The 226,085-nt window shown below is 61.4% G+C and carries 214 protein-coding genes, 1 tRNA gene and 2 pseudogenes (2 of these 217 cut by a window edge); 128 read left to right on the top strand and 89 right to left on the bottom strand.

The features are described 5' to 3' along the window. The 4 genes in view from FFM53_RS04755 to bcsN are tightly spaced (at most 58 nt apart) and all read right to left on the bottom strand, a layout consistent with a single transcriptional unit that may run on beyond the window. Positions 1 to 932: the 5' portion of a family 8 glycosyl hydrolase gene (locus tag FFM53_RS04755; protein ID WP_138328295.1), read on the bottom strand. The gene continues 115 nt to the left of window position 1, outside the view; only the first 932 of its 1,047 coding nucleotides appear in the window; it begins with the start codon at positions 930 to 932; its stop codon lies off the left edge, out of view. Continuing rightward, complete coding sequence (locus FFM53_RS04760) at positions 929 to 3,379, bottom strand: cellulose biosynthesis cyclic di-GMP-binding regulatory protein BcsB (RefSeq protein ID WP_138387578.1); 2,451 nt, start codon at positions 3,377 to 3,379, stop codon at positions 929 to 931. Before FFM53_RS04760 ends, FFM53_RS04755 begins: the two co-directional genes overlap by 4 nt. Further along, complete coding sequence (bcsA, locus tag FFM53_RS04765; protein WP_138328297.1) at positions 3,376 to 5,568, bottom strand: UDP-forming cellulose synthase catalytic subunit; 2,193 nt, start codon at positions 5,566 to 5,568, stop codon at positions 3,376 to 3,378. The genes FFM53_RS04760 and bcsA overlap by 4 nt, the downstream gene beginning before the upstream one ends. Before the next feature lie 58 nt (positions 5,569 to 5,626). After that, positions 5,627 to 6,607, bottom strand: coding sequence for a cellulose biosynthesis protein BcsN (bcsN, locus tag FFM53_RS04770; protein WP_138387579.1), 981 nt, complete (start codon positions 6,605 to 6,607; stop codon positions 5,627 to 5,629). Between the two features lie 325 nt (positions 6,608 to 6,932). On the opposite strand from bcsN, the gene FFM53_RS04775 reads away from it, so the two are divergent. Further along, positions 6,933 to 7,247: a DUF1236 domain-containing protein gene (locus FFM53_RS04775; protein ID WP_138387580.1), complete on the top strand. Its 315-nt coding sequence runs from the start codon at positions 6,933 to 6,935 to the stop codon at positions 7,245 to 7,247. Between the two features lie 40 nt (positions 7,248 to 7,287). Here the strand turns inward: FFM53_RS04775 and FFM53_RS04780 are convergent, their stop codons facing one another. Continuing rightward, entirely contained in the window at positions 7,288 to 8,934 is a 1,647-nt protein-coding gene (locus tag FFM53_RS04780; protein WP_138387581.1) for an ATP-binding protein, read from the bottom strand. Between the two features lie 377 nt (positions 8,935 to 9,311). On the opposite strand from FFM53_RS04780, the gene FFM53_RS04785 reads away from it, so the two are divergent. Continuing rightward, the gene (locus FFM53_RS04785; RefSeq protein ID WP_138387583.1) at positions 9,312 to 9,659 is read left to right on the top strand and encodes a response regulator; all 348 of its coding nucleotides are present in this window, start codon (positions 9,312 to 9,314) and stop codon (positions 9,657 to 9,659) included. Positions 9,660 to 9,668: 9 nt separating this feature from the next. Here the strand turns inward: FFM53_RS04785 and FFM53_RS04790 are convergent, their stop codons facing one another. The 6 genes from FFM53_RS04790 to FFM53_RS04815 form a co-directional block, all read right to left on the bottom strand. After that, positions 9,669 to 10,208, bottom strand: coding sequence for a MerR family transcriptional regulator (locus FFM53_RS04790; protein WP_020049428.1), 540 nt, complete (start codon positions 10,206 to 10,208; stop codon positions 9,669 to 9,671). A 151-nt stretch (positions 10,209 to 10,359) separates the two neighbouring features. Beyond that, complete coding sequence (locus tag FFM53_RS04795; protein ID WP_003547228.1) at positions 10,360 to 10,698, bottom strand: integration host factor subunit alpha; 339 nt, start codon at positions 10,696 to 10,698, stop codon at positions 10,360 to 10,362. A 105-nt stretch (positions 10,699 to 10,803) separates the two neighbouring features. After that, complete coding sequence (locus FFM53_RS04800; RefSeq protein ID WP_029872898.1) at positions 10,804 to 11,775, bottom strand: beta-ketoacyl-ACP synthase III; 972 nt, start codon at positions 11,773 to 11,775, stop codon at positions 10,804 to 10,806. A gap of 20 nt (positions 11,776 to 11,795) precedes the next feature. Further along, positions 11,796 to 12,842, bottom strand: coding sequence for a phosphate acyltransferase PlsX (gene plsX, locus FFM53_RS04805; RefSeq protein ID WP_011651316.1), 1,047 nt, complete (start codon positions 12,840 to 12,842; stop codon positions 11,796 to 11,798). 98 nt (positions 12,843 to 12,940) lie between these two features. Then, a complete protein-coding gene (locus FFM53_RS04810) occupies positions 12,941 to 13,495 on the bottom strand; it encodes a YceD family protein (protein WP_138387584.1) in 555 nt (184 codons plus the stop codon). An 11-nt stretch (positions 13,496 to 13,506) separates the two neighbouring features. Further along, on the bottom strand, positions 13,507 to 14,163 hold the full coding sequence (locus tag FFM53_RS04815) for a ubiquinol-cytochrome C chaperone family protein (protein WP_138387585.1): 657 nt from the start codon (positions 14,161 to 14,163) through the stop codon (positions 13,507 to 13,509). Positions 14,164 to 14,300: 137 nt separating this feature from the next. Between FFM53_RS04815 and FFM53_RS04820 the strand changes: the two genes are divergently transcribed. After that, positions 14,301 to 14,834, top strand: a complete 534-nt coding sequence (locus FFM53_RS04820) for an outer membrane protein assembly factor BamE (protein WP_020049423.1) — start codon at positions 14,301 to 14,303, stop codon at positions 14,832 to 14,834. A 97-nt stretch (positions 14,835 to 14,931) separates the two neighbouring features. Here the strand turns inward: FFM53_RS04820 and FFM53_RS04825 are convergent, their stop codons facing one another. From FFM53_RS04825 to ribH, 3 genes are all read right to left on the bottom strand, one after another. After that, positions 14,932 to 17,070: a sodium-translocating pyrophosphatase gene (locus FFM53_RS04825; protein ID WP_138328303.1), complete on the bottom strand. Its 2,139-nt coding sequence runs from the start codon at positions 17,068 to 17,070 to the stop codon at positions 14,932 to 14,934. Positions 17,071 to 17,268: 198 nt separating this feature from the next. Beyond that, the gene (gene nusB, locus FFM53_RS04830) at positions 17,269 to 17,751 is read right to left on the bottom strand and encodes a transcription antitermination factor NusB (protein ID WP_003547217.1); all 483 of its coding nucleotides are present in this window, start codon (positions 17,749 to 17,751) and stop codon (positions 17,269 to 17,271) included. A gap of 3 nt (positions 17,752 to 17,754) precedes the next feature. Next, a complete protein-coding gene (gene ribH / locus FFM53_RS04835; protein WP_064653893.1) occupies positions 17,755 to 18,210 on the bottom strand; it encodes a 6,7-dimethyl-8-ribityllumazine synthase in 456 nt (151 codons plus the stop codon). A gap of 347 nt (positions 18,211 to 18,557) precedes the next feature. Here ribH and FFM53_RS04840 point away from each other — a divergent pair, with 347 nt between their 5' ends. The 9 genes and pseudogenes from FFM53_RS04840 (at position 18,558) to rfbA (ending at position 26,947) form a co-directional block, all read left to right on the top strand. Further along, on the top strand, positions 18,558 to 18,917 hold the full coding sequence (locus FFM53_RS04840; protein ID WP_072638854.1) for a hypothetical protein: 360 nt from the start codon (positions 18,558 to 18,560) through the stop codon (positions 18,915 to 18,917). A 204-nt stretch (positions 18,918 to 19,121) separates the two neighbouring features. After that, entirely contained in the window at positions 19,122 to 19,625 is a 504-nt protein-coding gene (locus FFM53_RS04845) for a cupin domain-containing protein (protein ID WP_138387586.1), read from the top strand. A gap of 27 nt (positions 19,626 to 19,652) precedes the next feature. Next, positions 19,653 to 20,168, top strand: coding sequence for a GNAT family N-acetyltransferase (locus FFM53_RS04850; protein WP_138387587.1), 516 nt, complete (start codon positions 19,653 to 19,655; stop codon positions 20,166 to 20,168). A gap of 321 nt (positions 20,169 to 20,489) precedes the next feature. Further along, complete coding sequence (locus FFM53_RS04855; protein ID WP_138387588.1) at positions 20,490 to 21,296, top strand: hypothetical protein; 807 nt, start codon at positions 20,490 to 20,492, stop codon at positions 21,294 to 21,296. 249 nt (positions 21,297 to 21,545) lie between these two features. After that, positions 21,546 to 23,513, top strand: coding sequence for a CgeB family protein (locus tag FFM53_RS04860; protein WP_138387589.1), 1,968 nt, complete (start codon positions 21,546 to 21,548; stop codon positions 23,511 to 23,513). Between the two features lie 23 nt (positions 23,514 to 23,536). Further along, entirely contained in the window at positions 23,537 to 24,115 is a 579-nt protein-coding gene (rfbC, locus tag FFM53_RS04865; RefSeq protein WP_138387590.1) for a dTDP-4-dehydrorhamnose 3,5-epimerase, read from the top strand. 6 nt (positions 24,116 to 24,121) lie between these two features. Beyond that, on the top strand, positions 24,122 to 25,177 hold the full coding sequence (rfbB, locus tag FFM53_RS04870) for a dTDP-glucose 4,6-dehydratase (RefSeq protein WP_138387591.1): 1,056 nt from the start codon (positions 24,122 to 24,124) through the stop codon (positions 25,175 to 25,177). Positions 25,178 to 25,180: 3 nt separating this feature from the next. Continuing rightward, positions 25,181 to 26,067, top strand: a pseudogene (gene rfbD / locus FFM53_RS04875) (dTDP-4-dehydrorhamnose reductase). A 10-nt stretch (positions 26,068 to 26,077) separates the two neighbouring features. Beyond that, entirely contained in the window at positions 26,078 to 26,947 is an 870-nt protein-coding gene (gene rfbA / locus FFM53_RS04880; protein WP_138387593.1) for a glucose-1-phosphate thymidylyltransferase RfbA, read from the top strand. Positions 26,948 to 27,067: 120 nt separating this feature from the next. Here the strand turns inward: rfbA and FFM53_RS04885 are convergent, their stop codons facing one another. The 7 genes from FFM53_RS04885 to FFM53_RS04915 all read right to left on the bottom strand — a co-directional run bounded on the left by FFM53_RS04885 (position 27,068) and on the right by FFM53_RS04915 (position 33,797). Then, positions 27,068 to 27,679 carry a riboflavin synthase gene (locus FFM53_RS04885; RefSeq protein ID WP_138387594.1) on the bottom strand — a complete coding sequence of 204 codons (612 nt, stop codon included), beginning with the start codon at positions 27,677 to 27,679 and terminating at the stop codon, positions 27,068 to 27,070. Next, positions 27,679 to 28,989: a bifunctional diaminohydroxyphosphoribosylaminopyrimidine deaminase/5-amino-6-(5-phosphoribosylamino)uracil reductase RibD gene (ribD, locus tag FFM53_RS04890; RefSeq protein ID WP_138387595.1), complete on the bottom strand. Its 1,311-nt coding sequence runs from the start codon at positions 28,987 to 28,989 to the stop codon at positions 27,679 to 27,681. Before ribD ends, FFM53_RS04885 begins: the two co-directional genes overlap by 1 nt. Before the next feature lie 3 nt (positions 28,990 to 28,992). After that, the gene (gene nrdR, locus FFM53_RS04895; RefSeq protein ID WP_003547190.1) at positions 28,993 to 29,469 is read right to left on the bottom strand and encodes a transcriptional regulator NrdR; all 477 of its coding nucleotides are present in this window, start codon (positions 29,467 to 29,469) and stop codon (positions 28,993 to 28,995) included. 9 nt (positions 29,470 to 29,478) lie between these two features. Beyond that, a complete protein-coding gene (gene glyA / locus FFM53_RS04900) occupies positions 29,479 to 30,777 on the bottom strand; it encodes a serine hydroxymethyltransferase (protein ID WP_029872910.1) in 1,299 nt (432 codons plus the stop codon). Positions 30,778 to 30,968: 191 nt separating this feature from the next. Then, a complete protein-coding gene (locus tag FFM53_RS04905) occupies positions 30,969 to 32,270 on the bottom strand; it encodes a L,D-transpeptidase family protein (protein WP_012756884.1) in 1,302 nt (433 codons plus the stop codon). Positions 32,271 to 32,715: 445 nt separating this feature from the next. Continuing rightward, positions 32,716 to 33,231 carry a transcriptional regulator LdtR gene (gene ldtR / locus FFM53_RS04910; protein ID WP_003547156.1) on the bottom strand — a complete coding sequence of 172 codons (516 nt, stop codon included), beginning with the start codon at positions 33,229 to 33,231 and terminating at the stop codon, positions 32,716 to 32,718. A gap of 128 nt (positions 33,232 to 33,359) precedes the next feature. Beyond that, on the bottom strand, positions 33,360 to 33,797 hold the full coding sequence (locus FFM53_RS04915; protein WP_064653904.1) for a DUF6163 family protein: 438 nt from the start codon (positions 33,795 to 33,797) through the stop codon (positions 33,360 to 33,362). A gap of 228 nt (positions 33,798 to 34,025) precedes the next feature. Here FFM53_RS04915 and hemB point away from each other — a divergent pair, with 228 nt between their 5' ends. The 6 genes from hemB (at position 34,026) to FFM53_RS04945 (ending at position 38,329) form a co-directional block, all read left to right on the top strand. Continuing rightward, positions 34,026 to 35,039, top strand: coding sequence for a porphobilinogen synthase (hemB, locus tag FFM53_RS04920; protein ID WP_138387597.1), 1,014 nt, complete (start codon positions 34,026 to 34,028; stop codon positions 35,037 to 35,039). A gap of 281 nt (positions 35,040 to 35,320) precedes the next feature. Beyond that, positions 35,321 to 35,779, top strand: coding sequence for an RDD family protein (locus FFM53_RS04925; protein WP_003547150.1), 459 nt, complete (start codon positions 35,321 to 35,323; stop codon positions 35,777 to 35,779). A 217-nt stretch (positions 35,780 to 35,996) separates the two neighbouring features. Further along, the gene (locus tag FFM53_RS04930; RefSeq protein WP_025394017.1) at positions 35,997 to 36,773 is read left to right on the top strand and encodes an arginyltransferase; all 777 of its coding nucleotides are present in this window, start codon (positions 35,997 to 35,999) and stop codon (positions 36,771 to 36,773) included. Further along, positions 36,774 to 37,661 (top strand): DMT family transporter, encoded by an 888-nt coding sequence (locus FFM53_RS04935; protein WP_138328321.1) that lies wholly within the window; start codon positions 36,774 to 36,776, stop codon positions 37,659 to 37,661. A 57-nt stretch (positions 37,662 to 37,718) separates the two neighbouring features. Then, complete coding sequence (locus tag FFM53_RS04940) at positions 37,719 to 37,940, top strand: AbrB/MazE/SpoVT family DNA-binding domain-containing protein (RefSeq protein WP_018070513.1); 222 nt, start codon at positions 37,719 to 37,721, stop codon at positions 37,938 to 37,940. After that, on the top strand, positions 37,937 to 38,329 hold the full coding sequence (locus FFM53_RS04945; RefSeq protein WP_138387598.1) for a type II toxin-antitoxin system death-on-curing family toxin: 393 nt from the start codon (positions 37,937 to 37,939) through the stop codon (positions 38,327 to 38,329). The genes FFM53_RS04940 and FFM53_RS04945 overlap by 4 nt, the downstream gene beginning before the upstream one ends. On the opposite strand, the gene FFM53_RS04950 is transcribed toward FFM53_RS04945, so the two are convergent. Further along, positions 38,319 to 38,777 (bottom strand): SRPBCC family protein, encoded by a 459-nt coding sequence (locus tag FFM53_RS04950; protein WP_138328323.1) that lies wholly within the window; start codon positions 38,775 to 38,777, stop codon positions 38,319 to 38,321. The genes FFM53_RS04945 and FFM53_RS04950 overlap by 11 nt on opposite strands. A 257-nt stretch (positions 38,778 to 39,034) precedes the next feature. After that, positions 39,035 to 41,290, bottom strand: coding sequence for a DNA topoisomerase IV subunit A (parC, locus tag FFM53_RS04955; RefSeq protein ID WP_138328324.1), 2,256 nt, complete (start codon positions 41,288 to 41,290; stop codon positions 39,035 to 39,037). 235 nt (positions 41,291 to 41,525) lie between these two features. Here parC and FFM53_RS04960 point away from each other — a divergent pair, with 235 nt between their 5' ends. Beyond that, complete coding sequence (locus tag FFM53_RS04960) at positions 41,526 to 42,713, top strand: DUF945 domain-containing protein (protein ID WP_138387599.1); 1,188 nt, start codon at positions 41,526 to 41,528, stop codon at positions 42,711 to 42,713. A gap of 58 nt (positions 42,714 to 42,771) precedes the next feature. On the opposite strand, the gene FFM53_RS04965 is transcribed toward FFM53_RS04960, so the two are convergent. Beyond that, on the bottom strand, positions 42,772 to 43,413 hold the full coding sequence (locus tag FFM53_RS04965) for a TetR/AcrR family transcriptional regulator (RefSeq protein ID WP_138328326.1): 642 nt from the start codon (positions 43,411 to 43,413) through the stop codon (positions 42,772 to 42,774). 66 nt (positions 43,414 to 43,479) lie between these two features. Here FFM53_RS04965 and FFM53_RS04970 point away from each other — a divergent pair, with 66 nt between their 5' ends. Further along, positions 43,480 to 44,646: a serine hydrolase domain-containing protein gene (locus FFM53_RS04970; protein ID WP_138387600.1), complete on the top strand. Its 1,167-nt coding sequence runs from the start codon at positions 43,480 to 43,482 to the stop codon at positions 44,644 to 44,646. A gap of 63 nt (positions 44,647 to 44,709) precedes the next feature. Here the strand turns inward: FFM53_RS04970 and aspS are convergent, their stop codons facing one another. After that, positions 44,710 to 46,500: an aspartate--tRNA ligase gene (gene aspS / locus FFM53_RS04975; RefSeq protein ID WP_138328328.1), complete on the bottom strand. Its 1,791-nt coding sequence runs from the start codon at positions 46,498 to 46,500 to the stop codon at positions 44,710 to 44,712. 254 nt (positions 46,501 to 46,754) lie between these two features. Between aspS and FFM53_RS04980 the strand changes: the two genes are divergently transcribed. The 4 genes from FFM53_RS04980 to FFM53_RS04995 all read left to right on the top strand — a co-directional run bounded on the left by FFM53_RS04980 (position 46,755) and on the right by FFM53_RS04995 (position 52,132). After that, the gene (locus FFM53_RS04980; protein ID WP_138387601.1) at positions 46,755 to 48,146 is read left to right on the top strand and encodes a multicopper oxidase family protein; all 1,392 of its coding nucleotides are present in this window, start codon (positions 46,755 to 46,757) and stop codon (positions 48,144 to 48,146) included. 164 nt (positions 48,147 to 48,310) lie between these two features. Then, entirely contained in the window at positions 48,311 to 49,456 is a 1,146-nt protein-coding gene (gene rnd, locus FFM53_RS04985; protein ID WP_003558275.1) for a ribonuclease D, read from the top strand. 150 nt (positions 49,457 to 49,606) lie between these two features. Then, positions 49,607 to 50,668, top strand: a complete 1,062-nt coding sequence (locus FFM53_RS04990; RefSeq protein WP_138387602.1) for an adenylate/guanylate cyclase domain-containing protein — start codon at positions 49,607 to 49,609, stop codon at positions 50,666 to 50,668. 105 nt (positions 50,669 to 50,773) lie between these two features. Then, positions 50,774 to 52,132: an esterase-like activity of phytase family protein gene (locus FFM53_RS04995; protein WP_138387603.1), complete on the top strand. Its 1,359-nt coding sequence runs from the start codon at positions 50,774 to 50,776 to the stop codon at positions 52,130 to 52,132. Between the two features lie 292 nt (positions 52,133 to 52,424). Here the strand turns inward: FFM53_RS04995 and ppx are convergent, their stop codons facing one another. From ppx to FFM53_RS05015, 4 genes are all read right to left on the bottom strand, one after another. Beyond that, on the bottom strand, positions 52,425 to 53,942 hold the full coding sequence (ppx, locus tag FFM53_RS05000; protein ID WP_138387604.1) for an exopolyphosphatase: 1,518 nt from the start codon (positions 53,940 to 53,942) through the stop codon (positions 52,425 to 52,427). Between the two features lie 12 nt (positions 53,943 to 53,954). Next, positions 53,955 to 56,117 carry an RNA degradosome polyphosphate kinase gene (locus tag FFM53_RS05005; protein WP_405127746.1) on the bottom strand — a complete coding sequence of 721 codons (2,163 nt, stop codon included), beginning with the start codon at positions 56,115 to 56,117 and terminating at the stop codon, positions 53,955 to 53,957. A 108-nt stretch (positions 56,118 to 56,225) separates the two neighbouring features. Continuing rightward, entirely contained in the window at positions 56,226 to 56,939 is a 714-nt protein-coding gene (gene hdaA / locus FFM53_RS05010; RefSeq protein ID WP_138387605.1) for a DnaA regulatory inactivator HdaA, read from the bottom strand. Further along, the gene (locus FFM53_RS05015) at positions 56,932 to 58,056 is read right to left on the bottom strand and encodes an AI-2E family transporter (RefSeq protein WP_138328336.1); all 1,125 of its coding nucleotides are present in this window, start codon (positions 58,054 to 58,056) and stop codon (positions 56,932 to 56,934) included. The genes hdaA and FFM53_RS05015 overlap by 8 nt, the downstream gene beginning before the upstream one ends. Before the next feature lie 246 nt (positions 58,057 to 58,302). On the opposite strand from FFM53_RS05015, the gene purM reads away from it, so the two are divergent. After that, positions 58,303 to 59,376: a phosphoribosylformylglycinamidine cyclo-ligase gene (purM, locus tag FFM53_RS05020; RefSeq protein WP_138328337.1), complete on the top strand. Its 1,074-nt coding sequence runs from the start codon at positions 58,303 to 58,305 to the stop codon at positions 59,374 to 59,376. Next, positions 59,373 to 60,044 carry a phosphoribosylglycinamide formyltransferase gene (gene purN, locus FFM53_RS05025; protein WP_029872931.1) on the top strand — a complete coding sequence of 224 codons (672 nt, stop codon included), beginning with the start codon at positions 59,373 to 59,375 and terminating at the stop codon, positions 60,042 to 60,044. Before purM ends, purN begins: the two co-directional genes overlap by 4 nt. On the opposite strand, the gene FFM53_RS05030 is transcribed toward purN, so the two are convergent. From FFM53_RS05030 to FFM53_RS05040, 3 genes are all read right to left on the bottom strand, one after another. Then, on the bottom strand, positions 60,041 to 61,210 hold the full coding sequence (locus tag FFM53_RS05030; RefSeq protein WP_138387606.1) for an alpha-D-ribose 1-methylphosphonate 5-triphosphate diphosphatase: 1,170 nt from the start codon (positions 61,208 to 61,210) through the stop codon (positions 60,041 to 60,043). The two genes, purN and FFM53_RS05030, sit on opposite strands and share 4 nt — an antisense overlap. 144 nt (positions 61,211 to 61,354) lie before the next feature. Next, on the bottom strand, positions 61,355 to 61,948 hold the full coding sequence (locus tag FFM53_RS05035) for an NUDIX domain-containing protein (protein WP_138387607.1): 594 nt from the start codon (positions 61,946 to 61,948) through the stop codon (positions 61,355 to 61,357). Further along, on the bottom strand, positions 61,945 to 64,149 hold the full coding sequence (locus FFM53_RS05040; RefSeq protein WP_138387608.1) for a molybdopterin oxidoreductase family protein: 2,205 nt from the start codon (positions 64,147 to 64,149) through the stop codon (positions 61,945 to 61,947). Before FFM53_RS05040 ends, FFM53_RS05035 begins: the two co-directional genes overlap by 4 nt. Before the next feature lie 16 nt (positions 64,150 to 64,165). Between FFM53_RS05040 and FFM53_RS05045 the strand changes: the two genes are divergently transcribed. After that, positions 64,166 to 65,035: a 23S rRNA (adenine(2030)-N(6))-methyltransferase RlmJ gene (locus FFM53_RS05045; protein ID WP_138387609.1), complete on the top strand. Its 870-nt coding sequence runs from the start codon at positions 64,166 to 64,168 to the stop codon at positions 65,033 to 65,035. 61 nt (positions 65,036 to 65,096) lie between these two features. Further along, on the top strand, positions 65,097 to 65,693 hold the full coding sequence (locus tag FFM53_RS05050) for a glutathione S-transferase (RefSeq protein ID WP_138387610.1): 597 nt from the start codon (positions 65,097 to 65,099) through the stop codon (positions 65,691 to 65,693). Between the two features lie 85 nt (positions 65,694 to 65,778). Here FFM53_RS05050 and FFM53_RS05055 read toward each other — a convergent pair whose 3' ends face one another. Next, positions 65,779 to 66,414 (bottom strand): outer membrane protein, encoded by a 636-nt coding sequence (locus FFM53_RS05055; RefSeq protein WP_138328343.1) that lies wholly within the window; start codon positions 66,412 to 66,414, stop codon positions 65,779 to 65,781. 364 nt (positions 66,415 to 66,778) lie between these two features. On the opposite strand from FFM53_RS05055, the gene FFM53_RS05060 reads away from it, so the two are divergent. From FFM53_RS05060 to FFM53_RS05080, 5 genes are all read left to right on the top strand, one after another. Beyond that, positions 66,779 to 67,546 (top strand): SDR family oxidoreductase, encoded by a 768-nt coding sequence (locus FFM53_RS05060; RefSeq protein WP_138387611.1) that lies wholly within the window; start codon positions 66,779 to 66,781, stop codon positions 67,544 to 67,546. Further along, on the top strand, positions 67,543 to 69,585 hold the full coding sequence (gene uvrC / locus FFM53_RS05065) for an excinuclease ABC subunit UvrC (RefSeq protein WP_138387612.1): 2,043 nt from the start codon (positions 67,543 to 67,545) through the stop codon (positions 69,583 to 69,585). The genes FFM53_RS05060 and uvrC overlap by 4 nt, the downstream gene beginning before the upstream one ends. A 192-nt stretch (positions 69,586 to 69,777) precedes the next feature. Beyond that, a complete protein-coding gene (gene pgsA, locus FFM53_RS05070) occupies positions 69,778 to 70,368 on the top strand; it encodes a CDP-diacylglycerol--glycerol-3-phosphate 3-phosphatidyltransferase (protein ID WP_003547103.1) in 591 nt (196 codons plus the stop codon). After that, positions 70,365 to 70,619 (top strand): molybdopterin converting factor subunit 1, encoded by a 255-nt coding sequence (gene moaD, locus FFM53_RS05075; RefSeq protein WP_017959832.1) that lies wholly within the window; start codon positions 70,365 to 70,367, stop codon positions 70,617 to 70,619. Before pgsA ends, moaD begins: the two co-directional genes overlap by 4 nt. Before the next feature lie 261 nt (positions 70,620 to 70,880). After that, on the top strand, positions 70,881 to 71,342 hold the full coding sequence (locus FFM53_RS05080; protein ID WP_138387613.1) for a molybdenum cofactor biosynthesis protein MoaE: 462 nt from the start codon (positions 70,881 to 70,883) through the stop codon (positions 71,340 to 71,342). A gap of 1 nt (position 71,343) precedes the next feature. Here the strand turns inward: FFM53_RS05080 and FFM53_RS05085 are convergent, their stop codons facing one another. Then, complete coding sequence (locus FFM53_RS05085) at positions 71,344 to 72,240, bottom strand: branched-chain amino acid ABC transporter permease (protein ID WP_138387614.1); 897 nt, start codon at positions 72,238 to 72,240, stop codon at positions 71,344 to 71,346. Between the two features lie 65 nt (positions 72,241 to 72,305). Here FFM53_RS05085 and FFM53_RS05090 point away from each other — a divergent pair, with 65 nt between their 5' ends. Both FFM53_RS05090 and FFM53_RS05095 read left to right on the top strand, forming a co-directional pair. Then, on the top strand, positions 72,306 to 72,851 hold the full coding sequence (locus tag FFM53_RS05090) for a CGNR zinc finger domain-containing protein (protein ID WP_138387615.1): 546 nt from the start codon (positions 72,306 to 72,308) through the stop codon (positions 72,849 to 72,851). Then, positions 72,848 to 73,351: a hypothetical protein gene (locus FFM53_RS05095; protein ID WP_138387616.1), complete on the top strand. Its 504-nt coding sequence runs from the start codon at positions 72,848 to 72,850 to the stop codon at positions 73,349 to 73,351. The genes FFM53_RS05090 and FFM53_RS05095 overlap by 4 nt, the downstream gene beginning before the upstream one ends. Before the next feature lie 84 nt (positions 73,352 to 73,435). Here FFM53_RS05095 and ndk read toward each other — a convergent pair whose 3' ends face one another. Next, positions 73,436 to 73,858: a nucleoside-diphosphate kinase gene (gene ndk / locus FFM53_RS05100; protein WP_003547097.1), complete on the bottom strand. Its 423-nt coding sequence runs from the start codon at positions 73,856 to 73,858 to the stop codon at positions 73,436 to 73,438. Positions 73,859 to 73,939: 81 nt separating this feature from the next. Then, complete coding sequence (locus FFM53_RS05105) at positions 73,940 to 74,629, bottom strand: glutathione S-transferase family protein (protein ID WP_138387617.1); 690 nt, start codon at positions 74,627 to 74,629, stop codon at positions 73,940 to 73,942. Positions 74,630 to 74,768: 139 nt separating this feature from the next. Between FFM53_RS05105 and FFM53_RS05110 the strand changes: the two genes are divergently transcribed. The 7 genes from FFM53_RS05110 to FFM53_RS05140 all read left to right on the top strand — a co-directional run bounded on the left by FFM53_RS05110 (position 74,769) and on the right by FFM53_RS05140 (position 83,372). After that, the gene (locus tag FFM53_RS05110; RefSeq protein WP_138387618.1) at positions 74,769 to 75,278 is read left to right on the top strand and encodes a DinB family protein; all 510 of its coding nucleotides are present in this window, start codon (positions 74,769 to 74,771) and stop codon (positions 75,276 to 75,278) included. Between the two features lie 198 nt (positions 75,279 to 75,476). After that, complete coding sequence (locus FFM53_RS05115) at positions 75,477 to 76,532, top strand: GGDEF domain-containing protein (RefSeq protein ID WP_138387619.1); 1,056 nt, start codon at positions 75,477 to 75,479, stop codon at positions 76,530 to 76,532. A 158-nt stretch (positions 76,533 to 76,690) separates the two neighbouring features. Next, a complete protein-coding gene (locus FFM53_RS05120; protein WP_138387620.1) occupies positions 76,691 to 78,574 on the top strand; it encodes an ABC-F family ATP-binding cassette domain-containing protein in 1,884 nt (627 codons plus the stop codon). 178 nt (positions 78,575 to 78,752) lie between these two features. Then, entirely contained in the window at positions 78,753 to 79,598 is an 846-nt protein-coding gene (locus FFM53_RS05125; protein WP_138387621.1) for a polysaccharide deacetylase family protein, read from the top strand. Positions 79,599 to 79,728: 130 nt separating this feature from the next. Further along, on the top strand, positions 79,729 to 81,771 hold the full coding sequence (locus FFM53_RS05130; RefSeq protein WP_138387622.1) for a prolyl oligopeptidase family serine peptidase: 2,043 nt from the start codon (positions 79,729 to 79,731) through the stop codon (positions 81,769 to 81,771). A gap of 98 nt (positions 81,772 to 81,869) precedes the next feature. Continuing rightward, positions 81,870 to 82,796, top strand: coding sequence for a Gfo/Idh/MocA family protein (locus tag FFM53_RS05135; protein WP_138387623.1), 927 nt, complete (start codon positions 81,870 to 81,872; stop codon positions 82,794 to 82,796). Between the two features lie 72 nt (positions 82,797 to 82,868). Continuing rightward, positions 82,869 to 83,372, top strand: a complete 504-nt coding sequence (locus FFM53_RS05140; protein WP_138387624.1) for a hypothetical protein — start codon at positions 82,869 to 82,871, stop codon at positions 83,370 to 83,372. A gap of 118 nt (positions 83,373 to 83,490) precedes the next feature. On the opposite strand, the gene FFM53_RS05145 is transcribed toward FFM53_RS05140, so the two are convergent. Next, positions 83,491 to 83,940 (bottom strand): DNA polymerase III subunit chi, encoded by a 450-nt coding sequence (locus tag FFM53_RS05145; RefSeq protein WP_138387625.1) that lies wholly within the window; start codon positions 83,938 to 83,940, stop codon positions 83,491 to 83,493. Continuing rightward, on the bottom strand, positions 83,940 to 85,430 hold the full coding sequence (locus FFM53_RS05150; protein WP_138387626.1) for a leucyl aminopeptidase: 1,491 nt from the start codon (positions 85,428 to 85,430) through the stop codon (positions 83,940 to 83,942). Before FFM53_RS05150 ends, FFM53_RS05145 begins: the two co-directional genes overlap by 1 nt. Positions 85,431 to 85,574: 144 nt before the next feature. Here FFM53_RS05150 and FFM53_RS05155 point away from each other — a divergent pair, with 144 nt between their 5' ends. The 7 genes from FFM53_RS05155 (at position 85,575) to rsmA (ending at position 94,033) form a co-directional block, all read left to right on the top strand. Continuing rightward, positions 85,575 to 86,348, top strand: a complete 774-nt coding sequence (locus FFM53_RS05155; RefSeq protein ID WP_138387627.1) for a phosphatase PAP2 family protein — start codon at positions 85,575 to 85,577, stop codon at positions 86,346 to 86,348. 100 nt (positions 86,349 to 86,448) lie between these two features. Then, positions 86,449 to 87,630 (top strand): LPS export ABC transporter permease LptF, encoded by a 1,182-nt coding sequence (lptF, locus tag FFM53_RS05160; protein ID WP_138328360.1) that lies wholly within the window; start codon positions 86,449 to 86,451, stop codon positions 87,628 to 87,630. After that, on the top strand, positions 87,627 to 88,715 hold the full coding sequence (lptG, locus tag FFM53_RS05165; protein WP_011651253.1) for an LPS export ABC transporter permease LptG: 1,089 nt from the start codon (positions 87,627 to 87,629) through the stop codon (positions 88,713 to 88,715). The genes lptF and lptG overlap by 4 nt, the downstream gene beginning before the upstream one ends. Next, positions 88,715 to 91,042 carry an LPS-assembly protein LptD gene (locus FFM53_RS05170; RefSeq protein ID WP_138387628.1) on the top strand — a complete coding sequence of 776 codons (2,328 nt, stop codon included), beginning with the start codon at positions 88,715 to 88,717 and terminating at the stop codon, positions 91,040 to 91,042. Before lptG ends, FFM53_RS05170 begins: the two co-directional genes overlap by 1 nt. Before the next feature lie 184 nt (positions 91,043 to 91,226). Next, positions 91,227 to 92,171, top strand: coding sequence for a SurA N-terminal domain-containing protein (locus tag FFM53_RS05175; protein WP_138387629.1), 945 nt, complete (start codon positions 91,227 to 91,229; stop codon positions 92,169 to 92,171). A gap of 6 nt (positions 92,172 to 92,177) precedes the next feature. Continuing rightward, the gene (gene pdxA / locus FFM53_RS05180) at positions 92,178 to 93,206 is read left to right on the top strand and encodes a 4-hydroxythreonine-4-phosphate dehydrogenase PdxA (protein WP_138387630.1); all 1,029 of its coding nucleotides are present in this window, start codon (positions 92,178 to 92,180) and stop codon (positions 93,204 to 93,206) included. Further along, entirely contained in the window at positions 93,206 to 94,033 is an 828-nt protein-coding gene (gene rsmA, locus FFM53_RS05185; protein ID WP_138387631.1) for a 16S rRNA (adenine(1518)-N(6)/adenine(1519)-N(6))-dimethyltransferase RsmA, read from the top strand. Before pdxA ends, rsmA begins: the two co-directional genes overlap by 1 nt. A gap of 44 nt (positions 94,034 to 94,077) precedes the next feature. Here rsmA and gmk read toward each other — a convergent pair whose 3' ends face one another. The 7 genes from gmk to fabD all read right to left on the bottom strand — a co-directional run bounded on the left by gmk (position 94,078) and on the right by fabD (position 100,663). Next, positions 94,078 to 94,740, bottom strand: coding sequence for a guanylate kinase (gmk, locus tag FFM53_RS05190; protein ID WP_138387632.1), 663 nt, complete (start codon positions 94,738 to 94,740; stop codon positions 94,078 to 94,080). Between the two features lie 3 nt (positions 94,741 to 94,743). After that, positions 94,744 to 95,631: a YicC/YloC family endoribonuclease gene (locus FFM53_RS05195; RefSeq protein ID WP_029872960.1), complete on the bottom strand. Its 888-nt coding sequence runs from the start codon at positions 95,629 to 95,631 to the stop codon at positions 94,744 to 94,746. An 18-nt stretch (positions 95,632 to 95,649) separates the two neighbouring features. Further along, positions 95,650 to 96,867, bottom strand: a complete 1,218-nt coding sequence (gene mltG / locus FFM53_RS05200) for an endolytic transglycosylase MltG (RefSeq protein ID WP_138328367.1) — start codon at positions 96,865 to 96,867, stop codon at positions 95,650 to 95,652. 183 nt (positions 96,868 to 97,050) lie between these two features. Further along, complete coding sequence (gene fabF / locus FFM53_RS05205) at positions 97,051 to 98,313, bottom strand: beta-ketoacyl-ACP synthase II (RefSeq protein WP_138387633.1); 1,263 nt, start codon at positions 98,311 to 98,313, stop codon at positions 97,051 to 97,053. A gap of 93 nt (positions 98,314 to 98,406) precedes the next feature. Then, positions 98,407 to 98,643: an acyl carrier protein gene (locus tag FFM53_RS05210; protein WP_003547058.1), complete on the bottom strand. Its 237-nt coding sequence runs from the start codon at positions 98,641 to 98,643 to the stop codon at positions 98,407 to 98,409. A 286-nt stretch (positions 98,644 to 98,929) separates the two neighbouring features. Further along, positions 98,930 to 99,667: a 3-oxoacyl-[acyl-carrier-protein] reductase gene (fabG, locus tag FFM53_RS05215; protein ID WP_128401248.1), complete on the bottom strand. Its 738-nt coding sequence runs from the start codon at positions 99,665 to 99,667 to the stop codon at positions 98,930 to 98,932. A 51-nt stretch (positions 99,668 to 99,718) separates the two neighbouring features. Then, positions 99,719 to 100,663, bottom strand: coding sequence for an ACP S-malonyltransferase (gene fabD, locus FFM53_RS05220; protein ID WP_138387634.1), 945 nt, complete (start codon positions 100,661 to 100,663; stop codon positions 99,719 to 99,721). Positions 100,664 to 100,878: 215 nt separating this feature from the next. On the opposite strand from fabD, the gene FFM53_RS05225 reads away from it, so the two are divergent. From FFM53_RS05225 to alr, 7 genes are all read left to right on the top strand, one after another. After that, positions 100,879 to 101,922 (top strand): aldo/keto reductase, encoded by a 1,044-nt coding sequence (locus FFM53_RS05225; RefSeq protein WP_138328372.1) that lies wholly within the window; start codon positions 100,879 to 100,881, stop codon positions 101,920 to 101,922. 315 nt (positions 101,923 to 102,237) lie between these two features. After that, complete coding sequence (rpsF, locus tag FFM53_RS05230) at positions 102,238 to 102,705, top strand: 30S ribosomal protein S6 (RefSeq protein WP_003547040.1); 468 nt, start codon at positions 102,238 to 102,240, stop codon at positions 102,703 to 102,705. Positions 102,706 to 102,719: 14 nt separating this feature from the next. Continuing rightward, positions 102,720 to 102,968 carry a 30S ribosomal protein S18 gene (gene rpsR / locus FFM53_RS05235; RefSeq protein WP_003547038.1) on the top strand — a complete coding sequence of 83 codons (249 nt, stop codon included), beginning with the start codon at positions 102,720 to 102,722 and terminating at the stop codon, positions 102,966 to 102,968. 159 nt (positions 102,969 to 103,127) lie between these two features. Then, positions 103,128 to 104,114 carry a hypothetical protein gene (locus FFM53_RS05240; RefSeq protein WP_011651242.1) on the top strand — a complete coding sequence of 329 codons (987 nt, stop codon included), beginning with the start codon at positions 103,128 to 103,130 and terminating at the stop codon, positions 104,112 to 104,114. A gap of 22 nt (positions 104,115 to 104,136) precedes the next feature. Next, positions 104,137 to 104,715, top strand: coding sequence for a 50S ribosomal protein L9 (gene rplI / locus FFM53_RS05245; protein WP_011651241.1), 579 nt, complete (start codon positions 104,137 to 104,139; stop codon positions 104,713 to 104,715). A 375-nt stretch (positions 104,716 to 105,090) separates the two neighbouring features. Then, positions 105,091 to 106,587 (top strand): replicative DNA helicase, encoded by a 1,497-nt coding sequence (locus FFM53_RS05250; RefSeq protein ID WP_027685267.1) that lies wholly within the window; start codon positions 105,091 to 105,093, stop codon positions 106,585 to 106,587. 93 nt (positions 106,588 to 106,680) lie between these two features. Then, a complete protein-coding gene (alr, locus tag FFM53_RS05255) occupies positions 106,681 to 107,850 on the top strand; it encodes an alanine racemase (RefSeq protein WP_173883642.1) in 1,170 nt (389 codons plus the stop codon). A gap of 12 nt (positions 107,851 to 107,862) precedes the next feature. Here alr and FFM53_RS05260 read toward each other — a convergent pair whose 3' ends face one another. Next, entirely contained in the window at positions 107,863 to 108,498 is a 636-nt protein-coding gene (locus FFM53_RS05260; protein ID WP_138328374.1) for a LysE family translocator, read from the bottom strand. Between the two features lie 162 nt (positions 108,499 to 108,660). Here FFM53_RS05260 and radA point away from each other — a divergent pair, with 162 nt between their 5' ends. The 4 genes from radA to FFM53_RS05280 all read left to right on the top strand — a co-directional run bounded on the left by radA (position 108,661) and on the right by FFM53_RS05280 (position 113,235). Beyond that, positions 108,661 to 110,061, top strand: a complete 1,401-nt coding sequence (radA, locus tag FFM53_RS05265) for a DNA repair protein RadA (RefSeq protein WP_138328375.1) — start codon at positions 108,661 to 108,663, stop codon at positions 110,059 to 110,061. Between the two features lie 89 nt (positions 110,062 to 110,150). Next, positions 110,151 to 110,777, top strand: a complete 627-nt coding sequence (locus FFM53_RS05270; RefSeq protein ID WP_029872969.1) for a CvpA family protein — start codon at positions 110,151 to 110,153, stop codon at positions 110,775 to 110,777. Between the two features lie 148 nt (positions 110,778 to 110,925). Beyond that, positions 110,926 to 112,416 carry an amidophosphoribosyltransferase gene (gene purF / locus FFM53_RS05275; protein WP_138387637.1) on the top strand — a complete coding sequence of 497 codons (1,491 nt, stop codon included), beginning with the start codon at positions 110,926 to 110,928 and terminating at the stop codon, positions 112,414 to 112,416. Between the two features lie 78 nt (positions 112,417 to 112,494). Further along, positions 112,495 to 113,235 (top strand): SDR family NAD(P)-dependent oxidoreductase, encoded by a 741-nt coding sequence (locus FFM53_RS05280; protein WP_138387638.1) that lies wholly within the window; start codon positions 112,495 to 112,497, stop codon positions 113,233 to 113,235. 10 nt (positions 113,236 to 113,245) lie between these two features. Here the strand turns inward: FFM53_RS05280 and FFM53_RS05285 are convergent. Beyond that, positions 113,246 to 113,994: pseudogene (locus tag FFM53_RS05285) on the bottom strand (glycoside hydrolase family 25 protein). Between the two features lie 354 nt (positions 113,995 to 114,348). Here FFM53_RS05285 and cysS point away from each other — a divergent pair. The 8 genes from cysS (at position 114,349) to rarD (ending at position 121,507) form a co-directional block, all read left to right on the top strand. Continuing rightward, positions 114,349 to 115,740, top strand: coding sequence for a cysteine--tRNA ligase (gene cysS, locus FFM53_RS05290; protein ID WP_138387639.1), 1,392 nt, complete (start codon positions 114,349 to 114,351; stop codon positions 115,738 to 115,740). A gap of 232 nt (positions 115,741 to 115,972) precedes the next feature. Then, the gene (locus FFM53_RS05295) at positions 115,973 to 116,341 is read left to right on the top strand and encodes an endonuclease domain-containing protein (RefSeq protein ID WP_138387640.1); all 369 of its coding nucleotides are present in this window, start codon (positions 115,973 to 115,975) and stop codon (positions 116,339 to 116,341) included. Further along, complete coding sequence (locus tag FFM53_RS05300) at positions 116,338 to 116,814, top strand: GFA family protein (protein WP_138387641.1); 477 nt, start codon at positions 116,338 to 116,340, stop codon at positions 116,812 to 116,814. The genes FFM53_RS05295 and FFM53_RS05300 overlap by 4 nt, the downstream gene beginning before the upstream one ends. Then, the gene (locus FFM53_RS05305; protein ID WP_138387642.1) at positions 116,811 to 117,299 is read left to right on the top strand and encodes a GFA family protein; all 489 of its coding nucleotides are present in this window, start codon (positions 116,811 to 116,813) and stop codon (positions 117,297 to 117,299) included. The genes FFM53_RS05300 and FFM53_RS05305 overlap by 4 nt, the downstream gene beginning before the upstream one ends. Next, positions 117,296 to 117,772, top strand: a complete 477-nt coding sequence (locus FFM53_RS05310) for a GFA family protein (RefSeq protein WP_138387643.1) — start codon at positions 117,296 to 117,298, stop codon at positions 117,770 to 117,772. The genes FFM53_RS05305 and FFM53_RS05310 overlap by 4 nt, the downstream gene beginning before the upstream one ends. Beyond that, on the top strand, positions 117,769 to 118,731 hold the full coding sequence (pip, locus tag FFM53_RS05315; RefSeq protein WP_138387644.1) for a prolyl aminopeptidase: 963 nt from the start codon (positions 117,769 to 117,771) through the stop codon (positions 118,729 to 118,731). The genes FFM53_RS05310 and pip overlap by 4 nt, the downstream gene beginning before the upstream one ends. 40 nt (positions 118,732 to 118,771) lie before the next feature. After that, the gene (gene cimA, locus FFM53_RS05320; RefSeq protein WP_138387645.1) at positions 118,772 to 120,388 is read left to right on the top strand and encodes a citramalate synthase; all 1,617 of its coding nucleotides are present in this window, start codon (positions 118,772 to 118,774) and stop codon (positions 120,386 to 120,388) included. Positions 120,389 to 120,595: 207 nt separating this feature from the next. Next, positions 120,596 to 121,507, top strand: coding sequence for an EamA family transporter RarD (gene rarD / locus FFM53_RS05325; RefSeq protein WP_138387646.1), 912 nt, complete (start codon positions 120,596 to 120,598; stop codon positions 121,505 to 121,507). Positions 121,508 to 121,621: 114 nt separating this feature from the next. On the opposite strand, the gene FFM53_RS05330 is transcribed toward rarD, so the two are convergent. Continuing rightward, the gene (locus tag FFM53_RS05330; protein ID WP_003558142.1) at positions 121,622 to 122,245 is read right to left on the bottom strand and encodes an LOG family protein; all 624 of its coding nucleotides are present in this window, start codon (positions 122,243 to 122,245) and stop codon (positions 121,622 to 121,624) included. 155 nt (positions 122,246 to 122,400) lie between these two features. On the opposite strand from FFM53_RS05330, the gene FFM53_RS05335 reads away from it, so the two are divergent. The 5 genes from FFM53_RS05335 (at position 122,401) to FFM53_RS05355 (ending at position 128,731) form a co-directional block, all read left to right on the top strand. Continuing rightward, a complete protein-coding gene (locus FFM53_RS05335) occupies positions 122,401 to 124,425 on the top strand; it encodes a LysM peptidoglycan-binding domain-containing protein (RefSeq protein ID WP_138387647.1) in 2,025 nt (674 codons plus the stop codon). A gap of 212 nt (positions 124,426 to 124,637) precedes the next feature. After that, a complete protein-coding gene (locus FFM53_RS05340; RefSeq protein ID WP_138387648.1) occupies positions 124,638 to 126,515 on the top strand; it encodes an ABCB family ABC transporter ATP-binding protein/permease in 1,878 nt (625 codons plus the stop codon). Positions 126,516 to 126,649: 134 nt separating this feature from the next. Further along, positions 126,650 to 127,348 (top strand): phosphatidylserine decarboxylase, encoded by a 699-nt coding sequence (locus tag FFM53_RS05345; RefSeq protein ID WP_138387649.1) that lies wholly within the window; start codon positions 126,650 to 126,652, stop codon positions 127,346 to 127,348. Positions 127,349 to 127,427: 79 nt separating this feature from the next. Next, a complete protein-coding gene (pssA, locus tag FFM53_RS05350) occupies positions 127,428 to 128,273 on the top strand; it encodes a CDP-diacylglycerol--serine O-phosphatidyltransferase (protein ID WP_138387650.1) in 846 nt (281 codons plus the stop codon). A gap of 311 nt (positions 128,274 to 128,584) precedes the next feature. Further along, on the top strand, positions 128,585 to 128,731 hold the full coding sequence (locus FFM53_RS05355) for a hypothetical protein (RefSeq protein WP_003558132.1): 147 nt from the start codon (positions 128,585 to 128,587) through the stop codon (positions 128,729 to 128,731). Between the two features lie 227 nt (positions 128,732 to 128,958). On the opposite strand, the gene FFM53_RS05360 is transcribed toward FFM53_RS05355, so the two are convergent. After that, a complete protein-coding gene (locus FFM53_RS05360) occupies positions 128,959 to 129,726 on the bottom strand; it encodes an SOS response-associated peptidase (protein ID WP_138328390.1) in 768 nt (255 codons plus the stop codon). Positions 129,727 to 129,767: 41 nt separating this feature from the next. After that, positions 129,768 to 130,088, bottom strand: coding sequence for a YnfA family protein (locus tag FFM53_RS05365; protein ID WP_138328391.1), 321 nt, complete (start codon positions 130,086 to 130,088; stop codon positions 129,768 to 129,770). Positions 130,089 to 130,160: 72 nt separating this feature from the next. Here FFM53_RS05365 and FFM53_RS05370 point away from each other — a divergent pair, with 72 nt between their 5' ends. The 8 genes from FFM53_RS05370 (at position 130,161) to FFM53_RS05405 (ending at position 135,238) form a co-directional block, all read left to right on the top strand. After that, entirely contained in the window at positions 130,161 to 130,577 is a 417-nt protein-coding gene (locus FFM53_RS05370; protein ID WP_138387651.1) for an NUDIX hydrolase, read from the top strand. A 34-nt stretch (positions 130,578 to 130,611) separates the two neighbouring features. Beyond that, positions 130,612 to 131,055 (top strand): TIGR02301 family protein, encoded by a 444-nt coding sequence (locus FFM53_RS05375; RefSeq protein WP_011651218.1) that lies wholly within the window; start codon positions 130,612 to 130,614, stop codon positions 131,053 to 131,055. A gap of 103 nt (positions 131,056 to 131,158) precedes the next feature. Then, on the top strand, positions 131,159 to 131,416 hold the full coding sequence (locus tag FFM53_RS05380) for a hypothetical protein (protein ID WP_003546972.1): 258 nt from the start codon (positions 131,159 to 131,161) through the stop codon (positions 131,414 to 131,416). Positions 131,417 to 131,434: 18 nt separating this feature from the next. After that, positions 131,435 to 132,193, top strand: a complete 759-nt coding sequence (locus FFM53_RS05385; protein WP_138387652.1) for a hypothetical protein — start codon at positions 131,435 to 131,437, stop codon at positions 132,191 to 132,193. Between the two features lie 97 nt (positions 132,194 to 132,290). After that, the gene (gene ygfZ, locus FFM53_RS05390; protein WP_138387653.1) at positions 132,291 to 133,163 is read left to right on the top strand and encodes a CAF17-like 4Fe-4S cluster assembly/insertion protein YgfZ; all 873 of its coding nucleotides are present in this window, start codon (positions 132,291 to 132,293) and stop codon (positions 133,161 to 133,163) included. After that, entirely contained in the window at positions 133,160 to 133,768 is a 609-nt protein-coding gene (locus FFM53_RS05395; RefSeq protein ID WP_130667822.1) for an HD domain-containing protein, read from the top strand. The genes ygfZ and FFM53_RS05395 overlap by 4 nt, the downstream gene beginning before the upstream one ends. Further along, entirely contained in the window at positions 133,765 to 134,295 is a 531-nt protein-coding gene (locus FFM53_RS05400; protein WP_138328395.1) for a tyrosine phosphatase family protein, read from the top strand. Before FFM53_RS05395 ends, FFM53_RS05400 begins: the two co-directional genes overlap by 4 nt. 58 nt (positions 134,296 to 134,353) lie before the next feature. Next, positions 134,354 to 135,238 (top strand): mechanosensitive ion channel family protein, encoded by an 885-nt coding sequence (locus FFM53_RS05405; RefSeq protein ID WP_138387654.1) that lies wholly within the window; start codon positions 134,354 to 134,356, stop codon positions 135,236 to 135,238. 108 nt (positions 135,239 to 135,346) lie between these two features. Here the strand turns inward: FFM53_RS05405 and FFM53_RS05410 are convergent, their stop codons facing one another. Together FFM53_RS05410 and FFM53_RS05415 are read right to left on the bottom strand one after the other, a co-directional pair. Further along, on the bottom strand, positions 135,347 to 135,862 hold the full coding sequence (locus tag FFM53_RS05410) for a superoxide dismutase family protein (protein ID WP_029872990.1): 516 nt from the start codon (positions 135,860 to 135,862) through the stop codon (positions 135,347 to 135,349). A 232-nt stretch (positions 135,863 to 136,094) separates the two neighbouring features. Further along, on the bottom strand, positions 136,095 to 136,448 hold the full coding sequence (locus FFM53_RS05415; protein WP_173883545.1) for a hypothetical protein: 354 nt from the start codon (positions 136,446 to 136,448) through the stop codon (positions 136,095 to 136,097). Between the two features lie 428 nt (positions 136,449 to 136,876). On the opposite strand from FFM53_RS05415, the gene FFM53_RS05420 reads away from it, so the two are divergent. The 3 genes from FFM53_RS05420 to FFM53_RS05430 all read left to right on the top strand — a co-directional run bounded on the left by FFM53_RS05420 (position 136,877) and on the right by FFM53_RS05430 (position 140,445). Beyond that, positions 136,877 to 138,781 (top strand): putative bifunctional diguanylate cyclase/phosphodiesterase, encoded by a 1,905-nt coding sequence (locus FFM53_RS05420; RefSeq protein ID WP_138387656.1) that lies wholly within the window; start codon positions 136,877 to 136,879, stop codon positions 138,779 to 138,781. 137 nt (positions 138,782 to 138,918) lie between these two features. Continuing rightward, positions 138,919 to 139,578: an HD domain-containing protein gene (locus FFM53_RS05425; protein ID WP_011651209.1), complete on the top strand. Its 660-nt coding sequence runs from the start codon at positions 138,919 to 138,921 to the stop codon at positions 139,576 to 139,578. Positions 139,579 to 139,587: 9 nt separating this feature from the next. Continuing rightward, the gene (locus FFM53_RS05430; protein ID WP_138387657.1) at positions 139,588 to 140,445 is read left to right on the top strand and encodes an MOSC domain-containing protein; all 858 of its coding nucleotides are present in this window, start codon (positions 139,588 to 139,590) and stop codon (positions 140,443 to 140,445) included. 49 nt (positions 140,446 to 140,494) lie between these two features. Here the strand turns inward: FFM53_RS05430 and FFM53_RS05435 are convergent, their stop codons facing one another. The 12 genes from FFM53_RS05435 to rpoZ form a co-directional block, all read right to left on the bottom strand. Beyond that, the gene (locus tag FFM53_RS05435; RefSeq protein ID WP_138387658.1) at positions 140,495 to 141,490 is read right to left on the bottom strand and encodes an aldo/keto reductase; all 996 of its coding nucleotides are present in this window, start codon (positions 141,488 to 141,490) and stop codon (positions 140,495 to 140,497) included. A 102-nt stretch (positions 141,491 to 141,592) separates the two neighbouring features. Beyond that, a complete protein-coding gene (gene recO / locus FFM53_RS05440) occupies positions 141,593 to 142,363 on the bottom strand; it encodes a DNA repair protein RecO (protein WP_011651206.1) in 771 nt (256 codons plus the stop codon). Positions 142,364 to 142,484: 121 nt separating this feature from the next. Next, positions 142,485 to 142,970 carry a response regulator gene (locus tag FFM53_RS05445; RefSeq protein WP_138387659.1) on the bottom strand — a complete coding sequence of 162 codons (486 nt, stop codon included), beginning with the start codon at positions 142,968 to 142,970 and terminating at the stop codon, positions 142,485 to 142,487. Positions 142,971 to 143,178: 208 nt separating this feature from the next. Then, positions 143,179 to 143,931, bottom strand: a complete 753-nt coding sequence (locus FFM53_RS05450) for a Crp/Fnr family transcriptional regulator (RefSeq protein WP_064653984.1) — start codon at positions 143,929 to 143,931, stop codon at positions 143,179 to 143,181. Between the two features lie 135 nt (positions 143,932 to 144,066). Further along, on the bottom strand, positions 144,067 to 145,008 hold the full coding sequence (gene era / locus FFM53_RS05455; RefSeq protein WP_012756789.1) for a GTPase Era: 942 nt from the start codon (positions 145,006 to 145,008) through the stop codon (positions 144,067 to 144,069). A 7-nt stretch (positions 145,009 to 145,015) separates the two neighbouring features. Then, on the bottom strand, positions 145,016 to 145,735 hold the full coding sequence (gene rnc, locus FFM53_RS05460) for a ribonuclease III (RefSeq protein ID WP_003546941.1): 720 nt from the start codon (positions 145,733 to 145,735) through the stop codon (positions 145,016 to 145,018). Beyond that, entirely contained in the window at positions 145,732 to 146,475 is a 744-nt protein-coding gene (gene lepB, locus FFM53_RS05465; RefSeq protein ID WP_138328405.1) for a signal peptidase I, read from the bottom strand. The genes rnc and lepB overlap by 4 nt, the downstream gene beginning before the upstream one ends. Positions 146,476 to 146,633: 158 nt before the next feature. After that, positions 146,634 to 147,038 (bottom strand): holo-ACP synthase, encoded by a 405-nt coding sequence (gene acpS, locus FFM53_RS05470; RefSeq protein ID WP_138328406.1) that lies wholly within the window; start codon positions 147,036 to 147,038, stop codon positions 146,634 to 146,636. A 38-nt stretch (positions 147,039 to 147,076) separates the two neighbouring features. Beyond that, a complete protein-coding gene (locus tag FFM53_RS05475) occupies positions 147,077 to 147,667 on the bottom strand; it encodes a DUF2062 domain-containing protein (protein WP_138328407.1) in 591 nt (196 codons plus the stop codon). 160 nt (positions 147,668 to 147,827) lie between these two features. Next, positions 147,828 to 147,977, bottom strand: coding sequence for a DUF3563 family protein (locus FFM53_RS05480; protein ID WP_012756785.1), 150 nt, complete (start codon positions 147,975 to 147,977; stop codon positions 147,828 to 147,830). A gap of 194 nt (positions 147,978 to 148,171) precedes the next feature. Further along, the gene (locus FFM53_RS05485) at positions 148,172 to 150,406 is read right to left on the bottom strand and encodes a RelA/SpoT family protein (protein ID WP_029871473.1); all 2,235 of its coding nucleotides are present in this window, start codon (positions 150,404 to 150,406) and stop codon (positions 148,172 to 148,174) included. A 182-nt stretch (positions 150,407 to 150,588) separates the two neighbouring features. After that, positions 150,589 to 150,993 (bottom strand): DNA-directed RNA polymerase subunit omega, encoded by a 405-nt coding sequence (rpoZ, locus tag FFM53_RS05490; protein ID WP_003558080.1) that lies wholly within the window; start codon positions 150,991 to 150,993, stop codon positions 150,589 to 150,591. Between the two features lie 297 nt (positions 150,994 to 151,290). Between rpoZ and FFM53_RS05495 the strand changes: the two genes are divergently transcribed. Beyond that, the gene (locus FFM53_RS05495) at positions 151,291 to 151,872 is read left to right on the top strand and encodes a LabA-like NYN domain-containing protein (protein WP_003558079.1); all 582 of its coding nucleotides are present in this window, start codon (positions 151,291 to 151,293) and stop codon (positions 151,870 to 151,872) included. Positions 151,873 to 151,937: 65 nt separating this feature from the next. Here the strand turns inward: FFM53_RS05495 and smpB are convergent, their stop codons facing one another. Together smpB and dapA are read right to left on the bottom strand one after the other, a co-directional pair. Further along, complete coding sequence (gene smpB / locus FFM53_RS05500; RefSeq protein WP_003558077.1) at positions 151,938 to 152,417, bottom strand: SsrA-binding protein SmpB; 480 nt, start codon at positions 152,415 to 152,417, stop codon at positions 151,938 to 151,940. A gap of 212 nt (positions 152,418 to 152,629) precedes the next feature. After that, the gene (gene dapA / locus FFM53_RS05505; RefSeq protein ID WP_138387660.1) at positions 152,630 to 153,514 is read right to left on the bottom strand and encodes a 4-hydroxy-tetrahydrodipicolinate synthase; all 885 of its coding nucleotides are present in this window, start codon (positions 153,512 to 153,514) and stop codon (positions 152,630 to 152,632) included. Between the two features lie 214 nt (positions 153,515 to 153,728). Between dapA and FFM53_RS05510 the strand changes: the two genes are divergently transcribed. Both FFM53_RS05510 and FFM53_RS05515 read left to right on the top strand, forming a co-directional pair. After that, positions 153,729 to 155,804: a lytic transglycosylase domain-containing protein gene (locus FFM53_RS05510; protein WP_138387661.1), complete on the top strand. Its 2,076-nt coding sequence runs from the start codon at positions 153,729 to 153,731 to the stop codon at positions 155,802 to 155,804. Positions 155,805 to 155,869: 65 nt separating this feature from the next. Further along, positions 155,870 to 156,766 (top strand): alpha/beta fold hydrolase, encoded by an 897-nt coding sequence (locus FFM53_RS05515; RefSeq protein WP_138387662.1) that lies wholly within the window; start codon positions 155,870 to 155,872, stop codon positions 156,764 to 156,766. A gap of 100 nt (positions 156,767 to 156,866) precedes the next feature. Here FFM53_RS05515 and FFM53_RS05520 read toward each other — a convergent pair whose 3' ends face one another. The 4 genes from FFM53_RS05520 to FFM53_RS05535 form a co-directional block, all read right to left on the bottom strand. Further along, the gene (locus FFM53_RS05520) at positions 156,867 to 157,874 is read right to left on the bottom strand and encodes a porin (RefSeq protein WP_138328411.1); all 1,008 of its coding nucleotides are present in this window, start codon (positions 157,872 to 157,874) and stop codon (positions 156,867 to 156,869) included. 552 nt (positions 157,875 to 158,426) lie between these two features. Then, positions 158,427 to 158,517: transfer RNA gene (locus FFM53_RS05525), tRNA-Ser, on the bottom strand. 169 nt (positions 158,518 to 158,686) lie between these two features. Next, complete coding sequence (locus FFM53_RS05530; protein ID WP_138387663.1) at positions 158,687 to 159,904, bottom strand: NAD(P)/FAD-dependent oxidoreductase; 1,218 nt, start codon at positions 159,902 to 159,904, stop codon at positions 158,687 to 158,689. Between the two features lie 87 nt (positions 159,905 to 159,991). After that, positions 159,992 to 161,107: a Gfo/Idh/MocA family protein gene (locus tag FFM53_RS05535; protein ID WP_138387664.1), complete on the bottom strand. Its 1,116-nt coding sequence runs from the start codon at positions 161,105 to 161,107 to the stop codon at positions 159,992 to 159,994. A 207-nt stretch (positions 161,108 to 161,314) separates the two neighbouring features. On the opposite strand from FFM53_RS05535, the gene FFM53_RS05540 reads away from it, so the two are divergent. The 8 genes from FFM53_RS05540 (at position 161,315) to FFM53_RS05575 (ending at position 169,871) form a co-directional block, all read left to right on the top strand. Beyond that, positions 161,315 to 162,190: a MurR/RpiR family transcriptional regulator gene (locus FFM53_RS05540; RefSeq protein ID WP_029871480.1), complete on the top strand. Its 876-nt coding sequence runs from the start codon at positions 161,315 to 161,317 to the stop codon at positions 162,188 to 162,190. Between the two features lie 92 nt (positions 162,191 to 162,282). After that, on the top strand, positions 162,283 to 164,217 hold the full coding sequence (locus tag FFM53_RS05545; RefSeq protein WP_138387665.1) for a bifunctional 5-dehydro-2-deoxygluconokinase/5-dehydro-2-deoxyphosphogluconate aldolase: 1,935 nt from the start codon (positions 162,283 to 162,285) through the stop codon (positions 164,215 to 164,217). Between the two features lie 201 nt (positions 164,218 to 164,418). After that, entirely contained in the window at positions 164,419 to 166,269 is a 1,851-nt protein-coding gene (iolD, locus tag FFM53_RS05550; RefSeq protein WP_138387666.1) for a 3D-(3,5/4)-trihydroxycyclohexane-1,2-dione acylhydrolase (decyclizing), read from the top strand. 168 nt (positions 166,270 to 166,437) lie between these two features. Continuing rightward, positions 166,438 to 167,358, top strand: a complete 921-nt coding sequence (iolE, locus tag FFM53_RS05555; protein WP_138328417.1) for a myo-inosose-2 dehydratase — start codon at positions 166,438 to 166,440, stop codon at positions 167,356 to 167,358. Positions 167,359 to 167,605: 247 nt separating this feature from the next. Then, entirely contained in the window at positions 167,606 to 168,403 is a 798-nt protein-coding gene (gene iolB / locus FFM53_RS05560; protein WP_138387667.1) for a 5-deoxy-glucuronate isomerase, read from the top strand. Positions 168,404 to 168,492: 89 nt separating this feature from the next. Next, the gene (locus FFM53_RS05565) at positions 168,493 to 168,720 is read left to right on the top strand and encodes a DUF1127 domain-containing protein (RefSeq protein WP_138387668.1); all 228 of its coding nucleotides are present in this window, start codon (positions 168,493 to 168,495) and stop codon (positions 168,718 to 168,720) included. 51 nt (positions 168,721 to 168,771) lie between these two features. Further along, positions 168,772 to 169,608 carry a helix-turn-helix transcriptional regulator gene (locus FFM53_RS05570; RefSeq protein WP_138387669.1) on the top strand — a complete coding sequence of 279 codons (837 nt, stop codon included), beginning with the start codon at positions 168,772 to 168,774 and terminating at the stop codon, positions 169,606 to 169,608. A 101-nt stretch (positions 169,609 to 169,709) separates the two neighbouring features. Beyond that, positions 169,710 to 169,871, top strand: a complete 162-nt coding sequence (locus FFM53_RS05575; protein WP_017959744.1) for a hypothetical protein — start codon at positions 169,710 to 169,712, stop codon at positions 169,869 to 169,871. A 43-nt stretch (positions 169,872 to 169,914) separates the two neighbouring features. On the opposite strand, the gene FFM53_RS05580 is transcribed toward FFM53_RS05575, so the two are convergent. Together FFM53_RS05580 and FFM53_RS05585 are read right to left on the bottom strand one after the other, a co-directional pair. Next, complete coding sequence (locus tag FFM53_RS05580) at positions 169,915 to 171,282, bottom strand: MATE family efflux transporter (RefSeq protein ID WP_138387670.1); 1,368 nt, start codon at positions 171,280 to 171,282, stop codon at positions 169,915 to 169,917. A gap of 83 nt (positions 171,283 to 171,365) precedes the next feature. Continuing rightward, complete coding sequence (locus FFM53_RS05585; RefSeq protein ID WP_138387671.1) at positions 171,366 to 171,806, bottom strand: glyoxalase superfamily protein; 441 nt, start codon at positions 171,804 to 171,806, stop codon at positions 171,366 to 171,368. Positions 171,807 to 172,160: 354 nt separating this feature from the next. Between FFM53_RS05585 and FFM53_RS05590 the strand changes: the two genes are divergently transcribed. Continuing rightward, entirely contained in the window at positions 172,161 to 172,493 is a 333-nt protein-coding gene (locus tag FFM53_RS05590; RefSeq protein WP_018241377.1) for a hypothetical protein, read from the top strand. Here the strand turns inward: FFM53_RS05590 and FFM53_RS36220 are convergent. Continuing rightward, positions 172,444 to 172,695 (bottom strand): hypothetical protein, encoded by a 252-nt coding sequence (locus FFM53_RS36220; RefSeq protein ID WP_026158606.1) that lies wholly within the window; start codon positions 172,693 to 172,695, stop codon positions 172,444 to 172,446. The two genes, FFM53_RS05590 and FFM53_RS36220, sit on opposite strands and share 50 nt — an antisense overlap. A 92-nt stretch (positions 172,696 to 172,787) precedes the next feature. Between FFM53_RS36220 and FFM53_RS05595 the strand changes: the two genes are divergently transcribed. Beyond that, on the top strand, positions 172,788 to 173,654 hold the full coding sequence (locus FFM53_RS05595) for a LysR family transcriptional regulator (RefSeq protein WP_138387672.1): 867 nt from the start codon (positions 172,788 to 172,790) through the stop codon (positions 173,652 to 173,654). A 47-nt stretch (positions 173,655 to 173,701) separates the two neighbouring features. Here the strand turns inward: FFM53_RS05595 and FFM53_RS05600 are convergent, their stop codons facing one another. Further along, positions 173,702 to 174,148, bottom strand: coding sequence for a baeRF12 domain-containing protein (locus FFM53_RS05600; RefSeq protein ID WP_062944225.1), 447 nt, complete (start codon positions 174,146 to 174,148; stop codon positions 173,702 to 173,704). Between the two features lie 161 nt (positions 174,149 to 174,309). Between FFM53_RS05600 and FFM53_RS05605 the strand changes: the two genes are divergently transcribed. The 3 genes from FFM53_RS05605 (at position 174,310) to FFM53_RS05615 (ending at position 176,560) form a co-directional block, all read left to right on the top strand. Then, positions 174,310 to 174,711 (top strand): DUF2177 family protein, encoded by a 402-nt coding sequence (locus tag FFM53_RS05605; protein ID WP_138387673.1) that lies wholly within the window; start codon positions 174,310 to 174,312, stop codon positions 174,709 to 174,711. 234 nt (positions 174,712 to 174,945) lie between these two features. Beyond that, positions 174,946 to 175,347, top strand: a complete 402-nt coding sequence (locus FFM53_RS05610) for a pilus protein PilZ (RefSeq protein ID WP_003558031.1) — start codon at positions 174,946 to 174,948, stop codon at positions 175,345 to 175,347. 97 nt (positions 175,348 to 175,444) lie between these two features. After that, positions 175,445 to 176,560, top strand: a complete 1,116-nt coding sequence (locus FFM53_RS05615) for a pyridoxal phosphate-dependent aminotransferase (RefSeq protein WP_138387674.1) — start codon at positions 175,445 to 175,447, stop codon at positions 176,558 to 176,560. Between the two features lie 135 nt (positions 176,561 to 176,695). Here the strand turns inward: FFM53_RS05615 and FFM53_RS05620 are convergent, their stop codons facing one another. After that, complete coding sequence (locus tag FFM53_RS05620; protein WP_003546876.1) at positions 176,696 to 176,965, bottom strand: sel1 repeat family protein; 270 nt, start codon at positions 176,963 to 176,965, stop codon at positions 176,696 to 176,698. Positions 176,966 to 177,407: 442 nt separating this feature from the next. Between FFM53_RS05620 and FFM53_RS05625 the strand changes: the two genes are divergently transcribed. The 5 genes from FFM53_RS05625 to FFM53_RS05645 all read left to right on the top strand — a co-directional run bounded on the left by FFM53_RS05625 (position 177,408) and on the right by FFM53_RS05645 (position 180,450). Continuing rightward, positions 177,408 to 177,746, top strand: coding sequence for a DUF2147 domain-containing protein (locus tag FFM53_RS05625; RefSeq protein ID WP_062944226.1), 339 nt, complete (start codon positions 177,408 to 177,410; stop codon positions 177,744 to 177,746). 75 nt (positions 177,747 to 177,821) lie between these two features. Beyond that, entirely contained in the window at positions 177,822 to 178,091 is a 270-nt protein-coding gene (locus FFM53_RS05630) for a CopG family ribbon-helix-helix protein (RefSeq protein WP_138387675.1), read from the top strand. After that, the gene (locus tag FFM53_RS05635; protein WP_138387676.1) at positions 178,088 to 178,384 is read left to right on the top strand and encodes a type II toxin-antitoxin system RelE/ParE family toxin; all 297 of its coding nucleotides are present in this window, start codon (positions 178,088 to 178,090) and stop codon (positions 178,382 to 178,384) included. The genes FFM53_RS05630 and FFM53_RS05635 overlap by 4 nt, the downstream gene beginning before the upstream one ends. Before the next feature lie 212 nt (positions 178,385 to 178,596). Beyond that, positions 178,597 to 178,776 carry a hypothetical protein gene (locus FFM53_RS05640; RefSeq protein WP_062944158.1) on the top strand — a complete coding sequence of 60 codons (180 nt, stop codon included), beginning with the start codon at positions 178,597 to 178,599 and terminating at the stop codon, positions 178,774 to 178,776. A 171-nt stretch (positions 178,777 to 178,947) separates the two neighbouring features. Next, positions 178,948 to 180,450 carry an AMP nucleosidase gene (locus FFM53_RS05645; RefSeq protein ID WP_138328430.1) on the top strand — a complete coding sequence of 501 codons (1,503 nt, stop codon included), beginning with the start codon at positions 178,948 to 178,950 and terminating at the stop codon, positions 180,448 to 180,450. A gap of 9 nt (positions 180,451 to 180,459) precedes the next feature. Here the strand turns inward: FFM53_RS05645 and FFM53_RS05650 are convergent, their stop codons facing one another. Next, positions 180,460 to 180,678 carry a hypothetical protein gene (locus tag FFM53_RS05650; RefSeq protein WP_246413095.1) on the bottom strand — a complete coding sequence of 73 codons (219 nt, stop codon included), beginning with the start codon at positions 180,676 to 180,678 and terminating at the stop codon, positions 180,460 to 180,462. A 152-nt stretch (positions 180,679 to 180,830) separates the two neighbouring features. On the opposite strand from FFM53_RS05650, the gene FFM53_RS05655 reads away from it, so the two are divergent. The 4 genes from FFM53_RS05655 to FFM53_RS05670 are packed head-to-tail and all read left to right on the top strand — an operon-like array spanning position 180,831 to position 183,171. Then, on the top strand, positions 180,831 to 181,187 hold the full coding sequence (locus tag FFM53_RS05655) for a YciI family protein (RefSeq protein ID WP_138328432.1): 357 nt from the start codon (positions 180,831 to 180,833) through the stop codon (positions 181,185 to 181,187). A gap of 11 nt (positions 181,188 to 181,198) precedes the next feature. Then, on the top strand, positions 181,199 to 181,558 hold the full coding sequence (locus FFM53_RS05660; RefSeq protein ID WP_138328433.1) for a YciI family protein: 360 nt from the start codon (positions 181,199 to 181,201) through the stop codon (positions 181,556 to 181,558). A gap of 2 nt (positions 181,559 to 181,560) precedes the next feature. Beyond that, positions 181,561 to 181,920, top strand: a complete 360-nt coding sequence (locus FFM53_RS05665) for a YciI family protein (RefSeq protein ID WP_138328434.1) — start codon at positions 181,561 to 181,563, stop codon at positions 181,918 to 181,920. Positions 181,921 to 181,929: 9 nt separating this feature from the next. After that, positions 181,930 to 183,171 carry an RNA polymerase sigma factor gene (locus FFM53_RS05670; protein ID WP_138387678.1) on the top strand — a complete coding sequence of 414 codons (1,242 nt, stop codon included), beginning with the start codon at positions 181,930 to 181,932 and terminating at the stop codon, positions 183,169 to 183,171. On the opposite strand, the gene FFM53_RS05675 is transcribed toward FFM53_RS05670, so the two are convergent. After that, positions 183,139 to 184,101, bottom strand: a complete 963-nt coding sequence (locus FFM53_RS05675; protein ID WP_138387679.1) for a lysylphosphatidylglycerol synthase domain-containing protein — start codon at positions 184,099 to 184,101, stop codon at positions 183,139 to 183,141. The genes FFM53_RS05670 and FFM53_RS05675 overlap by 33 nt on opposite strands. A gap of 182 nt (positions 184,102 to 184,283) precedes the next feature. Here FFM53_RS05675 and FFM53_RS05680 point away from each other — a divergent pair, with 182 nt between their 5' ends. The 4 genes from FFM53_RS05680 to FFM53_RS05695 all read left to right on the top strand — a co-directional run bounded on the left by FFM53_RS05680 (position 184,284) and on the right by FFM53_RS05695 (position 189,932). After that, complete coding sequence (locus FFM53_RS05680; RefSeq protein WP_138387680.1) at positions 184,284 to 185,777, top strand: ArnT family glycosyltransferase; 1,494 nt, start codon at positions 184,284 to 184,286, stop codon at positions 185,775 to 185,777. A 137-nt stretch (positions 185,778 to 185,914) separates the two neighbouring features. Further along, positions 185,915 to 186,931 (top strand): glycosyltransferase family 2 protein, encoded by a 1,017-nt coding sequence (locus tag FFM53_RS05685; protein ID WP_138387681.1) that lies wholly within the window; start codon positions 185,915 to 185,917, stop codon positions 186,929 to 186,931. A gap of 12 nt (positions 186,932 to 186,943) precedes the next feature. Then, positions 186,944 to 188,443 (top strand): glycosyltransferase family 39 protein, encoded by a 1,500-nt coding sequence (locus FFM53_RS05690; protein WP_138387682.1) that lies wholly within the window; start codon positions 186,944 to 186,946, stop codon positions 188,441 to 188,443. A gap of 1 nt (position 188,444) precedes the next feature. Beyond that, positions 188,445 to 189,932, top strand: a complete 1,488-nt coding sequence (locus FFM53_RS05695) for an ArnT family glycosyltransferase (RefSeq protein WP_138387683.1) — start codon at positions 188,445 to 188,447, stop codon at positions 189,930 to 189,932. 6 nt (positions 189,933 to 189,938) lie between these two features. Here FFM53_RS05695 and FFM53_RS05700 read toward each other — a convergent pair whose 3' ends face one another. Further along, complete coding sequence (locus tag FFM53_RS05700) at positions 189,939 to 191,306, bottom strand: aspartate aminotransferase family protein (protein WP_138387684.1); 1,368 nt, start codon at positions 191,304 to 191,306, stop codon at positions 189,939 to 189,941. A gap of 82 nt (positions 191,307 to 191,388) precedes the next feature. Between FFM53_RS05700 and FFM53_RS05705 the strand changes: the two genes are divergently transcribed. Next, complete coding sequence (locus tag FFM53_RS05705; RefSeq protein WP_138388016.1) at positions 191,389 to 192,741, top strand: glutamine synthetase family protein; 1,353 nt, start codon at positions 191,389 to 191,391, stop codon at positions 192,739 to 192,741. A gap of 35 nt (positions 192,742 to 192,776) precedes the next feature. Here the strand turns inward: FFM53_RS05705 and FFM53_RS05710 are convergent, their stop codons facing one another. Next, positions 192,777 to 193,721 (bottom strand): diacylglycerol/lipid kinase family protein, encoded by a 945-nt coding sequence (locus tag FFM53_RS05710; protein ID WP_138328442.1) that lies wholly within the window; start codon positions 193,719 to 193,721, stop codon positions 192,777 to 192,779. A gap of 301 nt (positions 193,722 to 194,022) precedes the next feature. Here FFM53_RS05710 and FFM53_RS05715 point away from each other — a divergent pair, with 301 nt between their 5' ends. Continuing rightward, complete coding sequence (locus FFM53_RS05715) at positions 194,023 to 195,267, top strand: MFS transporter (RefSeq protein WP_138387685.1); 1,245 nt, start codon at positions 194,023 to 194,025, stop codon at positions 195,265 to 195,267. Here the strand turns inward: FFM53_RS05715 and FFM53_RS05720 are convergent. Next, positions 195,226 to 195,630 carry a winged helix-turn-helix transcriptional regulator gene (locus FFM53_RS05720; protein WP_138328444.1) on the bottom strand — a complete coding sequence of 135 codons (405 nt, stop codon included), beginning with the start codon at positions 195,628 to 195,630 and terminating at the stop codon, positions 195,226 to 195,228. The two genes, FFM53_RS05715 and FFM53_RS05720, sit on opposite strands and share 42 nt — an antisense overlap. A 102-nt stretch (positions 195,631 to 195,732) precedes the next feature. On the opposite strand from FFM53_RS05720, the gene FFM53_RS05725 reads away from it, so the two are divergent. Both FFM53_RS05725 and mgtE read left to right on the top strand, forming a co-directional pair. Next, positions 195,733 to 196,746: a zinc-binding alcohol dehydrogenase family protein gene (locus tag FFM53_RS05725; RefSeq protein WP_138328445.1), complete on the top strand. Its 1,014-nt coding sequence runs from the start codon at positions 195,733 to 195,735 to the stop codon at positions 196,744 to 196,746. Positions 196,747 to 197,056: 310 nt separating this feature from the next. Beyond that, positions 197,057 to 198,430 (top strand): magnesium transporter, encoded by a 1,374-nt coding sequence (mgtE, locus tag FFM53_RS05730; RefSeq protein WP_138387686.1) that lies wholly within the window; start codon positions 197,057 to 197,059, stop codon positions 198,428 to 198,430. Between the two features lie 24 nt (positions 198,431 to 198,454). Here the strand turns inward: mgtE and FFM53_RS05735 are convergent, their stop codons facing one another. Further along, positions 198,455 to 198,976: an Lrp/AsnC family transcriptional regulator gene (locus tag FFM53_RS05735; protein ID WP_173883546.1), complete on the bottom strand. Its 522-nt coding sequence runs from the start codon at positions 198,974 to 198,976 to the stop codon at positions 198,455 to 198,457. A 96-nt stretch (positions 198,977 to 199,072) separates the two neighbouring features. Here FFM53_RS05735 and FFM53_RS05740 point away from each other — a divergent pair, with 96 nt between their 5' ends. Then, positions 199,073 to 199,978, top strand: coding sequence for a DMT family transporter (locus FFM53_RS05740; RefSeq protein WP_138387687.1), 906 nt, complete (start codon positions 199,073 to 199,075; stop codon positions 199,976 to 199,978). Between the two features lie 84 nt (positions 199,979 to 200,062). Here FFM53_RS05740 and FFM53_RS05745 read toward each other — a convergent pair whose 3' ends face one another. Together FFM53_RS05745 and FFM53_RS05750 are read right to left on the bottom strand one after the other, a co-directional pair. Next, on the bottom strand, positions 200,063 to 200,677 hold the full coding sequence (locus FFM53_RS05745; RefSeq protein WP_138387688.1) for a L,D-transpeptidase: 615 nt from the start codon (positions 200,675 to 200,677) through the stop codon (positions 200,063 to 200,065). Positions 200,678 to 200,812: 135 nt separating this feature from the next. After that, positions 200,813 to 202,477 carry an electron transfer flavoprotein-ubiquinone oxidoreductase gene (locus tag FFM53_RS05750; RefSeq protein WP_138387689.1) on the bottom strand — a complete coding sequence of 555 codons (1,665 nt, stop codon included), beginning with the start codon at positions 202,475 to 202,477 and terminating at the stop codon, positions 200,813 to 200,815. A gap of 251 nt (positions 202,478 to 202,728) precedes the next feature. Between FFM53_RS05750 and FFM53_RS05755 the strand changes: the two genes are divergently transcribed. Next, the gene (locus tag FFM53_RS05755) at positions 202,729 to 203,517 is read left to right on the top strand and encodes an SDR family oxidoreductase (RefSeq protein ID WP_138387690.1); all 789 of its coding nucleotides are present in this window, start codon (positions 202,729 to 202,731) and stop codon (positions 203,515 to 203,517) included. A 10-nt stretch (positions 203,518 to 203,527) separates the two neighbouring features. Here FFM53_RS05755 and FFM53_RS05760 read toward each other — a convergent pair whose 3' ends face one another. Further along, positions 203,528 to 204,406 (bottom strand): phosphotransferase family protein, encoded by an 879-nt coding sequence (locus tag FFM53_RS05760; protein WP_138387691.1) that lies wholly within the window; start codon positions 204,404 to 204,406, stop codon positions 203,528 to 203,530. Positions 204,407 to 204,695: 289 nt separating this feature from the next. Here FFM53_RS05760 and FFM53_RS05765 point away from each other — a divergent pair, with 289 nt between their 5' ends. The 6 genes from FFM53_RS05765 to FFM53_RS05790 all read left to right on the top strand — a co-directional run bounded on the left by FFM53_RS05765 (position 204,696) and on the right by FFM53_RS05790 (position 212,181). Continuing rightward, on the top strand, positions 204,696 to 206,006 hold the full coding sequence (locus tag FFM53_RS05765; protein ID WP_138387692.1) for an efflux RND transporter periplasmic adaptor subunit: 1,311 nt from the start codon (positions 204,696 to 204,698) through the stop codon (positions 206,004 to 206,006). Then, positions 206,003 to 209,119, top strand: coding sequence for an efflux RND transporter permease subunit (locus FFM53_RS05770; protein ID WP_138387693.1), 3,117 nt, complete (start codon positions 206,003 to 206,005; stop codon positions 209,117 to 209,119). The genes FFM53_RS05765 and FFM53_RS05770 overlap by 4 nt, the downstream gene beginning before the upstream one ends. Before the next feature lie 217 nt (positions 209,120 to 209,336). Continuing rightward, the gene (locus FFM53_RS05775; RefSeq protein ID WP_138387694.1) at positions 209,337 to 210,629 is read left to right on the top strand and encodes an Hsp70 family protein; all 1,293 of its coding nucleotides are present in this window, start codon (positions 209,337 to 209,339) and stop codon (positions 210,627 to 210,629) included. A gap of 69 nt (positions 210,630 to 210,698) precedes the next feature. Beyond that, positions 210,699 to 211,601, top strand: a complete 903-nt coding sequence (locus FFM53_RS05780; RefSeq protein ID WP_138328455.1) for a uracil-DNA glycosylase — start codon at positions 210,699 to 210,701, stop codon at positions 211,599 to 211,601. Positions 211,602 to 211,732: 131 nt separating this feature from the next. Beyond that, the gene (locus FFM53_RS05785; RefSeq protein WP_138328456.1) at positions 211,733 to 211,924 is read left to right on the top strand and encodes a hypothetical protein; all 192 of its coding nucleotides are present in this window, start codon (positions 211,733 to 211,735) and stop codon (positions 211,922 to 211,924) included. Between the two features lie 98 nt (positions 211,925 to 212,022). After that, positions 212,023 to 212,181, top strand: coding sequence for a hypothetical protein (locus tag FFM53_RS05790; protein WP_171599378.1), 159 nt, complete (start codon positions 212,023 to 212,025; stop codon positions 212,179 to 212,181). Here the strand turns inward: FFM53_RS05790 and FFM53_RS05795 are convergent, their stop codons facing one another. Beyond that, a complete protein-coding gene (locus FFM53_RS05795; protein WP_138387695.1) occupies positions 212,182 to 213,054 on the bottom strand; it encodes a hypothetical protein in 873 nt (290 codons plus the stop codon). Between the two features lie 245 nt (positions 213,055 to 213,299). Then, the gene (locus FFM53_RS05800) at positions 213,300 to 214,238 is read right to left on the bottom strand and encodes a DMT family transporter (protein ID WP_138328458.1); all 939 of its coding nucleotides are present in this window, start codon (positions 214,236 to 214,238) and stop codon (positions 213,300 to 213,302) included. 345 nt (positions 214,239 to 214,583) lie between these two features. Between FFM53_RS05800 and FFM53_RS36820 the strand changes: the two genes are divergently transcribed. From FFM53_RS36820 to FFM53_RS05815, 3 genes are all read left to right on the top strand, one after another. Next, positions 214,584 to 215,690 (top strand): methyl-accepting chemotaxis protein, encoded by a 1,107-nt coding sequence (locus FFM53_RS36820; protein ID WP_138387696.1) that lies wholly within the window; start codon positions 214,584 to 214,586, stop codon positions 215,688 to 215,690. A gap of 188 nt (positions 215,691 to 215,878) precedes the next feature. Beyond that, positions 215,879 to 218,527 (top strand): aminopeptidase N, encoded by a 2,649-nt coding sequence (gene pepN / locus FFM53_RS05810; protein WP_138387697.1) that lies wholly within the window; start codon positions 215,879 to 215,881, stop codon positions 218,525 to 218,527. Positions 218,528 to 218,718: 191 nt separating this feature from the next. Next, positions 218,719 to 221,028 (top strand): PAS domain-containing sensor histidine kinase, encoded by a 2,310-nt coding sequence (locus FFM53_RS05815; protein ID WP_138328461.1) that lies wholly within the window; start codon positions 218,719 to 218,721, stop codon positions 221,026 to 221,028. Positions 221,029 to 221,051: 23 nt separating this feature from the next. Here FFM53_RS05815 and FFM53_RS05820 read toward each other — a convergent pair whose 3' ends face one another. The 3 genes from FFM53_RS05820 to FFM53_RS05830 all read right to left on the bottom strand — a co-directional run. Next, the gene (locus FFM53_RS05820; RefSeq protein WP_138328462.1) at positions 221,052 to 221,702 is read right to left on the bottom strand and encodes a glutathione S-transferase family protein; all 651 of its coding nucleotides are present in this window, start codon (positions 221,700 to 221,702) and stop codon (positions 221,052 to 221,054) included. Positions 221,703 to 221,802: 100 nt separating this feature from the next. After that, a complete protein-coding gene (locus tag FFM53_RS05825) occupies positions 221,803 to 224,760 on the bottom strand; it encodes a bifunctional [glutamine synthetase] adenylyltransferase/[glutamine synthetase]-adenylyl-L-tyrosine phosphorylase (protein ID WP_138387698.1) in 2,958 nt (985 codons plus the stop codon). 236 nt (positions 224,761 to 224,996) lie between these two features. Beyond that, on the bottom strand, positions 224,997 to 226,085 hold the 3' portion of the coding sequence (locus FFM53_RS05830) for a sensor histidine kinase (RefSeq protein WP_138328464.1). It continues 321 nt past the right edge of the window; the window shows 1,089 of its 1,410 coding nt (coding positions 322-1,410); the start codon falls outside the window, past its right edge — the gene reads right to left on this strand; its stop codon occupies positions 224,997 to 224,999.

The raw sequence follows: 226,085 nt of genomic DNA on the forward strand, positions 1-226,085 counted from the left end.
TCGACAACACAGGCCACAACATCGTTGACAATTCGATAACCGGGATCCTGCAACACAGTCTTCGGCCGGCCGGTGGTCAGATCGATGGTGGCGGGAACACCGTCTTGCGACATCCCTTGTTGCAGGCGGGTCAACAGCGCCTTGTCGGTGACGCCGCCACGAGCGAGATAGAGCGGGATACGGATGGCGTTGTAGGCAAACTCGGCGTCGAAACCCTGCGCCGGCTGCGGCTGGCCGCTAAGACTCACCCATTCGGCGGGAAGCTTGCGCGGGCCGAACTGCATCGTCTTCAACAGCGTTAGGCCATCGTCCGACAGTTTTTGCCAGGCATCCGACGGAGCGAGCGCAGCCATCACCGGGATCGCCTCATAAATCCAGTAGGACGGGTTGACGACGGGACCGTCCTCACGGTCGCCAGCGGCAAAACCCTGGCTCCCTGGCAACAGGAGCGTGTGGCCGGCCGAGTGCACAACGGTTTCGGCAAGCAGCGCCTGCGCCATGCGGGAGGCGGCGAGGATATAGTCGTTGCGTTTCCACGCCGTGCCGGCAAGCGCCAGCGCATAGGCGATCAGCATGTCGCCATCCGAGGCGTTGTTGGTGTCCGTGACGTGCGGCTTGCCGTTCGGATCCCACTTCCAGACGGCCAGGCCATCGTCGCGCAGCAGCAGCTCGGTGCGGGTAAAATACCAGATCTGTTCGAAGTCGGCGGGGCTGGCTGCGAGATAGGCGAGCAGCATGCCATAGCCCTGCCCTTCGCTGTGGCTGATATTGCCGTTGCCGTTATCGATGATGCGGCCGGTCCCATCGAGAAACTTCGCCTTGTAGGCACTCCATGCGCCGGCATTGATCATCGGCTGCTGCGCAACGGCGGGCGCTCCCCCGGGAGCGAGCGCGACCGATGCCGCAAGCAGGAGTGCGCGCCACCGCCTCATTTCGACCGACCCAGTCTTCTGAGCATGCTTGACGTGGTGACCCCGATCAGCAGCACGAAGACGACCAGCAGGGAGGCATAGGAGAGGATATTCGTCGACAGCCAGTTGGCGGCGATCAGGCGGTAATTGGAGATCGACCAGGGTGTGGACGGCACAAAATCGAAACGGGTGACGGGCACGGTCTCGATCTTGCCTGTCTTGCTCGAATAGGTGGTGATGTGGCCTGATATCTGTGGCCAGTTCAGCTGCGCGGTCAGAACCTCCAGCCCTTCGCGCAAATCCTTTGCCGACGGCGCCGTCACCACCGTCCATGCACCGGCTCCCGCAGGGCTGGAGCCCTGGGCAACCAAGATCGTGTCGACATTGGACGGCGTGAAAACCTCCTCCGCGCCGGGCACGAATTGCAGCGAACTGCGGGAGATATCGAAATTGCGCGACACCCACTCGCGGAAGGCAGTGATCCGGTTGCGCAAGACACCGCCGCTGACCTTGGAATTCCACTCCTCGAAGGCCGTACCGGTATCGACGACGCCCGCCTGCGTATCCGCAACGGGACGCCACGAGGCCTGGCTCGCCGTGGCGATATTGGTCTGCGTCAACGCGGTTGCCGGCATCTGCGAGACGGAGCCGATGAAGATGGCATCGCGATCGCCGATCATATTCGGCGAGGCGACGGTTTCGACGTCGATCGGATGGCCGGCGGTGATCGCCATCTGGCCGAGCAGCGTGGCGGCGGCTGAAAGCGTATCGGCATCGACGCGGTCGATGAAGAGCGGCGTCGGCTCCGTGGCCCGGCCATAGGGATAGGCGGTGCCGGCCATTGCGGCCAGGTTCGGACGCTGACCGACGCGGGCGAAATCCGGAATCTGCAATTCGGACGTATCGAACAGGGCAAAGCGCGGGGTCGCGCCGGCGGTCGCGCCCGGCGCGCAAGCCGCATCATCCTTGGTCATCAGGATCGCCTCGATCGCCACCGAATTGAGACCGGGCTTGAAGTGCCGCATCGTCACGCGGATCGGCAGATGACGGAGAATGCCGCCTGATGTCGTGGTGATCGGCACGGTGGAGGCGATGTTGTCGTTGACGTAGATATCGATGTGGCTGCCGGGCATCACGTTATCGGTATAGGCGGCGTCGAGCAGCACCTTCGCCTCGCCATAGGCATTGGCATAAAAATCGGCCGGCACGGCGATATTGAAACTGGTCCGCAGCCGCCGGCCGGAGAATTCGGTGGTCTTCACGCCGAGTTGAGACAAGGCGATGTTGGTATCGGAAAAGACCAGCGGCGCGTTCGGCGCGCTCCAGCGCTCGGTGGTCAACACGTCGCGGCGGATATCTGAGGACCGGTCTGTCGGCGAGACGATGGTATCGATCGCCGAGGAGACCGCCTGCCAGGAGGGGCCGCTGATCAGAAGCACCGGCGAGCCGCTGCGCGGATCGGTGGCGAAAGCGGCGAATGCCGCGCTTTCGGCACCGGGCGGCAGGCCGGGAAAGAGCGGCCGCAATTCCGCTGCGGTACCGACGAGCACGCTGAGCTTGCCGGGCCTGACGGCCGGAAGCGAGGTGGTGCTGAAGGCAAAGATCTGGTTCGGCATACTGCTCAGCACCGACAGGCCCTGCGCCAGTCGCAACAGCGGCTTGGTGGTTCCCGGCTGCTCCAGCGCCGGGACGACGATGTCGAACTCGGTCTTGCCAGCGCCGTCAACGCCGATGGCGCGGATTGCATCGGCGCTCGACAGCTGCGCGGCATCGCTGCCGGCAAAGCTCAGATAGGTTCCGGCCGGATCAATGTTCGACCACAGCTCATAAGTGGACTGGATGCTGCAATCGGTGCGGTGGCGCTGGTTGGCTTCAAAGGTGACAAGATTGGCGCCGGGCTGCAGCAAACCGGACGGAACCTCGAAGGTGACGGTCGATGGGCCATCCGGCGAGCCGACACGCTGCTGGCCGATCGGGCGGTTGTTGAGATAGACGGTCAGCGCCGAGGCCTCAGGCGCGACGACGATCGCATTCTGGTAGGCGAAGGTAAAGCTTGCCTTGGCCGCCGCCTGTTCCGGCGTCAGATAGACCGACCATGACCGGCGATCGTATTCGCCGCCGAGACCAAGTTTCGAAAAGGGCACGACATAGCGACGGACATCGCCGGAGCGCGGCGGCGCAGCGGTATTTGCCGCCGCGGCTGGCTGGAGCGCGGGCGCCGCCGGTTGCGGCTGGACGGCGATCGTCGGAGGAACAGGAGCAGCCGGAGCTGCAGGTGCGGGTTTGACGGAAACCGGAGGCGTGATGGGAGCCGGCGCAGGGGCTGTCGGCGGCGTCGGTGGTGTCAACCTCGGGGTAACGGATGCCCCGGGCGGCCGCTCGCCGGACATGTCGAAGGGCGCCGTCTGCGCCTGGGCGAAGGCGGAGGCATTCAACAGGAGAAGCGAGGCAGCGACGATCTTTCTCATCCGGCGTTGACCTTTGCCGCCTTCTGCTGGGCTTCCCTCTCCGGCCGCATGCTGCGGAAGAAGTAAATGAGGCCGCGGCTCGTCTGGTAGAGCGACAGGCCGAGGAACCAGATGGTGCCGCGGATCAGGCCCGGATTGCGACGGCGCGAGGCCTGGAACTCTGTCCACTGATCGGAATTGGCAAACATCAGGTCGGCGATCAGGCGATGGTCGAGCGCGCTTTTCGGCACGTACTGGCAGCCGACATTGCTGATGTCGCCCGACGGCTCGATGTTGCGGACGATGAGCGGCAGGGTTTCCAGTTCCGCGCCGCTATAGGGCCGGAAGCGGATCTCTCCGAGTGCGCCAACCAGCATCTCGTCGAGCTGCTTGTTGAAGATGTGAAGCCTCGCACCGTGGACGGAAACGTCCTCGATCGAGGCCGCGTACCACTTGCCGCTGACGCCGAATTCGCAGCGCCGGTTGACGCGGACGCGGCGGGACAAGGCGCGCTCGCCGCGCTCCGACACGACGCCCAGCGCGCAACCGGCCATGATCAGGTTGATGACATTCCATCCGCCGACGACGAGCGTGACGTCGGCCTTATAGGGCTCTGCATAGATCTTGTAGATGGTGATGATGAGCGCGACGATCTGCACTGCAAAGATGACGAAGAACGGACGGCTGATTTCCGACAGACGGCTGACGGCGATCGATTCGTCCTTGGCGGTGACCTTGAAGGTCGGTTTCCTCGGATTGAGCATGACGGAGACGACGGCCGGCAGCAGATGCACGGTCTGGACATATTCGTAGAGCTCGGAAATCCAGGGCCAGCGGAACGACCCGTAGAGGTAGTTCTGCATCATCAGATTCACCAGCATATAGGCCAGCGTATAAGCGAGGAACTCACCGCCCGAGGCGGTGAAGATTTCCAGATCGAAGAACAGGTAGAAGAGCGGCGCAAACAGGAAGATCGTGCGCGGGAATGGGAAGAGCCAGAAAAGCGTGGAGGACATGTAGCAAAAGCGCTGCGGGATCGTCAGGCCGCGCTTGAGAAGCGGAAAGCGGAAGCGCAGGATCTGCATCATGCCCTGCGCCCAGCGGCTGCGCTGGCCGATGAAGCTTGCGAAAGTGGCTGGCTGCAGGCCGGCGATCAGCGGCTTGTCGACATAGATGCTGTTCCAGCCGCTGCCGTGGAGCGCCAGCGCCGTCTCGCAATCCTCGGTGATGCTGATGCCGGAAAAGCCGTTCTGCGATTCGAGCGCCTTGCGGCTCAAAACTGCGGCCGAGCCGCAGAAGAAGGCGGCGTTCCATTTATCGAGGCCGCGCTGGATGATGCCGTAGAACATCTCGTTCTCGCTCGGCATCTTGTCGAAGGTGCGCAGGTTGCGCTCCAGCGGATCGGGATTGATGAAGAAATGCGGCGTCTGGACGAGGAAGAGCTTCGGATCGTCTTCGAAGTAACCGACGGTCTCCAGCAGGAAATCGCGGGCCGGCGCGTGGTCGGCATCGAAGACGGCGATGAGTTCGCCGGTCGAATGTTTCATGCCGTTGTTGAGATTGCCGGCCTTGGCGTGCTCGTTGCGGTCGCGCGTGAGGTAGTGGACATCGAGATCGTCGCAGAGCTGCTTCAGCTCGATATGGCGGGCAGCCGCCGCCTGGGCTTCGAGCAGCTTGCCGGAATTGCGCTTCTGCAAGGTGCCGCCGTCGTCGAGCAGCCAGACATGCAGCTTCTCGGCCGGATAATCCATGGCCTTGGCGGCGGCCAGCGTGTTTCCCAGCAGGCCGGCATCCTCGTTGTAGGATGGGACGAAGACATCGACATGAGGAAGGCGCCCGGGATTGGCGGCACGCGAGGGGCGCGACGGCAACGGTGTGGCGACGATGAACAGGCTGAGCGCCAGCATCGCGACGCTATACATTTCGGCAAGATAGAGCAGCAGGCCGGGAATGAAGTTTTCCAACTGATTCAGAGGCGGCAGCGTATTGGTGGTGCGCCAGTAAACATAGCGCAGCACGATCGACGTGCCGAAGGCGAGCGCCACCAGGCGCCAGGTCCCCTCGCCCTTCAGAATCTTGATCAGCGCCATCACAGTCACGACCGTGATGCTGGTGATGAGCTGGGTCTGCAGGTTGACCGGCAGCGTGATCAGCACGATCATGCAGAGCGAAACCACGGCCCATATGATGACACTGCGGGCTTTGCGCATCGACGTTCCTTCGAAATTGCTTAACCGGGGCACCATCTGGCGCCCGCGGGCATGCTCATTATCGTCGGCAGGCGGCCGTCATGGCCGCGTCGCCTATGCAGTCCGGCGAAGGCACGGTGACGCCGATCGCCCTTACCGATTGTTCGATTGGCGCAGCGGCCACAGCCGGCCTTGCGCTCGTCTGTGGCGCCTCACCCGGCAGCGGCACGCGCGGGCCGATGGGTGCCGGCACCGCTGCCACACCTTGAGCCGGTTGCGCGGCCGAGGCGCTGCGAACGGCAGCGGCCCGCGGCCGGCTGACAATGGCAGGCGCCGGCTCGTAGCCGATCGGCATCGGGCTGGCGCGGTAACCGCCCTCGTCGGGATAGATCGGCACACCGGTGCGCCCGAGTGCAGCATCGGCGGGCGGCGGATTGCCGTAAGGGTTCCAGATCTCGCCGTCGAAGGTGCCGGTGACGGTGTAGCCATAGACGATGCCAAGCAGCTGGCGCTCGCTCGCTCTCGCATCGCAAAGGCGCAGACGCAGCTGGATCATGCCGAAATTACGCGCCTGGGTATTGGCGTTGGTGCTCGAGCGGATCTGCTGCCAGGCATAGAGGCAGGTGTCGCCGGCACGGCTGCGGCCGGAGGCATAGCCGAAGGGGCCATAGGCGTTCTGCAGGAAGGTCGCCGAGGTCGCCATCGGCACGCCCGGGGTCGAACGGGCCACCTCGCGGGCAATACCGCTCTCGTTGATCATGCTGAAGCCGGCATTGCCAGCGCCGGGATTGGCTCCGGAACCGCCGAAGAATTGGACCTTCAGCGAATTCTGACCGGGCACGGAGGATGAGGTAAACAGCGAGATCGTCTGCTCGACGCCGTTGCCACGTTTGCGCTCGACGACGCTGACGATCGACGGGCCGCCCGGCGGCGGCAGGACCAGCGCCTTTTCAGGTGCCACGGTTTCCGGCGCGGAAGGCTGGCGCACACCGCCTGTCGATGTGCAGCCGGCCATCATGCCCGCCACGGCCACCAGCAATATCGTCTTTCGCAAGCGCATGTATCGAGCCGCCGCAATCGTCTTTCTAGAGATCCATTCGCAAGCCGAAACGCGACGGATCGTCGAATCAACGACCGGTTGGTCGTCCGTTCAGAATAAACGTCCAACATGGTTAGCGAAAAGTAAACAAGCGAGCTCTAACATCACCATCTGGACTCTTTTCGAGCGCTGTTGAGACAGCTCAACCGTATGATGCAAAAATTAATTTAGTAACAACTTAAATGCTCTCATTGCGTCTGTTACTGCTGTCGCGAAAAGCCCGCGGGGAACTATGCCGCATGGCCAGCGTTGCCTTGATGTCTCAGGTTGGAAAAGGAGAAATCCCATGCGCAAGACCATGCTGGCTGCGGCCGCCATGCTGACCATCAGCTCCGCCGCCTTCGCGCAGAGCACTGTCATCATCACCGATCCCGCACCGACCGGCTCCGTCGTATTGCCCGGCGAGGTGCGCACCTATGTGATGGAGCAAAACACACCTTCCGTCGTCTATGATGGCGATATCGCGGTCGGCGCGACGCTGCCCGATACCGTCGAAGTGCATACCGTGCCTGATATCGACGGCTACGGCTATACGGTCGTCAATGAGCGGCGCGTGATCGTCGAACCGAAAACCCATCGCATAATCCAGGTCCTGGAATAACGCGGATAGAGAATTGCGGACGTGCGGCTGTATCCCGGCTTCACGTCCGCTCGTCTCCCACCCTCACCGCGACATTCAGAAGTTCGCGGATCTTGTGAGCGAGCTGCTCCAGGCTGAAGGGCTTGGCAAGCAGGGAAACGCCGTGATCGAGCACACCATTATGGACGATGGCGTTGCGGGTGTAGCCCGTCGTATAGAGGATCCGGATCGCCGGCCATTTTTCCTGGACGATATCGGCAAGCTGGCGTCCGCTCATCTGCGGCATGACGATATCGGTGAAGATCAGGTCGACTGCCGCATTCTGCTCCAGAAGCATAAGCGCCTCCATGCCGCTAGCCGCCTGCAATACTGTGTAGCCGAGTTCATGCAGGCTTTCGGCAGTCATGGTGCGGACGTTCTCATCGTCCTCCACCACCAGGATCGTATCTTTGACGCTGCCCTGAGGGAGCGGCTGGGCGCCAGCGACGTTCAACCGGGCATCCGCCGTACCGACATGACGGGGAAGATAGATCTTCAACGTCGTGCCCCTGTCGATCTCTGAATAGATCTTGATGTGGCCGCCGCTCTGCTTGATGTAGCCATAGACCTGGCTGAGGCCGAGACCGGTGCCTTTGCCGGGTCCCTTGGTCGTGTAGAACGGATCGAAGGCGCGGTCGATCACCTCCGGCGACATGCCGGTGCCGGTGTCGGTGATGCTGATCATCACATATTGGCCTGCCTCGACCTCCGAATGCATGCGCGAATATCGCTCGTCGAGTTCGGTATTGGCGGTCTCGATCGTCAGATTTCCACCGCCCGGCATGGCATCGCGAGCGTTGACGGCAAGGTTCAGGATGGCATTCTCGAGCTGGCTCAAATCGGCAAAGCTCGGCCAGAGACCGCCGGCAAGCACGGTCTCGATCCGGATGTGCTCGCCGAGCGTGCGCCGCAGCAGCTCCGACATACCGCCGACCAGCTTGTTGAGGTCGATCACCTCCGGGGCGAGCGGCTGCTGGCGCGAGAAGGCGAGAAGACGCGCAGTCAGCACCGCCGCTCTCTGCGCACCATCTCTGGCGTTCTGGATGGAGTATAGCAGGCGAGGATCCTCGCTGCCGGTCAGGCGCCGCTGGGCGAGATCGAGGTTGCCGATGATGATCGCCAGCATATTGTTGAAATCATGGGCGACACCGCCGGTCAGTTGGCCGATCGTCTCCATCTTCTGCAACTGGCGGACCTGCGCCTGAGCGGCGGCATTCTCTTCCATCTCGTGCCTGAGTTCGGCAGTGCGCTGGGCCACTGTCTGTTCGAGGCGTGTGTTGAAGCTGTTGAGCTCGTTGCGAAGGCGGCTCTGCCTGCCATGGGCGATGATGATCATCTCCATCAGCCCGACGATGATCACGGCATTGATGAGATAGGTGGAAAGGCCGACCCATTGACCGGCGGTGGCCGGCCAGAAAACATTGTGCGGCTCGACGAAAAACTGTTGGACAATGAAACCGGCAACCAAGGTCGCGACAAAGCCCGGCCCGGCGCCGCCTATGAAACTCGCGAGCAATATCGCCGGAAGGAAGCTCAGGAAGGGAAATCCGGAGAGAGTGTCGCTGGCGGCAAGCCTCAGAAGAAACGTCAGGCCAACGAAGGCAATGGCCAGCGGATATGTATAACCCGGCCTGTGACGCAGCCAATCCGTGGCACTCAGCAAATCCATTCGACACCCCTTTTTACAGCGCCACGCGTCTTTTCGAGAGCGGCAAAAGACGCTGCAACACTTTGAATTGCTGCATAATTTTGTCCATAAATCGATTCCGATTTAAGGAATTATGCAGGAGCCGTTGCAAAGACGGCATTCCAGCTTTTGCACATCGAATTTCAACCGGCAATATGCTGTTTCTCGCACTGCCGGCCATGACGTCTTGACGAGCCGTGCAAGCAGTCCACATAAACCTCCATGCCTAAAGCGTGTCGCATCTTTCGGATTCGCTCCTTGCGCTTTAGGTCTTTGTTTTTACGCATGTCGTTATCGCAAAACCGCTGCACACTTTTGCGCGACATGCTTTAGCAAGGGGGCAATGGGTGAACCGGATCATGAAAGACATATTCATCGTCGAAGACGACGCACTGATTGCCATGCTGCTCGAGGACATGCTCGCCGATCTGGGCTACCGGGTCTGCGCCAGCGCGCCCGACCTGGAACGGGCGCTGAAAGCCGCCAGGGATACGGAGTTCGACGCGGCCATACTCGACGTCTCGCTTGCCGGGCAGAGTTCGCTGCCGGTCGCAAAGCTGCTCGACGAACGCGGAAAACCCTATCTCTATGCGACGGGATACGGCACGCCGCCTGATGGCAGCAGCCCAAGCACGCTGCCCGTGCTGCAAAAACCCTTCCAACTCAGCGAACTCGAACAGGCGATGAAGCGGCTTACCGAAGCCTGACTTTCCTATTCAGCGCACCTGATCGAGCAGACGCTTGCATTCCAGGAGGTCGTAGAGCGCCTCCTGCAGCAGCGCCCTGTCTTCCTTGCCAACGCTCGATTTGCCGATCGAGACTTCCTGCTCGTCGTCTCCGGCGACAAAATTGAAGAACCGGCGGGTGATCGGCGGCTTGGCGCGGCCGACGATCTGGTCTTCATCGGCCATGCCGACGCGCGGTTCCCCGGCACCCATGTCCTGCACGCCCGACGCGAGCGCCTCGACGCTGGCGAGATCGCCATGACCGACCGATATGACGAACTTGTTGCCGTTGGTCTTCAGAAGTTTCTGCACACCCTTGATCGTATAGCCATGATCATAGAGCAAATGCCGGATTCCCTTGAGGAGATCCACATCCTCCGGCCGATAGTAGCGACGGCCGCCGCCGCGCTTCATCGGCTTTATCTGGGGAAAACGCGTCTCCCAGAAGCGCAGCACATGCTGCGGCAGATCAAGATCGTCTGCGACTTCGCTGATGGTGCGAAAGGCATCGGGGCTCTTGTCCAACGTCATACTGCTACGCGACCTCGCGGCTCGATCCTACGGCGACTCATCATATTTCAACGGTTTGGCGCCGACAATTCAAGTCATGTCTTGACGTTGCACACAAGGATGGAGAGCGCGAAGGAGAAAAAAAGCCGTTTCCGAAACGGGAAGCCGATTATCAGGGAGCCGGATTCAGCGGCTTCAGCTTGATCTTGCGAGCGACATGCGACTTGAGGATGCGTGTCTTCAACACGTTCGACGCCTTGAAGGTCATGACCCGGCGGGGGGAAATCGGAACCTCCTCGCCGGTCTTCGGGTTGCGGCCGATCCGCTCGTTCTTGTCGCGCACCTGGAAGGTGGCGAAGGAGGAAAGCTTGACGGTTTCGCCACGCACGATGGCGTTGCAGATCTCGTCGATGACGGTTTCGACCAGTTCCGCAGATTCGGTCCGGGAAAGCCCAACCTTTCGGAAAACGGATTCCGCCAGGTCTGCTCGCGTCACTGTTTTTCCGGTCATGGTTTCCCCGCCCATACAAAATATTTTGTGAAATCGCACGAAGAGTATTTGTCTTGCGCCTTACGGTCAAGCTCTTGTTCGCCGCCAGTTTTTTAGGATTCGTGCCTACCAGCGCAGCAGAACCGCACCCCAGGTAAAGCCGCCACCCATCGCTTCGAGCATCACCAGGTCGCCCTTCTTGATGCGGCCGTCGCCGGCAGCGGTCGCAAGCGCCAACGGGATCGAGGCGGCCGACGTATTGCCGTGCAGGTCGACGGTGATGACGACCTTCGCGGCATCGATGTTCAGCTTCTTCGCCGAACCGTCGATGATGCGGCGATTGGCCTGGTGCGGTACCAGCCAGTCGAGGTCATCGGCTGTAGTACCGGTCGAATCGAAAGCCGCCTGAATGACATCGGTGATCATGCCGACGGCATATTTGAAGACCTCGCGGCCTTCCATGCGCAGCTTGCCGACAGTGCCCGTCGTCGACGGCCCGCCATCGACATAAAGCTTTTCCTTGTGCGAGCCGTCGGAACGCAGATGTGCGGTCAGCACGCCGCGATCGGCAGTGGTGCCCTCGCCTTCGGTCGCTTCAAGTATGATCGCGCCGGCGCCGTCGCCGAAAAGCACGCAGGTGGTGCGGTCGTTCCAGTCGAGAATGCGCGAAAAAGTTTCGGCGCCGATGACGAGAACGCGCTTGGCAAGCCCGCCGCGGATATAGGCATCCGCGGTGGTCACCGCATAGACGAAACCGGTGCAGACAGCCTGGACGTCGAAGGCGAAGCCGTGGCTCATGCCGAGCCGGTTCTGGATGTTGACCGACGTCGCCGGAAACGTGTTGTCAGGCGTCGAGGTGGCACAGATGACAAGATCGATATCGGCAGGCGTCAGGCCGCCATTGGCAAGCGCTGCGCGCGCGGCCGCCTCGCCCAGCGACGCCGTCGTTTCATCATCACCGGCGACATAACGCTGGCGGATACCGGTGCGCTGGACGATCCATTCGTCTGATGTGTCGACGATGGCCTCCATGTCACGATTGGTCATCACGCGCTTCGGAAGTGCGGCTCCGAACCCGCGAACCACTGAACGGATCATCTTTGATTGAACCCCATCGCTCATGCTGCTTCCGGGCCCATCGGGGGCAGCCGCTTGGCATGATATTTCTTAAGATCGTTTTCTATTTTCTGATTGAGGCCGTTCTTGGCCATGTCGTAGCCGACCTCGATTGCGGCTGCGATGCCTTCGGCATTCGCCCCGCCATGGCTCTTGATGACGATGCCGTTCAGGCCGAGAAACACGCCGCCATTGACCTTGCTCGGATCGAGCTTCTCGCGAAGCATGTCGAAGGCGCTTTTGGCGAAGAGGTAGCCGATACGGGCGAGCAGCGTGCGCGACATGGCGGCACGCAGATATTCGCCGATCTGCTTGGCGGTGCCTTCGGCGGTCTTGAGCGCGATATTGCCGGAAAATCCCTCGGTGACAACGACGTCGACCGTGCCCTTGCCAAGGTCGTTGCCCTCGACGAAGCCGGAATATTCGAGCGAATCGATGTTCGCCTCGCGCAACAGACGGCCCGCCTCCTTGACCTCCTCCTGGCCTTTCATCTCCTCGACGCCGACGTTGAGAAGGCCGACCGTCGGACGTTCGACCTCGAAAAGCGCGCGCGCCATGGCGCCGCCCATCAGGGCAAAATCCATCAGCTGCTGCGCATCGGCGCCGATCGTTGCCCCGACATCGAGCACGATGCTTTCACCCTTCAGCGTCGGCCAGATCGCGGCGATCGCCGGACGCTCGATATTGGCCATGGTCCGCAGACAGAATTTCGCCATCGCCATCAGCGCGCCGGTATTGCCGGCCGAGACCGCGACATCGGCGTCACCCGTCTTCACCGCCGCGATCGAGCGCCACATGGTGGAGATGTAGCGGCCACGGCGTAGCGCCTGGCTCGGCTTCTCATCCATGGCGACGGCAAGCTCGCAGTCGTGAAAGATCGATTTTTCCCTGAGCTTCGGAAACTTGGCGAGAACCGGATCGCACTGTTCCTTGAGACCGTAGAGAACGAAGGAAATATCCGGATGCCGATCCAACGCCTTGGCGGCGCCGGGGATGACAACCTGGGGACCAAAGTCGCCACCCATGAGGTCGAGAGATATTCTGATCACGCGTCCCTGATCCTTCTTTTCGCCGAGGGCGAAATTTCGGCCAAAATACCGGTTTTGGCGTCGCTTACAACTGAATTGTGTCAAATGCCAGAGGGGCTTCAGTCCTTTTTCCAGTCCTTGAGGGCTGCGAAAGCGGAGGGCTTTTTGTCGTCCTCGCCGCTGTCTTCGACATGGCCTGAGAATTCGATACCCTGCTTGCGCGGATAGGGATCGATCGCCAGAGCGGCGAATTCGGCAACCACCTCGCCGGCGTCGATCGTATCGCCGACAAAGTTCTCGGGCAGATCAGGACCGTCGGGATCGAGCAGCATCTCGCCGGCGTCGTTGCCGGCCTGGCGGGCAAGCTTGGAGCCTTCCGGCACGAAGATCTGCTCGAAGCTCTCGTCGATGGCGGATTCGACCGGTTCCAGCGTCACGACGCAGGACTGGACGATCTTCGCCTGCACGCGGCCCTTGATGCGCACGCCGTCGCGCTTCCAGCGGGCAATCTGCAGATCGGCGCTGAGATCATCGACGGAGACGACGTTCCAGGTCCGAGCCAACGCCTTCAGTTCGCTGGCGTCGGCCTCGACATGGACCTCGACGGGGTTGGCCGAGATGTGGCCGACCTTGACTTGATAGGAGAAGGGAACATCGTCCCGATCATTCTGCATCGTTTCCTCCTTCAGATGACCGGTGGGCAGGCGACCGGCGGGAGCGTTGCCGAACCGGTGGCGATCAGCTCTTCGGCAACGGCGGACAGATGCGATTCTGCGGCCATCATCCATCCGGCGAGACCAGACATATCGGCCGGCGTCGCGGTTTCGGGGTAAATATTGCGCTGAAGGGCATGAGCCAGGGCTTCGGCATCGCCTGTGTCCATCGCCTTCGAATAGGCTTCGAGCCGGCCGTAAAACATACCGGCGAGCTTTTTCATCCGCTTCGGCACGCTGTTGTCGCCGATGCCGAGTTCACGGATCGAATAGTCGATATCCTGGAAGAAAGCGTCGACGATCTCCTGGGCGATTTCCTGGCCGCTGGTGGCGGAAGCACGGGTGCGGCGAAAAAACAGAATCATGGCGATCGAGAGCATCTCGAAACGGCCCATGACCGTATCCGGCACATTGAGCCGCTCGTAGAGTTCCGGCATGCGCGCAGCCGCCGCCAACGCCGCATATTGCCTGTCGACGATCGCCTGATTGTTGTTTTTCTTGCGGAAGAGCCCGAGGATCATTGTTTTTTCCGGAAATGCCTCATTCTTCATGCCGGCTGGCGTATGGCCTTGTTGCATGATTTCGAAAGCTGGTTTACCGAAGCAGGCGCGAATTGCAATGCCGATCATGGCCAGTTTCGGGACGACGCCTTCGATGCGTCAGCGAAGCGAATTCGGGAAATTCGACCCGGAATGGCCACAATGGTTTTGCAGGAGGAAAGCGTGCAAGGCCCAGAATGGCTGCTATCGACACTCACAGGGAGTAGATGTCGTTGAAGAAACGGTATTTCAAGTCTGACATGAAATTCTTCAGCAGTGCGGCCATTGCCCTCATAATTGCCTCCACTACCGCTCTCTCCGGTTGCCAGACCAGCACCGTTCTCAACGGCGGCTACGTCGCCGACCAGCAGTCGCTGAACCTTGTTCCGGAAGGCTCCAGCCGCGAGCAGGTGCTGCTTTCGCTCGGCACCCCGTCGACGACGGCGACCTTCGACGGCGAAGTCTTCTATTACATCTCGCAGCGGCGCACGCGTGCGGTCGCCTTCCAGAAACTGAAGGTCGTCGATCAGAGCGTTCTGGCGATCTATTTCGACAAGGACGGCGTCGTCAGCCGCCGCGCCAACTATGCGCTGCAGGACGGCAAGGTGTTCGACACGATCGGACGCGTCACGCCGACCGGCGGCAAGGAACTCACCTTCCTGCAACAGATGCTTTCCGGCGGCAGCGCCGCGAGTGCTGCCCGCAGCCTGTTCGGCGGCGGCGCCGGCGGCACGCCGCAGAACCCAAGCAGCCTGCGCTGATCGGACACGCCTTATACGAGGAACCCGCCGGATCGCTCCGGCGGGTTTTTTAATGATCGCTGCGTCAGCTTGAAGTGTGCCAAGCCGGCGCCGTTGTTTATCCGGCGAGAACGGCCAGCAGCAGAAGTGCGACGATATTGGTGATCTTGATCGCCGGGTTGACGGCGGGGCCGGCGGTATCCTTGTAGGGATCGCCGACGGTATCGCCGGTGACGGAGGCCTTGTGCGCATCCGAACCCTTCATGTGACGCACGCCGTCCTTGTCGACAAAACCGTCCTCGAAGCTCTTCTTGGCATTGTCCCATGCGCCACCGCCCGATGTCATCGAGATGGCGACGAAGAGGCCGTTGATGATGACGCCGAGCAGCGATGCGCCGAGGGCGGCAAAGGCGGAGGCCTTGGAGCCGGAGATGAGAAGCACGCCGAAATAGACGACGATCGGCGCCAGCACCGGCAGCAGCGACGGCACGATCATCTCGCGGATGGCGGCCTTGGTCAGAAGGTCGACCGCCCTGCCGTAATCCGGCTTTTCCGTGCCCTGCATGATGCCGGGCTTTTCCTTGAACTGACGGCGGACTTCCTCGACGATCGCGCCGGCCGCACGGCCGACGGCGGTCATCGCGATGCCGCCGAAGAGGTAGGGAATGAGACCTCCGAAGATCAATCCCGCCACTACATAAGGGTTGGAAAGATCGAAGGAAATTTCGCCGATACCGGCGAAATAAGGGAACTTGTCGCCATTCGCCGCAAAATATTTGAGGTCGTAGGAGTAGGCAGCGAAGAGAACCAGTGCGCCGAGACCGGCAGAACCGATGGCGTAGCCCTTGGTCACGGCCTTGGTCGTATTGCCGACGGCATCGAGCGCATCGGTGGATTTGCGCACCTCCGGCGGCAGATGCGCCATTTCGGCGATACCGCCGGCATTGTCCGTCACCGGTCCGAACGCGTCGAGCGCGACGATCATTCCGGCGATGCCGAGCATGGCCGTGACGGCAATGCCGGTGCCGAACAGGCCGCCGAGCTGGTAGGTGGCGAGAATGCCGCCAACGATGACGATCGCCGGCAGTGCCGTCGATTCCAGTGAAACGGCCAGGCCCTGGATGACGTTGGTGCCGTGACCGGTGACAGAGGCCTGAGCGATCGAAACGACCGGGCGCTTGCCCGTGCCGGTATAATATTCAGTGATCACGACGATCAGTGCGGTGACGACGAGGCCGATGATGCCGCAGAAGAAGAGGTTCGCGCCTGATATGTCGGCGCCTCCGACGGAGCCGATCGATCCCCAGCCGATGGTGAGCGAGGTGGCAGCGCCAAGACCGACGATCGACAGCAGGCCGGTGACGATGAGGCCCTTGTAGAGAGCGCCCATGATCGAGCCGTTCGAGCCGAGCTTGACGAAGAAGGTGCCGATGATCGAGGTGATGATGCAGGCACCGCAGATTGCCAGCGGATAGACCATCGCAGACTGGAGGATCGGCGCGCCGGCAAAGAAGATCGCGGCGAGAACCATGGTGGCGACGACCGAGACCGCATAGGTCTCGAAAAGGTCGGCCGCCATACCGGCGCAGTCGCCGACATTGTCGCCGACATTATCGGCGATCGTTGCCGGGTTGCGCGGATCGTCTTCGGGAATGCCGGCTTCCACCTTGCCGACGAGATCGCCGCCGACATCGGCGCCCTTGGTGAAGATGCCGCCGCCAAGACGGGCGAATATCGAGATCAGTGACGCGCCGAAGCCGAGCGCCACCAGCGCATCGATGACTTCGCGCGAGCCGCTCTCATGGCCGAGCCCGACGGTCAAGATCGTATAATAGATGGAGACGCCGAGCAGCGCCAGGCCAGCCACCAGCATGCCGGTGATCGCACCCGACTTGAAGGCGATGTCGAGGCCGGCGGAAAGGCTGACGGAAGCCGCCTGAGCGGTGCGCACATTGGCGCGGACGGAGACGTGCATGCCGATGAAACCAGCAGCACCTGATAGTACGGCGCCAATCAGAAAGCCGATCGCGGCCTCGCCGGAAAGAAGCAGCCAGGCTAAAATGAAAACAACAACGCCGACAATGGCAATGGTTCTGTACTGGCGCGTCAGATAGGCTTGCGCACCCTCGCGGATATAGCCCGCGATCTCCTGCATGCGGCTGTTGCCCTGATCGGCGGCAAGCACCGACCGGGTTGCCCAGGCGGCATAAACCACCGAGAGCAGACCGCATGCGATTACGCATAAAAGAATCGTCATTTCGCTCTTTCCTCCCATAGGCCGGAGCTCACTCCTTCTCCGGCAAATACGCCGCCGAATCGCCTTCCTCTCCACAGAAATGCCACAGCTAAGCGGTGCGGAGATTGCTTGGTCGATCACGTGGCGTCAAGACCGCAACGGGCGAAAACCATTGCGGTACGAAGAAAGACGTAGGGGGATTGTTTGGCGGCTAAAGACTTATTTCTTCGCCTCGCCGCGAACCTGCTTTGCGATGCGGTCGAGCACGGCGTTGACGAGCTTCGGCTCGTCGTCATCGAAGAACGCCTGGGCGATCTCGACATATTCGGTGACGATGACCGCCACCGGAACGTCCTTGCGGTCGGTGATCTCGAAAACGCCGGCGCGCAGGATGGCGCGCACTGTGCTGTCGAGGCGCGACAAGGCCCAATCATCCTGCAGAGCTGCGGCAATCAGCGGATCGAGGCGGACCTGATCGCGCACGACACCGGAGACGATGGAACGGAACCAGGCGGCATCGGCTTTCAGATAAGTCTCGCCATCGATTTCCTGACCAAGACGGTGCGCCTCGTATTCAGCCACGATCTCCAGAACGCCCGTGCCGCCGACATCCATCTGATACAGTGCCTGAACGGCAGCAAGACGGGCAGCGCCCCGCTGGTTCGCAGTCTTGACCGGCCGTTCCGTCTTGTCGTCGTTCATTCGTTATGCACCCAGTTTCTGCTTCAGCTCGATCATGGTCAGAGCTGCACGAGCGGCAAATCCGCCCTTGTCCTTTTCCGAGCGGCGCACGCGCGCCCAAGCCTGCTCGTCGTTTTCGACGGTCAGGATGCCATTGCCGATGGCAAGGGACTCGCTGACCGCAAGATCCATCAAGGCACGCGAGGATTCGTTCGACACGATATCGAAGTGATAGGTCTCGCCGCGAATGACCATGCCAAGGGCGACATAGCCGTCATAATGCGTTCCGCCATTGTCGTCTCCATCGAGCGACATGGCAATCGCCGCCGGAATTTCCAGTGCGCCGGGAACGGTGACGACCTCGAAGGTGGCGCCGGCCTCCGTCAATGCGAAGGTCGCGCCTTCGAGCAGGGCGTCGGCCATGTCGTCGTAGAAGCGGGCCTCAACGATCAAAATATGGGGAGCGGTCTCTCTCGACATGGTTCACCTTCGGTTGGCGGGACATTTACCCGCTCGGCAGCCCGCGGTCAAAACATGCCTTCGTCCGAATGGCAAGCAATTTCGCCCGATGCCGCAATGGGAAAGAGGAAATATCTGCAAGGGGATAGCCGCGCCCTGTATGCACGGCTGGGCAGGCCTCTGAAATCAGCTTTCCCGGACGCCTGGAAAGCGGCAATTCGAAGGCAGTTTTCATGAACAATTCTTAATGGATTTTCAGTGGCTTAACCCATTGAATCGCGAATGGGAGAACGCCAATTCCATGTCGTGACGCAGACGATCCCCTGCAACGACAGCCGACCGTCTAAGCAGATGAAAGGATACAAATCATGCACCGCGTTCTCACCATCACTATCGCTGCAACCCTCTCCTCCCTCGCCTTTGCCGGCGTCAGCCGGGCCGAAAGCCTTGGGATGAACACCCCTCAAGGCATCGAGCAGACGCTCAGGAGCTACCAGGGCAATGACTTCAATGTCCAGGAGGTTTACAACTGGCGCAACTTCGACGACGAGACGAGCGGCCCACACTCCGCACCGCAACGCTCCGGCCAGGCTATCCGCGGCATCCAGGCCTCGATCGACGCCAACAAGTCGCTTGCCCACCGGCTCAACAATGAGGGTGTCAATATTCGCAATGTCGTCAATGCCGAGCAGGCGGCCGATGGGAGCTTCACCTTCTACGTTCGTTGACGGCTCCAGCGCATACCCCGAAAATCGGATCGATTTTTGGGCTATGCGTGGGATTGGAAGCGATAGAGCGTCTTAGCGTATTGCACGCTCGGCGCTCAAAGCATGGGCGGCGGGCTCCTCTCCGCCCATGCCGGGGATTTCCGAGATAAGCATTGAATTTTCCGGCGCGATGATAGTTTCTCCTCCTGCAACAGGAGGACCATCATGACGACGGAAGCAAAAGCGGTGATCAATACCGCCGATCTCAAGCTCGACCACTGGACACAGGGCGAGCTCTATGAGAGCACCGACACCTCTTTCGGCGCGCTTCTCGGCCTGGCCGGTCTGGGCGTCAGCTACAACGAGGTACCGCCCGGCAAATCGAGCTGCCCCTTCCACAATCACCATGTCGAAGACGAGCTTTTCTATGTGATCGCAGGCGCCGGCGAATACCGCTTCGGCGATGCGCGCCATGCGATCAAGGCGGGCGACGTGCTCGGCGCGCCGGCGGGCGGACCGGAAACGGCGCACCAGATCATCAACACCGGCACGGCCACACTCGTCTATCTCGGCATCTCGACCATGGCGAAGACCGAGATCGTCGAATATCCCGATTCCGGAAAGTTCCTTGCCAAGACGAATAGAGACGGTACAGAAGCCAGGCGCTTCCGCCACATCGGGCGGCCGGAAGGCGACCTCGACTATTGGGACGGCGAGCCCGGCGCCTGAGGACGTGTTTTTTCACAAGGACCCATCGTGATCGATATTCCGACCCTCGAAACGGCGCGTCTGACGCTTCGCCCTCACCGCCTCGACGATTTCGACGCGCATGCGGCGCTGTGGGCGGACGAGGATGTCGTGCGCTTCATCACCGGCGCGCCATCGACGCGCGAGCAGAGCTGGAGCCGCATGCTGCGCGTTGCCGGCATGTGGCACCATATGGGCTTCGGCTTTCTCTCGATCGTAGAAAAGGAGAGCGGCCGCTTCATCGGCGAAGCAGGTTTCCTCGAAGCCCGCCGCGAGATGGAACCGTCGATCGAGGGGACGATGGAGCTCGGCTGGGCGCTGATGCCTTCAGCACATGGCCGCGGTTATGCCACCGAGGCGCTGACCGTCCTGATCGGCTGGGCGGAAACGCACTTCCCGGGAAAATCGATGAGCTGCATCATCAGCCCCGAGAACCAGGCCTCGCTGCGGGTCGCAGCCAAGCTCGGCTTCCGCGAGACGGCGCGCACGCAGTACAACGGCGAGATCATTCAGTTTTCGCGGTAGGGAATTCCACCAAGCGGGCAACATGGCGCGCGCCATTGCGGGCTTGCTGACATTTGCCGATATCGCCAACAGCAACAGCAAGTTTAAGCAAAAGGATATCGACGACCTCAGCTTGCGGCACCCGACTTCATCCCCGGATGGGTCCGGACTTCGCACCTGCTACGCGCAAGGAACGCGCTTTAGAGTCGTCACCTGACAAGAGGCAGAAACGCTTAGAAATACTGACGTCCGCTACCTTGGCACAAGTAGGCATTGACGGGCGAGCTGCGTGGTAATTACAGCCGGCAGAAACTCCCCATCCATAAGAGGCTGATCACAAATATGACCATTTTCATTGTTTGCCATAAGGATTTGCCGAGCTATCCTCCTCCCGAGGGCGCGAAAATCATATGGCTCAATTCTAAACCTCCTTTGGAAAACAAGGGAATGGATGTTATTGCCGGTTATGATTTTTTCAGCGAGCCGGAGGTGCTTCACGCGAAATTGTCAGGATCGCTGGGAACGCTAGTCGTCGCAAAAGTCGTTTCTGAAGAAACTGTAAAACCTCGCAACATTACCATCTGGCAGTATCGTAAATTTTTAACAAGACTAAAAATCGGAACGCCGTATCCCGAATATCCCGGCATGAATATAGCAACTTCAGAAGAAGTAGAAATCACAAGACCAGAAAATCCGGCGATTTTTTCAGAGGGTTTCTTTCTGCCTCGTCCATTGAATCTACATAACATATCGTATCACTATGCAGGCTGCCACAATATTGTTGACTTTTTCAGATATACGGCGTTTTCAGTCGAAGCAAATACTTTAACGCAAGCCGAAGCTTTGCATTTTTTTAATTCCGGCACTCTCGTTCCTGGAGGTATTGAGCTCGGCACATATCCGACGGACTGGTGGCTGGATACTTTTGTGCGCCTTGTGGCGCCGTCTCTTGAATTTGCGAAACGATATCAACCGTTTCAAGCCGAAGATCCCGTGCAGAAACGTGCGATCTCATTTTGCCAGGAGCGTCTGGGAAGCTATCTTCTAATCAAGCGGTTGGCCGAGCTCTATGGCAACAACCTGCCTGGGTTCTTGTTCGGAGATATGGCTACCGTATCAAATGATGGTGTCTATAAAACCGGCGTATAAACCGAGGTAATCCCAAACGTAGTATCGCAAGTCTTTGCGATACTGGCAGCAGAAGCGGCTGAGCGAGCAAAGCTGGCTAGAGAAAACTGACCTCGGATAGGTCGAGCTCCTGCAATCCCTCCAGGCTGACCAGCGAAAGTCCTGGAAACAGTGTGGCGCAAGCTTCACATCCAATAGTCGATACCCAAACCAGCCCGAATGCCGTTTCGTGAATCGCGGAGACGGCGGCCATGCACGAAGGACGATGCCTTGACGATCAATCAGCCCATTCCCGCTCTGCCGGCCGGTCTTCCTGATCTGGCGCTTCTCACGGAAAAAGCTGCCGGCACGGGGTCCGTCATTATCTACCAGCCTTATCTCGGCCCTTCGGAGCGCAGCCAGCTCGACGCGGCTGCCGTACCGCTCGACATCTCATTCAACACGCAGGCTGCGACCCGCGAATACGAGCTCTTCCGCATCCTGCATGCGCATCACGAGGCGATCGGCCTCGGCGAGGACGTGTTCTGGGGACTGCTGTCCAGCAAATTCGAGGTGAAGTCGGTGACGAGCTTCCCATCCTTCGTTACCGAGGCGGAAAAGGCCAGGGCGGAAGGTGCGGACGCCTATCTCTACAATCCGCTGATCGGCCACGCCGCGATCTACAGCAACGTCTGGGAGCATTCGCTGCTTGGCGGCCGTCCAGGCATGGAGCCGATCTTCCTCCATATCCAGCAGCTCGGCTATCCGATCGCGCCGCCGCAAGACAAAACCGCCTTCATGTTCTGCAACTATTTCTGCGGCAACAGGAAGTTCTGGTCCGGATATTTCGCCTTTTGCGAACGCATTCTGGAATCGCTGGAAAATGAAGGGCGCCGCGGCACGCCAGCGGGCATTGCCTATGCCGGTTCGGCGCAGTATTCACGCGACGCCAACGCGACGATGCGCCCCTTCGTGATCGAGCGTCTGCTCGGGCTCTATGTCCAGCAGGCTGCCGCCTCCGGATTGAAGATCGCCGCCTTCGTGCCGGCGCCTGCCGATTTCGAGTGGAAGTTCGGTGTCCGCCTCGGCCGGATGCTGCATGGTCTCTTCACCGCCAAGGAAGCTTTTCTTCAGAGCCCCGACGAGGCCCACTTGGCCTCTTGGCAGGATGGCCGCCAACCACTGATCAAGCAGCCGCACCTTATCTGGTTCGCCGATGATCCGCCGGCCTGGATGCCGCGCGGCCAGTTCACGGGTGGCCGCGAACTGATGCGTGCCTATGCTCCGCAGGCTTCCGGCGCCTCCCCGGCGCCGCAGCCGGCTGTGCGTACCGAGATCCCCGCCGCCCAGAAGATCGAGCAGCCGCCTCGCGACACATTGCAGCCCTTTGCCGGTGGATGGCAGGCCCACAAGGATCGCCATTGTATCTGGATCGTGACGCCTCCCAACTACAACCACAGCCACGCCTTCGACGAGGTTGCGCTCGGTCTGCAGGGCGCCTTCCATGAGCTGGGCGGTTCTGCGCCGATCGTCAGAGACATGACCGAGTTCGCGGACCGTGCGCCGATCATTTATGGCGGCAACCTGCTTCCGGCCGAAATCGTCGGCCATCTGCCGAAGGACAGCGTCATCATCAATCTCGAGCAGGTGTCCGAAGAAAGCATCTGGATCAATTCGCGCTATATGTCGATCCTGAGGGCGATGCCGGTGCTCGACTACAGCCCGCGCAACCGCGAAAACCTTGCCGCCAAGGGTATCGATCACGCCGGTGTGCTCGAAATCGGTTACAACAGTTGCCTGAGCCAGATCCAGCACGCCATCGTCAAGGATATAGACGTGCTCTTCTATGGCTCGATGAACGAGCGCCGCCACCACATCCTGAAGACGCTCGAACAGGGCGGGCTCAAGGTCGCGCATCTCTTCAACATCTATGGTGCGGAACGCGATGCGGCGATTGCCCGCGCCAAGATCGTCATAAACATCCATCATTATGCGAGCGGCGTCTTCGAGATCGTCCGCATTTCCTATCTGCTTGCCAATCGCGTTTGCGTGCTGACGGAAGGCGACATCCGCGATCCGGACCTCCAGCCCTTCATCGGCGGCTTGGCAATTGAGCCCTATGACGACATGATCGAGCGCTGCTACAAGCTGATCGCAGATGCCGACGAGCGCGATGCCATTGCCGCGAAGGGCCTCGCGGCCATGCAGAGCCGCTCGCAGGCGGACATGCTGATGAGCGTCATGAGGGCGGGCGCTTGATAAAAGCCGCAAAAAGGTAAGTCATGCGTATTGAGACCACGGCCATCGAGGGCATCGTTGCGATCACGCCGCCACGCTTCGGCGATCACCGCGGCTACTTCTCCGAGGTATTCAAGGATGCCTGGTTCCGGGAAAATGTGGCCGACGTCACGTTCATCCAGGACAATGAATCGCTTTCGGCGCAGACCGGCACCGTCCGGGGGCTGCATTTCCAGATACCACCCTTTGCACAGGGCAAGCTGGTGCGCTGCCTTGCCGGCCGGATCATGGATGTCGTCGTCGATATCCGCGAGGAATCACCGAGCTTCGGCAAATGGCTCTCTCAGGAGCTCTCGTCGGAAAATGGCATGCAGCTCTGGGTACCGGCCGGTTTCGCACACGGATTCGCAACGCTCGAGCCGAACAGCGTCATCAGCTACAAGGTAACCGCACCCTACAGCCCGCAGCATGATCGGGGCATCGCGTGGAACGATCCGGCGATCGGTATCCGCTGGCCCTTCTATGAGAGAGACATGGTATTGTCCGACAAGGACAAGACGCTGCCGCGGCTCGCCGATCTGCCAGGCCATTTTTCCTGTTCAGCACAGCAACCCAGGGATTGATCGACGATGCGCATACTGGTCACGGGCGGAGCGGGCTTCATCGGATCGGCATTGGTGCGCCATCTCGTCAGCAAGATCGGCGCCGAGGTGCTGAATGTCGACACGCTGACCTATGCCGGCAATCTGGCGTCACTGAAATCCGTCGAAGCGGCGCCGAACTATCAATTCCTGCAGGCCGACATCTGCGACCGCGCCGGGATGCAGGAAGCATTCGCGTCCTTCCGCCCTGATATCGTCATGCATCTCGCGGCCGAGAGCCATGTCGACCGCTCGATCTCGGGCGCAGCCGATTTCATTCAGACCAACATCGTCGGCACATTCAGGCTGCTGGATACCGCACGGCACTATTGGGATGAGCTTGACGCTCGCCGCAAGAGTGCCTTCCGCTTTCTGCATGTCTCGACAGACGAGGTCTACGGCTCGCTCGGCGACGAGGGCCTCTTCGAGGAGACGACGCCTTACGATCCGTCCTCGCCCTACTCTGCCTCCAAGGCCGCCAGCGACCATCTGGCGATCGCCTGGCACCGAACCTACGGCCTGCCCGTCGTCGTCTCCAATTGCTCCAACAACTACGGCCCGTTCCATTTCCCCGAAAAGCTCATTCCGCTAATGATCCTGAACGCACTGGAGGGCAAGCCTCTTCCGGTTTACGGCAATGGCGCGAATATCCGCGACTGGCTCTATGTCGAAGACCACGCCCGCGCGCTCTTCACGATCGCTTCCCGGGGCCGGCTCGGCGAGAAATACAACGTCGGCGGCCGCAACGAGCGCAGGAACATCGATGTCGTTCATCGCATCTGCGCCATTCTCGACGGCGTCTACCAAGACAACGGACCGTATGCGCGTCTGATCACCAACGTCACGGATCGCCCCGGACACGACGCACGCTATGCGATCGACGCCTCGAAACTCGAAAGCGAGCTCGGCTGGAAGGCACAGGAAACCTTCGAGACTGGCATCGAAAAGACCGTGCACTGGTACTTGGAAAACGAATGGTGGTGGAGGCCGCTGCGCGAAAACGTCTACTCCGGCGAACGCCTCGGCGTTTTCAAGGGACGATAATCGATGCGCATTGCCGTCACCGGCAAACAGGGCCAGGTCGTTCAGTCGCTGCTCAGACGTGGCGCCGAAACGGGCGTCGAAATCAGCGCGGTCGGGCGCCCGGAAATGGACCTTGCGGATCCCGCGAGTATCGCAGCCGCCTTCTCGGCTCTGCGCCCGGATGTGATCGTCTCGGCCGCCGCCTATACGGCGGTCGACAAGGCCGAGAGCGAACCTGAGCTTGCTTTTTCCGTCAACGCAGCAGGCGCCGGGGCGGTTGCCGAGGCTGCCGCGCGGATCGGGGTCCCGGTTATCCACATTTCGACCGACTACGTCTTCAGCGGCGACAAGGCCTCCGCCTATTCCGAAGAGGATGCGACGGCGCCGATCTCCGTCTACGGGCGTTCGAAGCTCGCGGGCGAGAAGGCCGTCGCGGCGGCGAACCCGAACCACGTCATCTTGCGCACCTGCTGGGTCTATTCGCCCTTTGGCGCCAATTTCCTGAAAACGATGCTGCGGCTCTCCGAGACGCGCGATCATCTCAGCGTTGTCGCCGATCAGACAGGATGCCCGACCTCGGCACTCGACATCGCCGACGCGATTCTTGCGATCGCAACCCGTGTTGTAACGGACCCTGCGCCATCGCTCCGCGGCACCTTTCACCTGACCGGCAGCGGCGAAGCAAGTTGGGCTGATTTCGCCGAAGAGATATTCGCGGAGCTTGCTAAATCCGGCGGCAGAACCGTCGGCGTCGAGCGCATCCCGACAGCGGACTATCCGACACCGGCGAAGCGTCCCGCCAATTCACGTCTCAACGGCGACAAGCTCGCCAGAACATATGGAATCCGGCTGCCGGACTGGAAGCAGTCTATGAAGATTGTCATGCGAGACTTTTGAATAAAGGTCTCTAGGGAGATGGGCATGAAGGGGATTATTCTCGCCGGCGGCACGGGCACGCGTCTGCATCCGATCACGCAGGCCGTTTCGAAACAGTTGATGCCGGTCTACGACAAGCCGATGATCTACTATCCGCTGACGACGCTCATGCTCGCCGGCATCAGGGAGTTGTTGATCATCACTACGCCTCACGACGTCGAAGCCTTCAAGCGCCTTCTCGGCGACGGCTCGCAATGGGGAATTTCGCTGACCTATGCCGCACAGCCGAGCCCGGACGGCCTCGCCCAGGCCTTCATCATCGGCGCCGACTTCCTGCATGGCGACAGCTCGGCACTCGTTCTCGGCGACAACATCTTCTACGGGCACGGGCTGCCGGAAATCATGAAATCCGGCACGAGCCGGCGGGAAGGCGCGACAGTATTCGCCTATCACGTCACCGATCCGGAACGCTATGGCGTTGTCGGCTTTGACAAAAAGATGAATGCGCTGTCGATCGAGGAGAAGCCGAAGAAGCCAAAATCGAACTGGGCGGTGACCGGCCTCTATTTCTACGACCAGCAGGTGGTCGATATCGCCGCCAACCTGAAGCCGTCACCGCGCGGCGAATTGGAAATCACCGATGTCAACCGCACCTATCTCGAGCGCGGCCAGCTTTTCGTGGAGCTGATGGGCCGGGGCTATGCCTGGCTCGACACCGGCACGCCGGACAGCCTGCTCGATGCCGCAGGTTTCGTCAGCACGCTGGAGAAACGCCAGGGCTTCAAGATCGCCTGCCCCGAAGAGGTCGCCTGGCGCATGGGTTACATCTCGCAGGACGACCTCGCCAAGCTCGCGGAGAAGCTCGGCAAGAGCGCCTACGGCCAGTATCTGACGAAGCTGTCCCCGGATTGGTGAGCTATTGGGCCGCGCCGCGTCACAGACGTACAGTTGGATGCATCGACGAGCGCCTGAGGATGTTTCGCGCCCAGCATGCCAGTCGTGGTGTGACCGTGGAAACCGTTACAGGTTTTTGGTTCAGGTGCTCGGGAATTCCGCCAGCCGAGCGGCGTAACGCGCCATGGTGTCGACTTCGAAATTGACGAAATCGCCGGTCTTGCGATTGCCCCAGGTAGTGACCTCGAGCGTGTGGCGGATGAGCAGCACGTCGAAATCCGTGCCATCGACGGCATTGACCGTCAGCGAGGTGCCGTCGAGTGCGATCGAACCCTTGGGGGCGACGAATTTCGCCAGATGTTCGGGCGCGCGCAGGCGATAGCGCGTGGCGTCGCCCTCTGCTGTCACCGAGAGGATTTCCGCTTTGCCGTCGACATGGCCGGAAACGATGTGGCCGCCGAGTTCATCGCCGATCTTCAGCGACCGTTCGAGATTGATGCGGCTGCCCTCCTGCCAGGCACCGATCGTCGTCAGCCGCAACGCCTCTTCCCAGGCCTCGACCTCGAACCAGCGCCCATTGCTGCCCTCCTGCGGCAGGCCGGTGACGGTGAGGCAGATGCCGGAGTGAGAGATGGATGCGCCCATATCGATGGTCGCCGGGTCGTAACTCGTCGCAACGCGGAGCTTGATGCCCTCCTTCAGCGGCGAAACGGATTCGATCGTACCGATATCGGTGACTATTCCGGTGAACATCAAAGCCCCCTTTCGTATTCGTCCAGGCGATCTTCGCCGAACATCAGCGTGCCCGTATTGGCAAAACCCGATGGTATGTCGGTTGCATCAAGCGGGGATTCAATACCACGCTCGCCGATGACAACAGGCGCCTGATAAAGCTGGATGCGGTCGACGAGGCCAGCTTCGAGGAAAAGCCGTGCCGTCTTTGCACCGCCCTCGACCAGGAGCGAGGAAATACCGCGCGTCGCGAGTGCCGGCAACAGGACTTCCGGATGATAGGGATTGCAATGGACGACCTCGACGCCGGCGGCTTCGAGGGCTGCGCGGCGGGAGTCCATGTCGGTGGCGTCGGCGGGTAGGTTACCCCCCTCTGCCCTGCCGGGTATCTCCCCCACAAGGGGGGAGATCGGATCGGGGTTAGCCCCTTGCCCTACGTCTTGCCTCGAGGCGAAACCATCTTGATCGGAAGCTGGGGAATTCGGATCGCGCCTCCTGCCGATCTCCCCCCTTGTGGGGGAGATGCCCGGCAGGGCAGAGGGGGGTAAACCCTCCGCCTCCAACAACGATGCTTCCTCACCCGCCACCACGATGACCGGCACCTCCCGCGCCGTCTCGACGAGCTTGCTGGTCAGCGGCAATGCCAGAAAGGGATCGAGCACGATGCGGATCGGCGACTGGGCTTCGAGACCAGATGTCCGTACCGTCAGCAGCGGATCATCCGCAATCGCGGTACCGATGCCGACAAGGATCGCATCGGTTTCGGCACGCAGCGCCTGCACCTGGGCGCGGGCGAGCGGGCCGGTGATTGCCACCTGCCCCTCCCCTTGACGGCCGATCATGCCGTCGGCGGAAACGGCAAGCTTGAGAGTCACATAGGGCCGGTTCTTCGTCTGGCGGGTGAGATAGGCGGCAAGCGAGTGCCTGCCTTCAGCCTCCAGCACGCCGGTATCCACCGCTATGCCGGCTTCGCGCAGCATGGCGATGCCGCGGCCCGAAACCCGCGGATCGGGATCGGTGACGCTGATCACGACGCGGGCGACGCCATAGGCGATCAGCGCCTCGGAACAGGGCGGCGTCCTGCCGTGGTGCGAGCAGGGTTCGAGTGTCACATAGGCGGTGGCGCCGCGGGCGAGCGCGCCGGCTTCAGCGAGTGCCTGCGTCTCGGCATGCGGGCGGCCGCCAAGGGCGGTCACGGCACGGCCGACGATAACGCCGTCCCTGACGATCAGGCAGCCGACGGAGGGGTTGGTGGCGGTGCGGCCAAGATGCCAGCGCGACAGGCGGATCGCCGCCGCCATGAAACGTTCGTCATGCGGCGTGATGCTCATGGCTCACCTGTCCAGCGGGTCGCGGGCGATCTTGGCGTTGATTTCGGAAATGACCTTCTCGAAATCCTCGGCAAGCGAGAAATCCCGATAGACCGAGGCGTAGCGCACGAAGCCGACATCATCGAGGCTCTTCATGGCTTCCAGCACCTGCAGGCCGATCTGTTCGGAGGAGATCTCGGTCTCGCCGGAACTTTCAAGCCGGCGGACGATACCGGAGACGGCGCGCTCGATGCGATCGCGCTCGACCGGGCGTTTACGCAGCGCCACCTCGAAAGAGCGCACCAGCTTGTCGCGGTCGAAGGGCACCTTGCGGCCGGTCTTCTTGATGACCATCAGCTCGCGCAGTTGCACACGCTCGAACGTGGTGAAGCGGCCGCCGCAATCCGGGCAGATGCGCCGCCGGCGGATGGACGTGTTGTCCTCCGCCGGGCGCGAATCCTTGACCTGAGTATCTTCCGAACCGCAATAGGGGCAGCGCATCCCTACTCCTTATCCCATGTAGCCGTACATGGGGAAGCGGTCGGTGAGGCTGACCACCTTGCCGCGCACAGCGGCTTCGACGGCGGCGTTGCCTTCATCGGAATTGGCGACCTTCAGACCGTCGAGGACCTCGACGATCAGATTGCCGATCTCGCGGAATTCCGCTTCCTTGAAGCCGCGGGTCGTGCCGGCCGGCGCGCCGAGGCGCACACCCGAGGTGACGAAGGGCTTTTCCGGATCGAAGGGAATGCCGTTCTTGTTGCAGGTGACGTAGGCGCGGCCGAGGGCTGCCTCGGCGCGCTTGCCGGTGGCATTCTTCTTGCGCAGGTCGACCAGCATCAGGTGGTTGTCGGTGCCGCCGGAGACGACATCGAGGCCGCCGGCGACAAGCGTTTCAGCCAGTGCCTTGGCATTCTTGACGACCTGTGCGGCGTATTCCTTGAATTCCGGCTGCAGCGCCTCGCCGAAGGCAACGGCCTTGGCGGCGATGATGTGCATCAGCGGGCCACCCTGCAGACCAGGGAAGACAGCCGAATTGAACTTCTTCGCCAGATCCTCGTCATTGGTGAGGATGACGCCGCCGCGCGGGCCGCGCAGCGACTTGTGGGTCGTCGTCGTCGCGACATGGCAATGCGGGAACGGCGACGGATGAACGCCACCGGCGACTAGGCCGGCGATGTGGGCCATGTCGACCATGAGGTAGGCGCCAACCGAGTCGGCGATCTCGCGGAAGCGCTTCCAGTCCCAGATGCGGGAATAGGCAGTGCCGCCGGCGATGATGAGCTTCGGCTTGGTTTCCTCGGCCTTGCGGGCTACTTCATCCATGTCGAGCAGGTTGTCGCCTTCGCGCACGCCGTAGGAGACGACGTTGAACCACTTGCCGGACATGTTGACCGGCGAACCATGCGTGAGGTGGCCGCCCGAATTCAGGTCGAGCCCCATAAAGGTATCGCCGGGCTGCAGCAGCGCCAGGAACACGGCCTGGTTCATCTGCGAACCGGAATTCGGCTGGACGTTGGCGAAATTGACGCCGAACAGCTTCTTGGCGCGCTCGATCGCCAGCTCCTCGGCGATATCGACGAACTGGCAGCCACCGTAATAACGCTTGCCGGGATAACCCTCGGCATATTTGTTGGTCATGATGGAACCCTGGGCTTCCAGCACGGCGCGGGAGACGATATTCTCAGAAGCGATCAGTTCGATCTCGTGCCGTTGGCGACCGAGTTCCTTTCCGATCGCGCCGAAAATGTCCGGATCGACGTCCGCAAGCGAGCGATTGAAGAAGGATTCGGTGGAAGCATTGGTCATGGGCGGGCTCCTCAACTGGAATGCGCTGAGGTATTAGCCTTCCGCCGTGGCGAGGGCAATACGAAGAACGACATTTGCTGAGCAAAGCGCGCGCTCACGCTCTTTTGCGGTCGCTCCGAGCCGCATCTCCGATATAAAAAAACCGCGCCGGAAAGCGCGGTTTTCGATCACGATACAAAGGTCGCCGCTTATTACTGGACCGGCTGCTCCATGCCGGCCGTGGTGTCGAGCGCCAGCTCCGCATTGCCGTCCATCTGATAGATGTCGTCGCGGAACTGGACGATGCCGTCGGGCATGCCCCAGGCAGAGATGTAGACGAAATAGACCGGAACTTCCGTGGCGAGTTTGACCGGCGTGTTGACGCCGGTTGCGATCACCTGCTCCATCTGCTGGCGGTTCCAGCCGGGTGTCTCGCGCAAGAGCCAGTTCGACAAGTCGCGCACGTTCTGAACGCGGACGCAGCCCGACGATTCAAAGCGCATGAGCTTGTTGAACAGGCCCTGCTGCGGCGTGTCGTGCATATATTCGCCGTTCTTGTTGTAGAAGTTGATCTTCGTCGACGCCATGGCGTTGGTCTTGCCGGGGTCCTGACGGAACATCAGGTTCGGCGCCTCGCCGTTCCAGTCGATGGTCTCGGGAGCGACTTCGTTGCCCTTGCCGTCGAGCAGACGAATGGCATTCTTTTCGAGATAAGTCGGATCCTTGCGCATCAGCGGCATGATGTCTTTCTCGACGATCGAGCGCGGCGCAGTCCAATAAGGATTGAGGATGACCTCGTATATCTTCGAATTGACGAGATGCGTCGGGCGGCTGAGACGGCCGACAACCGCGGTGTGGCGCGTCGCGACACTGCCGTCTTCAACAGCCTCCACATAGGCGGCCGGGATGTTGACCATCAGGTGACGGCGGCCCAAGTCTTCAGGGAAGGTCTGCAGACGGACGACATTGGTGTTCAGCTGCTGCAGGCGGACATCGGCGGGGATGTTCATCGCCTTCAGCGTGAATTCGCCGAGAACGCCATCGGCCGGCAGGCCGTGACGCGCCTGGAAGCGCTTGACGGCGCCGTCGACATAGGAATCGAAGGCGTTGGACAGGCCGGCCTCGCGCGGCAGATCGCCGGTGATCGCGAGACGCTGGCGCAGCGCCTGGACGGCGGGAGAGCTGACGCCGAGCTGCAGACGCTGGTCACCGGGATTGACCTCAGGCCAGCCACCGGCTGCGGCGATCTGCTGATACTGCATGATTGCCTGCTGGGCGCTTGCGACCGATTGGGGCCCAAGGATCGGCGTGTTGGAAACCATGGCGGTCGCCGTGCGCGACGCCGCCTTGGCGTCGAACTGGTCGTCCCAGTTGCCGCGGCGCGGCGCGTTGATCAGCGTATCGAGCGCCGATTGCGCGAATGCCGGCGCGGCAAGCGCGCTGGCGCCAACCGTTGCCGCGGACGCAAGGAAGGCGCGGCGCGAGAGAGCTTCAATTCCGTTTTTCTTCGACATAGTCCCAACCACTGAATGCCGCTATAAAGAGAACCTGCGGCCTTTTGCGATATCACTGCGCTTTAACGCAGATCCCAGTCCATTCGTTGTCCGGCGCATCAAAAAATTCCGCTTGCCCCATCACAAGATTGCGATGCGGCAGCCTGAACATTCCTGATCGGTCTATTGAAAGCGCCGGTTGTTAAGCCTTCCGCTGCCACACCAATATGGCCAATTCGTGTTGCCGGGCCGGAAGACGGACTTGCCGACTGCGGGAAACAGGACACAACGAACCATATGACGGGGTAAAGCGTGCCGGTTAATAACGGCTAAAAAACGGCTTGAATACCGGGCTTTGCGCTTGCCTGCCATGCGTTGCAAAGATGCCACGCGAGAGCAAACGGCAAAAACCGGACGCGCAGGGACGCATCCGGTTTTGATCAACCCTGAAATGAGGTCAGGGGTCTCAGAGGCGATACAGGATCTGGTCGTTCCAGAAACGGTCCAGGCGCTGGAGCAGTTTGTTCATCTGCGTGAACTCGTCGGTGCCGATGCCGCCGACCTTGTCGATCGAGGCGATGTGGCGTTCGTAGAGCTTGGCCACCGTTTCGGCGATGTCCTGGCCGGTTTCGGTCAGGCTGATGCGGACCGAGCGGCGGTCGATGCGCGAGCGCTGGTGGTTGATGAAGCCGAGATCGACCAGCTTCTTGACGTTGTAGGAGACGTTGGAGCCGAGATAGTAGCCACGCGAGCGCAGCTCGCCGGCGGTCAGCTCGGAATTGCCGATGTTGAAAAGGAGCAGCGCCTGGATGGCGTTGACATCGCTGCGACCCTGGCGGTCGAATTCGTCCTTGATGACGTCGAGAAGACGACGGTGCAGACGTTCAACGAGATGAAGGGATTCCATGTAAAGATCACGGATGTCGTGGTCCTGCTGGTCACGGAAGGTCGATACCGCCTGCGGCTTGATTTTCGTGTTCATGTTAACTGCCTCACTGTTTGTTTGGCGGTGTGTTTTCTTCCCGCCTTGAGTGAGACCCTATCGAATACATATAAAATTCGACTTAAACCGCAGGCTTAACGGAGCCTTACCGGTAACTCCACGTTGTCTCAGGGTAAATCAACACTTACCTGGCGGCGATGCCGGCGCTTTTCCAGCCAGAGCAGCAGGCGGAAAATCAAGTAGACCACGGCGACAATGACATGCAGCAGGATGATCAACTGGTTGGGGCCGAAAATATTCGGCAGCAGGCCATACATGAGGATTTGTCCGCCGGCGGCCAGCACCCAGATGACCGGTCCCCAGGAGACGGTGAGCCAGAGGCCGAGGGAGGCGACGGGGAAGAGCACTGCGAGGCTGGTGCTCGCCACTTTCCATGGCAGGCTCAAAAGATCGAAGCGGCCGGCGCCGACCAGCGAATAGCCGACGAGCATGGCCCAATATTGCAGGCCGAACCAGAAGCAGGATAAGGCAACCAGTCTCAAGAAGAGAATGAAGAGGATATCCGCCAGTGTGCGTTTCGGTATCGTCGGGGATTCGGTTTCCATAGCGCAGACATCGGTTTGGGGTTGCATCTTCGCAAAAGCGCTGCGCGTCGGACAAGACGCGCCAAGGACGCTCTATAACATTGCGTTTGCGCATTACCTCGAAAATCGATTCCAGATTCGGGATTATGCGCCACCGGTTTTCCGCCGCGGCCAATCGTCCGGTTTGGATTTTCCAGGCGCCATGATAATGAGCGCTCCGATAAATGGAATGGGCCAGGGACAGATATCATGCAGGACAGGACTCATCTCGTCGACGAGATCACCGGCCATCGCCGCATGCGGCGCAACCGCAAGGCGGATTGGACACGCCGGCTGGTGCAGGAGAACCGGCTGACGGTCGACGACCTGATCTGGCCGATCTTCATCGTGCCAGGTTCCGGCATCATCGATCCGATCCCGGCCATGCCGGGCGTCAACCGCTTGAGCATCGACAAGGCTGTCGAAGCGGCGCGCGAAGCGGCCGGCCTCGGCATTCCCGCACTCGCCACCTTTCCGAATATCGAGATGGAGCTGCGCGACGAGACCGGCTCGAACAGCCTCGAAGCCAACAACCTGATCAATCAGGCGACGGCGGCGATCAAGAAGGCGGTGCCTGATATCGGCATCATTACCGATGTCGCGCTCGATCCCTTCACCAGCCACGGCCATGACGGCATTCTCAGAGGCGGCGAGATCGTCAATGACGAGACGGTCGACCAGGTGGCGCGCGCCGCCGTGATGCAGGCAGATGCCGGCGCCGATATCATCGCGCCGTCGGAGATGATGGACGGCCGCATCGGCGCGATCCGCATGGCGCTCGATGCGGCCGGCCACCAGAGCGTCGGCATCATGAGCTATGCGACGAAATTCGCCTCCGCCTTCTACGGTCCCTATCGCGAGGCGATCTCGACAGGCGGTCTGCTGAAAGGCGACAAGAAGACCTATTATATCGACCCCGCCAACGGCACAGAGGCGATCCGCGACGCGGCCCTCGACGTCAAGGAAGGTGCCGACATGCTGATGGTCAAGCCCGGCCTGCCCTATCTCGATATCTGCTGGCGGATGAAGGAGGCCTTTGGCCTGCCGACCTTCGCCTACCAGGTGTCCGGCGAATATACGCAGATCAAGGCGGCGGCGATGAATGGCTGGATCGATGGCGAGCGGGCGATGCTCGAAACGCTGCTGTCGTTCAAGCGGGCGGGTTGCGACGGCGTCCTCACCTATTTCGCGGTCGAAGTGGCGAAAATTCTCGCAAAGCGGTGACTGCATAATTCCTTAAATCGGAATCGATTTAAGGATAAAATTATGCAGCGATTCAAAGTGCTACAGCGTCCTTTGCGCATCTCAAAAAACGCGCGGCGCTGTAGTGCATGATGCCGAAAAGTGTCCGCGGTTTTCGGACGACATCATGCTCCATTTCTTTGATTTAGATGCGGATGGTTTTAGGCCGATCCGGCCTAAAACCATCCGCATCTGGGGCAGATTATTGCATTTTGGCCTGCCGATACCATATCAGCGGCATCGCTTTTCCTGAGGAGATTGAGATGAGCTACAACCCCAATCCGCTTTATGCCGCACCGGAGGACTGGCGCGCCTATAGCGGCGTGTTGAGCCGCCGGGTCTTCGCCTTCATCCTCGATTACGTCATCGTAGCGCTGCTCTGCATTCCCGCGGCGATCGTGCTGTTCTTCCTATCGATCGTTACGCTGGGGCTCGGCTTCTTTCTCTACCCTGCCCTCTTCGTCATCGTCGCCGGCATTTACTTCGGCCTGACGGTGGGCGGGCCGAGCCAGGCCTCGCTCGGCATGCGCGCCATGGGGATCGCAATCGTGCGCGTCGATGGACGGCCGATGGATTTCATGACGGCGATCGTGCATCTGGCACTGTTCTGGATCCTCAACTCGGTGCTGACGCCGCTCATTCTGCTTGCCGGCCTGTTTATCGAACGCAGCCGTCTCGTTCACGACCTGCTGGTCGGCACGGCGACGGTGCGCACGGCCTGAGACTTTGGCTGAGACCTTGGCTGAAATCCTAACTGCGATCCCGGGCGGAGACGAAATAAAGTCTCCGCCTTCTCTTTGCCGGCGGGCGCCAGCGCTCCATATCTAAAATTAGAAGACCGATATGAAGGGCGAAAAGCGCCCCGCTGTTGACGTTTTTTATTCTTAGGTCATGCTGTCAGGAAACGGCACGGTCTCGACAAGGAAATTTCCGCGACAAATGAATACGCAGACGACGCCATCACCGCAGTTTTATCTGACGGCCCCGGCTGCGTGTCCGTACCTGCCGCATGAGATGGAGCGCAAGGTGTTCACCCATCTGGTCGGCCCGCGCGCCGCCGAGATGAACGACATCCTGACGCAGGGCGGTTTCCGCCGCTCGCAGAACATCGCTTATCGCCCGGCCTGCGAATCCTGTCGCGCCTGCGTTTCCGTGCGAATTCTCGCCCAGGAATTCGAGCCGACGAAATCAATGAAGCGGGTGCTTGCCGCCAATTCCGACGTCATCGCCACCGAATTCGCAGCCCAGCCTTCCAGCGAGCAATATTCGCTGTTCCGACGCTATCTCGATTTTCGCCACCAGCAGGGCGGCATGTCCGACATGACCGTGCTCGACTATGCAATCATGGTGGAAGACACGCATGTGAATACGAGAATCATCGAATACCGTCGGCGTGAGGAAGGCTCAGGACTGGAGCAGCGTCCGAAGGGCGAGCTGCTCGCCGCCGCGCTCACCGACACGATGAGCGACGGGTTGTCGATGGTCTATTCCTATTTCAATCCGGCGCTTGAACGGCGTTCGCTCGGCACCTTCATGATTCTCGATCATGTCAGACGCACGAAAGCTCTGGGACTGCCGCATGTCTACCTCGGCTACTGGGTTCAAGGGTCGCGGAAAATGGACTACAAGACGCGCTTCCAGCCGCAGGAGCATCTGACCCCGCGCGGCTGGGAACGCTTCGATCCCTCGTCCATGCCCGAGAGCACCCACGACTGAATGTTCCCCACCGCACTTTCCGACCATCGGAAGGGCCTGCTGCTGACGGCGATCGGCGGGCTGGCGCTTTCCGTGGATATCCCCCTGATGAGGCTCGCTGACGGCGAGCTTTGGTCGATCCTTGCCGCGAGAAGCATCGCGACCCTTGGCGTGACGCTGCTGGTGGCAACGGCGCTCAGGATCGCCAAGGGGCGATGGCCAGTGCTCGTGCCGGGCTGGCCGGGCCTCGTCACCGGTCTGCTTTACGGCCTGACCACGGTGGTCTTCCTTCTCGCCGTTTTCAACACGTCGACAGCCAATGTCGTTTTTATCGTCGCCTTCAATCCGATGTTCGCCGCGCTTCTTTCCTGGATTTTCCTCAAGGAGCGGCCGGCGCTGGCAACGCTGATCGCCATGGCGGCGATGATCTTCGGCGTCGGCCTGATCGTCCGGGACGGGCTTTCGGGCGGCCATCTCTTCGGCGATACCATGGCGCTGCTTACCGCCTTCATCATTGCCGCCGCCATCACCATCAGCCGCGCCTCTCGCCGGGAGATGGGCTTCGTCTCGCTGCTTTCGACGGTGCTGCCGGCGGCGGTCGGCCTGATCTCGGTCATGCCGGCAGGCGGTTTTTCGATCGAGCATCCGGCCTGGATCCTCTTCAACGGCGCGGTGATGATGCCACTTGCCTTCTGGTGCCTGGCGACCGGGCCGCGTTACCTCTCCGCGCCGGAGGTGGGCATGTTCTACCTGCTCGAAACCGTGCTCGCACCGATCTGGGTCTGGCTGATCTTTGCGGAAACACCGGCGCCGATGACGCTGGTCGGCGGCGGCATCCTGGTGGCGGCGATCGCAGCCCATTCCGTCTGGATCGTGCGGAGGAAAAGCATCGTTCAAATGGCAGGCTAGGACGTTGTCGCCTGCTCGACCTCATGTTATAACTCCGTTACCACAGAGGACAAAACGATGAACGTCACAATCCGCAAGATCGGAAATTCCGAGGGTGTAATCATCCCTAAAGAGGTGCTGCAGCGGTTGGGCCTGAGCAGCGGCGACAGCCTGGAACTGCGAGAGATCGAGGGTAATATTCAGCTTGTACCGGAATCGGCCGATCTTGCCGAGCAAATGCGGGCAGCCCGCATCGGCATGGAAAAATATCGGGTGGCGCTCCGCGAACTCGCCAAATGATACGGCTTAAGTGGCTAAGCCGCCAAGCAATTGAAAATACGCACGATGAGCAAATTGCCGAGCATGGCGGTCTGGCTGGCCTGCGGGATGCCAATGCATTGGAAACCAGCTTGGCACGCCCGCTTAACAAGGCTGCATACGGCGAGACAGACATCTTCGTACTCGCCGCAGCCTATCTCTATGCCATTGTCAGAAACCACCCATTCGTGGATGAAAACAAGCGTACCGGCTATCTCGCGGCGTTTACCTTTCTCTACATCAACCGCTACGTCATCAATGCCGACAACGCGCAGGTCATTGCATTTGTACTAGACGTAGCCGCCGGCGAGATCGACGAAGAAGGTGCAACCCGCTTCCTGCGGGATTTCAGCATACCCCTCAGCCCGTAGCCTTGAACTGCTGCTGCTCCAATTCCCTGCCAAGACCTTCGACCACATGCGCCCAGCCTTGCCGGGTCTTTTCCTCGTGTTCGGCCCATTCGGCGCACATTTCATGGGTCAGCGTCAGACGGCTGCCGCCGCCGAGAGGCTCGATGTTGATCTCGACGCGGTCGCAATTGTGATCGTGCTCCTCGACGGAGAAACTGAAGACCATACGTTGCGGGCGCTTCAGTTCCAGGAAGACGCCCTGATGAAAAGCGTCGCCGGTCGGGCGGCGGTCGACGACGAAGAAACGGCCGCCGACATGCGGATCGATTTCGGCGCGAATGACATGACCGTCATCGGTCGCAAACAGGAAGCGGCGGGCGATTTCGGGGTTGAGCCAGGCGTCGTACACGGCAGCGGGCGGCACCCTATAGGTGTGGCTGACATGCAGTTTGATGGTGCTGGCGGGCATCGATTTTCCTCCGTTAAGGGCGCGCGCACTTTCCCCAAGCACACGGGCCGCGGCCATTCCGTCCGCCTCGGAGCCGGCCTGTTCATATTTTTGGTAACAGGGAAGAGATAGAGGAGTTGTCGCGCCCGCCAAGAGTCGGGCGCGGAATTTACTGGATAATTCCTTCAAACAGAATCGATTGAAGGATAAATTATCCAGCAAATCAAAGTGTTACAGCGTCTTTGCGCGTCTGAAAGGACGCGGGACGCTGTTATGCTTTAGCCGGCGAATTTGCCGCTGCGCGGGAAGCCCTTCGGCACGGTGCGACCGGCAGTGGCGCGATCGGCCAGCCACTCGGCGAGTTCGTCCTTGTTCTTCGTGAAGGTGCGGCCGGCGCTGTCTTCCCAGATGAGGCCGTCTGATATCGCGAAGCAGCGGACGTCGGAAATGCCGCCATCCTTGTAACGCTGGAGACGCACGCCCTTGCCGCGCGACATTTCCGGCACCTGCGCCAGCGGGAAGACCAGCAGTTTGCGGTTTTCGCCGACGACGGCGACATGGTCGCCGCTGACGGGCACGAGCAGCTGTGTTTCCTCGGGCAGCCCGACGTTCATGATCTGCTTGCCCTTGCGGGTATTGGCGACCAGCTCGGCTTCGGGAACGACGAAGCCGTTGCCGGCGGTCGAGACGATCAGCTGCTTGCGCGAGGGATCATGGACGAAAGCGGTCAGCACCGCCTGGTCGTTATCCATATCGACGATGATGCGCAGCGGCTCGCCGTGACCGCGGCCGCCCGGCAGCTTGTCACCGCCGAGCGTAAAGGCCTTGCCGCCGGTGGTGACGATCAGGATCTTGTCCGTGGTCTGCGCCGGGAAGGCGATCTTCAAGCCGTCGCCCTCCTTGAAGGTCAGCGCCGCCGTATCGGCGATATGGCCCTTCAACGCGCGGATCCAGCCCTTTTCGGAAATGACGACGGTGATCGGTTCCTTCTCGATCATCGCCTGCTGGATTGCTTCCTCGTCGGTCTCGGGCGCGTCGGCAAACTGGGTGCGGCGCCGGCCGACCTCGGTCGCCTTGGCAAATTTCTTCTTCACTTCGCCGATTTCCCAGGCGACCGTCTGCCACTGCTTGTCGTCGGAGGAAAGCAACGCCTCGATCTCGCCCTTCTCCTTGGTGAGTTCGTCGAATTCCTTGCGGATCTCGAACTCTTCCAGCTTGCGCAAGGCGCGCAACCGCATATTGAGGATCGCCTCGACCTGATTGTCGGTGAGATCCCAGCGCGCCATCATCACCGGCTTCGGCTCGTCCTCCTCGCGGATGATGCGGATGACCTCATCGATGTTGAGGTAGGCGACCAACAGGCCGCTGAGGATTTCGAGGCGTCTGTCGATCGCCGCCAGACGGAAGCGCGAACGGCGCTGCAGAACTTCACGGCGGTGGTCCAGCCACTCCTTCAACACCTCGTTCAGCGCCATGACCCGCGGGATGCGGCCCATGGAGAGCACGTTCATGTTGAGCGGGAAACGGCTTTCGAGTTCCGTCAGCTTGAACATCGATTCCATCAGGATCGTCGGATCGACGCTGCGGGTCTTCGGCACCAGCACGACACGAATGTCTTCGGCCGATTCGTCGCGAATATCCTCCAGCAGCGGCAGCTTGCGGGCGATGAGCAGCTCGGCGATTTTCTCGATCAGCCGCGATTTCTGCACCTGGAAGGGAATTTCGGTAATGACGATCTGGTAACCGCCGCGGCCGAGATCTTCCGTCTGCCATTTCGCCCGCACGCGGAAACCGCCGCGCCCGGTGCGGTAGCTCTCGATGATGCTGTCGCGGTTGTCGATGATGATGCCGCCGGTGGGGAAATCCGGGCCGGGAATGAATTCGACCAGCTTTTCGACGGTCGCATCGGGATGTTTGATCAGATGCAGGGCGGCGTCGCATAGCTCGTGGGCATTGTGCGACGGGATCGAGGTTGCCATGCCGACGGCGATGCCGGAGGAGCCGTTGGCGAGCAGGTTCGGGAAGGCGCCGGGAAGGACGACCGGCTCGGTATTCGATTCGTCGTAAGTATCACGGAAATCGACGGCATCCTGATCGATGCCTTCGAGCAGCAGTTCCGAGACCGCCGTCATCTTCGATTCGGTGTAACGCATGGCGGCGGGGCTATCGCCGTCGATATTGCCGAAATTGCCCTGGCCGTTGACCAGCGTGTAGCGCTGCGAAAAATCCTGGGCGAGACGAGCAAGCGCATCGTAGATCGACTGGTCGCCGTGCGGATGGTAGTTACCCATCACTTCGCCGACGATCTTGGCGCATTTCCTGAAGGCTGTATTCGGCCTCAGCCCCATCTCGTTCATCGCATAGACGATGCGGCGATGGACAGGCTTCAGCCCGTCGCGCACGTCAGGCAGGGCGCGGTGCATGATGGTCGACAACGCATAGGCAAGGTAACGCTGCTCGAGCGCCGCCTTGAGGTCGACCGGCTGGATGTGATCGTCGTCTCCGCCTGAAGGCGGCAAAATCTCTTGTCCCATAGGTTCTGACTAGCTCAGAAGAGGCCGGCGGGCAAGGAATCGGGGCCATTGCAGCTGTGGATGAAGTCTTGGGACCGACATCAAAGGATGAGACAAACGCTCCGCCGCAATTTGGACTTCGTTTGCCGTTCCTCTCAACAAAAATTTAGAGGTCGGCAAATATAAAGCAGGCCCAATCCGTAGTAGCATCACTGCAGATTTCCAACCGCCACCACGCCACCAGAGGAATCACCCCATGAACTTTTACCGGACAACGCGGCTGATGCTATCGAGCGCAGCCTTTTTATCGCTTGCCGGCTCGGCTTTCGCTCTCGACGGCGCCGATCTGCTGAAGAAGCTCAATGCCGCCTATGCCGCACAAGGCGGAACGATTTCGGCTGACAGCGTCGATATCGACGGCACGACCGCGACGCTGAAGAATGTCAGCGTCAAATCTGCCGGCGGCGAAAGCCTGGCCGTTGGCGAAGTCACCCTTTCCGGCGTCGAAGAAGACGAGGATGGCGGCTATTACATCGAAGAGGCCGCCTTCCCCGACATCAACACCACGAAAGACGGCGTCACGGTCACGGCGCAGGAGCTGACGCTCGGCGGCATCTCGATCCCGGCAACGCCGGGCGGCGACACGCTCGATACCATGATGCTCTACGAAACTGCCCATACCGGCCCACTGAAGGTGGTCAAGGATGGGGCGGAATTGTTCTCGGTGCTCGAAAGCGACGTCAACCTGACGCTGCGCGAAGACGAATCCGGCTTCGATTTCGACGGCGCCTTCAAAAGCATGAAGGCCGATCTCAGCAAGGCTGAGGATCCGCAGAGCAAGGACGCGATCGAGAAGCTGGCCCTGCAGCACATCCAGGGCGACATCACCATGAAGGGCGCCTGGGAACTGGCCCCCGGCACGATCGACATTTCGGAATTCGCCTTCGACTTCACCAACATCGGCAAGCTGAACCTTGGCTTCAAGATCTCGGGCTACACGATGGCCTTCGTGAAGTCGCTGCAGGATGCGATGAAGCAATCTGAAACCAGTGCGAACAAGGAAGAATCGCAGCAGGCGCTCGGTCTTGCCATGCTCGGCCTGATGCAGCAGCTGTCCTTCGAGGCCGCGCAGGTGCGCTTCGAAGATGCCTCGATCACCAAGCGCGCGCTCGATTATGCCGGTTCGCAGCAGAACATGTCGGGCAAGCAGATGGCGGATTCACTGAAGGCGATGACGCCGATCATGCTGGCGCAGCTCAATATCCCGGAACTGCAGAACGCCGTTTCGGCTGCCGTCAACACCTTCCTCGACGATCCGAAGAGCCTGACTGTCAAGGCAGCTCCTGAAAAGCCGGTACCGTTCCCGACGATCGTGGGCGCCGCCATGGGCGCTCCGAACACGCTGCCGCAGGTGCTCGGCGTCAAGGTTACCGCCAACGACTAATCGCTTCGATCTCGCGACGAAAGGCCCGGCAGTAGTGAACTGCCGGGCCTTTTCGTTTTCAGGCGCGATGACGGGCGACCTCGGCGATGGCGAGGACTGCGATATCAAGCAATTCCTCTAGAGATGCGCCGTCCCTCGCCTGCACCGACATGCCCTGGATGATGGCACCGAGGAACCGTGCCAGCGCGCGGGGGTTCGTCTCTGGCTTCATGTCGCCCTCGCGGATGCCACGCTCGATCCTCGCCGTGAAAGCGTCCAGCGACCGACGGCGCATCGCTGCGACATGGTCAGCGATCACCTCGTTCTCGCTGGCGCAGTTCAGCACGGCCGTCGAGATCATGCAGCCTTTCGGATGCTCCGGAGCCGAGAAAATCGCCGCCGAACCCCGCAATATGCGCTCGAAGGCGGAGACGGTATCGATCGGCTCGCCGAGCGCGGAAAACGTATCGGAGCCCAGCCCTCGGTATTGCTCCAACGCGGCGCGGTAAAGATCGGCCTTTGAGTTGAAGGCGGCATAAAGGCTTTGCGGCGTGATGCCCATGGCGGCGGTGAGATCGGCGATCGAGGCGCCCTCGTATCCATGCGCCCAGAATGTCTCGCGCGCCGCCGACAGCACCGTCTCGCGGTCGAAGGCCGGCGGACGGCCGCGGCGGCGGGCGGTAGATTTTTCCACGTCTCGGCTATTTTTCACAATGATCACTCTAGAAATTTGAAGCGGCTTTCTATATTCAGGAACGGTCATTGTGATTATAGAAGGTTTAATCTGATGAGTCTTCCCCTTGAAATGGCAGACGCCGACAGGAATTCATCGCTTGCAGCTGCAGTCGATGCGGCCATCACAAGTGCTCTCGACGACAAACGGCTTGTGGGAGCGGTGGTGCTTATCGCCCGTGACGGAGAGATCGTCCATCGCCGCGCCGCCGGCCTTGCCGACCGCGAATATGGTCTAGCGATGCGCGAGAACACCATTTTCAGGCTTGCCTCCATCACCAAGCCGATCGTCACCATCGCCGCGATGCGGCTTGTCGAGCAGGGAAAAATCGGGCTGGACGACACGGTGACGAGGTGGCTGCCGGACTTCCGACCGAGGCTGCCTGACGGCAGCGAAGCGATCATTCGCATCCGCCACCTGCTGACCCATACGTCCGGCCTCAGCTACAGCTTCTTCGAAGGGGACGATGCTTATGCCCGCGCCGGCGTTTCCGACGGCCTCGACGAACCGGGACTGCCGCTGGCCGAGAACCTGCGGCGGATCGCCAGCGCGCCACTGCGCTTCGCGCCGGGCAGCGACTGGCAATATTCCGTTGCCATGGATGTTCTGGGCGGCGTCATCGAGGCGGAAACCGGCGTGCCGCTGGGCGAGGCCATCGCTGATCTGGTGACGAAACCGCTTGGACTTGCCGATACCGCGTTTTCGGTTCGCGACCGCAGCCGGCTGGCAGCGGCCTATATGGACGCTTCACCCGAACCGGCGCTGATGGGCGAGACTGCGCTGGTGATGTCGCTGATGGGTCCCATCCGCTTCGCGCCGAACCGCATCTTCGACCCCACCTCCTATCATTCCGGCGGCGCCGGCATGGCGGGAACGGCGGGTGATATCCTGGCCATACTCGAAACCATCCGTAGGGGCGGCGCACCGCTGCTCTCGACCGAAACCGTAGGGATGATGATGACGGACCAGGCCGACGGCCAGCGCCAGCAGCACGAACCCGGCTCCGGCTTTGGCTTCGGCTGGTCAGTCATCACCAATCCGGCCGAGGCAGGCGTCCCCTTCCCCGAGGGCACGCTGAAATGGGGCGGCGTCTACGGCCATAGCTGGTTCATCGATCCGGTCAACGGGCTGACCGTCGTTGCGCTGACCAACACGACGCTGGAGGGCATGTGGGGCAAGTTCACAGTCGATCTTCGCGAGGCGATCTACGCGGCATTGTGAGCGACCGAACCAACAGAAAAGCCCGGCGATTTGCCGGGCTTTTGCATTTGGGATCAGACGATCTCAGTCTTTCTTGACCGGCGGGATCGGTCGGATCGAGAGCTCGCGCAGCTGCGTCGGCGCTGCCGGGCTCGGCGCGCCCATCAGCAGGTCCTGGGCCTGCTGGTTCATCGGGAACAGCGAGATTTCGCGCAGGTTCTTCGCGCCGACGAGCAGCATGACGATACGGTCGATGCCGAAGGCGGCGCCACCATGCGGGGGGGCGCCGTACTGGAAGGCGCGGTAGAGGCCACCGAAACGATCCTCGACATCCTGCTGGCTGAGGCCGACCTTCTCGAAGGCGGCGACCATGGTTTCCGGCGACTGGTTGCGGATCGAGCCCGAGGCGATTTCGAAGCCGTTGCAGACGGCGTCATACTGGAACGCCTTGATGGTCAGCGGATCCTGGTTCTGAAGCGCATCGAGGCCGCCCTGCGGCATGGAGAAGGGGTTGTGGGCGAAATCGACCTTCTTTTCTTCCTCGCTCCATTCGAAGAACGGGAAGTCGACGATCCAGCACAGTTCGAAACGGTCGCGATCGACAAGGTTCAGCTCTTCGCCGGCCTTGGTGCGGGCTTCACCGGCAAACTTGTAGAACTTCGCCGGATCGCCGGCAACGAAGAAGCAGGCGTCACCGTCATCGAGGCCGAGCTGGGTACGGATCGCGTCGGTGCGCTCCTCGCCGATGTTCTTTGCAAGCGGGCCGGCGCCCTCGAGCTTGTCACCTTCCTTGCGCCAGAAGATGTAGCCGAGGCCAGGCTGACCGGTCGACTGCGCCCAGGCATTCATGCGATCGCAGAACGCTCTTGAACCGCCGGTCTTGGCCGGAATAGCCCAGATCTCGACCTTCGGGTTGGAGGCGATCATGCCCGCGAAAACCTTGAAGCCCGAGCCGGCAAAATGCTCGGTCACGGCCTGCATGACGATCGGGTTGCGCAGATCGGGCTTGTCGGAGCCATATTTGCGAATCGCTTCGTCATAGGGGATGCGCGGCCATTCCTTGGTGACCGGCTTGCCTTCGGCGAATTCCTCGAAGATCGAGGTCATCAGCGGGCCCATCGTGTTCCAGACGTCTTCCTGGGTGACGAAGCTCATTTCGAGGTCGAGCTGGTAGAATTCGCCCGGCAGGCGATCGGCGCGCGGGTCTTCATCGCGGAAGCACGGCGCGATCTGGAAGTAACGGTCGAAGCCGGCAACCATCAGCAGCTGCTTGTACTGCTGCGGCGCCTGCGGCAGCGCGTAGAAAGTGCCGGGATGGATGCGCGACGGCACGAGGAAGTCGCGCGCGCCTTCCGGCGAGGAGGCCGTCAGGATCGGCGTCGTATATTCGGTGAAGCCGACATTGCTCATTTCGCGGCGCATGGCCGAGATGACCTGGGTGCGCTTGACGATGTTCCGGTGCAGCGTTTCGCGGCGAAGATCGAGGAAACGATACTTCAGGCGGACGTCTTCGGGATAGTCCGGCTCGCCGAAGACCGGCAGCGGCAATTCCTTGGCGGCGGAGAGGACTTCGATCTCCTGTGCGTAGAGCTCGATTTCGCCGGTCGCCATGGTCTTGTTGACCGTGTCTTCGGTACGGGCCTTGACGAGGCCGTCAATACGGATGACCCATTCGCCGCGCACGGTTTCCGCCATCTTGAAGGCCGGGCTGTCGGGATCGGCAACGACCTGGGTGATGCCGTAATGGTCGCGAAGATCGATGAAGAGAACGCCGCCATGGTCGCGAACGCGGTGAACCCAGCCGGAGATACGGACGGTCGAGCCGACATCCGACTTGCGGAGGGCGGCGCATGTGTGGCTGCGATAGCGATGCATGATCTCAAATCCTGGCATGTGGCTTAAGACGGCAGCAAGGGTTCCAAGACCCTCAAGCGCCGACAAGAAAATCGGGCGGAAAAGCGCATGGACGCTCCGATTTGTCAAGGCTTGGCGCACGCAGCCCGGCGTTTGACACGCGTTTATGGCGAGGCTGCGACCGGTATGCTGCGGCAGTTTGGCCGCGCTTCCTGTATTGATGAAGATGCCGGTCAACTTTAAAAGGATCGGCATTCTCACCGTGGAGCATCCGCATGCCTCTCCTTAGCCGCCGCAACCTTCTCAAGGCATCCGCTGTGGCGGGTGCCTATGGCGTCGGCATCGGCATTGCCGGTAAATTCGGATTTGCCGAGGCGGCTCCCGAGCCGCAGCTGCTGACGGCGGTGAAGACCGAGGCCATGCTGACCGAGGCGGGACCGACCAGGGATATCATGAGCTGGGGCCATGACAGCATGCCGCCGATTCTCAGGATGAGGAAGGGGCGACCCTATGCGGCGCGGCTGAAAAACGGGCTCGACGAGCCGACGACGATCCACTGGCACGGGCTTCGCATCGACAACCGCATGGACGGCGTGCCGTTCATGACGCAACCCTACGTCTATACCGGCGACAGCTTCGACTATGCCTTCACACCGCCCGATGCCGGCACATTCTGGTATCATCCACATTGCAACACGCTGACGCAGATGGGGCATGGGATGACCGGCGTCATCGTCGTCGAAGATCCGGCCGATCCGGAATTCGATGCCGAGGTGGTGCTGAACCTGCGCGACTGGCGGCTCGGCGGTGACGGGCAGTTCATCGCCGCCTTCCGGCCACGCGACGCGGCCAAGACCGGCACCTACGGCACGGTGCGCACCGCCAACTGGCACCAAGAGCCGCGATATGACGCGCCGGCCGGCGGGCTGGTGCGGCTGCGCATTGCCGTGACCGATGTGACGCGGATTTTCTCGCTGAAGATGGAAGGCGCCGAGGCCATCGTCATCGCGATCGACGGCAATCCGGTGCCGAAGCGTTTTCCCCTCGACCTCCTGCAGATCGGACCGGGCCAACGGCTCGATCTTGCCGTGCGCATGCCGGATGATGAAGGCGCGGTCGCGACGCTCGAGGATATCCGCGGCACGACGCCGAAGACGATCGCCAGCCTGCGCGCGGTCGGATCATCGTTGAAGCGCGCCATCGGCGATCTCGGGCCGCTTGTCGACAATCCCGTCCCGAAGGCCGATCTAACCGCTGCCGAGCAGATCCCGCTGGTGCTGAGCGCCACGGCCGAGAATGCCGCCGTCGAAAGCATCTGCGGCACGCTCGGCTACAGTTTCTGGGCCATCAACAAGGTGCCGTGGCCGGGCGACACGCCTGATCCGACGGCGCCGCTTGCGGAATTGAAGCTCGGCAAGAGCTATGTCTTCAATCTGGAGAATACCACGCCGCATGCGCATCCGATCCATCTGCACGGCATGAGCTTCACGGTGATCTCCTCCTCGACGCGGGAGGTGATGCCGCTCACCTCCGATACCTATCTCATCCAGCCGGACGAGAAGGTGCAGCTTGCCTTCGTCGCCGACAATCCCGGCGACTGGCTGCTGCATTGCCATATCATCGAGCATCAGAAGACGGGGATGACAAGTTATCTTAGGGTCAGCTGAGGCCGCCTGCACTTTCACCGCGATTGCGGCCATGCATCGTGCCTTGCCTCAGTTTGGACGTGATTCTTAGCCAGCAATGCTCGAAGCGTATGCTGTTGTATTGACATATCGAACCGAAAGGAGAAGGAAGGTTTAACCGACCTTTTCCTTGCGAATGAAATGATATGATCGAAACCACCGCCGATTTGGCGGCCGCCTGCAAAGAGCTGGCCAAGTCCGACTTCATCACCATCGACACCGAATTCCTGCGCGAAACGACCTTCTGGCCGGAGCTCTGCCTGATCCAGATGGCAAGCCCGACGACGGAAGTTCTCGTCGATCCGCTGGCCAAGGGCATCGATCTCGCCCCCTTCTTCGAGCTGATGGCCGATACGAAGGTGCTGAAGGTCTTTCATGCGGCCCGCCAGGACATCGAAATCATCTTCAATCGCGGCAATCTCATTCCGCATCCGATCTTCGACACGCAGGTCGCCGCCATGGTCTGCGGCTTTGGCGACAGCGTCTCCTATGACCAGTTGGTCAGCCGCATCAAGAACGTCCATATCGACAAGTCGTCGCGCTTCACCGACTGGAGCCGCCGGCCGCTTTCGGACAAACAGCTGGATTATGCGCTGGCCGACGTCACCCACCTGCGCGACGTCTACCTGTCGCTGAAGGCGGAACTTGATCGCGAAGGCCGCACCTCCTGGCTCTCCGAGGAAATGGACATTCTCGAGTCGCGCGAAACCTACGACATGCATCCAGACGATGCCTGGCAGCGGCTGAAGATGCGCCTGCGCAAACCGCAGGAGCTGGCGATCCTGAAATATGTCGCCGCCTGGCGCGAACGCGAGGCGCGCGCCCGCAACGTGCCGCGTTCGCGGGTGCTGAAGGATGATGCGATCTACGAGATCGCCCAGCAACAGCCCAAGGATACCGAGGCGCTCGGCCGTCTGCGCACCATTCCGAAGGGTTGGGAGCGCTCAACCTCCGGCGCCGCGGTCATCGAGGCCGTCAACACCGCGCTTGCTCTACCGAAGGCCGATATGCCGCATGCACCACGCCAGGCGCAGGCGCCCGAAGGGGCCGCTGCTGCCGTCGAATTGTTGAAGGTTCTGCTGAAGCTGATTTCGGAGAAACACGGCGTGGCGCCGAAGGTGATCGCCAACAGCGAAGATCTCGACAAGATCGCCGCCGAGGGCGAGAAGGCCGAAGTCGCTGCCCTGCACGGCTGGCGGCGCGATCTTTTCGGCGAGCCGGCACTGCAACTGATCCAGGGCGCGATCGCTCTGCGCTTCGTCGACCGGAAGGTCGAAACCGTCAGCCTCTGAGGCGGCTGCATCACGCCTTAAATCGGCATCGATTTGAGAATAGATTATGCAGCCATTCAAAGTGCTACAGCGCTGTAATTTCGAATTCGCTTGACGGTTTTTTCCGGCCTGAAACAATGGCGGGAACAAACATCACGGCGCAGAGGCGGCATGCGGGAAATATCTCCGACACAGAATTGGATCCTGATCACGATCGTCCTTGCGGCCAGCGGCGTCATCTATGATCTGATGTTCTACTCCAATCAGACGCCGATTGTCGGGGCGATCTTCGCGCTCTTCATCGGCATGCCGATCCTCGCCTTCGAGCGCAAGGTGCTGTTTCGAGCACTCTACCGGCGCATCCAGAAGCTGCCGACCTTCGCCTTCATCATCACCGAGCTGCTGATCTACGAAATCCTGATGAGCATCGGCTTTGCCTGCGCCGGCCTGCTGCTCTGGTCGCTCGGCATGGTGAAGCCGGTGTCGCTCCTCGACCTCGTCATCATGCCGTTCGAAGTCTTCGTCTATGCGTTGGCAGTCTGCACGATGCTGATCTTCGTCTTGCGCGTGCGAGAACTGCTTGGTCGTGAAGTTTTCCTCAGCATGCTCATCAGCCGCTACCGCAATCCGGTCCGGGAAGAGCGCGTCTTCCTCTTCATCGACCTCGTCGATTCGACGGCTTTTGCCGAAAAGCACGGCGACCTCAGGGCGCAACAGCTGCTCAGCTCGCTGTTTGCGACCTTCGCCGAGCCCGTCAGGCGCCACAAGGGCATGATCAACGACTATGTCGGCGATGCAGCGATCATCACCTGGCCGCTTGCCCGCGGCGTCAAGAATGCGCGCTGCGTGCGCTGCATCTTCGATATCCTTGCCGATATCGAAGCCAATGCCGCCGGCTGGCGGAAAAATTACGGGCAGGTGCCGAAGCTCCGCGCCGCCCTTCACGGCGGCGAGATCATCACCGCCGAAATCGGCGTCGACCATCACAAGATCAGCTATTTCGGCGATACGGTGAACACCACCGCCCGGCTGGAGACGCTCTGCCGCAGTCTGAACCGATCGATTCTGATCTCCAGCGAGCTTGCCCGGCGCATGAAATTTCCCGATGACATATCCTGCGAGGATCTCGGCACCCATGCCGTGAAGGGGCGCGGCCAGGCGCTCGGCGTCATGGCGCTTTCCTCGCGCGCGGTCACCGTGCTGAACACGCCGGCGGTCATTCTGCACGGCTGAGCACGGTCTGACCTCACGTCACCAAAGCTTCACTCAACCGTCAATTCGCTGACATTAAAGCCCTGCTAAGCGGAAGGCCTTTGCAATCCGTTCCACGGGGATATTATGAAGAACGTCCTTTTTGCTTCCGTATCGCTTTTCATCCTGGTCGCGGGCGCCGCTTCGGCCGACCAGCAGCAGTTCCCGGCCAAGCTCGCCGGCCAGGCGATCCTGCCTGCCAACACCATGGTTCCGGCACCGGCCGATGCCCCCGAATTCCTCAAGCATTCCGGCAAGTTTACGACGCCGGACCGCAAGCGCACCGAAGCGTTCGGCACCGTTCCCGGTAAGGACGGCGCCCGCGTCACCGATCTGAAGCTTCCCTTCGACGGCCAGCCGATCCAGGGCTTCTCCGGCGTCAAGACGATGACCGACGGCACCTTCTGGACGCTCTCCGACAACGGCTTCGGCTCGAAGTCCAATTCGTCGGACTCCATGCTCTTCCTGCACCAGATGAAGTTCGACTGGGCCGGCAACAAGGCTGAAGTCGTCAAGAACCTCTTCCTCTCCGATCCGAACAAGATCGCCCCGTTCCCGATCGTTCTCGAAGGCAGCGACACGCGTTATCTCACCGGCGCCGACTTCGACATCGAGTCGATCCAGCCGGTTGCCGACGGCTTCTGGCTCGGCGACGAATTCGGTCCCTACATCCTGAAGTTCGACACGTCAGGCCGCCTCACCGACGTCATCCCGACGACGCTCGACGGCAAGCCGGTGCTTTCGCCCGACAATCCGCTTCTCTCGGTTCCGGCCAACCCGGCCGCCAAGATGCCGGTCTTCAATCTGAAGCGCTCCGGCGGCTTCGAAGGCCTCGCCATGTCGAAGGACGGCGCCAAGCTCTACGGCCTGCTCGAAGGCGCCATCTACAAGGATGACGGCACGGTGGAAACGGTCGACGGCCACACCGCCATCCGCGTCATCGAGTTCGATGTCGCTTCCAAGAAGTGGACCGGCCGCAGCTGGCTCTATCCGTTCGAAGACAAGGGTGTGTCGATCGGCGACTTCAACATGCTCGACGAAACGACCGCTCTCGTCATCGAGCGCGACAACGGCGCCGGCACGACGGACAAGGCCTGCGCCGACCCGAAGCAGCCGAAGCCGGATTGCTTCGAAGCTCCGGCCGTGCTGAAGCGCGTCTACAAGATCGAGTTCAACGATGCCAATGTCGGCAAAGCCGTCCGCAAGATCGGCTATATCGACCTGCTGAACATCCAGGACCCCGACAACAAGAAGAAGGCCGGCAGCAAGGACGGCGTCTACGACATGCCGTTCGTGACGATCGAAAACGTCGACCGCGTCGACGCCACGCATATCATTATCGGCAACGACAACAACCTGCCCTTCTCGGCCGGCCGCGCCGTCGACAAGGCCGACAATGACGAGTTCAGCCTTCTCGAAGTCGGCGAGTTCCTGAACGCGAAGTAATTCGGCGTTCTGGTGTGAAGTGCAGAGGGTGGCGCGAAGGCGCCGCCCTTTTGTTTATGGCAGTTGGATATTTGGCGGCATGCCGTGTGTGCCCCCCCTCTGCCCTGCCGGGCATCTCCCCCACAGGTGGGGAGATTGGCTGGGCGCACCAGCTTCCCCAAACAATGAGCGTCCAGCACGGCGAAACGGTAGATGGGCAGGAAGTTCATGCCACTTGTGATCTCCCCACCTGTGAGGGAGATGCCCGGCAGGGCAGAGGGGGCTGGTACGGCACAACGGCCGCAAATCAGACCTACTCGAACCGAAACGCCAACCGCTTGTTCGTCAGCCTCGACAACTGCTGCAGGCGGCCGTCCAGGCGTTCGCCGGCGAAGTCGCGATACTCGGGCGGCACGACAAATTCGAGGTCGATGTCCGGGCTCGACGACTTGCGGAAGGTCAGATTCTTGACGATGCCGGGCATCGAGGCCGAGAAGAGGTAGACGACGCGCAGCATGCCGCCGAGCAGCTTGGCGCGCTCGATGAGCTGCGGCGTGGCGATCTGCGCCAGTTGACCGGTGGCGCCGTCGTCATGCAGGCCTTCGAAACGGTAATAGTTGGAAAGCGCGATAAAGGCGCGGCCGGGATGACTGATGCCGACGAAAGAGGAGTGGGCGATGACGTTCAGCGCCTGCAGGCCGCGATAGTCCGGATGGGCGCGCCAGCTGATATCGGCCAGCAGACAGGCCGCCTGACGGTAGCGGCTTTCCTCTTGGGTTTCCTGGATGCCGAAGAGGGGCATCATGCGGCCGGTCCATTCCGCCAGCTCGCGGGCATGCTCCGGCGAACGGGCACGCAGGATCGCCAGTTCGCCGGCGGCGGCAAGCAGCGGATCCAGGCGGCGCTCGGACTCCGACAGCAGCGAATAGAGATATCCCTCGCGCACACCCTGCGCCGAGAAGGAAATCACCGACGGCTTCATCGCGCTCAGGACTTCCTTCATGGCGATAGCGCCGAAGGGCAGCAGCGAACGGCGGTGCTTGGAAACGGCCTGCAGCGCCGGCTCCCTGGAATCGCGCGCGGTCACCTGTTCGAGGAACAGCATCATCGCTTCGAGCGACACCTCATAGCCCTGCATCATATGCAGCGGATAATGGGTGATTTCCATGTGCAGCTTGGCAATGTTTCTCCAGGTGCCGCCGACGGCGTAGAAGGTGCGCCCCTCGCCTTTCGACAGCAGCTTTGCCGTCTTCAGCTGCTTTCGGGCAAAGGTCTGGGCCTTGGAAAGCGAGCCGCCGGCATATTCCGACAGGCGCAGGCCGCCGAGCGGCAGCGTGATGCCCTTGCCGAACTCCTTGCCCTTGATATCGATCAGTTCCAGCGAGCCGCCACCGAGGTCGCCGGCAATGCCATCAGGATTGTAGAAACCGCTGATGATGCCGAGCGAGGCGAATTTTGCCTCTTCCTCGCCCGAGAGCACGCGAACCTTGCGGTTAAGGATGGTTTCTGCCTGATGGATGAAATCAGGACCGTTGCTCGCCTCGCGCGCGGCCGCCGTCGCCAGCACATACATGGTGGCAGCGCGCGCCTGGTCGGACAGAGCCTTGAAACGGTGCAGCGCCGCCAAAGCCCGCGCGACGCTGTCTTCATCCATCTTGCCGGTAAGGGCGACGCCCTTGCCGAGGCCGCAGAGGACCTTTTCGTTGAAGAGGACGGTCGGCGAACGGGACATGCCTTCGTAGACGACAAGACGAATGGAATTCGATCCAATATCGACGACGGAGACCGGGGCGATCCCCGGAAGGCGCCCCTGGGCTTCAGATTCAACCATTTAGGTCCAGTATTACTTGTTGTTGCGGCCTTCGAGCAGGCCGGCGATCAGCTTCGGCGCACTGGACTTCAGAGCTTCACCACGGCCGGACAGGCTCGGATTGGTCATGAAATACTGCTGCGCGTTGAACGGTTCTTCGCCCCTGCGCACTTCCATGCGACGCGACGTACCGTCGGGCAATATCTCGTAGCTTTGTTGATTGTCAATCACGTTGCCAAGCATAATCTGTGACAAGACCTGCTCGTGAACGGTGGGATTCGTCAGCGGAACCATGGTTTCGACGCGGCGATCAAGGTTTCTCGGCATCATGTCGGCCGAGCCGATGTAAACCAGCGCCTTGTCGGACGGCAGGCCGTGGCCGTTGCCGAAGCAGAAGATGCGGCTGTGTTCGAGGAAGCGGCCGACGATCGACTTGACGCGGATCTTTTCCGAAAGGCCAGGCACCTGCGGACGCAGGCAGCAGATGCCGCGCACGACGAGATCGATCTCGACGCCGGCATGGCTGGCGCGATAGAGCGCGTCGATTATGTCGGGATCGACAAGCGAATTCATCTTCATCCAGATCGCCGCCGGTGCACCGTTCCTGGCGTGCTGGACCTCTTCCTCGATGTGACGCAGGATGCGCGAGCGCATCGTATAGGGCGAGATGGCGAGCTGCATGCCCTCTTCCGGCTCGCCGTAGCCGGTGATGAAGTTGAAGATGTTCGCCATGTCGTGGGCGATGACGGGATTGCAGGTGAAGTAGGAGAGATCGGTATAGATCTTCGCGGTGATCGGGTGATAGTTGCCGGTGCCGAGATGGCAATAGGTACGCAGTTTGCCATCCTCGCGACGGACGACCAGCGACATCTTGGCGTGGGTCTTGAGCTCAATGAAGCCGAAGACGACCTGGACGCCGGCACGCTCGAGGTCGCGCGCCCAGCGGATGTTCGCCTCTTCGTCGAAGCGGGCCTTGAGCTCGACCAGCGCCGTCACCGACTTGCCGGCTTCGGCGGCATCGATCAGCGCGCGAACGATCGGGCTGTCGTTGGAGGTGCGGTAAAGCGTCTGCTTTATCGCCAGGACGTCAGGATCGCGCGCAGCCTGGAGAAGAAACTGGACCACCACGTCGAAGGATTCGTAGGGGTGATGGACGACCATGTCCTTTTCGCGGATGGCGGCGAAGCAGTCGCCGGCATGTTCGCGGACGCGCTCGGGAAATCGCGCATTGTAGGAGGGAAAGCGCAGATCGTCGCGGGGCGCCTTAGTGATCTCAGACAGGGTGTTCAGCGCCAGAAGACCAGGCAGAACGGCGACGCGATTATCAGGGATATTGAGCGCCTGAACGACGAACTGACGCAGCGAGGCCGGCATTTCCGAGTCGGTCTCGATGCGGATGACCTTACCGCGGCGGCGGCGTTTCAGCGCCGTTTCGAAGAAGCGGACGAGATCCTCGGCCTCTTCCTCGACTTCGATATCGCTGTCGCGGATGACTCGGAACGTACCGGAGCCCTGCACCTCGTAACCCGGGTAGAGCCGATGGATGAAGATGTTGGCGACATCTTCCAGCGTGATGTAGCGGATTGTGTTTCCATCATCCGGCAGGCGGACGAAGCGGTCGAGCGCCACCGGCAGGCGCAGCAGCGCCGTCATCGGCTCGCGGCCGTTCTTGCTGACGAGCTGCAGACCGATCGAAAAGCCGAGATTTGGAATGAAGGGGAACGGATGGGCGGGATCGATCGACAGCGGCGTCAGCACGGGGAAGATCGCCTGTTCGAATTCGGCGGCCAGCCACTGGCGGTCGCCCTCGCTCAAGGCGCCGGGGCGCACGATCAGGATGTCTTCCTTGGCGAGATATTGCTGCAGCACGGCGAGCGAGGCCTGCTGCTCCATCTGCAGATGGTCAATCTCCTGCAGGATCGAGTCGAGCTGCTCGGCCGGCGTCTTGCCGTCCGGGCTGCGGATGGCGATATTCTGGCGTACCTGGCCCTCGAGGCCGGCGACACGCACCATGAAGAATTCATCGAGGTTGGCGGCCGAGATCGACAGGAAGCGGACACGCTCGAGCAACGGATGCTCGGTATTCAAAGTTTCTTCCAGGACACGGCGGTTGAACTGCAGCCAGGAGAATTCTCGGTTGATGAAGCGCTCGGGGCTCTTGAGCAGCTCTTCCAGCGGGGGGGTGTTGTCGTTGATTTCCGGAGTGAGTTCCTGATGTTCTGCGACTGCACTATCCATGGTCCGCTTACCCCGTTTTCAATCGCCAAAGGCAATTATATCAGTTTGACGACGGAACTGTGACAGTCAATCGGCCGGTTCCGAATTTCCCAATTCATTCAATACTTCGGCAGCAAGAGACCGGGTGATTTTCGTGCCCCGCGACAGGGCCAGCCGATCAAGCCTTTCCACGATTGTCTGGGCCGCGTTTAGCGACCGCTCCATCCTGACAACGATATAGAGCACGAGTTTGTCATCTATATAAAGCTGCCGGTCGGCAAAGAGCTTGACGATCACCTGCGACAACAGCGCCTCATCGGGTTCGCCGATCTCGACGACGGTTGCCGCTTTCAGGCGCGAGCGCAGATCGGGCAGCAAAACCGGCCACGACATCGGCCAGAGTCGGCTGGTCATCAACAGGCTGGTACCGTTTTCGCGGACGCTGTTGATGACGTGGAAGAGCGCATTGTCGTCGAATCCGAGGCGGTCGGCGTCCTCGAACAGCACCGGGCCGGCAGCGGCGGCAACCGCGGCGTCCGAGCCAAGCTCGGGATGGATATCGACGGCGCCGCTCAATTCCCGCCAGATGCGGGCGAGATGCGATTTTCCCGAACCGACGGGGCCGGCGAGCAAGACGACCGGCGATGGCCATGCCGGCCAGGCATCGACGATCGAAACGGCGGCGGCAAGACGCTCCGAGATCAGGAGGTCGTCGCGCCCGCTTGCGGCATCGTGCGAAAAGACCAGCGGCAGCTGCTCTCCGGCCTTGCGCTTCGGATCAGCGTTTTTCACGTCATTCATTGGGAACTGATTTCGTCTTCCGGGCGCGGCCACTGGGCGACCCGCCAAAATAAAGATCACTCTGAAGGTAGCGTGAAAGCGCGAAACGAACAAGGACGCCGACGGCCGCCGCCGCCGGCACGGCAACCAGAAGCCCGACGAAACCGAAGAGCGCGCCGAAGGCAAAGAGCGCAAACATCAGCCAGACCGGATGCAGGCCGACACTGGAGCCGACGAGCTTCGGCTGCAGAATGTTGCCTTCCAGGAACTGACCGCTGAAGAAGACAACGAGCACCAGGCCGATCCACGGATAATCGGGCCAGAACTGCACAAGCGCGACGCCGACCGCCAGCACGAGGCCAACCATCGAGCCGACATAGGGAATGAAGCTGATCATGCCGGCGAAGAGGCCGATCAGCAGGCCGAAATTCAGCCCGACGAGAGAAAGGCCGACGGCATAATAGATGCCGAGGATGAGGCAGAGCGAGCCCTGGCCGCGGATGAAGCCGGCAATCGCCTGGTCGATCTCCTTGGCGATCTGGCGAACATCGCTGACATAATCGCGCGGGATCCATTGGTCGACCTTGGCGACCATGCGGTCCCAATCGAGCAGGATGTAGAAGGCGACGACGGGGGTGACGACGAGCAGCGATATGACGTCGACGATCGCCTTGCCGGAATTCCAGATCTGCGCAAAGAGCCCGGTGAGGAAGCCCATGCCCTCCGACAGGATGCCCGAGAGATTGTCCTTGATCGTGCCCATCTGGTTCTCGACCCAGTCCGGCAGCAGCGAATTCTGCGCCTGCGCGATGAACTGCTGTAATTGGCTGATATAACCCGGCAGACGTTGAGCGAAATCGTTGAACTGGCTGATCAGCACCGGAATGAGGATCATCAGCGCCAGCGCGAAGACGATGACGAAGGCAACGAGAATGCCGATGGTCGCCATCATGCGGCTCAGACCCAGCCGCTCCAGCCGGTCGGCCACCGGATCGAGGAAATAGGCGATCGCCATGCCGGCGATGAAGGGCAGCAGGATCGAGCTGAAGACATAGAGAAAGGCGATGAAAAAGACGAGCGCCGCCAGCCAGAAGAAGATCTGACGCTTGAGAATGTTCCCACTGACTTGCTGTGGCATTGCCTTCCCCGCTGATCGCTCGCCGCCGCCGAACGCCGCATGCGATCCGAAGCGGCCATTCAGCACATAGGATGCAGGCGCAAAGATGGTCAACCCTGTCGCGCCGAATCCCGGAAAGGCCGGAAGAAGACGCGGGAAATTGGGGGCTTTTGCCATGCAGCGCTTGCATAAAAGCCCCTGTCATGCAATTGCGACCGGCAGATGACGCGGCACGTTTGCCGCCTGAAATAGCCATCGGAGACCAGCATGAGCCAGTCTGGGAAAAACGGCCTGACATATAGCGATGCGGGCGTCGACATCGATGCCGGCAACCTGCTCGTCGAGAAGATCAAGCCGGCGGTGCGCTCGACCCGCCGTCCCGGCGCCGACGGCGAGATCGGCGGCTTCGGCGGGCTTTTCGACCTCAAGGCGGCAGGCTTTACCGATCCGGTTCTGGTCGCCGCCAATGACGGCGTCGGCACCAAGCTGAAGATCGCGATCGATGCCGACTATCACGACACCGTCGGCATCGACCTCGTCGCCATGTGCGTCAACGATCTTGTGGTACAGGGCGCCGAGCCGCTGTTCTTCCTCGATTATTTCGCGACCGGCAAGCTCGACCCCGACCAGGGCGCGGCCATCGTCGGCGGCATTGCCGCCGGTTGCCGCGAGGCCGGCTGCGCGTTGATCGGCGGCGAGACGGCCGAGATGCCCGGCATGTATTCCTCCGGCGACTACGATCTCGCCGGCTTTGCTGTCGGTGCGGCCGAACGCGGCAAGCTCCTGCCATCCGGCGATATTGCCGAGGGTGACGTGATCCTCGGCCTTGCCTCCTCCGGCGTCCATTCCAATGGCTTCTCGCTGGTGCGCAAGATCGTCGAATTGTCCGGCCTCGATTGGGATGCACCGGCGCCGTTCGCCGAAGGCAAGAAGCTTGGCGAAGCCCTGCTCGAGCCGACACGCATCTATGTGAAGCCGCTTCTGAAGGCGATCCGCGAGACCGGCGCCATCAAGGCGCTGGCGCACATCACCGGCGGCGGCTTCCCGGAAAATATTCCGCGCGTGCTGCCGAAGCATCTGGCGGCCGAGATCGATCTTGCCGCCGTCAAGGTGCCGCCGGTGTTTTCGTGGCTCGCCAAGACGGGCGGCGTCGAAGCCAAGGAAATGCTGCGCACCTTCAACTGCGGCGTCGGCATGATCGCCGTCGTTGCCGGCGAGAATGTCGCGACGGTTTCCGCCGCACTCGAAGCCGAGGGCGAGACAGTTATCACGCTCGGCCGCATGATCGCCCGCGAAGAAGGCGCTGCCGGCACGGTCTACAAGGGCACGCTTGCCATATGAGCTCGCCGCGCAAACGCGCCGTCGTCTTCATATCAGGCAGCGGCTCCAACATGATGGCGCTGGTTGCGGCGGCAAAGGCAGCCGACTATCCGGCCGAGATCGTCGGGGTGATCTCCGACAAGGCGGATGCCGGCGGGCTTGCCAAGGCCGCCGCCGAAGGCATCGCCACCTTCGCTTTTCCCCGCAAGGACTACGCCAGCAAGGATGCGCATGAGGCGGCGATCTTTTCGGCGCTCGACGAGCTTAAACCCGATATTCTTTGCCTGGCAGGCTACATGCGGCTGCTGACGGCGACATTCATCCAGCGTTACGAAGGCCGGATGCTCAACATCCACCCTTCCCTGCTGCCGCTGTTTCCCGGCCTGCATACGCATCAGCGGGCCATCGACGCCGGCATGCGGATCGCCGGCTGCACGGTGCATTTCGTCACCGAAGGCATGGATGAGGGGCCGGTGATCGGCCAGGCGGCCGTGCCGGTTCTTTCCGGCGACACGGCCGAAAGCCTTGCCGCGCGTGTGCTCACCATCGAACACCAGATCTATCCACAAGCGCTGCGGCTCTTTGCCGAAGGCCGTGTGACGATGGAAGGCGGCAAGGCCGTCGGCGCGGAGGCTTCGACCGCCGCACCCAAGACCCAGCTTATTTCGCTGATCGGCGACCGCGCTTAAGCCGCCAGCGCCCGCAACGGATGCAGCGTGCCGTCGCTGTAGACGAAGCGGCCGGCGCGGAAGGTGGCGCGGATGCGATTGATATCACCCGGCTCGACCACGACCAGATCGGCGCGTTGGCCGATGGCGATCTCGCCACGATCCGGCAGACCGGCGGAACGGGCCGCATTGCCGGTCGCCATGGCGACGGCTACCGGCAGGCCGCCTTCCACCATGTCGGCAAGCTTGAAGATGCCGGGCACGAAGGCAGCCGGATGATAATCGGCGGCGATGATGCTCAGCAATCCGGCCCTTGCAGCATCGAGCGCGCTGAGATTGCCCGACATCGACTGGCCGCGCAGCGCGTTCGGCGCGCCCATCAACGTCCAGAGGCCGCGACGGCGCGCCTCCTCCGCCGCAGGTGCAGTGACCGGAAACTCGCTGATGGTGACGCCGAGATCGTGCATCTCGGCGACTTTTTCGGCGCTGTCATCGTCATGCGAGGCAAGCGACAGCTTGTGCTTCAGCGACAGCGCGACAATCTCCTTCAGCTTGGCCTCGATGTCTGGATTGCTGCGCATGGCGATGCGCTTGGCAACGATCTCCGCCGCCATTTCCTCGGAGATGGCGCGGCGCTCGGAAATGCTGAGGATGTAGCTCTGCAGGTTGTTGTACTGTCCCTGGCCCGGCGTGTGGTCGGTGAGCGAGACCATGTCGATCTGATCGGCATTCAGCAGGCGCTCGAGCGCAGGAGCTGCACCAACATTGGTGATTTCGTAGCGGGCGTGGACGCGGTGGTCGATCAGCAGATCGTCGCGCAGGCGATTGATGCCCTCGATCACCGCTGATGTCGTCTCCAGCGAACGGACGTGGCCGTAGACGCTTTCGGTCGCAAAGGAGACGGCGGCAAACGCCGTGGTGACACCGGCGGCGGCAAGCTTCTTGTCGAGTTCGTGGATACCGAAATCGATCGGCATCGTCGCGTTCGGCCGTGGGGCGATCTCGCGCTCGATCATGTCGCCGTGGAGATCGACGAATCCCGGCATCAGCAGCCGCCCGCCGCCATCGATGGCAGCGCCGGCGACCGGCTCCGGCCTGATCTCGGCGATGGCGCCACCCTCAACACGCACGGAACCTTCACTCACCACCTCGTTTGGGAGAACGAGGGTGAAATTGCTGAGCCACATGGGCTTTCTCCTGACCGCATTCGATGATTGACAGACCGCAGCGGATAGAACCGCTTCGTGACAGTCGTATGAAATTTTGCGCCGTATCACCTTAAAGCGGAAACTTGCGCTTTGGAAATGATCCGATGCGCTCGCCCCGCAGATTCAGGCCGTCAGCCTTGCCCTATTCAACATGGCCCATTGCAGAAGCACGATCGTTTTGACGTCGAAGATCTCGCCGGTTTCGATCATCGCTGCCGCCTCGTCGAGCGGGATCTCAAGGACTTCGATATCCTCGTGTTCCTCGTCCAGGCCACCGCCTTCGGCCACGCGGTCGGCGATGTCGACGAGGGCTGCGAAGAAATGCACGACCTCGGTGACGGCACCCGGCGATGTATAGGATCTGAACAGGAAGCGCGCATCGCGCAGGCGATAGCCGGTCTCCTCCATCGCCTCGCGACGGATCGCCGCTTCGGGATGGTCATCGTCGAGAAGGCCGGCCGGCACCTCGATTATCCAGGCGGCATCGCCGTTGAGATGAACGGCGAGGCGGAATTGGCGGACGAGAACGACGAGGTCGCGCTTGGGATCATAAAGCAGGATGCAGGCGGCCGGCGTGCGGTGGTAGACCTCCCGCTTCAACCGTTGGGTTGCGCCCTTGCGGTCGATATAGTCGAGGAGGTAGCTGCTCAGCCGCGTCCACCCATTCGACAGTGTTTCTTCGCTGACGATCTTCACGCGTGATTTCGGCTGCATCATGCTGCGTCCCTGCGAAGCCAGACCTTGTTGTCATGGACGGCCGCCCCGCCATAAGGCGCGACAGGGTCGGCGCCGGTCAAGACGTTGATGCCCTCGCCGTCAACATGCGCTTTGTTCGGCCAGAGGCCCTCGGCAATCAGCACGCCTGACTTCACTTCGGTAGTGATACGGGCGTGGATGCGCAGATCGCCGCGGCTGTTGCCGATTCGGACAAGATCGCCATGGACGATTCCGTTGGCTTCGGCGTCGGCCGGATTGATCATCACCTCGGGGCGGCCTTCCTTCTGGCGGGAGGTCTTGGTCTCGGAAAAGCTCGAATTCAGGAAGTTGCGCGCCGGCGACGTGGCGAGCCGGAAGGGATGCTCGGCATCGGCGACTTCGATGACATCGACCTGATCAGGGAAGGCCGGAAGCGCGGCGTGCGGACCGAGCGCGCCGATCGCGGCCGGCGGTTTGTTCGGCGCCGGCTGATTGATCCAGTCCGGGCGGAAATGGAACTTGCCATCCGGATGGCCAAAACCGTTCAGATAATGCGCCTCCTCGAAAGCGGGCTGGCGATCGAACCATTTATGTTCGAGGAAATGGTCGTAGCCCGGCAGGCCGCTCGATTCGAGGATGCGGTCGACCATCTCTCGGGCGGTGAAGCCGAAGCCCGGGCGATCGGCGACGCCGAGGCGTTTGGCCAGTTCCTCGATGACGAAGAGATTGGTGCGCACGGTCGGCGGCGGCTCGACCAGCTTCGGCCCCAGCAGGATATGGTTCTGGCCGCCGGCGCGGTAGATGTCGTCATGTTCGACGAACATCGTCGCGGGAATGACTATATCGGCGATCTCGGCCGTTTCGGTCATGAACTGCTCGTGCACGGCAACGAACAGGTCCTCACGGGCAAAGCCACTTCTGACGAGGCGCTGCTCGGGGGCGATGTTTGCGGGATTGGTGTTCTGGATCAGCATTGCCGTCACCGGGCCGCGATGGCGCAGCGCCACGGCATCGCCGGTCAGCACGCGGCCGATCTGCGACTGGTCGAGCATGCGGATATCGGCATCCTTCATCGACCGGCCGGTCAGTTCGGCGCTGTTCATGCGGAAGATATCGCTGTTCGAATGGAAGGCGCCGCCGCCCTCATATTGCCAGGAGCCGAGAACGGTGGCGATCGAGGCCGCCGCATGCATGGCGACCGCGCCATTGCGCTGGCGGGTGAAGCCATAGCCCAGGCGGAAGAAGGTTTTCTTCGTCGTGCCGACGAGGCTGGCGAAGGCTTCGATCTCCTCGACCGAAAGGCCGGTGATGGCAGCGGCCCATTGCGGCGTCTTGGTCTTCAGATGCGCTTCGAGACCCTCGGGATCATCGGCGTATCTCGCCATGTAGGCGCGATCGGCGTAACCGTCGCGGAAGGCGATGTGCATGACGGCGCAAGCGAGCGCGGCGTCGGTACCCGGCCTGACGATCAACGCCATGTCGGCCTGCTTCATCGTCGGATTGTCGTAAATGTCGACGACGACGATCTTCGCGCCTCGCTCCTTGCGCGACTTGATGGCGTGGGTCATCACGTTGACCTGGGTCGACACCGCGTTGGTGCCCCAGATGACGACGCAATCGGTGCGGCCCATCTCGCGCGGATCGGGACCGCGAAGGGTGCCGGTCGCTATGGTGAAGCCGGTCCAGGCGGGGTTGGTGCAGATCGACGAGAAGAAGCCGGAGTAGCGCTTGGCATGACGCAGGCGATCGATGGAATCGCGCTGCACCCAGCCCATGGTGCCGGCGTAAAAATAGGGCCAGATCGCTTCGCTGCCGTCCCTGGCCTCGGACTTCACAAAGGCTTCGGCGATCTCATCCAGCGCATCGTCCCAGGAAATCTGCTGCCACTGCCTTGCCCCCTTGGCGCCGGTGCGGCGCAGTGGATGCATCAGGCGGTCGGGATGGTAGAGCCGCTCGGCATAACGGGCGACCTTGGCGCAGATGACGCCCGACGTGTAGGAATGGTCGCCTGCGCCGCGCACACGGCCGATGCGGCCATCCTCCGATATCTCGACCTCCAGCGCGCAGGTGGAGGGACAGTCATGCGGACAGGCGGTGTGGCCCACCCTGTTGTCCGGCTTTTCTGATTTGGCGTGGATGGGGGTCGCAATGTTCATGGCATTTGTATATTCCAAGGCTTGCACGGCCAAAAGCCACAAAAATTTCCCATGACGCAAATTCATACGGACATCAGCGAAAATGAACTACCGCCACATCTATCACGCGGGCAACTTTGCCGATGTGCTGAAACATGTCGTGCTGACGCGGCTGATCCGTTACATGCAGAAGAAGGATGGCGGATTCCGCGTGCTCGACACGCATGCCGGCATCGGGCTCTACGACCTCTCCTTGGAAGAAGCACAGAAAACCGGCGAATGGCTCGATGGCATCGGCAAGCTGATGGAGGCAGAACTCGGCCCTCAGGTTTCCGAACTGCTGGAGCCCTATCTCGCGGCAATCCGCGAACTCAATCCGCAGGGCGGCATCCGCTTCTATCCCGGCTCACCGAAACTTGCACGGATGCTGTTCCGGCCGCAGGACCGGCTGTCGGCGATGGAGCTGCATCCCGAGGACTATGTCAGGCTGCACCGGCTGTTCGAGGGTGATCACCATGCCCGCATCACCGAGCTTGACGGCTGGCTGGCGCTCGGCGCGCATCTGCCGCCGAAGGAGAAGCGCGGCATCGTGCTCGTCGATCCGCCCTTCGAGGAAGATGACGAATATCAGCGGCTGGCCGAGGGACTGGAAAAGGCCTATCGGCGCTTTCCCGGCGGTACCTATTGCCTGTGGTATCCGCTGAAGAAGGGCGCGCCGATCAAGGAGTTCCACGAGACCCTGCAGGCGCTCGACATCCCGAAAATGCTCTGCGCCGAACTTACCGTTCGCAGCGACCGCGGCATTACCGGACTGACGGGCTCAGGCCTCGTCATCGTCAACCCGCCCTTCACGCTGAAGGATGAGCTGCACCAATTGCTGCCCGCATTAAAGGACCATCTGGCGCAAGACCGTTTCGCCTCGCACCGTGCCTTCTGGCTGCGCGGCGAGAACAAGGCGGTCAAGGACGATTGACCCGTTAAGCTGCTTCAGGGATAGTCCGCGCCGCAGCTCCAACAATCTCATCAGGTGTTCCATGAAGCTCCTTTGTTCGCCCGCCTCGCCCTATTCCAACAAGGTGCGGATGGCCGCGCATTTTCTGGAGCTGGAGTTGAACGCCATTCGGGTCGACACCAATACCGGACCGGCGATCCTGGTGGACAACAATCCGCTCGGCAAGATCCCGACGCTGCTGACCGATGACGGGATCTCGATATACGACAGCGTGGCGATCATGCATTATTTCGACCGGCTGACGAAGGGCGGGCTCTACCCTTCCAAGAAGGCCAAGCGTACGGATGCGGAAATCCTCGAGGCGCTCTGCGACGGCATCTGCGATTGCCTGCTGGCGATCGTCTACGAGCGGCGCTTCCGCGACGAGGAAAAGGTTCATCAGCCGTGGATAGACCGGCAGTGGAAGAAGGCGACGAGCGGGCTCGCTCATCTCAGCGCCAATCCGCCGAAAACAGGCAAGAAGCTCAATGGCGGGCATTTCGCGCTGGCCGCGACGCTCGATTATCTCGAGCTGCGCTTCAAGGACCAGTGGGAAGCCGATCATGCGCCGCTGATCGACTGGCAGCGGCAGTTCGACAAGAAATTCCCGGCCCACAGCGAGCTCAAGTCTGAGGGCTGAGCGGGCTCAGCATCTGGAGCAACGAGCAGACAGCAAAAAGCCGGGCGACGTGCCCGGCTTTTCCATGTTCGGATATTCAACCAGCTTAGAACTTGACGCCGATACCGAGCTTGACGCTGTTCTCGTCGTAACCGCGCGAGAAGCTGCCGGAGTCGAGGTCGTAATCCTTGCTCTGGTAGTCGGTGTAGCGATATTCGAGGCGCGTCGTGATGTTGTTGGTCACGAAGGCTTCGACGCCGGCGCCGACCGTATAGCCGAAGTTCGTCTTGCTTTCGTCCGAGGTGTCGTCGGAAACCTTGACGTCGCCGATGGCAAGACCGGCCGTGCCGTAGAGCAGGAATGGGTTCATGTCGTAGCCGACGCGGCCACGGACGGAGCCGTTCCAACCGTACTTGTTCTTGACGCCGCCTGAGGAGACGTCGTCGCCGCTGTAGCCGAGATCGGATTCAACGCCGTAGACGATCTGGCCCTGCTGCCAGTTGTAGCCGGTGAAGACCTGGCCGCCGAAACCGTAGGTGTGGCGGTCGGAACCGAAGTCACCCATGTTGTAGGTGCCGGCGCCGCCGAGGTAGAAGCCTTCCCAGTTGCCTGCCGGCTTGACTGGTGCGTCCTGGGCGACCGGTGCTTCCGGAATCTGGTCGACGGCATCGGCCGCCTGAGCTGCCGAGACGCCCGCAATTGCAAAAACGGAGGCCATGAGGCCAGCAATGAGTACACGCATACTTAATCTCCTTTCAGTCCCGCGCCGCTTGTCATCTGTCTATCAGTGAAGCATTGGCGGGATATTGCCAGATGTCCCTTCCGGATCGAGACTGAAATTGGAACTCAAATGCGGATTTGAAAGAGCCAAATTGTGATATCATTGTGGCTGCCGCATGGCTGAAATTCGATGTTGCTTTAGCGCAACATACATTTCATTAACCCTACTGAAGTGTTAAACTTAAAATACTTATTTTAAGAAATCGCATTCTTAAATAATACATAGAATACCCCCTCCCCGACGCAACCGCAACGGCCTATTTATATAATCTCCGCCGGCGCCTATATAGTCTGCAGACAGACTCGCGGGATCAGAAGGCACGATTTTGAACCACAAAAGACTTCGCTCGGCCCTCATAACAGGGGCTGCTAAAAGAATAGGCCGGGCAATCGCCGAAGACCTTGCTGCAAATGGCTTTTCCGTTGCCATCCACGCGAACGGCTCCATCGGCGAGGCCGAAGAGCTGGTGGCGCAATTGCGGCAGAAGGGATATCGGGCAATCGCCCTTCAGGCCGATCTCACCAATACCGGCGAAACGGCAGAGCTCATTGCCAAGGCGTCGGAAGCGCTCGGCCCCCTCGATCTGCTCATCAATAATGCGTCGGTCTTCCAGCATGATTCCGCGCGTAGTTTCAATGCCGCCACATGGGCATTGCACTTCGACCTGCATGTTCGTGCGCCCTCTATCCTTGCGGCGGCCTTCGCGCAGCAGATGCCCACTGAGGCAGCGGGGCTGATCGTCAATATCATCGACCAGCGGGTCTGGGCGCTGAGGCCCAGCTTCTATTCCTATACCCTCTCCAAATCCGCGCTGTGGACGGCGACGCAGACGCTTGCACAGGCATTGGCACCACGCATCCGCGTCAATGCCATCGGCCCCGGCCCCTCGATGCCGAGCGAGCGGCAGGCGATGGAGGACTTCCAAGCGCAGGTCTCAGCCCTTATCTTGCAGCGAGGGCCGGCGCTGGAGGAATTCGGACAAACGATTCGCTTCCTTTACGACACGCCCTCGATCACCGGCCAGATGATTGCCCTCGACGGCGGCCAGCACCTTGCCTGGCAGACGCCCGATGTGGCGGAGATTACGGAATGAACGGACGAAAGCTGCCGGATGGCGGCGTTCTCTACGACGAGACGGATGAGAGCGAAGACGATATCGAAGTGGAAAAAGACGCTTCCGTCGCCGTGCCGCTTGCGGCTGCGGTCGACTGGAATGCGGGCAGCCTCAATGAAACCGGGCTTATCGGCGCGGAACTGATCGGCGAATTCGTCAAGCGGCTGCCGAACAGTCCCGGCGTCTACCGCATGTTCAATGCCGAGGGCGACGTGCTCTATGTCGGCAAGGCGCGCAGCCTGAAGAAGCGCGTCAACAATTACGCCGTCGGCCGCGTCCATTCCAACCGCATCGCCCAGATGGTGCGCCAGACAGCCAACATGGAGTTCGTGACGACGCGCACGGAAACCGAGGCGCTGCTTCTGGAAGCGAATCTGATCAAGCGCTTGCGGCCGCGCTTTAATGTGCTTTTGCGCGACGACAAGTCCTTTCCCTATATCCTCATCACCGGCGACCACCGGGCACCGGCGATCTTCAAGCATCGCGGCGCGAGAGCGCGGAAGGGCGACTATTTTGGACCTTTCGCTTCGGCCGGCGCGGTCGGGCGGACGATCAACTCGCTGCAACGCGCCTTCCTGATCCGCACCTGCACCGACAGCGTCTTCGAAACGCGCACGCGACCCTGCCTGCTCTACCAGATCAAGCGCTGTTCCGGGCCGTGCACCCATGAGGTCAGCGACGAGGGTTACGGCGAATTGGTGCAGGAGGCGAAGGACTTCCTGTCCGGCAAAAGCCAGAAGGTGAAGTCGCATATGGCCGAGGCCATGAACCAGGCGGCCGAGGACCTCGACTTCGAGCGGGCGGCAATCTATCGCGATCGCCTGGCCGCACTTTCGCACGTGCAGAGCCACCAGGGCATCAATCCGGCCGGCGTCGAGGAGGCTGACGTTTTCGCCATCCATCACGAGGGTGGCATCTCCTGCATCCAGGTGTTCTTCTTCCGCACCGGCCAGAACTGGGGCAACCGCGCCTATTTCCCGAAGGCCGATCCGCAGCTTTCGAGCGCCGAAGTGCTGAATTCCTTCCTGGCGCAGTTCTACGACGACAAGCCGGTGCCGAAGCAGATCATGCTGTCGCAGACGGTCGAGGAGCTGGAGTTGCTCGCCGCAGCACTCAGCGAAAAGGCCGGCCACAAGGTTTCCATCCTCGTGCCGCAGCGCGGCGAGAAGCGCGACCTGGTCGACCATGTCGTCGGCAATGCGCGCGAGGCGCATGGGCGAAAGCTTGCCGAGACGGCATCGCAGTCGCGGCTGCTCGAAGGTTTCAAGGAAACGTTCGGGCTTGCCTATGCACCGCAGCGGATCGAGATCTACGACAACTCGCATATCATGGGCACCAATGCCGTCGGCGGCATGGTGGTCGCGGGGCCGGAAGGTTTCGTCAAGAACCAGTACCGCAAGTTCAACATCAAATCGACCGACATCACACCCGGCGACGACTTCGGCATGATGAAGGAGGTGATGACGCGGCGGTTCTCGCGGCTGATCAAGGAGGAAGGCATCCCTGACCGGACGGCGCACGTGGCCACCCCCGATGCAGCCGACATGCCCTTCCCGACCTGGCCCGATGTGATCCTCATCGACGGCGGCCAGGGACAGATGACGGCGGTGCGCGCCATCCTTGCCGAACTCGGCATCACCGACAGCGTGACGGCGATCGGCATCGCCAAGGGCGTCGACCGCGATGCCGGGCGCGAACGCTTTTTCCCGCCGGGACGCGAGAGCTTCACCCTGCCGCCGCGCGATCCGGTGCTCTACTTCGTCCAGCGCATGCGCGACGAGGCGCACCGTTTCGCGATCGGCTCGCACCGGGCGCGCCGCAAGAAGGAAATGATCAAGAACCCGCTCGACGAGATCGGCGGCATCGGCCCGTCGCGCAAACGCGCGCTGCTCCAGCATTTCGGCACGGCGAAGGCGGTTTCGCGCGCCGCCCTGTCCGACCTGATGGCGGTGGAAGGCATATCGGAAGCTGTCGCCAGGCAGGTCTATAACCATTTCCATGACGACGCCGCGAAATAACCGGCGTCCGTCGCAAATTCCACGCAAAGGCGGTGAAAAGACAGAAAGAATGTTGACGGTCCGCAGCCAAAGCCGTCATCTACCGCATCGGCCCGAGCATGATGCGGAGGTTCTAAAGTGTTACAGTGTCCTTGGCTCGTCTGAAAAGGCGCGCGGCGCTGTAGCGGTGCATCAATTCAGAGAAACGATCCCATGGCATCGCGTGCGTACAGCATTCCCAATCTTCTGACTTACGGCCGCATCCTCGCCGTACCGCTGATCGTTCTCTGCTTCTTCATCGAGGGCAGGCTGTCGATCAGCAATACGGCGCGTTGGGTGGCGCTGTGGATCTTCGTCATCGCCTCGCTCACCGATTTCCTCGACGGTTATCTCGCGCGCATCTGGAACCAGACGTCGAATATCGGCCGCATGCTCGATCCGATCGCCGACAAGCTGCTTGTCGCCTCGATCCTTCTTCTCGTCGCGGCCGACCAGACCATCGCCGGCTGGTCGATCTGGGCGGCGATCACCATTCTCTGCCGCGAGATCCTGGTGTCGGGGCTGCGCGAATATCTGGCGGCGCTGAAGGTCAGCGTACCGGTGACGCGGATCGCCAAGTGGAAGACGACGCTGCAGCTCGTCGCCATCGCCTTCCTGCTCGCCGGCCCGGCCGGCGACGAGATTTTCCCCTATACGACGCAGACGGGCATCGCGCTGCTGTGGATCGCGGCGCTGCTGACCATCTATACCGGCTACGACTATTTCCGCGCCGGGGTGAAACATATCGTGGATGACGAGGAATGACGCGGCTTGTCTATTTCGCCTGGGTGCGGGAGCGCATCGGCAAGGGCGAGGAGGAGATCGACCTCCCCTCCTCCGTCGTCACCGTTGCCGATCTGTTGAATCATTTGAAGACGCTGGGCGAAGAATATGAGACCGCACTTCAATATCCCGACGTGATCCGCGTGGCGCTCGACATGGAGCATGTCGAGCATGACGAGCCGATATCAGGCGCGCGGGAAATCGGGATATTTCCGCCGATGACGGGGGGATGAGGCGGTGATGGTGGTGCCGTGTCGCTACCCCCCTCTGCCCTGCCGGGCATCTCCCCCACAAGGAGGGAGATTGGCTGGGAGTACGAACTTCCCCAAGCAATCAACGTCGCAGCCCGACAAAACTGTACATGGGCACGATGGTCAAGCCGCCCGTCATCTCCCTCCTTGTGGGGGAGATGACGGGCAGGGCAGAGGGGGGTTGGCGCGGCACGCCCTCTCCATAGCCTCCGCTACGACATCAAAGCAGTTGGGGATGCTATCATGACCATCACCCCCACCATCCGTGTCCAGCGTGAAGACTTCGACTTGCAAGCCGAGGTCGATCGCCTCTCCAAGGGCAAAGCCGGCATCGGCGCCGTCGTCACCTTTTCCGGCCTCTGCCGCGATGAAGGCGGGACACTTGCGGCACTCGAGCTCGAGCACTATCCCGGCATGGCGGAAGCGGAGATGCGGCGCATCGGCGATCTTGCCATTGCGCGTTTCGGACTTCTCGGCCTGACTGCCATCCACCGTTACGGAAAGATCGCAGCCGGCGAGAATATCGTGCTCGTCGTCGCAGCCGCACCGCACCGGCAGGCGGCGTTCGACGGCGCCAATTTCGTCATGGACTTCCTGAAGACGGCAGCCCCCTTCTGGAAGAAGGAGCACGCCAGGGATGGCGCCACCGGCGACTGGGTCGCGGCGAAAGACGCCGACGACGCAGCCCGCGACAAGTGGAAATAAGTTAGAGCACGACGCGCTCCCTGCGGCTCATGACCAAGAGCAGGACGAGCAGCGAGAAGACGACCAGATCCCGCCAGACGAAGGGGCCGTAGGCGCCCCACATGGTTTCGACGACGGCAAGCCCGGCAGCGCCGCCCGCCGAGCGCAACGGATCGGAATAGCCGCCGACCGCCGCGATCAGCAGCACCTTCAGCCCGAACATCAGGCCGGCGCCGAAATCCATCGAGCCGTAATAGAAAGTCGCAAGGATGCCGCAGATGGTGGCGACGAGGGCTGCGGCCCCATAGGCGACGAGAAAGACGCGGTTGGCGCTGGTGCCGCAGAGTTCGGCTGCCAGCGGATCATCGGTAACGGCGCGCCAGACGCGGCCCCAGGCCGTGCGCCTGAGGATCAGCGTACCCAGGACGACGATGGCGCACATCAGTGCCGTGTTGATCAACTGGATATGGGTGAGCGTCACCTTGAATGGGCCGTCGCTCCAGAAGACGACCGTGTCGTTCAGGAATGGCGGCAACCAGATGGCGCGGGTATTGGCGGCGAGCCTGGCGGTCTCCATGAGGACGATCATGATGCCGAGGGCAGCGACGATGACCGTATTCGGCGATTTGCTGACCAGCGGCAGCATGATCGAGCGGCCGATCCATAGGCCCGCCGCCAGCGAATAGACGATGGAAGTGCAGGCGCCGACGGCAAGGGCGGCCGGCAGCACCAGCCAGAAGCGGTTGAAGGCGAGTTCGGTGAAGAGCAGCAGGATCTGGCCCGCGAAGGCAAAGATCGCCCCATAGGTGATGTCGGCCCGCTTCGTCACGCCGAAGGCTACGGCATAACCGAAGGCAAGCGCGGCATAGAGGGCGGCCAGCGGAACCGCATTCGCCAGCTGCTGCAGAAGATAAGCCATTCCAGACACTCCGCGTCACCAAAATTATAACTGGTAAAACCTATTTCACCAGTTATAATTTCACCATGAGCTTTTCCTGGACTCCTCACCGCTTTGCCGGCGGCGTGCTGGCACTCGATGTCGTCAACAGCGTCGTTCTGCGCCACGATGCAACGCGGCGGATCGACCGCTTCGCGGTCAGGGACCAGATGCGGAGCTTTCCGCGCGCCGCCGCCGAATTCTGCGCCGAGCGCGCCCTCTTCGGCGACATCGTGCCGGTGGCGGCGGAAAACGAGGCGGATTTCATCGCGCTGCGGGAAGTGATCGACCTCTATTTCCGCGAGCGTATACTGAATGGCGGCGACGACCAGTTGCTGGCCGGGTTGCTGGAAGCGTTGGCGAAGACATTGCGCGACGCAGGCCCCGACAGCCTGGCCGCGGCGACCGCCCATTCGGTGCTGCGGCTGATCGCCATGCCTGATCCGGAGCGCATGAAGATCTGCGGCAATTGCGGCTGGCTGTTCATCGACCGCAGCAAGAACAGAAGCCGGGCCTGGTGCGACATGGCGGTGTGCGGCAACCGCGCCAAGGCGAACCGTCACTATCGCCGCAAGAAGGAGGAGACGCCATGAGAAAGCATTGGATCGTGATGGCGGTGGTGGCCGGGGTGATGCTGTCAGCCTGCCAGCGCCAGGCTGAAAACCTGGTTGAGGTCACCGGCCATCTCTTCGTCTTCAACTATCGGGTGGCGAGCGCCACCTATCTGCTGACGCTGAAGAAGACGGGGCCTATCCCCGACGGCTCCGTCATCATCGCCGAATTCGAAAATCCTGAAGGAGGCGATCCGCTGGTGCTGAACCAGAAGATCTATCCGATCGACGACAAGATCGCGCTGCAGAGCGAAAACCTGCACTGCGTGCGCAAGGACCGTCCCTATTCCGTGAGTGTCCGATTGGTCGACAAGGACGGCAAGGTGCTGCAGGAATTGAAGACGCAGTTCCGGTCCGACCTCGACCAGACCGTCCTGCCGAGCAAGCCGCTTGTCGTCGGCGCGCTTTATGAAAAGAACCCGGAGGTCTTCAAGCCTGACGGCAGCGTCGATTTCTCGAATACCGACAAATGCCCGGCATAGAGAAATGCATGGAAAAAGCCGGAGCAAGGCCCCGGCTTTCGAGAGTCAATTCAAGGCATTGCCGGCGAATGCCGAAGCGTGGCCTCAGCCGACGATTTCGGTATCGGAGAACCAGTACTTGATTTCCTGGGCAGCCGTTTCCGGAGCATCCGAACCGTGAACGGAATTTTCGCCGATCGACAGAGCGTGAACCTTGCGGATCGTGCCTTCGTCAGCATTTGCCGGGTTGGTCGCGCCCATGATCTCGCGGTTCTTGAGGATCGCGCCTTCGCCTTCCAGCACCTGGACGATGGTCGGGCCGGAGGTCATGCCTTCGACCAGTTCGCCGAAGAAGGGACGATCCTTGTGAACGGCGTAGAAGCCTTCGGCTTCGCGACGGCTCATCCAGACGCGCTTGGAAGCGACGACACGCAGGCCGGCATCTTCGAGCATCTTGGTGATGGCGCCCGTCAGGTTGCGCTTGGTCGCGTCCGGCTTGATCATCGAGAAGGTGCGTTCAATCGCCATAGTCAAATCCTCTGTTTTCTCGGGAAAAGTGGGCGGTCTTTACCCGCCCCAACGCCCGAAAACAAGAGGTAGGCGGCAATTTCACGCCGCTGTCACAGTCCTGCCGCAGCTTTGGTGAAGATCGAGGCAGCGTTCGAACCAGGCCATGACGGGATCGTCGGCGGCTAGCATGGCGAGACCGGCCGACACACGGAGCCATTGCAGCGCGCCGAAGACGATATAGTCGGCAAAGAGCGGCGTTTGCCCGCCGACGTAGGGTTGGAACTTCAGCATATGCCGCAACGGCTCGAGCTTGGCGCTGAAGGACGCCTTCTCCGCTTCGCTGTCGGCGGCAACCACTTCCAGCGGCTTGCCGAGCCGAGCCTCCCGGCTTTCGCGGAAATAGGCTTTGTCTTCCTCGTCGAGGTTCGCATGGATGTCGAGAAGGGCGATGCGCATGATCGCCGGATGGATGATCATCTGCGAATAGCCTTCCACCATCCGCGACAGCGCCTTGCCGCCCTCGCCGTTGAACAGCGACAGCCGCTCGGGATAGACCTCTTCCAGATAGAGGGCGATGTCGAAACTGTCGGGGATCAGCCGGCCGTTGTCGTCGAGAACGGGCACGATCGACGAGACACCGCCGCCGATCGCGCGGATGCGGGCATAAGTCGTCGGAATCTCCTCGAAATCGAGCCCCTTATGCGCCAGCGCCATCACCGCCTTCCAGCAATGGGGCGAAAAGAAGCGCCGCTCGTCGGCTCCGCAGAGGGAATAGAGGGCTCTGGTCATAACAGTCCTTTCGAGATCGCAGCTCCATGCATTCGACGACAGAAAGCGGCCGCGATCAAATCAGGAAATTTCATGGGCGCATCACTGCGATTTCCGGGAAAACGAGCTAGACTGCCGCGACCAAACCGGGAGGGACGGAATGCTCAGACATTACAGGATGTTCGCCGCCTATAATCGCTGGGCCAACACGCAAGTCTATGCAGCTGCGGCCGAACTTAGCGATACAGAGTTCCGCAATGATTGCGGCGCCTTCTTCGGCTCGCTGCATCGCACGCTCAATCATCTGATCGTTGCCGACCGGATATGGATGAAGCGCTTCACCGGCACCGGCGAAGCACCGACGACACTCGATGCCGTGCTCTTCGAAGATCGGGATACGCTTGCCGCCGCCCGCAAAGCCGAGGACGAGCGTATCATTGCCTGGACGGGCATGCTGGACGAGGCGGCGCTTGCCGCCAACTTCACCTATGTGACGGTGGTGCAGCCGGCCGAGATCACCCAGCCTCTGTCGTCAGCGCTCGCGCATTTCTTCAACCACCAGACCCATCATCGCGGCCAGTGCCACATGACGCTGACGGCGCTCGGCAAGCCGAGCCTCACGCTTGATCTCATCTACTTCCTGCGCAGCGAGGGCCGCGAATGGATGTGAGGCCCGATCTAAGTTAAACGCTAGAACATGATGACCACTCACAATTTTCGGCATCATGTTCCGGCCATCAAGACTGAATTAACCGCCTTTGCCGGTTCCACCCGCGAATCCCGGGCTTCCCGTTGAAAATTCAGCCTCTCTTAAAAGCTTGCGGGCATAGCGGATGTGAGAGATGAGGCCGGGCTGCAAGGGATCGTCATGCAGAATGCAAGCGCAAACGCAAACGCATTGGTGCCGCGCGAGGCTGCGCGCGCCGCGCCGATGGCGGATATTCAGAAGATCGCCAAGCATATGGCGCGCCTCAACGTCGCGGCACTCCCGCGCAACTACGAGCTCTTTCACGAGGCGATCATCGGGCTCAATGCCGGGCTTGCGCAGGATATCGCGGCACTCGGGTCCCATCCGCAGCAGCCGATGCTCGACGAACTCGGCCTGAAATACCGCCTCGTCGGCCATTGCGGGCTGGCGGGCGAGACATCCCGAAACGAGGCGAGCCGGATGCTGCGCGACGTGGCGGAAAGGCTTGCCGAAGGGCTGAAGCACAAGAACGCCTTTGCGCGCGCCTGCGGCACGATCCTGAAATCCGTGTCCGGCCATGACGATCAGAGCCTTGCCGCCTTCCTCAGCGAGATCGACTACCTCACTGCCTCGCTTTCGACCGTTCTTGCGGCGGAGATGGAAATCGGCGCGAAGCTGCTGGACGATATCAAGACGCTCGAAACGCTGGAGCGCGGCATTTCGGCGATGCAATCGGCCGCGATCGCCGACAGGATCACCGGACTTCCAAACCGCATCGCACTGAACCGGACGATCGCCGATCTCTACAAGCGAGAAGAAGGTGCCGCCGGCAGCGCGCTGATCATGGTCGATATCGACAATTTCACCGATCTCAACGACAAATACGGCACCCAGGCCGGCAACAAGCTCCTGAAGAAGCTCGCCGGCCTGTTCAGCAAGTCGGTCAAGAAAAACGATTTCGTCGCCCGCACAGAGGCTGACGAATTCGCCCTGTTGTTTTCCAATGTCGGCATGCAGGATGCGATGACGATTGCCGAACGCCTGCGCGCCTCCGTTGAAGACAATCTGGTCTTTGCGACATCCGACAAGGCCGATCCCGGCAGGCTCACCATCTCGATCGGCGTGGCGCTCAGCACCGATGCGGCAACCCCGGGACAATTGCAGGCCAATGCCCGCGTGGCGCTTCTCGCCGCGCAGTCGAACCCCCGACAACCGGTGCAGGCTTTCGGCCGCTGAGGCGGCGGACGAAGCAGTTTTGCCGCGGGACAAGCGCGCTTTGCCATGGGACCAGCAAGCTTGTCCCGGGGATAAGCAAGCTTGTCAGCGCACAAGCAAGCTTGGTGCGGGGATAAGCGCTCTTGCCTTGGCGAGCGCTTTCGGCCAAAACGCCGGCCATGATCACGCTCACCGATATTTCTGCCCGCATCGCCGGGCGCCTGCTTCTCGACAATGCCAGCGTTTCGCTGCCTTCAGGCACGAAGGCAGGGCTCGTCGGGCGCAACGGCGCCGGCAAGTCCACGCTTTTTCGCGTCATCACCGGCGATCTCGGCTCGGAGAGCGGAACGGTGTCGATCCCGAAGGCCGCACGCATCGGCCAAGTGGCGCAGGAAGCGCCGGCGACCGAGGACGCACTGATCGAGATCGTGCTTGCCGCGGATAAGGAACGCACCGCCCTCGTTGCCGAGGCGGAAACGGCAACCGATCCACATCGCATCGCCGAAATCCAGATGCGCCTCGTCGATATCGATGCGCATTCGGCCGAAGCGCGCGCGGCGAGCATTCTTGCCGGCCTCGGCTTCGACAAGGACGCGCAGGCCCGCCCCGCCTCCTCCTTCTCGGGCGGCTGGCGCATGCGCGTCGCCCTCGCCGCCGTGCTGTTTTCCGAGCCGGACCTGCTCCTGCTCGACGAGCCGACCAACTATCTCGACCTCGAAGGCACGCTGTGGCTGGAAGACTATGTCAGGCGTTATCCGCACACCGTCATCATCATCAGCCATGATCGCGATCTCCTGAACAACGCGGTCAATGCGATCGTCCATCTCGACCAGAAGAAGCTCACCTTCTATCGCGGCGGTTACGACCAGTTCGAGCGGCAGAAGGCGGAAGCCGACGAGTTGCAGACGAAGGCCAAGGCCAAGAACGACGCGGCGCGCAAACATCTGCAGGGCTTCATCGATCGCTTCAAGGCCAAGGCTTCCAAGGCCCGGCAGGCGCAATCGCGCGTCAAGGCGCTGGAGCGCATGGGAACGGTCGCCGCGGTGATCGAGGACCACGTCCAGCCGATCACTTTTCCTGAGCCGGAAAAGCAGCCGGCTTCGCCGATCGTCGCGATCCAGAGCGGCGCCGTCGGCTACGAGCCCGGCAATCCGATCCTGAAGAACCTCAATCTGCGCATCGACAATGATGACCGCATCGCCCTGCTCGGCTCGAACGGTAACGGCAAATCGACTTTCGCCAAATTCATCTCCGGCAGGCTGGCGCCGGAGAGCGGCGAAGTGAAGATCGCGCCGAGCCTGAAGATCGGCTTCTTCGCGCAGCATCAGCTCGACGACCTCATTCCCGAGCAATCGCCGGTGGAGCATGTGCGCCGGCTGATGCCCGGCGCGCCGGAAGCCAAGGTGCGCGCCCGCGTCGCCCAGATGGGGCTTGCGACCGAAAAGATGGCGACGGCCGCCAAAGATCTCTCCGGCGGCGAAAAAGCCCGATTGCTGATGGGGCTTGCCGCCTTCAATGCGCCCAACCTGCTGATCCTCGACGAGCCGACCAACCACCTCGACATCGACAGCCGCCGCGCGCTGATCGAGGCGCTGAACGACTACGAAGGCGCCGTCATCCTGATCTCGCATGATCGCCATCTGATCGAGGCGACGGTCGATCGGCTGTGGCTGGTCAATGGCGGTACGGTGACGACCTTCGAAGGCGACATGGACGAATACCGCGACCTCATCGTTACCTCAGGTAAAAAAAAAGAAGAAAAGCCGCAGCTAACTGAAGACGCGACGTCGAAGGCCGACCAGCGCAAGCTCAATGCCGAACGTCGCGCCTCGCTGACGCCGCTCAGGAAAAAGATCAACGAAATCGAATCCTTGACGGCGAAGCTGGAGAAACAGATTCAGGCGCTTGATATGGAACTTGCGGATCCGGCCCTTTACGAGAAGACACCCGCCAAGGCGGCCGAAAAGGTGAAGCAACGCGGCGAGGCCGCGGCAAAACTCGCTGCCGCCGAGGAAGACTGGCTGATGTTGTCGGCCGAATACGAAGAAGCGATGGCGGGATAGCCACAGGCCTTAGAACAGGATGTCGCCCGAAAACGGCTCACACTTTTCGGCATCATGCTCTAGCGAAAGCGTGGCGAAGTGCCGCGTATCAACGCAATTTCGGCCATTATCAACCGATCGTTAACCATAATCCGAAAGGTTGTTTCAACATTCGTTACCGATTTGTTGAGCCCTTTCCATGTATCGTTTTTTCCTTCTGTACTGCATGGCCCTCACGGCCGCCCTCTCCGCCTGCAGCACCACCAGACAAGCCTCTCCCGATACTTCGATCAAGACCTCCTCGGTAATCGCGCCCGAGGGACGGGCGCTTGCCTATACCGGCGACGATGCGACGCCGCGCCTTACCGGCCCGCATCATCTGGCCGGGCGGACGCTGGAGGTTTCCTCGCTTTCCGATCTCAAGCTGCAGGACAAGGAAGTGATCCTGAGCTTCGACGATGGCCCGATCCCCGGCCGGACGGACAAGGTGCTGGCAATCCTCGACCAGTTCGGCGTCAAGGGTGCCTTCATGATGGTCGGCGAAATGGCCGAGCGGCATCCGGCGCTCGCCCGCAAGGTCGCTGAGGACGGCAACACGATCGGCAGTCACACCTATGACCACGCCAACTTGAATTCGCTGAGTTTCGACGCGGCAATGGCCGAGGTGATCAAGGGTGAATTGGCGGTGACCAAGGCGACGGGAACCGATGTCTCCTTCTTCCGCTTCCCCTATCTTGCCGAGAGCCACAGGCTGCGCGCCGCGATCGCCATGCGCGACATGGTGGTCATGGATGTCGACATCGACAGCAAGGACTATTTCACCACGACGCGGGTCTCCGCGACGCAGCGGACGATGAACCTTTTACACAAGCGCGGCTGCGGCATCATCCTGATGCACGACATCCACAAACGCACGGTGACGATGCTGCCGAACCTGCTCTCGAGGCTCGAAGCCGAAGGCTACAAGGTGGTGACGCTGAAATTCAAGAAGACCGAGGTGCCGAACACCGTCGTCGCCTCGGCCGATTTCGTGACGATCCGCTAGCGATGCTTAGATTCAAAGTGTCAGCGTCCTTCGCGAGTCTGAAGAGACGCGCGGCGCTATAACGCGGGTTGCCAAGTCGGGACCGGCTGCCTAGATCTGTCCGACGTCAACAGAAGCCGGCAGGTCATATATGAACCTTCATCTCGAAACGGACGACGATCCGCGCACCCGCCAGTTCATCGACGAGCACAACCGGGTTTCCGACGCGGCTCTGAGAACACCTGAATTCGAGAGGGATCGCGACGCGATCAAGGCGCTGATCGAGCGGCAGGACAGGCTGATCGTTCCGATGCGCAGAGGCGAGTGGCTGTTCGATTTCCGCCAGAGCAAGGACAATCCTCTCGGCATCTGGCTCCGCCTGCCGGCAGATCAGGAGCCGCTGCCGGACGCCGGCTGGGAGCCGGTCTTCGACCTCGACGCCTTCTGCCTCCGGGAAGGCAAGCGCTGGAACTGGCGCGGCGCCGTTACCTGCCCATGGGAGCCGATGCGGGTGCTGCTCACACTTTCGGACGGCGGCTCCGACCTTCTCCGGCTGCTCGAATTCGACGCCGAGCGGAAACAGGTCGTCGAGGGCGGCTTCGATACCCCGGCCGCACGATCACATGCCACCTGGCTGAGCCGTGATGAAATCTGCTATTTCGGTTCCATCGACAGATTTTCGGCGACCCGCTCCGGATGGCCGCGCGTCGGACGGCGATTGAAGCGCGGGCAGCGACCGGAAGATGCCGCCGTCATGTTCGAAGCAGCAGACGAGGACGTCTACGGCTTCAATCTCGTCATCGACCCTGCCCTATCAGGCGCTTCGGCGGATCGCGGATTGATCGATATTTTCGTCGCCGCCCACGAGATCGGCGTCGCGAGCGCTTTCCTGATCGCCAACGACGGCACACAGCGGCGCATCGATCTGCCTAAGGAAGCCGATTTCCAGTTCAATCATGATCATTGCCTTTGGCGGGCAAAGACCGACGAACGCGTTGCGACCGGCAGCCTCGTGCTGCAACGCTTCGATCCCGCCTCGGAGACGGCCCTGCTCGGGCTGGAGCGGATCCTGTTTCAGCCTGGCGAGGGCCAGTCCATCGCGCAGATGATGCTGATGCAGGAGTGGTGCGTCTTCATCATCTCCGATCGGCTGCGTCCGCGTCTCATGGTGCTGGACCTGACAAGGCCCAATGCCGAACAGCGCGAGATCGCACTGCCGGCGGATATGCAGACGGCTCACTTCAGGCCACTTCATGCAGATCTGCATCTTGGCGACGATACGCTCCACATCGTCGGCCAGGGCTTCCTGCAGCCGCCCGTCTGTTACCGCCTCAAGCTGTCGGATCGCAGCAAGCAGGCCGAACCGATTTTCGTCGCCGCGGCGCCGAGCTATTTCGATCCGACCGATATGTCATCCGAACTGCTGGAGGCTGTTTCGGAGGACGGAACGAGGGTTACCTATCGGCTAGTCCTGCCGAAGCAATGGACCAAGGGCGCGCTGCCGGTGCTGCTTTATGGCTATGGCGGCTTCGATGTCCCGTTATCGCCAAGCTATTCCGGCGTGACAGGACGCTGGCTGGAACAAGGCGGCGCCTATGTGCAGGCCTATATTCGCGGCGGCGGCGAATTCGGGCCCGACTGGTATCGCAGCGCCAAGCGGCAGGGGCGAGACCGGGCGTTTGCCGATTTCGTCGCCATCGCCCGCGATCTCGTCGCCCGCGGCTATACAGTGCCGTCGCGGATTGCCTGCCAGGGCGGCAGCAATGGCGGCCTGCTGACCGGCGTGATGCTGACGCGCTATCCCGACGATTTCGGTGCCGTCTGGTGCCAGGTGCCGGTTCTCGACATGACACGCTTCCACCTGTTTACCGCAGGGCAAGCCTGGATGGACGAATATGGCGATCCGGAGACGCCGGTGGACCGGGATTTCATGCTCGGTTATTCGCCGCTTCACAATGTCGGACCGGCGACCAAGGTCAGCTATCCGCCGATCTACATCGAAAGCTCCGCCAATGACGACCGCGTGCATCCCTCGCATGCGCGCCGCTTTGCCGCGCGGCTGGAGGAAGAAGGACACCGGCCGCTCTTCCATGAATTCGGCTCCGGCGGGCATGGCGGCGACGGCAATTCCGAAGAGCGCGCCGCCCGCGCGGCGATGGGTTACAGCTTCCTTCGCCAAACCATCATGCGATAGGATGCCACAGAATGGAGGAGGAGAGCTTGTCGGCACGCCTCTTTCTGATACAAACGCGTCAATAATCATACTTTTCATACAGGCTCGAGCGAAACACCATGTCTCCTATCAATCTCGCCATCGTCGGCGTCGGCAAGATCGTCCGCGACCAGCACCTTCCCTCCATCGCCAAGAACCCCGATTTCGAACTCGTCGCCACGGCAAGCCGCCACGGCACGGTCGAAGGCGTCAAGAGTTATACGACGATCGAAGCGATGCTCGACGCCGAGCCCTCGATCGATGCCGTTTCGCTCTGCATGCCGCCGCAATATCGCTACGAGGCGGCCTATAAGGCGCTCGTCGCCGGCAAGCACGTCTTCCTGGAAAAGCCGCCCGGCGCGACGCTCAGCGAAGTGGCCGACCTCGAAGCGCTGGCGAACAAGCAGGGTGCGTCGCTCTTTGCCAGCTGGCATTCGCGCTATGCGCCGGGCGTCGAGGCTGCCAAGGCGTTTCTTGCCGCGACGACGATTGAAAGCGTGCATGTGATCTGGAAGGAGGATGTCCGCCACTGGCATCCGAACCAGGAATGGATCTGGCAGGCCGGCGGCCTCGGCGTTTTCGATCCCGGCATCAACGCGCTGTCGATCGTCACCCATATCCTGCCGCGGCCGATCTTCATCACCGAGGCCGTGCTCGAATTTCCCGAGAATCGCGATGCGCCGATCGCGGCCGACATTCGCTTCCGCAATGCGGACGGCCTGCCGGTTCACGCCGAATTCGACTGGCGCCAGACCGGCAAGCAGAGCTGGGACATCGTCGCGGAGACGGCAGCCGGCCAGATGGTGCTTGCCGAGGGCGGCGCCAAGCTTTTGATCGACGGCGCGCTGAGATTCGCCGAGCCGGAGCAGGAATATCCCTCGCTCTACCGTCGCTTTGCCGAAATCATCAAGGCCGGCAAATCGGACGTCGATCTCGCGCCGCTGCGCCACGTCGCCGATGCCTTCATGCTCGGCAAGCGGAAATTCGTCGACGCCTTCCACGATTGAGCGTCGCAATAACGTCATAGAAACCGGCAAGATTTGCCGGCCTATGGCAATCGTGTTCGGGGGCAGCCGCTCATGAGCAACAAAATTGGCCGCAAGGGCCGATTTTTCCGCGTCTTGAAGATAGGCACCCTTGTGGTGCCGCTTCTCGGCCTTGCAGCATGTTCAGGCGAAGAGGCCGTCATGCCGCCCGATGCACCGGGCGTTTCCCGATCCGAGGAATATTCCTTCGGATCGGCGACCCAGGCCCAGGATTGGCAGGCCACCCGCAAGGTGCTGGGCCAACTGGAAGGGCGGTTCGGAGAGAAGTCCATGCGTATCCTGGCGCGCAATCTCGCCAGCACCACCGACCCGCAGACCATCAAGGTCTATTATGCCGAACGCCTTGTCCATCAAGCCGGCTGGGCGGAAATGCCGGTCAGCACCTTTGCCGACAAGGCGTGGGCATTCGCTTTGGTCAGTCCGAATGGAAAGCATGTTTTGGCAGTCGAGGCGCTCGACGCGTCGGAAAGTGCTGGCGGGATCGTACCCCTCAATATCCTGACAAACCTCGACGAGGATAATGGTTCGAAACGGTAGCGGCGTTCGCTGGCCGGGAGAGCGAAGCTGGACGGCTTCATGCCGCAATTCAAAGTGTTGCAGCGTCCTTTGCGGCTCTCGAAAAGACGCGCGGAACTGCCGCGTCGTGGCGAAACGCTCAGGCCTTCTTCTCCCACCGCCCTTCCGGAGTCTGCTGCCAATAGGTGAGGTTATGTCCCTCGCCTTTCAGCTTCTTCCACTGCGCACGGGCGGCGTCCAGTTGCTCCTGGTCGTGACCGTCGAACATGAAGACGATGCGCTCATAGCCATCAGCCGGCGGCGGCTCGGCGCCGTCGACGATGAAACGCACGGTCGCCGCATTGGCATTGTCCGGCGTCACGGTCAAAAGCACCGGCTGGCTTTCGGCGAAATCCGCCTCGTCGGTGCCGTGCGGCAGGAAGCTCTCCTCGCGGAAAGTCCAAAGATGCTGATCGAGAGCATCACGCCGCGCCGGCTCGCGCGTCTGGACGGCAACGCGCCAGCCGCGCTCGACGCTTTTGTCGATGAGCGGCGGAAGCGCGTCCTCCAGCCTGGATTCAGTCAGATGATAGAAGAGAACGTCGGTCATCAGGATTCATAATGGGCGCGAACGAGCTCGTCGAGCAGGCGCACGCCGAAGCCGGAACCCCAGGACTGGTTGATCTCGTCCTGCGGCGAACCCATCGCCGTGCCGGCAATATCGAGATGCGCCCAAGGCGTGTCCTGCACGAAGCGCTTGAGGAAATGCGCGGCCGTGATCGAGCCGGCCTGTCGGCCGCCGGTGTTCTTCATATCAGCGAACTTGCTGTCGATCAGCTTGTCGTAATCCCTGCCGAGCGGCATGCGCCAGAGTTTTTCGTTGCTCGAAAGACCGGCTGCCGTTAGTTGGGTGGAAAGCTGGTCGTCATTGGAGAACAGGCCGGCATGCACATTGCCGAGCGCCACGATGATCGCCCCGGTCAGCGTGGCAAGATTGATCATGAACTGCGGTTTGAAGCGGTCGTTGCAGTACCAGAGCGCATCGCAGAGCACGAGGCGGCCTTCGGCATCGGTGTTGATCACCTCTATCGTCTGGCCGGACATCGAGGTGACGATATCACCAGGACGCTGGGCGTTACCGTCAGGCATATTCTCGACCAGGCCGATGATACCGACAGCATTGACGGCAGCCTTGCGGGAGGCGAGCACATGCATGAGGCCGGTGACGGCTGCCGCACCGCCCATATCGCCCTTCATATCTTCCATGCCAGCGGCCGGCTTGATCGAAATGCCGCCGGTATCGAAGACGACACCCTTGCCGATGAAGGCGACGGGGCGATCCTTGCCCTTGCCGCCCTTCCACTGCATGATCGCCAGGCGCGGCGGACGTACGGAACCCTGGGCGACGCCGAGAAGGGCGCCCATGCCGAGGCGGCGCATTTCGCGCTCCGTCAGGATTTCCACTTCGACGCCGAGCTTTTCCAGTTCCTTGGCCTTGGCGGCGAACTCGACGGGACCGAGCACGTTCGGCGGTTCGTTGACGAGGTCACGGGCAAGGTTGACACCACCGGCAATCGCTTCGGAATCGGAAAACGCCTTCTTGGCACCACCCGGATCGGCGGTGACGACCGTCACCTTGACGGATTTCGCCGGTTTTTCTTCCTCGTCGTTCTTCTTCGTCTTGTAGGTATCGAAGCTATAGGCGCGCAGCAGCATGCCGAGCGCAAAATCGGCGGCAGCCCGCGCGTTGGTCTCGAGACCGGGCACGTCGATGAAGACGGCGGCCTTGTCGGTGTTCTTGATTCTCGAGGCCGCAGCACCGCCGGCCTTCAGCCAGTCATGGGCGGTGAGTTCGGCGGCCTTGCCAAGCCCGATGACGACGATGCGCTCGACGGGCGCGCCTTCGGGGGCGACTATATCGAGCGCACGCATGGATTTCGCGGAGAATCGGGCGATTCTCGCAGCCTTGGCGATTACGCCTGCCGGGTCGACCGTGTCGGCGCCGGCAGCGCTGTCGGCTTCCGCGGTCTTCAACAGGATCGCCAAGCCGCCATTGAGCTTTGCCGACTTCGAGAATGAAATTTCCAACTTTACTGACATGTCTTCTCCGCTGGGATTCTTTGAAATCCGTCCCTCGCGGATAATTTCGCGTTTGGCGGGTCTGTCAATGGCTTGCGACAATTGTTATGGTCGCCCACGGCCATCACGGCCCTCATGTTTTCGTCAGTTTCGTAGATATTCGCGTTGACAGTTTTTTCGAAAAATCGATGGCGGGGCCTGGCAATCCGCCTGCCGAAAACGACTTTCGGTGCATTCATGCTGCTGTTTTGGATGTGGTGGGCGCTGCTTGCCGTCTTCCGCGCCTTCCCCGAAATAGACATCTATTTTTCCCAGCTTTTTTTCGTGGGCGCAGATTGCGACGCGACTGCTGCTGCCGGGAGCATCTGCGGCGGCTTTCCCTATCGCGACGTCGCGGCCTTCGACCTGCTGCGCACTCTCTTCTTCCGCCTGCCCTATGTGGTGGCGATCGTGATGGTGTGGAAACTCGTCGAATGCTACCAGCAGCATGGCGCGACCTTCAACGCCCAGCGTGCGCAAAAGCTCAAAGTCGCGCTCGGAACGCTGCTGATCGGGCCGGTGCTGCTCGTCAATGTCGTCCTGAAGGAACATTGGGGTCGGCCGCGGCCGATACAGACGGACATTTTCGGCGGTGCACTGCATTTCGTCGAGGCAGGTTCGCTTGCCGGAAAATGCGTTTCGAACTGCTCGTTCGTCTCCGGCGAGGCGGCGAGTGCCGGCTGGCTCTTCTGTCTTCTGCTCTTCGTTCCGAAATCCCTGCGTTATGCGGTGGCGGCCCCGCTGGCGGCGATCTCGATCCTCACCCCGGCGATGCGGCTATCCTTCGGCGCGCACTACCTTTCCGACGTCGTTCTTGGATGGCTTTCGTCGCTTGTCGTCTTCGCCGCATTGCTGGCGTTAACTGAGTCGCAACAGCATCAAAAAAATTCTGAAATTTGAATGAATTTTTGACACCAGCTTGTCGCAAAAGCGCGACAAAGAGCGTAGAGGGATTCTCCTGCAAGGCCGTTTGGGCGTGCAGGTGCTTTCAAGGGCAGGCATGAAACTACTCGAGACATACATATTGCGGCGCGTCGGCCAGATGTTTCTCGTGGCGCTCCTGCCCGTTCTGGCGATCATTTGGACGACTCAGGTTCTGCAGCGCATCAATCTGGTCACCGACAGCGGCCAGTCGATCGGCTCGTTCGCCAAGCTGGCGACGATGATTCTGCCGTCGATCATTCCTGTCGTGCTGCCCTTCGCCCTCGTTATCGCGATCACCCAGACGCTGACGACGATGAACAATGATTCCGAGCTCACCGTCATCGACGCGGCCGGGGCGCGGCGCAGCGTGCTGATCCGGCCGATCCTGCTGCTTGCCGCCGTCATCAGCGTCTTTTCCTTCTTCGTCGACAACGTCGTCGAGCCGCGCGCAAAGACCGTCGTGCGCCAGATGATCGCCGAGACCTATGCTGACCTCCTCTCTTCGGTCATCGAGGAAAAGACCTTCCGGAAACTCGATGAAGGCCTCTATGTACAGATCTCACAGCGGATGGCGGGCCGCATGCTGAAGGGCCTTTTCGTCGCCGACGAGCGCGACCCGGCCTACGAACTGATCTACTATGCGAAGGAAGGCGCGGTCGACGACACGGGCACGACGCTGATCATGCATCAAGGCGAAGTGCACCGCAAAACGCCCGACGGCAACGTCTCGGTCATCAATTTCGATTCCTATTCCTTCGACCTCTCGGACATGACGGAGAATCGCGGTCAGGCGACGCTGCGCGCCAGCGACCGTGACCTGTGGTTCCTGTTCAATCCGGATCCGGCCGACAAGGACTATACGATCCGGCCGCAAAGCTACCGCGCCGAACTGCATCGGCGGCTGACCGACTGGATCCTGCCTGTCGTCTTTGCCCTGTTTTCACTGGCGATCGCCGGCGATGCGCGCTCACACCGCGAAGCGCGGCTGCATCCGATGGTGAGCGCTCTCGCCTATGCCTTCGCGATGCGATGGGCGGCCTTCTACGCGGCCAATCAGATCGATACCGATCCTGAATATATCGCCGTCCTCTACGCCATCCCGATCGTCAGCAGCATCATCTCGATCGTCTTCCTCGGCCTGCACAAACGACTGGTCATGCCTTCGTTCATCCGCGACCGGATTTCGTCTTTCTGGAGGCGGATGCAGGAAAGGCTGCTTGCCGCAACCGGCAGGACCGGCGGGGGCACTGCCCAATGATGTTCGGGACATTGTCGCGTTATTTCTTTCGCCGCTATCTGGTGACGACGGGCTGGTTCCTGATCGGCGTCTCGGCGATTTCTTTCCTCCTCGATTTCAGCGAGACGGCGGGCCGCATGTCCGGCCTTCCCGGCTACACGATCGGCGGCGGCGTCCTGATGACCGCGGTGCGCCTGCCGCTCATCCTGCAGCAGACGGTGCCGTTCATCGCGCTGTTCGTCGGCATGACGGTGCTGATCGGCCTCAACCGCAAATATGAACTCGTCGTCACGCGCGCCGCCGGCATTTCGGTCTGGCAGTTCATGTTCCCCTTCATCGCCGGCTCGCTGGCGCTCGGCCTGCTGACGATGGCGGCGCTGAACCCGCTTGCCGCCTGGGGACAGCGCCAGGCACTGCTGGTCGAATCCGACTGGCGCGGCGAGAACGCGGTTCTGCGCAAGGCGCCGCAGATTCCGTGGCTGCGCCAGATCAGTGGCCGGGACGATGTCATCATCGGCGCCCAGACGGTCCAGGAGAACGGAACCAAGCTGATCGACGCGGTGCTGATCCATTTCGATTCAAGCGGTCAGGTCATTCTGAGACAGGACGCCGCCACTGCAAAATTGGAAGATGGTTACTGGCAACTTAACACGGTTGTCGAGCGCAAGCCTGGCGAAATCCCCGTGCGTAAAGCTTCGGTTCAACTTCGCACCAATCTGAAACAGGACTTCGTCCAGGAGCGGCTGACAGCGCCGGAAACAATTGGTTTCTTTGACCTTTCCAACCGGATTGCGGCGGCCAAATCCTTCGGCATCTCGACCAAGGCGCTGGAGACGCAATTCAACTCCCTGTTGTCCCAGCCATTGCTGCTGGTGGCCATGACTTTCATAGCCGCAACAGTGTCCCTAAAATTTAGCCGGTTCAACCAATCCCGCTCCGTGATTCTGGGTGGCATCCTTTCGGGCTTCATGCTTTATGTCATCACCGTGCTTGTAAAGGCATTCGGAAGCAGTGGAGTCGTGCCCCCCTTCGTGGCGACGTGGATACCGGTGGTCGTCGCGCTGGCCTTGGGTGCGACTATTCTGCTTCATCAGGAGGACGGCTAGTGGCGGCAGGCGACCGCAAGTATTTTAGTAAACAGTTGGTTGCCCTGCTTGTCGGTGCGGCTTTATGTTCCTATTTCGGCAGCGCCCCGGCCTCTTTCGGCCAGGCCAGCGCGCCCGAACAAAATATAGAGAAGAATATTCCCGAAGGGGCCAAGCTCCTGCTTTCGGCCAATGAACTCGTCTATAACCGTGACGCCGATCTGGTGTCGGCGGTCGGCGGCGTGCAGATCAACTATGGCGGCTATAAAATGGTCGCGCAAAAGGTCGAGTACAATCAGAAGACCGGCCGGATGATGGCGCTCGGCAATGTCGAGTTGGTCAGCCCGGACGGCAATCGTATCTATGCCGACAACCTTGATGTGACCGACAATTTTGCCGACGGGTTCCTGAACTCGCTGCGCATCGAGACCGCCGACAACACGCGTATCGTTGCCGAAAGCGGCGAGCGCGTCGGCGGCACGATGATGATTCTCAACAAGGGCGTCTACACGGCCTGCCTTCCCTGCGCCGAAGATCCGAAGCGCGCCCCTTTCTGGCAGGTCAAGGCCCAGCGGGTGATCCAGAACGGCGAGACGCATACGATCCGTCTGGAGAGAGCGCGCTTCGAGCTGCTCGGCCATCCGATTGCCTTCCTGCCGTTCATCGAAGTTCCCGACAATACGGTGAAACGCAAATCCGGCTTTCTGTTTCCGACGATGAGCCTGTCGCAGAATCTCGGCTTCGGTCTTTCCGTTCCTTATTACTATGTGATCTCGCCGAGCATGGACGCGACGGTCACAGCCACGGGCTACACTGCCCAGGGCTTCCTCATCGAAGGTGAATTTCGCCAACGCTTCGAAAATGGCACGCATATTCTGCGCGTCGCCGGCATCGACCAGGCAAAACCGGGCAACTTCAGCTCCGGCACAAGCGATGCCGAAGCCGAGCAACGTGGCATGGTGGCTTCCAAGGCTGACTTCCGCATCAATCCGCGCTGGACGTTCGGCTGGGACGTCATGACGCAGAGCGACAACAATTTCTCGAAAACGTATAAGCTGCGGGGCCTGACCGGTACGGATCGTACCAACCAGATCTACCTGACAGGGCTCGGGAAACGCAATTATTTCGACATGCGAGCGTTCTATTTCGACGTCCAGGATGCCGATCGGACGAATACCGCTGAAAAGCAGCAGGCGATCGTCTATCCGTCGCTCGACTATCACTATGTGGCGCCGCAACCGCTTGCCGGCGGCGAGCTTTCGGCGGATGTCAATCTGACGAATATTTCGCGCACACATGACGACTTCTATACCGTCGACGGCTTCGACCGTTTCCGCGGTCTGAAAGGCCAGACTTCGCGGCTGACTGCCGAGCTGCAATGGAAGCGCACCTACGTCACGCCGACCGGCCTGGTGATCACGCCGCTTCTGGCCGCGCGCGGCGATGCCTTCGCGCTGAACATGGATGACCCCACCGGCTACACCGGCAACTACGTCGACGGCAATTCCGCCACCCGCTCGATGTTCACAGCCGGGCTGGAGATGCGTTATCCGATCTTGATGACGACTGACAATAGCACCCATATCCTCGAGCCGATCGCACAGATCTATGCCCGCCCCGACGAGCAGCTCGCAGGCCGCCTGCCGAACGAGGATGCCCAAAGCTTCGTCTTCGACGCCACCTCGCTGTTCGACCGCGACAAGTTCTCGGGCTACGACCGGGTCGAAGGCGGTACTCGCGCCAATATCGGCGTTCAGTACACCGGTACATTCGACAGCGGTTACAAGCTGCACGGCATCTTCGGCCAATCCTATCAGATCGCCGGCCAGAACTCGTTTGCGACCGATGACCTCGTCAACGTCGGCGCGGATTCGGGCCTTGAAACCGACCGCTCCGATTATGTCGGCCTTGGCGGCGTCGAAACACCGTACGGCGTTTCCGTCGCAGCTTCCTACCGGCTCGACGAAAAAGATTTCGAATTCCGCCGCGGTGACCTGACGACGGCCTACCAGAACGACACCTTCTCGACACAGCTGACCTACACTCATCTCAGCGCCCAGCCGGAATATGGCTTCGCCGAGGACAATGACGAGATCCAGACCAACAGCACCGTCAAGTTCAAGGATTACTGGTCGATTTTCGGCGGCATTGCCTGGGATCTGAACAATGATGTGATCAGTCGGCGGACGATCGGCCTCTCTTATGACGACGAATGCACGATCTTCACGATCGCCTATACGGACAGCAGAGATTCCGACGACGAGTCAGGAAGCGACTGGACGATCGGCGCACGGCTGACCTTCCGCACGCTCGGCGACATCAAGATCGGTTCCGACACCCTCGAATGACGGGCGATCGGCGCAAACATGGCCTGAGGCCATTCTTTCGCCGTAAGCCTGTGCAGGACATTGCCGCCAGTCGGTATCTGAGGCATAGGGGTTTCGCGCCGTGATGGAAGCGATTTCAGCGTGTCTCGCACTGTGGTAAGAACGCCGCGAACAACGTCTCGCGGCGCTATCGGGAGGTCAACAGATGATTGACGCGAAAAAAGCCATAACCAAGTTCCTCGCCGGGGCAGCGCTTGCATTGCTGACAGGCCTTGCCGGTCCAGCGCTTGCGGTCAGTGAAGTCAAGGCCGTGGTGAACGGCACTGCCATCACCAGCGGCGATGTCGCCAAGCGCCAGGCCTTCCTGCGCCTGCAGCATACGAAGGCCGATGCCAAGACCGCCCAGGAGCAATTGATCGACGAGACGCTCAAGCGGCAGGAAGTCACCCGCGTCCGTATGTCGGTTTCGCAGCAGGACGTCGATGCGTCTTTCGCGCGCTTTTCGAGCGGCAACAAGCTTTCCCCCGAGCAGATGTCGCAGATCCTCGATCGCGCCGGCGTCGGCGTCGATCATTTCAAGGGTTTCATCGCCGTGCAGATGAGCTGGCCGCGTGTCGTCAACGCCCGCTACGGCTCGACCTCGCGGCTGTCGAACTATGATCTCGTCTCGCGCATGATGCAGAACAACAAGCAGAAGCCGGTCACGACGGAATATATGCTGCAGCAGATCATCTTCGTCATTCCGCAAGCCAAGCGCGGCGCCATCACCGGCAAGCGTAAGGGCGAGGCCGAGGCGTCGCGCTCCAAATTTCCGGGCTGCGATCAGGCAAAGGTGTTTGCTGCCACGATGCGCGACGTTTCCGTGCGCGATCTCGGCCGCCTGCTCGCCCCCGAGATCCCGCCGGATTGGAAGCCGCTGGTCGAGCAGGCCAAGGGCAACACGACGGGGACCCGCGTCACAGACAAGGGCGTCGAATATCTGGCAATCTGCAGCCAGCGGCAGGTTTCTGACGACCAGGCCGCCGAAATGGTCTTCCGCCAGGAAGATCTCGACAAGTCCAAGGGCGGCAAGGACGCCAGCCCAGAAAACGAAAACAGCAAGAAATATCTGGATGAACTGCGCAAAAAGGCGCAGATCGCCTATCGCTGACCGACAATGGCGATACCGTTTTCGCGACCGCTTGCGCTGAGCCAGGGCGACCCCGCCGGCATCGGGCCGGATATTACTCTGATGGCCTGGCTCCGGCGGCGTGAACTCGGGCTGCCGCCTTTCTTCCTGATCGGCGACCCCGATGTTCTGGCGTTGAGAGCCCGCCAGCTCAATCTGACGGTCTCGATCCGCGAGACCGATGAAGCCGGCAAGGCCGCCGGCATGTTTGCCGATGCGCTGCCCGTCATGACCATACCGGCCGGTATCGAGGTCGTGGCCGGTGAACCGCATGCGGCAACGGCGAAAGGCACGATCGCGTCGATCGAGAAAGCCGTGTCGCTTGTCATTGACGGCGAGGCGCTCGCAGTCGTTACCAATCCGATCGCCAAGGCCGTGCTTTACGAGGCGGGTTTCCGGTTTCCTGGCCATACCGAATTTCTCGCCGATCTCGCCGTCAGGGCGACCGGCCGGCCGGTGACACCGGTGATGATGCTGTCTGGACCGAAGCTCCGGGCCATTCCCGTCACCATCCATATTCCGGTCCGCGACGTGCCGCAGGCGCTGACGGGCGACCTGATCACGGAAACCTGCAGGATCGCCCATGAAGATCTAAGGCAGCGCTTCGGCATCGAGGCGCCGCGGCTTGCCGTTGCCGGCCTCAACCCGCATGCAGGCGAAGGCGGGGCGATCGGTACGGAGGACGAGGATGTCATCCGTCCGGCGATCGAGCGCCTGCGCGACGAGGGCATCGATGCGATCGGCCCCCTGCCCGCCGATACGATGTTTCATGACGAGGCGCGGGCGCGATACGACGTCGCCGTCTGCATGTATCACGATCAGGCGCTGATCCCGGCCAAGGCACTTGGTTTCGACGACAGCGTCAACGTGACGCTCGGGCTTCCCTTCGTGCGCACCTCGCCGGATCACGGCACCGCTTTCGGCATTGCCGGCAAGGGACTGGCGCGCGAGCACAGCCTCGTTGCCGCGCTGAAGCTCGCCGCCCAGCTCGGCCGCAGTGTGGAAAGCCGCCGCTGATGGCAGCACTCGATGGCCTGCCGCCGCTTCGCGACGTCATCCAGCGTCACGGTCTCGATGCGCGCAAGGCGCTCGGGCAGAACTTCCTGCTCGACCTCAACCTCACGCAGAAGATCGCCCGCACGGCGGGCACACTCGAAGAGGCGACCATCGTTGAGGTCGGCCCTGGCCCTGGCGGATTGACGCGGGCGATCCTGGCGCTCGGTGCCAGAAAGGTCATCGCCATCGAGCGGGATCCCCGCTGCCTGCCGGCACTCGCCGAGATCGCCGATCATTATCCCGGCCGGCTGGAGGTGATCGAAGGCGATGCGCTGAAGATTGATTTCGAGACATTGGCGCCGCAAGGCCCGATCAAGATCATTGCCAACCTGCCCTATAATGTCGGCACGCAGTTGCTGGTCAACTGGCTGCTGCCGAAAGCCTGGCCGCCGTTCTGGCAGTCGCTGACGCTGATGTTTCAGAAGGAGGTCGGCGAGCGTATCGTCGCCAACGAAGACGACGATCATTACGGCCGTCTCGGCGTGCTCTGCGGCTGGCGGACGGAGGCACGCATGGCCTTCGACGTGCCGCCGCAAGCCTTCACGCCGCCGCCGAAGGTGACGTCGACGGTCGTGCAACTGACCCCCCGCGAATCCCCGATCCCCTGCGCTGTCGCCAATCTGGAAAAGGTGACACAGGCGGCCTTCGGCCAGCGCCGCAAAATGCTCCGCCAAAGCCTGAAATCCCTCGGCGGCGAGAGCCTGCTCGTCAAGGCCGGGATCGATCCGGCGCGTCGGGCGGAAACCTTGTCCGTCGAGGAATTCTGCCTTCTCGCAAACAGCCTGTAGGGCAGTTCCAGCGAGGTGCGAAGCGGTTTTCCCAGGAGTTTACCCTAAAGCGACGGCGTCTCTTCCAGCAACTCGCGGACGAAGTCGAACATGCCATGGCGGCGGTCGCGGCGCAGGCGTTCGGCCTTGACGATCGACTGGACGGCGTCGAGGGCGGCGTTGAGATCGTCATTGACGATGACATAGTCGTATTCGCGCCAGTGGGCGATCTCGGCGCGGCTGTTGGCGAGACGCGTCTGGATGACCTCCTCGGAATCCTCGGCACGACGATGCAGCCGCGACTGGAGCTCGGTCATGGTGGGCGGCAGCACGAAGATCGAGATGACGTCGGCCGACATCTTCTCCTGCAATTGCTGAGCGCCCTGCCAGTCGATGTCGAAGAGCATGTCGCGGCCTTCGCCCATGGCCTGCTCGACCGGCTCGCGCGGCGTGCCGTAGAAATTGCCATGCACCTCGGCCCATTCGAGCAGCGCGTCGCTGTCGCGCAGCCGCTCGAACTCGCGCACACTCTTGAAGTGGTAATGCACATCCTCGACTTCGCTCGGGCGACGCTGGCGCGTGGTGACGCTGACGGACAGGCCGATTTGCCTGTCGGTCTCCAGCAGCGTGCGCGCGATGGTGGACTTGCCGGCGCCTGATGGCGACGAGATGACAAGCATCAGACCGCGGCGGGCGATTTGCACGGGCGAGGATTTCGCCGGTTTCATGTTTTACTCCAAATTCTGGACCTGCTCGCGGAACTGGTCGATCACGACTTTCAGCTCGATGCCGGCAGCGGTGACCGCCGAGGCATTCGACTTCGAGCAGATGGTATTCGATTCGCGGTTAAATTCCTGTGCAAGGAAGTCCAGCCGGCGCCCGGCGGGGCCACCTTTCACCAGGAGATCGCGCGCTGCGGCGATATGAGCCTTCAGACGATCGATTTCCTCGCGTAGATCCGCCTTGGTCGCCAACAGCGCGGCTTCGGCATGCAGCCTGTCGCGGTCGAGCGCGGCCATGCCGTCCATCAACAGGGCGACCTGAGCGGCAAGCCGCGCGGCGATCTCCTGCGGCGAGCGCGACGGATCGGCCTCGATCGTCCGTGTCAGGCCCTCGATCGTCGTGACGTGGTCGTGAAGAATGCGGGCCAGCGCCGAACCTTCCTGTTCGCGCATCGCTCTCAGATCGGCAAGCGCGGCCAGCAGGCCGGCAGCGATATCGGCGTCACGGGCGGCAAGCGCCTCCTCGCCATCCTCGCTTTCGCGGAATTCGACGATGCCGCGCACCAGAAGCAGCGTATCGAGCTTCAGCGGCGCCGGATCGATGACACCGTCCAACTGCTCGCGCATGGCCAGCACGGCGGCAAGAGCCTCCTTGTTCAGCACCGCCTCGAAACGGTTCTCGTCGGCACTGACGGATAGCGATGCCTGCAGGTTGCCGCGGCTGAAGCTTTCACCGGCGAGGCGGCGGACCTCTGCCTCCATGCGTTCGAGACCGGGCGGCAGGCGCAGGCGCAGGTCGAGACCTTTGCCGTTGACCGAGCGCAGTTCCCATGCCCAGCGCCAGCGGCCGCTCGTTCCCTCGCGCCGCGCAAAACCGGTCATGGACTGCAAAGCCATGCGAGCCTCCCGAAAGTCTCAGTTGATCTTCTTTTTCTTCGGCGGCGCGACGGTCGCGCCATTGTCCGCCGGCTGCTCTTCCGGCTGGCCGTCGACTGCGATGTTCGGGTCCGAACCCTTGTCGGCTTCGAGCTTGCGCCATCGCTTGACGTTGGCGTTGTGCTCCTCGAGCGTCGCAGAGAAAACATGGCCGCCGGTGCCGTCGGCGACGAAATAGAGATCCTGCGTCTTCCAGGGATTGGCGACGGCTTCCAGCGCATCCTTGCCGGGATTGGCGATCGGCGTCGGCGGCAGACCCTTGATGACATAGGTGTTGTAAGGTGTGTCCCGCTTCAGGTCCGACTGGTAGATCGGCCGGTCGGCCGGTTTACCCTCGCCGCCGAAGAGGCCGTAGATGATCGTTGGGTCGGACTGCAGGCGCATACCCTTGCCGAGCCGGTTCAGAAAAACGGAGGCGACATGGGCTCGCTCGTCGGGAACGCCGGTTTCCTTTTCGACGATCGAGGCGAGTGTCACGAACTCCTCCTTGGATCGCAGCGGCAGCGACTGGTCGCGCTTGTCCCAGATCTGATCGACGAGCTTCTGCTGCGCAGCCGCCATCTGTTCGATGATTTCCGAGCGCTTGGTGCCGCGCGAGAATTTGTAGGTATCCGGACGCAGGCTGCCCTCGGTCGGCAATGCCGCCGGCAAGTCGCCTTCCAGCACAGTATCCTGCAGCATGCGGTCGAACATCTGGCGGACCGTCAGACCCTCAGGGAAGGAAACGGAATAGAGAATGGACTTGCCCGATTTCAGCAGCTCCATGATATCCCTCATGGAGGCCCTCGCCTTGATCTCGTATTCACCCGCCTTCAGGCTCTCTCCGGCAGAAAGATGCGTTGCCGTGAGGTAGCGGAAGATGCGGGCATCGCTAATGATCGCGTTGCGCTCGAGGTTCGAGGCGATTTCGGTCAGACCAGCGCCGTTGCGGACGATGAAATTGGTGTTGGTCTGCAGCGGACCCGGGTTCCGATAGGTCGATGTGGCGTAGTAAAAGCCGATGACGGCGACGACGCAGACCAGAACCGCCATCGTCATGATGAAGTTCAGGAAAAGAACGACCTGGCCGCGGGCTTTCTTGGACCGCTTCGGCGGCTCCGGAACGCGCTCCGGACGCAGGGCTTCGCTCGGCGACTTCGGGATAATCGGTCCCTTCTGCGCCTGGGTATCGTTGCTCTGGTTCGTCGTATCGCTCACCGGCAATCCTCTAAAACTTGACCCTCACTTCGCTATTTCGCGAAGCAATGCGGCAAAAGCAGGTTCTGCCGCCGTTCAACGACGCCGCTGACGGTCGTTATGCTTTCGCACGCCCCCTTACGCAACGTAGAAGACGGCCGGTTTGCGGTGCAATGGAGACCCGTCACACCGCTTGCAGGACTCTTATTGCGCGTAACGGCGCAGTACGAGCGACGCGTTCGTGCCGCCGAACCCGAACGAGTTGGACAGCGCCACATTGATGTCTCGCTCACGCGCCTTGTGCGGAACAAGATCGATCGCCGTCTCCCGTTCGGGATTGTCGAGATTGAGCGTCGGCGGCGCGATATTGTCGCGAATGGCGAGCGTGGTGAAGATCGCCTCGATCGCGCCTGCAGCACCAAGAAGGTGTCCTGTCGCCGACTTGGTCGAGGACATGGAGATCTTCGACGCCGCATTGCCGACCAGCCGCTCGACGGCGCCGAGTTCAATCGTGTCGGCCATGGTCGAGGTACCGTGGGCATTGATGTAGTCGATATCGGCCGGCGTCAGCCCGGCGCGCTTCAGCGCCATCGTCATGCAGCGGCCGGCGCCCTCGCCGTCTTCGGAGGGTGCGGTGATGTGATAGGCGTCGCCCGACAGGCCGTAGCCGACGATTTCGGCGTAGATCCTGGCGCCGCGCGCCTTGGCGTGTTCCAGTTCCTCGAGCACGACGATGCCGGCGCCTTCGCCCATGACGAAGCCATCGCGGTCGCGGTCATAGGGGCGCGACGCCTTTTGCGGATCGTCGTTGTGCTGGGTCGACAGCGCCTTGCAGGCGGCAAAGCCTGCCAGCGAAATGCGGCTCACGGGGGATTCCGTGCCGCCGGCGACCATGACGTCGGCATCACCAAGCGCAATCAAGCGCGCAGCATCGCCGATCGCATGCGCACCCGTCGAGCAGGCGGTGACGACCGAATGATTGGGTCCGCGCAGCTTGTGGCGGATCGAGACCTGGCCGGAGACGAGGTTGATCAGGCGGCCGGGAATGAAGAAGGGGGAGATGCGGCGCGGGCCTTTGTCGCGCAGGGTGTAACCCGCCTCGACGATGCCTTCGATGCCGCCGATGCCGGAGCCGATCAGCACGCCGGTGGCGATCTGGTCTTCATCGGTTTCAGGATGCCAGCCGGCATCGGCAAGCGCCATATCGGCGGCAGCCATGCCGTAGATGATGAAGGGATCGACCTTGCGCTGCTCCTTCGGCTCCATCCACTGATCGACATTGAAGGTGCCGTCGGTGCCGTCACCGATAGGAATGCGGCAGGCGATTTTGGCGGGAAGGTCGTCGACCTCGAATTCGGTGACGAGGCGGGCGCCGTTCTGACCGGCAAGCAGCCGGGACCACGTCACCTCGGTTCCGCATCCCAAGGGTGATACCATGCCGGTACCAGTGATGACGACACGTCTCATCGCGTGCTTTCCCCCGTCTCTTATGTTCTATGGAGAAATATGCCGAAAAGAAAAGGGCGGACTCCAGGCCCGCCCTTTCTCAAATTCACAGGATCAGGCCTGGGCCTTCTCAATAAACTTCACTGCATCGCCGACCGTCAGGATCGAGTCGGCAGCGTCGTCAGGAATTTCGACGCCGAATTCTTCTTCGAAAGCCATGACAAGTTCGACCGTGTCGAGCGAGTCAGCGCCCAGATCGTCGATAAAGCTGGCGCTCTCGACGACCTTGTCGGCATCAACGCCAAGATGATCAATAACAATTTTCTTTACGCGTTCTGCGATATCGCTCATGTCGGTTTCCTCGACCTTATGTCCTGATCGGAATGCCATCGCGGCACCCCTACCCTGTTTCAGCCTGCGATGTTTTCAGACATCCTCGGCAAACTCGTTTACCCGGCTTCAGAGATGTCCCAGGCTTGCAAAAAGCCCGCCGGTCCGTCTGCTTTCTCGGGACGACTGTTTACAGTCATGGCCCGCTTAACATGCTTTATGTCTGCCGCAAAGCCAGAAAATCAACGGTTCGTGATTGCTCAACATGCTATTGGCGGAATTATTCCCATGCCAGCGGTTTGTCGTTTCAGATCATCGCCATGCCGCCGTTTACGTGCAGCGTCTGGCCCGTCATATAGGCAGCCTCGGAGGACGCAAGGTAAGCAACCGCCGAAGCGACCTCGCCACCCGTGCCCATGCGCTTCATCGGGATCGCCCCCATGATCGCTTCCTTCTGCTTGTCGTTCAGCTTGCCGGTCATGGCGCTCTCGATGAAACCGGGCGCCACGCAATTGACCGTCACGTTGCGGGTGGCAATTTCCTGCGCCAGGGACTTGGTGAAGCCGATCATGCCGGCCTTGGAGGCGCAGTAATTGGCCTGCCCCGGATTGCCGGTGACGCCGACGACGGAGGTGATGTTGATGATGCGGCCATAGCGGCGGCGCATCATCGGATGCGTCAATTCGCGCGTCAGGCGGAAGGTCGATGTCAGGTTCACTTCGATGACGCTGTCCCAGTCCTCGTCGCTCATGCGCACGAACAGGCCGTCGCGGGTGATGCCGGCATTGTTGACGAGGATGTCGACGCCTTCAAGATCGGCCTCGGCCTTCTGGCCGAGCGCCTTGACCTCATCGCGGTCGGAGAGGTTGGCCGGGAAGATCTTGACGCGCTCGCCGAGATCGGCGGCCAGCGCTTCCAGCTTCTCGACGCGGGTGCCATGCAGGCCGACGATGGCACCCTGCTTATGAAGAAGGCGGGCGATTTCCTCGCCGATACCGCCCGATGCGCCTGTGACGAGAGCCTTGCGGCCGGAAAGATCGAACATGGAAACGTTCCTTATAACAGGGACACCAAATCCGGTGTCCGGGGATACCAATCAGGCCATGAGGGCGGCGACGGCCGCGTCGATATCCGCCGGACCGTTGACAGAGATGCCGTTGATCGTCTTGTCGATGCGGCGGGCAAGTCCGGTCAGCACCTTGCCGGAACCGAGTTCATAAAGCGTCGTGACGCCGTTTCTGGCGAACCATTCCACCGTCTCACGCCAGCGGACCTGACCGGTCACCTGCTCGACCAGAAGGCTGGCGATCTCGTCGGCGCCGGTCACCGGGGCTGCACGGACATTGGCGATGACAGGCACGACCGGATCGGATTTGGCGACCGTTGCCAGCGCTTCACGCATGGCGTCGGCGGCCGGCGCCATCAGCGTCGAATGGAAGGGAGCAGAGACCGGCAGCAGAATGGCGCGCTTGGCGCCCTTGTCGGTCGCAAGGGCGGCCGCCTTTTCGACGGCTGCCTTCTCGCCCGAGATGACGATCTGGCCGCCACCATTGTCGTTGGCGATCTGGCAGGCGCCGATGGCGGACGCTGCATCACAGACGGCAATGACGTCGGCATGTTCGAGGCCGATGATCGCGGCCATGGCGCCGACGCCGACGGGGACGGCGGCCTGCATGGCATTGCCGCGGATGCGCAACAGCCGTGCAGTATCGGCGAGCGAAAAGGTGCCGGCGGCGCAAAGTGCCGAATATTCGCCGAGCGAGTGGCCGGCGACGTAAGCGACCTTGGACTTCAGATCCAGCCCTTTGGCTTCGAGAACGCGGACGACGGCGATCGAGACGGCCATCAGCGCCGGCTGGGCGTTCGCGGTCAAGGTCAACGTATCCTCGGGACCGTTGAACATGACGTCCGAAAGCTTTTCACCGAGTGCCTCATCGACCTCTTGGAAAACGGCGCGGGCTTCGGCAAAATTCTCGGCGAGATCCTTGCCCATGCCGACGGCCTGACTGCCCTGACCGGGAAAAGTGAAAGCAATGGTCATTCTCATGTTCCCTGGCTCATGCCCCTGAATACGCCCCTTGAGGCTGTTTTGCCTCCAATTGACATTCTTTCCGGCAGAGTCAAGTGGCGGCTCATTCTCCGCAAAGCCTTTCGCACTGGCGCAAAAGCCCGGTTTTTGCTCTTGCGCTCCGCCAAATCCAGCCTAGATTTGCGCGGACCTTCCCAAGGCTGTCACCTCTCTCCCAAGGTTTTTCCATGAAGTACAATTCGCTAGGCCGCACCGAGATTTCCGTTTCAGAGATTTGCCTTGGCACCATGACCTGGGGTTCGCAGAACAGCGAAGCCGATGCGCATGCGCAGATGGACTACGCCGTCGAAAAGGGCGTCAATTTCTTCGATACGGCCGAACTTTATCCGACCACCCCGATTTCGGCCGCGACGCAGGGCTGGACGGAAGACTATATCGGCAGCTGGTTCAAGAAGACCGGCAAGCGCGGCGATATCGTGCTCGCCACCAAGGTCGCAGGCCGCGGTCGCGACTATATACGTGGTGGCGAAGGTGCCGATGCAAAGAATATCCGCCTGGCGCTCGAAGCCAGCCTGGCGCGCCTGAAGACGGATTACGTCGACCTCTACCAAATCCACTGGCCGAACCGCGGCCATTTCCATTTCCGTCAGAACTGGAGCTACAATCCCTTCAACCAGAACCGCGACGAGGCCGTCGCCAATATGCTCGACATCCTGGAAACGCTTGGCGCGCTGGTGAAGGAAGGCAAGATCCGCGCGATCGGCCTTTCCAACGAAACCACCTGGGGCATACAGAAATATCTGACGCTCGCCGAACAGAAGAGCCTGCCGCGGGTCGCCAGCGTCCAGAACGAATACAACTTGCTCTACCGCCATTTCGACCTCGATCTCGCCGAACTCTCGCATCATGAGGATGTCGGGCTGCTCGCTTATTCGCCGCTCGCCGGCGGCATCCTCTCCGGCAAATATGTCGATGGCGGCAGGCCGAAGGGTTCGCGCGGCTCGATCAACCACGATATCGGCGGTCGCCTGCAGCCGCTGCAGGAGCCGGCGACCAAAGCCTATCTGGAGATCGCTGCAACATACCGCCTCGACCCGGCAACAATGGCGCTCGCCTTCTGCCTGTCCAGGCCCTTCATGGCCTCGGCCATCATCGGCGCGACCTCGATGGAGCAGTTGAAAATCGATATCGGCGCGGCAGACATTACGCTTTCGAACGAGATCCTGGCGGAAATCGCCAAGGTGCACCGGCAGTATCCGCTGACGCTTTGACCCTATTTGTTTGGCGCCTGCCCGATGCCGACCATTGGCCGGCATCGGGTTCGGGTGTCCGATTACGCTTGCCTTTGCCCAAAAAATCCGTATAAGCCGCCCTGTTCGTTAACCCGGTCTTCTGGCTGGTGGCTGAACGGAGGGCCGGTTTCCTCACGGAAATCGTTCGGAACGGAAGCGTTCCAGCCTCCCGTGTCTCCGCTCTCGACCGTCTCGGAAACGCTTTCTTGCCTGGGTCCGCCCAATCAGGAGCAGTCGTTGAGGCTTAGCCGCCGAATATCGGGTTGAACCAAACGCAAGAAAGGCAAAGCTGTCATGGCTCTTTATGAACATGTATTCCTTGCCCGGCAGGATATTTCCGCTCAGCAGGTCGATGCCCTCGTAGAACAGTACAAGGGTGTGATCGAAGCGAATGGCGGTAAGGTCGGGCGTATCGAGAACTGGGGCCTCAAGTCCCTCACCTACCGCATCAAGAAGAACCGCAAGGCGCACTACGCCCTGATGGACATCGATGCACCGGCTGCTGCCGTCCAGGAAATGGAACGTCAGATGCGCATCAGCGAAGACGTTCTTCGCTACATGACGATCGCCGTCGAGAAGCATGAAGAAGGTCCGTCTGCCATGATGCAGAAGCGCGACCGTGACGACCGTCCGCGTGAAGGCGGCCGTGGCCCGCGTGAAGGCGGCTTCGGTGATCGCGACCGTGGTCCGCGTCCGCCGCGTGAAGGTGGCTTCGGCGATCGTGACGACCGTCCGCGCCGTCCGCGCGAAGACCGTGTATAAGGGAGATCTGAGATATGTCTGAAACTTCCTCCGCTCCGGTCCGCCGCCCGTTCCATCGCCGCCGCAAGACCTGCCCGTTCTCCGGCGCCAACGCGCCGCGGATCGACTACAAGGACGTACGCCTGCTGCAGCGCTACATTTCCGAGCGCGGCAAGATCGTTCCGTCCCGCATCACGGCCGTTTCCCAGAAGAAGCAGCGCGAACTCGCTCAGGCGATCAAGCGCGCCCGTTTCCTCGGCCTGCTGCCCTACGTCGTCGCCTGATTATCGGCCGACGCACACACTCTTGAGGGAAGGCATTCGTGCCTTCCCTTTTCCCTTCCGCGATGGGCGCGGATCGGAACTCCTAAAACCCATGTTGAGACGTTTCTGAATTTGATTCAGCAACATCCTCTAACTGCTTGATGAAGCAGGACAGCGACCTTGAAACGACCGAACATTAAAACGCTGCTGATCGGCGCACTCGCCGGATTGACCGCCGCCCTGCTGGTGCTGGGCGCGAGCATGCAGCCGTCGTTTTTCAGCGCGCTTCTCTACACGGCCTCGGCTCTGCCGATCCTCATCGTCGGGCTCGGCTGGGGCAATACCGCCGCGGTCTCGGCCGTCGTCAGCGCCGCGGCACTCGGCGCGATCCTGATCTCGCCTTCCTTCGCGCTGATCATGACGATGGTGACGCTGCTGCCGGCCGGTTGGCTCAGCCATCTCGCCAATCTGGCGCGTCCGGCCGCCGAACTCGGCGGACCCGACCATCTGCTTGCCTGGTATCCGCTCTCCGACATTCTGCTGCATCTCTGCGGTCTGGTGACCCTCGCCGTCATCGTCATCGGCGTGATCATCGGCTACGGGCCTGAGATCACCGATCCGATCGTCGATCTGCTGATCACCTCGCTCAAGCAGCAGCAGCCGGAATTCATGCCCGATCCGGCAGCGACCGCGCAGACCAAGTCGCTGATCCTGCTGATGCTGCCGGCTTTGCAGGGCGGCATGTGGGTCAGCATGCTGTTTGCCGCCTATTATTTCGCCGTGCGCATCGTTGCAGCCTCCGGCCGCGGCCTTCGCCCGCGCGAGGACATTCCCTCGTCGCTGCGGATGAACCGCAACTCGATCTTCATCTTCCTGGCCGGGCTTGCCGCCTGCTTTTTCGGCGGCGTTCCGGCACTGGTCGGCGCGACCGTGATCGGCGCCTTCGGTGCCGGTTTCATGCTTTCCGGTTTCGCCTCGCTGCATTTCCGCACGCGCGGCAAGGACTGGCGCATACCGGCCCTCATCCTCTGCTATCTGGCCTCGATGCTCATGCTGCTGCCAGCTCTCCTCATCCTCGTCCTCGGTCTCAGCGATACGCGCAAGGCGATCGCACTGACCCCGACGAAAGATGCTGATGCCCCCAAACAATCCGATACGAAAATCTGAGACACAAGAAAGGAAAAAGAAAATGCAAGTCATCCTTCTCGAACGCATCTCCAAGCTCGGCCAGATGGGCGAAACCGTAAAGGTTCGCGACGGCTTTGCCCGCAACTACCTGCTGCCGCTCGGCAAGGCGCTGCGCGCCAACGCTGCCAACAAGACCCGCTTCGAAGCCGAGCGCGCGACGCTCGAAGCCCGCAACCTCGAGCGCAAGTCAGAAGCCCAGACGGTCGCCGACGTTCTCGACGGCAAGTCCTTCATCGTCGTGCGCTCCGCCGGCGAAACCGGCCAGCTCTACGGTTCGGTTGCTGCCCGTGACGTCGTCGATATTCTCGGCGCCGAAGGCTTCAACATCGGCCGCAACCAGGTTCACCTCAACACGCCGATCAAGTCGATCGGCCTGCACAAGGTCGAGCTGCAGCTACATGCCGAAGTCGAAATCCACGTCGAGCTGAACGTTGCCCGTTCTGCCGAAGAGGCAGAGCGCCAGTCCAAGGGCGAAGAACTCACCTCGGTCGACGCGATCTACGGCGTCGACGAAGACGCGCTGCGTCCGGAAGACTTCTTCGATCCGGAAGCCGACGGCGTCGACGAAGACGAAGCATAATTCTCGTCGGAGTGATCCGCGTGAGGGAAAGCCCGGCCATCGCGCCGGGCTTTTTCGTTTCCACCCCTTCGATATGAGCCGCCGATCGGCTCGCTTCTTTTAAGGGGATTTTCCGGATGTTTTTGCTGCGTGCCTTATCGCATCGCGCTAAAGTAGCGTTCTCCGAAACGGATGGGCTGAGTCGGCGCCATGCCGTGTCGTGCGGGTGACACTGCCAGTATTTCTCCTTTGTGTCGCCCAAGACTGTGGAGAAGTCGAACAACGTGCACAGCGTTCAGGATTTAGGCGAAGCGAGCCCCCGCTCCTTTCGTAGCCTCTTGATTTTCGCGTCCGGAATTGCAAATCCGGAACTGGAAAAAGACAGAACGGATGATGATGAACGACGCCGCTCGAAAGATTACAGCTGTTGCCTCGTCAGAGCAGCACTACCGCGAAGCGCCCAACAATATCGAAGCCGAGCAGGCGCTTCTGGGTGCAATCCTGATGAACAACGACGCCTATTACCGGGTGTCAGACTTCCTGAAGCCGATCCATCTCTATGAACCGCTGCATCGGAAGATCTTCGAGGTTGCCGGCGATATCATCCGCATGGGCAAGATCGCCAATCCGGTGACGATCAAGACCTTCCTGAAGGCCGACGAGAAGGTCGGCGACATGACGGTTTCGCAATATCTGGCGAGCCTGGTCAGCAATGCCGTCACCGTCATCAATGCCGAGGATTACGGTCGGGCGATCTACGACCTGGCGCTGCGCCGGGCGCTGATCACCATCGGCGAGGACGTCGTCAACATCGCCTATGACGCGCCGCTCGACATGCCGCCGCAGTCGCAGATCGAGGATACCGAACGCCGCCTCTTCGAACTGGCGGAAAACGGTCGCTACGACGGCGGCTTCCAGGCCTTCAACGATGCGGTCGCGCTGGCGATCGACATGGCGGCCGTCGCCAAGGAACGTGACGGCGGGCTTTCCGGCATTTCCACCGGCATCCATTCGCTGGATTCCAAGATGGGCGGTTTGCAGCGGTCGGACTTGATCGTGCTTGCCGGACGCCCCGGCATGGGCAAGACCTCACTTGCTACAAACATCGCCTACAATATTGCGGCCGCCTACGAAGGCGAAGTCCAGTCGGACGGCAGCATGAAGGCGAAGAACGGCGGCGTCGTCGGTTTCTACTCGCTCGAAATGTCGTCCGAACAGCTTGCCACCCGTATCATCTCCGAGCAGACGGAAGTCTCCTCCTCGAAGATCCGCCGCGGCGACATCAACGATGCCGATTTCGAAAAGCTCGTCGCCTGCTCGATGATGATGCAGAAGGTGCCGCTCTTTATCGACCAGACCGGCGGCATCTCGATCGCCCAGCTTTCGGCCCGCGCGCGCCGTCTGAAGCGCCAGCGCGGCCTCGACGTGCTTGTGGTCGACTACATTCAGCTGATGACCGGCTCGGGCAAATCCAGCGACAACCGCGTGCAGGAAATCACCCAGATCACCACCGGCCTCAAGGCGCTCGGCAAGGAGCTCAACGTTCCGATCATCGCGCTGTCGCAGCTCTCGCGTCAGGTCGAAAGCCGCGACGACAAGCGGCCGCAGTTGTCCGACCTTCGCGAATCCGGCTCGATCGAGCAGGACGCCGACGTCGTGCTCTTCGTGTTCCGCGAGGAATATTACGTCAAGAATTCGGAGCCGCGCGACATCCACGATCCGAAATATCCGGAATGGGAAGCGCTGTTCGACAAGGTGAAGGGCACGGCCGACGTCATCATCGCCAAGCAGCGCCACGGGCCGACGGGCACGGTGAAGCTCGCCTTCCAGGCGGAATTCACGCGCTTTGCCGATCTCGCCGATCCCTCCTTCACCCAATATGAAGAGCACTGATCGTGGGCCGGTGCTGCAACGCAGCGGCCGGACTTTCCCCCGACAATATTGACCTCTAAACTGGCCGGAGAATCCTTCTCCGGCCTCTTTTCGATGTGGATCATGAGCGAATTTTTCGACGCCCCCGAAGACGACAACTTTGCCTCAGCAGGCCTGCGGTTGACCGTCGACCTGACCGCTCTGACGGAGAACTGGCGCGACATGGCGCGCCGCTCCGGTGCGGCGCGCGCCTCGGCGGTCGTCAAGGCAGATGCCTATGGCATGGGCATCGAGGATGCCGGCGAAGCGCTCTACATGGCAGGCGCGCGCGACTTCTTCGTCGCGACCGTCGACGAGGGCGTGACGCTTCGCCTCTATGCGCCCGAGGCGCGCATCTTCGTGCTCTCAGGCATCTGGCCAGGCACCGAGCGGCGCTTCTTCGACAATGATCTAGTGCCGGTGATTTCCTCCGACGAGCAGCTCGCCTTCTGGATGGCGGTGCTTGCCGATTACGGCGACTACCCCTGCGCGCTGCATGTCGATACCGGCTTCAATCGGCTCGGACTGCATATCGACGATGCGATCGCGCTCGCCAACGACGTCTCACGGCCGGCGAGCTTCGCGCCCGTGCTTGTCATGAGCCATCTCGCCTGCGCCGATGATCCCACCCATGCGATGAACCGGCAGCAGCTCGAATCATTCCGAAGGGTTAGCGCCGCTTATGAAGGTATCGATTCAAGCCTTGCCGCCTCGGCCGGCATCTTTCTCGGTGAGGATTATCACTTCGACCTGACCCGCCCCGGCATCGCGCTCTATGGCGGCGAAGCGGTCAGCGGCATGGCGAACCCGATGCGGCCCGTCGCGACGGCGGAAGCGCGCATCATCCAGGTGCGCAGCGTCGAAGCCGGCGAGACGGTCAGCTATGGGCGGGCGCTGCAGCTTCCCCGCGAAAGCCGGCTGGCGATCGCCTCGGCCGGCTATGCCGACGGCTACATGCGCAGCCAGTCGAGCGGCGGTGTGCCGCTGCGCCAGGTGGTGCCGCAAGGCGGGCAAGGTTTCATCGCCGGACACAAGGTTCCGGTTGCCGGCCGGATCACTATGGACCTGACGATCTTCGATATCACCGACCTGCCTGACAACGCCGTGCGCGCCGGGGATTATGTCGAGCTGTTCGGAAAGAACATGCCGGTGGACGATGTGGCGCGGACATCCGGCACGATCGGATACGAGATTCTGACCAGCATGGGGCTGCGCCACGAACGGCGCTACGTGGCCGAGGATTAGCGGCCGTTCTATTCAACGGCTGCTGAGGGCGAGACGGACACCGAGCGCCACGAAAAGCGCACCGAGGCCGCGATCGAGCCAGAGGCCGATTTTTTGATTATGCCTGATTGCATCCGCAAGGCGCCCGCCGAGAAGGACGAGCGGCGGTTCGATGAAGGCGGCGACGACGATAATGAGCGCGCCATGCAGCATGAGCTGAGCCCATGCCGGCCCTGCCCCTTCGACGACGAACTGCGGCAGGAAGGCCAGGAAGAATATCGCCACTTTCGGATTGAGCAGCGACACCAGAATTCCCTGCCGATAGATTCTTGCAACCGGCAAACTTTCACCAGCAGCCGTTATCAGGCCATCGCCGCCACCGGAGCGCAAAGCCTGAATGCCGAGCCAGACGAGATAGGCCGCACCGATCCATTTGACCGTCGAGAAGGCGACGGCGGAAGCGGCAAGTATGGCAGAGAGGCCGAGTGCAGCCATCAGTACATGCAGGCAGGCGCCGGACCAGACACCGAACAGCGCCGAAAAACCGGCACGTTTTCCGCTTCTCATCGTATGACCGAGGATGAAGGCGATGTCGGGGCCGGGCGAGAGATTGAGCAGAACCGCCGCCGACAGAAATGCAAGCCAGTGCGCAAACGAATAATCGAACATCTTCACCATTCCAGATAAGCAGAAGCAAAGGATAGGCATCGGTGCGCTGATGGGGAAATCATTAGTTTTGATCCGTTGCGATAGCCATTATCTCAAGCACGACAATGATTCGATGAAGCGGCGCGTCGCTTCACTCGCGAACCCGGACTGAAAGAGTATTTGATGGCGAAGGCCAGAACACAATTCATCTGCCAGAGTTGCGGCACGGTTCATAACCGCTGGGCCGGCAAATGCGAGAACTGCGGCGAGTGGAACACCATCGTCGAGGAAGACCCGATGGGCGGGATCGGCTCCGGTCCCGGCAAGACGCCGAAGAAGGGCCGACCGGTGGCGCTGACGGCACTCTCCGGCGAAATCGAGGAGGCGCCACGCATCCATACCGCCATGTCGGAGCTCGACCGGGCGCTCGGCGGCGGTTTCGTGCGCGGTTCGGCGGTGCTGATCGGCGGCGATCCCGGCATCGGTAAATCGACGCTGCTGATGCAGGCCGCCGCCGCCCTTGCACGGCGCGGCCACAAGATCATCTACGTCTCCGGCGAAGAAGCCGTGGCGCAGGTGCGGCTGCGGGCGCAACGCCTTGCGGCAGCCGATACCGATGTGATGCTGGCAGCCGAAACCAATGTCGAGGATATTCTGGCGACGCTCGCCGAGGGCAAGCGGCCGGACCTCGTCATCATCGATTCCATCCAGACGCTATGGAGCGAACTTGCCGAATCCGCCCCGGGAACGGTGACGCAGGTGCGCACCGGCGTGCAGGCAATGATCCGTTTCGCCAAGCAGACGGGTGCCGCCATGGTGCTCGTCGGCCACGTGACCAAGGACGGGCAGATCGCCGGCCCGCGCGTTGTCGAGCACATGGTCGACGCCGTGCTCTATTTCGAAGGCGATCGCGGCCATCACTACCGCATCCTGCGCACTGTCAAGAACCGCTTCGGCCCGACCGACGAGATCGGCGTCTTCGAAATGTCAGACAAAGGTTTGCGCGAAGTCGCCAACCCCTCGGAACTCTTCCTCGGCGAGCGCAACGAAAAATCGCCGGGGGCTGCCGTCTTCGCCGGCATGGAGGGCACCCGCCCCATTCTCGTCGAGGTGCAGGCGCTGGTGGCCCCAACCTCGCTCGGCACGCCGCGGCGCGCCGTGGTCGGCTGGGATTCGGCACGGCTGTCGATGATCCTTGCGGTGCTGGAAGCCCATTGCGGCGTCAGGCTCGGCCAGCACGACGTCTATCTCAACGTCGCCGGCGGTTACCGCATCTCCGAACCGGCGGCCGATCTTGCCGTCGCCTCGGCGCTCGTTTCCTCGCTTGCCGGTATTGCCCTTCCTGCCGATTGCGTCTATTTCGGCGAAGTCAGCCTGTCGGGTGCCATCCGGCCGGTTGCGCACACCGCCCAGCGTCTCAAGGAAGCCGAGAAGCTGGGATTTTCCGCAGCGCTGCTTCCGTCCGCCTCCACCGAATTGCCGAAGGGCTCCGGCGGGCGCTGGAGCGAAGTCGCAAGCCTGCCGGATCTGGTCGCGCGCATCGCCGGATCGAAGGGGGCGCTACGTGTGGAAGACGACGTTTGATCCTTTCATTGCCAAGAGTGGTGATGATATAGGAGCACACGATAAGGCACGACACGGCCGCCAAGCGGCAGTCCTGGAGTTGAATTTACATGCCCATTACGATTTTCGACGGTATTGTCATCGGCGTCGTGCTCTTCTCCGCCGTGCTGGCGATGGTCCGCGGCTTTTCGCGCGAGATCCTCTCGATCGCGAGTTGGGGCGGTTCGGCCGCCGCTGCCTATTACCTCTATCCCTACCTGCTGCCCTATGCGAAAAAATACACCGATGACGACCGCATCGCGATCGTCGGTTCGGCAGCGGTCGTCTTCCTGATCGCGCTCATCGTCATCTCCTTCATTACGATGAAGATCGCCGATTTCATCATCGACAGCCGTGTCGGCGCGCTCGACCGCACACTCGGCTTCCTGTTCGGGGCAGCGCGCGGCGTGCTGCTCCTCGTCGTCGCCGTCGCCTTCTGGAACTGGCTCGTCGATGCCGACCACCGTCCGGCCTGGGTCAACGAAGCGAAGTCGAAGCCCTTCCTGGATTCGATGGTCGTGAAGCTGAAATCGGTTCTGCCGGAGCAATTTGCCCAGATGATACCGGAAAGCATCCGTGATAAGCTGCAGCCGCCGGCACAGGGCGCCGAAGGTACCACTCCGCCGACGGGCGACCAGGCTCCGGCGGAAGACGCACCGACCGCGCCCGCAGACGGCGCGCAGCAGCCGGCGAATTGACACAGTGTTCAAGAGCTTGACCCGCCATCCGGCAATCGCCATTTGAGCGGGACGTGAAATGAGGGTCCGGCCGAGCATTCCAGCTCCGTCGGGCTCAGCTATTTCTGGAAATGCCGATCCATTCTTGTGAGAGCAGAGGCCCGCAGAAATGAACCAGTCCCATTCCTTCCCGACCGACGATCCGCTCGACGGAGATACGCTGCATGAAGAATGCGGGGTTTTCGGAATTCTGGGACACCCTGATGCCGCCGCGCTCACGGCTCTTGGCCTGCATGCTCTGCAGCACCGCGGGCAGGAAGCGGCCGGCATCGTCTCCTTCGACGGCAAGCGCTTTTATCAAGAGCGCCACATGGGCCTTGTCGGCGACCACTATACCAATCCGATGACGCTCGCCCGCCTGCCCGGCAGCATTACGATCGGTCATACCCGCTACTCGACAACCGGCGAAGTGGCCATGCGCAACGTGCAGCCGCTCTTTGCCGAACTGGAAGAAGGCGGCATCGCCATTGCCCATAACGGCAATTTCACCAACGGCCTGACGCTGCGCCGCCAGATCATCGCGACCGGCGCCATCTGTCAGTCGACCTCCGATACCGAAGTCGTCCTTCACCTCATCGCCCGTTCCCGCCACGCTTCTACGTCCGACCGCTTCATCGACGCCATTCGTCAGATGGAAGGCGGCTATTCGATGCTCGCCATGACGCGCACCAAACTGATTGCCGCCCGCGACCCGACCGGCATCCGCCCGTTGGTGATGGGCGAACTCGACGGCAAGCCGATCTTCTGCTCGGAGACCTGCGCGCTCGACATTATCGGCGCCAAGTTCATCCGCGACGTTGAGAACGGCGAAGTCGTCATCTGCGAAATCCAGCCTGACGGTTCGATCAGCATCGATGCGCGCAAGCCCAGCAAGCCGCAACCCGAGCGCCTCTGCCTGTTCGAATATGTCTATTTCGCCCGCCCGGATTCGGTCGTTGGCGGCCGCAACGTCTATACGACGCGGAAGCACATGGGCATGAACCTTGCCAAGGAATCGCCCGTCGATGCCGACGTGATCGTGCCGGTGCCGGATGGCGGCACACCGGCGGCGCTCGGCTATGCGCAGCAGAGCGGCATTCCCTTCGAATACGGCATCATCCGCAACCACTATGTCGGGCGCACCTTCATCGAGCCGACGCAGCAGATTCGCGCCTTCGGTGTGAAGCTGAAGCATTCGGCCAACCGGGCGATGATCGAAGGCAAGCGCGTGGTGCTGGTCGATGATTCCATCGTGCGTGGCACGACGTCTCTCAAGATCGTCCAGATGATCCGCGAAGCCGGGGCGCGCGAAGTCCATGTCCGCGTAGCAAGCCCGATGATCTTCTTCCCGGATTTCTACGGCATCGACACGCCTGACGCAGACAAGCTGCTGGCAAATCAGTATGCCGATGTCGAAGCCATGGCCAAATATATCGGCGCGGATTCGCTCGCCTTCCTGTCGATCGACGGCCTCTATCGCGCCGTTGGCGGCGAGGATCGCAATCCGGTCCGGCCGCAGTTCACCGACCATTATTTCACCGGCGACTATCCGACCCGCCTGCTCGACAAGAACGGCGAGTCCATGGGCAACAAAATTTCGATGCTTGCCAGCAACGGCTGACACGGCGCGCCGGCTTTTCCATTGTCCATCCCGAGGGGTGCATTGCACCCCTCTCCCTTCGTGAGGGAACACGACGTCATGAACTTCAATCTTGAGGGCAAGATCGCACTCGTCACCGGTGCGTCGCGCGGCATCGGCTATTTCACGGCGCTGGAACTTGCCAAAGCCGGCGCCCATGTGATTGCCTGCGCACGCACGGTCGGCGGGCTCGAGGATCTCGACGATGCGATCAAGGCCGTCGGCGGCACGGCGACGCTCGTGCCCTTCGACCTTGCCGACATGAACGCGATCGATGCGCTCGGCGGCTCGATCTTCGAGCGCTGGGGCAAGCTCGACATCCTCGTCGCCAATGCCGGCGTGCTCGGCGTCATTTCGCCGATCGGCCATATCGAAGCAAAAGTGTTCGAGAAGGTGATGACCATCAACGTCACCGCGACATGGCGGCTGATCCGCTCGGTCGACCCGCTGCTGGCCCGCTCCGATGCCGGCCGTGCGGTGATCCTGTCTTCGGGTGCCGCTCACAAGTGCCGCCCCTTCTGGGGCGCCTATTCCGCTTCCAAGGCCGCGGTCGAGGCGCTGGCACGCACATGGGCCGGCGAAAGTCAAAGCACCCCGCTGCGGATCACCAGCGTCGATCCGGGTGCCACGCGCACGGCGATGCGGGCGCAGGCGGTGCCCGGCGAAGATCCGCAGTCGCTGCCGCATCCCTCCGAGGTCGCAAATGCGATCCTGCCGTTGCTCGGGCCTGGTGTGACGGAGACGGGCAAGCTGTTTATCGTCCGGGAGAACAAGCTCGTCGATTACCGGCTGCCTGAATAAGCTAGACGTTTCAATTCGCTGCAACGGCGGGGAACAGATGCGCCAGGCCCGTTTCCGACGGGCATAGCGCATTGAGGTCAACCGGTCCCTGGATGCCGTCCAAGATGCCGTTATCGGCAAATTGCCAGATCGACCAATGACTGCACTCTTCCTGCCTCGGCTCTCTGAACACGCTGCGCAGCCACAGATAGTGGTCGGGGAACCGTGATTCATTGCCTTTCAGATATTGATCAAAGAACTCCTGCGTGACGTAGAAAATAGGCTTTTCCGGAAAAGTGCCCTTCAGCTCGGTGAAGAAGGCGTTCACCTCAGCAACCATTTCCTCGAGCGTCGGGACTTTGCTGCAATTGCCGACAAACTCCAGATCGACGGCGATCGGCAGAGTTCCCTGCTCCTTCGGCACGGTCGCCAGGACATTCTGCGCCTGATCCTTACCCGGGCGGCAGAAGGTGAAGAAATGATAAGCGCCCCTGACCACTCCAGCATCTCCGGCGCGCTGCCAGTTGTCGGCGAACTTGGAATCCCGATGGTCTCCGCCTTCGGTCGCCTTCATGAAGGCGAAACGGACATTCGGCTGCGCGGCAACGGCCTTCCAATTGATATCGCCTGGTGATGGCTGACATCGATGCCCTGGATTGGATAGTTGCTGAGAGAGGGATTGTTGAAGCGAAGCATCCCGAAATCGTATGCGAAATATGCAGCGAATGCGACCACCAGAACTGCAGTCGCTCCGATCGTCGATCGGGCAAGTCTCCGCATCCCTTCCTCCCTATTTTCAACAGTTTCTCAACTGGCTATGCGAGATTTGTGCTCCGAAAATGGCGGCCGAATTTGAAGAGCGGGCCAACTGGTTTCGAAGACGTTGGTTGCTGCAATCGATTCATCGGATGGATGGATCCTGTTGCCGCTGGATCGCGCTTCGCCCCCTTGACCGGAGGCGCGAACCGGGCCATAAAACCCGCCATGAAAACGGTTATCTGCATTATCTGCCGGAAGATTATTCGCTAGCGCGAGCGCTGGCCCGGCCGTTTTCGTCTCCCAAATAGTCAAGATGCGAAACGCCCCGGTCCGCCGGTCGCGATATTTTTCTGATCGTGCATTTGGGAGAGTGAAATGGACGCGACGCCGGAACTGAAGCTGTACAACACGCTGACACGGGAAAAATCGGTGTTTTCGCCGATCGATCCCAACAACGTCCGCATGTATGTCTGCGGCCCGACCGTCTATGACTTCGCTCATATCGGCAATGCCCGGCCGGTCATCGTCTTCGACGTGCTGTTCCGGTTGCTGCGCCATGTCTATGGCGAAGATCACGTCACTTATGCCCGCAACATCACCGACGTCGACGACAAGATCAATGCGCGCGCGCTCCGCGACCATCCGGGTCTGCCGCTCAATGAGGCGATCCGGGCGGTCACCGAAAAGACCGAGACGCAATTTCACGCCGATGTCGCCGAACTCGGCTGCCTGGAGCCGGACTTCGAGCCGCGCGCCACCGACAATATCGTCGAGATGACCGAGATCATTGAGAAGCTGATCGGCAACGGCCATGCCTATGTCGCATCGGGCGAAGTGCTGTTCGACACCAAATCCATGGCGGATTACGGTCAGCTTTCGAAGCGCCCGCTCGACGAGCAGCAGGCCGGCGCGCGCATCGCCGTCGACGCGCACAAGAAGAACCCGGGCGATTTCGTGCTCTGGAAGCTGTCGAGCCACAACGAGCCCGGCTGGGAGAGCCCATGGGGCCGCGGCCGGCCCGGCTGGCACATCGAATGCTCGGCGATGAGCAAGCGCTATCTCGGCGATGTCTTCGACATTCACGGCGGCGGGCTGGATCTGATCTTCCCGCATCATGAAAACGAGATCGCCCAGTCGCGCTGCGCCCACGGCACCGAGGTGATGGCAAATGTCTGGATGCATAACGGCTTCCTGCAGGTCGAAGGCCGCAAGATGTCGAAATCCGAAGGCAATTTCGTCACCATCAACGAGTTGCTGCAGACGGAAATCTTCGGCGGCCGCAAATGGCCAGGTCAGGTGCTGCGCCTTGCCATGCTGATGACGCATTACCGCGAGCCGATCGATTTTTCGATCAAGCGACTGGAAGAAGCCGAACGTCTGCTCGCCAAATGGCCGGCGGCCGAAGCCGGCGATGCGGCGCCCGATGAAACCGTGCTGAACGCGCTTTCCGACGACCTCAATACGGTCGCGGCAGTGCAGGCATTGCATGCGCTGGCCCAGGCCGCGCATGCGGATCCCACAGCCCGTGCCGTCTTTGCGGCAACGGCCGACCTTCTGGGCCTGCTGCCGAAAAAGATGGAGATCGACGAAGCCGTCGCATCGGCAATCGATGCGCTGGTCGCAATGCGTCTCGAAATGCTGAAGGCGAAGAACTTCACCGAGGCTGACAAGATCCGTGACGAGCTGACGGCGAAGGGCATCCAGTTGAAGGACGGCAAGGATCTGGTGACGGGCGAGCGCGTGACGACGTGGGAGGTCAAGCGGTAGGATGGGTTCCGCGGCGAGACATACCCCCCTCTGCCCTGCCGGGCATCTCCCCCACAAGGGGGGAGATCAGCTGGGAGCGCTCGCTCGCCCTGATCATCCGTACGATCCAGCGAAAGCTGCTCGGTACACTGTCGGGATTTGGCGAGGCCGGTGCGTCTTGCCGATCTCCCCCCTTGTGGGGGAGATGCCCGGCAGGGCAGAGGGGGGTGTAGCCCGGAGCGAGAGGCAAGACATGTCGCATACACCGGTTTCACCGCTACGGCGGGCAAACGCTAAGCGCATGCGCAAAGCTATGACCGATGCCGAACTGAAACTCTGGAACGAGCTACGCGCCCACCGCCTCATGGGTCTCAGCTTTCGTCGACAGATGCCAATCGCCGGTTACATCGTCGATTTCGCATGCCCCACCTATCGCCTGATTGTCGAGGTAGACGGATCGCAGCACGGACTTGCCCAGAACATCTCCTCCGACGACGCGCGGACTCAACGCCTACAGTCCGACGGCTGGACTGTCCTGCGCTTCTGGAACGACGACATCCTCCGCGATATCGATAATGTGTGCAGCCATATCATCCGAACCATCGGAGAAGATCTGCCATGACCACCTATACCGGCGGCTGCCAATGCGGCGCGATCCGTTTCCGCGTCAACGGCGACATCAAGGATTCGTCGATCTGTCATTGCCGCATGTGCCAGAAGGCGTTCGGTGCTTATTATGCGCCGCTGGTCTCGGTGCGCGGCGCCGATTTCGAATGGACGCGCGGGGAGCGCAAGAAATTCCGCTCTTCCAATTTCGTCGAGCGCGGCTTCTGCGGCGATTGTGGCACGCCGCTGACCTATGAGGCACCGGATGGAATGGCGATCGCCGCGGGCGCCTTCGACGATCCTTCGGCGTTTCCGCCGACCATTCAATGGGGCGTGGAAGGCAAGATCGGATTCGTGGATCATCTGCACGAACTGCCCGGAGAAAGAACCGAGGCGGATCTGACGGCGGGCTCTTTCCTGCACGAACTCGTTTCCTACCAGCATCCCGATCATGAGACGCAGGCATGGCCACCCAAGGAGCTCGGATGACGGCGGAAGCGGACGGAAGCGGCGGGTGCCAGTGCGGGGCAGTGCGTTACCGCGCCAAAGGCGAACTCGGCTATCCCCATCTTTGCCATTGCCGCATGTGCCAGAAGGCGGCGGGCAATTATTTCATGCCGCTTGCCGGCGTGATGCGCAGCGATTTCACCTTCACGCGCGGCGCGCCGAAATGGTTTCAGTCCTCGGATCTGGTGCGGCGCGGTTTCTGCGGCGATTGCGGCACGCCGCTGTTCTACGATATTCCCGAAGCGGACTTCATCAACATCACGCTCGGCTCGTTGGACGATCCCGATGCGGTCAAGCCGGTGATGCAATCGAACACCGGCCAGAAGATGTCCTGGTTTCACGCGCTGGATGGCCTGCCGCTGGAACCACAGCCTGAAACGCCCGACCGCGAGAACGCGATCGCGGCAAGCAACCATCAGCACCCCGACCACGACACGAAAAGCTGGCCCCTCGGAGAAAGCTCATGACGGACACGATAAAGACAGGCGGATGCCAGTGCGGCGCCGTGCGCTTCCGCATCTCGGGCAAACTGGGGCGACCCTCGATCTGCCATTGCCGCATGTGCCAGAAGCAGTTCGGCGGCTTCTTCTCCGCGCTCGTCACCGCGCCTGAGGAAGGGATGGAATGGACGCGCGGCGAGCCGAGCTACTTCCAGTCCTCGGTCAATATCGAACGCGGCTTCTGCAGCGATTGCGGCACGCCGATGACCTATCGTCATCCGGGCGGTCTGGAGCTTGCGATCGGCACGTTCGACGATCGCAGCGATCTCGCACCGCTGATCCAGGTCAACTACGAGGCCCGCCTGCCCTGGGTCGAGAAAATCTTCAAGGCGCCGGTGCTGAAGGATCAGGATTTCTACGCACGGCAGGAGGCGATCATCTCCTTCCAGCATCCCGACCACGACACGGAAGTCTGGCCCGCAAAAGGCGTGAAGATATGACCGAGATGTTGCGCACCCTCTATCCCGAAATCGAGCCCTACGCTTCCGGCCATCTGGATGTCGGCGACGGCCATGTGATCTATTGGGAGCGCTCTGGTACGCCTGGCGCCAAGCCTGCCGTCTTCCTGCATGGCGGTCCGGGCGGCGGCATCTCGCCCGCCCATCGCCGGCTCTTCGATCCCACTCTCTACGACGTCATGCTGTTCGATCAACGCGGTTGCGGCAGGTCAACGCCGCATGCGGAACTCCATGCCAATACGACCTGGCACCTCGTTGCCGATATCGAGCGGCTGCGCGAGATGGCCGGCGTCGACACCTGGCAGGTGTTCGGCGGCTCCTGGGGCTCGACGCTGGCGCTCGCCTATGCCGAGACACATCCAGAGCACGTCTCCGAGCTCATCCTGCGCGGCATCTATACGCTGACCAAGGCGGAGCTCGACTGGTACTACCAATTCGGCGTCTCGGAGATGTTCCCTGACAAGTGGGAGCGGTTCATCGCGCCCATTCCGCCGGAAGAGCGGCATGAGATGATGCATGCCTATCATCGCCGCCTGACACACGAGGACAAGAACGCGCGCCTCGCGGCCGCGCAGGCCTGGAGCATCTGGGAAGGCGAAACGATCACGCTGCTGCCGGAACCTTCGACGAGCTTCAAGTTCGAGGAGCCGGAATTCGCCTATGCATTTGCGCGCATCGAGAACCATTTCTTCGTCAATGCCGGCTGGATGGACGAGGGACAGTTGATCCGCGATGCCGGCAGGCTCAGGGATATTCCCGGCGTCATCGTACATGGACGCTACGACATGCCCTGCCCGGCCAAATATGCCTGGCTGCTGCACAAGGCCTGGCCGAAGGCAGAATTCCACCTGATCGAGGGCGCGGGCCATGCCTACTCGGAGCCTGGGATTCTCGATCAGCTGATCCGGGCGACGGATAAGTTTGCCGGGAAGCAAGACTGATGCCGCACATAAAAGCAGTCAATGCCTGGGAGGCATCGTGGTGACCAAGGAAAAAATCTACCTCTTCGACACGACGCTCCGGGACGGGCAGCAGACGCCCGGCATCGATTTCTCCGTCGAGGACAAGATTGCGATCGCCGCCATGCTGGACGAGTTCGGCCTCGATTATGTCGAGGGCGGATATCCCGGCGCCAATCCGACGGACACCGCCTTCTTCAGCGAGAAGCGCACCAGCCAGTCCAGCTTCGTCGCCTTCGGCATGACGAAGCGGGCGGGTGTTTCGGTCTCCAACGATCCCGGCATTGCCGGGCTGCTTCAGGCCAAAAGCGATGCCATCTGTTTCGTCGCCAAGAGCTGGGACTATCACGTCGCGGTGGCGCTCGGCTGCACCAACGAGGAAAACCTCGAATGCATCGCCGAAAGCGTCAAGGCGGCGGTTGGCGCGGGCAAGGAGGCGATCGTCGATTGCGAGCATTTCTTCGACGGCTTCAAGGCCAATCCGGCCTATGCGCTCGCCTGCGCCAAGACGGCCTATGAGAGCGGCGCCCGCTGGGTCGTGCTCTGCGACACCAATGGCGGCACGCAGCCGCCCGAGGTGCGCGCCATCGTCGAGGCGGTGATTGCCTCAGGCGTTCCCGGCCACTGTCTTGGCATCCATGCGCATAACGACACCGGCCAGGCGGTTGCCAATTCGCTTGCCGCGGTCGACGCCGGCGTCCGGCAGATCCAGGGCACGCTGAACGGCATCGGCGAGCGCTGCGGCAATGCCAATCTGGTGACGCTAATCCCGACGCTGGCCCTGAAGAGCGCCTACAACACACGTTTCGAAACGACGATCGACGAGGAGCGGCTGCTCAACCTCACCCGGCTCTCGCATGCCTTCGACGAACTGCTCAACCGTTCGCCCGACCACCAGATGCCCTATGTCGGCGCCTCCGCCTTCGCCACCAAGGCCGGCATCCACGCATCGGCCCTGCTCAAAGATCCGCGAACCTATGAACACGTGCCGCCGGAAACCGTCGGTAACTTCCGCAAGGTTATGGTCTCCGACCAGGGCGGAAAGGCGAACTTCATCAATGCGCTGAAGCGGCGCGGCATCGCGGTCGCCAAGGACGATCCGAAGCTCGACCTGCTGATCTCGATCGTCAAGGAACGTGAATCCATCGGCTATGCCTATGAGGGCGCGGATGCGAGCTTCGAGCTGCTGGCGCGCCGCACGCTCGGCACGATCCCGGAATTCTTCACCATCGAAGGCTTCCGCGTGATGATCGAGCGCCGCTTCGACAGTCTTGGCCGTGTGAAGATCGTCTCGGAGGCGGTGGTCAAGATCACCATCGACGGCCAGACGCTGATGTCGGTTGCCGATGCCGAAGGCCCGGTCAACGCACTTGACCTCGCGCTGCGCAAGGATTTCGGCAAATACCAGCACGAGATCGACGATCTGGTGCTTGCCGATTTCAAGGTGCGTATCCTCAACGGCGGCACGGAGGCGATCACCCGCGTGCTGATCGAATCCACCGACAGCGACGGCGTGCGCTGGTGGACAGTCGGCGTCTCGGAGAACATCATCGACGCTTCGTTCCAGGCGCTGATGGATTCGGTCATCTACAAGCTGATGAAGAACCGGCAGCTGGCGGGCAAGATCGCGGCGGAATAAACCTATTCCGCGGCTCGGCGGAGGGGTCCCACCCCTCGCCAGAATACCATTCGCTTCCTTCGGACTCCGGCTTCCGTCGCCGGGCGTCGGATCATTGCGTCGTCTCCCGCTTCAAATCCTCTCACCCTTCGTTCAACGAAATGAATTGGCCTATTCACGGCGCTTAAGCTAGGCCGGATCAGAAGAAGAACAAAGATGGAAACACCGATGTCGACCGATGCATCCGTTCCGTTGGCGAAGAACGAAGACAGTCCGCGCGGTTTCGCCTTTGCGCTGACGGCCTATCTGCTCTGGGGCTTCCTGCCGATCTACATGAAGGCGGTGGCGCATATCTCGCCGGCCGAGGTGATCGCCCATCGCATCGTCTGGTCGTTGCCGCTGGCGGGCATCGTGCTGATCGTGCTCGGGCGCACGCAGGATATCCGCGCAGCACTCAGCTCGCCGCGCATGCTGGCGATGGCGGCGCTGACGGCGTCGCTGATCACCGTCAACTGGGGCACCTATGTCTGGGCGATCGGCGCCGGCCATTCGCTCGATGCAGCACTCGGTTATTTCATCAATCCACTGTTCAGCATCTTTCTCGGCGCAGTGTTCCTCAAGGAAAAGCTGCAGCCGCTGCAGATTGCGGCGATCGCGCTTGCGGCGCTTGCCGTCGCCATTCTCGCACTGGACAGCGGCGGCATCCCGTGGGTGGCGCTGACGCTGGCGGTCAGCTGGGGTTTCTACGCCCTGTTGCGCAAGACGCTGCCGCTCGGGCCGAACCAGGGCTTCTTCCTCGAAGTGCTGATCCTCAGCGGGCCGGCCCTCCTCTACATCCTCTATCTCGAATTCGGCGGCCAGGGCCACCTCTACCGCACCGGTCTTGCAGATACGACCCTGCTGCTCGGCTGCGGCGTCATCACCGCCGTGCCGCTGATGATCTATGCGAACGGCGCTAAGCTCTTGAGGCTCTCGACGATCGGCATCATGCAGTATATTGCGCCGACGATGATCTTCCTGATCGCCGTCTTCGTCTTCCACGAGCCATTCGGCACGGCGCGCATGATCGCCTTCCCGCTGATCTGGGCGGGGCTGTTCCTCTATAGCTGGTCGATGCTGAAGGGAAGCCGGGCGGGCTGAGGCGCTAAAGCGCGTCACGTCGAAGCGGATTCGTGCGGCGCGCTTTCGGTCTTTGTTTTATGCATGTCTTTGTCCCAAACCGCTGGACACTTTTGGGCAACATGCATTGAATCCCTACATCTTCGAAATCACCTCGTCCTCGCCGTCGCGATCGGCGGCGAGCTGGGCTGCCTGGGCCATGATCGCCGGAATAATGCCGGAGATCTCGTCGACGACGAGCGGCTGCACCCGGTGGGCGGTGTGCAGGAAGCCTTCTTCGGTCATATGGCGCATCAGTTCCATCATCGGATCCCAGAAACCATTGACGTTGGCAAAGACCATCGGCTTCTCGTGGCGGCCGAGCTGTGCCCAGGTCATGATCTCGACGATCTCCTCCAGCGTACCGATGCCGCCGGGCAGCGCCACGAAGGCATCGGAGCGCTCGAACATGGTGTGTTTGCGCGCATGCATGTCAGGGGTTACAATGAGTTCGTTGAGCTGACCGAGCGAGTGGCGAGTCGCTTCCATATCGATCAGGAATTCGGGAATGATGCCCGTGACCTGACCGCCGCCTGAAAGCACGCCGCTGGCAACCGCGCCCATGATGCCTTTGGTACCCCCGCCATAGACGAGGCGCAGGCCGTATTCGGCGATCTCTCTTCCGAGAGCACGCCCGGCCGCCATGTGGGAAGGATCGCGTCCCGGCCTTGAGCCGCAGTAAACGCAGATGGATCGAATCGATACAGATTGTTCGGTCATGAGGGCAAAACAACTATTCCATTTCAATGCAGTCAAGAAAATTGACTGAAAAGCAGCGTGCCTAGCTTGCCTAATTGCTTTGAATGCTTGTGGAAAGCAACGGGAATCGCTAGCAATTTTGGGTATTACGGCAAATTGCCGCCTTGGGAGACATAATGATGAAGAACCGTGCCGGCTTGCTGGCTCTTGCAGTCCTCGCAATCGCAATCCTACTGATGGTGTTTGTCGTCATGCCGCGCATCGGCGGCGATGCAACCAAGGTCGGAGATGCCATCAACCAGGCGAGCACGGAGGTCAAGAACACGGTTAACGAGGCGGCAAAGACATCGCGCTCCGCCGTGGGCGACGCGGCTGCGGTCGCCGACAAAGTGGGTCGCCTTTCGGCCGATGCCGGCGTATCGCTCAGCGAGCTCAAGGCGCTGTTTGCCGACGGCAAAGGCCCGGCCATCGATGTCTTCACCGCCGCCAAGACCAAGGCCGTCAACGCGCTGACCGCGCTTGCCGATTTTACCATTCCCGAGGGCCTCGATCCCGCGACCCAGACCCTTGCCGCCAAGGCCAAGGACGGTGGCGCGAAGGCGCTCGCCATCGTCCAGTCGCTGCCCGAGAACATCGCCGATGCGCTTGCCGCGATCGCCAAGGCCGAGGTTGCACTGACCGGTGCGCCGGAGACCGCCCCTGGGGCGAATACGGCAGCGGAAAATACCGGCCCGAAGCTTCCGGCCTTCGACGTATTGCGCGTCGAGCCCGACGGATCGACGGTGATTGCCGGTTCCGCCGAGCCGAACGGCAAGCTCGAGGTGCTCGACGGCGAGAAGGTGGTGACGACGGCCAATGTCGACGCGAGCGGCGATTTTGCTGCCGTCCTCGACGATCCGCTTCCGGCCGGCGACCACCAGCTCGTGCTCAAGTTCACGGGCAAGGACGGCAAGAGCACGCTTTCCGAAGAAGTCGCGACCATTTCCGTGCCGAAGGATGGCAATGGCGCCAATCTGCTCGCCATGGTTTCCAAACCCGGCACGGCGAGCCGCATCATTACCGCGCCGAAGGCTGGAACCGAAGTTGCGGATGCCTCCAATCCGATGGCGCCGCCTGCGGACAAGCCGGCAACCGGCGAAAGCTCGGATGCGCCTGCCGCAACAGCTGCACCGACCGGCGAGCTGGCGCTGCAGACGCCGAACCTCACCGACACCTCCTCGGATGGCGCAGCTACGGCACCGGATAAAACGAATGTGCCCGATGTGATGGTCAATGCCGTCGAAATCGAGGGCAACAAGATCTTCATTGCCGGCACGACGCGCTCCAATGCCAAGGTCATCGGTTATGCCGACGACAGCCTCGTCGGCCAGGACACGGCCGGCTCCGACGGCCATTTCGTCATCGACGGTGTGGTGGCGCTTTCAGTCGGCGACCACAAGATCCGCGTCGATGTCGTTGATCCCACAGGCAAGGTGATCGTGCGTGCGGCGGTGAATTTCAATCGCCCAGCCGGCGATCAGGTGAGGGTCGCCGCGCAATCGGCACCCGCCGACGCCAACGGCGCTTCCTCGATGGTGCCGCTCGACGAAGGCGAGCTCGACAAACTCAAAGTCGAAGTCGGCAAAGCCTTCGGCCTGCTGAAGGGACTGTTTGCCGATGGCAAGCTGCCCGGTGCCGAACAGCTTGCGGCAGCGCGCTCGGCAACGGAATTCGCGCTGCGCTCCGTCGCCGACTTCCGCCCGGCCGCTGATGCGCCAGATGTCTTCAAGCAAGCGTCCGGTTCCTCCTCGCAGATTGCCGGCAATGCGCTGAAGCTGCTGCAGGGCCTGCCTGGGGACGCGAAGTCCGTCGGTGCCGCGCTCGAAAGACTGGGCGGGATGATCGCCGAACTCACCGCTGCACCCGCGCCGGCAACGCCATCTGCAAACGAGGTCGGAAGCAACCAGCCGAAGACGATCGAACAGGCGCCGCTGACGGCGAACAATGCGGCGGTCATCATTCGCCGCGGCGACACGCTGTGGCAGATCTCGCGCCGCACCTATGGCCTCGGCGTTCGTTACACGACAATCTACATCGCCAACGAGGACAAGATCATCAATCCCGATCGCATCCGCCCTGGCCAGATTTTCGGCCTGCCGAAGGATGTACTGCCGAACGCCGAAGAGCTGCACCGCAAGCGCATGTCCGGCCAGCATCTCTAAGCTGCAAAACAACACGGCAAGGCCGGGCGGGATAAGCGCCCGGCCTCGTCGTTTCCTTACCCCAGCAATTGTTGTATTCGTCCGCCCGGCACCCTATCTGGCGGTGGCGGCTGCGGGTTGTGGGAGGCGCTTTCAGGCTCGTCCCGGTTCCGCGCTCTTGCCGGCATCGAAGCGCCGCAATCGCGGCAAGCCCATCCGGGCTGGAGACAATCATGGCAAACGGCAAGACAGTCTCGGAATCCAACCTGCCGCAGACGCTTCTCAACCTCTGGCCCTATATGTGGCCGGCCGGCCGGCCAGACCTCAAGATGCGCGTCGTCTGGGCCTCGGTCTTTCTGCTGATCTCCAAATTCGTCCTGCTGCTCGTCCCCTATTTCTTCAAGTGGTCGACCGATGCGCTGAACGGCAGGATGGATCTTGCGGGCTCGGTGCCGCCGCTGCTGGCCGGCGCCATCGCGCTGGTGATTGCCTATAACATCACCCGGCTGATCCAGCTCGGCCTCAACCAGCTGCGCGACGCGCTCTTTGCCAGTGTCGGACAACATGCGGTGCGCCAGCTCGCCTACAGGACCTTCGTGCACATGCACGAGCTGTCGCTACGCTTCCATCTCGAGCGCAAGACCGGCGGGCTATCGCGCATCATCGAGCGCGGCACCAAGGGTATCGAGACGATCGTGCGCTTCACGATCCTCAATTCCGTCCCGACCGTCATCGAATTCCTGCTGACGGCGGTGATCTTCTGGTGGGGCTACGGCTTCTCCTATCTCGCCGTTACCGCTTTTACCGTGTGGGCCTATATCTGGTTCACGATCCGGGCATCCGACTGGCGCATCGCTATCCGCCGGTCGATGAACGACAGCGATACCGACGCCAACACCAAGGCGATCGACTCTCTCCTCAATTTCGAGACGGTCAAATATTTCGGCAATGAGGAGATGGAGGCAAAGCGTTTCGACAAATCGATGGAACGCTACGAAAAGGCGGCGACCGATGTCTGGACCTCGCTCGGCTGGCTGAACTTCGGCCAGGGCGTCATCTTCGGCATCGGCACGACGATCATGCTGGTGCTGTCGGCGCTGGCCGTGCAGCGCGGCGAGCAGACGGTCGGCGATTTCGTCTTCGTCAATTCGATGCTGCTGCAGCTTTCAGTACCGCTCAACTTCATCGGCTTCGTCTACCGCGAAATCCGCCAGGGGCTGACCGATATCGAACAGATGTTCGATTTGCTTGAGGTGCAGACCGAAGTCAAAGACGCCCCCGATGCGACCGAACTTCGGATCGGCCTGGGCGCGATCTCCTTCAAGGACGTGCATTTCGCCTATGATGCGGCCCGTCCGATCTTGAAGGGCATTTCCTTCGAGGTGCCGGCCGGCAAGACGGTCGCCGTCGTCGGCCCTTCGGGTGCGGGCAAATCGACGCTGTCGCGCCTGCTCTATCGCTTCTACGATATTCAGAGCGGCGCAATCACCGTCGACGGCCAGGATATCCGCACGGTGACGCAGAAGAGCCTGCGCTCGGTGATCGGCATGGTGCCGCAGGATACAGTGCTCTTCAACGACACGGTCGCCTACAACATCCGCTACGGCCGCACATCGGCGAGCGACGGCGAGGTCTTTGCCGCCGCCGAGGTGGCGCAGATCGCGCATTTCATCGAAACGCTGCCCGAGGGCTTCGAAACCAAGGTCGGCGAGCGCGGGCTGAAGCTTTCGGGCGGCGAGAAGCAGCGGGTGGCGATCGCCCGCACCATCCTCAAGGCGCCACCGATCCTGATCCTCGACGAGGCGACGTCGGCGCTCGACACGACCACGGAACGGGAGATCCAGGAGGCACTCGACCTGGTTTCGAAGAACCGCACGACGCTGGTCATCGCCCACCGGCTTTCGACTGTCATCAGCGCCGATGAAATCATCGTGCTCAAAAGCGGCGAGATCGCCGAGCGCGGAACACATGCCGCCCTCCTCGAAAGGAACGGTCTTTATGCCTCGATGTGGAACCGCCAGCGCGAGGCGACACAGGCGGAGGAACATCTCAAGCAGGTGCGCGAAAGCGACGACCTCGGCGTGATAACGCGGCTTGCTCCGGCAAGCTGACAAGGGAAACCGACGCCGGCCGACTTTTGTTGTTCAGAAACCCGGCGTGGGAACCAGGGCCGAGGCCACAGCATTGCCCCAGAGACGGTTTTTCGCTAACCAGCAAAAATGAAAACGCAAGGAGACCGGCAGCCATGAGCCTGTTCAACACGGTTCGCAACACGATCGTCCCCGTGCACAAGGAGGGTTATCCCTTCGTTGCCGCCTTCTTCGTCGCGTCGCTGGTCTTGGGCTGGATCTTCGAGCCGCTCTTCTGGATCGGCATGATCTTCACGCTCTGGTGCGCCTATTTCTTCCGTGATCCGGAGCGCGTGACCCCGCAGGACGACGACCTGGTGATCTCTCCCGCCGATGGCAAGGTGTCGGCGATCCAGATGGTGACGCCGCCGGCCGAGCTCAACCTCGGCCCCGAGCCGATGCTGCGCATCTCCGTCTTCATGAACGTCTTCAATTGCCATGTGAACCGGGCGCCGATGCGCGGGCGCATCGTCAGCATCAACTACCGCTCCGGCAGCTTCGTCAACGCCGAGCTCGACAAGGCGAGCGAAGACAATGAGCGCAACGGGCTGGTGATCGAAACCGGCCACGGCCAGATCGGCGTCGTGCAGATCGCCGGCCTCGTCGCACGGCGCATCCTCTGCTGGGCAAACCCCAACGAGCCGCTGGATGCCGGCGAGCGTTTCGGGCTGATCCGTTTCGGCTCGCGGCTCGACGTGTTCCTGCCCGCCGGTGCCGCGCCCCGCGTCTCGCTCGGCCAAACGGCGGTTGCGGGAGAAACCGTCATCGCCGAATTCGCCTCCGCCAAGGGTCCCATTATCAGCCGTCGCAGCTAGAGCGGTTCAGCTTTTCACGGAAGTGCAGAAGCGCTACGCACTGTTGCTGGAATTGCCTTAGGAACGATTGGAACGCGATATGGAAACGCCTTTTCCGCCTTTCGAGCCCAATGGGCCGGATGATTCCGCCCGCGGCCCGCGTCTGCGCGAAATCCCGCTCCGGCTCGTCTTTCCGAACCTCATCACTATTCTGGCGATCTGCGCCGGGCTGACCGGCATCCGGCTGGCTTTCGAGAATCGTTATGAGCTCGCCGTCTCCATGGTGCTGCTCGCCGCCTTCCTCGACGGCATCGACGGGCGCGTGGCGCGGTTGATGAAGGCGACCTCGAAGTTCGGCGCGCAGATGGATTCGCTTGCCGACATCGTCAATTTCGGCGTCGCACCCGCCCTCGTCGTCTATGTCTTCGCGCTCGACCAGGCGCGTTCGCTCGGCTGGATCGCTGCCCTGATCTATGCGATCGCCGCCGGGCTTCGCCTTGCCCGCTTCAATGTCATGGCCGAACGCGAGAACAAGGCAAGCTGGCAATCGGAATATTTCGTCGGCGTGCCGGCGCCGGCCGGCGCCATGCTGGTGCTGCTGCCGGTCTATCTCGGCTTCCTCGGGCTGGCGACGGACCGCACCTTCGCCTATCTCTCGTCGATCTACACCGTGCTCATCGCCTTCCTGCTGATCAGCCGGCTGCCGGTCTGGTCGGGCAAATCGGAAGGCAACCGCTTGCGGCGCGATCTCGTGCTGCCGATGATGCTCGGCGTCGTGCTCTACGTGGCTCTGCTGATGAGCTACACCTGGGAAGTGATGGTCTTCACCGTTGGCGCCTACCTCATATCGCTTCCCTTCGGCGCGCGGAAATGGCGGCGGAAATACGGGACGCTGACGATCGAGGAACCCGGCATCGGCGACGACGATATCGGTCGGCACATCTGATCTCACGAGCATTTCCGGATTTCTTCGAATGACGGAAATGCTTCTCTCCCTTCGTTCTGACGGATCCCCGGGAAAAGCATGCGCTTTATCCGGGTGAAAACCGTTGCGCGCTTTTCCCAAAAAACCGCTTTCGGACTTTTATTGGAACTGCTCTCTTCAGTAAGTATTAACCAACGTAGGCTTCAGTTAAGCCTCGCGAATTATGGTGGGCGTTTACAAATCCTGATAAGCTACGCCCCCGTTTTGTCGCTATTCGTGACGAAACATCAAACTAGAAAATACCCAGGGAAGAACCACGCAAGGAGAGTATCGTGACTTCGAAGAAGAGCAGTACCGGCGAACAGCAGGCGGCCAAGCCAGACCTCGCCGCCAACTATCGCCCCGTCGGCCTGAAGGCTGTTGCCGCAGCATCGCTGATGGCGAAGCATAAGCCGACCAGCGTCAAAAAATCCGCTTGAGGCGGAAGGCTTCAAATCGGAATCATGCGTGCTTTCGGGTTACATGCGTTAGGCACCGCTGACGAAGTCAATGACGAGGCGATCGCCGGAAGTCTTCCGACCACGCTCTGGCGACATAAGCACAACCCGAAAAACCTGATGGGACGAAGCGACGTATAGCCGCCGCCTATGTGAGACGTCGGCGCCGATCGGTCGCCGACTGGCCTGCAGATGCGACCGATCCCGTTTCAGAAGAAGCTGAGCTGGTGGCCGTCGTCAGACTTTTGCTTGTCGGGCGCCTTCAGCGGTTTTTCGATGGCGACCGGCTCCTGCAGATCGGGACCCATATTGGCGACCTTGTTGACCTTGTCGGAGACAGGGACGGCCTCGAAGAAATCGTCCTGAACGGGCTGCATCAGGTCGGCCACCTCACGCGGTTCCTGCGTCTTGCAATCGAGCCAGCGCGTGAAATCCTCAGGTCTGATGACGACCGGCATGCGATCGTGGATCGCTGATATGGCTGAATTGGCCGATGTCGTCAGGATCGCGCCGGTATCGACCTCGGAGCCGTCGGCCGAGGACCATGTCTCCATCAGCCCGGCAAAGGCGATGACCCCGCCCTGGCGCGGTCTGATCCAGTAGGCCTGCGGCCGCTCGCCGCTTTCCTTTGGCGGGCGATGCCATTCATAGAAACCGGAGGCCGGAATGAGCACGCGGCGATGACGCATGGCGGCGCGGAAAGAGGCCTTGCCGATCGCGGTTTCGGAGCGCGCGTTGATCAGCAGCGGGAAATCTCTCGGATCCTTGACCCAGCCCGGCGTAAGGCCCCAGCGCACGAGCACGGCGCGCCGGTCGGCCAAATTGCTGCCCTGCTCCCTGCCCTCGCCTGACATGACGACGAGGATCGGCTGCGTCGGCGCGATGTTGTAGCGCGCCGGAAAATCGTCGAGATCGAGACCGGAGAAGAATTCGCGCAGGTCGGCGCTGGAGCTTGTCAGGGCGAAACGTCCACACATCGGCTTGTCTTTGCACCCCGCTTGCGCCCGGTCAAGGCGCCTCAGCCTCTCGGTGCGAAGAGGATGAGGCTGGCGCCTACAAGGCAGATCAGCGCGCCGCCGATATCGTAACGATCAGGCACGCGAGCTTCGACCAGCCATAGCCAGAGCAGCGAGGCGAGGATATAAATGCCGCCATAGGCCGCGAAAGTACGGCCGGCAGCCTCGCTCGGCACCAGCGTCAGAAGCCAGGCGAAAAGCGCCAGAGAGACCATGCCCGGTGCCAGCCACCAGACGGACTTTTCGAGCTTCAGCCATGCCCAGAAGGCAAAGCAGCCAGCGATCTCGAAGAGGGCAGCAAACGCAAAGATGATGTAGGTCACGGAAGCACCTTTCGAATCCCCGTCGCACTATTCCTCCGATAAGATGGGCCATCACAGCAAGAGCAGCCTCCGATGATCTCCACCGCCAAACCCGGCTCCGCCGCCATTCTCGAACGCGACGGACGATTCCTCCTCGTGTTGCGGCGCAATCCGCCCTCCGCAGACATGTATGCCTTTCCCGGCGGACGGGCCGAGCCCGGCGAAACGCCGGAGCAAACGGCATTGCGCGAACTCCATGAAGAGACCGGCATTTCGGCACGTAATCCGCGGCTGTTTTCGACCTACGACCTGAAGACGCATGCGGCCGACGGCAGCGTCAAGAGCCATGTCCTGCTGTCGGTCTTTTGCGTCGATGCGGATCGGGATGCCGTGGCGGAAGCCGCCGACGATGCGGCAGCCCTCGGCTGGTACACGGTGGAGGAAATCCGGCAATTGCCCGTACCGCAGAGCGTGCTCGAATGCGCGGAGCGGCTGGCGGGCGGCGAATAGACGTGGAAACTTTGAAGCACGCCTTGTTGCCGTCATGCTGAGCGTATCAACTGTGAGCATGATTCCCGTTCGACGCGTTTTTCTGTCCCTGCTCGTGCTCGCCGGCCCCACGATGGCGCAGGGCAAGAATACACCGCCTCCACAGGAGGAGGAGATTGCACCGCCGATCGTGAGCGTGCCCTATGACGACAAGCTGGCGCGGTTCGCCGAGGTGCTGGGTTCGGTGCATTATCTGAGAACGCTCTGCAAGGCGGCGGGTGGCGACGAGTGGCGAAACGGCATGCAGCAGCTGCTCGATTCGGAGACCGGCAACGAGCCGCAGCGCAAGGAAAAGCTGACAGCAGCCTTCAATCGCGGCTATCGCGCTTTCGCCTCGGTCTATACGGATTGCACCCCGGCGGCCATCGTGGCAGAAGAGCGCTACCGTAACGAAGGTGCAACACTTGCCACAGAAATTACCTCGCGCTTTGGAAATTGACGTTTAATTAACCTGTTTTCGCAAGCGGACGTGTCGTTTTGGGAAAAGGCTGTTAGTGTTGTTAACTGTGCAGTAAGACATGAGAAGTTCTGAGGAAAAGACAATGGAAGCAAGCCTCAACGACATCGACGACATGATCGTCCACGAAAAGATGCAGGCAGCTCTGGAGTACCAGAACGAGGCTTGGGCCGACGGCATGGCCGACGGGATCGAGCCTGAAATCATCGCTGATGCCGCCATTGCACATGCGCTGCGCGAGACGATCAGATTGCATGGGGAAAAGAGCGCCGAAGCCCTGCTGGATTCGCTGCGTGAACGCATGCTTGCCGGTGAATTCTCCGCGAACCGCACCCTGCAATAATTGTTATCAGAGAGTTTGATGCACACCGGTAAAGAGAAAGTTTCGCGAATTCCGCTCGCGCCGGTGCTGCTTGCTTTCAGCCTCGCCGCCGGCAATGTTTTCCTTGCGCCGGCAGCCTACGCGCTTTCCGAACTGCACAAGATTCCCGGCCAGGCGGCCAACGACACGCCGGCCGCACAGGGGAATGCTCAAGGACAGAGCCAGCCGCAGGGCGGAGCCACTCCCGGCGTTCCCATGGCCGATCCGCTGGTCAACAGCCAGAACAATCAGGGCGTCGACAAGACGCCGGGCGCCCAGGATAATTCCAAGCCCGTCGAGGTAATCTACGATATCAGCAAGGTGCCAGAGCCAGTTCGCAAGATGCGCGAGCAGATCGTCGAGGCGGCCGCCTCCGGCGATCTCGAGCGGCTGCGGCCGCTGATGGGCACTGGTGCCGACCAGACGCAGGTGACTGTGGGCGAACCGACCGACGATCCGATCGGCACGCTGAAGGATCTGTCGGGCGATCCTGATGGCGACGAGATCCTTGCCATCATGCTCGATATCGTCTCGACCGGCTTCGTGCATGTCGGCCAGGGCACAGCAGACGACATGTATGTCTGGCCCTATTTTGCCGAGAAGGACCTGAAGTCGCTGACACCGCCGGAGCGCGTCGAGCTGCTGCGCATCGTCACGGCCGGCGATCTCTCCGACATGCAGGAATTCGGCGGATATAATTTCTACCGCCTCGGCATTACGCCTCAGGGTAAATGGAAATTCTTCACAGCGGGCGATTGATGCCCGTCTTGGCTGCGCTTTTCACGTTCGCATGGCGCTTGCGATCCACCTCATGAAGACATACCTCTGAGCGATGACCAACGCGACAGGTTCCGCCATGCCAGCCGTATTCCTGAAAGACCGCTCATTGCTCTTCGTCAGCGGCGCGGAAGCCCAATCCTTCCTGCAGAACCTGATCACCACCGATATCACCGCGCTTGGGCCTGATGAGGCCCGGCCCGGGGCACTCTTGACGCCGCAAGGCAAGATCCTGTTCGACTTCATGATCTGGCAGGACGGCGACGGCTACATGATCGAAACCGATGCCGGCCAGCGCGATGGGCTGCTGAAGCGGCTGACGATGTACAAGCTGCGCGCCGCCGTCACCCTGGCGCCAAGCACCGAAGACGGCGTTACCGTTTCCTGGGACGAGGATGCCGAGGGCGCCGGGGACAGCCAGGGCGTCCGGGGCAGCCAGGGCGCCCGAGACAGCCGTTTCGCCAGGGCGGGCGTCACGCTGATCCGCCGGCCCGGCAAACATGGCGATGGTGCAGAAGCGCTCTACGACGCGCTACGCATCAGCCACGGCATCGTCACATCAGGATCTGACTTTGCCCTGCAGGACGCCTTCCCGCATGACGTACTGATGGATTTCAACGGCGGCCTCTCCTTCAGGAAAGGCTGCTATGTCGGCCAGGAGGTCGTCTCGCGCATGCAGCATCGCGGCACGGCGCGTCGGCGCGTCGTGACAGTGTCCGCCGCGACAGCCTTGCCGGAAACCGGGACGGAGATCACCGCCGGCGGCAAGCCTGTGGGAACGCTCGGTTCTGTCGACGGCGGCAGCGGCCTTGCGATCGTGCGCATCGACCGTGCCGGCGCCGCGATGGCGGCAGGCACGCCGCTGCTCGCCGGCGACACGCCTGTTTCTCTTGCCCTGCCGGCATGGTCCGGTCTCGTCTTTCCCGCCAGCGCCGACGAGGCCAGCGCGTGACAACGGCGAAAGCTCCGCGTGCCTGGCAACGCATGCTGTCTGGGCGCAGGCTCGACCTGCTCGACCCCTCGCCGCTCGATGTCGAACTGATCGACATCGCTCATGGGCTTGCGCGCGTGGCCCGCTGGAACGGCCAGACCTCCGGAGATCATGCTTTTTCGGTGGCCCAGCATAGTCTCGTCGTCGAGGATATCTTCCGCCGCTTCAACGACGCGCGGCCGCAGGAGTGCCTGATGGCGCTGCTGCACGACGCACCCGAATATGTGATCGGCGACATGATCTCGCCGTTCAAATCGGTGGTCGGCGGCGGCTACAAGACGGTGGAAAAACGGCTGGAAGCCGCCGTGCACCTGCGCTTCGGCCTGCCGCCGCATCCCTCGCGCGATCTCAAGGACCGAATCAAAAAGGCCGACACGATCGCCGCCTATTTCGAAGCGACCGTGCTTGCCGGTTTCACACCCGCCGAGGCACAGAAATTCTTTGGCCAGCCGCGCGGCATCAGCAAGGACATGCTGATGATCGAGCCCTTGCCGGCGATCGAAGCGCAGCGGCTGTTCTGCGAGCGCTTCGCGGCGATCGAGGTCGAGCGGGAGATGGTATCGTGACCTTCATCGTCGTCTCACCTCTGTCGCGCATCGCGGAAATGGCGGTGCGCCACAAGGCGCGTGACATGATCAGCCTGATCGCCAAGGAGCAGGCTTTTCACCGGCCGGGCGTGATCGCGGCCGAGCGCCATCTGACACTTGGTATGAACGATATCGTCTTCAAGGGCACAGGCGATCTCGTGGCGCCTGACGAGACGCATGTGCGCGGGATTATCGACTTTGCCGCTTCGTGGCGGCAGGAGACGCCGCTGCTCATCCATTGCTGGATGGGCGTGTCGCGATCGCCGGCCGCAGCGCTCATTGCCGCGCTGTCGCTGGCACCCGATCAGAGCGAGGAAACGCTTGCTCGCCGGCTGCGGGCCGCCTCGCCTTTCGCGACGCCGAATGCCCGGCTGATCGAGATCGGCGACGCGCTGCTCGACCGCAGCGGCAGGCTGGTAACGGCGGTGCGGGCAATCGGACGCGGCGTGGATGCCGACGGCAATGCGCCCTTCGTGCTTGCGATCCGAGACGCCGCCTGCGGTTGACGCTGCCGCCAGCCGCTCCATCTAGCCCCCGACCACGAACAACCGACAGGGCCAGATCATGGAACAACAGGCAGCCGATGTCCTCCTCGCCACGCGAACGGCACTCAGCCAGGCAAGCGCACTTGCCGTGCAATATTCCTTCTCCGTCCTCGGAGCGGTGATCCTGCTCGTTCTCGGCTGGGCGCTCGCCGGTTTTACCAGCCGTTGGGCCTATGAAGGCCTGTCGCGCGTCCATGGCATTGACGAGACGTTGGCGCGATTCTTCACCAATGTGCTGCGCTATGCGCTGCTCATCCTGGTGTTCATCACCGTGCTCGGTCAATTCGGCGTCCAGACCGCCTCGATCATCGCCACCCTCGGCGCGGCAGGCCTGGCGATCGGACTGGCGCTGCAAGGGACGCTGCAGAATATCGCCGCCGGCATCATGCTGCTGATCCTCAGGCCGTTCCGCGTCGGCGAATATATCGAGACCAGCAGCGTGGCCGGCACGGTGCGCGAAATCGGATTGTTTGCGACCGAACTCAGAACCGGCGACGGGCTCTACCGGTTGGCGCCGAATTCGACGCTCTGGAATACGCCCATTACCAATTTCAGCCGCGAGCCTACGCGGCGGGACGAGCTGAAAATCAGCGTCCCCCATGACGATGACATCGATCTGGCGATGGAGAGGCTGATGGGCCTTGCCAAAGCCGATCCCAGAGTGCTGCCGTCACCGGCACCCAGCGTCTTCATCGATAGCCTCGGTGACAGTGCGATCTCCGTAACGCTGCGCTATTGGGCAAAGACCGGCGATTGGTGGCTTGTCAGCCGTGACATGGTGAAGCGCGTGAAACTCGCCTTCGACGAGAATCCTGCCGCTGTGGCGGATGCTTCAGATGCCGCGCCGTCAAAAAAGTCCAATGGCGGGGCAACCGCCGAAAGGCCGACGCAGACGCGGCAGTAAGACATTGCAGCGCCGCGGACCTTTTAAGACCAGCGACGCTGTGCGCACTTTGAATTGCTGCATAGCTTTGTCCTTCAATCGATTCCGATTCAAGGAAGTGTGCCGTAGCTATTGGATGACGCCGCAGGAAAGTCTTTCGCCGGCATCACCAGAAGGCTGGCTGCGATAATCATCCGAATTGGCGTGCACCATCAATGCGCGGCCGCGAATACCGTCGGTCTTGCCGTCGAGCGTGACCATGCTGTCGAAGATCTGTGCCCGCAACACGCCGTCCTGCCCGACATATTGATTGGGCATGTCGCCGGCGTGCGGACCCTTGGCGGCAAGAATGCCATGCTCCGCCTTCTCAGGATTGAAATGACCGCCCGCCGATTCGTGATGGGTTGCGGCGTCGCAGCGGCCGGTCTCATGAACATGGAAGGCCACCCATTTATTCACAGGCAGTCCCGATATCTCGACTTCGATCAGGACGCCGCCAGTTGCAGCAGCCGTCAACTGTGCGCGACCGTCCTCCTTGCCGTCCTTGCCGACGAAATTGGCGACCGCCGTCTGCTTGTCCTGAGCGCCTGCCGGCAATGCAACCGCAAGCAGGCTCAAGGCGGCGATAATGCGCATGGCTTTCATGGAGATCTCCTTCCGTCCGGTTGTCCTTCTGAACGTGTCAAACCGGAAGGTGTTCCTGATCCAGGGCGAGGCGTGTCCGACAGGACGCGGTAGGGACGCTCTACGACTTTAAATTGGCGCATAATCCTTTCCGAAAATCATTCCGATTTTCCGGGTTATGCGCAGGAATATCGGACGAGAAAAGCCGGCCAAACAGCCGGCTTGCAGATCACCCGAATTGAGACGCCGGTCGTCAGGCGACAGCGTTGAAGTCGAACTGGCCGTAAGTGTTACGATAGAGATCGTCGGACTGATTGCCGGTCGCCGGCGCGGTCTGCTGCAACGGATAGGAAACCGCGATACTGCTTGCCGTGCCACTGTTGCGCGTGTCCATCATCAGCGCAATCAGGCTGCCGGAAATTTTCGGCTGCGTGTCGCTGGTCGTGTCGTCTTCCAGGAGTTCCTTGATGATGCCGGGCTTCTCATCGGCGGCACGTTCGCCGCGGCTGAGGACGCCATCGCCATTGGCATCGAGACGCGAAAGCGTCGCCAGATATGCATATGATGTGTCTGAAACGGATGTGGTGCTGGTCATACAAACCTCCATTCACCGCCTTTTGCCGGTGGTGTTTGTACGCAATACGAACGTGGAAAATCAGTGCTGACTCGGTGGTTAAACTGATTTGCGCAGTGCGTCAATAAGTTGTTAACTTCTCATTAACGATGATTGACAAAAGTTAACGGAACGCTTGAGCGCAGGCCTCCGCCAGCGTCAGGGGGACCGCTTTCCTGCGTATTTCAGGTATTTTTCACATATAAAACAAACGTCTAACGCAGCGACGTCGCTGCTGCACTGCAACCGAATATTAATCCGGCCCATACAAAATGGGCCTCACGCATCAGCAGCAGGCGTCCAGCTTATAAAAAATCAATCTCTGTATTCATTTTAGAAAGGTCTTTCATGTCCGGCGAAATGAGGCACGTTCATCAAACGAGGACGCTTTCCTCCGCTGTCGTCCCGCGAGACGCAGGCACATGAAAGCTGAAGCGCTCTTCTGGCGGCAATGCACCGAGGCCGTCACCGCCGATGGATCGATCGATGCGCAGCGCCTGATGGATCTTGTGATCGCGACCTATCGCGTCCATGAAAGCGACTATGACGAAATGGAGAGAAGCGCGGAAACGCTGCTAAGGGAAAACCACGCGCTGAGAGGCAATATTTCCGCCCTCAGCCAAGCGTTCGACGGACAGAAAAAACTCTTCGAAATCATCCTCAACAACCTGCCGCTCGGTCTCAGCGTCTTCGACTCCGACCAGCGGCTGACGCTTTCCAATATCCGCTTCCGTCAGCTCTTCGACCTGACGGACGAAGATGTCATTGCCGGCGCGACAATCGCCGATCTCACGGCCAAAATGCGCGGCACGGAGAGCGCCAGCGCCAAGCCAGGCCGGCGGACCGGGCGACGTTCCTCCGCAACCGCAAGGAGCAGTAGTCTCCGTCGGCGCGAATGGTTGATGGATGATGGCCGCATCATCCAGAGCATGGTGACTATCCTTTCCGACGGCAGCAACATTTCCATTCATGCCGATATCACCGAGGATCGAAGGGCGGCCGAGCGCATCACCTATCTCGCCCACCACGACCCATTGACCGGCCTTCCGAACCGCATCCATTTTCGCGAGCAGGTCGATGCGACGCTTACGGAACGCAAGCCGGATGAGCAGATCGCCCTCGTTCACCTCAATCTCGACCGGTTCAAATCGATCAACAATACGATGGGCGTGTCAGTCGGCGACAAGATCCTGCAGCAGGTCGCGGAGCGGGTCCGAGCCTCGGCCGGTTCGGAAAACACCCTGGCGCGCCTCGGCTCGGACGAATTCGCCATCCTGCAGACGGGCAGGCAACAGCCGTGGAACGTGACGGCGCTTGCCGAGCAGATCCGCCGTGAGCTTTCCGAACCATTCTTCCATGGCGAGAAACAGGTGGAGCTCAGCGTCTCCATGGGCATCGCAATCGCCCCTGAGGATGGCGAGGAAACCGATATCCTGTTGAAAAATGCTGGCGTGGCGCTGTCGCATGCCAAGGCGGACGGGCGCAAACGCGAGCGCTTCTTCGCCAGTGAGATGGAAGCGCAGATGCAGCTGCGCCACGCGCTGGAGGCGGACCTCAAAGCAGCCGTTGAGCACGAGGAATTCGAGCTGCATTACCAGCCGCTTTACGACCTCTCGCAGCGGCGCATCTGCGGCTTCGAAGCTTTGATCCGCTGGAACCACCCGGTTCGAGGCCGCGTTCCACCGATGGATTTCATTCCGCTTGCCGAAGAGGTCGGCCTCGTCGTCGATATCGGCCGTTGGGTTTTGCGCCGGGCCTGCAACGATGCAGCGTTATGGCCGGAGGGCATCAAGATCGCCGTCAACGTTTCGGCAATCCAGTTCAGGAGCAGCGACCTGACGCGCGATGTCAGCGAGGCGCTTGCCGCCGCCGCGCTGTCGCCGTCGCGGCTTGAACTCGAAATCACCGAGAGCGTGCTGATGGAAAATCTGAGCGAAGTTCTGCCGATCCTGCATGCGCTGAAGGAGCGCGGCATCCGCATCTCGATGGACGATTTCGGAACCGGCTATTCCTCACTGAGCTACCTCTCGAGCTTCCCTTTCGACAAGATCAAGATCGACAAATCCTTCGTCAACGACATCGTCGACAACAAGGAAGCGCATGCGATCATGCATGCGATCATCCTGCTCGGCGATGCGCTCGGCATGCGCGTCACCGTCGAGGGCGTCGAGACGGCCGCGCAGCTGGCGCTGCTCGAATGTGAGGAATGCGACGAGATCCAGGGTTATCACATCAGTCCGCCACGACCGGCGCGTGACGTGCCCCATCTTCTCTCCCTGCCGCCGAAAAACGGCGGCGTGACGCGTCTTCCTGAAGCCAAGCACTGAGATCCCTCTCGATTGCGACTCGCACGGCAAGCCGCTACAAAATCGGCTGCGATTCCTGAGATCTTCGTTGTCGCATCCTTTTACCGCCCGCATTCAATTCCGCGCCGATGCCCTATCGGTGGAAAACGATCTTCCTCATGACAGGTGGCGCTATGTTCGCGGCTGAAGCCTTCTCCCCACACGAAACGCTTGCGGCGGCGCTGATTGCGCATGCCGCCGACGGCGACGACGGCTCGCACGACCTTGCCCATATCCTGCGCGTTTTCAGGAATGCCATGCGCATCCATGCGGGAGAAGGCGGCGACGGGCGGGTTCTTGCCGCTTCCGTGCTGCTGCACGACTGCGTCGCCGTCGAGAAGAATTCGCCGCTGCGGGCAAAAGCATCGGCTTTGGCGGCGGAGAAGGCATCGGCGATCCTGGCGGAACTTGGCTGGAGCGGCGCGGATATCGAGGCCGCGGCCCACGCAATCACTGCGCATAGTTTCTCGGCCGGGGTGGCGCCGCAGACGCTGGAGGCGAAGATCCTGCAGGATGCCGACCGGCTGGACGCGATCGGCATGATCGGCGTCGCACGCTGCTTCTATATCGCCGGGCGACTGGGATCCGGGCTCTACGATCCGTTCGACCCGGCGGCGGCAGACCGCCCGCTCGATGACAAGCGTTATGCCATTGACCATTTCCAGACGAAGCTGTTCAAACTGGCGGAAGGATTCCAGACCGAGACCGGCCGCAGGCTGGCGGCCGCGCGTGACAAGAGCCTGCGCGATTTTCTCTCGGAATTCATGGACGAAATCTAGGAGAACGGCATGCTTGTCAGCGACCTCTTCATCTACCCTCTCAAGAGCGCGCGCGGCATTGCGCTGCCGGCCGCCGACATCGACGCCTATGGGCTTCCCGGCGACCGGCGGGCGATGATCACCGATGCGCAAGGGCACTTCATCACCCAGCGCGAGTTGCCCGACCTCGCACGCATCGAGGTACGACCGGAAGCGAGTGCCTTTCGGCTGCTGATGCAGGGGAAAACGGACATATCGGTACCACCGCCTCAGCCTGAAGCCCGCATAGATGTGATCGTGTGGAAATCTGCCGTCAGCGCCGCCGTCGCCGATCCGGAGAGCAACCGGCAGCTTTCCGAATGGCTCGGCCGCGAGGTGCGCCTGGTCTTCTTCGACGGGCAGGCACGGCGGACGGCGAATGCCGAATGGGCCGGCGAAGCCACGCCCGTCACCTTTACCGACGGCTACCAGATCCTGGTGACGACGACCGGCTCGCTGAAAGCGTTGAATGCCGATCTCGCCGCCCATGGCGAGGGCAGCGTCGGCATGGAACGCTTCCGTCCGAACATCGTCATCGATACCGACGAGGCCTGGGCGGAGGACCGCTGGGCGGCGATCGAGATCGCCGGTATCCGCTTCGATCTCGTCAAACCCTGCTCCCGCTGCATCATGACGACGCAGGACCAGCTGACCGGATCCCGCGAGGGACCAAACCCGATGCCCGCCATGGGCCGCATCCGCATGTCGGCCGACCGGCGTGTGCCCGGCCCGCTCTTCGGCTGGAACGTCACGCCGCGCGGCAGCGGCAGGATTACGATCGGTGACACCGTCCGCATCGTTGAAGAGAGGCCGGAAGGCTGGGCGCTCAAGCGTCGCGCCGCAGCCTAAAGCGCGTCGCGTCCCGCTGCACACTTTTGGGCGACATGTATTGGAACCCTCAGAAGCGATCGAGTGCGGTATCGATGCCTGCCATGACATCAGCCGGCAGTGGTCCCTTCTCCAGCGCGCCGGCATTTTCCTCCACCTGGGCAACGGTGCGGAACCCCGGAATGGGAAGAGTCCGCGGCGAGCGTGCCCAGAGCCAGGCAAGCGCGCCCTGCGTCAGCGTGCGGCCGCCTGATGTCAGGAGATCGCGGACGGCATCGAGCCTTGCGGCGAATTCCGGGGCTATGCGTCCGTCCTTGAAATAGACCATCCAGTCAAGGGCCGCCCCACGGACATCCTTGGCGCCCACCGCCTTGTCGGCAGTGAACTTGCCGGTCAGCAGCCCCATCGCCAGCGGACCGCGATTGATTGACATCAGGCCCTTCCCCTCGATCACCGAGATCATCTTCGGCACCGGTTCGAAAACATTCATCGTATGCTGGATCGAGACGTAGCCCTGGCGGCTGGTATGACGGGCGGCACGATCGGGAAAATCGGTGCTCCAGCCGAACGCATCGATCTTGCCTTCGGCGCGCAGCGCCTCCAGCGTATCGAAGACAGCATCCGACTGTTCAAGCGGAAAATCATTGAGGTGGAACTGCAGGAGATCGAGGCGATCACGCTTGAGGCGACGCAGCGAGGTCTCGACCGAACGGCGGATGAAGGCCTCATCGGCGAAGGCGCCGGTTGCCTGCTTGGTTTCCGGATCGGTGGCGAAGCCGAACTTGGTGGCGATGACGATATCGTCGCGATTGCCGATCGCCCGGCCGAGCACTTCTTCCGAGTGGCCGGCGCCGTAGTTCGAGGCCGTGTCGAAGAAGCGGATGCCGAGTTCGATGGCGCGGTTGATCGCTTCCACGGATTCATCGTCGTCGACATCACCCCAGCCGAGCGGCGTGTCGCCGGCAAAGAAGGGACCGCCGATCGCCCAGCATCCCATGCCGAGGCGCGGAATTTCGCGGCCGTTCCAGAGCGTGATCGTTGTCGATGATGCGGGCTTGGTCAGCATGAGATCCTCCTTGAGTGGCAGTCCTGTGAAGACATAGGAGGCGCTCACGAGTGGGTAAACCGCCAAATCCGGAGGATGTTTTGCACCCGTAAAAAACGGAGGTCAGGCGGAAACACCATTCGGACCGGAAAGCGTCCGTAGGGTTGGATTAAGCGCCTTGAGTGCCGCCTGAACGAAGCCGTCGCGGGCTGCCACGGCTTCGATGCCGCGCGGCTCGTAGACATGCCGATGCAGAAAGAACCCTGTCAGACGGAATGCGGCTGAGAGACTATCGAAGTCGGCCGCATGATTGCCTTCGATGCTGAGGAACGGCGGCAGGAGCAGCATCTTGTCCGCCCAGGGGGCGCCAGCGGCGCGGCTGACGGCGCGGCCGGATTTCGGCGAGACATAGACGAGATCGGAACGGGCGCCGGTCGCGGCGCATTCGGCAAGATCGAGGCCGAAGCCGAGGTCATTCAGCACCGCAAGCTCAAAACGCACGAAGAGTTCGCCGGCATCGGCCGGGTTGTGCAGGTGATCGAGGATGACCTCCAGCGCATCGAAGAGGTGCGGATGCGGGTCACGCTCCGGCAGCAGCCGCAGCAGCGCGCCCATCGCCTGGACACCGTAGACGGCGGTCGCCGTTTCCATCAGCCGGGCAGCGCGCAGCGTCACCGGCTCGACGCGGAATTCGCCCAGATGCTCGTCAAGCCGGGCACGCCAGATGACCTCCACGGCATTGCCCGCCTGCAGCACCGGCTGCATGGCGCGCGAGCGGCCGGAGCGCACCAGGCCGAGATGGCGGCCGCGATCACGCGTCATTACCTCAGCGATGACGCTCGTCTCACCGTGGCGCTTGACGCCCAGGATGATCGCATGGTCCTGCCACTGCATCGAAAGAAGTCCTTACGGCTGACGAATCCATCCTACTGCATAATTCAACGCGTTACAGCGTCCTTTGCGCGTCTGAAAAGACGCGCTGTAATGCAAGGCCTGGCTTCCGTCATGAACCGCGTCAGGCGACAGCCGGGAAAAGCCTCTGCAGGAACTCCCGCATCGCCGTTTCGTCGAAAGGCTTCACCAGCAGCGGTATGTTCTGCAGATCGGGCGGGAAATCGCCGGTATCGGAATAGCCGCTGACGAAGCCGAAGGGGATGCCGATATCGAGAAGATGGCGGGCAAATCCGAAGCTCATGCCCTCGCCGAGATTGACGTCGAGAAGGGCGAAATCATATGTCTCCGCAGCAATGGCAGCCCTTGCCTGTTCGACGCTGCCGACGATATCGATGCTCTCGACGCCGGCCAGGCGCAGAATATCCTCCGCCTCCATCGCGATGATCAGACTGTCTTCAAGAACCAGAACACGGATTGCGCTCATGATTCGATGCCCCTCGTCGGGCGCCTGTCGCAGCGCCCCGGCCGTTTCGCCAACATCATTGCCCTCCGGTGCCCCGCATGGCACGCTATCGGTGAATTCCGCCACCTTTTCTGAATAAACCATTTTTCTGCCCGGTCGATAAGAATCAAAATCGGAGGAAAGACGACGGCCGATCTTATTTTCCTTGCTGCTAATCTGCATTTAAAAAAGACATAACCAAGCTGCTTGGCCAGGCAGGTCGCGCAAAAGTGTGCAGCGGTTTTGCGACAGCGGCATGCGCAAAACAAAGACCTAAAGCGCGAAGGGCGAATCTGAAAGATCGCAACGCGCTTTAGATGAACGGGCGTTTGCCCTCTCCGAGCCCTTCCCAGCCTGATATCGCCATCAATTCCTCGCCGTTCAGCACCTCGCAGCCGCGCTCCTGCCAGCGGATCAACCCACGTTCGCTGAGCTTTTTCAAGGTCTTGTTGGTATGAACGATGGAAAGACCGAGCGTGTCGGCAATGTGCTGCTGGGTGATGGGGATGAATTTGCGGCCGTTGAAGATATTGAGCTTCCGGCCGCGCTCGAACAGGAAAGCGATCAGGTAGGCTGCTCTTTCCAGCGCCGTGCGGCGGCCGATACTCAAGAGATGCTCATCCAGGATGCGCTCCTCGCGCGCGGCGATCCAGGTGATGTCGAAGGCGAGCGAGGCGTGTTTGTTGTAGAGCGTCATCAGCCTGTCACGCTCGAAGACACAAAGGGACACGGGCGAAAGCGCTTCGACTGAATGCTGCATCTCACCGGCTATCGTTCCCTGCAGGCCGACCAGGTCGCCCGGCATGATATAATTCAGAATCTGGCGGCGTCCGTCCTCCAGCATCTTGTAGCGGAAGCCCCAGCCGGCGAGCACCGTGAAGAGATGAGCGCTATGTGCGCCCTCGACGAGGATCGTGGAGCCGGCATCGACGGCAAGCTCACCCCTCTTGAAGCTCGAGACGAATTCCAGCTCGTCGCGGCTGAATTCCCTGAAATGCGGCAAGGGCCGCAAAGGACATTGCTCGCAAGGGGTCTTGAAAGAATTGATGGGTCTCGACGTCGCCATAGTTGCCCTACCGTCGCAAAATCGGCGCGCCGTTCGTTAACAAATGCGCAAGGCATGGATTTGTTCCATGAGCGAGGCGGATTTTTAAAGCGGAAACAAAGGGCTGGCGCCAACCCGACGAAATCCTTGCCATGCTTATTTCGGGAAATCGAGACCCATTTCGCGGAACCGCTCGGGATCATCCCCCCAATTCTCGCGAACCTTGACGAACAGGAAGAGGTGGACCGGCTGTTCGAGGATCTGCGACAATTCCTTGCGCGACGCAGTCGAGATCGCCTTGATGGTTTCGCCACCCTTGCCGAGGGCGATCTTCTTCTGGCTGTCGCGCTCGAGATAGATCACCTGCTCGATCCGCACCGAGCCGTCCTTGCGCTCTTCCCACGTCTCCGTTTCGACATGCGAGGCATAGGGAAGCTCCTGGTGCAGGCGCAGAAACAGCTTCTCGCGGGTAATCTCGGCGGCGAGCTGGCGCATGGGCAGATCGGAGATCTGGTCTTCCGGATAGTACCACGGCCCCTCAGGGAGCGTTTTCGCCAGATAGTCCATGAGGTCGTCGCAGCCGGAGCCGTTTTCGGCGGAGATCATGAAGGTGCGCTCGAAAGCGATCTTCTCGTTGGCGGCAGCGGCCAGTGCCAGCAGATCCTCGCGGTTGACGCGGTCGATCTTGTTGAGCAGCAGGATCTTCGGCTGCCGGACTTCCTTGAGGCCTTCGAGGATGGCTTCGGCATCGCCGCGCAGGCCGCGCTCGCTGTCGATCAGCAGCACGATCAGATCGGCATCCCTCGCACCGCCCCAGGCCGAGGTCACCATGGCGCGGTCAAGCCGGCGGCGCGGCTTGAAGATACCAGGCGTATCCATGAAGACGATCTGGGCATTGTCATGGATCGCGATGCCGCGAACGATAGCCCGCGTCGTCTGCACCTTATGGCTGACGATCGAGACCTTGGCGCCGACGAGGCGGTTCACCAGCGTCGACTTGCCGGCATTGGTCGGCCCGATCAGCGCGACGAAGCCCGAATGCGTCGGACCATTGGTTTCTGCGGCAGCTTCGGCCGCGATCTCTTCTTCTTGTGTCATTGTCCCGTCAGTTTCCGGCAGGCGATTGCTGCCAAATGCCTTCGCGCTCGAGCATCTTCGTTGCCGCCACCTGTTCGGCGGCACGCTTCGACCGCTCTACGCCGGTTTCGGGCTTAATGCCAGCAACTTCCACCGTCACCTTGAAGCGCGGATCATGATCCGGTCCGCTGCGTTCATCAACCCGGTAGATCGGCGTGACGCCGAATTTCGCGTGCGACCACTCCTGCAGCTCGGTCTTGGCGTCGCGCTTGGCGCCATCGGCCCGCACCGCCCTGCCCTGCCAGTAACGCAGAATGAACCGGCGGGCGACTTCGAGGCCGCCGTCGAGATAGATCGCGGCGATCAGGCTTTCGACGACGTCGGCGCGCACGTTCATCATCCGCTTGCCGGTCAGTTTCTTCACATCGGCGCCGGTGCGGATATAGAGATGAAGATTGAGTTCATCGGCGACCGCAGCACAGGTTTCGGCGCTGACGAGCTGGTTGAGGCGAACCGAGAGCTCGCCTTCTCCCGCCGTGCCGAAGGTGCGGAACAGAAGCTCGGCGATGCAGAGCCCGAGGACCCTGTCGCCGAGGAATTCCAGCCGTTCGTAATTGCCGCCCTTTTCGGTGCGGGCGCTGGCATGGGTCAGCGCGCGATCCAGGCGTTCCTTTTCAGCGAAGTCATGACCGATCAGGGCTTCAAGCTTTGCGCGGTCCGCCGCAGAAAGCGTCTGCGCCTTACTCATTCAACAACCTTGAAGAGGCGGTCCCAACGCATATTCGTCGGCCACTTCCAGATTTCGCGGAAGGAGGTGTCGTTGCCGAGCGAGAAGAAGATGACGCTGGCGCGGCCGACAAGATTTTCGGCAGGCACGAAGCCGACGTCGAAGCGGCTGTCGAGCGAGTTGTCGCGGTTGTCGCCCATCATGAAATAATGGCCTTCCGGCACGATGAATTCGCGAGTGTTATCACCACGCGACACCGGAGACTGATCGAGCGTGTCGTAGGACTTGCCGTCGTCGAGCGTTTCGCGGAATACCGGCACGTCCTCGCCCGGGTCGAGCTTGTAATCCGAAGTGAACGCACCGTCCGCCACCTTTGGAACCGGCTTGCCGTTGACGTAGAGCACGCCGTCGGTAACCTGGATACGGTCGCCCGGCAGCCCGATGCAGCGCTTGATATAGTCGATCTCGGGGTTCGGCGGGAAACGGAAAACGACGATGTCGCCACGCTTCGGATCGGCGCCGAACAGGCGGCCGCTGAAGATATCTGGCGAGAAGGGCAGCGAATATTTCGAATAGCCGTAAGCGAACTTGTTAACGAAGATGTAGTCGCCGACCAGCAGTGTCGGCATCATCGAACCGGACGGAATGGTAAAGGGCTGGAACAGCACCGTTCGGATCACCATCGCCAGAATCAGCGCCTGGATGATGACTTTGATATTTTCCCAGAGGGCGTTCGGCTTGGCTTCGACTTTTTCGGACACGCAGTCTTATTCCTTCAAGACGCCGCGGCGGCGCAATTCTTTCTGTCGTTCTCTCTAGCGGCTTCGGCCGGTTGCGGCAATGGCGACAACATCAAAAGCGACGAGAGGTCGCGATCAACAGCTCCCGAGGTCACGATCAACAGCGCCCGAGGTCGCGATCAGAGGCTCTCGGGCAACGCCTCGATAATGACGAAGGCCTGCGCCAAGGGATAATCATCGGTTATTGTCAAATGAATGGCGGGCCTGTGGCCCGCGGGCAGCAGCGATTCGAGGATCAGGGCGGCGCCGCCCGATAAAACCATGGTCGGCTTGCCGCTCGGCAGGTTGACGACGCCCATGTCCTTCCAAAAGACGCCCTGCGCTATGCCGGTGCCGAGCGCCTTGGAACAGGCCTCCTTGGCGGCGAAACGCTTGGCATAGGATGCGGCACGGTTTGCCCGCTTATCGGAACGCGCGCGCTCGATCTCGGTGAAGCAGCGATGGGTGAAACGCTCGCCGAAGCGCTCGATGGATTTCTCGACACGGCGAATGTCGATCAGATCGCTGCCAATGCCGATGATCATGCCGGAACCTTCCGTCGCTTAAGAATTCTTGATCGGGTTCATATGCTCGGCATGTTGCCGGCTGGAACGGCAAGGCGCAGGCGCGCCCGCTCCATCAACCGTATATGCCGGCGCGTCTGAAAACCCCTGACGGTGTAGAACGTCAACGCATAGAGCGCAACGGAAGTGACGATCGCCGGCGGGATGGCGCCGACCAGCATCGGCTCCAGCACCGGCTTCCATAATTCAGTGAAATTCAGCTTGTGGAAAAGGGCGGCGAGATCCACCGTCTGACCGGCCAATTGATCCTTGCGGCTCAACAGCAAATGTCCGATCTCCCAGGTGATCCCCCAGATAAAGGGATAGGTCAGCGGATTGCCGAAGGCGGCGCAGCCGAGGGCGGCGGCCACCATGCTACCGGAGAGGAAATAGGTGATGACGAAAGCCATGACGAAATGCACGCCGATGAAAGGCGTCCACGAGACGAAGACACCTGCAGCGACGCCGGCGGCAACCGCATGCGGCGAAGCGCTCAGGCGCAGGACGCGCATTGTCAGGTAACGGATCGGGCGAAGGAAACCCTTGCGAGGCCACAAAAGCTCCCGCATCTTCTCCTTGAATCCCGCAGGTTTGCGACGGCGAAACAACATGGCCGGTATTTAGTGCAGCGCACACCACCATGACAAGAGCGGCAAATGATACCGCTCGAAAATCCACCCCTCATTTCTCTCTGTGAAGAGGAGCTTCTTCATGCCGCGGGGCGTCCGTTATGCATAACGTCCCTCACTTGTCTCAAGTATAAGTTTGGTATTAGCGATTGCGGAACAGACCGCGGTCGACCTGGCGCTGACGAAACTCGAGGTCGATACGATCGAACGAGCCATCCAAATATGCCATTTCACGTTCCTGCGTGGTCGGAGCGCGAAAGGCACGAGCGAATTTCTTGATAGGGTCAAACATTATCTTGTCTCATCTTCTGTTTACGTTTCGATGACCAGAAGATAGGCCCGGCAGAGGTTAATTACCACCACCGCAACATGGAGACAGCCATGCGCTCACTGCATTACTCGCCTTTTTGATGCGCCATTCCGATCCTAAAACGATCATAAAATGTGCAATTTTTCGCTCAAACCCCTGAGGGACTTAACAAAAGCTTACTCGTAGAGCCGCCGGACCGTGGCGATGCAATCCAGTTCCTTCATCTGGGCGAGCAACTGGTTGAGCTGGCGCAGGTCCCAGACCTCAACCTCGAGCATCATTTCGGTGAAATCCGCCGCCACCCGCACCGTGTTCAGCAAGCGGATATTGACGTCGAGGCCTGCGACCGTCTGGGCGACCTTGGCGAGCGTGCCGGGTTCATTCAGCCCATTCACCATGATACGCGCCATGAATCGCGACTTGTTGGCTTCGTCGAGATCCCAGCGCACGTCGATCCAACGGTCGGGCTGATCGTCGAAACGCTGCAGGCTCGGCGACTGGATCGGATAGATGGTGATGCCGTTGCCCTGGTCCATGATGCCGACGATGCGATCGCCGGGCACGGCGCCGGTCGGCGCGAACTTGACGTCGACATTGCCGGACAGGCCGCGGATGGGCCCGATGTCGGCATCGGCGTCGATTTCCGAATGACCGCCGTCATGCCCTGCCTTGGTCTTGCCGGGGATCTTGAAGATCATGCCGGCGGCGCTGCGGACGTTGAACCAGCCGTCATCGCCGGAGGGCTTCACGGTGACGCGCTCGTCCTGATGATCAGGATAGACGGCGCGCAGCACGTCGAGCGAGGACATTTCGCCGCGGCCGACGGCGGCGATCGCATCCTCGACATCCTTCTGGCCGAGACGGTGCAGCGCCGGCTTCATCGCCTCGCGCGAGAAGATCTTGCCGGCCCTATTGAAGGTGCGCTCGAGAATGCGGTGGCCGAGGCCGGCATATTGCTTGCGGATCGCCATGCGGGTGGCGCGACGGATGGCGGCTCGCGCCTTGCCGGTCACGACGATCTCCTCCCAGGCGGCCGGTGGAACCTGTACGCCGGAGCGGATGATCTCGACCTCGTCGCCATTCGCAAGCCGCGTCACCAGCGGCATGATGCGGCCGTTGATCTTGGCGCCCACCGTGGTGTCGCCGATATTGGTGTGCACCGCATAGGCGAAATCGATCGGGGTGGCGCCACGTGGCAGGGCAATCAGCTTGCCCTTCGGCGTGAAGCAGAAGACCTGGTCCTGGAAGAGTTCGAGCTTGGTATGCTCGAGGAATTCTTCCGGGCTGTCACCCTCGGCCAAGGCCTCGATCGTATGACGCAGCCAGGAATAGGCATTGGATTCGCGAGAAAGGATGTCGCCATCGGCATTGGTGGCGCCGTCCTTATAGAGCGTGTGGGCGGCGATGCCGAATTCGGCGATTTCGTGCATGCGCTTGGTGCGGATCTGCAGTTCGATGCGCTGGCTGGAGGGGCCGACGATGGTGGTGTGCAGCGAACGGTAATCGTTCTGCTTCGGCGTCGAGATATAGTCCTTGAAGCGGCCGGGCACGACGCGCCAGCGCGTGTGGACGATGCCGAGCGCGCGGTAACAGGAGGGGATGTCCTCGACAATCAGGCGGAAGCCATAGACATCGGAAAGCTGCTCGAAGGAAAGCGACTTCGACTGCATCTTACGGAAGACCGAATAAGGCTTCTTCTGCCGGCCCTTGACGTAGGCGCTCGTCAGGCCGCTTGCGACCAAAAGGTCGCGTAGCTCGGCCTCGATCTTCTTGACGATGCCCTCGTTGCGCTTCGAAAGCTCTTCCAGCCTTTTGGTGACGGTCTCGTAGGCTTCCGGGTTCATATGCCGGAAGGAGAGCTCCTCGAGTTCCTCGCGCATGTCCTGCATGCCCATGCGGCCGGCGAGCGGCGCATAGATTTCCATCGTCTCCTCGGAAATGCGGGCACGCTTGTCGGCCGACATGTGATCGAGGGTGCGCATATTGTGCAGGCGATCGGCAAGCTTGACGAGCAGCACGCGCACATCGTCGGAAATGGCCAGCAGCAGCTTGCGCAGGTTTTCCGCCTGCTTGGCCTTCTTGGTGACGAGATCGAGCTTCTTGATCTTAGTCAGACCCTCGACCAGGCGGCCGATATCCTCGCCGAAGAGTTCGTCGATCTCGGCGCGTGTCGCCGTCGTATCCTCGATCGTATCGTGCAGAAGGGCAACCGCGATGGTCGATTCATCGAGGTGCATGTCGGTGAGAATGGCGGCGACCTCGAGCGGATGGGAAATATAGGGATCGCCGCTCGCGCGCTTTTGCTGGCCATGCTTCTGCATGGCATAAACATAGGCTTTGTTCAGCAGTGCTTCATTGGCATCGGGCTTGTATTGCTGAACCCGCTCCACGAGCTCGTACTGCCGCATCATTCCAAAGCCACTCCGATAAAAATAAAAGCGCGCCAATCAACGATTGGCGCACACATGGGCAATAATATGCCTAAGCAATAAAGGTGCAAGATTGACGATTGGTAATCGTCGCTCTTTTGCATCGCATGCAGCTTTTTCAGGGTCGCATCTGACCGATGCGACGAGAGATTCAGCCGGCGCGCTTAGTAATCGTCGCTCTTTTCCGGCGGCACGAGGCCTTCGATGCCGGCAAGCAGCTCTTCTTCCGACATCTGGTCGAAAGTGATCGTCTCCGGCACATCGTCCTGCTCTTCGCTGTCGGCTGCGGCGACACCGCCGGCGGCGATCATGCTTGCCGGATCGGGCTCGGGTTCGTCGACTTCGACATGCTTTTGCAGCGAATGGATCAGATCTTCCTTGAGGTCATCGGGCGAAAGCGTCTCATCGGCAATTTCGCGCAAGGCCACCACAGGATTCTTGTCGTTATCGCGATCGATGGTGATCGAGGCACCCTGGGAAATCAGCCGGGCGCGGTGGCTGGCGAGCAGAACCAGCTCGAAGCGGTTCTCCACCTTGTCGATGCAATCTTCAACTGTGACACGGGCCATTGCCTGTCCTTTACGGTCGTCATTTCGGGATTAACACGCCCGATACAATTAAAACCGGGCAAATACAAGTTTTTCATTCCGGCTCCCCTCGTCTTTATCCGCGGCTGAGCTAGATTCCCATGGAGAATGTCATAATTCCACCGAAGGTTGCTTGGAATATGTCGAATCGTGCCCTAAATCTTTCATATATGAATAATTCATAAAGTAAGGACCGGATCGAAATCGAAACACAAGCTATTGTTTTTATTTAAGTTTGTCCCATGCGGATTTCGATTGCTCTCATTGGATTGGTAAGCGATGTTTGACCCACGCGAAAAAATTGCACTCTTCATTGACGGCGCCAATCTCTACGCTGCATCCAAGAGCCTCGGCTTTGACATCGATTACCGCAAGCTCTTGAAAGCATTCCAGAAACGCGGATATCTGCTGCGCGCGTATTATTATACCGCTCTGATCGAAGATCAGGAATATTCATCGATCCGGCCGCTGATCGACTGGCTCGACTACAACGGCTACAAAGTCGTCACCAAGCCCGCCAAGGAATTCACAGATTCCATGGGCCGCCGAAAGATCAAAGGCAACATGGACATCGAGCTTGCCATCGACGCCATGGAGCAGTCCGAAACGGTCGATCATCTCGTCATCTTCTCGGGCGACGGTGATTTCACGAACCTGGTCGAGGCGTTGCAGCGCAGAGGTCGCAAGGTCTCGGTGATCTCGACCATGGCGACCCAGCCGCCGATGATCGCCGACGACCTGCGCCGACAGGCCGATCATTTCATCGATCTCTTGTCTCTGAAGGCTGAAATCGGTCGTGATCCCTCCGAGCGGGCGCCACGCCCGGCCGAAGTTGCCCCGGTCAGCGATCTCGAGGATTGACCTCTCCATCCCGAACCGGAGTGGCCGCGACAATCAGGACGTGATCATAAACCATGGCAGCGCGGTCAGCCATGAGCCTTCAGCAGGCGGCTCTTCTGCCGGTTCCAATCGCGCTCCTTCTCGGATTCGCGCTTGTCGTGCAATTTCTTACCCTTGGCGAGCGCCAGTTCCATCTTCGCCCGACCGCGATCGTTGAAATAGATCTTCAGCGGGATCAGCGTCATGCCTTCGCGGTTGATGGCAGAGCGCAGACGATGGATTTCACGGCCCGACAGCAGCAGCTTGCGGCGCCGGCGCGGCTCGTGATTGAAGCGGTTGGCCTGCAGATATTCCGGCAGATAGGAATTGATCAGCCAGATCTCGCCGCCCTCATCCGAGGCGTAGGATTCGGCGATATTGGCCTTGCCTTCGCGCAGCGACTTGACCTCCGTGCCCATCAGCACGATGCCCGCCTCGTAAGTATCGATGATCTCGTAGTTGAAGCGGGCCTTGCGGTTTTCGGCCACGATCTTGTTCACCACGCGCTGGCTGCCTTTGGGGGCCATGACGATATTCCAATTGCTTCCGAGCATGATGCCGAAAAGTGTGAGCGGTTTTCGGGTGCCATCATGCTCTATTTCTTTGATGTAGATCCGGATTCAGATTTCAGGCCAGTCAGGCCTAAAATCATCCGGATCTAGGGCGCGAAAAGCCGCACCCTCATTCCTTGCCCTTTATGTAAGGGAGAGACCCCGTCTTGTGAAGACGGCCGGTCTCGTCAGTTCAGCAGGCCTGCATGGCGCATCGCGGCGTCGATCGCCGATTCGGTTGCCGGCTCCAGCGTCGAAAGCAGCGGCGAGCGAACGTTGCGGCTCATCCGGCCAAGTTTGGAGAGCCCGTATTTGGCGCCGCAAAGACCTGGCTCAAGGAAGATCGCCTTGTGCAGCGGCATCAGCCGATCCTGATACTCCAGGGCGCGGGCATAGTCGCCTGCCAGCGTTGCCGCCTGGAAGTCGGCGCAGAGGCGTGGGGCGACATTGGCCGTTACCGAAATACAGCCGACGCCGCCATGGGCGTTGAAGCCGAGCGCCGTCGCATCCTCGCCGGATAACTGCCTGAAATCCGCGCCGCAGGTGATACGCTGTTCGGAGACGCGCTCGATCTTGCCCGTCGCATCCTTGACGCCGACGATATTCCTATGCGCCTTGGCGAGCGCACCCATCGTTTCCGGTGTCATGTCGACCACCGAGCGACCGGGGATGTTATAGATATAGATCGGCAGATCGACGGCCTCGGCGATCGCCGAAAAATGCGCGATCAAACCCTTCTGCGTCGGCTTGTTGTAATAGGGGGTGACGACCAGAACGGCGTTCGCACCGACCTTTTCGGCATGCAGGGCTAGCTCGATCGCTTCACGCGTATTGTTCGAGCCTGCGCCGGCCATGACGGGAACGCGTTTTGCGGCAACCTCGATGCAGAGCTCCACCACCCGTTTGTGCTCGGCATGCGACAGCGTCGGGGATTCGCCGGTCGTGCCGACCGGAACGAGACCACCGCTGCCTTCCTTGATCTGCCAGTCGACATGAGCGGCGAAGCTGTCTTCGTCGATCAGTCCGGCATCCGTGAAGGGGGTGACGAGGGCGGGAATGGACCCATTGAACATGCAAAGCTCCTCACGACCAAATCCTTGCTTCGGCCGCATTCCATGAATATGAGTTGCGCACCATAGAGCGCCGAAATCATCGCGACAAGCGCGCAGAGTTCGGTTTAGGGCAAATTCCGATAGCAGATGTGAATGAATTTTACCTGGTACGGTAAGGTTTCGTTAAGATGCCTCTAGCCAAATGGCAGGGCGTGTTTTCGTTGCGAGATCCCGGATGAAGAAAGCTGTCCTGATTCTGTCCGCCTTCGGCTTCATTGCCGCCGCGTGGAGCAGTGTTGCGTCGCCGCTTCCCGGCGAGAGCACTGCCATGCCTGCCGTCAAGCCGCTCGGCTTCATTCCCGAAACAGCCATACCGGAATCGATCACGACAGGCGCCATTCCGCGCAATCCGGCCATCGCGCCCGTCAACGGCGACCTGAAAGCCGGCCTCGACGCGCTTTCCGACAAGGACCCGCAGCTGGCACTTTCGATCCGCGACAGCATGCGCGACGGGACGCTCGACCGCCATATCCTCACCTGGGCGATCGCCGTTTCCGGGTTGAAGGGTGTTCCCTCCTTTGAAATCGCCAGCGCCGCGCAAGAGCTCAAGAGCTGGCCGGGACTTTCGCGGCTGCGCGCCTTTTCCGAACGCGCGATCTATGACGAAAATCCCGCCCCTTCCGCCGTGCTCGCCGCCTTCGGCGATACCGCGCCCGAGACGACGCAGGGCGCCGTCATCCTCGGCCGGGCGCTGGTTGCGTCAGGCAAGCAGGCGCAGGCGGCAAAATATATCCGCAAGGTCTGGCGCGGAGAGGCTCTCGACAAGGCGATCGAGGACAAGATCCTCATCGAGTTTTCCGCGCTGTTGACGCCTGCCGACCATAAGGCGCGGATGGACTATCTGATGTATCGCGGCCGGGTGGCGCAGGCCAAGCGCTTCGGAGACATGGGCCAGGTGCAGTCGCTCTACACGGCCTGGGCTGCCGTCGACGCCAAAGCCGGCAATGCCGGCGCCTTGCTCAACGCCGTCGATGCGAAATGGCGCGGCGATGCCGGCCTGCTGTTTGCGCGGATCGAATATCTGCGCAAGCAAGACAAATATGCCGAAGCGGCTGTGCTTCTGGAGCAGATGCCGCCCGAGCGCAGCGAACTCGTCAATTCCGGCGAATGGTGGAACGAGCAGCGCATCATCAGCCGTGGTCTCGTCGACCAGGGACAGTTCAAGCCTGCCTATCGCATCGTCGCAAACTACGCCGCAACGAGCCCGACGGATATCGTCGAGGCTGAATTCCATGCCGGATGGTACGCGCTTCGCGGCCTCCAGGACCCGGCAACGGCGGAAAGACATTTCCGCAAGATCCTGCAGACATCAAACGGACCGATCTCGGTTTCACGCGCCTGGTATTGGCTGGGACGAGCAGCGGAGGCCGGAGGCCCCGGCAAATCCAGCGAATTCTATGCGAAGGCCGCGAATTTTCCCGGCACCTTCTATGGACAGCTCGCGGCCGAAAGGCTGGGGCGAAAGACGCTTAATGTCACCTATCCCGCACCCAGCACGGCCGACCGGCAGCGCTTCCAGGCACGCGAAGCCGTGCAGGCGATCGCCCGGCTGGAGGCCGCCGGCCATGGATGGCGGGCCACCATTCTCTATCTCGCGCTCGCCGATCAACTGCAAAGCCCCGGCGAATTGGCTGTCCTTGCGGCACGGGCCGAGCAATCCGGCGATCATCATCTCTCGCTGCAGATCGGCAAGATCGCCTATGGACGCGGCATCGATGTCGCAGCGCTTGCCTTTCCGGTCGGCGTGATCCCGGCGAACGCCAATATAACGGGCTCCGGCAAGGCGCTTGCCTATGCCATCGCCCGGCAGGAAAGCGCCTTCAACCCGGCCGCCGTATCGGCGGCGAACGCGCGCGGCCTGCTGCAGCTTCTGCCGGGAACGGCCCAGGCAGTGGCCAAGCGCCACAACATCGCCTTTTCCAAGGACAAGCTAACGGCCGATGCCGGCTATAACGCGACACTCGGTGCCCATTATCTCGGCGAGCAGATCGACGCCTTCGGCGGCTCCTATATCCTCACCTTCATTGCCTATAATGCCGGGCCGAAGCGGGTGCCGGAATGGATCGGCCGCTACGGTGATCCGCGCGGCAGGCCGATCGACGAGATCGTCGACTGGATCGAGCGCATCCCCTTCCCCGAAACGCGCAACTATGTGCAGCGGGTGATGGAGAATTACGAGGTTTATAAAGCCCGTCTCGGCCAACCCACCGATATCGAGCGCGACCTGATCGGCGGACGAAGCGCCTCCTGAAGCCATTTGGCGCGGATTGAAAAGCAAGCTACATCTTCGGGATCAAACAGGTCTCGAGGGATGCGATGCCGGATACGGATGCAGACGGTTTCCAGGAACGATTTTTCACGTCTTCTGATGGGTTGAGGCTTTATGCCCGCGACTACCAACCAGACCAGGCGGTAACCGCCGGACGGCTGCCGGTGATCTGCCTGCCCGGCCTGACCCGCAATACACGGGATTTTCATCCGCTTGCGCTGCTTCTCTCCCGGGACACAACAATGCCTCGCAGGGTGATTGCGCTCGATTCGCGCGGACGGGGAAACTCGGCATGGGATGAGAACAAGGCGAACTACAATCTCGCCATCGAGGCCGGCGACGTCCTTGCCGCCTGCGAAGCGCTCGGCATCGAGCGGGCGATCTTCGTCGGCACGTCGCGGGGCGGGCTGATCCTGCATCTGATCGCGGCGACACGGCCGGATCTTCTCGAAGCCGTCATCCTCAACGATATCGGGCCTGTGCTCGAGGCGGAGGGGCTGGCGCGGATCCGCGATTACCTCAACTGCGGCAGGAAGCCGGCGGACTGGAACGAGGCGGCTGATATATTGAAGGAAAATCATGGCGCGTCGTTTACCGCGCTTGCAGAGGAAGATTGGCGCGAGATGGCGCTTGCCCTTTATCGCGATATCGGCGGACGGCCGGTCGCCGACTTCGACCCGGCGATCGCGGAGGCACTAAAATCGATCGATTTCAGCCAGCCGCTGCCTGATCTCTGGGGGCAATTCGAAGGCCTGAGCCGGTTGCCGCTCATGCTGATCCGCGGCGAAAATACGTCGCTGCTTTCACTGGAAAGCGCCGGCGAAATGGCGCGGCGGCATTCTGGGATGATCCTTCATACCGCCGAAGGTCAAGGACACGCCCCGCTCCTGCATCTTGGCAATATTCCCACGATAATTCGAGTTTTTCTCGACACCTGCCGATAACCTCGCGAAATTGCTCAACTGACACAATGGGCCATTCGTCCAAATACAAAAAGCCCGGCTCGAGAGCCGGGCTTTCCTGATTGACCGAAGTCAGATCAGATTAGAACGCACGCTGCAGGCGGAAGTAGCCAGCCGTGGTGTCGTCATCATCTTCCGGATCGAGGTACTGAACCGAAGCCTTGGCGTAGAAGTTGTCGACGATCTGGTAATCAACCGTCAGACCAACCTTCCAGGCATCGCCGTCGCTGAAGTCGTCGCCAGCAACGTAGTAGTTGCTGTAGTACTGGACGCCAGGAGTGATCTTGAGCTTGTCGGTTGCCTTGATCGCGTATTCGGCAGCGATAGCCCATTCAGCCTTGGTGTAGTAGGAGCTCGGGCCGGTAGCGTATACGGCAGCGAGGCCGAGCGTACCAGGACCGATGTCAACCGTACCCATTGCACGGACAGCACCGTCTTCGTTGTCGACGTCGTAGCCGGCAGTGATCTGGTAGCTGAATGCACCAGCCTTGCCGCCGAGACCAACTGCAACACCAACGTTGTTGGCTTCTTCGTCCGTCTTGTAGAAGCCGTCTTCGAGTTCATCGACGCTGATGCCAGCGTAGAAGGCGTCGGTTTCGTACTGATAACGGATGGAGTTATGCAGGGTGACCGGCGAGCCAATGTCGTCGGTTTCGCCGGAGAGGCCATCGTCCCACCAGCTGTAGAACAGACCAGCGCGGAAGCCGGCGATGTCGAGGTAAGCGGAGTCGAGCTTAGCAGCCTGATCGGTGGCATTGTCAGCATTGAACTGCATGACGATGACGCCGGTCAGCGGACCATACTCGGTGTCGCTCTTTGCCGTGAACTGAACCTGACCGCGGGTGAATGCATCCCAGTCAGAATCGCCGCCGACATCTTCGCCAACGTTGACCTGGAAACGGACGTAGCCGTTGATCTTGAGGCAGGTTTCGGTGCCCGGGATGTAGAAATAGCCGGTGCCGTAAGCGTCGCAGACGCGAACATATTCAACCGGTTCCGGCTCGGCAGCAACGATAGCGTCAGCAGCCTGAGCACCGGAAACTACTGCGAGAGCAGCAGCGGAGCCGAGAAGAAGGCTCTTGATGTTCATAAATGACCTCCAATTCAAAGTTTCGATCGGGTTTGGGATCTTTCGCTGAGCAGCGTTCCCTGCCCCATCCCCGTGTTTCAAGAAGTGGACGATCAGTCGCCCTTGCTTCCGACGCTGAAAATACAAGACGGAAGCCGTCACGCAATCACCAACTTACTCGGATGGGTGATTTGAGGGAGCCTTCCCGACATTCTGTTGCTGAAAGGACACAAGTCGGGCAACCGGCCTCGATTTCCTTTATGCTTTGTTAAGAAAACCCTGATTTTGCGGAGGCTTAGGTCAGACCAGCAAAGGATTGGACATGCGCTTTGCGACACATTCGTGACACTTTTTCGACAAAATGCGGCTCTTGCGGGGGATTCATGGGAAGCGTAACCCGACGTGCACCGATCCGCTTTCGCCCCTGCTGGTGGCTGGAGCGCGGGAGGTGATTCCCGCGGGCGATTCTCTCGCTTGAGGCAGAGAGATTTTTTCGTCGCGCGGCCTAGCCAACTAAGCGAACATGATTCCCGGCCAGAAACTAACGATCGATGCGCGCTTAAGAAATCGGGATGGCGGAGAAGATGGGATTCGAACCCACGATACGCTTTTGACGTATACTCCCTTAGCAGGGGAGCGCCTTCGACCACTCGGCCACCTCTCCGGTGCGGCCTAACTATGGTGACCGGTCTGTGAATGCAAGGGTTTTTTGAGTTTTTACCAGAAGAAATGCAGCGAGCTGCAATTCGGCCGGTTGCGCCAACAAACCGCATTTCCTGGCAAAATCCGCGGAATTTGATCGCGCTTCGTTCTCTTCGATGAAGAAGCCAAGCTCAGCTGAGCAGGCTCTTGAGGTCAGCAGAGGGGTCGGCGAGAATCGATTTGTCGGGATTGGTCCCGGATTCCAGCAGTTTTTTGCCGGTCACATAGGCTTTCGCGTCGTTGATCGCATCGACGGCGATCAGCCGGCCTTCCCTGAAGTACCAGACCGAATGGGCGCCTTCGCGGGCGCCGGGGCGCAGCAGCGTCTCGTCATAACCAAGATTGAAGCCGGCGATCTGCAGCTTGACGTCATACTGGTCGGACCAGAACCACGGCTTCGGATCATAGGGCTCGCTGCCGCCGGCGATGACGGCTGCCGCCGCTTCGGCCTGGTCGACGGCGTTCTGCACCGATTCGAGCCTGATGCGGCCGCCCTGCCAGGGAAGTGCGGCGCAATCGCCAGCCGCAAAGATTGCCGGATCGGAGGTGCGGGCGAATTCGTCGACGACAATGCCGTTGGCGACTTCGAGGTCGGCTTCCTTGGCAAGCTGATCGTTCGGGGCAACGCCGATACCGACGACGGCGAAATCGATGTCGATGACCGATCCGTCGGAAAGTGCGGCGCCGGTGACGCGGCCATCCTTGCCGATCAGATGCTTGAGCCCTGTCTTCTCGCGGATCACCACGTCATGGGCCTCGTGGATCACGCGCATGATGTCGGCGGTCTCCTTCGCCGCGACGCGCTGCAGGATGCGGTCGGCCATCTCGATGACGGTGACTTCCAGGCCGCGATGGCGGGCAACGGCCGCCGCCTCGAGACCGATATAACCGCCACCGATGATGAGGACGCGGCGACCGGGGCGCATCTCGTCAGCGAGCAGATCGGCATCGCGCTTGTCGCGGGCGACATAGACGCCTTCGAGATCGCCGCCGATTGCGGCCGGCAGCCGGCGCGGCGTCGAGCCGGTGGCGAGCGCCAGCGTGCCGTAATCAAGAACGGAGCCGTCCTGCAATAGAACCTGCTTGCTGTCCGGCTTGATCTGCTCGGCCCAGGTCGAAAGGCGAAGGTCGACGTCATTGTCCGCATACCAGTGCTCGGCACGGAACAGCAGGCGGTCGAAAGCCATTTCGCCGAGCAGGTATTTCTTTGAGAGCGGCGGGCGCTGATAGGGGGCGACGTCTTCCGCGCCGATGAGGGTGATCGGGCGCGTATCCTTCAACGCACGCAGCTTGGCCGCCAATGCGAAACCGGCCTGTCCCGCGCCGATGATCACCAGTCTATCCGTCACGATCTCACTCCTGAAGCTGCGCCCGACAACCACGCCAAGGCCTATTCCCTACCCCACGCCCCGTCAACGGAAAGCGGCCTCTTACATTCAGCCGATCTCGATCCAGCGGCGCTCGTGGAAGGACTGTGCCATGGCATGCACCGACTTCTCTATCCTGAGACCGTCTTCGAATGTCACGATCGACGACGGCTCGCCTGATATTGCCCGGATCAGCTCACGGCATTCGATGATCTTCAGATCGTTGAAGCCGAGGCCGTGGCCTGGTGCCGGGATAAACCGATCATAAGGCTGATGGGCGGGTGCCGCCAGTATCTTGCGGAAGCCCTGCTCGGAGCCACGACCCTCGCACTGATAGAGTTCGAATTCGTTCATCCGCTCCTGGTCGTAGACGATCGAGCCTGTCGAGCCATAAATCTGCAGCGCAATGCGGCCCTTGCGACCCCAGGCGGCGCGATTCGCCATCAGCACGGCGGAGATACCGCCGCCAAGCCGCATCAGCACGTTGGCGCCATCGTGGTTTTCGACGGCACGGCGACCGCCCTCGCTCAGCGGGCGGTCGGCATAGGGTTTGACCATATCCGTTATGACGGCCTCGACATGGCCGAAGAGATACCAGAGCAGTGACAGCGGATGCACGGCGAAATCGTCGAGTGCGCCGTAGCCGGCGGAAAGCTCGCTCTTCCAATAAAAGAAGACATCGGGATCGGCCATGAAATCCTCGTCCATCTCAACGCGGATGTGGTTGACCGTGCCGATGGCGCCCTCGCCAATCAGCGTCCTGATATGCCGCATGACGGGATTCTGGATGTAATTATAGCCAAGGGCGGCAACCCTGCCTGATTTCTTCGCCGTTTCCAGCATGCGCTCGGCATCGGCATAGGCCGGCGCCATCGGCTTTTCGCACCAGACATGTTTGCCGGCCGCAAGGGCTGCAATCGCCATCTCGGCGTGGAACTGATTGGGCGTGGTGACGGAGACGACGTCGACCGCGGGGTCGGCAATCAGCGCCCGCCAGTCGGCCGTCGCCTTCTCGAAACCGAATTCACCGGCACGAGCCTCGGCAAGCCCGGCATTGGCTTCGGCCAGATGCACGAGACGCGGACGCTCGACATCGCCGAACACCGTCTTCACCGCATTCCACGCCAATGCATGGCACTTGCCCATATAACCGGTGCCGATCAAACCGATGCCGAGTGGCTTCATTTCCGTCTCCTCCAGAGCTGCGCGCGGATTTTTGGAATATTTGGATCATTTTGACAAGGGACCTAGTCGCAGGCATTTCTGCATATTTCCCGAAGATACTGTTCAAAAGCCTTCAATTACAGTGGATTAAAAACAATTAGCGGTGTCGTTTGAAATCGTTTATGTTCGACAATATGGAATATTTGTTTCATCTCGTGAGCCACAAGCATGGATAACGATCCCCAGAGGCACGCGCGTGTGCCGCGCGATTTCGAAAGCCTGCGCAGCACCATCATCGAGCGCAAGGCGAGCATGCCGAAGCGGCTGGCGCAGGTCGCCGCCTTCGCGCTCGGCAATCCCGACGAGATCGCCTTCGGAACGACGGCGAGCATCGCGGCCGCCTCCGATGTCCAGCCGTCGACGCTGGTGCGCCTGGCGCATCATCTGGGTTACGGAGGCTTTTCCGACCTGCAGAGCATCTTTCGCGAAAGGTTGCGCGACAGGACGCTGAGCTATGAAGAGCGGCTGGTCACGCTGGAGCAATCCAGCGGCGACGATGAGGACGCCAATCTGCTCTCCGGCTTCATTGCCGCGGCAAGTCAATCGGTCAACCGGCTGGCGGCGACGGTACAGAGCGATACTTTCACCAAAGCTGTGAATATCCTTGCCAGCGCCGAGACGATCTATCTGATCGCCAAACGGCGCTCCTACCCTTTGACGGCGCACATGACCTACGCTTTTTCCAAGCTCAATATCCGCCACCAGATCGTCGCCTCGCCGAACGGCGTCGACCCTGAAATGGTGCAGTTCGCATCACCGAAGGATGCAGCGATCGCGGCGAGCTTCTCGCCCTATGCGGCCGACAGCCTCAGCCAGAGCCAGGAGCTTGCCGACCGCGGCGTCCCCGTCATCGCGATCACCGATTCGGCTTTCTCGCCGCTGGCCGCCTGCGCCACGCACTGGTTCGAGGTGGCGGAGGCCGATTTCGCCGGCTTCCGCTCGCTTTCTGCCTCGATGGCGCTCACCATGGCACTGCCGGTTGCAATCGCCGAACGGCGGCGCAAGGATCAGCAGTCAAAAGCTGCAAAAGGCAAAATGGAATAAACATTCCGAATTGACAAAATATCGGAACCGATGTTTCATTATTGAAAATTCGCAGGCACTGGAAGCCGCGCAAAATCTAGCGGGAGGACATCATGGTACAATCGAATCCGGGTTCACAGCCGGAGCCGGCGCTTGATGTGATCACCATCGGCCGTTCCTCGGTCGATCTTTACGGCCAGCAGATCGGTTCGCGGCTGGAGGATATCGGCTCCTTCGCCAAGTCCGTCGGTGGCTGCCCGGCCAATATCGCCATCGGCACGGCGCGGCTCGGCCTCAAATCCGGCCTCATCACTCGCGTCGGCGACGAGCAGATGGGACGCTTCATCCGCGAGCAGTCGGCGCGCGAAGGTGTCGCGACAGACGGCATCGTCACCGACAAGGAGCGGCTGACGGCGCTGGTGCTGCTGGCGGTCGAGGCCGAGGGTGTGTCGCCGATGATCTTCTATCGGTCGGACTGCGCCGACATGGCGCTCGATGAAGGCGATATCGACGAGGATTTCATCAGATCGTCGCGCGCCGTTCTCGTTTCCGGCACACATTTCTCACGGCCGAATACCGAAGCCGCGCAACGCAAGGCTATCCGCATCGCCAAGGCGAACGGCCGCAAGGTGATCTTCGATATCGATTACCGGCCGAACCTCTGGGGCCTTGCCGGCCATGCGGAAGGCTTCGAGCGCTATGTGAAATCCGACCGGGTCTCCTCGAAGATGAAGGAGACGCTGCCCGACTGCGATCTCATCGTCGGCACCGAAGAAGAAATCCTGATCGCTTCCGGCGCCGACGACGTGCTCGGCGCGCTGAAGGAGATCCGCCGCCTGTCACCGGCGACGATCGTCTTGAAGCGCGGCGCCATGGGCTGCATCGTCTATGACGGGCCGATCGCCGACGATCTCGAAGCCGGCATCATCGGCCAGGGTTTCCCGATCGAAGTCTTCAACGTGCTCGGCGCCGGCGATGCCTTCATGTCCGGCTTCCTGCGCGGTTTCCTGCGCGACGAGCCGCTGAAGACCTGCGCCACCTGGGCCAATGCCTGCGGCGCCTTCGCCGTCTCCCGCCTGCTCTGCTCGCCGGAATATCCGACCTGGGCGGAACTCGACCTCTTCCTGACGACCGGCAGCAAACACCGGGCGCTGCGCAAGGACGAGGCGCTCAACCATATCCACTGGGCATCGACCCGGCGCGGCGAAATCCCGCTTTTGATGGCGCTGGCGATCGACCACCGTTCGCAACTCGTCAGCGTCGCCGATGAGCTCGGCGTCGGCCATGAGAAGATTGTCGCCTTCAAGCGGCTGGCGGTGGCGGCAGCGGCGCGGGTTTCGAACGGCCGCGACGGCTACGGCATGCTGATCGACGAACGCTTCGGCCGCGACGCTTTCTTCGATGCGGCGACAAAGAATTTCTCCTGGATCGGCCGGCCGGTGGAATTGCCGGGCTCGAAGCCGCTGCGCTTCGAATTCAGCCAGGATATCGGCTCGCAGCTTGTGGAATGGCCGCTCGGACATTGCATCAAATGCCTGTGCTTCTATCATCCTGATGATCCGGCTGAATTGAAGACGGAGCAGCAGGAGAAGCTGCGGACGCTGTTCGAGGCCGCCCGCAAGGTCGGCCGCGAGCTGCTGGTGGAGATCATCGCCGGCAAGAACGGGCCGCTGACCGACAATACGATCGCGACAGCGCTGGAGGAGCTCTATGCGCTCGGCATCAAGCCGGACTGGTGGAAGCTGGAGCCGCAAGCATCCCGTGAAGCCTGGAAGAAGATCGATGCAGTGATCGCCAAAAATGATCCATGGTGCCGCGGTATCGTGCTCCTGGGGCTCGAGGCGCCTGCCGACGAGCTGATTTCCTGCTTCGAGGCGACGCTGGCAGCTCCCTCCGTGAAGGGTTTCGCCGTCGGCCGGACGATCTTTGCCGATCCGGCGCGCGCCTGGCTTTCAGGCGAAATGAACGACGAGGAAGCGATCGCCGACATGGCCGGCCGCTTCCGGCAACTGACAGAGGCGTGGCTGAAGACGCGCGGACATCCGTAGACTTAGAATTAAGCCCCCTCCCCAACCCCTCCCCACAAGGGGAAGGGACTTACCCGGAGCACCGCCTCACGCCATCAGCAAGCTTCTTTTTGGAGGAGACGTTGCGGCGAGAATGTAGAGAGCCCGGCAGGTTAGCCTTCCCCCTTGTGGGGAGGGGTTGGGGAGGGGAAAACGCGAAAAGAAAGATTGCGGGAGGACCCGATGGGCAAGACGATACGGTTGACGATGGCACAAGCCGTCGCGCATTTCCTGAAAGTACAGATGACGATCGTCGACGGCAAGAAAGTGCCGATCTTCGGTGGCGTCTGGGCGATCTTCGGTCACGGCAACGTCGCCGGCATCGGCGAGGCGCTCTATCAGGTGCGCGGCGAATTGACGACCTATCGCGCCCACAACGAACAGGGCATGGCGCATGCCGCGATCGCCTATGCCAAAGCGAATTTCCGCACGCGCTTCATGGCCTGCACGAGCTCGATCGGTCCGGGCGCGCTGAACATGGTGACGGCCGCCGGCGTGGCGCATGTCAATCGTATTCCCGTTCTCTTCCTGCCGGGCGACGTCTTCGCCAACCGTGCGCCGGATCCGGTGCTGCAGCAGATCGAGGATTTCGGCGACGGCACGGTTTCGGCCAATGATGCCTTCCGTTCGGTTTCGCGCTATTTCGACCGCATCACCCGGCCCGAGCAGATCATCTCGGCGCTGAAGCGCGCCATGCAGGTCCTGACCGATCCGCTCGATTGCGGCCCGGTGACACTGTCGCTCTGCCAGGACGTTCAGGCAGAAGCCTATGATTATCCGGAAAGCCTGTTCGATGAAAAAGTCTGGACGACCCGCCGGCCGCAGCCGGATGCGGACGAGCTGGCGAATGCCATCGCGCTGATCAAGGCGTCGCAGAAGCCGGTGATCGTTGCCGGCGGCGGCGTGCTTTATTCGCAGGCGACGAAGGAGCTTGCCGCCTTTGCCGAGGCCCACGGCATTCCGGTCGTCGTCAGCCAGGCGGGCAAATCGTCGATCAACGAGAACCATCCGCTGGCGCTTGGTTCGGTCGGCGTCACCGGCACCTCGGCGGCGAATGCAATCGCCGAAGAGACGGACCTCGTCATCGCCGTCGGCACGCGCTGCCAGGATTTCACCACGGGCTCCTGGGCGCTGTTCAAGAACGACAGCCTCAAGATGATCGGCCTCAATATCGCCGCCTATGACGCGGTGAAGCACGACAGTCATCCGCTGGTGGCCGATGCGCGCGAAGGGCTGAAGGCGCTTTCGGCCGGGCTTTCCGCCTGGAAGGCGCCGGCAGCGCTTGCAGAAAAGGCATCTTTAGAGAAAAAAATCTGGCTGGAGGCCGCCGCCAAGGCGATGGCAACCACCAATGCCGCCCTGCCCTCCGATGCGCAGGTGATCGGCGCGGTGGCGCGCACGATCGGCGGCGAGAATACGACGGTTCTTTGTGCTGCAGGCGGCCTTCCGGGCGAATTGCACAAGCTCTGGCCGGCGACGGCGCCGGGCAGCTATCACATGGAATACGGTTTTTCCTGCATGGGCTACGAAATCGCCGGCGGGCTCGGTGCCAAGATGGCGCGTCCCGAACGGGATGTCGTCGTCATGGTCGGCGACGGTTCCTACATGATGATGAATTCCGAGCTCGCCACCTCGGTCATGCTCGGCCTCAAGCTCAACATCGTCGTGCTCGACAATCGCGGTTACGGCTGCATCAACCGATTGCAGATGGGAACCGGCGGCGCCAACTTCAACAATCTGCTGAAGGACTCCTATCACGAGGTGATGCCGGAGATCGATTTCCGCGCGCATGCCGAAAGCATGGGCGCCATCGCCGTCAAGGTCGCCTCGATCGTGGAGCTGGAGCAGGCGCTCGCCGCCTCCAAGAAGAACGACCGCACCTCGGTCTTCGTCATCGACACCGATCCGCTGATCACCACGGAGGCCGGCGGCCACTGGTGGGATGTCGCGGTGCCTGAGGTCAGCCCGCGCGAAGAGGTCAACGAAGCGCGCAAGGGCTACGTCGAAGCACGCGCCGCCCAGCGCATCGGTTAATCTACTGCATAATTCCTTAAATCGGGATCGATTTAAGGACAAAATTATGCAGCAATTCGAAGTGCTACAGCGTCCTTTGCGCGTCTGAAAAGACGCGCGGCGCTGTAGTGCTACCATTTCTCGGAAGAGCGCCCCGGCTCTTCCGCAATGCTTTTAAGGAGAATGTTGATGAAGGCCAAACTCGGCATGTCGCCCATCGCCTGGTGGAACGACGATCTTCCTGAGCTCAGCGACGATGTGTCCCTCGAGGAATGCCTGCGGCAATCGCGCAGCGCCGGTTTCACCGGCATGGAGCAAGGCCGCCGTTTCCCTAGCAATCCGGAAGAGATGCTCCCGATCCTGCGCACCGCCGACGTGACGCTGTGCGGTGGCTGGTTCTCCGGCACGCTGGTCAATGAGGAGCTTGCCGCCAACAAGGACCGCATCGCGCCGATGATCGCGCTGTTCAAGGCGGTCAATGCACCTTGCATCGTTTATGGCGAAGTCGGTCGCTCCATCCAGGGCGACCGCTCCAAGCCGCTCGCGACCAAGCCGCGCCTCTCAGATGACGAGATGAAGGCCTATGCGCGTCGCGTCACGGAATTCGGGGAATGGTGCGCCGAGCAGGGCATGCCGCTTTCCTATCACCACCACATGGCGGCCGTGGTCGAAACCGAGCCGGAACTCGACGCCTTCATGCGCCATTCGGGCGAAGGCATCCCGCTGCTGCTCGATGCCGGCCATCTCGCCTTTGCCGGCGGCGACGTGCTGCGCGCCATCGGCAACCACCACGCCCGTATCAACCATGTTCACGTCAAGGACATCCGCAAACCTGTGGTGGATGGGCTGGATCGCAGCCGGCAGTCCTTCCTCGATGCGGTGGCGCTTGGCGCCTTCACGGTGCCTGGCGACGGCTCGCTCGATTTCGCCGCCATCGTCCAGCGGCTGGCCGATCACGGCTATGAAGGCTGGTTCGTCGTCGAGGCCGAACAGGATCCGCGAAAGGCCCCGCCGCAGAAAATGGCCGAGATCGGTCACGCCGAGTTGATGCGCGTCATGACGGCTGCGGGCTATACCGTGGAAACGGAAGGCTTCCCCAAGGGATCGTAAAAACTGTTTGTCCGGAGATTCTTTCCACAAGGAGTTCGTCTTTCCGGACTGCTGGAGCAAGAACCCCCTCATCCGCCCTACGGGCACCTTTGCCTGGGTTAAGCCACCGGTCTCAACCCGTCCTTCGGACCCCCGGTGGGGAGAAGGGGAATGGAAGCGGCGCAGCATGTCCCTTCTCCCCTCGGGGAGAAGGTGGCGGCAGCCGGATGAGGGGGCCGCACCCGCCAACTTACGAGGAAAAACACCAATGCCAAATCTCAAGGTGAAACCATCAGGCACGCATGGCCGCGTCACGCATGTCACCCCGGAAAATGCCGGCTGGACCTATGTCGGCTTCGATCTGCATCGGATGAAGCCGGGCGAAACCGTCTCGGGAGAGACGGGCGATCGCGAAGTCTGCCTCGTCTGGGTGACCGGCAAGGGCAAAGCGTCTGCCGGCACCAAGGATTTCGGCACGCTCGGCGGCCGGATGAGCCCGTTCGAAGGCGCCCCGCATGCGCTCTACATCCCGATGGAATCGACGTGGTCGGTGACGGCGGAGACCGATCTGGAGCTCGCCGTCTGCTCCGCACCCGGCGGCGGCACCTATCAGGCAAAGGCCATCCCGCCCGGCACGCACCCGCAGGTGACGCGCGGCAAGGGCACGAATGTGCGCTATGTCAACAATATCATGCCGGAGGACGATAGCTCGGCGCATTCGCTGCTGGTCGTCGAGGTGATCACGCCGGGCGGCCATACCTCCTCTTACCCGCCGCACAAGCACGATCAGGACGATCTGCCGAACGAGAGCTTCCTGGAAGAGACCTATTATCATCGTCTCAACCCGCCGCAGGGCTTCGCTTTCCAGCGCGTCTACACCGACGATCGCTCGCTCGACGAAGCGATGGCGCTCGAGGACGGCGACGTGACGCTGGTGCCGAAAGGCTATCACCCCTGCGCCGCCTGCCATGGTTACGATCTCTATTACCTCAACGTCATGGCCGGACCGCAGCGGATCTGGAAATTCCACAATGCTGCCGAGCACGAGTGGCTGCTGAAAGCGTAAGCGTCGCGTTCGATCGCTAAATAATCTGACAGCGCGGAACCGCCGCTGATGGTTCACTGCCTCCATCCAAACACGGATGGAGGATCACCATGCACAGCTCGAATTTCACGATACCGGCCAGAAATATTCGCTCTTCGCGTCTTACGCGGCCCGGCCTCTTCCTTGCCGCCATCACGGCGGCGCGCTGGCTGGCGGGCAAAATAAACGAACGACGCAACCTGAATGCGTTGATGGAGCTTTCCGACGAACAGCTGAAGGATATCGGCCTTTCCAGGGGGCAGGCGGAAAGCGATGTTCACGTCTACAGCCGCTACTAAAGTGCTGTTATAAGGACTATCGGTCCTGGCCTGTCTGATACGGAATATGCAATGTCGCAGTTCTCAACGGCACCGCTTCTGAAAACGAAGATGGTCACTATTCGTGACATCGTCTGCAATGGCGAGTGCCGTCATAGGAGCGACGAGGAATGCGCCCACAGGACGAGCCTCGTCTATCCCTATCGCGGCGTCTTCATGCGGCATGTCGGCCGCAATGATACGGTGGCCGAAGCCAATCAGGTCTTGTTCTTCAATGCCGGCCAGGGATATCGAATCAGCCACCCTATCGAGGGTGGCGACGCCTGCATCGATCTGGCGATCGACGAATCCATGCTCGAAGAGCTTACGCCGAAGGAGCAGGCACAGCCCGGCCCGCCCTTTTCCTTCCGCCGCCAGCGCCGGCGGATCGATCCACGCGCGCAGGCGCTGGTTGCGCTTCTGCGTCATGGTCTCAGCCGCAACGTCGCCGAGACGCTCGAGGCGGAGATATTGGCCCTGACGCTGGTGCGCCGCTCGCTCGGCGAGCGCACATCGCATGCGGCGGGTGCCAGCGCCGGCCGACAAAAACTCGTCGACCGGGCAAAGCTGGTGCTTTCCTCCGATCTCGCGCGGCGCTGGACACTTTCGGAAATTGCCACCGAAGTGGGCGTCTCGCCCGTTTATCTCACCCAGGTCTTCCAGCAGGTCGAGGCGACGCCACTTTACCGCTACCAGCTGCGGCTGCGGCTTGCCCGCGCGCTCGATCTGCTTGGCCAATATGAGGATCTGACGGCGCTCGGTCTCGACCTCGGCTTTTCCAGCCACAGCCATTTCAGCGCTTCCTTCAAGCAGACTTTCGGACAGACTCCGGCCGAATTCCAACGCGCGGCGCAGTTGCGACACAGGTAAAAGCTCCCATCAATCGCTAAAGATTTCGACAGCGACGATGCGGTCTTCGATGATCTTATGAGCTTGTCCCGATCGCGGGACGATCAACAGAGGATCCTCAGATGAAGAAGACCACATGCGCCGCCTGCGACTGCGAACTCGGTGCGGAGACCATCACCGTCAAGCTCGGCGGAAAGGCTGTCGAAGTCTGCTGCCAGGAATGCGCCGAGGCCTTGAATGAGGCCGAAGCTGCGACATCGGCCGCTTCGGCAGGCAAAGAATAAACAACATGAGACAAGCCGCGCCGGGGTGCGCGGCTTTTGCGTTTCAGGCGGGCAGAAGCCCGTAGCGCCAGCCGCGGCGTTTGGCGTTCTGCGACAGCACGAGGAAGGCAAGGATGAACATGCCTGCCTCGGCAAAGACCGGCACCATCCAGATCCCCTGCTCGCCGAAGACGAAGGGCAGCAGGAAGGTGAGCGGCAGGGTGAGCAGATAGGGCCGCGACAGGCCGAAGATCGCCGCGCGCGGGGCATCGCCGATCGACTGGAAATAGGACGACAGGATCAGCATCTGCCCGAAGAGAAAATAGGCGCCGATCGTCCAGGGCAGAATTCGCCTGACCTCGGCAATGATCGCCGGATCGGCGACGAAGACGGCGCCGAGGCGGCCGGCCAGCAATTCGACGGTGATCTCCACCAGGGTGCAATAAACGAGTGCTGCGAGCATGGCGATCTGCAGGCTGCGGCCGACGCGGAGCCCGAGGCCGGCACCGTGATTGTTGCCGACGATCGTCTGCAGCGCGATGCTGAGGCCAAGCAACGGCAGATAGGTGAAAGTCATGATCCGGGTGATGATGCCATAGGCCGCAACAGTTGCGACGTAGTCTGCCACGCTCCAGAGCGAGACATTGAGCAGAATGGCGGCCGAGGCCAGCGATATGCCGATGAAGCCGAGGCTCATCGGCGCGCCGAAGGCGACGATGCCGCGCCATTCGGCAAGAGCCAACCCCGGGGACGGCCTGAGTGCCGCCGGCCGGCGCCAGCGATAGGCGAGCACGGCTGCGAGACAGACGAATTGAGATGCGATGGAGCCGGCTGCCGAACCGAGCACGCCCCAATGCATCACCGCCATGAACAGCCAGTTGGCGAGGATGTTGAGCAGTGAGGCCGACAGCGTCACCAGCGTCATGAAACCGATCTTGCCTTCGCAGCGCAATCCGTCGAGATGCAGCGACAGGAAGAAGCCGACCGGCGCACAGGTGATCATCGCGCCCATGAACAGCCTGGCGCCATTGGCAACAGTGGTATTGCCGGCGGCACCGGCATCGATGATCTGCCGCCCCACCGTCCAGTAGACCAGATTGAGGATGAGGGTAACGGCGAACGCCAGCGCATGCGCGCCGGCAAATACCCGACGCGCGCCTTGACGATCGCCGGCGCCGAGCCGGCGGGCAAGGATGCTTGCCATGCCGTTCGAGACCAGCGATTGCAAGGCGACCAGCAGCATCAGCCCGGGGAAAATCAGGCTGACGGCAGAGAGCGCGTCCGGACCGACATAGGCGCCGAGGAAATAGGCGTCGACGACGGTGAACAGGCCGTTGACGGTGGTGACGGCGACGATCGGTGCCGCCGTCCTGATGAAGACGCCCGGCAGCCAGCCGGTGAGAAAGGCATTGCCTTGGGAAGGATCGGTCATGGAGAATCCGTGCGATATGAGGCGGGCCCGATCCGGCTTAAAAGTCATCCGGATCCGGACGGTCTCAAAAGGACAAAAACAATCTAGAGATCGAGCACCAGATGCGGCACGCCGTTCGAGGTCTTCCGCGGCGAGACGCCGTCGGCATCGATCTGCGCGTTCACGCGTTGGCGAAAGGCCGAGAAGCTCTCGAAGGTGACGACATCCACCGGCTCGTCGAAATGGATGGTGATCCTGTGCAGATCGCCGCCCGGCAGGGCCGAAAGTGCCAGAACTTCGCCGGTGAACGGCTGATTGAGATAACGGCCGCGAATATGCGCGCCGACGAAGAGCGGCGTCTTCGGGCTAGCATTGGGCTTTGCCGCAAGGGCTGCGAGCGTATTCCAATCGCGCGCGCCGTGCTGGCGGGCAATCATTTCCAGAGCCGCACTGTGGGTGAGCGGGGTGCAGCGATCGTTCATCGCCTGGCGCAGGCGCTTGGCTTGAGCCTTCAATTCGTCAATGGCAGGATAGGTCGTCGTCATGGAGTGAGCCTTCGCAAGGCATGCTCTTCGACTGTGGATGGGAGCTCGCATTGCCGCCAGTCAGCATGCACAAAGGGCCGTGACCATGATCGCGAGGACTTCACCATGGATTTTCATCCGCGAGCGGCCGGTGCCTCGAACCGGCCTTTGTATGCGCGAACGCCGCCGACATGTCAAGAATGGCGCATCTGCCTTGGGAATGCGCAACTTTGGGGCAAATCTGCACGAAATCGATGCGATTTTCCCGCGGCTGTCACATAAGGATTCAATCTTAACGATGTTCTTCAGCAAATGTCAGCATTCTTCACGTAATATCCTGTCGTATTACAAGCGGAGGCTAAAAGGGCCTTTCAGATGCACCTCGACACAGAACACCCCAAGCCGGAACGTGCTTACAGGGAATTCAATCTCGACAGGCCCGGCAACATCATCTTCGTCGGCCATCACCTCAGCACCGGAACGCAGGTGCGCTGCCTGATCCGCACGATCACGCTTGCCGGCGCATTGCTCGAAGTCAGCCCGAACCTGGAAATACCGAGCCATTTCTTCCTCGAAATCCTCGGCATCCATGACGAGATCGGTGCGACCGTGGTCAAACGCGAAGGCGAATTGGTGACGATCAGCTTCAACATGCTGATCAATCCGGAATTCCTGCACCACGTGTTGCGATTGAACTTCGAAACCTGAGGCTTTTTCCGATCCGTGAATCATCGCGGCGCGTCGCCTTTGTTTCGCCGCTCCGTCTTGCGGCGAGACGCGCGATGATCGGAACAGCCCAGAGAAATCCGCGCCATTCCGGACGATCGAGCGGATCGGCCAAGGGATCATGGCGGATCCGGCGATTGCCGATTTCGATTTCCCTAAAGAGAACAACCCAGTTGAGATCCATTGCTGCATTCTCCATCTATTTGGCTCAGGCACTTGAGCTAAGCCTTCGCGCCCTTCCGATGTAGAGGCGCTGGGGAAAGGGGGTTTTCATCCATGAAAGATGCGAGCTGGGACGACCTGCAACTTTTCTTCCATGTTGCGACCGGCGGCGGGCTTTCGGCGGCGGCGACGAGCACCGGGCTCAGCGCGCCGACGATCGGCCGGCGCATGCTGGCGCTCGAACGGGTGACGGGCCGCTCGCTCTTCAGCCGCGGCCCCACCGGTTATCTGCTCGCCAAGGACGGACAGGAACTGCTCGATCGCGTCCGGCTGATGCAGGATGCGGCGCGTGCGATCTCCGACTGGCGCGGCGAGGTGCTGACGCTTCCGATCGTCTCGACGGCCGCCGACAGCTGGACCTCGCGCTTCGTCGCCGACCATCTGGCCAGCGTCTGGACGCCGAAGGACAGCTTCCGCATGTGCTACAAGACCTGCGACGCCAGCGTCGATTTCACCTATCGCGAGGCGCATATCGCCATTCGCCACAGCCGACCGGAGAGCGGCAACGTCGCGATCCGCCGTTCGGTCAAGGTGGCGCATGCGGCCTATCAGGCGGCCGGCTATGACGAGAAAAACTGCAACTGGATCTCGCTCGGCACAGATACCGCCATCACGCCGGCGGACAAATGGACGTTCGAACAGCCGGATTCCTGGATCACCAGCTGGACGAACACGCCGCATATGCTGTTTTACCTCATCCGCGGCGGTGCCGGCCGCGGCGTGCTCCCCTGTTTCATCGGCGATCAGGAGCGCAGGCTCGTCCGCGCCGGGCCTGTCATCGACGAACTGACCTACGAAATGTGGATAGTTGCGCATGACGACGAGCGGCAGCGGCCGGAAGTCAGGATCGTCATCGACCGCCTGGCGGCGCTCTTTGCCGATCATGAAGAACTGTTTGCCGGGCATAAGGCGGCGACATAAGAAAACGCGGGCCGTTCGACCCGCGTTCTCTGAGGTTGCTAACCGGCTCAGGCGGCGAGATGCCGCTCGATCTCGTCGACAGGCATATTGGTATAGTCCTTCGCCAATTCCACGGAGATCGCTGCTTGCGTATCGGCGCTGAGCGCCGGCCGCAGCGCGCCGAGTGCTTTCGGCGGCGCAACGAGGACGATGCGGCGGACATCCTTTTCCTGCGCCAGCTCATCCAGCCTTTCCGCGACCTGTTTCAGGAATTGGGCTTCAGCCTGATCCTGCCAGTTGGTCTCCTCGACAGCACTGCGGCTGAAGCCATCGGCGGCATGGCTGCGGCCGGGCTTGTCGGCGCCGATTTCGCGGTCGGGCTCGCTCGGCTGCGTCAGAGTTTCCAGCACCTTCAGGTTCATCAGTTGGGCATCGCCGGCATTCTGCATGATCAGAGCCTTGGCTCCGTTGCAGACCACGACCCATGATTTCCAAGGGATTTTAACGTCGGTCATCTTCAACTCCTCGCTGTCGTCATTCGAAGCGCGCCGTGCTTCATCGATCAAGGCAGAACGCCTGGCCATTGAAAGAGTTCGGGAAAATTGCGCCGAAATCGAACCGGCGGCGATCCGGCTGGCCCTTGCTGCGTAGAAAGTCCAAGTTCGGGAGATTGACGATGAAGACATCACTGCTCGCCTATGCCGGCACCTTTCTCACCCTTCTCGTCTGCGACGGGATATGGCTCGGCCTCATCGCCCGCAACTTCTACCGCGACCAACTGGGAGCGCTGATGCTGCCCTCGCCCAATCTTGCGGTCGGCGCACTGTTCTACCTTTTCTTCGCCGCCGCGGTGGTTGTGCTTGCCGTGCTGCCGGCCCTATCGACAGGCTCGATCACCACCGCGTTTCTCCACGGTGCCATTCTGGGACTGGCAGCCTATGGCACTTATGACATCACCAATCTTGCCACGCTTCGCAACTGGCCGCTCGCCATGAGCCTGGTCGACATGGCCTGGGGCACGGCTCTGACGGCGCTGACCGCCGCCGGCGGATATCTTACCATCAGATTTTTTGGCTGAGACTTGAGCCACGGGATGGAAACCGCGTCCCGATAATGAACATGAAGGCGTCCCGCTTGGGAACAAAGGTTGAACTCGTTAAAATTGTAATTTTATATTTGACGAATGTGCAAAACATTCATGTGACCTTGGTTGGGATCAAGACCAGTTGCTCGACTAAGCCAGCCTGAATGAGATCAAGGTCAGCTTGATTGAGATAACCCCCCAATGCGTCCTGACTGACGGAGAATGTGAATGACTATGCTCCGCGCCACACACCTTGCCACGGTCAAGTCCGCTGTCTACGACCTGCGCTGGGAAGAATTCAGCGTCAAACGGCCAGCCCGCATCGTCGCCGTCCGGCCGTGCCTCACAGGCGTCTCCATGCGAAGCGCCGAGATCATCGATATCTCCCAGGGCGGCGCCACCTTCATCGTCTCGACCACGGCCGGCCTGCCGAAGCATTATTATCTCAACATTCTTGGCCTCGCCTACCGGATCGGCTGCGCGGAGGTCTATCGCCATAAGGAACGCATCGGGGTGCGGTTCATCAACATCATGGACCCCGAGGTTCTGCGCCGCGTCGTCCGTACCGATTTCCTTGTCGGCAACATGGAAGCAATCGCTGCCCGACGCGCGCCGATCTTCCGCGCCTGAACAGGCCGAGTCGTTGCGGAAATAATCTTGCTTGCGTTGGCCGTGCCCGGGCCTATTGTTTCGCCAATAGTCATTATGTCCGGGAAACTGCCGTCGCATGTCCGCCTTTTCGTGCTTTACACCTCTTGCCAGCGCCCTGCCCTCCACAGTCCCCTTCGTCGGCCCCGAGGCGATCGAGCGCCAGCGCGGACTTGTCGTTTCGGCGCGCATCGGCGCCAATGAGAACGGCTTCGGCCCAGCAGCTTCCGTGTTTGCGGCGATGCGCGAGGAGGCCGGCAATATCTGGAAATACAATGACCCGGAGAATTTCGCGCTCAGGGAAGCGCTTGCCGCCCATCTCGGCATCTCGGCCGCCAATATCGCCATCGGCAGCGGCATCGACGAATTGCTCGGCCAGATCGTCCGGCTGGTGATCGAGCCGGGCGCGCCCGTCGTTACCTCGCTCGGCGCCTATCCGACCTTCAATTTCCATGTCGCCGGCTTCGGCGGTCGGCTGGTGACCGTTCCCTACGCAAACGACCGCGAGGATCTCGACGGGCTGCTCGATGCGGTGAAACGCGAGAATGCGCCGCTCGTCTATTTCGCCAATCCCGACAATCCGATGGGAAGCTGGTGGGATGCCGACAGCATCGTCGCTTTCGCCCGTGCGCTGCCCGAGACGACGCTGATGGTGCTCGACGAGGCCTATAGCGAGACGGGGCCGGCAGGTTCGCTGCCGTCGATCTCCTCGCTCATCGAGCTGCCGAACGTCGTTCGCACCCGCACGTTCTCCAAGGCTTACGGACTTGCCGGCTCACGCACCGGCTACGCGATCTCGACGGCAGGCACGGCGCAGGCCTTCGACAAGATCCGCAATCATTTCGGCATGAACCGGCTGGCAACGGCTGCAGCGCTCGCCGCCCTCAAGGACCAGGCCTATCTCGTCGAGGTGGTCGGGAAAATCCATGCGGCGCGGGAGCGGATCGGCGGCATCGCCCGGGCGAACGGCCTCGTCCCCCTGCCCTCGGCAACAAATTTCGTGGCGATCGACACAGGGCGCGACGGCGCTTATGCGCGGTCGATCGTCGACGGCCTGATAGAGCACGGCGTCTTCATCCGCATGCCTGGTGTGGCGCCCCTCAACCGCTGCATCCGCATCAGCGTCGGGCCGGAGGCGGATATGGCGCTGCTCGAACAGGCTCTGCCGCAGGTTCTGAAACAGATCGGCCGATAAAGCGAAGAACCGCGGCCGGTGGAGGATCCGGTCGCGGTTCCGTTCTCCCGGCGTCGGCCCCGTCCAAAGCGCCCCGCCAGCCCCCTCTTTTTGAGGTTGTTATTGCTGCTCTTGTCGAATTGATCGGAGACGGTTCTAGTGAACCGTCATCCACTCGCGGGCGGCGCGCAGCGCTGCTGCGAGCTGCATCTTGTCCATGGCGGCGGCCACGTCGGCACGAAGCTCGGCGGCGCGGTCGTTGCCCTTGATTGCGGCGATGTTCAGCCATTTGTGGGCTGCAACGAGATCGACTTCGCAGCCGCGGCCGGTCGCATACATCAGACCCATTTCGCAGAAGACATCGGCGCTGTTGTTGTCGCCACCCATGGTGGCCGTTTCAGCATTGTGCATTTCAAAGCGTGCCATCGGTTTTATCCCTGTTAGCCTGTTTATGACTGACCCTGTTTTACCTTCAGGCCTTGCCGTCTATCGCGGCTTGCGGCCCTTCCGGTCCGGCGGGTTTGCCCCGCTCGTTTGATGGGTTCACTATGCCAAACGGCTTTCAAAAAACGCCTAAAATGCATGATTAATTTGAGACAAACAAAGTGCAAACACTTGGTAAAATTGGATTTTCGTTAAACATCGGACTCCCTGCGAATTAAGGATTTTCGAGCGGATTTTACGAAAGATTCAGATTTGAAAATAAACGGATCGTTCATCATGAAATCAGCAGGCGATATCTTTGAAAGCTCGCCGCACGGCTTTTCTCGTGATTTTCAGCCGGTCAACATGATAGCGATCGACCCTGTTTACCTTTACGTTCGCGTCAGTTATTTTCGCGGCGATCAAGGATATCATGGAGGAAAAGATGATCCGCAGCTTCGTTCTCGCCGGCTTCATAACAGTCATCGCGGGTATCGCGCATGCCGAGGAGCCGATCGTCGGCAACTGGAAGACGGCCGCCGGCGATACGGCGGTGATCGCATCCTGCGGCGGCAGTTACTGCGTGACGCTGAAGACCGGTAAATATGCCGGCCGGAAGATCGGCACGCTTGCGGGAACCGGCGGCAGCTATGCCGGCGAGATCACCGACCCGGCCGCCGAGAAGACCTATAGCGGCTCGGGCAAGATTTCCGGCAATTCGCTGAGGATGCAGGGCTGCGTGATGAAGATCCTCTGCAAGTCACAGACCTGGACGCGGCTCTGAGAGAACGCGGGGCGGATAGCGGGCAACGGCCGGGATGTGTTAGAGTGTACACAGCTCAACACAGGAGTTTTCGAAATGGCCGGCAGCACGACCATGACAATTCGGGTCCGCCCCGACGTAAAAGAAAAGCTCGACAGGATTGCGGCCGACACGCAACGCAGCAAATCATTCCTCGCTGGCGAGGCCGTAGCGGCCTATGTGGAGCGCGAGCTTGAAATCATCGAGGGTATCAAGCGCGGCATGGCCGATGCGGAAGCTGAGCGCGTTATACCGCACGAGCAGGCTGTCGCCGAAATGCGTAAGGTCATCGCGGATGCCAAGCGTAGGAAAACCCCGCGCGGATGAGGCCGGTTCTTTGGTCGAAGGAAGCACATCAGGATAATCTGGAAATTCTGCGTTACATCGCAAAGAACAACCCCGATGCGGCCGAAAGGGTTGTGGACGCCATCGAGGATGCCGGCAAGAAACTTGGCGAATTTGCAACCGGTCGGCCAGGACGAATAACTGGCACTTATGAAAAATCCCTCACCCGGCTCCCCTACATAATTTCCTATGAGCTGCGGTCGGTCGCGGGACGCGAAAGCGTCGTCATCTTGCGGGTGATCCATACCGCGCGGGATTGGCCGGCCGAAGACTAGTCGAACCAACTTATAAGCGTATCGTAACGCAGTTGCGCAGCCATCCTCCAAAACGCCAAGCATGTCGACGCAGGCATGCCTCGAAACCCTTGGCGACCGGCCCGAGCCGGCCCGGCAAGCTGAACGGCGGATGAACCGGCATCTCAGCACTCATTCAGCCACCGCATGGCAAAACTCATGTCACGATAGAGTTGCGTATCGGGGGCAAGGCAATGAACCACTATATTCTGGCAAGACGCCTTAGCATCATCACACTGTTTGCGGCGATCTTCGCGGTCACGTTTTCGGCAGTCGTGGTGCACGATGGCGGCGGCGGCGCGCAGTCGCATTTCGGGGCGAGCTATACCTGCCTGGAGAGAAACGGCACCTTCTGCGCGCCTGCGGTGCGGTGAGTAAAGCGCATCGCGATGCGCTTTAAGTCTTTCGTTTATGCATGTCGTCGTCTCAAAACCGCTGCGCACGTTGGGCGACAGGCATTCGCAGCAGACGCGGAAGAGGACAAAAAATCGGAATCCGCCGGCGCGCGTCGTTTGCTTGTCAAGAACAACTCTCTATAATGCGTCATGAACAAACGAATCTCCCTTTTGTCGCCCCTCGACACATCCTCTCCACCGCCTTTCCAGCCCCAGAGCTTCGACGATCCGGCCAAGGCGGTCGAGACGCTGACAGCGCTTTACGAGCGCAACACGGCGTTCCTGATCGAGAGCTTCAGCGAACTTGCGCAGGGCGCGCCGATCTCCTCGCGCTACCGCGCATTTTATCCGCAGGTCAGCATTGAGACGACAAGCTACGGCCATGTCGATTCGCGGCTTTCCTACGGTCATGTCACGGCACCCGGCATCTACACGACGACCGTCACCCGGCCGAAGCTCTTCAAGCATTACCTCAAGGAGCAACTGTCGCTGCTGATGAAGAGCCATAATGTTCCGATCGTCGTCTCAGAATCGTCGACGCCGATCCCGCTCCACTTCGCCTTCGGTGAGGGAGCGCATGTAGAAGCGTCGACCAACGCCTTCGTCGACGTTCCGATGCGCGATATCTTCGACACGCCCGACCTCAACACCACCGACGACGAGATCGCCAACGGCGAATATATCCCGCCGCCGGGAGAGCCCTCGCCGCTGGCGCCGTTCACCGCGCAACGCATCGATTATTCGCTCGCCCGGCTGTCGCATTATACGGCGACGCATGCGGAACATTTCCAGAATTTCGTGCTGTTCACCAACTACCAGTTCTATATCGACGAGTTCTGCGGCTGGGCGCGCAAGCTGATGGCGGAGGGCGGCGACGGCTATACCGCCTTCGTCGAGCCCGGCAATGTCGTCACCCTTCCCGGCTCGAACGCGCCGGAAACGGATTCCGCCCTCACCCGCCTGCCGCAGATGCCGGCCTACCATCTGAAGAAGAAGGGCCATGCCGGGATCACCATGATCAATATCGGCGTCGGCCCCTCCAACGCCAAGACGATCACCGACCACGTCGCCGTGCTGCGCCCGCATGCCTGGCTGATGCTCGGCCATTGCGCCGGTCTTCGCAACAGCCAGCGGCTCGGCGACTATGTTCTCGCCCACGCCTATATGCGTGAGGACCATGTTCTCGACGACGACCTGCCGGTCTGGGTGCCGATCCCGGCGCTGGCCGAAGTGCAGGTGGCGCTCGAAGCCGCCGTTGCCGAAATCACCGGCTATGAGGGTTTCGAGCTGAAGCGCATCATGCGCACCGGCACCGTCGGCACGATCGACAACCGCAACTGGGAACTCCGCGACCAGCGTGGGCCGGTGAAGCGGCTCTCCCAGGCGCGCGCGATCGCGCTCGACATGGAATCGGCAACGATCGCCGCCAACGGCTTCCGCTTCCGTGTGCCCTATGGCACGCTGCTCTGTGTCTCCGACAAGCCGCTGCACGGCGAATTGAAGCTGCCGGGCATGGCAACGGCCTTCTACCGCACGCAGGTCAACCAGCACCTGCAGATCGGCATCCGCGCCGTCCAGAAGCTTGCCGCCATGCCGAAGGAAGCGCTGCATTCACGCAAGCTGCGCAGCTTCTTCGAAACGGCCTTCCAATAGGCCGTTTCCTCATCTGCCCGTCACGACAGGCGCCGAGCCCTCGGCCACCATCTGCGGCTTACCGGCGGCAAGATTCAGCCCTGCTATCAGCAGGGTGAAGGCCACCACGACGAAAGCGATGCGCAGGAGAACCTTCAGCGCATCGGCATCGTCGGGTACTACCAGCTGACGCTTCTCGTGGCGACGTGCCCAGATGTGACTTGCCAGGGCGATTTCAAGAATGCTCATTTCCATTCTCCTCGACAGGTTTCGATGAAGCCTTGTCGCGTGCTGCCTTGCGATTTCGACACCTCGTCCGCACAATTTTTTTCGCGGCGCTGTCGAAATGCATGCAGGTCGTTCGTCCATGTTTATGGGAACAGGGCAAGGAGGCTGCCGCGATGAAATATCTCTGTCAGGTCTGGTTCGATGGCGGGGTGCTCGACGCGATGACGCAAGAGGAGAAGACCGAACTCGACACCAATTCCTTGAACTATGACAAGGACCTCGTCGAAAGCGGGCATATGATCGTCGCCCAGGCGTTGCAGCCGCCAAAATCGGCGGTGACCGTACGGGTGCGCAATGGCGAGACGTCGGTGACGGACGGTCCCTTCGCCGAGACGAAGGAGGCGCTCGGCGGCTTTATCCTGATCGAGGCCAAGGATCTCAACGAAGCGATCCGCATTGCCGCGGGCATCCCGCTCGCCATGCTCGGCGCGATCGAAGTGCGGCCAATCCACGAATTCGGAGCTAAGTGAGGAGAGACCAAATGAAATTTCTATGCCAGATCTGGTTCGACACGGAAAAAAGCAAGCTGGTCCCTCAGACCGAATGGGATGCGCTGACACAGGAGTGCATCATCAGCGACAATCGCTGGCGCGAGAGCGGTCATCTGCTGGTGGCGCTCGCCTTGCATGAACCGTCAACAGCGATCACGGTCCGCCTGCGCAATGGCGACGTCTCTGCGACCGATGGCCCATTTGCCGAAATCAAAGAGCACCTCGGCGGTTTTGTGCTGATCGAAGCCGAGAATATCGACGAGGCGAAGACGATCGTGTCGAGTTTTCCGATCCTCAAATATTGCTCGATCGAAGTGCGCCCGACCTACGCTATCCAGGATGGGAAATAGTCATGCGCTACATCTGCCTGATTTATAACAGCACCGACACCGACGGAACGCTGACGCCTGATGAAACCGACGAACTTATCAAAGCGCATTTCGCTTTTGATGAGGAGCTGTGCCGCGACGGCATCATGATCCACTCCGATGCCTTGGAGATGCCTGACAAGGCGACCGTGCTGCGCGTCCGCAACAACACGCTCTCCGCCACGGACGGCCCCTATGTCGAGACGAAGGAGCACCTGGCCGGCTTCTACGTCATCGAGGCGCCGGATGTGATGATAGCCAGGGAGATTGCCGGACGGATCCCGTCGGCGCGTTTCGGCGCGGTCGAACTCCGGCCCGTGCGGATACTGACCCTGCCGGACTGAGGTGCCCCTTTGGAAAGTGTGATCGAGGAGATCTACCGAACGCAGTCGCGCCGGGTGCTGGCGACGCTGATCCGTCTGCTCGGCGATTTCGACCGGGCGGAGGAAGCGCTTCACGACGCCTTTGCCGCCGCCACCCGGACATGGCCGACAGACGGCATTCCCGGCAATCCCTTCGCCTGGCTCGTTTCCACTGGGCGCTTCAAGGCGATCGACACGATCAGGCGGCGGGCGCGTTTCGATGCTTCGCAGCATCACATCGAGGACAGCCTCTACACGCCCGACGCAACGGAGATCGGCGACATGGAACCGATCGAGGACGACATGCTGCGGCTGATCTTCACCTGCTGCCATCCGCTCATCCCGGCCGATGCGCAGATGGCGATGGCGCTCCGGGAAATCTGCGGACTGACCACCGAAGAGATCGCCCATGCCTTCCTCATTCCGGCGCCGACGGTGGCCCAGCGGATCGTGCGCGCCAAAGGCAGGATCCGGGCGGCGAAGATCCCCTACGAGGTGCCGGGCCGCGAGGCGCTGCCGCCGCGGCTCGACCGCGTGCTGCACGTCATCTACCTCGTCTTCAACGAGGGCTATTCGGCCTCTTCCGGCGAGGACGTGGTCCGCGCCGACCTGAGCGCGGAGGCGATCCGTCTGGCGCGGCTGCTTCTGACGCTGCTGCCTCATCCAGACGTCTCCGGCCTACTGGCCTTGATGCTGCTGCAGGATTCCCGCCGCACCGCCCGCCGCGTCGGAGACGGATCGCTGGTGCTGCTTGCCGATCAGGACCGCTCGCTCTGGGATCATGCGAAGATTACGGAAGGCTTGGCGCTGCTCGCCGCGGCGATGGAAGCGGGAGAGATCGGCACCTATACGCTACAGGCGGCTATCGCCGCCGAACATGCCCGGGCGCCGGCTGCCGAAGAGACCGACTGGCGACGGATCGCCTTCTATTACGATCTGCTTCTATCAGCACAGCCCTCCCCGATCGTCGAGCTCAACCGCGCGGTGGCGATTGCCATGGCGGAGGGGCCGGCGAAGGGGCTGGAGCTGGTCGATGCCATTCTGGAACGCGGGGAGCTGCAGGCCTATCACCTCGCCCATTCGGCGCGCGCCGATTTCCTGCGCCGTCTCGGCCGGAGGCAAGAGGCGATCACCGCCTATCAAACAGCGCTGTCGCTCTGCCGGCAGGAGCCGGAACAAGCGTTTCTGAGAAGACGGATTTCAGAGCTTGCCGCGACGTCCGAGCGGCAGTGAGATCGCGGTGCCGGTCAGCGCCGAGACGATGATCAGCAGGTGGGCATTGACGCTTGCCTGCGCCAGCGCGGCCAAGGCCATCCGCTCGCTCGAGGCGCCCAGGGCGATGGCGCCGGCGGTGATGCCGGCCGGATAAGTGCCGACGCCGCCTGGCGCATGCATCGGCAGCACGGAGGAGAGCTCGCCGCCGAGCGCGCCGCCGAAGCTTGCCGCCATCGGCAGCACGCCCATCAGGCCGAGCGCCCAGGCAAGCACCATCACCTTCACCAGCCAGTTGACGATGGTCATCGCCCAGGCGCGCGCAAAGGCGACACTATCGAGCGGCAAGCCGTTTTCGATCTCGGCAACGAATTTCTGCGCCTTGTTCGGCAACAGCCTGGCGGCCAGGCGCAGCAGCGGCTTGCGGGCGGCGAAGGCCGCGACCGGCAGCAGCAGGAAGACAGTCCAGAGCGACCAGGCAACAGCCGCGTCGGCTGAAGCGACGGCAAAGCCGATGCCGGCGGCGGCCAGAAGCGCGTGCAGGTCGAGCAGCCGCATGACGAAGAGCGCCGAGGTTCCGCGCGTCAGCGGAATGCCGAATTCGGTGCGCATCAGCAGCGGAAAGCTGGTCTCGCCGGCGCGGAAGGGCAGCATGATGTTCAGCAGATTGTGGATTTGCGTGACGCGGAAGAGGACCGCGAACCGGCCGGCTGTCTCGTTCGGGAAATAATCATAGATGCGCCAGGTGCGCAGGAAATAGGTGCTCGTCAGCAGCACCAGCGCACCGATCACCGGACCTGCGCCGACATCGGCCCACTGCCTGATGATAACAGGCCAACCCCAGAACCATTGGATGAAGAGGCCATAGGCTGCGACGATGACGACCGTCAGAACGGTCATGCGATTGCGCATAAACCAGGATTGCCGGCTTTCAACGATCGAACTCTTCATGTAGTAGGCATTCCTCGCTTGGCGTCGCCATAGGCAGCGGTTCCGTCGCCAGGCCTTTTAGGAGAAATGAAGGTTGCGCACAACGGCGGAGTTGATGGCGGCGGCGGCGAACAGGCTTCCACGCCAATGATCCGAGCGGCCGACCGGTAAATGTGGCGCCTTGCCGGCTTGACGTGGAGACGATGTTGGAGCGGATTACCAAAAGCATTACAAGTGCAAGCATTTTCCTCGCAGGCTATTTCCTGCTGAACATCGCGCTTCGCATCGCCTTGCCGCATACGCTCGATCTCGACGAGGCGGAGCAATCCTTCTACTCGCAATACCTGCTTGCCGGCTATGGCCCGCAGCCGCCCTTCTACAACTGGATCCAATATGCCATCGTTTCGGTGACCGGCATATCGATGTGGGTGCTCTCGGTGCCGAAGAACATCATTCTCTTCGGCTGCTATCTCTTCTACGGGCTTGCTGCCCGCGAGGTGCTGAAGAGCCGTTCGCTCGCAGCCGTCGCCATGCTGAGCCTGATTACCCTGCCGCAGGTCGGCCTGATGGCACAGCGCGAACTGACCCATACGGTTGCCCTGCTGTTTGCAACCTCGCTCTTCCTCTTCGGTTTTTTCCGCACGCTGCGCCAGCCGACGATCGGGAGCTATCTCCTCATCGGCATCGCCACCGGCATCGGGCTCATCTCGAAGTATAATTTCGCCATCCTGCCCTTTGCCGCCCTCATCGCCGTGCTGCCGGAGCGGGAATGGCGCAGCCGTCTCATCGACTGGCGTTTGCTGCCGGCCGCCGTCCTTGCCATTCTGATCGTGCTGCCGCATGCGCTCTGGCTGCCTGACAATCTCCTCAGCGCGTCTGCACCGACGCTGGAGCGGATGACCGCCGAACACCTGGCGCCGGCCGGCCTTCCCCGCATCGGTCAAGGACTGCTGTCTCTCGTCATCGCCGTCCTCGGCTTCGTCGCATTGCCGATCGTTCTGATCGCGGCCGCCTTCCGGCGCGACTTCTTTCGCGCACTCTCCTCTTCCAGCCCGATGATCCGGGTGATCGAGCGGATGATGGCCATCAGCCTGCTCGCCTTCGTCGGCGTGGTCCTCTTCGCCGGCGCGAGCGATATCCACGAGCGCTGGCTCGACCCATGCCTGCTCGTCCTACTGATCTATCTGTTCTTGAAACTGGAAACCGCAGACATCGATCTTTCCGCCGGTCTTGCGCGCTTCCGGCCCGTGGTGCCGGTCTTCATGGTCGTCATCCTGTCGATCCTTCTTTTCCGGATCGTCGGCATTCAATATATCGGCACTTATACGAGAACGAACGTACCCTTTTCCGGCTACGTGGCTGAATTGACCGCGACCCGCAAGCCGGTTCTCATCGTGGCCGGAACCAAGTTCGTTGCCGGCAACATGCGGCTGGAGTTTCCCGACGTTCCCGTCGTGATCCCGTTCTTCCCCGGTCCCGGAGTTCCCGAATATGCGGCTGCGAAGGGGCCGGTTCTGGTTATCTGGCGCGGCGAGACCGCAGATGATCCAACAATTTCCCCCGGCTTCGCCAATGACCTCGTCAAATCGGGCATTCATCTGCCAGAGTTGAAGACGCTGACCCTGCCCTATCTCTTCGGTGACGGCAAACGCAGCTTCTCCATTGGTTACTCCTGGGTGGAAGGCGGCGCGAAATAGCGCCCCGGCAGATCAGCCGATTGCGGGAAACAGGCATTGCCGGCTGGCAACCGGCGGACACTTCATGTAGTAGCCTTCCGCAAGTGCGGCGGCAGCATTCAAGATTGCTCGGCCGCCCGGCCTTTTGGAGATGAAAGTTGCAGACAACCGTAGAGCCCATTCGCGGTACGAATGATCCGGTACAATCGCTCGAACTGTCGCTGGTCGTGCCCATTTTCAACGAAGAGCAAAGCGTCGGCCCGCTCGTCGAGCGTGTCGTGGCTGCGATGGTCAGCTACCCCCATCGCTGGGAGCTGATCCTCGTCGACGACGGCAGCACGGATGCGACGCTCGTCAACGCCCGGAAGTATGTCGGACACGAGGGGCTGGCGCTCAGGATCGTCGAGTTGCAGCGCAACTTCGGCCAGACAGCCGCCATGCAGGCCGGCATCGATACCGCCCGTGGCCGCCTTATCGCGACGATGGACGGCGACCTGCAGAACGATCCGAAGGACATTCCTTCGATGGTCGCCGAGCTGGAACGGCGTGAACTCGATCTCTTGGTCGGCTGGCGCAAGAACCGCAAGGACGGCCTGTTCCTGCGCAAGATCCCCTCCTGGTGCGCCAACTACCTGATCGGCCGCATCACCGGCGTCAAGCTGCATGATTACGGCTGCAGCCTGAAAATCTACCGTGCCTCGATCATCAAGCAGGTGAAGCTGATGGGCGAGATGCACCGCTTTATCCCCGCCTGGGTCGCCGGTGTCGTCCCGAGCTCGCGCATCGGCGAGATGGCGGTCACCCACCATGCCCGCGAACACGGCGTTTCGAAATACGGCATTTCGCGCACCTTCCGCGTCATCCTCGATCTGCTGTCGGTGATGTTCTTCATGCGCTACAAGGCGCGGCCGGGGCATTTCTTCGGTTCGCTCGGCCTGGGCCTCGGCGCCCTCGCCATGCTGATCCTGCTCTATCTCGGCTTCGACAAGTTCATCCTGGGCAACGACATCGGCACGCGACCGATGCTGATGGTCGGCGTGGTACTGCTGCTGTCGTCGGTGCAGATGATCACCACCGGCATCCTGGCGGAAATGATCGCGCGCACCTATTACCGCGACGATGCCTCACCGAATTATATCGTGCGGCAGATCTTCGACGATCAAAGCCAAGCCTAAGCCGGCAGCACGATGCTGGAGCGCGCGACGAGGACGATCAAAACCGCGGGCCTGCTGCTTGCAGCCTATTTCGTGCTCAACATCGTGCTGCGTATCGTGCTTCCGCATTCGCTGGAGCTCGACGAGGCGGAGCAATCCTTCTTCTCGCAATATCTGCTGGCGGGCTACGGCCCGCAGCCGCCCTTCTACAATTGGATGCAATATGCCGTCGTTTCGGTGACGGGCATGTCGATCGGCGCGTTGATCGTTCCGAAGAACATCCTGCTGTTCCTGTCCTATCTCTTCTATGGCCTTGCCGGGCGGCGCGCGCTGAAGGACGAGGCGCTTGCCGCCGTCGGCATGCTGGCGCTGATCACCCTGCCCCAGGTCTCCTACATGGCCCAGCAGGATCTGACCCACACGACGGCGCTGCTCTTTGCTAGCGCGCTGTTTCTCTACGGCTTCTTCCGCACGCTCGACCGGCCCGATATGGCGAGCTACCTGCTGCTCGGGCTTGCGACCGGCATCGGGCTGATCTCGAAATATAATTTCGCGCTGATGCCTATCGTCGCCTTGATCGCCATCCTGCCCGATGCCGAATGGCGACGCCGGGCGCTCGACTGGCGCATGCTGGCAGCGATCACTGTTGCGCTCGTCATCGTCCTGCCGCACGCGATCTGGCTGCAGGGCAATCTCGCATTCGCCTCCTCCGACACTCTGGTCAAGATGGCCGCCGGCAGCGAACCCGCCGGCGCCGTGCGGATCGGCAAAGGCCTTCTCGCCTTTCTCGTCGCCATCATCGCCTTTGCGGCGCTGCCTGTCGCAATCTTCGCCGCCACCTTCCGCCGGGATTTTGTCCGGGCGCTTTCGGCGGGCAACCGCTGGACTGGGATGATGGAGCGGATGATGCTCGCAAGTCTTGCCGGCATCGTTCTGATCGTGCTGTTGACCGGCTCGACGACTGTTCGCGAGCGCTGGCTCGACCCCTTCCTGCTGGTGCTGCCGATCTATTTCCTTGCGAAGATGCAAGCCGCCGGGCTCGAGCTTTCCGCCGGACTGCGCCGCTTCCGGCTGGTGCTGCCGGTGTTGATGGCTTGCGTGCTGATCGCACTCGGCTTCCGCGTCGTCGGTGCCGGGCTGATCGGCACTTACAGCCGGCCGAATGTGCCGATGGCGGGTTTTTCGCGCGAGATGACGCGACAGGCGGAGCCGGCGCTGGTGATCGCTTCCGACACCTATATCGGCGGAAACATGCGGCTGCAATTTCCCGATGTGCCGGTGGTGATCCCGGATTTTCCGGCACCGGGCATTCCGGCCTATGCCGAGGCCAAGGGGCCGGTGCTGATCGTCTGGCGCGGCAAGCAGACGGCGACGGCTGCCGATGCGGTCATGCCGGAGCGGTTCTCATCAGCGCTGACGGCGGCCGGCATCGCGCTGCAGGAGATCGGCTCGCTGTCGCTTCCTTATTATTTCGGCCGCCAGGGCGACAATTTCGCGCTCGGCTACGCCTGGGTTCGGCCGGAGACCAGATAGGATGACCGAGAGCAACCGTCGCGACATCAGTTGGATCTTCGTTCTGCTGGCAGCCTATTTCGTGCTCCAGGTCGGCGTGCGGCTCGCAACCTCGCATTCGCTCGATCTCGACGAGGCCGAACAGGCCTTCCGATCGCAATGGCTTGCCGCCGGCTACGGCCCGCAGCCGCCGTTCTACAACTGGTTGCAATACACCGTCTTCCAGTTTGCCGGCGTCTCGCTGACCGCGCTTTCGGTGGTGAAGAACTTGCTGCTGTTCATCTCCTATCTGCTGTACGGCCTGACCGCGCGGCTTGTCCTGCGCGACAAGGCGCTGGTGGCGATCGCCACGCTCGGGCTGCTGACGATCCCGCAGATGGCTTTCGAGATGCAGCGCGACCTGACTCACACGGTCGCGGTGTTCTTCTCGGCCAGCATCTTCTTTTACGGTTTCATTCGCAGCCTGAAGCAGCCGAGCCTTGCCTCCTACCTGATATCAGGCATCGGCATTGGTTTCGGACTGCTTGCCAAATACAATTTCGCGATCCTGCCGGCGGCAGCCTTGATTGCCGCGCTGGCCGATGCGCGCCTGCGGCCGCGGATCTTCGACTGGCGGCTGGTGCTGACGGCGGCGGTGGCGCTCGTCATCACCCTGCCGCATCTCTTCTGGCTGAAGGACAATCTCGATTTCGCCACCGCACGCACGCTGGAGAAGATGACTGCGAGCGGCGATGCGAGCTATCTTAAGCAGGTGTCCATGGGCGTCAGTTCGCTCGCCCTCGCCACCATCAGCTTTGCCGCATTGACCGTGGCGGTGTTCGCGATCGTTTTCGGCAAGAGCCTTCGTCCGGCGCTCGCCTCCGGCTCGGAATGGACGCGGCTTCTCGAGCGGATGATGCTCGTCTTCTTGGCCGGCATTCTGCTTCTGATCGTCTTCGGCGGCGCGGCCGGCATCAAGGATCGCTGGCTGGTGCCGATGCTCTTCATCCTGCCGCTCTATTTCTGCCTGAAGATCGAGGCCGCAGGCGTCACAACAGACAGAGCGTTCCGGCGTTTTATACCCATCCTCGCCGTCATCATGATCGGCGTACCGGCGGCCCTTTACGGGAGCGTTGCGACTGCGCGCTTTACCGGTCATTACGAGCGGCTGAACAGGCCCTATGCCGGCATGCTGGAAACATTGCGCAAACAGGCCGAACCGGCGGCGATCCTTGCCGACGACAGCCTGCTTGCCGGTAATCTCAGGCAGGATATTCCCGGTGTGCCGATCCTCTCTGTGGACTATCCCGGCTTCAACCCGGATCTTACCGGCCGGCGACCGCTTCTCCTGGTGTGGCTCCTCCCGCAGAAGGGCGGAAGCGAAACACTTCCCCCGGCCATGGCTCAATGGCTACAGGCCAATCTCGGCGTGTCCGCACCGCAGGCGTCGGTGATCGACGTGCCCTATGTCTATGGGCGCGGCGACGACAGCTATCGTTTCGGCTATGCCTGGGTCAATCAGCCGGGCTGAGCGCAATCAGGATTTCAGCTCCTTCCAGGCCAAATCCAGCGCCAGCCTGGTAATCCTCGCCATCTCGTCCACCTCGGCGTGGCTGATGACGAGAGGCGGCGAGGCGAGCATGCGGTCGCCGGTGGCGCGCAGCACCAGACCGTTCGCCAGCGCGTGATTGCGCATCAGCGCACCGACCTGATCGGGCTTGGCATAACGGGTACGCGTGCTCTTCTCGGCGGCAAGCTGCAGGCCGCCCATCAGGCCGATGCTGACGGCTTCGCCGACCAGATTATGGTCTGCCAGCGCTGCCCAGACCCTGGCGAAATAGGGGCCGATATCGTCGCGCACGCGTTCGACCAGTCTTTCCTCCTCGATGATGCGCAGGTTTTCGAGGGCTGCGGCAGCGCAGACCGGGTGGCCGGAATAGGTGAAGCCATGGTTGAAGTCGCCGACCTCGTTGATCAGCACATCGGCGATGCGGTCGCTGACGAGCACGCCGCCGATCGGCAGATAGCCGGAGGAAAGCCCCTTGGCGATCGGCGCCAGATCGGGTTCGACACCGAAATACTGGTGGCCGAACCAGGCGCCCAGTCGGCCGAAACCGCAGATCACCTCGTCGGTCACCAGCAGGATGTTGCGCGCCTTGCAGATGCGGTCGATCTCCGGCCAGTAGGTCTCGGGCGGGATGATGACGCCGGCAGCGCCTTGCACCGGCTCGGCGACGAAGGCGGCGACATTCTCCTCGCCCAGTTCGTCGATCTTCGCTTCGAGCTCGCGGGCAACCTTGAGACCGAATTCGGCGGGTGAGAGATCGCCGCCCTCGCCGTACCAATAGGGCTGGCCGATATGGACGATGCCCGGGATCGGCAGGTCGCCCTGTTCGTGCATGTATTTCATGCCGCCGAGGCTGGCACCGGCGACGGTCGAGCCGTGATAACCGTTCTTCCTTGATATGACGATCTTCTTCGACGGCTTGCCGACGGCGCTCCAGTAGACGCGGGCCATGCGGAACCAGGTGTCGTTCGCCTCCGAACCGGAGCCGGTGAAAAAGATATGGTTGAAACGCTCGCCGGCATGCGAGGTGACCTTCTGCGCAAGCAGCGTCGCCGGCGTCGAGGTCGTGCCGAAGAAGGTGTTGTAATAGGGCAGCTCATTCATCTGCCTGGTGGCGGCATCGGCAATCTCGCGGCGGCCATAGCCGATATTGACGCACCAGAGGCCGGCGAAGCCATCGAGATATTTCCTGCCGTGATTGTCGAAGATGTAGACGCCCTCGCCGCGCTGGATGATACGCGCGCCCTCGGCATTCAGCTTCTTCATGTCGGCGAAGGGGTGCAGGTGGTGCGCGGCGTCGATCGCGGCAAGATTCGAGGGTGGGTAAGAATCGGGCATGATTGGTAAAGACCCTCGCGGATTGAAAGGCTGATGTCGATGGGATAGGAGCTTGGCCTTGTCCCGGGGGATTTTCAAGGTCATGGCAAGCGACAGGATGGACGGCAAGACGAAAGGCGACGACCCGCGTTTCGAGATCCTGATCGTCGGCATGAACGGCGACCTGCGCGGCAAGCAGCTTCCGGCCGGCGCCGAAGACAAGGTCTGGGCCGGTGACATCCGCCTGCCGACCTCGACGCAGTCGCTCGACATCTGGGGCGACGATAATGACGACATCACCGGCCTGTCGCTGACGATCGGCGATCCCGACGGCAAGGTCATCCCCGACTGGCGCAGCCTGGCGCCGATGCCCTGGGCGCCCGAGGGCTCGATGCAGGTGCTCGCCACCATGCACGAATTCGACGGCAGCCCGAGCTTCATGGATCCGCGCGCCATCCTCGCCTCGGTGGTCGAGCGCTATGCGGCGCGCGGGCTGACGCCCGTCGTCGCCACCGAGCTGGAATTTTACGTGATGTCGGGAGACTGGCGAGAGACCGGACGCCCCTGCCCGCCCGAAAGCCTCACCTATCGCGGCGAACCGAACGGTTTCCAGCTCTACGACATGAGCGCCGTCGACGCGCTCGACGACTACCTGAGGACTCTCAGGGCCTATGCGAGGGCGCAGGACCTGCCGGCGGATGCGACGACGGCGGAATTCGGTCCGGGCCAGTTCGAGGTCAACCTGCTGCACCGCGCGGATGCGCTGGCAGCCGCCGACGATTGCCTCTATCTCAAGCGCATCGCCGAACAGGCGGCGCGCCGCCACGGGCTGAAATCGACCTGCATGGCCAAGCCCTATTCCGAACATGCCGGCTCCGGCCTGCATGTGCATGCGAGCATCATCGACGGGCAAGGCCGCAACATTCTCGATGCCGAGGGCGGCGAGCCGAAGCTCATCAAATCTGTGATATCAGGCCTGCTCGATACCATGCGCGCGGCGCAGCTGATCTTCGCTCCCTTCGCCAATTCCTACCGCCGCTTCCAGCCGGGCTCGTTTGCGCCTGTCGATCTGACCTGGGGCAGCGGCCATCGCGGCACGGCGATCCGCATCCCCGACAAGGATGGTCCGGCCGCACGCATCGAACACCGCGTCGCCGGCGCCGACGCCAATCCCTATCTGCTGCTGGCGGCAATCCTCGGCGGCATGCTCGCCGGTCTCGATGGCGAGCTCGACCCCGGCGAGGAGACGACGCCCTCGCACATACCTGCGAATACGACGCGGCTGACGCATGATTTCCTCAGCGCCGTCGAGACCTTCCGCACCTCGCCGTTCATCGCCGATATTTTCGGCGCGCGTTATCAAGCGCTCTATGGCGACACCAAGCGCAAGGAAGCGCTTGCGCATCTGCGCACCGTCTCGGATTTCGACTACCGCACCTATCTGCCGCGGCTCTGAAATTAAGCGGGGGCCGACTTACGCAGCGGGCCGACTTACGCAGCGGGCTCGCGGCGTTCGTCCGCGTTCACCTGAGCGGCGAGCCCCTGCTTGACGAGAACCTTCAATTCGCCAGGATGCAGCCGGATCGAGACGTCGCGCTCGAGCGGCAGCAACTCGCCGTCCATGACGCAATTGGCCTTGAAGCGCAGTTTCGGGAAATGCAGTTGCACCTCGGCCGGGTGCATCACCATGACATCGGCATTCTCGCGGACCTTGCCGCGCAGCATGTCGATGGCGAGACGGGCGACACCGAGAGGCTTCAACGGATTTGCCGTGTAGAAGCCGAGTTCGCCGCTTCTCAAATTATCGGCGTAGAGCAGCGCGTTCTCGCCGAAGGGATTGTTGGAGACTGAAATCGCCGACACCCTGCGGCGCTCGCGCATGCCGATCGCCTCGAACTCGACCTCGAATTCCGGCGGGTTGAAGATGACGCCCAAGGCAGCCTTCGTGCTTGCCCGGATCTTGCCCAGCCGGGAACGATAGCTGTAGGCGTTGCGGTAGCGCACCATGCGGGCATGCAGGCCGGCGGAAAACTGGTGGATGAAGGGCCGGCCGTTGGCGCTGGCGATATCGACATTGTCGACCTCACCGGAGGCAAGCACATCGAGCGCCTGCCAGATATCGAGTGGCACACGCAGCGAGCGGGCAAAGAGGTTCATGGTGCCGGCGGGCACGACGCCGAGCGCAATTCCGTTTTTCCAGGCAATCGATGCCGCCGCCGAAATGGTGCCGTCGCCACCGCCGGCGACGATACCGTCGATATCGTCGCGCTTGGCCGCCCGCTCCATGGCGGGAACGATTTCCTTTCCTGAGAAGACGATGGCGTCGAAATCGTGCCCCGCTTCGCGGAAGGCCGCCTCTGCCCTCTTTTCGTAGGCCAGCATGTCGGTGGTCTTAAAGGTCCCGCCGTCGCGATTGAAAAAGCCTATAAGCTTCATAAGAGCTCCCGTCCCTGGCGCGGAAATGCTCCTGCCTTGCCCCTGAGATGGTTGCAATATCGGCGATTTCAAGCGCAGCCTTCTTTCCTGACAAAGGGCAGAAATGCAAAAATTGCAATAGACGTATGCACATAGCAGGACGCTGCACTGCAAAAAATGCACTCGACGGCAGCCGCGAGCTCACGGATAGATGGGTCTACCGGAGACATCATCTCCACCTCCCGCCATTTCCACCGATCGGCTTGCGGCCGCGCCTGCGCCAGGGGCCATTGCCAAGCAGAAACCGCCTCGAGGAGCTCTCGTGAGTGAGATTGCCGCCAATATTTCAGTCGATAGCCGGAACTCCATTGATCGCCAGGATGAAGCGCTGCCATCGGCAATGACCGTGGCGCTGGTCCAGCTGGCGCTCGCCTGCGGCGGCTTTGGCATCGGCACCGGCGAATTCGCAATCATGGGATTGCTGCCCAATGTCGCCGAGACCTTCTCGGTCACCACGCCGCAAGCCGGCTACGTCATCAGCGCCTATGCGCTCGGCGTCGTCGTCGGCGCGCCCGTCATTGCCGTGCTTGCCGCGAAGATGGCGCGCCGCACGCTGCTTTTGATGCTGATGCTGATCTTCGCCGCCGGCAATATATCAAGCGCCATGGCGCCAACCTTCGAAAGTTTCACGTTGCTGCGCTTCGTCAGCGGCCTGCCGCACGGCGCCTATTTCGGCGTCGCGGCCCTTGTCGCCGCCTCGATGGTGCCGGCGCATCGCCGCGCCCGTGCCGTTGGCCGCGTCATGCTCGGCCTGACCGTCGCGACACTTCTCGGCACGCCGTTGACGACCTTCTTCGGCCAGTCGCTCGACTGGCAGGTGGCGTTTTTCTCGGTCGGCGTGCTCGGCCTGCTGACGGTGGCGCTCATCTGGTTCTACGTTCCGAAGGACCGGGTTTCCGCGGAAGCGGGCTTCCTGCGCGAACTCGGCGCCTTCCGCCGGCCGCAGGTGTGGCTGACGCTCGGCATCGCCGCCGTCGGTTACGGCGGCATGTTCGCAATGTTCAGCTATATCGCCTCGACGACGACTGAGGTGGCGATGCTGCCGGAAACGGCGGTCCCGATCATGCTGGTCCTCTTCGGCGTCGGCATGAATGCGGGCAATTTCATCGGCTCGTGGCTCGCCGACAAATCGCTGCTCGGCACGATCGGCGGGTCGCTCATCTATAATATCGTCGTGCTCACCACCTTCTCGCTGACCGCCGCCAATCCCTATTTGCTCGGTCTCTCCGTCTTCCTCGTCGGCTGCGGTTTTGCCGCCGGCCCGGCGCTGCAGACGCGGCTGATGGATGTTGCCGCCGACGCGCAGACGCTTGCGGCCGCGTCCAACCATTCCGCCTTCAACATCGCCAATGCGATCGGCGCCTGGCTCGGCGGCCTCGTCATCGCCGGAGGTTACGGTTTTGCGGCAACCGGTTATGTCGGCGCGGCGCTGTCCTTCCTCGGCCTCTTCGTCTTTGCGGCCTCGCTACGCCTCGAGCGCCGCGACCGGAGCGCGCAGGCCGTCTGAGGCCAGGCGCAGCTCGCGGCCTTCCGGGCTGCAGAAGACATAAGCGTCACCCCAGGCGGCCAATGCCTGGATCACGGGCTTCAGCGTCATGCCGAGCGGCGTCATTGCATATTCGACCCTCGGCGGCACGACCGGATAGACGGTACGTGACACCAGGCCGGATTCTTCCAGTTCACGCAGCTGCTTGGTCAGCATGCGTTGGGTCACAGCCGGCAGCTTACGCCGCAATTCGTTGAAGCGCAGAGTTCCTTGCATCAGATGAAAGAGGATCACGCCCTTCCACTTCCCGTCGAGGTAAGTCAGCGTCGCTTCGACCGGGCAGCCGGGAAAATTCTTGACGAGCTTGGCGCGCGGCAATGACATTTACAGTATCCTTTTGGGTACTACGTACAGAATTTGTGCATTCTTGCGTTGTCAGCACATAATGCGCATCTAGCTTCCGTGCAACGAACACAGGAGTTTCCCATGCGCGCCGTCGCCTATAAAACGCCCCAACCGATCTCCGCCGAAACCTCGCTGATCGATGTCGAGCTGCCGATGCCGGAGGCTGGGGGCCACGATCTGCTCGTCGAAATCAAAGCGGTTTCGGTCAATCCCGTCGACGTCAAGGTGCGCGCCCATTCCGCACCGCCCGCAGACGAGCTTAAGGTGCTCGGCTGGGATGCCGCCGGCGTCGTCAAGGCCATCGGCGCCGATGTCACCCTGTTCAAACCCGGCGACGAGGTGTTCTACTCCGGCGTCATCAGCCGCCCGGGCAGCAATGCCGAATTCCACCTCGTCGACGAACGCATCGTCGGCACCAAACCGAAGAGCCTCGACTTCGCTGCCGCGGCCGCCCTGCCGCTGACCTCGATTACGGCCTACGAGGCGCTGTTCGACCGGCTGAAGGTGCAGGACGCGGTTTCGGGAGCGGGACGCTCCATCCTGATCATCGGCGGCGCCGGCGGCGTCGGTTCGATCGCCATCCAGATCGCCCGGGCATTGACCGACTTGACGGTGATCGCAACGGCCTCGCGGCCGGAAACGCAGGACTGGGTGAAGGAACTCGGCGCACATCATATCGTCGACCATTCCAGGCCGATCGCGCCGCAGGTGGCAGCGCTTGGCATCGGCGCGCCGGGATTCATATTCTCGACCACCAATACCGACAGCCATATCGGCGACATCGTCGAAGCGATCGCGCCGCAGGGCCGCTTCGCATTGATCGACGATCCGAAGACGCTCGACATCGTGCCCTTCAAGCGCAAGGCCGTCTCCGTTCATTGGGAGCTGATGTTCACCCGCCCGCTCTACGGCACGCCTGACATGATCGAGCAGCATAAGCTGCTGAACAAGATTTCCGAGCTCATCGACGCTGGAAAGATCCGCACGACGCTTTCAGAGATCGTCGGGCCGATCAATGCGGTAAACCTCAAGACGGCGCATGCCATGGTCGAAAGCGGCAGGATGAAGGGCAAGGCTGTGCTCGCAGGATTCTGAGATCGCAGCCGGCAGGCCCGGTGTTTCCTGCAAGGTCATATAAACCATACCCGCCTGGAATGGCGCATCGCAGGGTGCGACATTCTGGCGTTAAGCATTTACCCCGCTTGACTTTTTCCGCGTTCGGGACCACCTAGCATTCACGTGGATGACACTCGTCAGGCACGGATTTCAACGGAGCCATCATAACGATGCCAAGCGACAGTAGCAGTCGATTGCCTTTGCCGTACGCGACCCTCGTGCGCTGACCGACTCCTGTCGGCTCGCCCGATCGGACGCTACGGCGGATCGACGGAAAGGCGAGCCTCAAATGAATATCAATCGCTTCCCTCTTCGGGCAGGCCATGCCGCCCGTGCCTTCATCAACAACAGCCGCGGCGCAACGATCGCCGAACGTGTCGAATCGTTGAACGTACTCAGCGTCCAGGACGCCGGGCGGGTGCTGACCGGCATGCCGCTTGACTATGCGGTCAACATCCTCGACCGGCCGGAGCTTCGCAACGCCGCACAGGTCCTCGCGCTGATCAGCGCCGAGGATGCTGCCCGGCTGCTGCACGGCATGTCGAACGACCGCGTCGCCGACGTGCTGCTCGAACTCGACGGCGAGACCCGCGCCCGGCTGTTCTCCAGCCTCGACGAACCGGTGCGCATCGCGATCCAGCACCTGATGGGCTATCCGCCGCGCACGGCCGGCGGCATCATGACGACGGAGTTCGTCAGCGTGCCTGACAGCTGGACCGTCGCCCGCACACTCGACCATGTGCGTCAGGTCGAACGCTCGCGCGAGACCGTCTACGCCATTTATGTGCTGGACGAGGTCAGCCATGCGCTGCTGCATGTGGTGACGCTGCGTCGCCTCATTACGGGCGAGCCGGACGCTTCGATCCTCTCGGTGGCACAGAAGGGCGCGCCGGTTTCGGCCGATCCGCTGATGAAGCAGGAGGATGTCGCCCGGCTGATCCGCAAACACGACCTGCTCGCCCTGCCCGTCACCGACGAACATGGGCAGATGCTCGGCATCGTCACCGTCGACGACGTGATCGACACGATGATATCGGACACGACGGAAGCGGCCCAGAGGTTCGGCGGCATGGAGGCCCTCGGCCAGCCCTACATGAAGATCAGCTTCGCCGGCATGATCCGCAAGCGTGCCGGCTGGCTCGCTGCGCTCTTCCTCGGCGAGATGCTGACGGCAAGCGCCATGCAGCATTTCGAAGGCGAGCTGGAAAAAGCCGTGGTGCTGACGCTGTTCATCCCGCTGATCATGAGCTCCGGGGGCAATTCTGGTTCGCAGGCAACCTCGCTGATCATCCGGGCGCTGGCGCTCGGCGAGCTGAAGCTTTCGGACTGGTGGAAGGTGCTTTTGCGCGAACTGCCGACGGGCGTCGTGCTCGGCGCGATCCTCGGCCTCGTCGGCTTCGTCCGCATCGTCTTCTGGCAGTCGGCCGGGCTCTACAATTACGGCCCGCACTGGCAGATGGTCGCCGTCACGGTGTTTGCTGCCCTGATCGGGATCGTCACCTTCGGCTCGATCTGCGGTTCGATGCTGCCCTTCGTGCTGCAGAAGCTCCGGCTCGATCCGGCCAGCGCGTCAGCCCCCTTCGTCGCCACGCTGGTCGATGTCACCGGGCTCGTCATCTACTTCTCGGTGGCGCTGCTTATCCTCAGCGGGACGCTGCTCTAACCCGCAAACATGCCCCGAGGGGAATCATTTCCCCTCGGGCAGCTTCAACGGCCCATGCGTCTTGATGCTGCGGATGGCGAAGTTCGAGCGGATGTCGCTGACATTCGGCAAGGTCAACAACGTTTCCGTCAGAAGCCGTTCGTAGGCGGCGAGATCCTCCACCACCACTTCGGCGAGGAAATCGGCCGTACCCGAAATCAGAAAGCAGGAGACGATCTCGGGGATGGCGAGCAGCGCCTTCTGCTGGGCCTCGGAATTTTCGCGGCTGTGCTGGACCACCTTGAATTCGACGAAGACGGTGAGGCCGAGACCGACCTCCTTGCGGTCGATATCCGCCGTGTAACCGCGGATGATGCCGGAGCGTTCGAGATTGCGGATGCGGCGCAGGCAGGGCGACGGCGAAAGGTTCACCTTCTCGGCGATCTCGACATTGGTGGCCCGCGCATCCTCCTGCAGGCACTTCAGGATGGCAATATCGAATTTATCGAGATTTGGCATTTTCGCGATCCCTGCTGGCATCAATTGGCAGAAGATTGCGCATAGCATGATTTTTGAGCCATAGATAGCAAGGACATGCCCTGACCTCTGGCGCTAGTCTTCTCTTCAACCGGAAAGGCTCCGGATGAAGGAAAGGACAGGACGATGACCACCATTGCTTTCACGAACGACAAGTCGCCGTCGCAGGTACTGGGTTATGCCGGCGGCACTATTACCGTGCTGATCTGGGCGACATGGTTTCTCGTCACCCGCCACAGCGCCGCAACGCCGCTCGGTTCGATCGATATCGGGCTGATCCGCTTCGGAATTCCGGCGCTGGTGCTTTCGCCTGTCTGGCTGAAGACGGGACTGCTGCCGAAGGCCCTGCCGCTTCACCTGCTGGCGATCATGGTGTCAGGTTCCGGCGCCATCTTCTTCCTGCTGACGACGCTGGCAATCCATTCCACGCCGGCCGCCTCCTCAGGCATATTGCTCGGCGGCTCCATGCCGCTTGCCGCGGCGCTGATCGGGATTGCCCTGTTTCGCGAGAGGCCTGACGGCACGCGCATCGCTGGGCTCGTCGCGATCGTCGCCGGCGTTCTGATCCTGCTCACGCGCAGCCTTGCGGACGCCTCGCTGCCATGGACCAGCTTCGTGCTGCTACCATCAGGCGCCATTCTCTGGGCAAGCTATACGCATGCCTTCCGCCGCTCCGGTCTGACCGCCGTACAGGCAAGCGCCCTGATCGCCGTCTGGTCTTTCCTGATCATGGGCGCGCTTGCCCTCGTCTTCGGCATCTCGCTGCCAGAGGCTACTCTCCAGGAGATCGGCCTGCAGGTGCTGAGCCAGGGCGTTCTTTCCGGCCTCGTCGCCATGGTCGCCTACGGCACCGCCGTCAGAACACTCGGCGGAACACAGGCTGCCGCCTTCACGGCGCTGACGCCGGTTCTCGCGACGCTTGGCGGCGGCTTGCTGCTTGGCGAAGCAATCGGTATGACGGAAATCAGCGCCGCCGTGATCACCGGCATCGGCGTGGCGCTGTCAACGGGTATCGCCACGCCGCGCCGCTGAACTCCAACACCAACAGCAGATCGAAAGCCGCCTGCAGCCGTCGCTGCGGCGGCCTTTTCATGAGAAGTGTCGTCTCTGTATTGCTTAAGCCTGGATGACGACGACCCTGGCGCCGACCTCGACGCGGCTATAGAGGTCGATCACGTCGTGGTTCATCATGCGGACACAGCCGCTCGACATGGCGAGACCAATCGATTGCGGCTGGTTGGTGCCATGAATGCGGAAATGCGTGTCGCCGCCGCCGCGGTAAAGATACATCGCCCGCGCACCGAGCGGGTTGTTCAGGCCGCCCGGCATGCCGCCGGCGAGCTTGCGATAGCGCTCTTCGCGGCGCTGCATATTTTCGGTGGGTGTCCAGCTCGGCCACTCGGCCTTGCGGCCGATGTAGGCGTTACCGGCAAAGGCCAGCCCCTCGCGGCCGACACCAACGCCATAACGCACCGCCCTGCCGCCGCCGAGGACGTAATAGGCGCGGCGCGCAGGTGTATCGACGATCACGGTGCCGGCAGCATGCGTGGTTTCGTAGGCCACTTCCTGGCGGCGGAGCTCCGGCTTGATCTTGTCGATCGGCACCTGCTTCAACGGGAATTTTTCGTCCGGAAGTGCGGCATAGTTTGTCTGGCTGTTCAGACCGGTCGAAGAGCAGCCGGCCACGAAAAGCGGCAGAGCGATCAGAAAGCCCCGGCGGGAGATCGTCATGAATGTGTCCTTAGTGCGTCAACTTGATGTCGCAAGCTAAGGAAATTATGGTTAACGAACGGCTAACAGCCTCCGGCAGAAGGCGATCACGAAGGCGTCAGGAGGCAAGAATTGTCGCGGTGGGGATAATCCGCCTCACATATTCGGATAGACCGGCCCCTCGCCGCCCTGCGGCGGCACCCAGTTGATGTTCTGGTTGGGATCCTTGATGTCGCAGGTCTTGCAGTGCACGCAGTTCTGGGCGTTGATGACGAAGACGTCCTTGCCGTCCTTCTCCACCCATTCATAGACGCCGGCCGGACAGTAACGCGTCGACGGGCCGGCATAGATGTCGTGTTCCGAACTCTTCTGCAGGTTCATGTCCTTGACCTGCAGATGCACCGGCTGGTCTTCCTCGTGATTGGTGTTCGACAGGAACACCGAGGACAGGCGATCGAAGGTCAAGACGCCATCGGGTTTCGGATAGGCGATCGGCTTGTGCTGTGAAGCAGGCTCCAGGCTCTCAGCATCGGACTTGCCATGTTTCAGCGTGCCGAAGACGGAAAAGCCGAACAGCGTGTTGGTCCACATGTCGAAGCCGCCGAGAGCTACGCCGAGTGCTGTGCCGAACTTCGACCACAGCGGCTTGACGTTGCGCACGCGCTTCAAATCCTTGCCGATGTCGCCCTGTCGCCATTCATTCTCGATCTCGGTCACTTCGTCATGGCTGCGGCCTGATACAATCGCGGCGGCGATCTTCTCGGCCGCCAGCATGCCCGACAGCACCGCATTGTGGCTGCCCTTGATGCGCGGCACGTTGACCAGACCGGCCGAACAGCCGATCAGCGCGCCGCCGGGGAAGGAAAGCTTCGGCACCGACTGGTAGCCGCCCTCGGTGATGGCACGCGCCCCATAGGACAGCCGCTTGCCGCCCTCGAAGGTGGTGCGGATCGCCGGATGCGTCTTGAAGCGCTGGAATTCCTCGAAGGGATAGAGATAGGGGTTCTTGTAATTGAGGTGGACGACGAAGCCGACGGCCACCAGATTGTCTTCCAGGTGATAGAGGAAGGAGCCGCCGCCGGTCTTCATGCCGAGCGGCCAGCCGAAGGAGTGCTGCACCAGGCCCGGCCGATGGTTTACCGGCTTGACCTGCCAGAGTTCCTTGATGCCGATGCCGAATTTTTGCGGCTCGCGGTCCTTTTGCAGATCGAACTTGGCAATCAGCTGCTTGGCGAGCGAGCCACGCACGCCCTCGCCGATCAGCACGTATTTGCCGAGCAGTTCCATTCCGCGGGTATAATTGGGCCCAGGCTCGCCGTTCTTCTCGATGCCCATATCGCCCGTCGCAACACCGATGACGGCGCCCTCGTCATTGTAGAGCACTTCGGTTGCGGCAAAGCCCGGATAGATCTCGACACCGAGTTCTTCGGCCTTGGTTGCCAGCCAGCGACAGACGAGCCCAAGCGAGACGATGTAGTTGCCGTGGTTGTTCATCAGGGGCGGCATCGCCATATTCGGCAGGCGAACAGAGCCGGCCGGACCGAGCAGCAGGAAGTGATCGGCGCTGACCTTGGTCTTGAACGGATGATCGGCCTCGTCGCGCCAGCCGGGCAGCAGCCGGTCGATGCCGATCGGATCGACCACGGCGCCCGAGAGGATATGCGCGCCGACTTCCGCGCCCTTCTCCAGCACGACGACGGAGAGTTCCGGATTGACCTGCTTCAGCCGGATCGCGGCTGCAAGACCGGCCGGACCGGCGCCCACGATCACAACGTCGAATTCCATGCTCTCGCGTTCGGGCAGCTCAGTCGTCTCGGTCATTCACTCGTCTCCGCTTGGCGGCACGCGGCCGTCATCCCGTCATGGCACTTTCTTGTCAAAACGAGAAAGCCTTGTCGAGCCGGGATACGACAGCCAATCTTCCAATTCGCACAATGATGACGTCTCGTGAGACAGAATTACATAACGTTTACGTCAACATCAAATATCAAACGTTGCCGGACCGGTCACATGCCCTTTCCTTTTCCGCCGCTTGCGCCTTATACATCGCTCAAAGCTATCGGAGAACAATCATGGATCTCGGCATCAAGGGCAAACGGGCACTCGTCCTCGCCTCCTCGCGTGGTCTCGGCCTCGGCATCGCCGTGGCGCTGGCGCGTGAGGGCGCAAACGTGCTGCTCTGCGGGCGCAGCGGCGAACAGCTGGAGGCCAATTGCAAGGCGATCAATGGCGAAGGCAACGGCCGGGCCGACTGGATCTGGGCCGATCTCGGGGACGAACGCTTCGTCGAGATGGTGACTACGGCGGTAAAGGAAAAGTTCGGCGGGCTCGATATCCTGGTCAACAATACCGGCGGGCCGACACCCGGCACGACGGAGGACATGACGGGCGAAAAGCTCGAAATCTATTTCCTCTCCATGGTCGCGCGCGTGATCACGCTCACCAATGCGCTGTTGCCCGGCATGAAGGCGCAGGGCTGGGGCCGCATCCTGACGGTTGCCTCATCCGGCGTGATCGAACCGATCGCCAATCTGGCGTTGTCGAATACGTTGCGCCCGGCCCTTGCCGGCTGGAGCAAGACGCTTGCCTCCGAAGTGGCGGGCTTCGGCGTCACCACCAACCTGCTCCTGCCGGGCAGTATCCTGACGGCGCGGCTCGACGATCTCGACGGGGCTGCGGCAAAGAGGACCGGCAAGAGCCTCGAGGAGATCCGCACCGACAAGGAAGCGCGCATTCCGGTCGGCCGCTACGGCAGGGTCGAGGAATTTGCCGCAACGGCTGCCTTCCTCTGCAGCCAGCCGGCAAGCTATATCACCGGCTCGCTCATCCGCTGCGACGGCGGCGCGGCACGATCCGTCTGAACATTCCCTCTCAGCCGACGCGGGCGGCCGCCGCCCATGTCGCCACACTTCGGATCATCTGTTCGACGTTAGCCGGATCGTCAGCAAGTTCGGCGAGCTCGGACAGACGATGGAAACCGGTCAGGATCGCAATGCGGCGGCGGTCGAGCCTGCGTCCAGTCAGCATTTCATAGGCCGATATGATGCGTGCGGTCAGATCGGGCGAGATGAAGTTCGAGTAGATGAACTCCTGGTGCAGCGGGCCGAAGCCTGAATCGGCGAAATCGTAAATGCCGTTCAGCCTCCTTTGCGCATGGTCGAAGGCCATGTTCCAGCCATGACCGTCGAAGAAGCCGTAGATGTTGCCGTAGGGATCGGGCGGCAAGGCTTCGAAATCGGAGATAATGGCCTGCGCAAAGCTCTTGATCTCAGGCGGCAGCAGCGGCAAAGCCTTGGTTCGTACCGTCTCGGGCGATTGCCATGGCTGGATAGCCCCGGCACCCGCCGACAGTATGCGATCGGCATCGAGCACATGCAGCTCGGCGTAAAAGCGCGCGAGATCTTCCGCGAGGTGCTGACGATCGCCTTCGCCAAGCGCATCGTAATCTTCGGCAATGAGATGTTCACCGTCGAGCTTGGCATGGCTGGAGAAGATCGGCGGCCCGTCGTGAATGCGCATGTCGGGAACCGCCATCGACAGCGACGGCCGAATGATATCGAGCAAGGCGGCTTCCTTCACAAGCGCTCTTTCCGCACTTGGATGGCGGGGGAACTTGAAGATCAGCGTGTCATCGACGTCGACGGCAAGCGAATCCCAGCCCTTCGCCGCCAGCTTGAAGACGGAGGCAGTGAGTTCAGGAAATATGCTCGTTATGAGAGAGCGAAACTCGCTGGCGTCCAACTCAGTCATGACGACCTGCCTTCTCTAGTTTTTCCGTGTTCTTCCCGCGCAATGGACGGCATACGGGTCGGCATCGTCGCCTGGCGAACCGCCTTCGCCGCCGCCGTCGAACGGCATCGGATTACACTGGCTCTATATTAGTATAGTTTGAATATTACGGAATATTCATTACAAAATTTTAAGCCGTTATAACCACTTAGTGATCGCGCGCCCGGAATTATGTCTTTTTTGCGCCGCAATATAAGCAGCTCAATCAGAGCATAAATTTTGCAACCTTGCTCAAGACCGGTTCTCGCCCATGAAGAAATTTTGGATCACCGTCAGCGTTATCGCAATTGCCGCCATCGGCGTCTGGCAATTCGGGAATCTGATCCCTTATGCCTCCCGCATTCCCTACCTCTCGCAGGTCATCAAACAGCCGGCCGGCGGCAATGGCGGCGGGCAGCAGGCACAGGCCGATCAGGGGCAGTCCAATCAGGGGCAGGATGGTGGCCAACATCAGGGCGGCGGGCGCAGACGGGGCGGCGGCGGCCCAACCGTCGTCAAGACCGTTGCAGCCGTGAAAACGACGCTGCCGATGGATGTGACGGCGACCGGCTGGGCCGATGCCGATGACAATACGACGATTGCCGCACAGGAACAGGGCCTGATCATCAGCATCGATGCGCAGGATGGGGCGACCGTGAAAGCCGGCGACCTGATCGCCAAGCTGGACGACCGGACGGCCAAGGCGACCGTCGACAAGGACAATGCGATGATCGTGCGCGACGCGGCAACCCTTTCGGAAGCCGAGACCGCATTGACGCGCGCGCAGGACCTCTTCAACCAGAAGGCCGGCACTCAGCAGAGCCTCGACCAGGCGGTCGCCGCCCGCGATACCGCTGCAGCCACTGTTGACGCCGACAAGGCTTCGCTTGCCTCCGATCAGATCTTGCTCGAGCACACCGACATCCGCGCTCCCTTCGACGGCCGGCTCGGAGATATTGTTGTCAGCAAGGGCGCTTTCCTCAGCGCCGGTGCGGCAATCGTCACCATCGCGAAATACGATCCGATCTATGTGAAATTCCACCTGCAGGAACGCTACCTGCGCGAGTTGAAGAGCGCTCTGGCAGGCGGTCCGGTCGAGGTCAGCACCGCCCCCAATTCCACCAAGGGGCAGGTGCGAAAGGGCGAAATCAGCTTCTACGACAACACGGTCGATACCGCCTCGGGCACGATCCTCGCCAAGGCGAAATTCGAGAATGCCTCCGGCGCGCTCTGGCCCGGCCAGTCGGTCAACATCGTCGTGCATTTCAACAATGACGAACAGCAGGTGGTGGTGCCGACGGTTGCCGTCAGCCCTGGTCCGGAGGGCTTCTTCGCCTTCGTCGCCAAGGACGGCAAATCGCATCTGACGCCCGTCACCATTGCCCGCGCAAATGGCGGCTTCACGGCTATAGAATCAGGTCTTCAGGCAGGCGATCACGTCGTCGTCGAGGGTCAGGGCCAGCTCAGCGACCAGCAGGCGATCAACGAGCAATTCGACGAAAAGGCGCTTGATGTCGCCTCTGCCGAAGAGCCTCGGCAACAGCAGCCCTCCGAGACGATCGCGGTGGGAGCTCAGCAATGATCCCGAATTTCTGTATCCAGCGCCCTGTCGCAACGACGCTGCTTGCGATCGGCGTCATTCTGGCCGGTCTTGCCGGTTATCAGCTCGTACCCGTCGCGGCCCTGCCGCAGGTCGACTTTCCCACCATCAACGTTTCGGCGCAGTTGAGCGGTGCCTCGCCGCAGACGATGGCGACCTCGGTTTCGACGCCGCTGATCAAGCAGTTCGAGACCATTCCCGGGATCACCGAAATCAGCGCCTCCAGTTCGCTCGGCAGCACCAGCATCGTGCTGCAGTTCGACCTCAGTCGTAATATCGATGCGGCCGCAGCCGACGTGCAGGCCGCGATTTCGCATGCCACCCGGCAACTGCCCGACAATCTGACGACGCCGCCGAGTTATCGCAAGACGAACCCGGCCGATGCGCCTGTCATGCTGCTCTCGGTGCAGAGCAACACCATGCCGCGCAGCAAACTTGACGACATCGCCGAGAACATCATCTCGCCGTCGCTTTCGACGCTTCCCGGCGTTGCCCAGGTCAGCGTCTACGGTGCGCAGACCTATGCCGTGCGCGTCGAGGTCGATCCCAACAAACTGCTGACCCGTGGCATCGGCATCGACACCGTCAACAAGGCGCTCGCTGCCGCCAACAGCCAGCAGCCTGTGGGAACGCTGCAGAACAATTCGCAGAGCATGACCATCACGGCGAACACGCAGAGCACCAGTGCCGAGCAATTCCGTTCGCTCGTCATTGCCAATCCGAACGGCGCGCCGATCCACCTTGGCGATATTGCCGACGTGCAGGACAGCGTCGAGAACCAGTATACCGGCAGCTGGTATGACGGCCAACGCGGCATCATCCTCGCTATCCAGCGCCAGCCGGATGCCAACACGGTCGATGTCGTCGATGCGATCAACGCCAAGCTGCCGCAGCTTCACGCCGAAATCCCGCCCTCGGTCAACACGGTCGTCATGAATGACGCAGCAAAGCCGATTCGCGATGCCATCTCCGATGTGAAGTTCACGCTGCTGCTGACGATCGGCCTCGTCGTTCTCGTCATCTACCTCTTTACCGGCCATGCGACCGCAACGATCATTCCCGGGCTTGCCGTTCCGCTGTCGCTGATCTCGACTTTCGGCATGATGTATGTGCTCGGCTACAGTATCGACAATATCTCGCTGCTCGGGCTGACGCTCGCGGTGGGGCTCGTGGTGGACGATGCGATCGTCATGCTCGAGAACATCCTGCGCCATGTCGAGGAAGGTATGCCGGTGCGGGAAGCAGCGATCAAGGGTGCGGGCGAAGTCAGCTACACCATCATTTCCATGTCGGTTTCGCTGATCGCGGTCTTCATCCCGATCCTGCTGATGGGCGGCGTTGTCGGCCGCGTGTTCAACGAATTCGGCATGGTGGTCGCCATCGCCATCATCTCCTCGGCAATCGTCTCGCTAACCGTGACGCCGATGCTCGCCTCCCGCCTGTCCAACCACCAGAGCCGCCCGCCGCTCATCATCCGCATCTTCGATGCCGGCTTCGAACGGACGCTGCGCGGCTATGACAGGGCTGTCGGCTGGTGCCTTCGCCACCGCCCCACGATCCTCGGCGTTTTCCTCGCCTCGGTCGCGCTGACGATCTATTTCTTCATGACGCTGCCGACGAGCTTCTTCCCACAGGAGGATATAGGCCGCCTGACGATCAGCACGCAGGCCCGGCAGGACATTTCCTATTCCGCGATGTCGGCGCTGCAGCAGCAGGCGGCAGCCGCCGTGAAAGCGAACCCGGCGGTCAACCACGTGATGTCGACGATCGGCGGCAATCCCAACAAGCCGCAGAACAACGGCTCTATGTTCGTCGAACTCAAGGACAAGAAGCAGCGTGTACCGCTTGACCAGACGTTGCGCGAACTGCGCACGGCGATCAACAAGATCCCCGGCTTGCAGGCCTTCGTGACGCCGAACCAGAGCCTGCGCTTCGGCGGCCGCCAGACTGCCAGCCAATATCAGTTGGTCGTGCAGGCACTGAACGCCGACCAGACCAACCTGTGGGCCGGCAAGATCCAGGCGGCGATGCGCAAGGATCGCCTCTTCACGGACGTGACCTCGGACGCGCAGAACAACGCCCTGCAGGCCAATATCGTCATCGATACCGAGCGGGCCTCCGCCTACGGTATCGACAACGACACGCTACGCACGACACTGCAGGAATCCTTCAGCGGATATGCGGCGGCGGAAATCCAGTCGACCGGCGACAGCTACGACGTCATCGTCGAATACGACACCAGCAAACCCTGGGACGACCAGAAGCTGTCGGAGATCCGCGTCGCCTCCTCCAATGGCAGCCTGGTGCCGCTGTCGAACTTCGCGCATGTCGAGCGCACGGTCGGCCCCGTGACAATCAACCAGACGGGCCAGTTGGTCTCGACCACCGTTTCCTTCAACCTGCCGGAAGGCGTATCGCTCAGCGACGCGACCGCGGCAATCGACCAGATCAAGACGGAAATGAGCATGCCGGCTGACGTCTTCACCTCCTATGGCGGTACAGCGCAGATCTTCGAGCAGTCTCAGGGCAATACGCCATACCTCATCCTGGCGGCGGTGCTGACCATCTATGTCGTGCTCGGCGTGCTCTATGAAAGCTTCATCCATCCGCTCACCATTCTCTCCGGCCTGCCTGCGGCGGCATTCGGTGCGCTGCTGGCGCTTGATATTATGGGCTTCGATCTGTCGATCATCGCCCTGATCGGCCTGCTGATGCTGATCGGCATCGTCAAGAAGAACGCGATCATGATGATCGACGTGGCGGTGGAGACCATGCGCACGACGGGCGAAAAGGCGACGGTGGCGATCCACGAGGCCTGCGTGCGACGATTCCGGCCGATCATGATGACGACCTTCTGCGCCCTGCTCGGCGCCCTGCCGATCGCGCTCGGCACCGGCGCAAGCTCGGAACTGCGCCAGCCGCTCGGCATTGCCGTCGTCGGCGGCCTGATCGTCTCGCAGATGCTGACGCTGTTCATCACCCCGGTCATCTTCGTCGAGATGGACCGCTTCGGCAATTTCCTCGGCCGCCTCATCGGCCACAAGAAGGTCGAGGAGCCGGAGGTGCAGGAGGCAAGGGCAATGGCTGCCGAGTGATGACGGCCCTCTGAGTTCGGCATTGCCGATTGACCCTTGCGGCGCACTTCTTCTTCCAACCGGGAGAAGAAGTGCGCCCGTGATCACATCAACTTCCGCTCCTCTTGAATGTGTCACGCCTCTGTGGCATCACCCGCCCTCCTTGATCCGGGCGTTCGCACGCCCTTGCGGAGCAACGCTCCGTCTCCAATAACAATCGGCATGAAGAGGTGCGGGCATGGCTCAGGCGCTGGGTTTCGACTTCGGCACGACGAATACGGTTCTCGCCATGGCGGATGGCGGGGCGACACGCTCGATGGCGTTCACGAGCACGGAGGGTACGGCAGACAGCATGCGCACGGCGCTTTCCTTCATGAAGGATGCCCAGCTCGGCGCTTCGGCGCTAAAGGTGGAAGCGGGCCATGCGGCGATCCGCCAATTCGTCGACAATCCCGGCGAATGTCGCTTCCTGCAGTCGATCAAGACCTTTGCCGCCAGCGCGCTGTTCCAGGGCACGCTGATCTTTGCCAAGCGGCATAATTTCGAAGATTTGATGGAGATCTTCGTGCGGCGCCTGCGCAACTATGCCGGCGACCACTGGCCTTCGGATGTCAGCCGCATCGTCACCGGCCGGCCGGTGCATTTTGCCGGCGCCAGCCCCGATCCGGCGCTGGCGACCGAGCGCTACAATGAAGCGCTGTCGCGCTTCGGCTTTCCCGAAATCCACTATGTCTACGAGCCGGTCGCCGCCGCCTTCTATTTCGCGCAGAACCTGAAGCAGGATGCCACCGTGCTGGTCGCCGATTTCGGCGGCGGCACCACCGACTATTCGCTGATCCGCTTCGAGACCGTCGCCGGCAAGCTGACGGCAACGCCGATCGGCCATTCCGGCGTCGGTGTCGCCGGCGACCATTTCGACTACAGGATGATCGACAACATCGTCGCGCCGCTGATCGGCAAGGGCAGCCATTTCAAAAGCTTCGACAAGATCCTTGAAGTGCCGTCCAACTACTATTCCAGCTTCGGCCGCTGGAACCAGCTGTCGATCTTCAAGACGACGCGCGAATTCGAGGATCTGAAGAAGCTGGTGCGCACCAGCCTGGAACCGGAAAAGCTCGAAATCTTCATCGACCTGATCGATCATGACGAGGGCTACCCGCTCTATCAGGCGGTGTCGGCGACGAAGATGGCGCTCTCGGCCTCCGAGGAAGCGGCTTTCGATTTCGCGCCGCTTGGCCGCAGCGGACATCGCAGCATCAAGCGCAGCGACTTCGAAGGCTGGATCGCCGATGATCTCGCCCGCATCGAAGGCGCGCTCGACGACGTGCTCGACAAGACCGAGACGAAACCATCGGAGATCGACAAGGTGTTCCTGACCGGCGGCACCTCCTTCGTGCCGGCGGTGCGCCGCATCTTTACCGAACGCTTCGAGCGCGACCGGATCGAAAGCGGCGGCGAGCTGCTGTCGATTGCCCATGGCCTGGCGCTGATCGGCGAACGCGACGACATCGCACAATGGACTGTGCTATAGAGCCGGCAAGGGCGGGCAATCGGTCGCCCGCCCTTTCAATGCCACTGTCACTCCGCTAAGCTTGCCCGCATGATCTCCGCCAACGACCTTTCCCCAGCCGAGCTCGCAGCGCTTCTGCATTTCCATGCGGATGCCGGCGTGGAATGGCTCTTGGAGGAAGAGGCGATCGACCGCTTCGCCGAGTTCGAGGCGATGAAGGCCGCCCGCCGCCCGGCGGCGGCACAGGCGCAGCAGCAACGTCCCGCCGCTGGGGAACGCTCTGCCCCAGGCCAGGCACAGCTGCGCCCGAATGCAGCGGCACGCCCAGCGCCTGCCGAACGCGCAGCGTCCGGCCCGCAACCGGCAATCCCGGATGGCGAGGCGGTGCAGCAGGCGCGCTTCGTCGCCGAAACCGCGCGATCGCTCGTCGAGCTCAAGACCGCGATCGAAGCCTTCAACGGCTGCAACCTCAAGCACAGCGCCCGCTCGACCATCTTTGCCAGCGGCGATGCCGAAAGCGGGATCATGGTGATCGGCTCGGCGCCGAGCGCCGAAGACGATCGCGAGGGCATGCCCTTCTCGGGAAAATCCGGCCAGCTGTTCGACAAGATGCTGGCGGCGATCGGGCTGACGCGCTCAGCCATTCTGTTGACGCAGGTCATCCCCTGGCGACCACCTGGCAATCGTGCGCCCTCGGCCGCGGAAATGGACATCTGCCGCCCCTTCATCGAGCGGCAGATCGCGCTTGCCGAACCGAAGGCGATCCTGCTGCTCGGCAATTTTTCGGCGCGTTTCTTCTTCGGCGAAAACGATACGATTCACGGGTTACGTGGCCGTTGGAAGGAGATTGCGGCTGCGGACTGTGTCATTCCTGCCATAGCCAGCCTGCATCCGCAGGATCTGTTAACCGCACCTGTAAACAAGCGGCTGGCCTGGAACGACCTGCTCGCCTTTCAAGCGAAGCTTAAGTCCCTCTCTTTGCTTAGAAATTAGCCAAAGTTGAATAATTTGTGAATCAACCTATGCGATTTTCGCATGGCTGCATCCCGCCGTGACGCATTGCGGAATCTATGCTGCATCGCAATATCAGCTGTGTCTTGGGAGGAATCACAGGAACCAAGGCCATGAACAAGCGTTTTCGTCCTATCCATAGCGGGTTTGAAACCCTTCGCCTCGCCGGCGACCAGGTTCGTTCCACTCAAGGCTACAGCCGTTTCGGCTTTGTCACGAACGAACAGATGATTGCCCGCGGCACCGGCATCAACAGCCGTACGGCGCGCCCGAACGCCATTTTTTCGGACTTCCAGCAATATTGAGCAGAGACTCAAAGTGTTGCAGCGTCCTTTGCGCGTCTGAAAAGACGCGCGGCGCTGCAAGCGCTTCGCCTGCCCTTTCGTGTCAAGAGTACCCCAACATGTCGACGATCCTGATATCGCTTCTGCGCAACATCGAAACATTCGAGCATATCCGCGTCGCGGTCTGCGCCGCGCGGGAATATGAGCGCGAGCTTTCGGTCAAGCCAGCCGATGCTGGCGCGCCTATTAGAGCAGACGCTACAGCCATCGTTCTCTGATCACACGGCCATTTCTTCGATCTGGGCCTTCGCCCATTCGAAGGCTTCGTCGACATAGGCGAACTTGACCGCCTGCCAGGCGCAATATTCCTCGACGAAATTCCGCGATATCCAAAGGTGCGTCTTGCGCGGCTCGTCATGCCAGCCGACGCAGCCGCGCTGCGCCGCCTTTGCCAGCACCCGCTGCAGATGGGTGCGCGACATCATGAAATCGGCTGCGAGCGCACGGGTTTCGACCCGGCCGATGGAAAACCTGTCCGGCTCGCTGCTGTCCATATCCATCCGGGCGATGAAATTGTCGACGACGAGGCCGCCAGCTTCCGTCCAGAGGAACAACGCCACCTGCTCCGGCGGCTCGCGCCAGGCGGCATCTTCCAGGCAATGGCGGGCAATGCGCGGCTGAACGAGCCGCATCAAGGATGGATTTGCCTGGAAAAATGCTGCCCTTTGACCGCCGTCGAGCAGGTCGAGCGCACCGAGATTGCCGAGAATCCAGGCAAACATCGCCTGATGGCTGACATCGGCCGGCTCGAAATGACGTGGCCGCCGCCGCTCGTCGCCGGGCGTGTGGGTTATGAAGCGGTAGGTAAAGAGCTCTTCGATGAAGGCGAGCACTGTGTTGCGGCTCGCCACCTTGTGCGCGGTGATGCGCCCGGTCAGCCGCACGGCGGTGAAACCCGATGTCGGGTCGCGCGGGTCATATTCCAGGTTGAGGGCATAGGCAGTCTGGGTCAGAAGCCAGCGCTGATGCGAGGCGAGCAATCGTGCCAATCGTGGGCCGGCATCGAACATGCCGCGCATCTGCCCGGCCAAAAAGCGAATGCTCATCAGGAAGGAAGAGTTCCCCACCAATTGCTCCGCTGTGAATGCCATTATGCTTTTCTCCACCCCCGCTCGCCGGCCAGCGTTCGGAGCAACGACACCGAGAGCTCCTCCGGCATCAGCGGCCATTCAGACATGCACAGCTTGGAATAAATGATACTCTCTCATGTTCAACAATCATATTCCACAGGCCGGCGGTATCCCAAGAATTCACCATTCTTTTCGCTCTTTGAGCGCAAGTTTCAAGCCGCCGCAATCCCCGCGTTAAAACCTTGATAAATATGCGCTTGCAGGCGTCAGGCTTGCGGCGTCGTGGCCTTGCGCGCCTCTCTCTGCTCGATGCCCAGCTGATGCTCGCGATAGATGATGAAGATGCCGGCGGCGACGACGATGACGGTGCCGATCAGCATGGTCACGCTCGGCACGTCGCCGAAGACGAAGTAGGCGACAATGCCGCCGAGCAGGATCGACGTATATTCGAACGGCGCGATGGTGGAAACGTCGGCATGGCGGTAACTTTCCGTCAGCAGGATCTGTGCGACACCGCCGCAAAAACCGGCGGCGATCAGATAGAGCGCCGTCGGCCATGCCAGGATGAGCCAGCCGAAGGGAAGAGAAGCCAGCGAGAAGACCGAGGCGGTGATCGAGAAATACAGCACGATCGTCGCCGTCTTCTCTTCCTCGACGAGGCGGCGCACCTGGATCATCGCCACGCCGCCGAGAACGGCCGAGAGCAACACGCAGAGCGCGCCGACGGCCTGTTCTGCTTCCATGCCGCCGTCGCGAAACAGCGTGAGTTTCGGCCAGGAAACGATGGCGACTCCGACGATGCCGACCAGGACGGCGCTCCAGCGATAGATGCGTACGGTCTCGCCGAGAAAAACGGCAGCGAAGATGACGGCGACGAGTGGCAACGCATAGCCGAGCGCAATCGCCTCGGGCAGCGGCAGATGCAGCAGGCCGTAGAAACCGAAAGCCATCGACATGATGCCAATCGTGCCGCGCTTCAGGTGACCGACTGGATTGGCCGTGTAGAAGGCGGCGCGCAGCTGCCTGTTATAGGCCAGATAGGCCATGATCGGGAAAAGCGCGAAGAACGACCTGCAGAAGGTGACCTGCCCCGGCGGGATGTCTGAGCCCGCCAGCTTGATGAAGGTCTGCATGGCCAGGAAGACCACGACCGACGAGACTTTCAGCGCAATGCCTCTCATCGGGTTTCTGAGAACCGAGTGCATGATCCTGGCTCTTAATACTGCTCAAGCGGAACGGGGGGACGCGTTCGACTCGGGAACGCAGCGGGTGACGTCTTCCATCGTAGCGAAAGAAAAAACCGATTGGCGAAAAAACCGCAAGCAACGTGAGAGAATCACAGAAACGCCGTCAGCGGCAGGCCCAACCGTGCTGCTTATGCGCCACCGCTCTGAAATTTCTCGTTTTGAGCCATTCACCCCGAAAATGTTCATCTCGCGGGGCTAGCTGTTAACCAATTGAAAACCATAGGCAAGCATCGTTTTTATCGCTGATCTCGAAATTTTCTTCACCACACAAACAATTGCCCGCTCCTTCCAGGATCATATTTGATGAAGCCGCTTAGCGCCGAAACCATTGCCCAGTCGCAGAATGCGACACCGCGCTCCATGCGCGTCGTCACCGACGGCATCAGCACCGACCTCGAGCGCTTCAGCGCCGACAACACCCATATCGTCAAGCAGATCAAGCTGCTGGCGATCAATGCGCTGATCGAAGCAGCCAGAGCCGGCGAGACCGGAAAGGGCTTTGCGGTCGTTGCCAACGAGGTGCAGCGACTGGCGCAGATCGCGACCGATATCACCGGCAGGTTCGAAAGCAACGTGCTTGGCCGCATCGGCCTCAGCCGCGCCATGGCCGATTCGCTGGTCGAGGAGATGGAGGGCGTTCGTCTCACCGATCTGGCGCAGACGCTGGTGCAGCTCATCGTCCGCAATCTCTTCGAGCGCACGGCCGATGTGCGCTGGTGGGCGACAGATCCGGCGCTCTGGCAGGCGCTGCAGAACCCGGGCCGGGAAACCGTCGCCTTTGCGGCGGAGCGTCTCGGCGCCATCAACCGCTTCTACACCGTCTACCTCGATCTCGTCATGACCGATCTCTCGGGCAAGGTGATCGCATCCGCCAATCCCAAGTTTCAGCGCAAGATCGTCGGCACGAGCCTTGCCGGCGATCCGTGGTTCCGCGCGGCGTCGGCCTGCTCCTCCGGCGACGCTTATATCGTCGACGACGTCAAATCGAGCCCGCTCCACGACGCCAGGCATGCGCTCGTTTATGCCACCGGCATCCGCGAGGAGGGCAAGCTCGACGGGCGGCTGATCGGCACGCTCGGCGTCTATTTCGACTGGCAGAACCAGGGCCAGGCGATCGTCGAGAAAGAGGCAAACCTGCCGCCGCAGCTGGCAGAAAAAACGACGGTCATGCTGCTCGACGGCAAGAGCCGGGTGATCGCCACCACCAATCCCGCCTTGCTCTTTTCGCATTTCGCGCTCGCCAATCCGTCCGGTCAGGCGAAAGGCAGCTACTACGACAATAACGGCTCGATCGTCGCCTTCGCGCGCACTCTCGGCTACGAGGATTACGACGGGCTCGGCTGGTACGGCGTCGTCGTGCAGCAGACGGAAAACGACGCGACGATCAAGGCTGTGCTCAACCTTAAGTAGCACCCGTCGCCCCACAGTGGCGCTCATCCGTTTCCAATAAGATATTTTGCCCGCGAACTTGGTGTTCGCGGGCAATTTGCTTTAAGTTTAGTTCAGACTTTAATGTAATCATCCCCGGCAAAATTTATGGCAGAGTGCGCCCGCCTCTGTATTCCGCGGTTATCAAATAACGGTCTTCAGGAAACACCATGCGAACAGATACCGGCCAGGTCATTCATCTGGCAGATTACCGTCCCACCGACTTCGTGCTGGAACGTGTGGACCTGACCTTCGAACTCGACCCGACGGAGACAAAGGTCGAGGCACGTCTGATCTTTCATCGTCGCCCGGGCACCGATCCGGCAGCGCCGATCGTTCTCGACGGCGACGAACTGACGCTGTCGGGGCTGCTGTTAGACCAGGTGGAATTGGACCCTTCGCGTTACGACGCAACACCGGAAAGCCTGACGGTGCGCGACCTGCCGGAGAGCGCGCCCTTCGAACTGACGATCACCACCGTCATCAACCCTGAGGCCAACACCAAGCTGATGGGCCTTTACCGCACCGGCGGCATCTACTGCACGCAATGCGAGGCGGAGGGTTTCCGCCGCATCACCTATTTCCCCGACCGGCCCGACGTGCTTGCGCCGTTCACGGTCAACATCATCGCCGACAAGGACGCCAACCCGCTGCTTTTGTCGAACGGCAACTTCCTCGGCGGCGCCGGCTACGGCCCCGGCAAGCATTTCGCCGCCTGGTTCGATCCGCATCCGAAGCCGAGCTATCTCTTTGCGCTCGTCGCCGGCGATCTCGGCGTCGTCGAAGATACGTTCACGACCATGTCCGGCCGTGAGGTGGTGCTGAAGATCTATGTCGAGCACGGCAAGGAGCCGCGCGCAGCCTATGCCATGGACGCCCTGAAACGCTCGATGAAGTGGGACGAAGAGAGGTTCGGCCGCGAATACGATCTCGACATCTTCATGATCGTCGCCGTCTCCGACTTCAACATGGGCGCGATGGAGAACAAGGGCCTCAACGTCTTCAACGACAAATACGTGCTTGCCGATCCCGAGATCGCCACCGATGCCGACTATGCCAATATCGAGACGATCATCGCGCATGAATATTTCCACAACTGGACCGGCAACCGCATCACCTGCCGCGACTGGTTCCAGCTGTGCCTCAAGGAAGGCCTCACGGTCTATCGCGACCACGAATTCTCTTCCGACCAGCGCTCGCGCGCCGTCAAGCGCATCGCCGAAGTGCGCCACCTGAAATCGGAGCAGTTCCCGGAAGATGGCGGCCCGCTCGCCCATCCGGTGCGGCCGACGACATATCGTGAGATCAATAATTTCTACACGACGACCGTCTATGAAAAGGGCAGCGAAGTCACGCGCATGATCGCGACGCTGCTCGGCAAGGACGGCTTCAAGAAAGGCATGGACCTCTATTTCGACCGCCATGACGGTGAGGCCGTGACGATCGAGGATTTCGTCAAATGCTTCGAGGATGCAAGCGGACGCGACCTCACGCAATTTTCGCTCTGGTACCATCAGGCCGGCACGCCGCTCGTCACCGCATCGGGCAGCTATGATGCGGCGGCCGGCAGCTTCACCCTGTCGCTCGAACAGATGATCCCGGCAACGCCCGGCCAGCCGAGCAAGGAGCCGATGCATATTCCGCTCAGCCTCGCGCTGTTTGGCGAAAACGGCGGCAAGATCGAGCCGACCTCGGTCGACGGCGCGGAATATGCCGGCGAGGTGCTGCATCTCACAGGTCGCACGCAGACGGCCGTGTTCCATGGCGTTGGCTCGCGGCCGGTCGTTTCGATCAACCGCAGCTTCTCGGCGCCGATCAACCTGCATTTCGATCAGAGCCCGGCCGATCTTGCCCGTCTCGCCCGCCATGAGACCGATCACTTCGCCCGCTGGCAGGCATTGACCGACCTGGCGCTGCCGAACCTGCTGAAAGCGGCACGCGACGCCCGCGAGGGCAAGCCTGTGATCTGCGAGGCGACCTTCGTCGAGACGCTGATTGCCGCCGCCGCCGACGAGAGCCTCGAGCCCGCCTTCCGCGCCCAGGCGCTGGCTCTGCCGAGCGAATCCGATATCGCCCGTGAACTTGGCGGCAACAACGATCCCGATGCCATCCATGCCGGCCGGCAGGCGGTCCTGAAACAGATCGCCGATGCCGGAAAGGATGTCTTTGCCGGCCTCTACGCAGCGATGACGACATCAGGCGATTTCAACCCGGATGCGAAAAGCGCCGGCCTGCGGGCGCTGCGCAATAGCGCCCTCACCTACCTCTCGCATGCCGAAGAGACGCCGGCCCGCGCCAAGGCCGCCTTCGATGCGGCCAACAATATGACCGATCTCAGTCATGCGCTGACGATCCTCGCGCATCGTTTTCCCGACAGCGCGGAGACGAGCGAGGCGCTCGCCACCTTCCGTGACCGCTTCGCGGAAAATGCGCTCGTCATCGACAAATGGTTCGCGATCCAGGCCGGCATTCCGGGCGTAAAAACCCTGGGACGGGTCCGCGCCCTGATGGACGATCCGCTCTTCAAGCGCACCAATCCAAACCGGATGCGGTCGCTGGTCGGCACCTTCGCCTTTGCCAACCCGACGGGATTCGGCCGCGCCGATGGCGAAGGCTATCGCTTCCTCGCGGATCAGATTCTCGATATCGACAGGCGCAACCCTCAGCTTGCCGCCCGCATCCTCACCTCGATGCGCTCCTGGCGCTCGCTCGAACCCGTGCGTGCCGATCACGCCCGCTCGGCGCTGATCGAGATCGAGCGAGCCGCCGATCTTTCGACCGACGTGCGCGATATCGTCGAGCGCACGCTTAAAGGGTAATTTGCTTCGACTGGCCATCAGGAGAAAATCGGCGGCCGGTCGCCCAGCACCTCGAATCACCTGGAAAAACCCGAAATTATAAATAGTTAACGGATTTTTACCTTTGCCTCTGGACAAGGCGAATCACCCATGATTCTCTAGGTCAGGTTCGAGCGAGCGGCGCGCGAATCACATGAGGGACAGGCGAAGAGATGATGGACGTGCGGCGGGCAACCGTGGCCGGAGGACGGCTGCGTGTCGATTTTGACGGGCTCAAAGCCTGGCGCGACAGCCTTTCGGGCCATGCGACATCGGAACCACTTCTCCGTTATCTGCCGAAGGCCGAGCTGGTCTTGAAGCGGGCCATCCCGGCGCTGATCGTCGCCTTCCTCTCCGTCGTCGCCGCCTCGCATTTCTTCGGCATGATGAGCGAATATGGGCGTCTGGAGGCCTCGGCGCGCCATGCCACCGCACTTTCGGCGGCGACCGCCTCTGCGGTGTTTGCAGATGCGGCCGACATCTTCGACAGCGGCGATATTACCGGGGCGCAGGCCCGCCTCGCCAAATACCTGCCGCAGGACCGGCTGGACAGCGGCGCTTTCGTGCTGCTCGTGCAGGCAAGCGGCAAGGTTTTTGCCGCGACCACCGCCGGGCTTTCGCATGTTGGCAGCAATGTCGGCGATTTCTTCCCCGAGGTCTCGGCGATCCGCCGCTTCGGCGATCGCGCCGGCGTCATCGAAACGACGATCGGCGGCGTGCCGCACTATGCCGAGATCACGCTGATGGGCAATGCCGGCGGTTATATCGTCGCCGCCACCTCGCTTGACGAGATCGACCGGCTCTGGCGCGAGGAACTGGCGCTCAACGTCACGCTGTTTGCCGGCATCTCCTCCATCCTGCTCGTCATCCTCTATGCCTATTACACGCAGGTAAAGCGCGCCCGCGACGCCGACGACATCTTCCTGGAATCGAACCTGCGCGTCGAGACGGCGCTGTCGCGCGGCCGCTGCGGCCTCTGGGACTTCGATTTCGAGAACCGCGAATTCTTCTGGTCGCGCTCGATGTACGACATGCTCGGTCTGCCGGGCTCCGACAAGACGATGGGTTTCGGCGAAGCCGCCCGCCTGATGCATCCCGATGACGGCGGGCTCTACGAGATCGCGCGCGCCATCGGCAAGGGCGCTTCCGGCCAGGTCGATCAGATCTTCCGCATGCGTCATGCCGGCGGCCACTATGTCTGGATGCGGGCGCGCGCCCAGGTGATCCGCAGCAATTCCGGCCGTATGCACCTGATCGGTATCGCGATGGACGTGACCGAACAGCATCGGCTCGCCCAGCGCTACGCAGAAGCCGACCAGCGCCTGGCCGACGCCATCGAATGCACCTCGGAAGCCTTCGTGCTCTGGGACAAGAACGATCGGCTGGTCATGTGCAACACGCATTTCCAGCAGGCCTATGGCCTGCCGGACAGCGTGCTCGTGCCCGGCACCGAGCGCTCGACCGTCAATGCCGCCGCCGCCCGGCCTGTCATCGAACGGCGGATTTCCGATGCCGACGGCTCCGGTTATTCGCGTACGACGGAGGTGCAGCTTGCCGACGAGCGCTGGCTGCAGATCAACGAGCGGCGCACCCGCGACGGCGGCAGGGTCTCGGTCGGCACCGACATCACGCTGATGAAACGCCATCAGGAGCGGCTGCGCGAATCCGAGCGCCGGCTGATGGCGACGATCGGCGATCTTTCCGCCTCGCGCCAGACGCTGGAGATCCAGAAATCCGAGCTTTCGACGGCCAACGCCAACTACCAGGCGGAGAAGGAACGCGCCGAGGCCGCCAACAAGGCGAAATCGGAATTCCTCGCCAACATGTCGCATGAGCTGCGCACGCCGCTCAACGCCATCCTCGGCTTCTCGGAAATCCTGCAGAACCAGATGTTCGGTCCGCTCGGCTCGCTGAAATACGACGAATATGCCCGCGATATTCATGACAGCGGCAAACATCTGCTCAACGTCATCAACGACATTCTCGACATGTCGAAGATCGAAGCCGGCCATGTCAGGCTGCATTGCGAGCGCATCGATCTTGTGCCGCTGATCGAGGAAAGCCTGCGCTTCACCGCCATGCCCGCGGCTGAAAAGAACATCGTCATCGAACAGCGCATCTGCTCCGGCCTAACGCTGATGGCCGACCGCCGGGCGATGAAACAGGTGCTGCTCAACCTGCTCTCCAATGCGGTGAAGTTCACCGACAATGGCGGCCGCATCGCGGTGCGCACCCGCCGCGTCGACGGCGCCGTCGTCGTCACCATCGCCGACACCGGCATCGGTATTCCACGCTCGGCGCTGTCGAAGATCGGCCAGCCCTTTGAGCAGGTGCAGAGCCAATATGCCAAAAGCAAGGGTGGCTCCGGCCTCGGGCTCGCCATCTCCCGCTCGCTGACCTCGCTGCATGGCGGCCGCATGAAGATCCGCTCACGCGAAGCGGTCGGCACCGTGATCTCGCTGCGCATTCCTGACGATATCTAAGCTCAGGCCAGAGCCGGTCTTTTTCAACCGGCCGATGCGGCGGTGAAAACCGCCAGCTGAGCGGCGAAAGCACGCTTGTATGCCGGCCGCGTTTCGCCGCGGGCGACATAGGCGGAGAGGTTCGGATATTCCCCCAGTATAGCAGATCCCTTCAACCTGAGCAGCACCGACACCATCAGCAGGTCACCGGCGCTGAACGCACCATCGAGCCAGTCGGCATCGCCAAGACGGTGGGAGAGGTCGGCCAGCCGTTTTCGGATGCTGTCCTCAAGGGCGGAAAGGCGATGGTCGTACCAAGGCTTGTCGCGCTCGAGGATCATGACGAGAGCGCGGTCGAAGATCGGCGGCTCCACCGTGTTGAGCGCGGCAAACATCCATGTGAGCGCGCGCGCCCGGGCATTCGCATCGTTCGGCAGGAGGCCCGCTTGGTGCTCGCCGATATGGAAGACGATCGCGCCGGACTCGAATAAAGCGAGATCGCCTTCCTCATAGGTCGGGATCTGCCCGAAAGGCTGAAGTGCGAGATGCGCGGGTTCTCTCATCGTCTTGAACGAAACAAGACGAACGTCGTAAGGCTGGCCCACTTCTTCGAGCGCCCAGCGAACGCGCATGTCACGCGCCAGACCCCTGCCGCGATCGGGCGACCGTTCAAAAGCGGTAATGGTAATCGTCATTGGTGTTCTCCATAGCTTTGTCCTGAGGACGACTGGCTAAACGAGAATCCGACAGGCGACGCTCGAGATAATCCTCGCGGTCGTTCCATCTGATGTGAGATCAGGCTTTCACGACATTCAGGAATATTTTCCGAACCGCTTTCGACAGCCGCTTCACCTCCGCTTCCAGCGTCTTGATGTCAGGGCAGTCGCCGGCGCGGCAGACGAGTTCGACGAGACCCGCGGGCGCCTCCTTCGGATCGAACAGGCCGTCGATGGAGAGGCGGATCAGTTGCGAAAGGCCGGTATAAAGCGTGAAGGCCTCGAGGCATATGTCGAGATCGACTGTTGTCATCAGCGGCTCGCCAAGTACCTTCAGGGCTTCGCCGGTGCTCACCTCATTGACGGCAATGCCGACGCCCTTGGTCGGCGCGATCAGCGCCAGATACTGGGCGATGAATTCGAGATCGATGACGCCGCCGGGAATGAGCTTCAGGTCCCACGGGCCGGAGGGCGGCTTTTCCTTGTCGATCAGTTCGCGCATTTCGGCGACATCATGCGCCACCTTGGCGATGTCGCGATCGGCCGACAGCACCTCGCGGACGATATGTTCCGCCTCGGCGATCAGGCTCTCATCGCCGCAAATCAGCCGGGCGCGGCTGAGCGCCATATGCTCCCAGGTCCATGCCTCTTCACGCTGATATTTGCCGAAGGCATTGATGCGGGTGGCGACCGGCCCCTTGTTGCCGGATGGGCGCAGCCGCATGTCGACCTCATAGAGCACGCCTTCGGCGGTCGGCGCCGACAAGGCGGCCATCAGTCTCTGGGTGATGCGGGTGAAGTAACGCGTCGCATCGAGCGGCTTCGGCCCGTCGGATTCGGAAGCCGCATCGTCATAATCATAGAGCAGGATCAGATCGATGTCGGAACCGGCCGTCAGCTCGAAGCTGCCGAGCTTGCCCATGCCGGCGACCGCGATGCGCCCGCCGGGATAGTCGCCGTGTGCTGCCCGCATCTCGCCGACCACGGCATCGAGTGCCGCCGCAATGATGAGGTCGGCGAGATGGGTGAAGGCACGTGCGGCCATCCCGCCGTTGATCGCACCGGTGAGCAGGCGGATGCCGATCAGAAAGCGCTGCTCGGCGGCGAAGATGCGCAGCCGGTCGAGCACCTCTTCATAGTGGCGGGCCTGGGCAAGCGAGCCCTTCAGCCGTTCGCCGAGATAGTCGCGCGTCGGCAGCTCGGCCATCAGGCCGGGATCGAGCATGCCGTCGAAGACATGCGGCCTGGCGGCAATCACCTCGGCAAGCCGGGGCGCCGAGGACATGATGTTGACGATCAGCGACAGCAGCGCCGGGTTGCTGCCGAGCAGCGAAAACAGCTGGATGCCGGAGGGAAGGCCGGAGATGAAGCTGTCGAAGCGCAGCAGCGCCTCGTCGGCGCGCTTGCTTTCGCCGAAGACCCGCAGGAGCTGCGGCGCCAGCTCCGTCAGCCTTTCGCGCGCCTCGACTGATTGCGTCGCCCGGTAGCGGCCGTAGTGCCAGGTGCGGATGATGCGCGAAATGTCGGACGGTCTGGTGAAGCCGAGCTTCTTCAGCGTCTCCAGCGTATCCGGGTCGTCGCCCTGGCCGGTGAAGACGAGGTTGCCGGTGTCGGTCGAGAGCTTGCTCTCCTGCTCGAAGAGGTGGGCATAACGCCGCTCCACGGTCTTCAGCACGCCGACCAGCCGTTCGGTGAAGCTCGGCGTGTCGCTGAATCCCATCATGAAGGCGATGCGCTTCAGGTCGGCATCTGTCTCCGGCAGCAGGTGGGTCTGCTCGTCGCGCACCATCTGGATGCGATGCTCGACATCGCGCAGGAACCAGTAGGCCTCCGTCAGTTCGTCACGGGTTTCCGCGTCGATCCATTTCGCCTTGGTGAGTTCACCGAGCGTCTCCTCCGTCGCCCGGCCACGCAATGCCGGCATGCGGCCGCCGGCGATCAGCTGCTGCGTCTGGACGAAGAATTCGATCTCGCGAATGCCGCCGCGGCCGAGCTTGACGTTATGACCCTTGACCGCAATGGCGCCGTGGCCCTTATGCGCATGAATCTGCCGCTTGATCGAATGGATATCGGCAATCGCCGCGTAATCGAGATATTTGCGGAAGACGAACGGGGCTAGCCCGCGCAGGAATTCGCCGCCCGCGGTCAAGTCGCCGGCAACCGCGCGCGCCTTGATGAAGGCCGCCCGCTCCCAGTTCTGGCCCCTGCCCTCATAATAGATCATCGCCGCATCGACCGGGATCGCCAGCGGTGTCGAGCCGGGATCGGGGCGCAGTCTGAGATCGGTGCGGAAGACGTAGCCGTCCGCTGTCCGCTCCTGCAGGATGCGCACCAGCCGCCGCATCATCCTGGGGAAAATCTCGATCGCGTCATCCGGGTCGGGCACGATTCCTGCCTGTTCGTCGAAGACGACGACGAGGTCGATATCGGAGGAATAGTTGAGTTCGGATGCGCCGAGTTTGCCCATGCCGAGCACGATCAGCCCGGAGCCGTCGCTCGGCGCCGCCATATCCGGCAGCCGCAGCTTTCCACCCTCATGCGCCGCCAGCAGCAGATGGTCGATCGCGGCGGCAACCGAAGCTTCGGCAAGCTCGCTCAGCCAAGCCGTCGTCGCCCGGCCGTCGAAGATACGCGCGAGATCGGCGAGCGCAACGAGGAAGGCCACCTTGCGCTTGATGACGCGCAACCTGCTCATCACCACGGATTCCGAGGGAGCTGCCCCCTCGCCGTCCGGTTGCCAGCAGCGCCGCGCCTCGGCAACCAGCGCCTCGATCTGCGGCTCCAGCGGTTCAGTGATGGCGCCAGCGAGGACGACCGGGTCGAGATTGACCATTTCGCGCAGATAAGGCGACAGCGTCAGCACGGCCGCAATGAAATCGCGAAGCGGGCTCTCCGTCTTCAGCATCGCAGCCACCGACGGCTCGTGTCTGCCGGCCTCCTGAAGGTCGGCCAGCGCCAGCTTCAACTCCGTCTGGTTCAGCGGACGCAGCAGCCCTTCGGCCACATCCTTCAGACCATGCGTCGATTTCGTCAGCATGCGCTCTCCCTGCCTTAGCGCCTAAAGCGCATCGCGATCTTTCAGATTCGCTCCTTGCGCTTTAGGCCTTTGTTTTACGCATGCCGTTATCGCAAAACCGCTGCACACTTTTGCGCGACATGCTCGAGGGAAACGACCACGCAGAATCGCGGGAACGCCTCCTTCGATCGGCATTAAACTAGGGTCTAGGTGGAAAACCACCAATACGCGATTCAGCCGATCATCAGTCTCGGCAATCAGGCAGCCTTGGCGGGGAAGATCATGCTGACGGTCAATCCGCGCTTTTCGGGCTTGTCGGGATCGGTATCGGAGAGTTCCAACCGACCGTTGTGCAGTTCCATCACCGCTTCCACCAGTGAAAGCCCGAGCCCCGTTCCCGGCTTCGACCGGCTTTCGTCGAGGCGGACGAAGCGCTTCACCACGTCGTCGCGCCTGTCGGCCGGAACGCCCGGCCCATGGTCGGCCACCGAAAGGCAGATGCCATCCGGGCGGCGGGCGAGCTTCAGTGTTACCTTGCCCGCCCCTTCCGTATCGGAAGAATATTTGATGGCATTGTCGAGCAGGTTGAAGATCGCCTGGCCGATCAGTTCGCGATTGCCCTGCACCTCGACATCGGGTTCGATGCTGGAGCTCAAGCCAAGCCCCGCCTCCTCCGCCGCCGGTTCGTAAAGCTCGGCGCTATCGGAGACGATGGCCGAAAGCTCCACCGGCGACATCTCGGCGGCGACCGATCCGGCCTCGACGCGGGAGATCATCAACAGTGCGTTGAAGGTGCGGATCAGCTGGTCCGATTCGGAAATGATACCTTCGAGCGCGGTGCGCCGCGTCTCGCCATCGGCGATATCGAGCGCATCGGCCGCCTTGTTGCGCAGCCGCGTCAACGGCGTCTTGAGATCGTGGGCGATGTTGTCGGAGACCTGCCGCAGGCCTTCGTTCAGCTTCTCGATGCGCTCCAGCATGGTATTCAAAGACATCGACAAGCGGTCGAATTCATCGCCGGATCCGCCCACCGGCAGGCGCTGCGACAGGTCGCCGGCCATGATCTTCTTGCTCGCATCCGACATGCGGTCGATGCGTTTCAGCGCGTTGCGGCCGATGCCGAACCAGATGATGATGGCGCCAAGCCCCATGATCGCCAAGGCCACCATCAGCGCCTGGCGCACCAGCAGACGGAAACGCTCGGGGTCGCCGAGGTCGCGGCCGATCAGGATTCTGAGGCCATTGTCGAGTACGAAGATATTGGCAATCGCCTTGTGGCGGCGCTCGACGCCGCTGTCGGTATAACGCTGGTAGCCGAAGGGCGCGGAGGTCCAGCCGATCTCCTC

Origin of the sequence: Rhizobium indicum (assembly GCF_005862305.2) — a bacterium.
Classification (GTDB): domain Bacteria; phylum Pseudomonadota; class Alphaproteobacteria; order Rhizobiales; family Rhizobiaceae; genus Rhizobium; species Rhizobium indicum.

Excerpts from the sequence above, each read along its gene's own strand:
- pip (WP_138387644.1), top strand. The coding sequence starts at position 117,769 with ATGACCGAGATGTTGCGCACCCTCTATCCCGAAATCGAGCCCTACGCT.
- rpsF (WP_003547040.1), top strand. The coding sequence starts at position 102,238 with ATGGCTCTTTATGAACATGTATTCCTTGCCCGGCAGGATATTTCCGCT.
- FFM53_RS05425 (WP_011651209.1), top strand. The coding sequence starts at position 138,919 with ATGACAGGTGGCGCTATGTTCGCGGCTGAAGCCTTCTCCCCACACGAA.
- FFM53_RS05370 (WP_138387651.1), top strand. The coding sequence starts at position 130,161 with ATGATCTCCACCGCCAAACCCGGCTCCGCCGCCATTCTCGAACGCGAC.
- FFM53_RS05680 (WP_138387680.1), top strand. The coding sequence starts at position 184,284 with ATGTTGGAGCGGATTACCAAAAGCATTACAAGTGCAAGCATTTTCCTC.
- hdaA (WP_138387605.1), bottom strand. The coding sequence starts at position 56,939 with ATGAATGACGTGAAAAACGCTGATCCGAAGCGCAAGGCCGGAGAGCAG.
- FFM53_RS05700 (WP_138387684.1), bottom strand. The coding sequence starts at position 191,306 with ATGCCCGATTCTTACCCACCCTCGAATCTTGCCGCGATCGACGCCGCG.
- FFM53_RS05815 (WP_138328461.1), top strand. The coding sequence starts at position 218,719 with ATGATGGACGTGCGGCGGGCAACCGTGGCCGGAGGACGGCTGCGTGTC.
- FFM53_RS05250 (WP_027685267.1), top strand. The coding sequence starts at position 105,091 with ATGAACGACGCCGCTCGAAAGATTACAGCTGTTGCCTCGTCAGAGCAG.
- FFM53_RS04825 (WP_138328303.1), bottom strand. The coding sequence starts at position 17,070 with ATGACGATTCTTTTATGCGTAATCGCATGCGGTCTGCTCTCGGTGGTT.
- dapA (WP_138387660.1), bottom strand. The coding sequence starts at position 153,514 with ATGTTCAATGGGTCCATTCCCGCCCTCGTCACCCCCTTCACGGATGCC.
- FFM53_RS05225 (WP_138328372.1), top strand. The coding sequence starts at position 100,879 with ATGAAGTACAATTCGCTAGGCCGCACCGAGATTTCCGTTTCAGAGATT.
- smpB (WP_003558077.1), bottom strand. The coding sequence starts at position 152,417 with ATGGCCCCCAAAGGCAGCCAGCGCGTGGTGAACAAGATCGTGGCCGAA.
- FFM53_RS05485 (WP_029871473.1), bottom strand. The coding sequence starts at position 150,406 with ATGATGCGGCAGTACGAGCTCGTGGAGCGGGTTCAGCAATACAAGCCC.
- iolB (WP_138387667.1), top strand. The coding sequence starts at position 167,606 with ATGCCAAATCTCAAGGTGAAACCATCAGGCACGCATGGCCGCGTCACG.
- ldtR (WP_003547156.1), bottom strand. The coding sequence starts at position 33,231 with ATGAACACGAAAATCAAGCCGCAGGCGGTATCGACCTTCCGTGACCAG.
- FFM53_RS05050 (WP_138387610.1), top strand. The coding sequence starts at position 65,097 with ATGAAGCTCCTTTGTTCGCCCGCCTCGCCCTATTCCAACAAGGTGCGG.
- FFM53_RS05415 (WP_173883545.1), bottom strand. The coding sequence starts at position 136,448 with ATGGAGGTTTGTATGACCAGCACCACATCCGTTTCAGACACATCATAT.
- FFM53_RS05420 (WP_138387656.1), top strand. The coding sequence starts at position 136,877 with ATGAAAGCTGAAGCGCTCTTCTGGCGGCAATGCACCGAGGCCGTCACC.
- FFM53_RS05510 (WP_138387661.1), top strand. The coding sequence starts at position 153,729 with ATGAAGAAAGCTGTCCTGATTCTGTCCGCCTTCGGCTTCATTGCCGCC.
- FFM53_RS05580 (WP_138387670.1), bottom strand. The coding sequence starts at position 171,282 with ATGACCGATCCTTCCCAAGGCAATGCCTTTCTCACCGGCTGGCTGCCG.
- rpoZ (WP_003558080.1), bottom strand. The coding sequence starts at position 150,993 with ATGGCCCGTGTCACAGTTGAAGATTGCATCGACAAGGTGGAGAACCGC.
- rfbB (WP_138387591.1), top strand. The coding sequence starts at position 24,122 with ATGCGCATACTGGTCACGGGCGGAGCGGGCTTCATCGGATCGGCATTG.
- FFM53_RS05595 (WP_138387672.1), top strand. The coding sequence starts at position 172,788 with ATGAAAGATGCGAGCTGGGACGACCTGCAACTTTTCTTCCATGTTGCG.
- FFM53_RS05385 (WP_138387652.1), top strand. The coding sequence starts at position 131,435 with ATGCACACCGGTAAAGAGAAAGTTTCGCGAATTCCGCTCGCGCCGGTG.
- FFM53_RS05760 (WP_138387691.1), bottom strand. The coding sequence starts at position 204,406 with ATGACTGAGTTGGACGCCAGCGAGTTTCGCTCTCTCATAACGAGCATA.
- FFM53_RS04885 (WP_138387594.1), bottom strand. The coding sequence starts at position 27,679 with ATGTTCACCGGAATAGTCACCGATATCGGTACGATCGAATCCGTTTCG.
- FFM53_RS04995 (WP_138387603.1), top strand. The coding sequence starts at position 50,774 with ATGAAGAACGTCCTTTTTGCTTCCGTATCGCTTTTCATCCTGGTCGCG.
- FFM53_RS05125 (WP_138387621.1), top strand. The coding sequence starts at position 78,753 with ATGTATCGTTTTTTCCTTCTGTACTGCATGGCCCTCACGGCCGCCCTC.
- FFM53_RS05305 (WP_138387642.1), top strand. The coding sequence starts at position 116,811 with ATGACGGCGGAAGCGGACGGAAGCGGCGGGTGCCAGTGCGGGGCAGTG.
- FFM53_RS05015 (WP_138328336.1), bottom strand. The coding sequence starts at position 58,056 with ATGCCACAGCAAGTCAGTGGGAACATTCTCAAGCGTCAGATCTTCTTC.
- FFM53_RS05520 (WP_138328411.1), bottom strand. The coding sequence starts at position 157,874 with ATGAACATCAAGAGCCTTCTTCTCGGCTCCGCTGCTGCTCTCGCAGTA.
- FFM53_RS05795 (WP_138387695.1), bottom strand. The coding sequence starts at position 213,054 with ATGGCATTCACAGCGGAGCAATTGGTGGGGAACTCTTCCTTCCTGATG.
- FFM53_RS05790 (WP_171599378.1), top strand. The coding sequence starts at position 212,023 with ATGTCGACGATCCTGATATCGCTTCTGCGCAACATCGAAACATTCGAG.
- FFM53_RS05120 (WP_138387620.1), top strand. The coding sequence starts at position 76,691 with ATGATCACGCTCACCGATATTTCTGCCCGCATCGCCGGGCGCCTGCTT.
- radA (WP_138328375.1), top strand. The coding sequence starts at position 108,661 with ATGGCGAAGGCCAGAACACAATTCATCTGCCAGAGTTGCGGCACGGTT.
- FFM53_RS05710 (WP_138328442.1), bottom strand. The coding sequence starts at position 193,721 with ATGAAGCTTATAGGCTTTTTCAATCGCGACGGCGGGACCTTTAAGACC.
- FFM53_RS05590 (WP_018241377.1), top strand. The coding sequence starts at position 172,161 with ATGCACCTCGACACAGAACACCCCAAGCCGGAACGTGCTTACAGGGAA.
- FFM53_RS05140 (WP_138387624.1), top strand. The coding sequence starts at position 82,869 with ATGAGCAACAAAATTGGCCGCAAGGGCCGATTTTTCCGCGTCTTGAAG.
- FFM53_RS36820 (WP_138387696.1), top strand. The coding sequence starts at position 214,584 with ATGAAGCCGCTTAGCGCCGAAACCATTGCCCAGTCGCAGAATGCGACA.
- era (WP_012756789.1), bottom strand. The coding sequence starts at position 145,008 with ATGACACAAGAAGAAGAGATCGCGGCCGAAGCTGCCGCAGAAACCAAT.
- FFM53_RS04960 (WP_138387599.1), top strand. The coding sequence starts at position 41,526 with ATGAACTTTTACCGGACAACGCGGCTGATGCTATCGAGCGCAGCCTTT.
- FFM53_RS05770 (WP_138387693.1), top strand. The coding sequence starts at position 206,003 with ATGATCCCGAATTTCTGTATCCAGCGCCCTGTCGCAACGACGCTGCTT.
- purN (WP_029872931.1), top strand. The coding sequence starts at position 59,373 with ATGAGCTCGCCGCGCAAACGCGCCGTCGTCTTCATATCAGGCAGCGGC.
- FFM53_RS05080 (WP_138387613.1), top strand. The coding sequence starts at position 70,881 with ATGACCATCACCCCCACCATCCGTGTCCAGCGTGAAGACTTCGACTTG.
- FFM53_RS05145 (WP_138387625.1), bottom strand. The coding sequence starts at position 83,940 with ATGACCGACGTTCTCTTCTATCATCTGACTGAATCCAGGCTGGAGGAC.
- FFM53_RS05695 (WP_138387683.1), top strand. The coding sequence starts at position 188,445 with ATGACCGAGAGCAACCGTCGCGACATCAGTTGGATCTTCGTTCTGCTG.
- FFM53_RS04815 (WP_138387585.1), bottom strand. The coding sequence starts at position 14,163 with ATGATCGGCATTGCAATTCGCGCCTGCTTCGGTAAACCAGCTTTCGAA.
- FFM53_RS05650 (WP_246413095.1), bottom strand. The coding sequence starts at position 180,678 with ATGAGCATTCTTGAAATCGCCCTGGCAAGTCACATCTGGGCACGTCGC.
- FFM53_RS05035 (WP_138387607.1), bottom strand. The coding sequence starts at position 61,948 with ATGATGCAGCCGAAATCACGCGTGAAGATCGTCAGCGAAGAAACACTG.
- FFM53_RS05540 (WP_029871480.1), top strand. The coding sequence starts at position 161,315 with ATGGATAACGATCCCCAGAGGCACGCGCGTGTGCCGCGCGATTTCGAA.
- FFM53_RS05640 (WP_062944158.1), top strand. The coding sequence starts at position 178,597 with ATGAACCACTATATTCTGGCAAGACGCCTTAGCATCATCACACTGTTT.
- FFM53_RS05480 (WP_012756785.1), bottom strand. The coding sequence starts at position 147,977 with ATGTTTGACCCTATCAAGAAATTCGCTCGTGCCTTTCGCGCTCCGACC.
- FFM53_RS05175 (WP_138387629.1), top strand. The coding sequence starts at position 91,227 with ATGATTGACGCGAAAAAAGCCATAACCAAGTTCCTCGCCGGGGCAGCG.
- rplI (WP_011651241.1), top strand. The coding sequence starts at position 104,137 with ATGCAAGTCATCCTTCTCGAACGCATCTCCAAGCTCGGCCAGATGGGC.
- FFM53_RS04785 (WP_138387583.1), top strand. The coding sequence starts at position 9,312 with ATGAAAGACATATTCATCGTCGAAGACGACGCACTGATTGCCATGCTG.
- FFM53_RS05800 (WP_138328458.1), bottom strand. The coding sequence starts at position 214,238 with ATGCACTCGGTTCTCAGAAACCCGATGAGAGGCATTGCGCTGAAAGTC.
- FFM53_RS05620 (WP_003546876.1), bottom strand. The coding sequence starts at position 176,965 with ATGGCACGCTTTGAAATGCACAATGCTGAAACGGCCACCATGGGTGGC.
- FFM53_RS05825 (WP_138387698.1), bottom strand. The coding sequence starts at position 224,760 with ATGCTGACGAAATCGACGCATGGTCTGAAGGATGTGGCCGAAGGGCTG.
- FFM53_RS05310 (WP_138387643.1), top strand. The coding sequence starts at position 117,296 with ATGACGGACACGATAAAGACAGGCGGATGCCAGTGCGGCGCCGTGCGC.
- FFM53_RS05575 (WP_017959744.1), top strand. The coding sequence starts at position 169,710 with ATGAAGAAGACCACATGCGCCGCCTGCGACTGCGAACTCGGTGCGGAG.
- FFM53_RS05345 (WP_138387649.1), top strand. The coding sequence starts at position 126,650 with ATGAGCCTGTTCAACACGGTTCGCAACACGATCGTCCCCGTGCACAAG.
- FFM53_RS05675 (WP_138387679.1), bottom strand. The coding sequence starts at position 184,101 with ATGAAGAGTTCGATCGTTGAAAGCCGGCAATCCTGGTTTATGCGCAAT.
- ygfZ (WP_138387653.1), top strand. The coding sequence starts at position 132,291 with ATGCCAGCCGTATTCCTGAAAGACCGCTCATTGCTCTTCGTCAGCGGC.
- parC (WP_138328324.1), bottom strand. The coding sequence starts at position 41,290 with ATGGGACAAGAGATTTTGCCGCCTTCAGGCGGAGACGACGATCACATC.
- mgtE (WP_138387686.1), top strand. The coding sequence starts at position 197,057 with ATGAATATCAATCGCTTCCCTCTTCGGGCAGGCCATGCCGCCCGTGCC.
- FFM53_RS04820 (WP_020049423.1), top strand. The coding sequence starts at position 14,301 with ATGTCGTTGAAGAAACGGTATTTCAAGTCTGACATGAAATTCTTCAGC.
- FFM53_RS05660 (WP_138328433.1), top strand. The coding sequence starts at position 181,199 with ATGAAATTTCTATGCCAGATCTGGTTCGACACGGAAAAAAGCAAGCTG.
- FFM53_RS05300 (WP_138387641.1), top strand. The coding sequence starts at position 116,338 with ATGACCACCTATACCGGCGGCTGCCAATGCGGCGCGATCCGTTTCCGC.
- FFM53_RS04795 (WP_003547228.1), bottom strand. The coding sequence starts at position 10,698 with ATGACCGGAAAAACAGTGACGCGAGCAGACCTGGCGGAATCCGTTTTC.
- FFM53_RS05105 (WP_138387617.1), bottom strand. The coding sequence starts at position 74,629 with ATGACCAGAGCCCTCTATTCCCTCTGCGGAGCCGACGAGCGGCGCTTC.
- FFM53_RS05095 (WP_138387616.1), top strand. The coding sequence starts at position 72,848 with ATGAGAAAGCATTGGATCGTGATGGCGGTGGTGGCCGGGGTGATGCTG.
- rarD (WP_138387646.1), top strand. The coding sequence starts at position 120,596 with ATGTCGACCGATGCATCCGTTCCGTTGGCGAAGAACGAAGACAGTCCG.
- iolE (WP_138328417.1), top strand. The coding sequence starts at position 166,438 with ATGAAGGCCAAACTCGGCATGTCGCCCATCGCCTGGTGGAACGACGAT.
- FFM53_RS05740 (WP_138387687.1), top strand. The coding sequence starts at position 199,073 with ATGACCACCATTGCTTTCACGAACGACAAGTCGCCGTCGCAGGTACTG.
- FFM53_RS05585 (WP_138387671.1), bottom strand. The coding sequence starts at position 171,806 with ATGACGACGACCTATCCTGCCATTGACGAATTGAAGGCTCAAGCCAAG.
- FFM53_RS05495 (WP_003558079.1), top strand. The coding sequence starts at position 151,291 with ATGTTTGACCCACGCGAAAAAATTGCACTCTTCATTGACGGCGCCAAT.
- FFM53_RS36220 (WP_026158606.1), bottom strand. The coding sequence starts at position 172,695 with ATGGATCTCAACTGGGTTGTTCTCTTTAGGGAAATCGAAATCGGCAAT.
- FFM53_RS05270 (WP_029872969.1), top strand. The coding sequence starts at position 110,151 with ATGCCCATTACGATTTTCGACGGTATTGTCATCGGCGTCGTGCTCTTC.
- FFM53_RS05780 (WP_138328455.1), top strand. The coding sequence starts at position 210,699 with ATGATCTCCGCCAACGACCTTTCCCCAGCCGAGCTCGCAGCGCTTCTG.
- FFM53_RS05340 (WP_138387648.1), top strand. The coding sequence starts at position 124,638 with ATGGCAAACGGCAAGACAGTCTCGGAATCCAACCTGCCGCAGACGCTT.
- FFM53_RS05775 (WP_138387694.1), top strand. The coding sequence starts at position 209,337 with ATGGCTCAGGCGCTGGGTTTCGACTTCGGCACGACGAATACGGTTCTC.
- FFM53_RS05605 (WP_138387673.1), top strand. The coding sequence starts at position 174,310 with ATGAAGACATCACTGCTCGCCTATGCCGGCACCTTTCTCACCCTTCTC.
- FFM53_RS04990 (WP_138387602.1), top strand. The coding sequence starts at position 49,607 with ATGCGGGAAATATCTCCGACACAGAATTGGATCCTGATCACGATCGTC.
- FFM53_RS05295 (WP_138387640.1), top strand. The coding sequence starts at position 115,973 with ATGTCGCATACACCGGTTTCACCGCTACGGCGGGCAAACGCTAAGCGC.
- FFM53_RS05045 (WP_138387609.1), top strand. The coding sequence starts at position 64,166 with ATGAACTACCGCCACATCTATCACGCGGGCAACTTTGCCGATGTGCTG.
- FFM53_RS05360 (WP_138328390.1), bottom strand. The coding sequence starts at position 129,726 with ATGTGTGGACGTTTCGCCCTGACAAGCTCCAGCGCCGACCTGCGCGAA.
- FFM53_RS05435 (WP_138387658.1), bottom strand. The coding sequence starts at position 141,490 with ATGCTGACCAAGCCCGCATCATCGACAACGATCACGCTCTGGAACGGC.
- FFM53_RS05630 (WP_138387675.1), top strand. The coding sequence starts at position 177,822 with ATGGCCGGCAGCACGACCATGACAATTCGGGTCCGCCCCGACGTAAAA.
- FFM53_RS05410 (WP_029872990.1), bottom strand. The coding sequence starts at position 135,862 with ATGAAAGCCATGCGCATTATCGCCGCCTTGAGCCTGCTTGCGGTTGCA.
- FFM53_RS05090 (WP_138387615.1), top strand. The coding sequence starts at position 72,306 with ATGAGCTTTTCCTGGACTCCTCACCGCTTTGCCGGCGGCGTGCTGGCA.
- purM (WP_138328337.1), top strand. The coding sequence starts at position 58,303 with ATGAGCCAGTCTGGGAAAAACGGCCTGACATATAGCGATGCGGGCGTC.
- rpsR (WP_003547038.1), top strand. The coding sequence starts at position 102,720 with ATGTCTGAAACTTCCTCCGCTCCGGTCCGCCGCCCGTTCCATCGCCGC.
- acpS (WP_138328406.1), bottom strand. The coding sequence starts at position 147,038 with ATGATCATCGGCATTGGCAGCGATCTGATCGACATTCGCCGTGTCGAG.
- FFM53_RS04840 (WP_072638854.1), top strand. The coding sequence starts at position 18,558 with ATGCACCGCGTTCTCACCATCACTATCGCTGCAACCCTCTCCTCCCTC.
- FFM53_RS04845 (WP_138387586.1), top strand. The coding sequence starts at position 19,122 with ATGACGACGGAAGCAAAAGCGGTGATCAATACCGCCGATCTCAAGCTC.
- FFM53_RS05600 (WP_062944225.1), bottom strand. The coding sequence starts at position 174,148 with ATGACCGACGTTAAAATCCCTTGGAAATCATGGGTCGTGGTCTGCAAC.
- FFM53_RS05615 (WP_138387674.1), top strand. The coding sequence starts at position 175,445 with ATGTCCGCCTTTTCGTGCTTTACACCTCTTGCCAGCGCCCTGCCCTCC.
- pssA (WP_138387650.1), top strand. The coding sequence starts at position 127,428 with ATGGAAACGCCTTTTCCGCCTTTCGAGCCCAATGGGCCGGATGATTCC.
- pdxA (WP_138387630.1), top strand. The coding sequence starts at position 92,178 with ATGGCGATACCGTTTTCGCGACCGCTTGCGCTGAGCCAGGGCGACCCC.
- FFM53_RS05195 (WP_029872960.1), bottom strand. The coding sequence starts at position 95,631 with ATGGCTTTGCAGTCCATGACCGGTTTTGCGCGGCGCGAGGGAACGAGC.
- FFM53_RS05785 (WP_138328456.1), top strand. The coding sequence starts at position 211,733 with ATGAACAAGCGTTTTCGTCCTATCCATAGCGGGTTTGAAACCCTTCGC.
- FFM53_RS05755 (WP_138387690.1), top strand. The coding sequence starts at position 202,729 with ATGGATCTCGGCATCAAGGGCAAACGGGCACTCGTCCTCGCCTCCTCG.
- FFM53_RS05635 (WP_138387676.1), top strand. The coding sequence starts at position 178,088 with ATGAGGCCGGTTCTTTGGTCGAAGGAAGCACATCAGGATAATCTGGAA.
- nusB (WP_003547217.1), bottom strand. The coding sequence starts at position 17,751 with ATGAACGACGACAAGACGGAACGGCCGGTCAAGACTGCGAACCAGCGG.
- moaD (WP_017959832.1), top strand. The coding sequence starts at position 70,365 with ATGACGCGGCTTGTCTATTTCGCCTGGGTGCGGGAGCGCATCGGCAAG.
- FFM53_RS05030 (WP_138387606.1), bottom strand. The coding sequence starts at position 61,210 with ATGTGGCTCAGCAATTTCACCCTCGTTCTCCCAAACGAGGTGGTGAGT.
- FFM53_RS05565 (WP_138387668.1), top strand. The coding sequence starts at position 168,493 with ATGCACAGCTCGAATTTCACGATACCGGCCAGAAATATTCGCTCTTCG.
- FFM53_RS05545 (WP_138387665.1), top strand. The coding sequence starts at position 162,283 with ATGGTACAATCGAATCCGGGTTCACAGCCGGAGCCGGCGCTTGATGTG.
- FFM53_RS05765 (WP_138387692.1), top strand. The coding sequence starts at position 204,696 with ATGAAGAAATTTTGGATCACCGTCAGCGTTATCGCAATTGCCGCCATC.
- FFM53_RS04970 (WP_138387600.1), top strand. The coding sequence starts at position 43,480 with ATGAGTCTTCCCCTTGAAATGGCAGACGCCGACAGGAATTCATCGCTT.
- FFM53_RS05820 (WP_138328462.1), bottom strand. The coding sequence starts at position 221,702 with ATGACGATTACCATTACCGCTTTTGAACGGTCGCCCGATCGCGGCAGG.
- ribD (WP_138387595.1), bottom strand. The coding sequence starts at position 28,989 with ATGAGCATCACGCCGCATGACGAACGTTTCATGGCGGCGGCGATCCGC.
- bcsA (WP_138328297.1), bottom strand. The coding sequence starts at position 5,568 with ATGCGCAAAGCCCGCAGTGTCATCATATGGGCCGTGGTTTCGCTCTGC.
- FFM53_RS05210 (WP_003547058.1), bottom strand. The coding sequence starts at position 98,643 with ATGAGCGATATCGCAGAACGCGTAAAGAAAATTGTTATTGATCATCTT.
- FFM53_RS05610 (WP_003558031.1), top strand. The coding sequence starts at position 174,946 with ATGACTATGCTCCGCGCCACACACCTTGCCACGGTCAAGTCCGCTGTC.
- FFM53_RS04905 (WP_012756884.1), bottom strand. The coding sequence starts at position 32,270 with ATGTCGAAGAAAAACGGAATTGAAGCTCTCTCGCGCCGCGCCTTCCTT.
- aspS (WP_138328328.1), bottom strand. The coding sequence starts at position 46,500 with ATGCATCGCTATCGCAGCCACACATGCGCCGCCCTCCGCAAGTCGGAT.
- lptG (WP_011651253.1), top strand. The coding sequence starts at position 87,627 with ATGATGTTCGGGACATTGTCGCGTTATTTCTTTCGCCGCTATCTGGTG.
- fabF (WP_138387633.1), bottom strand. The coding sequence starts at position 98,313 with ATGAGACGTGTCGTCATCACTGGTACCGGCATGGTATCACCCTTGGGA.
- iolD (WP_138387666.1), top strand. The coding sequence starts at position 164,419 with ATGGGCAAGACGATACGGTTGACGATGGCACAAGCCGTCGCGCATTTC.
- FFM53_RS05535 (WP_138387664.1), bottom strand. The coding sequence starts at position 161,107 with ATGAAGCCACTCGGCATCGGTTTGATCGGCACCGGTTATATGGGCAAG.
- pgsA (WP_003547103.1), top strand. The coding sequence starts at position 69,778 with ATGGCATCGCGTGCGTACAGCATTCCCAATCTTCTGACTTACGGCCGC.
- FFM53_RS05720 (WP_138328444.1), bottom strand. The coding sequence starts at position 195,630 with ATGTCATTGCCGCGCGCCAAGCTCGTCAAGAATTTTCCCGGCTGCCCG.
- FFM53_RS05570 (WP_138387669.1), top strand. The coding sequence starts at position 168,772 with ATGTCGCAGTTCTCAACGGCACCGCTTCTGAAAACGAAGATGGTCACT.
- FFM53_RS05135 (WP_138387623.1), top strand. The coding sequence starts at position 81,870 with ATGTCTCCTATCAATCTCGCCATCGTCGGCGTCGGCAAGATCGTCCGC.
- nrdR (WP_003547190.1), bottom strand. The coding sequence starts at position 29,469 with ATGCGCTGCCCCTATTGCGGTTCGGAAGATACTCAGGTCAAGGATTCG.
- lptF (WP_138328360.1), top strand. The coding sequence starts at position 86,449 with ATGAAACTACTCGAGACATACATATTGCGGCGCGTCGGCCAGATGTTT.
- FFM53_RS04760 (WP_138387578.1), bottom strand. The coding sequence starts at position 3,379 with ATGAGAAAGATCGTCGCTGCCTCGCTTCTCCTGTTGAATGCCTCCGCC.
- FFM53_RS04855 (WP_138387588.1), top strand. The coding sequence starts at position 20,490 with ATGACCATTTTCATTGTTTGCCATAAGGATTTGCCGAGCTATCCTCCT.
- FFM53_RS05450 (WP_064653984.1), bottom strand. The coding sequence starts at position 143,931 with ATGGCGACGTCGAGACCCATCAATTCTTTCAAGACCCCTTGCGAGCAA.
- FFM53_RS04935 (WP_138328321.1), top strand. The coding sequence starts at position 36,774 with ATGTTCCCCACCGCACTTTCCGACCATCGGAAGGGCCTGCTGCTGACG.
- FFM53_RS04940 (WP_018070513.1), top strand. The coding sequence starts at position 37,719 with ATGAACGTCACAATCCGCAAGATCGGAAATTCCGAGGGTGTAATCATC.
- FFM53_RS04980 (WP_138387601.1), top strand. The coding sequence starts at position 46,755 with ATGCCTCTCCTTAGCCGCCGCAACCTTCTCAAGGCATCCGCTGTGGCG.
- FFM53_RS05725 (WP_138328445.1), top strand. The coding sequence starts at position 195,733 with ATGCGCGCCGTCGCCTATAAAACGCCCCAACCGATCTCCGCCGAAACC.
- FFM53_RS04780 (WP_138387581.1), bottom strand. The coding sequence starts at position 8,934 with ATGGATTTGCTGAGTGCCACGGATTGGCTGCGTCACAGGCCGGGTTAT.
- ppx (WP_138387604.1), bottom strand. The coding sequence starts at position 53,942 with ATGGTTGAATCTGAAGCCCAGGGGCGCCTTCCGGGGATCGCCCCGGTC.
- rsmA (WP_138387631.1), top strand. The coding sequence starts at position 93,206 with ATGGCAGCACTCGATGGCCTGCCGCCGCTTCGCGACGTCATCCAGCGT.
- FFM53_RS05690 (WP_138387682.1), top strand. The coding sequence starts at position 186,944 with ATGCTGGAGCGCGCGACGAGGACGATCAAAACCGCGGGCCTGCTGCTT.
- pepN (WP_138387697.1), top strand. The coding sequence starts at position 215,879 with ATGCGAACAGATACCGGCCAGGTCATTCATCTGGCAGATTACCGTCCC.
- FFM53_RS05335 (WP_138387647.1), top strand. The coding sequence starts at position 122,401 with ATGATGAAGAACCGTGCCGGCTTGCTGGCTCTTGCAGTCCTCGCAATC.
- FFM53_RS05655 (WP_138328432.1), top strand. The coding sequence starts at position 180,831 with ATGAAATATCTCTGTCAGGTCTGGTTCGATGGCGGGGTGCTCGACGCG.
- FFM53_RS04775 (WP_138387580.1), top strand. The coding sequence starts at position 6,933 with ATGCGCAAGACCATGCTGGCTGCGGCCGCCATGCTGACCATCAGCTCC.
- rnc (WP_003546941.1), bottom strand. The coding sequence starts at position 145,735 with ATGAGTAAGGCGCAGACGCTTTCTGCGGCGGACCGCGCAAAGCTTGAA.
- cysS (WP_138387639.1), top strand. The coding sequence starts at position 114,349 with ATGGACGCGACGCCGGAACTGAAGCTGTACAACACGCTGACACGGGAA.
- FFM53_RS05115 (WP_138387619.1), top strand. The coding sequence starts at position 75,477 with ATGCAGAATGCAAGCGCAAACGCAAACGCATTGGTGCCGCGCGAGGCT.
- FFM53_RS05150 (WP_138387626.1), bottom strand. The coding sequence starts at position 85,430 with ATGTCAGTAAAGTTGGAAATTTCATTCTCGAAGTCGGCAAAGCTCAAT.
- fabD (WP_138387634.1), bottom strand. The coding sequence starts at position 100,663 with ATGACCATTGCTTTCACTTTTCCCGGTCAGGGCAGTCAGGCCGTCGGC.
- FFM53_RS05445 (WP_138387659.1), bottom strand. The coding sequence starts at position 142,970 with ATGGTTTATTCAGAAAAGGTGGCGGAATTCACCGATAGCGTGCCATGC.
- hemB (WP_138387597.1), top strand. The coding sequence starts at position 34,026 with ATGCAGGACAGGACTCATCTCGTCGACGAGATCACCGGCCATCGCCGC.
- FFM53_RS05405 (WP_138387654.1), top strand. The coding sequence starts at position 134,354 with ATGGAACAACAGGCAGCCGATGTCCTCCTCGCCACGCGAACGGCACTC.
- rfbA (WP_138387593.1), top strand. The coding sequence starts at position 26,078 with ATGAAGGGGATTATTCTCGCCGGCGGCACGGGCACGCGTCTGCATCCG.
- gmk (WP_138387632.1), bottom strand. The coding sequence starts at position 94,740 with ATGAAACCGGCGAAATCCTCGCCCGTGCAAATCGCCCGCCGCGGTCTG.
- FFM53_RS05430 (WP_138387657.1), top strand. The coding sequence starts at position 139,588 with ATGCTTGTCAGCGACCTCTTCATCTACCCTCTCAAGAGCGCGCGCGGC.
- rfbC (WP_138387590.1), top strand. The coding sequence starts at position 23,537 with ATGCGTATTGAGACCACGGCCATCGAGGGCATCGTTGCGATCACGCCG.
- FFM53_RS05625 (WP_062944226.1), top strand. The coding sequence starts at position 177,408 with ATGATCCGCAGCTTCGTTCTCGCCGGCTTCATAACAGTCATCGCGGGT.
- FFM53_RS05665 (WP_138328434.1), top strand. The coding sequence starts at position 181,561 with ATGCGCTACATCTGCCTGATTTATAACAGCACCGACACCGACGGAACG.
- ndk (WP_003547097.1), bottom strand. The coding sequence starts at position 73,858 with ATGGCGATTGAACGCACCTTCTCGATGATCAAGCCGGACGCGACCAAG.
- rnd (WP_003558275.1), top strand. The coding sequence starts at position 48,311 with ATGATCGAAACCACCGCCGATTTGGCGGCCGCCTGCAAAGAGCTGGCC.
- fabG (WP_128401248.1), bottom strand. The coding sequence starts at position 99,667 with ATGTTCGATCTTTCCGGCCGCAAGGCTCTCGTCACAGGCGCATCGGGC.
- FFM53_RS05085 (WP_138387614.1), bottom strand. The coding sequence starts at position 72,240 with ATGGCTTATCTTCTGCAGCAGCTGGCGAATGCGGTTCCGCTGGCCGCC.
- FFM53_RS04930 (WP_025394017.1), top strand. The coding sequence starts at position 35,997 with ATGAATACGCAGACGACGCCATCACCGCAGTTTTATCTGACGGCCCCG.
- glyA (WP_029872910.1), bottom strand. The coding sequence starts at position 30,777 with ATGACCAATGCTTCCACCGAATCCTTCTTCAATCGCTCGCTTGCGGAC.
- uvrC (WP_138387612.1), top strand. The coding sequence starts at position 67,543 with ATGAACGGACGAAAGCTGCCGGATGGCGGCGTTCTCTACGACGAGACG.
- FFM53_RS05475 (WP_138328407.1), bottom strand. The coding sequence starts at position 147,667 with ATGTTGTTTCGCCGTCGCAAACCTGCGGGATTCAAGGAGAAGATGCGG.
- FFM53_RS05750 (WP_138387689.1), bottom strand. The coding sequence starts at position 202,477 with ATGACCGAGACGACTGAGCTGCCCGAACGCGAGAGCATGGAATTCGAC.
- FFM53_RS04915 (WP_064653904.1), bottom strand. The coding sequence starts at position 33,797 with ATGGAAACCGAATCCCCGACGATACCGAAACGCACACTGGCGGATATC.
- FFM53_RS05735 (WP_173883546.1), bottom strand. The coding sequence starts at position 198,976 with ATGCTATGCGCAATCTTCTGCCAATTGATGCCAGCAGGGATCGCGAAA.
- purF (WP_138387637.1), top strand. The coding sequence starts at position 110,926 with ATGAACCAGTCCCATTCCTTCCCGACCGACGATCCGCTCGACGGAGAT.
- FFM53_RS05280 (WP_138387638.1), top strand. The coding sequence starts at position 112,495 with ATGAACTTCAATCTTGAGGGCAAGATCGCACTCGTCACCGGTGCGTCG.
- FFM53_RS05515 (WP_138387662.1), top strand. The coding sequence starts at position 155,870 with ATGCCGGATACGGATGCAGACGGTTTCCAGGAACGATTTTTCACGTCT.
- FFM53_RS05130 (WP_138387622.1), top strand. The coding sequence starts at position 79,729 with ATGAACCTTCATCTCGAAACGGACGACGATCCGCGCACCCGCCAGTTC.
- ribH (WP_064653893.1), bottom strand. The coding sequence starts at position 18,210 with ATGTCGAGAGAGACCGCTCCCCATATTTTGATCGTTGAGGCCCGCTTC.
- recO (WP_011651206.1), bottom strand. The coding sequence starts at position 142,363 with ATGCAGTGGCAGGACCATGCGATCATCCTGGGCGTCAAGCGCCACGGT.
- FFM53_RS05260 (WP_138328374.1), bottom strand. The coding sequence starts at position 108,498 with ATGTTCGATTATTCGTTTGCGCACTGGCTTGCATTTCTGTCGGCGGCG.
- FFM53_RS05055 (WP_138328343.1), bottom strand. The coding sequence starts at position 66,414 with ATGCGTGTACTCATTGCTGGCCTCATGGCCTCCGTTTTTGCAATTGCG.
- FFM53_RS05375 (WP_011651218.1), top strand. The coding sequence starts at position 130,612 with ATGCTGAGCGTATCAACTGTGAGCATGATTCCCGTTCGACGCGTTTTT.
- FFM53_RS05745 (WP_138387688.1), bottom strand. The coding sequence starts at position 200,677 with ATGACGATCTCCCGCCGGGGCTTTCTGATCGCTCTGCCGCTTTTCGTG.
- FFM53_RS05645 (WP_138328430.1), top strand. The coding sequence starts at position 178,948 with ATGAACAAACGAATCTCCCTTTTGTCGCCCCTCGACACATCCTCTCCA.
- FFM53_RS04810 (WP_138387584.1), bottom strand. The coding sequence starts at position 13,495 with ATGCAGAATGATCGGGACGATGTTCCCTTCTCCTATCAAGTCAAGGTC.
- FFM53_RS05705 (WP_138388016.1), top strand. The coding sequence starts at position 191,389 with ATGGCAAGCGACAGGATGGACGGCAAGACGAAAGGCGACGACCCGCGT.
- FFM53_RS05040 (WP_138387608.1), bottom strand. The coding sequence starts at position 64,149 with ATGAATTTGCGTCATGGGAAATTTTTGTGGCTTTTGGCCGTGCAAGCC.
- FFM53_RS04925 (WP_003547150.1), top strand. The coding sequence starts at position 35,321 with ATGAGCTACAACCCCAATCCGCTTTATGCCGCACCGGAGGACTGGCGC.
- alr (WP_173883642.1), top strand. The coding sequence starts at position 106,681 with ATGTGGATCATGAGCGAATTTTTCGACGCCCCCGAAGACGACAACTTT.
- bcsN (WP_138387579.1), bottom strand. The coding sequence starts at position 6,607 with ATGCGCTTGCGAAAGACGATATTGCTGGTGGCCGTGGCGGGCATGATG.
- FFM53_RS04950 (WP_138328323.1), bottom strand. The coding sequence starts at position 38,777 with ATGCCCGCCAGCACCATCAAACTGCATGTCAGCCACACCTATAGGGTG.
- FFM53_RS05380 (WP_003546972.1), top strand. The coding sequence starts at position 131,159 with ATGGAAGCAAGCCTCAACGACATCGACGACATGATCGTCCACGAAAAG.
- FFM53_RS04945 (WP_138387598.1), top strand. The coding sequence starts at position 37,937 with ATGATACGGCTTAAGTGGCTAAGCCGCCAAGCAATTGAAAATACGCAC.
- FFM53_RS05330 (WP_003558142.1), bottom strand. The coding sequence starts at position 122,245 with ATGACCGAACAATCTGTATCGATTCGATCCATCTGCGTTTACTGCGGC.
- FFM53_RS04790 (WP_020049428.1), bottom strand. The coding sequence starts at position 10,208 with ATGACGTTGGACAAGAGCCCCGATGCCTTTCGCACCATCAGCGAAGTC.
- FFM53_RS04800 (WP_029872898.1), bottom strand. The coding sequence starts at position 11,775 with ATGATCCGTTCAGTGGTTCGCGGGTTCGGAGCCGCACTTCCGAAGCGC.
- FFM53_RS05110 (WP_138387618.1), top strand. The coding sequence starts at position 74,769 with ATGCTCAGACATTACAGGATGTTCGCCGCCTATAATCGCTGGGCCAAC.